The 230,686-nt window shown below is 35.4% G+C and carries 167 protein-coding genes, 4 tRNA genes and 13 pseudogenes (2 of these 184 running past the window's edge); 88 read left to right on the top strand and 96 right to left on the bottom strand.

Features of this window, described 5'->3' with window-relative positions:
• From LEP1GSC049_RS219080 to LEP1GSC049_RS219055, 6 genes are all read right to left on the bottom strand, one after another.
• Positions 1-3,431, bottom strand: partial view of a TIGR04388 family protein gene (locus tag LEP1GSC049_RS219080; RefSeq protein WP_016560535.1) — the beginning only. It extends 5,275 nt beyond the left edge of the window; 3,431 of the gene's 8,706 nt are visible here — the first part of the coding sequence; the start codon lies at positions 3,429-3,431; the stop codon falls past the left edge of the window.
• A 155-nt stretch (positions 3,432-3,586) separates the two neighbouring features.
• Complete coding sequence (locus LEP1GSC049_RS219075; protein WP_016560552.1) at positions 3,587-5,119, bottom strand: Ig domain-containing protein; 1,533 nt, start codon at positions 5,117-5,119, stop codon at positions 3,587-3,589.
• Between the two features lie 215 nt (positions 5,120-5,334).
• On the bottom strand, positions 5,335-5,760 hold the full coding sequence (locus LEP1GSC049_RS219070) for a hypothetical protein (RefSeq protein WP_004759512.1): 426 nt from the start codon (positions 5,758-5,760) through the stop codon (positions 5,335-5,337).
• A 533-nt stretch (positions 5,761-6,293) separates the two neighbouring features.
• Positions 6,294-6,833 carry an Lcl C-terminal domain-containing protein gene (locus LEP1GSC049_RS219065; protein WP_004753506.1) on the bottom strand — a complete coding sequence of 180 codons (540 nt, stop codon included), beginning with the start codon at positions 6,831-6,833 and terminating at the stop codon, positions 6,294-6,296.
• A gap of 538 nt (positions 6,834-7,371) precedes the next feature.
• Positions 7,372-10,272, bottom strand: a complete 2,901-nt coding sequence (locus LEP1GSC049_RS219060; RefSeq protein ID WP_016560577.1) for an Lcl domain-containing protein — start codon at positions 10,270-10,272, stop codon at positions 7,372-7,374.
• 243 nt (positions 10,273-10,515) lie between these two features.
• Positions 10,516-13,695, bottom strand: a complete 3,180-nt coding sequence (locus LEP1GSC049_RS219055; protein ID WP_016560563.1) for an Lcl domain-containing protein — start codon at positions 13,693-13,695, stop codon at positions 10,516-10,518.
• Positions 13,696-14,167: 472 nt separating this feature from the next.
• Here LEP1GSC049_RS219055 and LEP1GSC049_RS219050 point away from each other — a divergent pair, with 472 nt between their 5' ends.
• The 11 genes from LEP1GSC049_RS219050 (at position 14,168) to LEP1GSC049_RS219005 (ending at position 29,547) form a co-directional block, all read left to right on the top strand.
• Positions 14,168-15,697 carry a TolC family protein gene (locus LEP1GSC049_RS219050; protein WP_016748175.1) on the top strand — a complete coding sequence of 510 codons (1,530 nt, stop codon included), beginning with the start codon at positions 14,168-14,170 and terminating at the stop codon, positions 15,695-15,697.
• Between the two features lie 11 nt (positions 15,698-15,708).
• Positions 15,709-17,535, top strand: coding sequence for an Ig-like domain-containing domain (locus LEP1GSC049_RS219045; RefSeq protein WP_016560590.1), 1,827 nt, complete (start codon positions 15,709-15,711; stop codon positions 17,533-17,535).
• A gap of 23 nt (positions 17,536-17,558) precedes the next feature.
• Entirely contained in the window at positions 17,559-18,245 is a 687-nt protein-coding gene (locus LEP1GSC049_RS219040; protein WP_004759498.1) for a lipoprotein, read from the top strand.
• A 1-nt stretch (position 18,246) separates the two neighbouring features.
• Positions 18,247-18,888, top strand: a complete 642-nt coding sequence (locus tag LEP1GSC049_RS219035; RefSeq protein WP_004768664.1) for a tetratricopeptide repeat protein — start codon at positions 18,247-18,249, stop codon at positions 18,886-18,888.
• Between the two features lie 2 nt (positions 18,889-18,890).
• Positions 18,891-19,247: a hypothetical protein gene (locus tag LEP1GSC049_RS0205330; RefSeq protein WP_016749833.1), complete on the top strand. Its 357-nt coding sequence runs from the start codon at positions 18,891-18,893 to the stop codon at positions 19,245-19,247.
• Positions 19,244-20,737: an efflux RND transporter periplasmic adaptor subunit gene (locus tag LEP1GSC049_RS219030; protein WP_004754285.1), complete on the top strand. Its 1,494-nt coding sequence runs from the start codon at positions 19,244-19,246 to the stop codon at positions 20,735-20,737. Before LEP1GSC049_RS0205330 ends, LEP1GSC049_RS219030 begins: the two co-directional genes overlap by 4 nt.
• Entirely contained in the window at positions 20,734-23,814 is a 3,081-nt protein-coding gene (locus LEP1GSC049_RS219025; RefSeq protein WP_004755362.1) for an efflux RND transporter permease subunit, read from the top strand. Before LEP1GSC049_RS219030 ends, LEP1GSC049_RS219025 begins: the two co-directional genes overlap by 4 nt.
• Before the next feature lie 95 nt (positions 23,815-23,909).
• Positions 23,910-26,741, top strand: coding sequence for an efflux RND transporter permease subunit (locus LEP1GSC049_RS219020; RefSeq protein ID WP_004778135.1), 2,832 nt, complete (start codon positions 23,910-23,912; stop codon positions 26,739-26,741).
• On the top strand, positions 26,728-27,441 hold the full coding sequence (locus LEP1GSC049_RS219015; protein WP_016560638.1) for an MORN repeat-containing protein: 714 nt from the start codon (positions 26,728-26,730) through the stop codon (positions 27,439-27,441). The genes LEP1GSC049_RS219020 and LEP1GSC049_RS219015 overlap by 14 nt, the downstream gene beginning before the upstream one ends.
• Positions 27,438-28,133 carry a hypothetical protein gene (locus tag LEP1GSC049_RS219010; protein ID WP_004759497.1) on the top strand — a complete coding sequence of 232 codons (696 nt, stop codon included), beginning with the start codon at positions 27,438-27,440 and terminating at the stop codon, positions 28,131-28,133. Before LEP1GSC049_RS219015 ends, LEP1GSC049_RS219010 begins: the two co-directional genes overlap by 4 nt.
• Positions 28,134-28,551: 418 nt before the next feature.
• Positions 28,552-29,547 carry a WG repeat-containing protein gene (locus LEP1GSC049_RS219005; protein WP_016560646.1) on the top strand — a complete coding sequence of 332 codons (996 nt, stop codon included), beginning with the start codon at positions 28,552-28,554 and terminating at the stop codon, positions 29,545-29,547.
• Between the two features lie 1,235 nt (positions 29,548-30,782).
• Here the strand turns inward: LEP1GSC049_RS219005 and LEP1GSC049_RS219000 are convergent.
• From LEP1GSC049_RS219000 to LEP1GSC049_RS2000000228680, 6 genes are all read right to left on the bottom strand, one after another.
• On the bottom strand, positions 30,783-31,856 hold the full coding sequence (locus tag LEP1GSC049_RS219000; protein WP_004759496.1) for an LIC10486 family protein: 1,074 nt from the start codon (positions 31,854-31,856) through the stop codon (positions 30,783-30,785).
• 11 nt (positions 31,857-31,867) lie between these two features.
• Positions 31,868-32,593, bottom strand: coding sequence for a hypothetical protein (locus tag LEP1GSC049_RS218995; protein WP_004754459.1), 726 nt, complete (start codon positions 32,591-32,593; stop codon positions 31,868-31,870).
• Between the two features lie 499 nt (positions 32,594-33,092).
• Entirely contained in the window at positions 33,093-34,442 is a 1,350-nt protein-coding gene (thrC, locus tag LEP1GSC049_RS218990) for a threonine synthase (protein ID WP_004754438.1), read from the bottom strand.
• A 3-nt stretch (positions 34,443-34,445) separates the two neighbouring features.
• On the bottom strand, positions 34,446-35,438 hold the full coding sequence (locus LEP1GSC049_RS218985) for an SPFH domain-containing protein (protein WP_004753730.1): 993 nt from the start codon (positions 35,436-35,438) through the stop codon (positions 34,446-34,448).
• 91 nt (positions 35,439-35,529) lie between these two features.
• A complete protein-coding gene (locus tag LEP1GSC049_RS218980) occupies positions 35,530-36,111 on the bottom strand; it encodes an LIMLP_15305 family protein (RefSeq protein ID WP_004759503.1) in 582 nt (193 codons plus the stop codon).
• Positions 36,112-36,114: 3 nt separating this feature from the next.
• Complete coding sequence (locus tag LEP1GSC049_RS2000000228680) at positions 36,115-36,330, bottom strand: hypothetical protein (RefSeq protein ID WP_004759504.1); 216 nt, start codon at positions 36,328-36,330, stop codon at positions 36,115-36,117.
• A 38-nt stretch (positions 36,331-36,368) separates the two neighbouring features.
• Between LEP1GSC049_RS2000000228680 and LEP1GSC049_RS218970 the strand changes: the two genes are divergently transcribed.
• From LEP1GSC049_RS218970 to lepB, 4 genes are all read left to right on the top strand, one after another.
• Entirely contained in the window at positions 36,369-37,958 is a 1,590-nt protein-coding gene (locus tag LEP1GSC049_RS218970; RefSeq protein WP_016560658.1) for an LA_3751/LA_3752 family putative glycosyltransferase, read from the top strand.
• Positions 37,959-38,277: 319 nt separating this feature from the next.
• Positions 38,278-39,813, top strand: a complete 1,536-nt coding sequence (locus LEP1GSC049_RS218965) for an LA_3751/LA_3752 family putative glycosyltransferase (RefSeq protein ID WP_004755075.1) — start codon at positions 38,278-38,280, stop codon at positions 39,811-39,813.
• 1,085 nt (positions 39,814-40,898) lie between these two features.
• Entirely contained in the window at positions 40,899-42,491 is a 1,593-nt protein-coding gene (locus LEP1GSC049_RS218960; RefSeq protein ID WP_016560610.1) for an LA_3751/LA_3752 family putative glycosyltransferase, read from the top strand.
• Positions 42,492-42,534: 43 nt separating this feature from the next.
• Positions 42,535-43,131: a signal peptidase I gene (gene lepB / locus LEP1GSC049_RS218955; protein ID WP_004759525.1), complete on the top strand. Its 597-nt coding sequence runs from the start codon at positions 42,535-42,537 to the stop codon at positions 43,129-43,131.
• Positions 43,132-43,943: 812 nt separating this feature from the next.
• Here the strand turns inward: lepB and LEP1GSC049_RS218950 are convergent.
• Positions 43,944-44,621, bottom strand: a complete 678-nt coding sequence (locus LEP1GSC049_RS218950; protein WP_004759475.1) for a hypothetical protein — start codon at positions 44,619-44,621, stop codon at positions 43,944-43,946.
• A gap of 130 nt (positions 44,622-44,751) precedes the next feature.
• On the opposite strand from LEP1GSC049_RS218950, the gene LEP1GSC049_RS218945 reads away from it, so the two are divergent.
• Positions 44,752-45,423: an OmpA/MotB family protein gene (locus LEP1GSC049_RS218945; protein ID WP_016560559.1), complete on the top strand. Its 672-nt coding sequence runs from the start codon at positions 44,752-44,754 to the stop codon at positions 45,421-45,423.
• A gap of 175 nt (positions 45,424-45,598) precedes the next feature.
• Here LEP1GSC049_RS218945 and LEP1GSC049_RS218940 read toward each other — a convergent pair whose 3' ends face one another.
• Both LEP1GSC049_RS218940 and LEP1GSC049_RS0205350 read right to left on the bottom strand, forming a co-directional pair.
• Positions 45,599-45,955 (bottom strand): DoxX family protein, encoded by a 357-nt coding sequence (locus LEP1GSC049_RS218940; protein ID WP_004755073.1) that lies wholly within the window; start codon positions 45,953-45,955, stop codon positions 45,599-45,601.
• Positions 45,956-46,462: 507 nt separating this feature from the next.
• Positions 46,463-46,843: a YfeK family protein gene (locus LEP1GSC049_RS0205350; protein ID WP_016748183.1), complete on the bottom strand. Its 381-nt coding sequence runs from the start codon at positions 46,841-46,843 to the stop codon at positions 46,463-46,465.
• 1,467 nt (positions 46,844-48,310) lie between these two features.
• On the opposite strand from LEP1GSC049_RS0205350, the gene lsa25.6 reads away from it, so the two are divergent.
• Positions 48,311-49,006: an adhesin Lsa25.6 gene (gene lsa25.6 / locus LEP1GSC049_RS218935; protein ID WP_004755014.1), complete on the top strand. Its 696-nt coding sequence runs from the start codon at positions 48,311-48,313 to the stop codon at positions 49,004-49,006.
• A gap of 223 nt (positions 49,007-49,229) precedes the next feature.
• Here lsa25.6 and LEP1GSC049_RS2000000228920 read toward each other — a convergent pair whose 3' ends face one another.
• From LEP1GSC049_RS2000000228920 to LEP1GSC049_RS218920, 4 genes are all read right to left on the bottom strand, one after another.
• Positions 49,230-49,352 (bottom strand): hypothetical protein, encoded by a 123-nt coding sequence (locus tag LEP1GSC049_RS2000000228920; RefSeq protein WP_016560617.1) that lies wholly within the window; start codon positions 49,350-49,352, stop codon positions 49,230-49,232.
• 1,433 nt (positions 49,353-50,785) lie between these two features.
• Positions 50,786-51,883, bottom strand: coding sequence for a lipoprotein LipL36 (locus tag LEP1GSC049_RS218930; protein WP_078131782.1), 1,098 nt, complete (start codon positions 51,881-51,883; stop codon positions 50,786-50,788).
• A gap of 2,064 nt (positions 51,884-53,947) precedes the next feature.
• A complete protein-coding gene (locus LEP1GSC049_RS218925; RefSeq protein WP_016560664.1) occupies positions 53,948-54,529 on the bottom strand; it encodes a DNA-3-methyladenine glycosylase I in 582 nt (193 codons plus the stop codon).
• A 683-nt stretch (positions 54,530-55,212) separates the two neighbouring features.
• Entirely contained in the window at positions 55,213-56,226 is a 1,014-nt protein-coding gene (locus LEP1GSC049_RS218920) for a DUF2804 domain-containing protein (protein ID WP_004759519.1), read from the bottom strand.
• 417 nt (positions 56,227-56,643) lie between these two features.
• Between LEP1GSC049_RS218920 and LEP1GSC049_RS02000000224560 the strand changes: the two are divergent.
• A pseudogene (locus LEP1GSC049_RS02000000224560) lies at positions 56,644-58,070 on the top strand (SBBP repeat beta-propeller lipoprotein, LipL53 family).
• Between the two features lie 111 nt (positions 58,071-58,181).
• On the opposite strand, the gene LEP1GSC049_RS218915 reads toward LEP1GSC049_RS02000000224560, so the two are convergent.
• Complete coding sequence (locus tag LEP1GSC049_RS218915; RefSeq protein ID WP_016560627.1) at positions 58,182-59,522, bottom strand: PQQ-binding-like beta-propeller repeat protein; 1,341 nt, start codon at positions 59,520-59,522, stop codon at positions 58,182-58,184.
• Positions 59,523-60,044: 522 nt separating this feature from the next.
• Complete coding sequence (locus LEP1GSC049_RS218910) at positions 60,045-60,590, bottom strand: YbhB/YbcL family Raf kinase inhibitor-like protein (protein WP_004755087.1); 546 nt, start codon at positions 60,588-60,590, stop codon at positions 60,045-60,047.
• 2,078 nt (positions 60,591-62,668) lie between these two features.
• Between LEP1GSC049_RS218910 and LEP1GSC049_RS218900 the strand changes: the two genes are divergently transcribed.
• Positions 62,669-64,663: a 7TM diverse intracellular signaling domain-containing protein gene (locus tag LEP1GSC049_RS218900; RefSeq protein ID WP_004755398.1), complete on the top strand. Its 1,995-nt coding sequence runs from the start codon at positions 62,669-62,671 to the stop codon at positions 64,661-64,663.
• Positions 64,664-65,315: 652 nt separating this feature from the next.
• Here LEP1GSC049_RS218900 and LEP1GSC049_RS218895 read toward each other — a convergent pair.
• The 4 genes from LEP1GSC049_RS218895 to LEP1GSC049_RS218880 all read right to left on the bottom strand — a co-directional run bounded on the left by LEP1GSC049_RS218895 (position 65,316) and on the right by LEP1GSC049_RS218880 (position 71,660).
• Entirely contained in the window at positions 65,316-65,939 is a 624-nt protein-coding gene (locus LEP1GSC049_RS218895; RefSeq protein WP_004753502.1) for a TetR/AcrR family transcriptional regulator, read from the bottom strand.
• Between the two features lie 118 nt (positions 65,940-66,057).
• Positions 66,058-69,309: an efflux RND transporter permease subunit gene (locus LEP1GSC049_RS218890; RefSeq protein WP_004754866.1), complete on the bottom strand. Its 3,252-nt coding sequence runs from the start codon at positions 69,307-69,309 to the stop codon at positions 66,058-66,060.
• 893 nt (positions 69,310-70,202) lie between these two features.
• Entirely contained in the window at positions 70,203-70,916 is a 714-nt protein-coding gene (locus LEP1GSC049_RS218885; protein ID WP_004754243.1) for an Lcl C-terminal domain-containing protein, read from the bottom strand.
• A gap of 9 nt (positions 70,917-70,925) precedes the next feature.
• Complete coding sequence (locus LEP1GSC049_RS218880) at positions 70,926-71,660, bottom strand: LIC_13076 family protein (protein WP_004759484.1); 735 nt, start codon at positions 71,658-71,660, stop codon at positions 70,926-70,928.
• A 555-nt stretch (positions 71,661-72,215) separates the two neighbouring features.
• On the opposite strand from LEP1GSC049_RS218880, the gene LEP1GSC049_RS218875 reads away from it, so the two are divergent.
• The gene (locus LEP1GSC049_RS218875; protein ID WP_004754865.1) at positions 72,216-73,223 is read left to right on the top strand and encodes a YheT family hydrolase; all 1,008 of its coding nucleotides are present in this window, start codon (positions 72,216-72,218) and stop codon (positions 73,221-73,223) included.
• Positions 73,224-74,135: 912 nt separating this feature from the next.
• Positions 74,136-74,963 (top strand): hypothetical protein, encoded by an 828-nt coding sequence (locus LEP1GSC049_RS218870; RefSeq protein WP_004763381.1) that lies wholly within the window; start codon positions 74,136-74,138, stop codon positions 74,961-74,963.
• Positions 74,964-75,703: 740 nt separating this feature from the next.
• On the opposite strand, the gene LEP1GSC049_RS218865 is transcribed toward LEP1GSC049_RS218870, so the two are convergent.
• The gene (locus tag LEP1GSC049_RS218865) at positions 75,704-76,123 is read right to left on the bottom strand and encodes a DoxX family protein (protein WP_004755356.1); all 420 of its coding nucleotides are present in this window, start codon (positions 76,121-76,123) and stop codon (positions 75,704-75,706) included.
• A 60-nt stretch (positions 76,124-76,183) separates the two neighbouring features.
• Positions 76,184-77,071 (bottom strand): pirin family protein, encoded by an 888-nt coding sequence (locus LEP1GSC049_RS218860; protein WP_004754661.1) that lies wholly within the window; start codon positions 77,069-77,071, stop codon positions 76,184-76,186.
• 72 nt (positions 77,072-77,143) lie between these two features.
• Here LEP1GSC049_RS218860 and LEP1GSC049_RS218855 point away from each other — a divergent pair, with 72 nt between their 5' ends.
• Positions 77,144-77,617, top strand: coding sequence for an LIC13081 family protein (locus tag LEP1GSC049_RS218855; RefSeq protein ID WP_004754246.1), 474 nt, complete (start codon positions 77,144-77,146; stop codon positions 77,615-77,617).
• A 66-nt stretch (positions 77,618-77,683) separates the two neighbouring features.
• Entirely contained in the window at positions 77,684-79,360 is a 1,677-nt protein-coding gene (locus tag LEP1GSC049_RS218850) for a GAF domain-containing hybrid sensor histidine kinase/response regulator (RefSeq protein WP_016748193.1), read from the top strand.
• A 703-nt stretch (positions 79,361-80,063) separates the two neighbouring features.
• Here the strand turns inward: LEP1GSC049_RS218850 and LEP1GSC049_RS218845 are convergent.
• The 3 genes from LEP1GSC049_RS218845 to coaE are packed head-to-tail and all read right to left on the bottom strand — an operon-like array spanning position 80,064 to position 82,128.
• Positions 80,064-80,711 carry an FFLEELY motif protein gene (locus LEP1GSC049_RS218845; RefSeq protein WP_004758133.1) on the bottom strand — a complete coding sequence of 216 codons (648 nt, stop codon included), beginning with the start codon at positions 80,709-80,711 and terminating at the stop codon, positions 80,064-80,066.
• A 53-nt stretch (positions 80,712-80,764) separates the two neighbouring features.
• Positions 80,765-81,508, bottom strand: a complete 744-nt coding sequence (locus LEP1GSC049_RS218840; protein ID WP_004755038.1) for an SPOR domain-containing protein — start codon at positions 81,506-81,508, stop codon at positions 80,765-80,767.
• A complete protein-coding gene (gene coaE / locus LEP1GSC049_RS218835) occupies positions 81,505-82,128 on the bottom strand; it encodes a dephospho-CoA kinase (protein ID WP_004768949.1) in 624 nt (207 codons plus the stop codon). The genes LEP1GSC049_RS218840 and coaE overlap by 4 nt, the downstream gene beginning before the upstream one ends.
• Positions 82,129-82,131: 3 nt before the next feature.
• On the opposite strand from coaE, the pseudogene LEP1GSC049_RS2000000229240 reads away from it, so the two are divergent.
• The 5 genes and pseudogenes from LEP1GSC049_RS2000000229240 to LEP1GSC049_RS218815 all read left to right on the top strand — a co-directional run bounded on the left by LEP1GSC049_RS2000000229240 (position 82,132) and on the right by LEP1GSC049_RS218815 (position 89,477).
• Positions 82,132-82,365: pseudogene (locus LEP1GSC049_RS2000000229240) on the top strand (hypothetical protein).
• Positions 82,366-83,500: 1,135 nt separating this feature from the next.
• Entirely contained in the window at positions 83,501-84,790 is a 1,290-nt protein-coding gene (locus LEP1GSC049_RS218830) for an LruC domain-containing protein (RefSeq protein WP_004755397.1), read from the top strand.
• 82 nt (positions 84,791-84,872) lie between these two features.
• Entirely contained in the window at positions 84,873-85,934 is a 1,062-nt protein-coding gene (locus tag LEP1GSC049_RS218825) for a sensor histidine kinase (RefSeq protein WP_004755055.1), read from the top strand.
• Entirely contained in the window at positions 85,931-86,602 is a 672-nt protein-coding gene (locus LEP1GSC049_RS218820; protein WP_000805070.1) for a response regulator, read from the top strand. The genes LEP1GSC049_RS218825 and LEP1GSC049_RS218820 overlap by 4 nt, the downstream gene beginning before the upstream one ends.
• A gap of 1,222 nt (positions 86,603-87,824) precedes the next feature.
• A complete protein-coding gene (locus LEP1GSC049_RS218815) occupies positions 87,825-89,477 on the top strand; it encodes a hypothetical protein (RefSeq protein ID WP_025186032.1) in 1,653 nt (550 codons plus the stop codon).
• 1,017 nt (positions 89,478-90,494) lie between these two features.
• On the opposite strand, the gene LEP1GSC049_RS218810 is transcribed toward LEP1GSC049_RS218815, so the two are convergent.
• Positions 90,495-93,620, bottom strand: coding sequence for an efflux RND transporter permease subunit (locus LEP1GSC049_RS218810; RefSeq protein WP_004758107.1), 3,126 nt, complete (start codon positions 93,618-93,620; stop codon positions 90,495-90,497).
• A 642-nt stretch (positions 93,621-94,262) separates the two neighbouring features.
• Between LEP1GSC049_RS218810 and sppA the strand changes: the two genes are divergently transcribed.
• From sppA to LEP1GSC049_RS2000000229345, 8 genes and pseudogenes are all read left to right on the top strand, one after another.
• Positions 94,263-95,216, top strand: coding sequence for a signal peptide peptidase SppA (gene sppA, locus LEP1GSC049_RS218805; RefSeq protein ID WP_004754059.1), 954 nt, complete (start codon positions 94,263-94,265; stop codon positions 95,214-95,216).
• A gap of 7 nt (positions 95,217-95,223) precedes the next feature.
• On the top strand, positions 95,224-95,823 hold the full coding sequence (locus tag LEP1GSC049_RS218800) for a hypothetical protein (RefSeq protein WP_004758097.1): 600 nt from the start codon (positions 95,224-95,226) through the stop codon (positions 95,821-95,823).
• A complete protein-coding gene (gene surE, locus LEP1GSC049_RS218795) occupies positions 95,820-96,572 on the top strand; it encodes a 5'/3'-nucleotidase SurE (protein WP_004754323.1) in 753 nt (250 codons plus the stop codon). Before LEP1GSC049_RS218800 ends, surE begins: the two co-directional genes overlap by 4 nt.
• Positions 96,573-96,850: 278 nt before the next feature.
• Positions 96,851-97,558, top strand: coding sequence for a tetratricopeptide repeat protein (locus LEP1GSC049_RS218790; RefSeq protein ID WP_004763368.1), 708 nt, complete (start codon positions 96,851-96,853; stop codon positions 97,556-97,558).
• Positions 97,559-97,593: 35 nt separating this feature from the next.
• Positions 97,594-97,665: transfer RNA gene (locus tag LEP1GSC049_RS218785), tRNA-Pro, on the top strand.
• A 17-nt stretch (positions 97,666-97,682) separates the two neighbouring features.
• Positions 97,683-97,759: transfer RNA gene (locus tag LEP1GSC049_RS218780), tRNA-Arg, on the top strand.
• A 16-nt stretch (positions 97,760-97,775) separates the two neighbouring features.
• Positions 97,776-97,851 (top strand) — tRNA-His (locus LEP1GSC049_RS218775).
• A gap of 328 nt (positions 97,852-98,179) precedes the next feature.
• Positions 98,180-98,254 (top strand): annotated as a pseudogene (locus LEP1GSC049_RS2000000229345) (Imm7 family immunity protein); the annotation flags it as partial.
• Positions 98,255-98,618: 364 nt separating this feature from the next.
• On the opposite strand, the gene LEP1GSC049_RS218770 reads toward LEP1GSC049_RS2000000229345, so the two are convergent.
• Positions 98,619-99,239 (bottom strand): hypothetical protein, encoded by a 621-nt coding sequence (locus tag LEP1GSC049_RS218770; RefSeq protein WP_004754724.1) that lies wholly within the window; start codon positions 99,237-99,239, stop codon positions 98,619-98,621.
• Between the two features lie 70 nt (positions 99,240-99,309).
• Between LEP1GSC049_RS218770 and LEP1GSC049_RS218765 the strand changes: the two genes are divergently transcribed.
• The gene (locus LEP1GSC049_RS218765) at positions 99,310-100,230 is read left to right on the top strand and encodes a TIGR01777 family oxidoreductase (protein WP_016560565.1); all 921 of its coding nucleotides are present in this window, start codon (positions 99,310-99,312) and stop codon (positions 100,228-100,230) included.
• Positions 100,231-100,576: 346 nt separating this feature from the next.
• Here the strand turns inward: LEP1GSC049_RS218765 and LEP1GSC049_RS218760 are convergent, their stop codons facing one another.
• The 4 genes from LEP1GSC049_RS218760 to galK all read right to left on the bottom strand — a co-directional run bounded on the left by LEP1GSC049_RS218760 (position 100,577) and on the right by galK (position 107,482).
• Positions 100,577-104,374, bottom strand: coding sequence for an Ig-like domain-containing protein (locus LEP1GSC049_RS218760; protein ID WP_016560654.1), 3,798 nt, complete (start codon positions 104,372-104,374; stop codon positions 100,577-100,579).
• An 885-nt stretch (positions 104,375-105,259) separates the two neighbouring features.
• Entirely contained in the window at positions 105,260-105,808 is a 549-nt protein-coding gene (locus LEP1GSC049_RS218755) for a uracil-DNA glycosylase family protein (RefSeq protein WP_004763377.1), read from the bottom strand.
• An 82-nt stretch (positions 105,809-105,890) separates the two neighbouring features.
• Positions 105,891-106,313, bottom strand: coding sequence for an STAS domain-containing protein (locus LEP1GSC049_RS218750; RefSeq protein WP_016560537.1), 423 nt, complete (start codon positions 106,311-106,313; stop codon positions 105,891-105,893).
• A 17-nt stretch (positions 106,314-106,330) separates the two neighbouring features.
• Complete coding sequence (gene galK / locus LEP1GSC049_RS218745) at positions 106,331-107,482, bottom strand: galactokinase (RefSeq protein WP_004755074.1); 1,152 nt, start codon at positions 107,480-107,482, stop codon at positions 106,331-106,333.
• Between the two features lie 30 nt (positions 107,483-107,512).
• On the opposite strand from galK, the gene LEP1GSC049_RS218740 reads away from it, so the two are divergent.
• From LEP1GSC049_RS218740 to LEP1GSC049_RS218720, 5 genes are all read left to right on the top strand, one after another.
• On the top strand, positions 107,513-107,710 hold the full coding sequence (locus LEP1GSC049_RS218740) for a hypothetical protein (RefSeq protein WP_004754162.1): 198 nt from the start codon (positions 107,513-107,515) through the stop codon (positions 107,708-107,710).
• 1,122 nt (positions 107,711-108,832) lie between these two features.
• A complete protein-coding gene (locus LEP1GSC049_RS218730) occupies positions 108,833-110,179 on the top strand; it encodes a glucose-6-phosphate isomerase (RefSeq protein WP_004758019.1) in 1,347 nt (448 codons plus the stop codon).
• A 126-nt stretch (positions 110,180-110,305) separates the two neighbouring features.
• A complete protein-coding gene (locus tag LEP1GSC049_RS218725; RefSeq protein ID WP_004753808.1) occupies positions 110,306-110,626 on the top strand; it encodes a hypothetical protein in 321 nt (106 codons plus the stop codon).
• 403 nt (positions 110,627-111,029) lie between these two features.
• Positions 111,030-111,209: a hypothetical protein gene (locus tag LEP1GSC049_RS2000000225850; RefSeq protein ID WP_004754593.1), complete on the top strand. Its 180-nt coding sequence runs from the start codon at positions 111,030-111,032 to the stop codon at positions 111,207-111,209.
• 242 nt (positions 111,210-111,451) lie between these two features.
• Positions 111,452-112,330: a hypothetical protein gene (locus LEP1GSC049_RS218720; protein WP_016560642.1), complete on the top strand. Its 879-nt coding sequence runs from the start codon at positions 111,452-111,454 to the stop codon at positions 112,328-112,330.
• An 88-nt stretch (positions 112,331-112,418) separates the two neighbouring features.
• Here LEP1GSC049_RS218720 and LEP1GSC049_RS218715 read toward each other — a convergent pair whose 3' ends face one another.
• From LEP1GSC049_RS218715 to LEP1GSC049_RS2000000229245, 6 genes and pseudogenes are all read right to left on the bottom strand, one after another.
• Complete coding sequence (locus LEP1GSC049_RS218715) at positions 112,419-113,147, bottom strand: sugar phosphate nucleotidyltransferase (protein ID WP_004758023.1); 729 nt, start codon at positions 113,145-113,147, stop codon at positions 112,419-112,421.
• Positions 113,144-114,139, bottom strand: a complete 996-nt coding sequence (locus LEP1GSC049_RS218710; protein WP_004755000.1) for an aminoglycoside phosphotransferase family protein — start codon at positions 114,137-114,139, stop codon at positions 113,144-113,146. The genes LEP1GSC049_RS218715 and LEP1GSC049_RS218710 overlap by 4 nt, the downstream gene beginning before the upstream one ends.
• A 4-nt stretch (positions 114,140-114,143) precedes the next feature.
• Entirely contained in the window at positions 114,144-115,655 is a 1,512-nt protein-coding gene (locus LEP1GSC049_RS218705) for a hybrid sensor histidine kinase/response regulator (protein ID WP_004754000.1), read from the bottom strand.
• Positions 115,656-115,695: 40 nt separating this feature from the next.
• Positions 115,696-118,027: pseudogene (locus LEP1GSC049_RS02000000224565) on the bottom strand (two-component system sensor histidine kinase NtrB).
• Positions 118,028-118,061: 34 nt separating this feature from the next.
• A pseudogene (locus LEP1GSC049_RS2000000228685) lies at positions 118,062-118,266 on the bottom strand (hypothetical protein).
• Positions 118,267-118,622: 356 nt separating this feature from the next.
• The gene (locus tag LEP1GSC049_RS2000000229245) at positions 118,623-118,811 is read right to left on the bottom strand and encodes a hypothetical protein (protein WP_082285871.1); all 189 of its coding nucleotides are present in this window, start codon (positions 118,809-118,811) and stop codon (positions 118,623-118,625) included.
• 87 nt (positions 118,812-118,898) lie between these two features.
• Between LEP1GSC049_RS2000000229245 and LEP1GSC049_RS218700 the strand changes: the two genes are divergently transcribed.
• Positions 118,899-119,762: an alpha/beta fold hydrolase gene (locus tag LEP1GSC049_RS218700; protein WP_032827674.1), complete on the top strand. Its 864-nt coding sequence runs from the start codon at positions 118,899-118,901 to the stop codon at positions 119,760-119,762.
• A 319-nt stretch (positions 119,763-120,081) separates the two neighbouring features.
• On the opposite strand, the gene LEP1GSC049_RS218695 is transcribed toward LEP1GSC049_RS218700, so the two are convergent.
• Positions 120,082-121,290 (bottom strand): DegT/DnrJ/EryC1/StrS family aminotransferase, encoded by a 1,209-nt coding sequence (locus tag LEP1GSC049_RS218695; RefSeq protein WP_004754030.1) that lies wholly within the window; start codon positions 121,288-121,290, stop codon positions 120,082-120,084.
• Positions 121,291-121,586: 296 nt separating this feature from the next.
• On the opposite strand from LEP1GSC049_RS218695, the gene LEP1GSC049_RS218690 reads away from it, so the two are divergent.
• Positions 121,587-122,453: an MBL fold metallo-hydrolase gene (locus LEP1GSC049_RS218690; protein ID WP_016560586.1), complete on the top strand. Its 867-nt coding sequence runs from the start codon at positions 121,587-121,589 to the stop codon at positions 122,451-122,453.
• 200 nt (positions 122,454-122,653) lie between these two features.
• Here LEP1GSC049_RS218690 and LEP1GSC049_RS218685 read toward each other — a convergent pair whose 3' ends face one another.
• Positions 122,654-123,055 (bottom strand): hemerythrin domain-containing protein, encoded by a 402-nt coding sequence (locus LEP1GSC049_RS218685; protein ID WP_004755347.1) that lies wholly within the window; start codon positions 123,053-123,055, stop codon positions 122,654-122,656.
• A 499-nt stretch (positions 123,056-123,554) separates the two neighbouring features.
• Between LEP1GSC049_RS218685 and LEP1GSC049_RS218680 the strand changes: the two genes are divergently transcribed.
• Positions 123,555-125,213 (top strand): GGDEF domain-containing phosphodiesterase, encoded by a 1,659-nt coding sequence (locus LEP1GSC049_RS218680; RefSeq protein ID WP_004758018.1) that lies wholly within the window; start codon positions 123,555-123,557, stop codon positions 125,211-125,213.
• A 383-nt stretch (positions 125,214-125,596) separates the two neighbouring features.
• On the opposite strand, the pseudogene LEP1GSC049_RS2000000228690 reads toward LEP1GSC049_RS218680, so the two are convergent.
• Positions 125,597-125,677 (bottom strand): annotated as a pseudogene (locus LEP1GSC049_RS2000000228690) (transposase); the annotation flags it as partial.
• A gap of 83 nt (positions 125,678-125,760) precedes the next feature.
• Positions 125,761-126,633 (bottom strand): hypothetical protein, encoded by an 873-nt coding sequence (locus LEP1GSC049_RS218675; protein WP_016560655.1) that lies wholly within the window; start codon positions 126,631-126,633, stop codon positions 125,761-125,763.
• A 76-nt stretch (positions 126,634-126,709) separates the two neighbouring features.
• Between LEP1GSC049_RS218675 and LEP1GSC049_RS218670 the strand changes: the two genes are divergently transcribed.
• Both LEP1GSC049_RS218670 and LEP1GSC049_RS218665 read left to right on the top strand, forming a co-directional pair.
• The gene (locus LEP1GSC049_RS218670; protein WP_016560621.1) at positions 126,710-127,279 is read left to right on the top strand and encodes a polyhydroxyalkanoate synthesis regulator DNA-binding domain-containing protein; all 570 of its coding nucleotides are present in this window, start codon (positions 126,710-126,712) and stop codon (positions 127,277-127,279) included.
• Between the two features lie 50 nt (positions 127,280-127,329).
• Positions 127,330-128,205: a HEAT repeat domain-containing protein gene (locus LEP1GSC049_RS218665; RefSeq protein WP_004754140.1), complete on the top strand. Its 876-nt coding sequence runs from the start codon at positions 127,330-127,332 to the stop codon at positions 128,203-128,205.
• A 337-nt stretch (positions 128,206-128,542) separates the two neighbouring features.
• On the opposite strand, the gene LEP1GSC049_RS218660 is transcribed toward LEP1GSC049_RS218665, so the two are convergent.
• Positions 128,543-128,619, bottom strand: a tRNA-Val gene (locus LEP1GSC049_RS218660).
• Positions 128,620-128,920: 301 nt separating this feature from the next.
• On the bottom strand, positions 128,921-129,487 hold the full coding sequence (locus LEP1GSC049_RS218655) for a DUF1569 domain-containing protein (RefSeq protein WP_004763329.1): 567 nt from the start codon (positions 129,485-129,487) through the stop codon (positions 128,921-128,923).
• A gap of 1,359 nt (positions 129,488-130,846) precedes the next feature.
• On the opposite strand from LEP1GSC049_RS218655, the gene LEP1GSC049_RS218650 reads away from it, so the two are divergent.
• Entirely contained in the window at positions 130,847-132,001 is a 1,155-nt protein-coding gene (locus LEP1GSC049_RS218650) for a helix-turn-helix domain-containing protein (protein ID WP_016560653.1), read from the top strand.
• 867 nt (positions 132,002-132,868) lie between these two features.
• On the opposite strand, the gene LEP1GSC049_RS218645 is transcribed toward LEP1GSC049_RS218650, so the two are convergent.
• A complete protein-coding gene (locus tag LEP1GSC049_RS218645; protein WP_016748205.1) occupies positions 132,869-133,882 on the bottom strand; it encodes a hypothetical protein in 1,014 nt (337 codons plus the stop codon).
• 77 nt (positions 133,883-133,959) lie between these two features.
• Positions 133,960-134,463 carry a tellurite resistance TerB family protein gene (locus LEP1GSC049_RS218640; protein ID WP_420890165.1) on the bottom strand — a complete coding sequence of 168 codons (504 nt, stop codon included), beginning with the start codon at positions 134,461-134,463 and terminating at the stop codon, positions 133,960-133,962.
• 116 nt (positions 134,464-134,579) lie between these two features.
• Between LEP1GSC049_RS218640 and metG the strand changes: the two genes are divergently transcribed.
• Positions 134,580-136,721 (top strand): methionine--tRNA ligase, encoded by a 2,142-nt coding sequence (gene metG / locus LEP1GSC049_RS218635; protein ID WP_004754005.1) that lies wholly within the window; start codon positions 134,580-134,582, stop codon positions 136,719-136,721.
• A gap of 377 nt (positions 136,722-137,098) precedes the next feature.
• Complete coding sequence (locus LEP1GSC049_RS218630) at positions 137,099-139,732, top strand: bifunctional uridylyltransferase/uridylyl-removing protein GlnD (RefSeq protein ID WP_025175930.1); 2,634 nt, start codon at positions 137,099-137,101, stop codon at positions 139,730-139,732.
• A 46-nt stretch (positions 139,733-139,778) separates the two neighbouring features.
• Here the strand turns inward: LEP1GSC049_RS218630 and LEP1GSC049_RS218625 are convergent, their stop codons facing one another.
• The 5 genes from LEP1GSC049_RS218625 to LEP1GSC049_RS218610 form a co-directional block, all read right to left on the bottom strand.
• Complete coding sequence (locus LEP1GSC049_RS218625) at positions 139,779-140,324, bottom strand: YceI family protein (protein ID WP_004755389.1); 546 nt, start codon at positions 140,322-140,324, stop codon at positions 139,779-139,781.
• A 13-nt stretch (positions 140,325-140,337) separates the two neighbouring features.
• Entirely contained in the window at positions 140,338-141,072 is a 735-nt protein-coding gene (locus LEP1GSC049_RS218620) for a hypothetical protein (RefSeq protein ID WP_016560600.1), read from the bottom strand.
• Between the two features lie 439 nt (positions 141,073-141,511).
• Positions 141,512-142,477, bottom strand: a complete 966-nt coding sequence (locus tag LEP1GSC049_RS218615; RefSeq protein WP_016560650.1) for an NAD-dependent epimerase/dehydratase family protein — start codon at positions 142,475-142,477, stop codon at positions 141,512-141,514.
• A 170-nt stretch (positions 142,478-142,647) separates the two neighbouring features.
• The gene (locus LEP1GSC049_RS2000000228925; protein ID WP_004754082.1) at positions 142,648-142,779 is read right to left on the bottom strand and encodes a hypothetical protein; all 132 of its coding nucleotides are present in this window, start codon (positions 142,777-142,779) and stop codon (positions 142,648-142,650) included.
• Between the two features lie 414 nt (positions 142,780-143,193).
• Positions 143,194-143,451, bottom strand: coding sequence for an LIMLP_16025 family protein (locus LEP1GSC049_RS218610; protein ID WP_004755164.1), 258 nt, complete (start codon positions 143,449-143,451; stop codon positions 143,194-143,196).
• A 147-nt stretch (positions 143,452-143,598) separates the two neighbouring features.
• On the opposite strand from LEP1GSC049_RS218610, the gene LEP1GSC049_RS218605 reads away from it, so the two are divergent.
• Positions 143,599-144,660 carry an SMP-30/gluconolactonase/LRE family protein gene (locus tag LEP1GSC049_RS218605; protein ID WP_004754823.1) on the top strand — a complete coding sequence of 354 codons (1,062 nt, stop codon included), beginning with the start codon at positions 143,599-143,601 and terminating at the stop codon, positions 144,658-144,660.
• Positions 144,661-145,389: 729 nt separating this feature from the next.
• Here the strand turns inward: LEP1GSC049_RS218605 and LEP1GSC049_RS218600 are convergent.
• The 4 genes and pseudogenes from LEP1GSC049_RS218600 to LEP1GSC049_RS218590 all read right to left on the bottom strand — a co-directional run bounded on the left by LEP1GSC049_RS218600 (position 145,390) and on the right by LEP1GSC049_RS218590 (position 148,528).
• Complete coding sequence (locus LEP1GSC049_RS218600) at positions 145,390-146,040, bottom strand: SGNH/GDSL hydrolase family protein (RefSeq protein WP_004754681.1); 651 nt, start codon at positions 146,038-146,040, stop codon at positions 145,390-145,392.
• Positions 146,037-147,533 carry an ArnT family glycosyltransferase gene (locus LEP1GSC049_RS218595; RefSeq protein WP_004755370.1) on the bottom strand — a complete coding sequence of 499 codons (1,497 nt, stop codon included), beginning with the start codon at positions 147,531-147,533 and terminating at the stop codon, positions 146,037-146,039. Before LEP1GSC049_RS218595 ends, LEP1GSC049_RS218600 begins: the two co-directional genes overlap by 4 nt.
• Before the next feature lie 27 nt (positions 147,534-147,560).
• Positions 147,561-147,895: pseudogene (locus LEP1GSC049_RS0205420) on the bottom strand (STAS domain-containing protein).
• A 51-nt stretch (positions 147,896-147,946) separates the two neighbouring features.
• Positions 147,947-148,528 carry a tyrosine-type recombinase/integrase gene (locus LEP1GSC049_RS218590; RefSeq protein ID WP_016560652.1) on the bottom strand — a complete coding sequence of 194 codons (582 nt, stop codon included), beginning with the start codon at positions 148,526-148,528 and terminating at the stop codon, positions 147,947-147,949.
• A gap of 1,348 nt (positions 148,529-149,876) precedes the next feature.
• Here LEP1GSC049_RS218590 and LEP1GSC049_RS218585 point away from each other — a divergent pair.
• The 6 genes and pseudogenes from LEP1GSC049_RS218585 (at position 149,877) to LEP1GSC049_RS2000000229035 (ending at position 156,892) form a co-directional block, all read left to right on the top strand.
• On the top strand, positions 149,877-150,656 hold the full coding sequence (locus LEP1GSC049_RS218585) for an ATP--guanido phosphotransferase (protein ID WP_004773716.1): 780 nt from the start codon (positions 149,877-149,879) through the stop codon (positions 150,654-150,656).
• 142 nt (positions 150,657-150,798) lie between these two features.
• Positions 150,799-153,339 carry an ATP-dependent Clp protease ATP-binding subunit gene (locus tag LEP1GSC049_RS218580; RefSeq protein WP_016560613.1) on the top strand — a complete coding sequence of 847 codons (2,541 nt, stop codon included), beginning with the start codon at positions 150,799-150,801 and terminating at the stop codon, positions 153,337-153,339.
• 2 nt (positions 153,340-153,341) lie between these two features.
• Positions 153,342-153,767: a hypothetical protein gene (locus LEP1GSC049_RS218575; protein WP_004755259.1), complete on the top strand. Its 426-nt coding sequence runs from the start codon at positions 153,342-153,344 to the stop codon at positions 153,765-153,767.
• Positions 153,768-153,983: 216 nt separating this feature from the next.
• Complete coding sequence (locus LEP1GSC049_RS218570; protein WP_025186033.1) at positions 153,984-154,898, top strand: tetratricopeptide repeat protein; 915 nt, start codon at positions 153,984-153,986, stop codon at positions 154,896-154,898.
• Positions 154,879-156,192: a tRNA (N(6)-L-threonylcarbamoyladenosine(37)-C(2))-methylthiotransferase MtaB gene (gene mtaB / locus LEP1GSC049_RS218565; protein WP_004758001.1), complete on the top strand. Its 1,314-nt coding sequence runs from the start codon at positions 154,879-154,881 to the stop codon at positions 156,190-156,192. Before LEP1GSC049_RS218570 ends, mtaB begins: the two co-directional genes overlap by 20 nt.
• Before the next feature lie 147 nt (positions 156,193-156,339).
• Positions 156,340-156,892: pseudogene (locus LEP1GSC049_RS2000000229035) on the top strand (hypothetical protein).
• Between the two features lie 527 nt (positions 156,893-157,419).
• Here the strand turns inward: LEP1GSC049_RS2000000229035 and LEP1GSC049_RS218555 are convergent.
• Positions 157,420-159,597, bottom strand: coding sequence for a sensor histidine kinase (locus tag LEP1GSC049_RS218555; protein ID WP_016560574.1), 2,178 nt, complete (start codon positions 159,595-159,597; stop codon positions 157,420-157,422).
• On the bottom strand, positions 159,587-160,348 hold the full coding sequence (locus LEP1GSC049_RS218550) for a response regulator transcription factor (protein WP_004755312.1): 762 nt from the start codon (positions 160,346-160,348) through the stop codon (positions 159,587-159,589). The genes LEP1GSC049_RS218555 and LEP1GSC049_RS218550 overlap by 11 nt, the downstream gene beginning before the upstream one ends.
• A 78-nt stretch (positions 160,349-160,426) precedes the next feature.
• Here LEP1GSC049_RS218550 and LEP1GSC049_RS218545 point away from each other — a divergent pair, with 78 nt between their 5' ends.
• The 4 genes from LEP1GSC049_RS218545 to LEP1GSC049_RS218535 all read left to right on the top strand — a co-directional run bounded on the left by LEP1GSC049_RS218545 (position 160,427) and on the right by LEP1GSC049_RS218535 (position 163,873).
• The gene (locus LEP1GSC049_RS218545; protein ID WP_004757983.1) at positions 160,427-161,752 is read left to right on the top strand and encodes a sugar transferase; all 1,326 of its coding nucleotides are present in this window, start codon (positions 160,427-160,429) and stop codon (positions 161,750-161,752) included.
• Between the two features lie 115 nt (positions 161,753-161,867).
• On the top strand, positions 161,868-162,116 hold the full coding sequence (locus tag LEP1GSC049_RS2000000228225; protein WP_004755068.1) for an SPFH domain-containing protein: 249 nt from the start codon (positions 161,868-161,870) through the stop codon (positions 162,114-162,116).
• A 144-nt stretch (positions 162,117-162,260) separates the two neighbouring features.
• A complete protein-coding gene (locus LEP1GSC049_RS218540; protein WP_025186034.1) occupies positions 162,261-162,797 on the top strand; it encodes a hypothetical protein in 537 nt (178 codons plus the stop codon).
• Between the two features lie 182 nt (positions 162,798-162,979).
• Positions 162,980-163,873: a WG repeat-containing protein gene (locus LEP1GSC049_RS218535; protein WP_004776881.1), complete on the top strand. Its 894-nt coding sequence runs from the start codon at positions 162,980-162,982 to the stop codon at positions 163,871-163,873.
• 971 nt (positions 163,874-164,844) lie between these two features.
• On the opposite strand, the gene LEP1GSC049_RS218530 is transcribed toward LEP1GSC049_RS218535, so the two are convergent.
• Positions 164,845-165,507, bottom strand: coding sequence for a class I SAM-dependent methyltransferase (locus LEP1GSC049_RS218530; RefSeq protein WP_004753993.1), 663 nt, complete (start codon positions 165,505-165,507; stop codon positions 164,845-164,847).
• A 492-nt stretch (positions 165,508-165,999) separates the two neighbouring features.
• On the opposite strand from LEP1GSC049_RS218530, the gene LEP1GSC049_RS218525 reads away from it, so the two are divergent.
• Positions 166,000-167,568, top strand: a complete 1,569-nt coding sequence (locus tag LEP1GSC049_RS218525) for a hypothetical protein (protein ID WP_382423106.1) — start codon at positions 166,000-166,002, stop codon at positions 167,566-167,568.
• Positions 167,565-168,701 carry a tetratricopeptide repeat protein gene (locus LEP1GSC049_RS218520; protein ID WP_004753942.1) on the top strand — a complete coding sequence of 379 codons (1,137 nt, stop codon included), beginning with the start codon at positions 167,565-167,567 and terminating at the stop codon, positions 168,699-168,701. The genes LEP1GSC049_RS218525 and LEP1GSC049_RS218520 overlap by 4 nt, the downstream gene beginning before the upstream one ends.
• A gap of 260 nt (positions 168,702-168,961) precedes the next feature.
• On the opposite strand, the gene LEP1GSC049_RS218515 is transcribed toward LEP1GSC049_RS218520, so the two are convergent.
• Positions 168,962-169,351, bottom strand: a complete 390-nt coding sequence (locus LEP1GSC049_RS218515) for a pentapeptide repeat-containing protein (protein WP_016560585.1) — start codon at positions 169,349-169,351, stop codon at positions 168,962-168,964.
• Positions 169,352-169,778: 427 nt separating this feature from the next.
• Positions 169,779-170,750: a metalloenzyme domain protein gene (locus LEP1GSC049_RS218510; protein ID WP_004758045.1), complete on the bottom strand. Its 972-nt coding sequence runs from the start codon at positions 170,748-170,750 to the stop codon at positions 169,779-169,781.
• A 111-nt stretch (positions 170,751-170,861) separates the two neighbouring features.
• On the opposite strand from LEP1GSC049_RS218510, the gene LEP1GSC049_RS218505 reads away from it, so the two are divergent.
• The 5 genes from LEP1GSC049_RS218505 to LEP1GSC049_RS218485 are packed head-to-tail and all read left to right on the top strand — an operon-like array spanning position 170,862 to position 175,110.
• On the top strand, positions 170,862-171,794 hold the full coding sequence (locus LEP1GSC049_RS218505; protein WP_004763325.1) for a hypothetical protein: 933 nt from the start codon (positions 170,862-170,864) through the stop codon (positions 171,792-171,794).
• The gene (locus tag LEP1GSC049_RS218500; protein ID WP_004776880.1) at positions 171,791-173,881 is read left to right on the top strand and encodes a hypothetical protein; all 2,091 of its coding nucleotides are present in this window, start codon (positions 171,791-171,793) and stop codon (positions 173,879-173,881) included. The genes LEP1GSC049_RS218505 and LEP1GSC049_RS218500 overlap by 4 nt, the downstream gene beginning before the upstream one ends.
• Before the next feature lie 19 nt (positions 173,882-173,900).
• Positions 173,901-174,503 carry a hypothetical protein gene (locus LEP1GSC049_RS218495; RefSeq protein ID WP_004754880.1) on the top strand — a complete coding sequence of 201 codons (603 nt, stop codon included), beginning with the start codon at positions 173,901-173,903 and terminating at the stop codon, positions 174,501-174,503.
• Positions 174,503-174,697 (top strand): CopG family transcriptional regulator, encoded by a 195-nt coding sequence (locus LEP1GSC049_RS218490; protein ID WP_004755280.1) that lies wholly within the window; start codon positions 174,503-174,505, stop codon positions 174,695-174,697. Before LEP1GSC049_RS218495 ends, LEP1GSC049_RS218490 begins: the two co-directional genes overlap by 1 nt.
• Complete coding sequence (locus LEP1GSC049_RS218485) at positions 174,694-175,110, top strand: hypothetical protein (RefSeq protein WP_004753933.1); 417 nt, start codon at positions 174,694-174,696, stop codon at positions 175,108-175,110. Before LEP1GSC049_RS218490 ends, LEP1GSC049_RS218485 begins: the two co-directional genes overlap by 4 nt.
• Here LEP1GSC049_RS218485 and LEP1GSC049_RS218480 read toward each other — a convergent pair.
• The 5 genes from LEP1GSC049_RS218480 to serC all read right to left on the bottom strand — a co-directional run bounded on the left by LEP1GSC049_RS218480 (position 175,072) and on the right by serC (position 180,246).
• Entirely contained in the window at positions 175,072-176,994 is a 1,923-nt protein-coding gene (locus LEP1GSC049_RS218480) for a LamG-like jellyroll fold domain-containing protein (RefSeq protein WP_025186035.1), read from the bottom strand. The two genes, LEP1GSC049_RS218485 and LEP1GSC049_RS218480, sit on opposite strands and share 39 nt — an antisense overlap.
• Before the next feature lie 68 nt (positions 176,995-177,062).
• A complete protein-coding gene (rpiB, locus tag LEP1GSC049_RS218475) occupies positions 177,063-177,500 on the bottom strand; it encodes a ribose 5-phosphate isomerase B (RefSeq protein WP_004763369.1) in 438 nt (145 codons plus the stop codon).
• Between the two features lie 211 nt (positions 177,501-177,711).
• Positions 177,712-177,912, bottom strand: coding sequence for a hypothetical protein (locus LEP1GSC049_RS2000000225890; RefSeq protein ID WP_078131810.1), 201 nt, complete (start codon positions 177,910-177,912; stop codon positions 177,712-177,714).
• Positions 177,913-178,555: 643 nt separating this feature from the next.
• Positions 178,556-179,155 carry a hypothetical protein gene (locus LEP1GSC049_RS218470; protein ID WP_004758050.1) on the bottom strand — a complete coding sequence of 200 codons (600 nt, stop codon included), beginning with the start codon at positions 179,153-179,155 and terminating at the stop codon, positions 178,556-178,558.
• Positions 179,155-180,246: a 3-phosphoserine/phosphohydroxythreonine transaminase gene (serC, locus tag LEP1GSC049_RS218465; RefSeq protein WP_020766083.1), complete on the bottom strand. Its 1,092-nt coding sequence runs from the start codon at positions 180,244-180,246 to the stop codon at positions 179,155-179,157. Before serC ends, LEP1GSC049_RS218470 begins: the two co-directional genes overlap by 1 nt.
• 161 nt (positions 180,247-180,407) lie before the next feature.
• On the opposite strand from serC, the gene LEP1GSC049_RS218460 reads away from it, so the two are divergent.
• Positions 180,408-182,075: a P83/100 family protein gene (locus tag LEP1GSC049_RS218460; protein ID WP_004754916.1), complete on the top strand. Its 1,668-nt coding sequence runs from the start codon at positions 180,408-180,410 to the stop codon at positions 182,073-182,075.
• A gap of 1,568 nt (positions 182,076-183,643) precedes the next feature.
• Here LEP1GSC049_RS218460 and LEP1GSC049_RS218455 read toward each other — a convergent pair.
• Together LEP1GSC049_RS218455 and LEP1GSC049_RS2000000228700 are read right to left on the bottom strand one after the other, a co-directional pair.
• Positions 183,644-183,979 carry an LA_0364 family Cys-rich lipoprotein gene (locus LEP1GSC049_RS218455; protein WP_004755026.1) on the bottom strand — a complete coding sequence of 112 codons (336 nt, stop codon included), beginning with the start codon at positions 183,977-183,979 and terminating at the stop codon, positions 183,644-183,646.
• A 745-nt stretch (positions 183,980-184,724) separates the two neighbouring features.
• Positions 184,725-184,957 (bottom strand): annotated as a pseudogene (locus LEP1GSC049_RS2000000228700) (LA_0364 family Cys-rich lipoprotein).
• A 994-nt stretch (positions 184,958-185,951) separates the two neighbouring features.
• Between LEP1GSC049_RS2000000228700 and gcvT the strand changes: the two are divergent.
• The 5 genes from gcvT to LEP1GSC049_RS218430 are packed head-to-tail and all read left to right on the top strand — an operon-like array spanning position 185,952 to position 190,995.
• Positions 185,952-187,067: a glycine cleavage system aminomethyltransferase GcvT gene (gene gcvT, locus LEP1GSC049_RS218450; protein WP_004753800.1), complete on the top strand. Its 1,116-nt coding sequence runs from the start codon at positions 185,952-185,954 to the stop codon at positions 187,065-187,067.
• Between the two features lie 17 nt (positions 187,068-187,084).
• Entirely contained in the window at positions 187,085-187,477 is a 393-nt protein-coding gene (gene gcvH, locus LEP1GSC049_RS218445; RefSeq protein ID WP_004755002.1) for a glycine cleavage system protein GcvH, read from the top strand.
• A 39-nt stretch (positions 187,478-187,516) separates the two neighbouring features.
• Entirely contained in the window at positions 187,517-190,411 is a 2,895-nt protein-coding gene (gene gcvP, locus LEP1GSC049_RS218440; RefSeq protein ID WP_004754400.1) for an aminomethyl-transferring glycine dehydrogenase, read from the top strand.
• A 19-nt stretch (positions 190,412-190,430) separates the two neighbouring features.
• Entirely contained in the window at positions 190,431-190,826 is a 396-nt protein-coding gene (locus LEP1GSC049_RS218435) for a hypothetical protein (RefSeq protein WP_004754876.1), read from the top strand.
• The gene (locus LEP1GSC049_RS218430) at positions 190,813-190,995 is read left to right on the top strand and encodes a hypothetical protein (RefSeq protein ID WP_016560626.1); all 183 of its coding nucleotides are present in this window, start codon (positions 190,813-190,815) and stop codon (positions 190,993-190,995) included. The genes LEP1GSC049_RS218435 and LEP1GSC049_RS218430 overlap by 14 nt, the downstream gene beginning before the upstream one ends.
• 294 nt (positions 190,996-191,289) lie before the next feature.
• On the opposite strand, the pseudogene LEP1GSC049_RS2000000228705 reads toward LEP1GSC049_RS218430, so the two are convergent.
• Positions 191,290-191,980 (bottom strand): annotated as a pseudogene (locus LEP1GSC049_RS2000000228705) (hypothetical protein).
• Between the two features lie 279 nt (positions 191,981-192,259).
• Here LEP1GSC049_RS2000000228705 and LEP1GSC049_RS218425 point away from each other — a divergent pair.
• From LEP1GSC049_RS218425 to LEP1GSC049_RS218415, 3 genes are all read left to right on the top strand, one after another.
• A complete protein-coding gene (locus LEP1GSC049_RS218425; protein ID WP_004770112.1) occupies positions 192,260-193,243 on the top strand; it encodes a dienelactone hydrolase family protein in 984 nt (327 codons plus the stop codon).
• Positions 193,244-193,326: 83 nt separating this feature from the next.
• Positions 193,327-193,524 carry a hypothetical protein gene (locus LEP1GSC049_RS2000000228710; RefSeq protein ID WP_004763344.1) on the top strand — a complete coding sequence of 66 codons (198 nt, stop codon included), beginning with the start codon at positions 193,327-193,329 and terminating at the stop codon, positions 193,522-193,524.
• Between the two features lie 11 nt (positions 193,525-193,535).
• Positions 193,536-193,952 (top strand): YbaN family protein, encoded by a 417-nt coding sequence (locus tag LEP1GSC049_RS218415; protein WP_004758123.1) that lies wholly within the window; start codon positions 193,536-193,538, stop codon positions 193,950-193,952.
• Between the two features lie 403 nt (positions 193,953-194,355).
• On the opposite strand, the gene LEP1GSC049_RS218410 is transcribed toward LEP1GSC049_RS218415, so the two are convergent.
• The 4 genes from LEP1GSC049_RS218410 to LEP1GSC049_RS218395 all read right to left on the bottom strand — a co-directional run bounded on the left by LEP1GSC049_RS218410 (position 194,356) and on the right by LEP1GSC049_RS218395 (position 198,334).
• A complete protein-coding gene (locus LEP1GSC049_RS218410; RefSeq protein WP_004757966.1) occupies positions 194,356-195,600 on the bottom strand; it encodes a DUF3592 domain-containing protein in 1,245 nt (414 codons plus the stop codon).
• Between the two features lie 679 nt (positions 195,601-196,279).
• A complete protein-coding gene (locus LEP1GSC049_RS218405; protein ID WP_004754354.1) occupies positions 196,280-197,329 on the bottom strand; it encodes a tetratricopeptide repeat protein in 1,050 nt (349 codons plus the stop codon).
• A 32-nt stretch (positions 197,330-197,361) separates the two neighbouring features.
• Positions 197,362-197,703: an LIC10301 family lipoprotein gene (locus tag LEP1GSC049_RS218400; RefSeq protein WP_025175926.1), complete on the bottom strand. Its 342-nt coding sequence runs from the start codon at positions 197,701-197,703 to the stop codon at positions 197,362-197,364.
• A 340-nt stretch (positions 197,704-198,043) separates the two neighbouring features.
• A complete protein-coding gene (locus tag LEP1GSC049_RS218395) occupies positions 198,044-198,334 on the bottom strand; it encodes an STAS domain-containing protein (RefSeq protein ID WP_004754067.1) in 291 nt (96 codons plus the stop codon).
• A 122-nt stretch (positions 198,335-198,456) separates the two neighbouring features.
• Here LEP1GSC049_RS218395 and flgB point away from each other — a divergent pair, with 122 nt between their 5' ends.
• From flgB to LEP1GSC049_RS218375, 4 genes are all read left to right on the top strand, one after another.
• Positions 198,457-198,888 (top strand): flagellar basal body rod protein FlgB, encoded by a 432-nt coding sequence (flgB, locus tag LEP1GSC049_RS218390; RefSeq protein ID WP_000462091.1) that lies wholly within the window; start codon positions 198,457-198,459, stop codon positions 198,886-198,888.
• A 65-nt stretch (positions 198,889-198,953) separates the two neighbouring features.
• Positions 198,954-199,415, top strand: a complete 462-nt coding sequence (gene flgC, locus LEP1GSC049_RS218385; RefSeq protein WP_002153185.1) for a flagellar basal body rod protein FlgC — start codon at positions 198,954-198,956, stop codon at positions 199,413-199,415.
• Positions 199,416-199,417: 2 nt separating this feature from the next.
• Positions 199,418-199,801, top strand: coding sequence for a flagellar hook-basal body complex protein FliE (fliE, locus tag LEP1GSC049_RS218380; protein ID WP_004754913.1), 384 nt, complete (start codon positions 199,418-199,420; stop codon positions 199,799-199,801).
• A gap of 1,209 nt (positions 199,802-201,010) precedes the next feature.
• Positions 201,011-201,418 (top strand): GFA family protein, encoded by a 408-nt coding sequence (locus tag LEP1GSC049_RS218375; RefSeq protein WP_004758085.1) that lies wholly within the window; start codon positions 201,011-201,013, stop codon positions 201,416-201,418.
• A gap of 528 nt (positions 201,419-201,946) precedes the next feature.
• Here LEP1GSC049_RS218375 and LEP1GSC049_RS218370 read toward each other — a convergent pair.
• The 3 genes and pseudogenes from LEP1GSC049_RS218370 to LEP1GSC049_RS218360 form a co-directional block, all read right to left on the bottom strand.
• Positions 201,947-202,141: pseudogene (locus LEP1GSC049_RS218370) on the bottom strand (heme-binding protein); the annotation flags it as partial.
• 16 nt (positions 202,142-202,157) lie between these two features.
• A protein-coding gene (locus tag LEP1GSC049_RS2000000227395) for an IS5 family transposase (protein WP_162833666.1) occupies positions 202,158-202,954 on the bottom strand; the annotation gives its coding sequence in 2 pieces (ribosomal slippage) (positions 202,158-202,609 and positions 202,609-202,954; 798 coding nt in all).
• Between the two features lie 52 nt (positions 202,955-203,006).
• Positions 203,007-203,303 (bottom strand): annotated as a pseudogene (locus LEP1GSC049_RS218360) (GlcG/HbpS family heme-binding protein); the annotation flags it as partial.
• Positions 203,304-204,299: 996 nt separating this feature from the next.
• Here LEP1GSC049_RS218360 and LEP1GSC049_RS218355 point away from each other — a divergent pair.
• Positions 204,300-205,295, top strand: a complete 996-nt coding sequence (locus LEP1GSC049_RS218355; protein ID WP_016560618.1) for a glycerophosphodiester phosphodiesterase — start codon at positions 204,300-204,302, stop codon at positions 205,293-205,295.
• Positions 205,296-205,751: 456 nt separating this feature from the next.
• Here LEP1GSC049_RS218355 and LEP1GSC049_RS218350 read toward each other — a convergent pair whose 3' ends face one another.
• The 8 genes and pseudogenes from LEP1GSC049_RS218350 to LEP1GSC049_RS2000000228240 all read right to left on the bottom strand — a co-directional run bounded on the left by LEP1GSC049_RS218350 (position 205,752) and on the right by LEP1GSC049_RS2000000228240 (position 211,506).
• The gene (locus tag LEP1GSC049_RS218350; protein WP_244266176.1) at positions 205,752-206,336 is read right to left on the bottom strand and encodes an imm11 family protein; all 585 of its coding nucleotides are present in this window, start codon (positions 206,334-206,336) and stop codon (positions 205,752-205,754) included.
• A 585-nt stretch (positions 206,337-206,921) separates the two neighbouring features.
• Positions 206,922-207,425, bottom strand: a complete 504-nt coding sequence (locus LEP1GSC049_RS218345; protein WP_016560550.1) for a hypothetical protein — start codon at positions 207,423-207,425, stop codon at positions 206,922-206,924.
• A gap of 268 nt (positions 207,426-207,693) precedes the next feature.
• Positions 207,694-207,807, bottom strand: a pseudogene (locus LEP1GSC049_RS2000000227400) (WGR domain-containing protein); the annotation flags it as partial.
• A 130-nt stretch (positions 207,808-207,937) separates the two neighbouring features.
• A complete protein-coding gene (locus LEP1GSC049_RS218340) occupies positions 207,938-209,338 on the bottom strand; it encodes an NAD(P)(+) transhydrogenase (Re/Si-specific) subunit beta (protein ID WP_000127254.1) in 1,401 nt (466 codons plus the stop codon).
• 2 nt (positions 209,339-209,340) lie between these two features.
• Positions 209,341-209,625 (bottom strand): NAD(P) transhydrogenase subunit alpha part 2, encoded by a 285-nt coding sequence (locus LEP1GSC049_RS218335; protein WP_000434762.1) that lies wholly within the window; start codon positions 209,623-209,625, stop codon positions 209,341-209,343.
• An 82-nt stretch (positions 209,626-209,707) separates the two neighbouring features.
• On the bottom strand, positions 209,708-210,421 hold the full coding sequence (queC, locus tag LEP1GSC049_RS218330) for a 7-cyano-7-deazaguanine synthase QueC (protein ID WP_004754864.1): 714 nt from the start codon (positions 210,419-210,421) through the stop codon (positions 209,708-209,710).
• 415 nt (positions 210,422-210,836) lie between these two features.
• On the bottom strand, positions 210,837-211,217 hold the full coding sequence (queD, locus tag LEP1GSC049_RS218325) for a 6-carboxytetrahydropterin synthase QueD (RefSeq protein WP_004771633.1): 381 nt from the start codon (positions 211,215-211,217) through the stop codon (positions 210,837-210,839).
• A gap of 142 nt (positions 211,218-211,359) precedes the next feature.
• Positions 211,360-211,506 carry a hypothetical protein gene (locus tag LEP1GSC049_RS2000000228240; RefSeq protein WP_001072334.1) on the bottom strand — a complete coding sequence of 49 codons (147 nt, stop codon included), beginning with the start codon at positions 211,504-211,506 and terminating at the stop codon, positions 211,360-211,362.
• A 1,227-nt stretch (positions 211,507-212,733) separates the two neighbouring features.
• Between LEP1GSC049_RS2000000228240 and LEP1GSC049_RS218320 the strand changes: the two genes are divergently transcribed.
• On the top strand, positions 212,734-215,256 hold the full coding sequence (locus tag LEP1GSC049_RS218320) for a penicillin acylase family protein (RefSeq protein WP_025186037.1): 2,523 nt from the start codon (positions 212,734-212,736) through the stop codon (positions 215,254-215,256).
• A gap of 391 nt (positions 215,257-215,647) precedes the next feature.
• Here LEP1GSC049_RS218320 and LEP1GSC049_RS218315 read toward each other — a convergent pair whose 3' ends face one another.
• The 4 genes from LEP1GSC049_RS218315 to LEP1GSC049_RS218300 form a co-directional block, all read right to left on the bottom strand.
• On the bottom strand, positions 215,648-216,874 hold the full coding sequence (locus LEP1GSC049_RS218315; RefSeq protein ID WP_004758092.1) for an acyltransferase family protein: 1,227 nt from the start codon (positions 216,872-216,874) through the stop codon (positions 215,648-215,650).
• 201 nt (positions 216,875-217,075) lie between these two features.
• Complete coding sequence (locus LEP1GSC049_RS218310; protein ID WP_004753568.1) at positions 217,076-217,855, bottom strand: TlyA family RNA methyltransferase; 780 nt, start codon at positions 217,853-217,855, stop codon at positions 217,076-217,078.
• Positions 217,836-218,777, bottom strand: coding sequence for a polyprenyl synthetase family protein (locus LEP1GSC049_RS218305; protein ID WP_004755419.1), 942 nt, complete (start codon positions 218,775-218,777; stop codon positions 217,836-217,838). The genes LEP1GSC049_RS218310 and LEP1GSC049_RS218305 overlap by 20 nt, the downstream gene beginning before the upstream one ends.
• A gap of 303 nt (positions 218,778-219,080) precedes the next feature.
• The gene (locus tag LEP1GSC049_RS218300; protein WP_004754467.1) at positions 219,081-220,103 is read right to left on the bottom strand and encodes a synaptic vesicle VAT-1 family membrane protein; all 1,023 of its coding nucleotides are present in this window, start codon (positions 220,101-220,103) and stop codon (positions 219,081-219,083) included.
• Positions 220,104-220,869: 766 nt separating this feature from the next.
• On the opposite strand from LEP1GSC049_RS218300, the gene LEP1GSC049_RS218295 reads away from it, so the two are divergent.
• From LEP1GSC049_RS218295 to lfb1, 3 genes are all read left to right on the top strand, one after another.
• Complete coding sequence (locus tag LEP1GSC049_RS218295) at positions 220,870-221,658, top strand: ArsR/SmtB family transcription factor (protein ID WP_004766750.1); 789 nt, start codon at positions 220,870-220,872, stop codon at positions 221,656-221,658.
• Between the two features lie 28 nt (positions 221,659-221,686).
• Positions 221,687-222,103, top strand: a complete 417-nt coding sequence (locus LEP1GSC049_RS218290; protein WP_004754125.1) for a hypothetical protein — start codon at positions 221,687-221,689, stop codon at positions 222,101-222,103.
• 65 nt (positions 222,104-222,168) lie between these two features.
• The gene (gene lfb1 / locus LEP1GSC049_RS218285) at positions 222,169-222,531 is read left to right on the top strand and encodes an LIC10280 family protein (protein WP_004753966.1); all 363 of its coding nucleotides are present in this window, start codon (positions 222,169-222,171) and stop codon (positions 222,529-222,531) included.
• Positions 222,532-222,692: 161 nt separating this feature from the next.
• Here the strand turns inward: lfb1 and LEP1GSC049_RS218280 are convergent, their stop codons facing one another.
• The 3 genes from LEP1GSC049_RS218280 to LEP1GSC049_RS218270 all read right to left on the bottom strand — a co-directional run bounded on the left by LEP1GSC049_RS218280 (position 222,693) and on the right by LEP1GSC049_RS218270 (position 226,200).
• Positions 222,693-223,463 carry a hypothetical protein gene (locus LEP1GSC049_RS218280; protein WP_004760123.1) on the bottom strand — a complete coding sequence of 257 codons (771 nt, stop codon included), beginning with the start codon at positions 223,461-223,463 and terminating at the stop codon, positions 222,693-222,695.
• An 853-nt stretch (positions 223,464-224,316) separates the two neighbouring features.
• Positions 224,317-224,820: a TlpA family protein disulfide reductase gene (locus LEP1GSC049_RS218275; protein WP_016748233.1), complete on the bottom strand. Its 504-nt coding sequence runs from the start codon at positions 224,818-224,820 to the stop codon at positions 224,317-224,319.
• A 480-nt stretch (positions 224,821-225,300) separates the two neighbouring features.
• Positions 225,301-226,200, bottom strand: a complete 900-nt coding sequence (locus LEP1GSC049_RS218270) for a decaprenyl-phosphate phosphoribosyltransferase (RefSeq protein WP_004754958.1) — start codon at positions 226,198-226,200, stop codon at positions 225,301-225,303.
• Between the two features lie 557 nt (positions 226,201-226,757).
• Here LEP1GSC049_RS218270 and LEP1GSC049_RS218265 point away from each other — a divergent pair.
• Positions 226,758-226,973, top strand: a complete 216-nt coding sequence (locus LEP1GSC049_RS218265) for a hypothetical protein (protein ID WP_016560578.1) — start codon at positions 226,758-226,760, stop codon at positions 226,971-226,973.
• Between the two features lie 1,132 nt (positions 226,974-228,105).
• Here LEP1GSC049_RS218265 and LEP1GSC049_RS218260 read toward each other — a convergent pair.
• A complete protein-coding gene (locus tag LEP1GSC049_RS218260; protein WP_000418124.1) occupies positions 228,106-228,324 on the bottom strand; it encodes a helix-turn-helix domain-containing protein in 219 nt (72 codons plus the stop codon).
• Positions 228,325-228,380: 56 nt separating this feature from the next.
• Between LEP1GSC049_RS218260 and LEP1GSC049_RS218255 the strand changes: the two genes are divergently transcribed.
• The gene (locus LEP1GSC049_RS218255; protein WP_004753723.1) at positions 228,381-228,725 is read left to right on the top strand and encodes a helix-turn-helix domain-containing protein; all 345 of its coding nucleotides are present in this window, start codon (positions 228,381-228,383) and stop codon (positions 228,723-228,725) included.
• A gap of 647 nt (positions 228,726-229,372) precedes the next feature.
• Here the strand turns inward: LEP1GSC049_RS218255 and LEP1GSC049_RS218250 are convergent.
• On the bottom strand, positions 229,373-230,686 hold the 3' portion of the coding sequence (locus LEP1GSC049_RS218250) for a TrkH family potassium uptake protein (protein ID WP_004754825.1). It continues 306 nt past the right edge of the window; 1,314 of the gene's 1,620 nt are visible here — the last part of the coding sequence; its start codon lies beyond the right edge, outside the window — the gene reads right to left on this strand; it ends in the stop codon at positions 229,373-229,375.

The raw sequence follows: 230,686 nt of genomic DNA on the forward strand, positions 1-230,686 counted from the left end.
TTGCTCACGTCTTGTGACGCTATCGAAGCGTTCATATCGTTCAGGTTTTGCGCCGTGGTCACTTCGTGGAACAAGTCCGCAGTATGTTTGTTAGACGATAAATACGTATTTACATTTTGGAATGTTGTATTGACTAAATCTCCGATCCCGTTGTCTCTTCCGTCAAAAATGTCACCTAACCTGGACGCACCTCTTCCTAACAAAAGTGCTTTTGGATTTGGTGGTGCAATTGTAATTACCCTATCGTCTTCGTTATAACAGTACGAACTTGATTGTGCAAAATCCGCACCACACTGAGTTGTGGTGCCGTTATAAATTTTTCTGTGTGCGGTAATTTTTCCGTCGGTGCTAATTGCAACACTATCATATTTGTTTTCTATGTATTGATTACAGTTGCCGTTCATTAAATTTTTTCCGCAGCCTTCGTCGCTTTGGATCCAATCCCCAACGGTCATTTGTTTTTCTACTCCGTCCTCGTCTTTAAACATACGGATATTTCCGCTTTCGTCTAACACGTATGTGGTGCTTATCTCTTCCCCGGAATACTTGTCCCTGGTTTTAATGGTTTTAGTTTTGAGTCCGTGCGCTTCCATCAGATCTTGTTGACCGTTTTGGGTAAACTGCTTCTCATTCCGCATAGACTCGGCTACTCCCTGCATGTAGCCTAAAATGTTGTCCATCAAAGCGTTGTTAGTTGAGGACAACAAAGTCAAATTCGAAACTCCCGTAATCGCCCTGCTCATACTCGATCCGAACGAATTCAACAATGAAAAATTAGGAATTCCTCTATCTGCGTTTCTATCTAAGTTATTTAGAATATTAGAAAATCCATCGCCATACTGCATCGTGTCCGTCGAATTGGATATATTCGATTGTAACTGTCCTTTGTTCAAACCCGCCAAAATCTGCTGAGTCAACTGTCCGTAGTTACCTTGCCCTTGACCGTTTTTCAAAGCGTTGGAAGCGGCGTCAAAAGCGCTTTGAGCCTGTTGTTGTAATTGACCCATCTGCGCCAACCAACTCGATTCTTGATTTTGTATATCCTGAACTCCTGAATTGTATGCGTTTTGTGCATCCGTTATGGCGGTCTGCATTTGTGTTTGCCAGTTCGCATACTGAGCGTTATACGAAGCTACCTGAGCCGTCCAGTTCGTAACCGAAGGCATAACGTTTGTCATCCAGTCATGTTCAAAACTTTGTAATTGTAACACTAAGTCTTGATAAGTGGATACGTTCGCATACGCGTTGTTATTCGTTACCGTAAAAGATAATTCTATCCAAGCATAGTCTTGATAGTGTTCAATATCCACTAAAAACGGAACACCCGCCCAAACTCCCAATTCTCTGGCTATATAACGGTTAAAATCATAACCTCTTTCAGAAAACGTCGCATTCGCTCCGTAAATTCCCGGGTCCGGTGCAAAAATATTTCCAGAATAACATCCTATTGGATCCGGACAATATTGGTTCGGTCCTCCGTTTGGATGTGGACCCGCAGCGGTGGGATCTGTGGGATCCTCGTTTAAAAACGCTCTTAAGTCCGCATGAGAAATTCCACTGATCGTCATTCCTGGACCTAATCCACCTAGTCCGGAAAGCCCCGACCCTGCTCCAGTTAAATTACTTTCATACGCATTCATAATCCAGTTTGCAAACTCAACCTGAGAAATCTGACCAGTAATGTATTGTATGATCTTTTTACCCAGCCCTCCTTCTCCTTCTGTTGTGGATGGATCAAAAAGTTCTGAGATGGTCATTGCCGCCGTAGTCTGACTAACATTCGCGCTAAAATGATTAAAACTTGAAGGTCCCCACTGATAACTCAGAGCACTATTGTCGTAACTACCAACTCCTTGACCGTATGTATAAGAAGAACTTCCGCTACCATTCTGATAGTTGATCGCGCTTTGTAACGCACCTTGAGTTGCTAACAACTCATTGTGTAAAAAGTTACTCATCATGCTAGACGCATACATAAAACTCGCTTCCATATCTTGCACCTGGCAAGAATGTCCAGCCTGACAAGTCACACAACGTGTATCCCCCACAGTACAACTATTTGCAAAATAAGAACCGGTCATAGCCGCCGGGTTAGTATTATCAACCACTGCACTGTAACAAGTATGACCGGCAGCACAAGTTGTCCCCGCTACAAAACCACCACTCGTGGCGTCATACAAACCCTTTACACAACTCGTTCCTGTATTCATACAGTTAGAATTGTAGCTGATCATCGTGCCAGTAGTATAATCAAAAATAGCAGGCATAATAAAACCGTCCTGCATCGCATTCACAACGTTATTGATCACGCTCTGAAACGCTCTACCGTCAGAGTTTAAACCGGTTCTAACCGTTAAGCTTTCTCTTTGACTTCCGTCGCAGATATGTCCCGCAGGACAACTCGCTTGAACATAACTGCTAGTATTATTATCATATAATATGTTGGCGCAAACGTGACCTACCGGACAATTTCCAGCGGTATAAAACTGGCTCGTAACCGAATCGTATTGATAGGTAACACAAACGTGACCACCAGGACAACTTCCTTGAGCGTAACTACCTGTACTATTATCATAGACAACGCTCATCGTGTTCCAAAATAAACCGTTCGAGTTTAAATAAGACTGGTATCCTTCTAAACTAGACAAGATCTGATCTTTAATTCCAGCTTGAGATTGTTGTATCTGAGCCAAATGAGCCTGATACTGAAGCTCCGTCTGATTGATTTGATTGATTAAGTTCTGGTATTTTTCTGTCAGTCCAGCAAGAGCTTGTTGATAAGTTTGTAAACCGCTTTGTAAGTTATTTTGAAAGTCGTTCCACCACTGACCTTCTAAACCTTCTAAGGTTTGTTGACCGTTATTTAAAACCGCCTGGCTCAAAGAACCGTTCGTATTTAAGTTCAGTCCATTACCGCTTACAAAAGAATCCCATTGACTCTGAAACTGTGAAGTCGAGTTCTGAACCGCACTGGAGTTCGCTCCATATTTCTGAGACAAATACTGACTTCTTTCTTGTAAGATCTCCGCTTCAACCGCCGTCTGCCATACGATCAGTTGTTCCGACGCCTTACTTTGTAAAGAGTTATAAACGAAAATTTGATATTCTTGAACAGAAGCGTAGTGATCACTTGTAGTAACCGAGTTCACCATCATAGTGATCTGAGCTTGCACCTGTGCTTCCCACTGAGTTTGTAAAATACTCACACCCTGAAACACAAACGCGTCCCAATTTCCTACCGTCTGCATTCCATTGGCGACATTAAAAGTCTGGTCCATGGACGTAGCGTTAAAAACAGGAGTGTTTAAATTAGGAACCACCACCGGCGGGGCGTATAACGGACTAAAAACCGAAAAAAGAAGACTAAAAACCAAAGTCCTAAAACTGTAACTTTTTTCTATTATATATCTTTTTTCTAATTTAGTTTCCATTGTATTACCACCACCCTTCGCAAACTTAATTCCGTTTCTCTAATTCAAATTCACTTACAAAAAATATACATTCAAAATTAATAATATATATCAAAACACTACTGTTCTCCAAAGGAAAGCCCAGCGGCTTCGCCGCTTCCGTCTTCTGTCCTCTGCTATTCCACACATTCGGGACTATTGATACACGAGCTTAAAGAAGTGTAACACAAGTTAGATACTCCGCAACTATAGGGCGCCGCAAAAGTACATCCGTCAACGGTCCCCGCGTAATAACATTTACTTTCTCCGTTTCCGATACTGATAAAAATCGAAGTAGAACTACTACCGCCCGCGGTAGTAGTTGCAGTAACCGTATAATTCCCGCTGTTAGTGGAAACCGGGTATCCTGAAATATTTCCAGTCGAAGAATCCCAAAAAAGACCCGCAGGTAAAGTTGGCGTAATCGTAAACGAAGTGATCGGACTTCCTGACAGTGGACTTGGATTACTTGGAATGATCGAAGTCGAAAACCGATTCAGGCCGGGCATAGGCTGAGTGTATCCGGTCACAGGAGTAAAATACCCAAATACTACGTTTCTAGTCGCGAGCGTAAAAGTGGTTTGTCTTGAACCGGCAGAGTTGGTGGCCGTTACGGTATACGTCGTCGCCGGATCCGAAACCGATGTAGGTGTTCCGGATATAACTCCCGTGCTTGTGTTAAAACTAAGCCCCGCTGGAAGAGCCGGACTAATAGACCAAGAACTAATCTGATTTGGAATATTCGGAGTATAACTTGGGTTCATGGAAGCAATCGGTGAGTTAGTTGGAAATGTGCACTGACTACTACAAGACGGATAAGACAAAGCCGTGATTTGTCCAATGGCAACTTGCAAAGAAAACGAAACCGAATCGGAAGCGTTCACATTTGTGGCCGTTATAGTATAATTCGTAGAACCAGTTACCGTTGTCGGAGTTCCAAAAATAGTTCCGTTGTTAGTGTTAAAATTCAATCCCGCTGGAAGTGTCGCAGGAGAAATGGAATACGTGATCGTTCCACTTCCAAATCCGTTTACTGTAGGCAAATAGGTAATCCCGACACCCAAAGACAAAATGTTATTCCCAGGTTGAAGGAAACTGTAGGTCAAAGTAGGATCATAGTTTGTCGAAAAGGAAATTTTGGCGGTTGTGCTCTGATCTTGATAAAGTTTTCTATCCTTATTATTGCGAATACTGTAATTTAAAGAAATTGTATATTCTGAACTTGAAACCGCTACCGTAGGAGTTCCGGTAATCCATCCAGTAAAAGAATCAAAAAAAACACCCGCCGGAAGGTTAGGAGAAATCGAAAAGGACTTAAATTCCAAAGAGGTATTTGGGTCTTGGGTTATAGCTGGGGTTAAAAACATATTACTGACCAATACTGGATAAGATCGATTGAGGATGGAACCTCCCGTATCCGAATATTGAAACGTAACGGTCGGCGCATTTGTGTCCGTACTGTTTCCAAGAGATGCAGGCGGGCGGCTCGTGCCGATGAGCGCTATCAATAAGTCTTCTCCTCCCTTCTCTTGGTTATCACAATTAAAAACTACAAAACTAAATACAACCCAACATACGATCCGTAAAAACTTAAAATTCGATTGAACCGGTTTACGATTCCAAATTAACAACAAACATAAGTTAAAAAATACTTTTCCAATTCTTTTCATTTACTTTTACAATTCCCTAAAATTCAAATCACCTAAAGCGATCCCAGCTCCAACGCTCTACACACATAATCAAATAAAATTATATAATCTTTTTAAAATGTTATTGGCACAAACCACATTCCAAAACCTTATAATGCGCCCTAAAATAACATTCAAAATTCTTAATACAAATTAAATCCACCTTCGCCCTTCATATGCAACGAGTTCGTCTTCCGTCAGCCTCTTCCTCTTTTGCAAGCCTTGAGAGCTTTTTCATCAACCACCTTCGATTCCAAATCAAAGATCGTGAATTTCTTGTACATAAATGTTTCACCGGTTTTTAACGTCAGGACATACGTATCGTTTCCGCATTCCGTTAAATCTTCGATTTTTTCGAAGTTGTCTTTCTCTGTATCTAAGATCGGAGAGTGTTTTCTCACAAACGCGACTTCACCTTTTGGAAGTTGCGCTCCAAAGAAATACCTGAAACCACCAAATACGTTTTTAGGTTGTTTTATGATTTGAAGAATCAAGGATTTACTCGGATTCAGTTTTTCGTATTCAATACTTTCGCTCAGTTTTGTACTTTGAAAAAGAAAATAGCCCAATACACAAGCAATCGCCGTTACAATGATGTTTAAGATTAAAAGAAATATTTTCATGATTTGTTTGCGATCCTATTCTAAATGATTCCAATTTATTTGTGATCTTATTATACTTATAAATTCACAAATTCATAAATTCATAAATTCAAAAAGAAAACCAAAAACAACGTCTTCGTCTACTCAAATTTTTCAGGACTTATAAAAAAAGAAACGGAAGACCCGATCATTTTTGCAGAGATTCATTTTACACAGCAAGAACCTGTCTCAGCTTTTGGGACAGATTCTTATAAAACAAAAATTCTTTTTAAATAACGCGAGTTCGGTTTTAAGCAATTCCAACCCGCTTAGATTTTTAATAAAATACTCCGATCTATCTTTGGACGCTCTTATTTTATGAGTATGATAGAGATCCATAGAAACTCGGAGAACAATTTTGTTATATTAATATTAATTGCTTAATCGTTCTATAAACTGATCCCTCTTTTCCTTTTTCAGCTCCAAAATCTAAAATCGACAAACAGAAATCTATTATATTCTAATACTTTAAAATAAAAAACCGTGTTTGCCATATTTCGACTCGATCTATTCAATCAAGGTCCAGCAACACATCGCACATAATAACCCCAGTCCTTGGTAGAAGTCACGTATGCACTACCGTATAAAAAGTTTACGGTCCAAGCGTTCGCATAATTCGTATTAGTTGTAGTAGAAGACCAATAATAATCTCCTCCAGCAATCAATACACTTGTATCCATTGCAGGATTTAATTGCGATCTATCCACTATACTCTTTAATTCGTTGATATTCGGAAGTCTCCATGTTTTACCTGCTGGCAAAACCGGTGGTTTTTTCGTCAAGGACCCATTACAATATCTCAATGCATCTCCCCAATGGTGCTGATCCGCATTACCAGACAAATTTCCACTAGACATCCCACAAGTCGATCTACCAGAACCGTTATGCGAACCTAATCCAGCAGCACAAATCTGCCAAATCAGCCCCGTTCTTTTATCTAAAACGGTTCCGTCCGTTTTATCTTCAAATCGAGTAGGAGGAGCATCCGCTTGAATTTGTACGGTCAATATCCACATAAAACAAAACACGGAAACATATAACTTTCTAATTTTCATTTTCATTTCTCCTATTCAGAGGACAGAGAATAAACGATAAAGTACACATAACGGGCGAGCTCATCTGTGTTAGCCCCGCAAAAAAGACAGGAAATTCATCATCATATCTTACATTCTTAGAACACATTTTACAATCACCTCCACGCATCGGCCCAAATCACATTCTAAATTTATAATGCATTTACATCAAAAAAAGTCGTAAACTTATTATTACATATTTTTTATTGAATATATAATTTTTATTATATCCTATTTTTTTACCCTTGAAAAATAATTTCAAAATCTAACTCCTCATCCAGAAACCAAAAAAAATTCGTATATCGATATTTTATGATATACCATAAAATTCTCGTTTTTCAACATTAGAGAAGATTATATACAAAATTTTTGATGTATCTTAAACTCCTACCTTACGTAAATAAAACTCAGCGGCTTTATTGCTTACTGATCTTCAGTCTCGACTTCGTCGATAATCAACGGCAACACTCTGCCACCTCTTAACGATTTTGTTCTCCACGGGCCGCTCTACATTTCTGAATCACGGCGCGCTAGGGATACTTCCAGAAACACAACGAACCCGTTTTCCATTCCCTAACGGCGCAAAATATACGTTTTGTTTGCAAAAATCCACGTACCAGGCATTGCTCAAGTTTGAAGTAAAAAACGAAGAACTCCAATAATCCAACTCCACCCCTACGCCAGAACATTCCCACGAAAACGGAATCGAATGAGCTCCTTGGTATGCCAATACGGTTTCTAATTCTTCTGCGGAAGGAAGTCTCCAATCCGTTCTATTTGCATGACCTCTAGTTGTCCCTCCCGCAACAGGGATCGTATTCAAATTATAACAGTATTGTAACGCGTCATAAAAATTGTAATAACCACTCGGAACATTGTTGTGCCAAACCAGAGTTGTGTTATCATCTTTGGTAGCGGTCTCAGTCGGATAACTCGAGTTAGTCGCATTGGAAGTATTTCTATATAAACCAAGTTGAAAAAAGCCGTCCTGTCCTTGTCTCGGATCTCCCCAAATACTGCCCGTGCTACCCAAACAATTTACCCAATCTGTCGCACCGGCCAAAGAGAAACAATAATTCTGTCCCGTTTTAAACACCGAACTTTTATACGTTACAGGCACAGTAGAAAAGTAAGAACCTGTCATAAATACACCCGCCACTTGTCCCGACACGTCGTTACTCTGTGCTGAATTATCCGAAACGTCTTTCACTGAATTCTTATCGAGCTGCCAACGTAAATAAGCGTTTTCCGGAAAACGAACCCAAGGTAAGGTCACAGTCAATACGTTATGCGCTTCTCCCGGACCAGAATTCCAAGCATAATTCGGTTTATACGAAGCATTAAAAGGAAACGTAACCCAAGAACTACCGTTAAAGTATTGAAGAGTAAATACAGGTGTAGTGTTCTTCATTGGCTCGCTAAAAGTGATAACGATCTTACTCGGATCCGGTTTTATGTTATGGCTGTTAATCGAAGGTGTAACCTTTGCAACTTGCGGATCTTGAGAATCTTTCCAAACGTTCACTTCTCTACTTGCATATTGAGGTCCATAACTGGCTGCTGCATTGGCTACACAGATCAAAAGTTTACTTTGACCCAAAGAGAAGTTCAAATTATTGACTTGAGAAACAATAGCGATCGGATTCGCCGCCCCTAAATTTCCGCTCACATTCGAATTGGAACCGAATAGAGTAATTCCGTTATTACAACTGCAATCACCTTCTGTAGAATAAAGATTTCCAGCGGTATCCTTATATTTGCCAGTAGGACAATTGTCAACATTCGAACTATCACACAGAACGCAAGGACCCTTAGGACAGGAAGAAGCGCCGGGATTACAAGCAGGTTCACTGGAACGTTTCAAGAAGTAATTAACCTTATTACCGCTTACTTCCCAAGAAATCTGAGGAGAAATTACATCGTCTATCATCATATAACCGGAATAAGGCGCCGGTATTGTGCTCAATATGTTGATTGTAGGTAAAGTGGTATCTATGGAATAAGTGGAAGATTGAACCGCGCTTAGATTCCCCGCCTTATCTCTTGCCAAATACCTATACGTACGATTCAAGATTCCATTTGCTAAAAGGATCGGACTTGAATACGTAGATCCGGTAAGTACCGTTCCCGTGCTACCAGAAACCGTTGGATTGGTTCCATCGATTGTATAAGCGACAACACTACAAGCAGCGCCACTATTATCATTACACTGCAGAGCAAGGTTTTGTTCCTTACCATAGTTTCCAGCAGCTGGGTTGGCAGTCACTGTCGGAGGGGTATCATCTCTAACCACTGTTAAACTAGCTTGCCCGGTAAAACCTGCAGTCACGCATACATACAACGGGTTTGTACCTACACTCAAAGAACCTGCGTTGATTATAAACGTATTAGGAGCGTTAGCCGAAACATTACCAGAACTCAAAACAGCTCCGTCATTACAACCGGTTCCATTGGCACGGATCATAAAAGTACCATTCTGATTGCTTTTCCAGACAAAAGACTGGGAATTTACGGCACCACTTACATTACTTACATAAAAATTTCCAGTCACACTTTCCAATGTGACATTCGGAAGGTTATAGTTCACTTCGTAGGTAGTAGAATGTACATTCTCTAAATTTCCTGCTAAATCTCTACATCTATACTGAACTGTATAAATTCCTTGTCCAAAAGAACCGACTGTAAAACTAGCCATAGTAGGATTTTTAACGTAACCTATCAAAGGGGAAAAAGAAGGAATTCTACCATCTGTAGAATAAACTAAATTTCCCGGAGCCAAATTATCCGCACAAGTTACAGTGACATTTTGAGCTCCTCCATAAATACCCGAAGCAGGAAAAATAGAAGAAATCGGAGGATTCAAATCATTTGCAAGTAAGGCCAAAATCGGGTTATCTACTACGCCGTCTCCGTTCTCGTCATAACCTAACCCAGGATAAACGAAAACTTGATTTCCAGTACAATTCGGGCCGGTTTTTAATATCACTGCACCTCCTTCTAAAGCACAAAGATAATAATCCAGCACACCATCCCCGTTCACATCCACACCAATCGGTTGTCCTTGTGCGTTATTTACAAAAATGATTTGAGGAACCCCACTTCCATTTAAAGAAATTCCGGAAGTATTTCCGTTCCCACTAGGATCCACTACAATTCCAATAGCAGAAGAACCGTGGCCTCCATTTAAATCTACGGACTCTCCCGTGGAAAACGAAAGCGTCAATAGAGAGGCGGCCGCATTTGCTGCGTTAGACGAAGCATCACCCGCAGAAGGACCCAAAAGAGTTAAAAGAGCGTTGTAAAGCGCCCCACCCGTGGCGTTGGACTTAGGATTACAAGCAGTTATGAATAATAGCAAAAATAGTACAGTAAATATATTCCTTTGCATCACGTTTTTATAATACATATCAAAATTTCCCATATTCATACTCCTAAAAAAAAGCATTCAAAATTCATGATGTATCTAAATCACCTTACTTTCCACTCAAAGGTAAAAAAGCACACACCCAGACATCACATTTTTATAATACATCCTAATGCACTTAACATCTCACAATCCGTCAGCGGTTCCACAGCTTACTGTCCAACTTAGTTGATCCCCAACGTTTTCCTTTGGCTATTTCGTTTCTTATAGATCGCGTCATTAGATCGTTTATCTCCGGAATCATGGCCCATTTGCAACACAACGTATATACGCAGTATTCGATTTTCCTGTAAAAGGGCTCATCCCACCTGTAGGAAAATAAACAATCCAAGCATTGCTAGGGGACGGAGCATACGAAGACGAAGACCAATAGCCCGCATTTTTAGTATTTGGAAAAAGAACTGGATCAATCGTCACAATAGAACTCGCGGAAGACATATCTATGATACTATTCAATTCTTTAATATTCGGAAGTCTCCAAGACCTACCGGCCAAATTTAAGGAACTACAATAATTAATCGCCACGGACCAGGTAGGTTTAGTCGCGGTTCCCGTATTACAAGTGTTACCCGAAAGACCAGCACTACATTTCTGCCAAACCAAGTTAGACGTGTTGTCCAAAATTGTTTCGTTACCTAGATCGGTAAAGGTTTGAGATTGAGTTCCCGCACCAGAAACACAACGTATATTGTTCGTATTAGAGCGTACGTATACGTCGGAAGCACCGTAGTTAAAGTTCACTCCCCAAGCATAAAAAGGATTCGATTTTCTTAATGTAGAAGACCAAAAATAATTAGCAATAGGATCCGGAAAACCCTGACTTGGAAAAGCAGCGTTACCAGAACTATAACCAAAAACAGCAAGAGTATCCAATTCTCTTTGTGTAGGAAGTCTCCAATTAGTGATTCCCGCAAAACCTGCTCCTGCATTACACTCGTTCAAATAAGAACAACCGTTGACACTCGATGGATAAACCTGATTACTATTATCTTGAAAACTGTAAAAAGGCCAATATTCTAAACGGATCGGTTGATTAGATGAGTTCTTAGGAGAACAACTAGCAGATGGAGTGACAATATCTACGCACGAAGTGACTCCGCTATTCAAAGCGGAAATTTTACCTTCCGAACAAGTTTTCCATTTCAAACCGGAAGTGTTATCTTCTGTAACTGCGTCATTCGCAAATCCAGAATAATATCGAACCGTATAACTTCTAGCCATTCCATATTGGTTCTGGCCGTCTTGGTTACTTCCAGCACAAGGAATTAAATTACCCGAAGTATCCCAACAACTAGTCTGATCCGTTTTAAAAGGTTTAAAGAATTCTTGTCTCTGAGCCGTAAAAAACGTCCCTTGAACGTCATTCAAAGGAGTATTACCCGCAACATCTCGAAGAACATCTTTAGAAAGAGTCCACGTAACCTTTGCGTTTTCTGGAAAACGAATCCAAGACAAATCAATTTGAAGAGTAGTCGCGTTGACCCAGGTATACGTTGCCGTAAAATCAATACAATCCCAACTAACACCGTCAAAGATGGAAATGGTCAAAGGAGGATTTGTAGGAATGGGATAACAAACGTTTTTAATTTTAGAACCGGAAGAAATTCCACCAAACGAAGTATCCATGTTCTTACTAAAAACAATTTGGATTCTACCCGGACTTGGAGTGACAAATACTGGAGTCGCAATATTAAAGTCTGCTGGATTAGTAGAACTAACTGTGGGTCGAATATTGTCTTTTGTAATTGTAAAAGAAGTATTTCCATAAAGAGGATCTAATGCCGCATTAGCAACACAGATCAAAATAGAATTGGCTCCAGAAATAAAGTTAGAATTTAAAATCGTACTCGTAACCGGCACGCCTGCGGTAACGTTACCTGCCACATTTGTACCAGAAAGAATCGTTCCAAAATCACAGTTTGCACCAGAACGAATTGTAAAAACACCATTACGATCACTCACCCAAGTGACCGACTGGTCGCTGGTCGCATTCACAACACGACTAGCAGGAGTAAAACTATTCGTAGTTACAGTAGCAACTTGAGTAGTAATAAAATAAGCGGCGGACTGAACAGGCGACAAATTCCCTGCAAGATCCGCTCCTATAAATTTTAAAGTGACCGCAGAATTTACTGGAATGGAAATCGGATTTTGAAATTCTATTCCATTGAGAATGACCCCACTACTTGCATTGATATTAGGATCCGAGCCGTCCAGGGTATAAGCGATTTTTCCACAACCTAGAGGATTGTTATCCAAACAGGAAAAACTGACAGATTGAGCCTTACCGTAATTTCCACCACCAGGATTAGGAATGATAGAAGGTTGAGATTCGTCTCGAACGATCGCTAACGTTTGATAGCCGGTAAGCGCCGCTCTCGCACATACAAAAATAGTATTGGGTCCTACGTTAAAACTAGTAGCGGAGATACTAAACGAATTTATAATATTCGCAGTAACGTTGCCCGATTGAAGAATCGTTCCACTTTGACAATTATTAGCATTTAAACGAATAGAATAAATACCAGAATAGTTAGAAGACCAATTGAACGAAGCCGTACCAATTGCACCCACCAAAGAACTAACTCCGGAAGAATTTAAATTTGAAATCGTGACCGTAGGAACGTTATGATTGAATTCATACGAATCCGTATGAACACTTTCTACATTACCTGCCAAATCCCTACAACGATACTTAACCGTATAAATACCGTCACTACTACCTAACGTAAATTTTTTAAGTTTCGGATTGGAAATACTACCTTGAATGGGTTCAAAAGAAGGAGTGGAGGAATCAATCGTATAAACGATGTTACCCGGAGCAACCGAGTCGTTACAAGCAATCGTTAATTCAGTGGAAGAACCATAGATTCCAGGGCTCGGACTAATCACTGAATTCGGCGGATTAGAATCGCTGGCAATTTGAGAAAGGATTGGATTGTCCGCGACACCGTCTCCATTTGTATCATATCCTTGCCCAACAATTACGGTTACTGTATTTCCAGTACAACGAGAACCAGTAGTTAAATAATATTCTTTAACGCTTTTATAACAAATATAATAATCCGCAACTCCGTTTCCATCTGTGTCTATGGCAAAGGGAATTCCTTTTTCATCAAATAAAAAGATAATATCTGCAACTCCGTTATTTCTAGTAGAAATACCAAGTGTAGAATCATCACCAGTCGCAGAAACAACTGTTCCGGTATCCCCCCCGCTCAAGCCGTTTAAATGAGACATATCGCCAATTACAAACGGATTTGAAGAAGGATAAAAAATTCCGTTTATATAAGAACCTTGGGTGGCCAGACCTAAATAAGAAAGAAAAGAATAATCAGTACTCTGCGGTTTACAAAAGAACGAAAAGCAGAAAATAAGCAAAAGAAACTGAAACAAAACGAAATAACGTTTCAAAATCATCTTAGTCCCCTTTCCAAATGACAAAATAAGAAGTTCTAAAAACTCAATGCCGATCCCGGCTAACGATTGTTAAACGGCTAAAGAGCCTGAGTGCTGTATTTAAACGCACAAACCTGCTCCAAACCAAAACGAACTACGTAGCAGCAAGATGAACGGATCTAAGTTCGCCAAAAAAGACGTTCGGAACAGACTCTTTGTTAATTACAACCCAAAGTGTATCCGCCCGCTTAGGTGATAGGAAAGACTTCTGAGATAAATTGCAAATAAAAAAATCACATTATTCAAAAAAAATGCTGGAATATGTGTTGCCTCGATATAGATAAGTCAATTAAGAGATAAAAACAAGGAAAAATTATCACATTTCATTTGTAATATAAAAAAACAGAAAGTTTTGCAAAAATCTCGGATTTTGCAAAGAAACGGGACAACCTAAATAAAGGTTTAAAAGAAAAAGCGGAATCGACTTAAAAAGATGAAAAGAAAATATCACACCTTAATTCTAGGTTTAGCGCTCTTAATGTCTTTTTTTTCATCGAAGATCCGATCCGAATCTGTAAAACAACCTCCGATAAAAATAACTTTGGATCAAGCCGTACTCATAGGCTCCAGCAATAGTGTGGTCCTTAAAGTGTTAGAAGCCAAAAAAGAAGTAAGTAAAATGTTGATTACTGAAAAATGGAGAGAGTTTCTTCCTAAATTTGGAATTCAATACTACGGCCTTAGAAATCAAAACGTAAATTCAGCGGATAATATATACAACGATATTCGTTTAACGGTTCAGCAATTGATTTTTGACGGCGGAGAAGCGAATCTCAATTTGGAAATCGCAAAGTTATCCGAACTACTCAACGAACAAGATTTTAAAATCAATCTTTCCAGGCTTCGTCTAGACATCCAAAAAGCGTATTTCAGAGCGTTAGCATTAAAAGGAAAAGTTTTTATTCAAAAAAAAGCTCAGGAAAAAGCCCAAGAAGCACTTCGAAAAGGACAAGTAGAATTAAGACAAGGATTTATCACAAAAGTTCAATTAATGGATTTAGAAAGTAAATTAAAACAAACCGAGTTTAACGTGCAAAAATCTAAAAACGACAGCGATCAAGCCTTGTTAGACTTAAAACAAGTCATGAACTTAGATTATTACGCAGAAATCGAACTGAACGAAAGTATATTCTTTGACTTTATCATCAATGCACCACCTAACACACATAATTTGGATGAACTAATTTCTAAAGCAAAAAACGGTCGGGAAGATTTGAAAAAAATGCAAATCATCGTTAAAAAGTTAAAAAACGAAAAGGAAGTATTAGACAATCAATATATGCCCAAAGTTTACGTAGGCGCCTACGCTGGAAGAAACGGAAATAACAACCAATTTACACACGATAGTTACGGGGTTAATTTCAATCTAGTGATGCCATTGGGTAGCAGCGTGGTTCAGTCCAACGGAAACACTGGGGTTCAAAAAGACGGAAACGGGATTCAGACCTATCCCGGATTTGGAAATCAAACCGTGGGTCCCGGAACAAACAGTTATAACTCCACCTCCGTTCGATTATTTGACAATTTAAGTCAATCTAGAAAAGCGATGGAAGGTGAGATACAACTTGCCGAAGCATTATTAAATTATCGTAATATGGAAAACCAAGTTGGATTCGAAATTAAAAAAAGTGTAGATAAGCTCAATCAATCCTGGGAACTCATCAACATCGCCAATTCAAGAATCAATCTTCAGGTAGAATCCGGAAGAGCAATGGCCGCAAAGGTAGCATACGGTCATGCGAAAAAAGAAGATCAGATCAATTCCGAATTAGAAATGATCAAATCCCAAGAAGATCTCACGGACGCATTAACTTCCTACGCGATCAACTGTTATGAGTACGCTCAAGTCACAACGGACGAAGGTGGCTTAAGAAAATTGATCCAATACTCCAAAGGTTCGGGGAACTCGATATTATCCAATCTGATTAAAAACCAAGAAACGGGATCTAAGCCCAAAAAATAGGATTAGAAAAAATGACTTACACGTTTAAAAACCATAAGAGAATTTCCATCATCCAATTTTGTATTCGGATTTCGTTTTTTATCTTCGTTGTTCTAAATTTGGACTGTCAAGATACGGGAGAAAAACTTTTAGGACTGGGGGCTTTATGGGGAGATCCACCTCCAGAAGTTATCTTCAGTAGTCCTGTTTCAGGCACTGATAGCCTTCCATCCACACAGAAATTTGACGTTGGGTTTAGTAGAGAAATGAATATGCAAAGTTGTAGGATTGCATTCAGTATGTCTCCGCAAACCACTGGTTTTTTTACGGAACTAAATGGAACCGTTCTTACGTTTGCACCATCTATACCTTTAAATCCAGGAAGTTATACTTATACAGTAACTAAAAACTGTGAAGACAAAGCTGGTATAGATCTCAAAGATCCTTTCAGTGCCTCTATTACTATTGGAAACGCTAGTGCTGCAGGACTGTCGCCTTCCATAAGCGGAATGTTTGTTTATGCTGGAAATGCACCAGTTTGTAATGCTGGAACCGCTACAATGACCGATTTTTTTGCAGGCAACGTGACTACTACCTGTATGGGAAATCCATTAGTAAATCAGATTGTTGTAAACTTTTCTAGACCGATGAACACTACTGCAACGTTAAACGCTCTTTCGATTAGCCCCACGGTATCCGCAAACTACGTTTGGAATTCTCCCAATACTTTAACGATCCAACCAGATTTCGCTTTTAATTCCAACCAGAGATATATAGTCAATTTTGGTACGGGTGCCAAAGATCAAAATGGAATCGCTCTTAGTGGAAATACAGTAGGCACATTTTTTGTAGGGACTGCAAACGCAGGTCCGAACATAAACACGATCACAGTTCCAACCGGCAGTTTAGCAGGATGTCAAGCTGGAATCGGTATTCCTACGGACATTATAGCAACAACTGTAAACAATGGTTGTTTAGGAAATCCGAATACACAATCCATCGTATTTAATTTTAACACTCCTATGAATACAGCGGTGACACAAGCCGCGATCGGCATCTCACCTCCAATTAGCGGAACTTTTGTTTGGTCCGCCGGAAATCAAACCTTGGTATTTACTACGGATTCAAAATTGGAATACGGAACCAGATATACCATTTCGATTGGGACATCCGCCCAAGCCGCCAATCAAACAAACTTTACCACACCGGTATCGGCCAGCTTTATCGCGGGTGGAAATAATCCGAATCCAATTGTACAAGCAATTGGTCTCGTAAGTCAAGTAGGAGCACCTGGTTGTGCTCCATCCTTTCCTGCAATCGGAAGCGCTATTGGTGGAAACTGGACCGCTGCATCTTGTTGGTGGGACAACAGTTTACCGGTTTTACAACCTAGCAGTTATCGTTTCGAAGGTGGGGACGAAGGAAATAACAACGCCGCTTCGTGTAACAACAAAACAACGGACGACTTCCGACTTGTATTTAATAATTATATGAACTTAGGAAGTACAATAGGGTCAGTCTCCTTATCCAGAGAATCTGGAGCTTCTACAGTAATTCGTTTATCTAGTTGGAACTGGAGCGACTGCCAAGCCGTTTATCCTTTTGGATGTAGGGTTTTAGATCTTAGATTTTCGGAAATGGAATCCAGTTGTGGAGGTGTAAACGAATTCGGAAGTTCCGCAGATTTTAATCTCACAAACGCAAAGTTTGACTTTAGCGCCAATAATGGAGCCATTCCTTATCCGGCAATTCCTACATCGCCGAACTATCCAATTTATACAATCCAAGTAAGCGGAGCGGCAACGGACATATTAGGAAGACCTTTGGCACCGTTCAGCTTCTCGGCGGTTAGTCAGTGATAAAACAAAACGGAGAAATCTCAATGAATCGAATAATTTATAAAATTATAATATTAATTTTTACAAATATAATACTAAGCGGCTGCGTGATCTTTGGCAATAAAACTGCTAGAGCCGCAGAAAAAGCGGCAACGGTAAAAGCCAACTATCAAATCGGTTATATAGAAAACCGAGACTTTCGTTTTGATCCGTTCCGTATTAAAAATTTTATAAGTTTATTAAAATTTGAAATTATTAGAAACGGAAACGGTCTTGTAGAAGAAGAATCCGAAACCTCTAAAACAAATCCACCAACTTCTGTTGCTACAAATAATCCTATGTTACAAAATCCGGAAGCCACAACGACACCCCCGTCTACTCCGATTGCCCCTACTACAACTACACCGGAAACTCCCAAACCAACGGCTACTGCTTCAACCGAAGTTAAGGATTCCAAACGAATTTTTATGGAGAATGAAATCAAGAATTTGTCTTCTAAAGTAAATTTCGATTATTATCTACAAGGTTCTTTTGGAATGTCGGATAACGGAAGTATTTTAGATCGAAACTTTACGACTCTGATTTTTCTAGACGTTCACGATAAAACAGGAAAACTAGTAAAATCCGTTTCTTATACTCAAGATTCAAAAAATTTCTCCGACGCAGACGATTTAAAACAGGCAAGCATTAGCCTGGTAGATAAGATAATGAAAAAATCCGAAGAAAAATAAGGTGAATAAATTGGATTCTAAAAGTTTAATATTAAAAACTAGGCTTTCATTTTTTCTTTTACTAACTACATTCTGTTTATTCTTTTCAGATTGTGGACCTTCTGAAAAAGAAATGGAAGTAATGTATCAAAAAGGAATTTCTCTTTTTATAGCTAACAAACGAGACGAAGCCCTCAAGATTTTTAAAGACTTATATAAAGAAAATGAAAATTACAAAGACGTAAAGTTTATGTTAGGTAAACTTTTGTATTATAATCGCAGATTTCAGGAAGCGGAAAAAATTTTTCAGGAAATCTCGGATAAAGACGACACCGATTACAATGCATTAGGTTGGTTAATTAAAACTCAATTTGCCGAAACTCCTCTAAAAAAAGACTTAACCGATAATCTTGAAAAATACTTATCTAAAAATTCAGAAAATATAGAGATTCTATTTATAAGCGCCAAACTTTTAGAAGAAACCGGGAAATCGGATCAGGCAATTATAGCTTATCAAAAGATTATTTCTCAAACTCAACTGATCGCATTCTCTCATACCCAATTGAGAAACATATATTCAATTGCTAAATTAGATAAAAAAGCTGCTTACCATCATCAGAAATTTTTAGATCTTACAGGACAAACAGACGTTTCGGAAAAATAAAAGTGCAATCGAATATCCTACTCATCAAAATCTTTATAAAGAACCAGGCTTCAAACCCAACCAAACGAAGTCTGAATTTTCTAAAGTTGCGGGAACTACCACGTTTTTTAACAATGATAAAAACTGGACAACGGCTTATAGATCGCCCAAGAGACATATTTTGTAGGAACTACCGCATTTTCTTAAAAACTTACCGCACCGCTAAACGATATTTAAGGTTCTGGAACAAACTCAAAATAAATCCTATCTTTCAAAATGATCACCAAACAGCGATTTTATGCAAAAACTTTATCCGGCAAATTGTTATCTTTGAATTTTTAGAAGCCCCTCATTTGAATCCCTGGAGGATAAAAAATTGATCATTAAATTTTTAAAGTCTAAGTTCGGAAAATTTTTTCTGTTATCTATAGCAGCGTATTTTATCATTTCTCTTTTTTTAACTCGCCTCGCGAAAAACTCTCAAAGTAAAATGTTAAAAAATTCGGTTTCTATGTTAACGAAACCACTTTCCTTTTCACTTTCTTCTCCCAATCAATCCGAAGAAATGTTTTCATCAGAAGAAGAATCACAAAATCTAATGTCCGTTTTGGCAATGAACGTAATTAAAGAATCCATTACACCTACGGTAGAAGCCTCAGGAATGATAGACTTTATAGAAAAAGTGGACGTTTATTCTAAAGTATCCGGAAGAATCGAAAAAATTTATTTTAAAGAAGGGGAAGAAATTTCTCAAAATCAAAGACTATTTAAAATGGAAACCTTACCGCTGGAACTTGAATTGCTCAAACAGGAATCTACTCTAGAAAGTTCCAAGTCACAGGTAAAATTAGCCAAAGAAAAATATCTGAAAGCAAAAAACAACGTACTCGCTAAAATTCAGGAATACGAAAAGTCTCTTTCCGTTTTAGAAAAATCAAAACAAGAATACGAAAAAGCAAAAAATTCTTTTGCAGGTATAGAAGAAATCTACAACGCAGGAGGATTTAGCAAGGAAGAATTTGAAAACGCTAAACTAAATTTAAACTCCAGAGAAACCGCCTATCAAATCGCGGAAAAGGACGTGGAAATCAGAAGTATCGGTTTAACAGACAAAGATATATTAAGAAATAATTATAAACTTCCTCAGACAAAAGAGGAACGAACCGCAATACTCGAAGAGATCAATAGCCTAATAGAAAAAGCGGAATGGGAAGTAGCAGAAGGTGTCTATAAATCTCATGAAGCACAAGTAAACTCCACAAAAATGATGCTCAAAGAATCTTTAGTATTTTCACCTCTTACTGGAGTAATTTCAAAACAATTCAAAACCGAAGGAGAAATTCTAAGCGGCTCTGGACCGGGACAACACGTCGTATCCGTAATCAACGTCAAACAAGTATACGCGGTTCTAAACATTCCAGAATCAGAATCTATTAGCTTAAAAAAAGGAATGAAGGTTTCCTTTTTAGCGGACGTTTATAAAGGCCAACAATTTCAAGGTACGGTCCAATTATTAAGTCCTATAGTAGATCAAAAAAGCCACACTGTAGAAATCAAAGCCTTAGTGGACAATAAAAATAAACTTCTAAAACCGGGAATGTTTATCAGAGCAAATATCACCACCGGCCAGGAACAACCTACAATACGAATTCCAAGCAACGCAGTCGTGTTAAACGAAGACGGAACTACAGGAATTGTTTGTGTAGCTCGCAATGGAAAAAGTTATAGAAACGAAGTCAAACTGGGATCTCAGAGTGAAGGTAAAATCGTAATTTCGGAAGGTTTAACGGAAGGTGACGTTGTACTTCTTGAAAGAATATCACAACTCAGGGACGGTATGCCCGTAAACCCTTACTTCGACAAACGATGAAAAGTGTAGTTCGTTTTTGTGTTTCAAAACCAATTACGGTTTTGATGACTTGGTTTGCGATCATAATTTTCGGAATTATTGGATTAAAAAATGCTAAAATAACTTTGCTTCCTGAAATTGTATTTCCTAGAATTTCAGTGATCACAAGTTATCCAAACGCTTCTCCCGAAGAGATAGAAAACCTAATTACCAAACCTCTGACCGATTCCATCGGCACCGTAGGAGGTATAGAAAAAGTAACTTCCGAATCCTTAGAAGGAATTTCGATCATCACGGTTCAGTTTTCTTTTTATAAGTCGGTGGACTTTGCAATGATAGAATTGCGAGAAAAAATCGACCTAATCCGAGATCAGCTTCCTCAAGACGCCAGTAAACCAATCGCAACTAGATTTGATCCTGCACAATCAGCATTTCAAGAAATTATAATATTCCCAAAAAATGAATCGGATTCTAAATCCCTTAAATCCTTTATAGAAGAAAATGTAAAAGTATTTTTAGAAAGAATCGAAGGTATGGCATACGTACAAATTTCAGGAGGATTTGAAAAAGAAGTTAGAGTAGAAATTGATCCGGAAAGAATGACAACCTACGGAGTTTCTATACCAGAAGTCCAAAAGTCAATCGTCTCTGCAAACATCAACGTTCCTGCAGGAAGCCTTCCTGTAGGAAACAAAGACTTATTACTCAGAACCGTAGGAGAATATAAATCCTTAGAAGACATCAAAGAAACGATCATTTCCACTAACAACACTGGTATTCCGATACCGATCGGATCAGTCGCGTCCGTTTACAGATCTTATAGAGAAAGAACCGGTTTGGCCAGATACAATGGAAAAGATTGTATCGTTTTATATCTTTATAAAGAATCGGGTAGAAACTCAGTGGAGTTAGCCGATCGAGTAACCAAAGAATTAGAATCGATTAACACCACTTTTGCGGACAAATTGTCTGCGCAGTTGGTATACGACGAGTCTGTTTTTATACGAGATTCTGTTTGGGGATTGGTTTGGTCTTTGATCTTGGGCGCCCTTTTAGCGTTTCTCATTTTAATGCTACTAATACAAAGTTTTAGAGCCCCTCTAATTTTGTTGATTATCATTCCTGCTTCTTTATTGGCTACATTCCTTCTTTTTTATATATTTCATATTTCCTTAAATATGATGTCTTTAGGAGGATTAGCTTTAGGCATCGGAATGTTATTCGATACGAGCAACGTTGTATTCTCTTCTATAGAACGTAATCTTACAAAAAGAAAATCTGTTTTAGAATCTTCGATTGAAGGAACCTCCGAAGTAGCGGGATCAATTTTATCGGCCACGTTAACCACAATCATCGTATTTTTACCGATTATATTTATAAAAAGTTTTATTGGAATCTTATTTTCCGAAATGGCAATTGCAATTGTCCTTTCCATCTCAATCAGTTTGTTTGCGTCGGTAACGATCATACCAACACTCTATGTACTTTTTGAAAATACAAACTTTGATTCAAAGCTAATCGACCATCCCATTTTTGTAAAATCGGCAAACCTATATCAAACTGCATTAGTAACGTATGAGAAAAAACTAATAGAATATTTAGAACGTCCTAAAAAACTATTTTCTATTTTACTCATAGGGGTATTTTTTTCATCGATCTTTTTATTTATACTTCCACGAGAATTTATGCCAACCGTTGATAACGGAGAATTTACGATCAATATAGAAAACGCTCCTAACAGTACTTTAAACAGTACAACCGGAATTGCAGAAGCGATCGAAAAAATCCTACTTTCCAATAAAGACATCAAAAGCGTAATTTCTAAAATCGGATCCGATAACGACGATTTTATCGCCAAGGTAAACGGAAATTCCGGCACGAACATTGCCAAAATCAGAGTGATACTCGTTTCAAATCCAAAACATACAACGACAGAAATTATAGAAGAAGTCAGAAAAAGAATTTCTTTTACAGAGGATATAAGAATTAACTTTGACGCAAACGGAGATATTATAGGTAAAATTTTAGATCCGAACGGTAGTCGATTGAATTTGGAAATTCATGGAGAAGATCTAAAAACGCTTTCTACGATCGGAAAAAATCTAATCGACAAACTCAAAAAAGAACAAGTAGCGACCGATCTACGAAACTCTCTCGAAACCAAAAAAAACGAATATGTAATCGAATTCGATCCAATTAAAGCAAGCTCGTTAAAACTCACCAACGATTATATCTCTCAATACGTTAAGGTGGCCAGTTATGGTTCGAATATATCAAAAATTAAATATCAAGAAGACGATCTGAACATTCGACTTTTAATCAAAAGAGATAGTATAGATAACTTAAATAAACTTCAAAGTTTAAATATCAAAACACCAACGGGTGAGTTTATAAAACTATCTCAATTGGCAAACATTCAAGAAAACACTTCGAGCAGTTCTATTAAAAGATCCGGAAACTCTAGAATCAACGTAGTTCAAGGTAATTTGAATTCCGGTAAATCAATCGATTCAATCGTTCAAGATATGAAATTACCTCTTGGATATCGTATTAAAATAGGAGGTGAATCTGAAAATATAGAAAAGTCTTTTAAAGAACTATTATTTGCGTTCGCGTTAGCTTCCATTTTAATTTATATGTTACTGAGTAGCCAGTTTCAATCTCTCAAATTATCGGCGATAATGATCTGTACCATACCGCTCATGTTTATCGGTATTTTTCCTGCATTGTTTCTTTTTGGTAAAAGTTTTAATATCAGTGCATTTTTAGGACTTGTATTGCTCCTAGGTGTTGTAGTAGACAACGCTTCTCTTTATTACGAATATTTAATAATCTCATTAAACGAATCCAAAGAAATTTCCAGGGCAATTATAGAAAGCGGCAAAATCGTATTCAGACCCATTCTAATGAATAATTTGACTACAATTTTAGGTTTAATTCCAGTTGCTTTCGAATTCCAAAAAGGAGCGGAATTTCAATCCCCGATGGCGATCGTGGTCATCGTCGGCTTATTATCTTCCTTTGTATTCAGCTTGTTTTTATTACCCATATTATTCTTTTCTATATTAAAAAAACAGAAAATTCAAATTATCAAATAGAACTATTTGTCGTGAACCAGAGCAAACTTCCTTCAAAAATTACAATACAAATGATTGTCGGCGCAATATTATTGTTTGGTGTTATATCTGCGTTTATGCTCAACTATTCATTGTTCCCGGTCGTAAAAAATCCTGCCCTTTCCATCATAGTGGATTACCCAGGAACCGACGCCGAAACGGTAGAAAATACAATCACTATTCCTCTAGAAAATCAAGTCTCCACGATTGGGGGAATTTCGGAAATAAGGTCTACTTCTGAAAAAGGAAAATCACTCATTCGTCTAGATTTTGAAAACGATACAAACATAGACGTCAAAACGTTGGAGATCAAAGAGCGTATCGAAACCATTATCAACACCTTCCCCAAAGAAGTCAGAAAACCAAGGGTGCTAAATTTTGATCCAAATGAAATGCCCATTGCAGTCATCTCTTTAAACGCAACCGATCCGAGGTCATTAGGAGAATTAAGAGCCTTTGCAGATTCGATTGTAAAAAAAGACATCGAAGGAATCAACGGAGTCAGTAAAGTGACCGTTTCTGGCGGCAAAATTAAAGAAATTTTAATTTCTTTTGATATTAGAAAATTAAATTCTTATAATATTCGTCTTGCAGACATCAACGAGGCCATTTACTTTAACAACCGCACATCCACAATCGCGTCCATAGAAGAAAAAGGGGGATTATATCAAGTAAGACTCAGAGGAAAATTTTCTAAACTAGACGATTTGGTCGACCTTCCTATAGCCAGTCCAGAAATCGGAAAGAGTATAACCCTAGGCAACGTAGCCAATATACAAAATTCCTACAGAGACGAAGACAATACGTATCGAGTAAATGGAAATCAGAATATAGGAATATACGTATATAAAAAATACGACGCGAATATTTTAAGTATTTCTTCTGAAATAAAAAAAACGATCTCTCATCTAAGCCAAGACGGAAGTAAGTTCGACTTACTCTACAATCAAGCAGATAATATTAGAAATACTTACTTTAATCTTATTTGTATCATAGCGATTACCATTGCCATTTTGTTTTTTGCAGCAAAAAGAAAAGGTGAAATTGACATTCCCAAATTTACTGGAACGATTTTATCACAGTTGATATTATCTTTTCTACTAATTTCATTCATCCATTTCCTTTTAAAAAAAGATTTCGACTTACTCTGTGTATTATCCATTTATCTATCATTTGCTATTTGGATCGTTTTTTATTTTAACTTCATTCAAAATCACACAATCGATTTAAATGGAGAAAAAAAATTACTTCTGTTTACCTCGGCAAGTATACCCATATTGTTTCTTCCTGGAATTTTACTCAATAGTACGGTTGCTGTAAATCTGATTAGAATGGCGATCATGACATCAATCGGAGTCTTAAACAATTACATCGTTTACAAATACATTCATCAAAACCTTTCTGCAAACACATTAGATAGATTTCCTACGATCACTACTATTCCGGAAAAATCGAAAATCCAATCGGTATCATACGAACCTAAAAAAAATAAACGAGATCTAATTTTAAATTTTCTTTTGATCATAGCACCGATCGTAATGATATTCGCGCTGATACAATCTTCAAAGGAAGTTTATTTTAACGTAGAAGACGATCGAATTTACGGATACGTAGAATTACCCGCAGATTCAAACTTTGAATATACGGATGAAATCGTTCAAAAGATAGAATCTAAGTTAGTTGAAAATCCAAATGTAAAAGACGTAATCTCACAAGTGGAACCAGGCCACGCATTTTTAATCATCAACTATCATAAAAACTTTTTTTCGAGTGATTCTATCATTCCCTCACTCAATCAATCGGTTGGTAAACAAAACCCTGCATTTTGTTATTTTACAAAAGAATCTGACCTAGGTAGAATGAAAGAAATTTCTTTAGACATCGTGGGACAATCTCACTCAGATCTAAATAAATCAGTTCCCAAAATAGCAAACCTAATTACAAATTCACCTGGAATCCACGAAGTAATTCTAAATTTTAAACAACCTCGTAATGAACTACAACTGGACTTAAACAATCGTGATCCGTTACTTCAAAATTCGGACATTGGTTCCTTCTTAAGAACTGTGGTTCAAGGTTCCGTTATTAGTAAATACAACGAAAATAATAATGAATTAGACATCCGAGTCCGTGCTTCTAAAGAATTTAGAGATTCCGAAAAACAACTGAACAAATTTTTAATTAAAAATAATTCAGGAGAATTTTCCTCGATTGCTAGTTCTTTTACTCAAAGAGAAACGCTTTCTCCGATTAAATTTTTTAGAAAAAACAAACGACCTAATCTTTCTATTTCCGTAAGAACGGATTCATACAACCCAAACACATTACTTAAACTCGTACAGAATCATTCCCAGACGTTACTAAACAACAACGAAAGAATCGAATTGAATCATCGAATTGAAAAGTTATCTAAATCGAATACCAACTTTACAGTTTATATAATTTTAACATTAGCAACTTGTTTTTTCCTTTTTGTAATCTATACAGAATCTCTTAAAACGTCTTTTACGTATTTTTGCAGCTTACTATTTTCTTATTGTACTTTTGCATCAATTTATTTAATAATATTCAAAACTTATGATATATCTTTTCACATTGGAAGTGTAATAATACTTATATCTCTCATGCTGCATATATTAGCTAATTTCTCTGAAGTCAAAGGACAAAATACAATTCCTATAAATTGGGATTTCTATTTTGTGGCAATCGGACTGTTTTTACCCTTACTGATATTATCAAATCCGGAGCTTAACGTATTCAAAAAGGTTTTCGGATTATTTCTGATCTCTTTAGTATTATCTAGATTTTTATTGATTCATTTTAATTTTAGATTCGCAAATATATTCGAAAAAGTTTTATCAACAAATAACATATCCAAAATCAGCGGAGGAAAAAATGTACGCCGATAAAATATTCCGTCCAATTCCCAAACTCTTTTCTAACTTGAAAGTTTTACTTCAAGCTATCTGGAAAACAAAAAAAGGAAAAATTTTTATTTTAACTATCTCCGCTATAGCAGCCTTTTTTATAGTTACTTTTTATTTGAATATTACAAAATATAAATGTATTACTGGTGATTGTAAAAACGGTTTTGCAAAAATGCAATACCGCGGTGACTCCTATTACGAAGGTTATATTAAAAACTCTCATCCAGATGGTTATGGATTGTTTCAAAATAAAGAAGGATATCTTTATAAAGGAGAATGGAAACACGGTGTTAAACATGGAAAAGGGATTTACCGTTATCCAGATGGATCTTCTTATTCCGGTTTTTTCTTAAATAATAGTAAACACGGTCCTGGTATATTTACTTGGAGAGACGGAACAAACCTAAACGTTAGATGGAGCGAAGACGAGCCAAACGGATCTGGAATTTTAACTTTATCCGATGGAATGCGGCTAAGTGGAATTTACAAAAATGGACGTATTTTTGAAGGTAATGGCGCTTTTATTTATCCAAACGGAAACGTTTACATAGGTTCGTGGCGTTTAGGAAAAAGAGAAGGTTTCGGAATTTTTAAGGATGAACTTGGAACAATATTATACAAAGGGAATTGGAAGAACGATCAAGAGGCCCCAAGCGGCTTAAAAGAGGATAATAAAAAATGAATATAATAGAAAAAATCAAACAGTATATTGCAGATAATGTATTTAAAAGAGAAATTGTAAAAAACGTTCAAATACACTTAGCTCCGGATAGTATCTCCACTTTTTCTGACGCTACTTTTTTCAAACTTACATTAAAAACGCATATTATATTTTTAATACTATATGTTATAACTAATTTTTTACTCTCTTTATTTAATCTAAGTTATATCGTGGAATACACTGAAATCATGCGCGGTTATTTGGTAGAAGGAAAAATTTCGTTATTGATGTATTTGTTAAATGCATTTCCATATAATATTATATTTTTTGCATTTATCCTAATCGTATTTGAACTCTATTTCAGTGCCATTTCCTATTTAACTGTTAAAGTTTTTGGAGAGAAGGGAGTTAGCTTCCTAAAATGTATATCCTTAGCAATTTCTAGTAACATATATATTCTGCTCTCCCTATTCCCAGTTTTACTTCTATTTACTATTATGCCAAACTCAGCCAAAAGAGATATTTTTTATATGATTTTGTTTATAGGGTTTGTTAGTATTTTTGTAATTGCAGGGATCATTTTACAAATGATTAGTTTTATTAGAATGTCTAAAAAAATATTTAACCAAAATACTGGACGAGCTTTTTTAACTTGGTTTAGTCCTATTTTTGTAGTTTTTCTATTTCTTGTTTGGATTATGAGGGCACCTTAGGAAATCTTATCCGAAGATTTTAAAATATAAGAGCCTATTTGAAAACTATCACTGTTTTTAAATAACATAAAATTTTCTGAAATTTTAAAATGTAGGTACTCAAATATGAAATTTGTTTCCAAACCTTCATTAACTTAAAAGAGTTTCTATTTACTGGTTCGTTTAGCGCGAACTGGTTTTTTATTCAATATGTATCTTTTTCCCGAACTTCAAAAAGTTTATGCAAGTTTGGTTACGAAGTAAACGATTTCATTTAAATTTCCATAAACATCCATCGAGATTTTACACGTCCGAATTTTAAATCTACTTTTCCACACTTTTTCCGGGATAATTATACCTTCTGTATATTTAAAATTGCTAAATCTGCCGAAAAATGAATTATGATTTCTATCCTTTGAAATCGATATCAAGAGGTAAAATGAATTCGAAGAAATTATATGTTTTAAATTTTGTTAAAGATGGTCGACCTCGCAGAGGTGCCGTAAACTCTAAAGGTGAAATCATAATTCCGCCAAATTTTAATAGAATTGATTACATAGATGATCAAACAGGACTCATTCCGGCTGGAATTATAAAGCCTAACTTTGAACATGCTTTAGATTTACATTGGGGTTATATCGACCAAGTAGGAGAATGGAAGATCAAACCACAGTTTGATGAACTCACAAATTTTCATAATGAATGGGCCTTCGCCAAATCGGAAAAAGAAAAAAAATGGGGAAGAATCGACAAAGCCGGAGCCTGGATAGAAAATCCGACCTATGAAGGACGTGGTATATTTTCCGAAGGTTTGGTTTGGTTAAAAAAAGACATCAATCAGTATGTTTTTCTGGATGAAGCCGCAAAAATTAAATTCACGTTAGAGGGGATTGACGAATTCGGTTTTTCCTTTTCCGAAAAACTTCTGAAGTTCAAAAAACAAAACAAATGGGGATTTATCGATATAAATGGCGCGGTAGCATTAGAACCGAAATGGGATTATGTTGGGCGATTTAAAAAAGGTCTTGCACTTGTATTGGAAGACTCGACATGGAAATATATCGATACGACAGGTCAGATAAAACTGTCTGAACCTTTAGACGAGGCCATTGATTTTAACGACTCAGGTTATGCCGCTGCAAAAAAAGGACGATGGGGTATTCTAGATATGGCAGGGAATTGGACAATCAAACCCCAGTATCAAATCATGATAGTACCAACAAATGATACAATCATTACAAAACTCAAAGGGGAATGGTGTAAATTAAACATACAAGGCGAATTGATTGAAAAAATTCCAGTATCTAAAAAAGTCGAAGGAATAACTCCGTTTGACGAAAACGGTATTGCGGTGGCGTTTTGCGGAGATTACGACCAACTTTTAAATCAGAATTACGAAGTGATTTTCGATACTAAAAAATACAAAGCCAAATAAACATCAGTTCATAAATAATAATTATTTAATATTATAAAATTATTATTATCGATTTAGTTTTAGAGTTGTTGAGAAATTAATTCTCCACCTATTTCCATTGTATTAAAATGGATAATCCAAGCAGTTTTGTTAATCTCCACTATAGAATTTTTCAACAACTCTATTTAACGTGAGCAGGACGTAAAAAACCCATGATTCTGAAAAAAGCTGAAATCTGAATTTTATAGATCGATTTTTAAATGTGGGAACTACTACAAATCACGATTTTACGAACAATTCCTAAAATTGTAGGAACTCATATTTTTAGAAAATTTTTATTCAGCTAAACTCACATTAAAATGGGATTTAAATTCTGATGATGGTCGCAAAACAGCGGTTTTATGCAGAAATCGCATTGGACGATGAGATGAGTCTTTTGGTATTTAACGTGAGTTCGATGTAAGAAAATTGGGGAGAATAATAAACTCAGGTGCTGCTCTCTGTCATAACCTTACCCACAAGTTGAATAGGATTTTAGAATCAAAATTGAACTAAAGCAAAACGCTTTTTGCGAAAGCGTTTGAAACTAAAGCACAACTCTCTCTATGAATCGCGTTTGAAACTAAAGCACAACTCTCTCTATGAATCGCGTTGGAAACTCAACACAACGCTCTCTATGAATCGCGTTGGAAACTCAACACAACGCTCTCTATGAATCGCGTTGTGAGGTGGGAACTCAGTTTTACAGAGGATTTGTCGTAATTCCGACAGATCTATATTGAAATCTAAATACTTGTGGGGTTGGTTAGGCTCTCTACGAATCGCAGCATAATAATTACATTCGTTATGCCCTGCTCACGTTATTTAATAGTAGTTCCCACAATTTTTAAAGCTTAACTGTAAATCCACGATTGTGAGAGTTCCCACAGATTAAGTCGCATTACAAATTTTTAAACATTCATTTTTTTTTGTGATTCGAAGTCGGGTAGTTCCCACATTTATTTTTTATGGAAAAATCAGGTTTTTATAAAATGAATCTCTTAGACCAAACTCACGTTATTTAGGAACTCGATTGGATAGAAATGAGTAAAAGCCGTCTTAAAAATCGGCATATTAAGCAAAAATAAAGTATTTTTGAGCTAAATTCTAAAAAGATAATTTAGCTGCAGTAGCCGAAACCTTACACGTTGATTGAACCTTGTTATGGTCTGGTTTTTTCAAACACCACTAAAAGGATTTGCACCTAAATCCAAAAACTATTTCATAATCAAAAAAACAAGCAAACCCACCACCAAAACCACACCTGCAACGATAATAATTCCAAGGGAACCAACTCCGGAAGAAGTTTCGGCTTTGGTAGTCGAAGCAGAACTTGAAGTTTTAGTTTTTACTTTTGCAAGTCGAACGGGGCGTTCCTCAAACGCCTGCAAAAGAACCCCAGAAGGACCTTTAGCAAAAATATGATATTCTCCTTTTCCGGCGGCGATTCCGATAAACTCACCCACGACGTTTCTTACGTTTCCGTCTTCGTCAATACCGCCTAACGTCTTTGCCATCGCCTTTTCATCCATACTTCCGATAGGCAGCTGAAAATAGAGTCTGTCTCCTTCCGTCAATTCGTCAAAATCAACTCCTCCGACAGGAGCAAGAACCGTCTTAGAAAGAATCACCCTTCCGAAAGGTTTTCTAAACTGATCGATCTGTCTTTGAACAGGAGTTTTTTCCTGGCTTTCAGGAACCTGGCCAATAGAAGGTTCTTCAACAGGGCGATTGACCGCAGGAATAATTCCGGCAAAAACGTTTTTAGCTCTGAATTTTAAACTAGATATAAATTCTACATCCGCCTGAATCCGAACAATATTAACTTTTAATGATGTTTTAATCTGATTCTCTAAAATATTTACGAGACTGGAGGCGTCATTTTTATCCCAGTTCGCATAAGAAGATTCTAATACAGCCTTGGTGAGTTTGGAATACACGATCCTTCCGATGCTATCGGAAAGTCCCGGATCGTATGGTTCCGATTTTGCTGCTTCTACCATATCCAAAGCAAACGCAGCGGAATCTTGAAAACTCCGAATTTTACGGATCAAAGAAGAATTAGAAAATAAGGAAAAAATTTCTATGACTTCGTTTTTATACTTAGTCACTAAAGCAACCACGGCGCCACTTCTATTTTCAATATCGATTCTGATTTTTAAAAGATAGGCGTCTCTAATCTTACCCTGAATTAATTCTACCGCTTGTTCTTCCGTAAGCACAGATTCAAGCGCGAGATTCATAAGATTCGCTTGTTCCTGTAATTTATTGACTTGATTACTCGGTTCCATTCATCCTCGTTCTATGTTTCAGAAGTTAAATTTTGTTCTTTTGCGAACTTCAATCTTTTAGGAATATAATCCTCTTTTAGAGGAATTTCAACTCTCGCAACAGTTTGAGAAACCCCTTTCTTACTGTAAATCGTAAACAAGTGTCTGTCAAATCCACTCTGTGCAACCAGAATTTCCACCATCGTAATTCCAAGCCCGGCCCCTTCTGTTGAATCACCAAACTTCATATAAAACTCGAAAAGATTGTCAAAACCTCTGGAAATCCGGAACTTTTCTCTAACTCTTTTTTCTTCCTGTTCTGTAAGTTGGAAATTATTTAGAATTTTTAAAATGATTCTATCTTGATTAAAACAGAAAGTAACTTTTACTAAAAGATCGTGCTCCTTCATTTTTTCTCTATAAAATGGGAACTTTTTATTGCTCAAGCTGCTATGAAACGTCTCCATTCCTCGAGCGTAATCTTCTGGAGACTCTATATTCAATTTGGATTCTTTGAATAAGATTCGTTTAATCGATGCTTTTGTCGCATTGACAATCAGTTCTTTAGCGGAAGTAAAAAGAAGTTCGGAAAGATCAAGACGACCGTATCGTGCAAGAATCCCGTGAATGATATATCTCAGTTTTTTTTCACCTTTCGGGGTTAAAACGTAAGTAATCAATGAAATAGGAATTTCTTTTAAAATCGCAGAATCGACTTCTATTTGAAAGTGAGCCGGTAAGTCGTCAAAATCCTCCATGAATTAGAGATTCGACGAAATGCTTCCTATTTTCGACGAAAAAAAAAGAATTTTAAAAAAAGTCTTCAAAAAGTGGGAACTTCTAAAATCTCAACCAACGTTCACCAGTCAAATGAATGGTTTTTCCTAAAACCTTAGTATTATTTAACACCGATCAGAATTATAACAATGATTTAACGTGGGTAAAAATCTATCCAAAAGTAATATTCTCGACATCTGGCACTACATAACTTAAGTAAAATATTTCTAGTGAAGTCAAAAAAATAGCCTTAGTCTTTCATCATTGAGAAAAAACCAACTTGAATTTTTAAAACTTTCGCTGGGAAAACGGAATTGTGGGAACTCATACAACACAGACTTTCTTGAAACTTGTAGGAGGAAAGCTACAACATAACACGGAAAAATCAGAAAATTTAAAGTAGACCTTGCATCAAAAACTCCGCCTTGTATTTTCTATTTTGATTAGTGCGCAGCTTAAATTCCAATCTTCAAAAACAAATTATTTTGAAACTAATAAATCCCGAATTAAACCGACTACTTTATCTGCTTTAGGTTCTACCTTATGAATTGAATTTACGATTTTAGAATCCGTTCCCGGAATTTCACCCCCGTGGAATTTCAACTTAAACTCTGTGAATTTCAATCCGTGAGCGGTCGAAATGACTACTACATTCTCACCTTTGGAAATGGTTCCTTTTTGAATTAACTTTTCCAAAGCCGCCAAAGCCACACCCGTATGAGGATCGTTGTATAAACCGAATAAGTCCGCTTTAGAAGCCGCATCGGCTAACTCCGATTCGCTGGCCTGTTCCACAACCCCATTGAACTTTTTAAGAGTTTTAATCGCCTTTTGAATTGAAACCGGATTTCCAATTTGAATCGCGGAAGCAAGAGTCGTTTTTGCAGAAACTGGTTCAAAACTTTCAAAATTCTTTAAGTAAGAAAGATAAAGAGGATTTGCGTGTTCCGCTTGCGCTAAAACGATTCTAGGAAGTTTGTCTATCAGTCCCAAAGAAAACATCATCTCGAAACCAGCGCCTAACGCAGATACGTTTCCTAAATTTCCGCCCGGAATTACGATCCAATCCGGAACCTTCCACCCTAACTGTTGAGTGATTTCCACTGAAATCGTTTTTTGTCCTTCAATCCGTAAAGAATTCATCGAGTTTGCCAGATAAATTCCAGCTTCTCGAGTTACTTCTTTGACTATTTTCATACAACCGTCAAAGTCAGTATCGAGTGCGATCACCTTAGCGCCGTTAGACACCGGTTGAATCAACTGCGCTTGAGACACTTTGCCCGCGGGTAAAAATATAATCGCTGGAATTCCCGCCTTTGCGGCGTAAGACGCTAAAGCGGCGGAAGTATCTCCCGAACTAGCACAAGCCACCGCACGAATCGGAACCCCGGAAGAAATCATCTGTTTTACTTGAGATAATAAAACAGTCATTCCAAGATCTTTAAAAGATCCGGTGTGTGAGATCCCACACTGTTTCACATAAAAACTTCCGAGTCCAAGACTTTCGGTCAATCGATCCGAAGTAAAAAGATGAGTAAGACCTTCGCCTGAAGTTACAATATTTTTATCTTCGATATGAGGAAGAACCCATTCTCTTTTGTTCCAAATTCCGGAGGAATTGGGAAACTTGACAGAACGAAATCTACTATCAAACAGATCCTTCCATTCCTGTCCGGATACAGATTTTAACGCATCTAAATCGTGGGAAACTTGCAAAAGACTTCCGCACTTTTTACATTCATAAATGATTTCGTTTAGATCATATCTGGTTTTACAGGAATCGTTGATACATTCAAATTCAGCTTTGTATCGCGTAAGAGTGGAGATCATATTTTAGATAGAATTCAAAATGTCCTTTTTTTTGGTATCAAATTCTTCTTGAGTGATCAAACCTCCGTCCAAAAGAGACTTCAACTTGGCAAGTCTTGCAGTTGTATCTTCTCCGGCCGACTTCGCTCCGCCTTGATTTTGTCCCATCATATTCGCCATCATTCCCGCCATGTTCATTCCCATTCCGAGACCCATTCCCGCGCTCATTCCTTCTCCTGCAGAACCACCTGGATTGTTGGCCGCGGCTTCTCCAATGTCTAACATTCTCTTTTGCTGATACATGTTTCCCATCGTTTCGATTTCAAATTTATCCGTAAGAACTTTCTGAATCTTCTGAAAGTTAGGATCATTCTGATCGAAATTGATCGATTGGATAAAAAAGTCCACAACCTCAAGACCGTATTTTTGAAAATCAGGTTGAGTTTTAGTTTTTCCGGCGGAAGAAGCTTCTTCGAGATGTTGAGAGATTTGAGTGATCGGAACTCCATTTTTTAATACGACTTCGGAAATAAAATCGCTTAGCCTGGTTACTACCATCGGTTTGAGTAGTTTATCTACACCGTCGTGATCGAATTTATGTTGAGTACCAACTACAGTGTTAACAAAAGACTTAGAATCGATTACTTTTATATTATAATTTCCGAATGCCCTCACTCCCAACGTGATGTGATATTTCGGATCTTCAATCTGAATCGGAGCCGGAGTTCCCCAGGTCATATTGATCACGGACTTGTTTACATAAACCACTTCCGCGGTAAACGGAGTTTGTCCACCAAACGGCAAGTTTACGAGTTTTTCCAAAATGGGGATGTTTCCGGTTTTTAAAGTGTGAGTTCCCGGACCAAATACGTCCAACGCTTTTCCTTCTTTAAAAAAGACCGCTTCCTGACTTTCGTTTACTACGAGCTGACCGAAATAGCTAATATCGTTTCTTGGAAATTTCCAAACGATCTCTCCCGGTTGGCCTTCGTATTTTATTACATCAATCAACGCCATAATTCATTCCTTTATTATATTCAAAATTCCTTATTTGCAAACGAAACTATTCTTTCGATTTCTTTTTAAAAATAAGACCTTTTCCTAAAACTCAAAGTTTCAAGAATAATTCCTTTCTAGACCGAAACGCATTTTCCAATCCGTCCAAAGAAGAACGGATTTCTCCGATTTTATCTCGAATTTCCTGAACGGAAGAATTAGAGTTTATTCCAAGGGTTTGAATTTTAGACCCGACTTCTTCAACTTCCTTAAACAAGGAAAAATCGAATTCCGCTAATTTTTCTAATTCTTCTCGGGTCGCTTTCAAACCGGTTCCCAGTCCGTTCAATCCATATCCAGCGGATTGAATCGTATGGACCAATTTATCGATCAATACGACCGCAATTTCCCCACTTCCAATCAACTCCATTCTTCTTTCTGATACAAAAGTTTCTTCTAATCTTCGGATCGATTCCTTTAAATAAGAAATCTTAGAAGCTAATTCTTTTCTCAACATAGAATCCGCGTTCTGAAATTCGTGATCTTTGAGAGCGTTTGAATAAAGAGGTAGTTTTTCCATAAAACTACGGATCTTTCCTCTTTCCGATCGGTAACGAGAAATTAGATTTTGCACAGGTGATTGTGCTAAAAATTGATCAATTGCATTTTGTCCAGTGGAAGTTTCCTGTTGCATAACTTATAGTTTTACACGATTTAAAATTAGATCAATGAAAAAACGAACCCTTGATATTTCTAAACATACTATATTTGATTGTAAGTTTTTTAAATCGTTTATAAAACGTATTTCACTTTCAGCCGAAAGCAGATTGACCTTGAAAACAATTACAATAAGTTGACTTTCATCAGGAAGCGATTTGTTTATTTTATCTATATCGTTTCCTTTTATAATCAAGGTATCTATAACATAAGATTTTCTATTTTTACAAATCAATGATCTTAAAACTGAAAGTTCTTCTAACTCAAATTTTTAAAAGTAAATCTTTTACCGTCGCAGCTTCTTTCATTTTTCCGTATTTTTTATATTTGACGATCCCACCTAAATACCTTCTTTCAGCAGACCACTACGAAAAATTCATTTTAGGAAAATCCATCTATCTAAGCGCCTTTCAATCGTTAGACGTATTTTATCCGGGATTTGGATTTGATCCAGAACTCAAATTCAGCCTTCTAAAGATGTCTATTGTAAACGGTCATAAGATCATAGCGTTTCCTGTTTCATTAGGAATTCTTTATGCTTTTACCTATCCATTTGGAGGAGTCTACGGAATTTATTTTTTGTCCGCTTTATTGATCGGCGCGGCCTTATACGGAATTGGAAAAGAATATAAGATCCCGGCTTGGCAGATTTTTTTATTCTCCATCTTATCTCCAATCGTTATGAACGGTTACTTGTTTATGGACGTAGGAGTGGGATTATTCCTTTTTGTATTCGGAATTTTTTTCTATCAAAGATCCAAAGAAAAACAATCCATTCCTTTGGGATTATTGGCCGGGTTGTTGTCATCTCTGAGTTATTGGTTTCGTTTAGAATATCTGATTTTTATTGGACTTTATTGGTTTTACGAGGGAATCATTTCTTTTTCGGAAAAATCCAAAAACAAAAGAAGATTTTTTCTGACCTCGGCCATTCTTATACTTTTATTCTTAGTTTATTGTGGATTTAATCAGTGGTTTTTTAATTCTCCCCTAGGACCTAGATACAATGCAAATTACGGATCTGTCGGAAATTCAAACTTATTTAAGAATTTTATAAATTTATTATTTTATGGAAATCTTAAGTTAGGATTATTCGGATATTCTCCTTTTTTATTTTTAGGCGTTTTATTTTTTGTTTTTGTATTGATAAAAAACTGGAAAGATATTTTAGAAAAAGAAAAACCGATTTTAGTTTCTTCAATTGTGGGGATTTTCGTAGCCGCAATCGTAGCGCCTAACGACGGTGGAGCGGAATCCGGATCACGTTATTTAGCTCCGGGTCTTCCGGGGTTATTTGTTCTTACTTCTAAATTTTTTTCGTTTATAAAAATCAAAAAAAAGATTTGGAGAATTCCATTTTATTTACTACTTTTCATTTCTATTCTTCCTACTTGGATCTATTATAAAACTACAAAAGGATTTGCAAAAAATACCAAAGTTGTCCAAGAATTTATTCTCAAAGAACCGAAAGAAAATCTGCTTATTTTCCAAAACGGTTTGATCGGAGGAATGGCGGGAGAAGATCTCTATTTTCAAGGAAGAATATATCAATCCGTCGGAGTAAAAGAACTTTTAGAATTTTTAAAAAAGTTCTCTGTTTCTAAAAATCAAAAGCCTGTTTCTTTCGAATACTTTGCGTATTCTCAGGAATATACAGAAGGAATGAAGGATTTAAAATACGATTCGGATACAAAAGAAGGGATGATCGGCCATCTGAAACAATTCCATTCCAAAGAGATTTCCGACATTACATCCGTTCGGATCGTAAATAAAAAAAAACTCGGGAACATAGAAATTTTTTACGGAATTTATCAGGAGAAATAATATATTTTATACTTTTATAATTTAGAAAAAAAGAATCTATTTTTTAAACCTATAAAAATTCATTATAAACAAATCTGAAAACTTTTAGAAACAGACAGATCTAAATTATACAAAAGTTCGGAAAAGGAAATTCGTTTTATAAAAATCAGATTATCAAACTTCACCTACGGTACATCCCAAAACCTAATTGTAGTTTGTCAGAAATATAAAACTGAAAGAATTTGTTCCTACAAGCGAGTTTAAAAACGTGGCTCTGTTAATTGAGCTTTTTTGGGATAGGTTTTTATATAAGTTATATTAAGGATTATTCAACAAGACGATGATACAAAAAATCAAAGAACAATGGGCAGTATTCATTTTAATCATAACCGTACCAATTCTACATATTGGCATCGGAACGGAAAATACTTATATCGCCGACTCCGCCTTAAAAGCGATGCAGACAGATTCTTTGATTCAAAACAATTTTCAATCCGAAGAGATCAGATATCCCGCAGAAAAATTAGATCCTCTCCACGAAGCATTTTTTCTTCCGGGAACAGGTTTTGCAAAAGAAATCCAAGGAAGATTTATCGGTCAATATCCAGTAGCATTCACCTTTCTTTCATCTTTTTTAAGGCTTATAGGTATCACTTGGAAATGGGTTCCTATGCTCTTATCTTTTTTTATGATCTTTTCTCTTTACCTGCTTTCAAAGAGAAAATTGATCGGTCAAAGAACGATTTTACTGGGCTACTTTGCAACGATACTTTTTGCCTTGTGTCTAGATTTTAGCGAATATTCCATATACTTTCTTTTTAATTCCATAGGATTTTCTTTTTGGCTTAGTTATCGAGATTTGAAAAAATCCAGTGACCTTTATTTGGCTCTTATCTCCTGTTCGATTCCGATTTGGTTTCGATTAGAAACGTTACTCTTTTTAGGAAGTTTAGTACTTTCTGAAATTATAATACACCGAAAAAACATAAAAGATTTAATAAAAGGAATCAATCCTTTAGGAATTCTATTTGGAATTCTTCCAATAATTTTATTTTTTCTTTGGAATTTTTGGGATTACGGACATGTATTAGGTGTAAGATTTATTTTTAACTACGGAATCGAACAAACATCCGTTTTAGACAGGGTTCATCGCTTTTTTTCAATTATATTCGTAAACTATGTAAATGGAGCTCCTAAATTCGGACTGTTTTTTTGTTCTTCATTTTTATTACTTCCGGTTTTATATTATGTTTTTTTTAAAAATGAAAAAGATAAAAAAATCAACTTTCTGCTTTTGGTAATCGTCATAAACACAGTGTTAGTAGGAGTCCTCGCACCTAACGACGGTATTACGATTACAGGAAGATACCTTATACTTACAATTATACCTTTATTGATTCTTTGGGAAATATGGAATCCTCAAATCTCAAAAAGCTGGAAGACTCTTTCTGTAGTTTTAATTATTTTTTCCTTTTTTGTCTCCGGTCTAATTTTAGCAATAATGCAACACGCGATTAAACAGGAAAAAATATATAGAAATTTTTACGCGCAAAACCAAAGTTCCGTTTGGATTTTTACGGATCCACTTCTATGCGGACAAGCCGGATCGGATCATCTTTCTAAAAACATTCTATGTATCAATCCAAAAACAAACCTAGATCGGATTGTAAACAATCTTATAAAGGAACCTTCGATTTCTTCTTTGACTTTATTTGAAATGAGTGAAAAAGAATTTAAAAAATTTGAATATAAAATGCCTATGATTTTACCTTCCAAATCAAAAACCCTTTTAACGGAAAAGTTGAATTTAAATTTTAGGAAAGAAAAATCTTTAGAGTACAAAGGAATCGTTTCCACTCGTTACTATAAACCTTAACTCTTTTCTTTTCATGATTAAAAATCGAAAACGAACTATTTCTCAAAAATTTTAGCAGGTATTTAAAACTCGTTTTTCAATTAACGTAAGTTCGGTCATGATTCATTTTTCTGAAAAAAATTGGGATAAATCCCGGCTTCAGCTTCAGTCAACAAATTACATGAAAAAAACTGAATACAATATAGAACGCGATCCATGGAGAATGAGATGGCTTTAGTTTGAGAAAAGCGTTGCGCTTTAGTTCATTCATCGATCCCTTTCGCGTTATATCGAACTCACATTAAACTATCACTAAAAGCTTTAGATCGATTTTACCAAAAATACAAGTTTGCAAAAGTTGCATCTAACTTCAATTTATTGGCTTTTTGAAAAAGACCTCACATTTTGAGTTTTGAGACAAGTTCATCATAAGTATTATTTTTATGCGCCTGAGAAGCAAACAACAGAAAAACAAAATATTATATAAAAACAATATACTATTAAATCAAAAAGATATGAATAGAATTATTAAAAAATAAATTTTTCATCTGTTTCTATTTTCTGGAAGCAGTTTTATTAACCGATACTATGGAATCTTTCAATAACTTTAATATTTTCTACTAATCTCTATAAAATTGAGCACCGTTAATTTTATCACAAAACACTGATCCCATGTAAAATATTAGGTACTTTATTATATAATTATGAGTAATAAAAATTCCACGGAAAATAATTACTTTAGAGACATGTTAAATTCAGAATTTATTTGATAAAGGCTTTTAAAAAAAAGCTAAGTTCTTTAAAAAATCCTGTTTTTTGAATATACTTTTTAAAAATAAGGATAAAAATCAGAATCTGCGTCTATCGTTCATTTTTTTCAGAGAAGATTTATAGTGAGTAGAACTGAATTCACAAAATAGGATATTCCATACTCTTTTAAAAGAATTTATGAATATTTTGTAACAAAACTGTATTCTTTAGAACTTAAGGCCGATCAAAATTGTATTAAACATCAGTAACCACTTAACGTTTATACGTTTTCTTGGCACTGAATTTGATTCAGTCAAGTAAGTAGAATGTTGGAAAAAAATCCAATTTTATAAACGATGAAACTTAAAAACTCGTTCTTAAAACATTCAATCCGATCTTTACCTTTAATTTTTCTGATGGGATCCATTTTTTACGCAACGTATTATACAATACCTAAATCTTCTTTCGCCTCCGATAGTCTTGTTAAAGTTCTTCAGACAAAAGGTTGGATCGAATCGAACTTTCAGTCTCAAGAAATCTATTATTTAGGAAAAAGATTAGACCCTAATTTTAATTTTTTATTGGTTCAAACGATTGTTTCTGCAAAAGGAGAAAAGATTGGACCTTTTCCATTTGCAAACACTTTGATCGCTACACCTTTTGTTTGGATCGGACATCCGGAATGGATTTTATATTTATCAGCGTTTCTTTTCGGTTTATACTTAATCATTTTATATATGATTTCAAAAAAATGGATCATACCAATTGTCGCAATGATTTCGACTCCTTTGTTTCATCACTTTATTTCATTTTCAGACGTTTCTATTGCTGCCACACTGGTTTTGTTGGGAATTTTAATTCTACAAAATAAGAAATCGCTCTTTTTGAAAAATCATTCCGCGCAGGTTTTTCTTTCTGGAATTTTATTAGGTATAGCTTGTTGGTATAGGCAAGAAGTGTTTGTATTAACTTCGTGTTTGATTTTCTTCACGTTCACAATTAAAATTTTTTCAAAAAAAGAAAAACTCATTCAAAAGTCGAGACGGATTCTACCGTTTTTAAATGGGTTTCTACTGATTTTTAGTATATTCATATTTTATAATTTTTTAAATTATGGATTTTTATTAGGCCCTCGCATCATTTTGAATAAAACAATTGCAAATTTCGATTTAACAAACAAGATGTCAGACATTCAAAGTCTACTTTTTGCGGGAAATGGACGTTTGGGGTTTTTGGGATATTCTCCTTGGTATTTTTTTATCGTTTTGTTTTTTATATGGAAATGGAAAAAAACGAGCCAATACGTTAAAATTTGGATACTCACTTTTGTTTCGAACTTAGTTTTAGTCAGTATATTTACTCCCAACAATTCCAACATAGATTGGGGATCTCGGTATTTAACCTGTAGCGTTTTTATTCCACTTTTACTTTTAAGTAAAATCAAAATTTCGATGAACACTTTCTGGTTCTTTAGAAAAAATTCGAAGTTAAAAAATATTCACAAAAACAACTCAAAACCACCCAGAAGCATAAGAATAAAAGAAAATTATAAAAAATTAATATTTTTTGGATTTCTAATTTTGATTCTATATTCTATCAGCGTTAATTTTAAAATGATTCAATTAATGAGAAAAATTTCAATTCAACTTTCCGAAATTCAGTCGGAAATTCCTTGGGACAATTCTAAAATTTTCATCACGTCAAAAAGCAACATTGCCAACACGTTCGGACTCAATTATCTTTCTCAAACAATTCTTATGATCAAAAAGCAGAGGGATTTGATACAAATTTTACAATCACACCCTAATGAAAGTTTCATTTTGATCGAGGATAAATTGGATAAACCTTGGTCAGAATCGATTAGAAATCAATTTACAAACAAACTGAAAATCACTATAATTAAAAATCCTAAAGTATATTTTCGTTTCACGGAAATACAATCCCGCTAAAACATCTTTTTCGATTTGCCACGTTCAAGAAGATTTCTAAACATTGTCTTACGTTCTTATGAAAAGTATCGTAATACAAGAAAATACGAGAAAATATCTACGCGTTATTCTCCCTATATTTCTATCTTTATTTACAATTCTTCTAATACGAATTTTTTTATTTCAAATCTACTTCATCTCAGGTTATTCTATGGCTCCTTCCTACAAAGAAGGAGATTTAATTTTAGTTACCAAATTCGGATTCCCGACCCGCATCGGAAAATGGGAAATATCTTTTATTGAAAGTAAAGTGAATCGTTTTGACGTTCTCGTTTTGGATGGACTTGAAGAAGAATTAAGTTTAAAAAGAGTCGTAGGATTACCAGGCGATTATTTTCGTTTTGAGAACGATCGGATTCTAATCAACGATTCTCCTTTGCAAGAGACATTTTTAAAACCTGGGTTTAAAACCATAGCACCCTCTCTTTCCATGATTCCTATGACTGCAGCCAAAGGAAACGTTCCGATCGGAGATACTGGTAGAATACCTCCGGGCTACTTTTTAATGTTAGGCGATAACCGCGAGAACTCGACGGATTCCAGGAACTACGGTTTGGTTCCATTCCAAAAATTACGAGGTAGAGTTTGGATTTTTTTATAAATCTCAGCCCGAATGATTGTTTTTTTCAATATTGGAATTATTGAAAAATTCATTCTCTATCTGTTTCCGTTGTATTAAAATGGACAATTACTCGGACACATGAAAAGAAAATTATACTGCACCTGTTTCAAAACTTAGAATGCGAGATCTTTTCAAAAAAGCCAACAATTTTAGATTGGGTGTAATTTCGCGAAGACTTCTGTATCTTTAACGTGAGTTTGACGTAAGAAAAAATTTTCTAAAAGTATGAATTCCTACAATTTTAGAATTTGTTCGTAAAATCGTGATTTGTAGTAGTTCCCACATCCATTTTACAGACAAACCTAAGTTTTGTGGTAGTTCCCACATTTAAAGAATCAATCTGTAAAGTTCAGATTCCAACTTTTTTCAGAATTATAAAGTTCCTTACGCCCTGCTCACATTATTTAACGTGAGTTCGGCGTTAGAAAATGAGAAAGAATTTTCTAAAAGTGGTAGTTCCCACATCCATTTTTTCGCCGTAAAACAAAATTTTAGGGAACAACCGAACTCACTTGAACAAACGCGAAAGGGATCGATGCGAGGAAAACTAAAGCAGAACGCTCACTATAAATCGCGTTCTAAATTGAAACTCAAGGTAAAATATTATATTACGTTTCCTGTATGCAATTTATTGACCAGAGCGATGAGCCCGGTCCGGCTTGCCTGTGGCAAGCTGGATTCGCCCAAATCTTCAACAATCGAATTCACGTTATTCAAATAAATTTCATAATTTTGAATATTCAAAAATCAGATATTATTTTTATATGAACTTTCTGTTTTAATTTTGAGCTTCAAAATTCCTTTTTAAAAACCTCAAAATAATTTCTAGTCTCATTCGGAATAATAGAAGGATAAGGTCCAAACCCTGGATTATTCTGATTCGGGTTATACTGACCTTTATCTTCCTTTTTATTTTTGTCTGGTTGAGGACTTATCAAGGTGCTAAATAGAAGTTCAAAATTTGCGACGTTTAAAGTAGAATCTTCTAAAGTGATTTCCACTAAAAAATGATTACCGGAACTAGTATAATCGAATTCATAAAAGAAAACCGGATCGGCATAAGCCGAAAAAATCGGTGCGATCTTTTTATCTTTTTTATCACTTCTATAAATCTGAACTAAGAAAGAATGAGCAGAATCATCATGCGCTAAACCAATTCCTAATTTGTATTTTTGAATTCCTTCTTCTTGGATAAAAGGAAGATGAATTTTATAAATAACTGAATTTCCTTTAAAAACGGCTCCGTTGAATTGATGTTTTTTATCTATATTATAACCGGAATCTCTCAGATTTCTTCTGACTTCTTCCAAGTAAGACTTGAGTTCCTTTTTTACTTCAAAGTTTTTTCCGGAAACGGAAGTACCAGCGGGTGTTTTATCCTGAGAAGACAGTGAGACCGGAAAATAAAAAATCGTGAAAAGAAGCACTGAGGTGGAAAGTTCGATTAATTTGTAAATGGACCCGTTCATTTGATTCTCTTTCTAAGTAGTGTAATCGAGCTAACGCTTGATGAAAAGATTTTTTTATTCATCCGACAATTCCTTTTGTTTTTTTACGATTCGCCGACAAATAAAACAGATATTACTTCGGTGGAATTTCATGAAATTTAAGATTTTTGTTTTTGTTATTTTATTTTTAATCAACTGCGTTTCGAACTCTAAGTATGAAACTCTTCTTAAATCTTATGAAGAATCAAAATTAGAAAACCAGAGAATTCTAGGTGAAAAAGGGGATCTTTCCCGCTCTTTGGAAGAATTAAAACGAATCCAAGAAGAATCGGATCAGAGAATCCAGGAATACAAGGCACTCATGTCCACGTTCCGTTTCTTAATCGACGCGGGTAAACTTAAGATTAAAATCATAGACGGAAGAATGGTAGTAGTCTTATCTTCGGATATTTTATTTCCGATCGGTTCCGCATACCTATCCCCTTCTGGAACTGCCGCCATTAAAGAAGTGACCACGTTACTCGCTTCTTTAGAAGGAAAACGTTTTCAAATAGAAGGACATACGGACGATACTCCTACGGGTATTAAAGGTTATACGAATTGGGAATTAGCTTCATCAAGAGCGCTTAATGTTCTTCATACTATGATCAAAGCTGGAATGCCTGAAGTGAGGATCAGCGCGGCAAGCATGGGAGCGTCTAGACCTGCCCTTCCAAATACTTCTCCGGAAAATAGATCTGCCAATAGAAGAATTGAAATCGTAATCGTTCCAGATCTAAGCAATCTTCCTGGAATGGAGGAGTTGCAAAAGTATTCAAACTAAAGTTTAAAATCGATCCTACTAACGTGAATAAACGCGAAAGGGATCGATGAATGAACTAAAGCACAACGCTGCCTGTGGCAAGCCGGATTCGCCCTAATTTTATTACGCCGAACTCACGTTAATTCTAAGATAAAGACTTTTCAATAAATATTTAAAATATTATTATATTTTAAAATTATGTAAATGTATAAGCCCAACAAATTAATAAAAGCTGCAACGGAAGTCTTAAAAATAAAACCCATTTAGGAGGATCGGTTTTTCTTCTGGATTGATAGTGATAAAAATTCGCAGGGAACACGACAATCAAAAGAAGAATCACTCCCCAAGCTCCGAACGATCTAGTATCAGAAAGAGTTAACATAGCTCCGAGTCCGATTTCAATCAAACCGCTTAGATAAACTACGAACTTAGGATAAGGAATATAAGGAGGTATGATTCTTAAATAAAATCTAGGTAATATAAAATGAAGAACTCCCGCGGCAATATAAAAGGCCGTCATGAAATATAAACTGATAACCTTTAAATCGGACATAAAAAATTTCCTTTTTTTAATTTAGAACTTTTTTCAAAACCTCAAAAGAAATCATGAATGTGAAACTTAAATCTTTCTCACAAATTACGCTTCTTGAGTAATTTATAAACTTTTGAATAATAGAGTTGTCGAAAAAATCAATATCCACTCTAACAAAAAGTCGTTTCACTGATTCCTACATAATAGAATATCCAAAAACCTGTCTCTAAACGGAAATCTATTTCAAATTTTATGATATTCTTTATATAGTTCTGAGTTATGGAAGAAAATCCATTTTTCAATAACTCTAATGTTCAAAATTGTAAAAGTTCCCACATTGGACGATTTTTGTACAAACTCTAATTCCAAAACTTTCATATTCTTTCCAAAGGAATTGAAACTTACTTTTACACTTTTTAAAGTTTTAAGACAAGTTAAAAATAGAACAATCAGTCATCTTAAAAATATTTTTGAACATTACGAATCTTTTGAAAACCAGTAGAATGAATCTTTAAACTCATCAAAAACTTAATTTCTACGATTCTGGATCGACTTATTTTTCTTATTCACAATTTCTTCCCATTTCTCTTTTAACCAAACTCTAGATTCAACCGTTTTGCCATCCGCAAATTTTACGAAATAAGGTTTTCCGGATACGCTGGATTTGGAACCTATATGGTCTATAAATTCCTGAATTGTATGAATTTTTCCATCGACGGCCTTTAGCTTTCTTTCCATGTGTTCTCTGGCTTCCTTGGGATCGTGTTCAGAACCGTTTCGAATGAATTTACATTCACAAGATTCAAGAACGTTCATCAGAGAATTTAAATCGTTTCTAAAACTAGAATCATTTTCAGAAGCAATGGATATACAAAACAGAAAAATAGATAAAAATATTAATTTGATCATATTCCTTCAATTTTTAAATCTATTATTACTTTTACAAATTTAAATATTATAAAAAACTAAAATTTTACCGAATTAAACAAGGTAGATGCAAAGTTCTAAGCTCATAAGCATATCCGTTATTTTTAAAAAGAAGTCAACAAACAAAAATCAAAACTTAAAAAACCAAATCAAGAATTTCGTTGTCATCAAATCTTTGTTTTGAGATAAGCTGTAAATCTTTTGAAACACAGTAATAAGCTCACTACTTAAAACTATAAAATTCAAGTGCACAGTATGTTGCGCTGAAACAGAACTTTTATGATAAAAATTCTCAGCACCGATCAGCAAACTTAAATTTTTGCACAAATTTTCATTTGAATGAACATTGTCAAATTATCACGAAAACGTATGAGAATGGTATCTAACGTAAGCAGCGCGTAAGAAAACCGGGGCGAATCCGGCTTGCCGCAGACAAGCCGGACCGGGCTCTTCGCTCTGGTCAAGTTATTGTAAAATTTCAGAACCAGATTCAATTTTTATAAAATACCAATAACTTGACCTAAAACGCGATCCATAGAGAGCGTTTTACTGAGTTTCCAACGCGATCCATAGAGAGCGTTTTACTGAGTTTCCAACGCGATCCATAGAGAGCGTTTTACTGAGTTTCCAACGCGATCCATAGAGAGCGTTTTACTGAGTTTCCAACGCGATCCATAGAGAGCGTTTTACTGAGTTTCCAACGCGATCCATAGAGAGCGTTTTACTGAGTTTCCAACGCGATCCATAGAGAGCGTTTTACTGAGTTTCCAACGCGATTCATAGAGAGCGTTGTGTTGAGTTTCCAACGCGATTCATAGAGAGCGTTGTGTTGAGTTTCCAACGCGCCTCATAGGAAGCGTTGTATGAGTTCATTCATTGATCCCTTTCGCATTCATTCACGTTATTTAAAAGTAACGGTGGATTTTTGTGAAAATTTAGTATTTTTACAGATTCTGTTTAATCCTAAATTTACATTTTTTTGTAGAGATCCTGCATTCTAACTTTTTGAACAAACTCATAGTATCATTTTCATATGCAATCGTAATAAAAATTCATTAGAATTGTTAAAAATTCCATAGTGGAAGATTGACAAAACGCTTCAATCGATCGTTTCCATACAACGAAAACCGATGAGGAATTCATTTTTCAACAACTCTATTTTATAAGTTCCTTATTTTCACCTTTAAAAACGGACAAAAAGTATTCTAAATTATTTTTGGAATCATTTCAAAAGTATAACTAAAAATATGGTTTAGAGATTGTTATCAGAACTATAAAATAAAATACTATTAGGGCCTAAACAGAAATTCAATTTAAAATACATATCGTTTTTATATAGAGAAATAAATGAGAAAGTAATTGGATAGCAGGCAAAATAAACATAAATAGAAAATTATTTTTTTATTTTATACAGACGCAAAGTAATTAATCTGGTGGAAGGAGGTTAAAATGAAATCCAGTATAATCAAAAATTTGAATTTAGTATTTGCCCTACTCGTTTTATTTTCGTGTAAGGATGATAGAATTAAAATAAGCAATCTAGGTGTAATCGACAAAGATAAGAAGAATCAAACAGCCTTTGTTCTTCAACCGGAAAAACTACTCGTGATGGTGCGAACCGATTCGGACCTGGATGGGAAAACGGATCTTTGGACCTGGGTACGTGGAGACGATAAGGATCCAAAAACCAGCTTAGTTCTATTTGAAGAACTCATTCGCAAGGGAAATCATAGCCGCACTTGGTACGGCCCCGGAAATCGAAAATTAATCGAACAAAACGATTTAGACGAAAATGGAACTTGGGAATCCATGGTATACTATAATGCATCTGCAACTCCCAAAGAAACAATGAGAATTGTAGCACATGTAGAAGTAGATCTTTATGGAAAAGGCAAACCAAGTTTATGGATTTTCCCGGAAGCTCGGATGGAGTTAGATTCAAACGAAGACGGAAAACCGGATCAAATATTGACCAATCAAGATCGTATGTTAGAAAATTTCGCTCAGCTTCAAAAAGGAAAACAAATTCAGCAGAAAGATTTCAGTCCGATGCCTGCAAGTGGTTCTTGGATCCTAAATTCGAATCAAATCACGAACCCTCGCTATCAAGCATTGATTCGTCAAAGCCTCTTCCCGGTAAATTAAAGTTGAATAACGTGAGTTCATGTAAGAAAGTATTTAAATAAAAAACAGGACCACGTTTTCAGTTCTTATCAATCAATAGAAATCGAGTATATTCTAATTCTCTAAAATGTATTTTGAAGGATTAAAAGGGGGAAAAATCCCCCTGAGCGGAGCCAAGGTCTCCGCTCACCCCTTACCGGGCTATTTTTTCGCCTTCAAAAAGCCCGGACCCAAAACGCGACCCTTAGGAAAGCGTTTTGCTGAGTTCTTGAACGCAACCCTGTCGAGCGACCGTAGAAGCGAGACGCTGAGTTTCAGGAGAGCGTTGTGCTTTAGTTTTCAACGCGATCCATAGAGAGCGTTGCATGAGTTTTTCCTAATTTTGGGTGGCAACTCAATGAATTGCTTCCCAAGGTCGCAATTCAGGAGGAAAGACTTGGGGGATTTTTCTCTATCAGAAAAACATACTTTTTGCAAGTAAAAAACCTCATTCTTGTTGGAACACTTGAAAATGTGCGTTTTTGATCCTAAAACGCGACCCTGTCGAGCGACCGTAGAAGCGAGACGCTGAGTTTCAGGAAAGCGTTTTACTGAGTTCTTGAACGCGACCTGCAGAGCAATACATTGAGTTTGAGGAGAGCGTTGTGTTGAGTTTAATTCTGATTCTAAAATCCTATTCAACTAGTGGGGATTGATTACAACTCGGATGCACGAAAATAGTATCAAGTTATTAACGGCCGAATTTGCGAAAAAAATAGCGGTACTTAAAAAATGCCGCGAATTCGAGATTCACGGCATTTTAGAGCAAGACCAAAACATTCAAATTTTTGAAACAATCTAACCCAAGTATTCTATTTATGCGTTCGGATAGTAAAATGAATTCGGTGTAATAGATTCGTTTTATAAAATCTAGATTTTTTCCATAAAAAAATAAATGTTTTAAAATTTGTAATACGACTTAATCTGTGGGAACTCTCACAATCGTGGATTTACAGTTAAACTTTGAAAATTGTGGGAACTACTATAAAATACAAAAAGAATCATCGCTCTCCAATTTGATTTTTGCACAAAACCACTATTTTACGACCATCAGCAAAATTTAAATCCCATTTTAATGGGTTCGGTGTAAGAAATAATTTTCTAAAAGTAATAGTTCCTCTAATTTTAGAATTTGTTCGTAAAAATCGTGGTTTGCAGTAGCTCCCACATCATTTTACGGACAAACCTAAGTTTTGTGTGAGTTCCTAGACTTGAATACGACAGATTCAATTGTTATAAACTTCTATTTTTTAAATTATGGTAGTTCCCACAGTTTAGGAATCGATCTGTAAAGTTCAGATTTCAACTTTTTACAGAATCATGGGTTTCTTATGCCAAACTCATGTAAGTTTAAGGAAGTGTTTTATTGAGTTTTGAACGCGACCTGCAAAGCAACCATAAAGAACGATACATTAAGTTTTCTCTATATTTATATTCAACGATGCTGAAAGCAGCAAAATCGCCGGAGTAATCTACATACATTAGAGAATTAAAATATGATGATTCATATTTCTTAAAAAATAACGTTTTATCATTTTGTTCACTATCTAAAAATGAGCGAACAAAACTCACCCACTGAAATCACTTAAAAAACGACTTTATATAAAACATGATAAAAATTGAAAATGATTCAAGAATTTAAATTCAAAAAAAGCTTTTTCAGAATTAGAGAGTTCTCAAGAATATCTTTTCTCAAAAAAAATACCGCACTAAAAAGTAGTGCGGTATTTTCCGTTAACTTAAATTAAATTCTAAAAAGAATTAGTATCTAGGATAAGTTGCAGGGCAAGTTCCACTAATTTTTACGTTTGCCTCAGTTCCAACTGTTTGTTTATTTCCAACAGCTTCTTCGTCAAAGTCACCATATTGACAAGTAAGGCTAGTAAAAAGAACCTCAGTTGCAGACTGTGCCTGAGCAGTAGTAATCATAGTGTCCAAAAGGCCACCTGTCATTGCACCATTAAAACCAGCAAGTGGATCATAAAGTGCAAAAGCAATTTTTTGAACGTCTTCAGTTTCTTTAGATAACAGATCTTTTCCGCAAGCTAAAGTAGCAGCAGCAGAAGCAGGTTGTAAAGCAACCGCAGTACCAATAGCTCCAAATGCCACTATAGCAGCTCCGGATTTACCAACAGTTGTAAGTTCAGTAACATTGATTAAGCGACCTTTAGCAGCTGCATCTGCAGTCCATTTAAAGTTGGACGCAGAAACCGCTGTTAACTTTTGCTTATATGAAAGGTTCGTTGCCATATCCGTTGCAACTGAACCAGCAATCGTAGAAAAACCAGCTGCACTCAATGCAATTAGTAAATTCTCTTTTGCTTTTTCAGAAGAACAAGTATAAACCGTTTTTCCGAGATAAGCAGGATCTACACTAAAGTTACCACCAAAAGTTAAAGGATTGAGATTCCAACCTGTTAAACCACCACCTGATGTTGAACATGTACCAATTGCAAGAGACTGTTGCACTTTAAGTACCGTTGCATTATTAATTGCATTTTGAAGAACAGTACTAACTACAGAGCAATTGGTACCAGCGGCATCTGCTTTATCTTTAGCTGCCTGATAAGATGCTTTAACCGAAGTTACGACCGCTTCCGGATTGTTAACAATAGTAGTTACATTAAATGTATTGTTACAAGCCCCTTTTGGTCTAGTATTACCAGTTGCTTGATAAGTAGGTATTCCATCCCCATTACCGTCACTTTTAGCAAGTGTCACGCAATTTCCGCTTGTTTGATCTGCTAAATACAAAAGTGCCAACATAACAACATCGTCATCATCGTCGTCACTTTTACATGCCGTTAAAGCAACCGTAAGAGCTGCTACAGCGGCAATTTTCATTATGTTTCTTCTCATAAAGAAAGAACCTCTTGTGATTTTTAAGTGATTATGAAATCACTTTCTGGTCTATAATATTCCTTAAGTGTAGAAATTAGGTCAAATACTATACAGAAAAGTGAATCTTTTTAGGCCATAGTTTTTATAAAAAATATCTATATCTTATGTCTCATTCCTCTATATTTTTTATTCAAAATATAATTTGAGAATACTTTATAAGATTATTAATTTCTATGGCAAATTTTAAGACTCGCTCCCTTTCGTAAGTGCCTCAATAGGTATCAAGAAATTACGACTGAGTCGGATATTTTATAGAATATTCCTTTCAATTTATTGACTTAAATTGAGAAGCTCGGTTTACAATCTGGCCTTCCAATATAGGGACAAGAAGTCCAAATTTTTATCGAGGTAGGCATATTTAAGGTGAATTCGATATAACAAAAGTAATTATTCTATGTGCTCATTGAGCGGCAATAGAAGCAAGACGTTGAGCTTAGGAAACAAAATTGAATTTAAATTCCGAAGGAATTGAAACATTATACTTCAATCCAATAGAACAGCATTGAGTTTGAGAAACTCTATAAAACGCTCTTATGAAGGTGTTTCTGATCGCACGATGATCGCCAAGATTTTCTTACGCGAATTTGCTCTATTTAACGTGAGTTTGGTGAAAAAAAGTTTCATCGTAACAGGATTTGTGAGAGTTCCCACAAATTTTGTCACCTTGCAAATTTTTAAATACATGTTTTGTAATTTAGTTCGCCCGTATTAGTTTCTTACATTTTTCAAAATTGAACCATAAAACTCGAATTTTGTGGAGTTCCCACATTTTATTTTTTGCGAATAATTACTAAAGAATTATATATTAACGTGAGTTTGACTCATGATTCATTTTTTGAAAAAGCTGAGATTTAAACTTTATAAGATCGATTCGTTTTAATGAAAAAACGGAAGAAGATTAATTTTTCAACAACTTTATTGAACTCGCGTTAATTCACTGATTTTGAACAAATCTTTTGGTATGAACGTGAATTCAGTATAACGCGAAAGGGATCGATACATTCAAAACTCAGCAGAATGCCTTCCTTAACTCAATGTATCGCTATGGATCGTTCGACAGGTCGCGTTTGAACTCAAGCAAAACGCTCTCTACCATAACCAACCCACACAAGTATTTGGATCTCAATATAAATCTGTCGGAATTACTACAAATCCTCTGTAAAACTTACACCTGCAACGCGATCCATAGAGAGCGTTGCATGAGTTTTTCAACGCGATCCATAGAGAGCGTTGCATGAGTTTTTCAACGCGATCCATAGAGAGTGTTGCATGAGTTTTTCAACGCGATCCATAGAGAGTGTTGCATGAGTTTTTCAACGCGATCCATAGAGAGTGTTGCATGAGTTTTTCAACGCGATCCATAGAGAGTGTTGCATGAGTTTTTCAACGCGATCCATAGAGAGTGTTGCATGGGTTCTCCCTAATTTAACGTGAGTGCATGTAAGAAAGTATTTAAATAAAAAGCAGGACCACGTTTTCAGTTCCTATCAATCAATAGAAATCGAGTATATTCTAATTATCTAAAATATATTTTAAAGGGGAAAAATCCTCCCGAATACCAATCCTTAGAGAGGCATTCGTTGAGTTTTTCGAATGGCCCGATTAAGTGGGAAGAGGAAATGCTTGGGGGATTTTCTCTATCAGAAAAACATACTTTTTGCAAGTAACAAACCTCATCCTTGTCGGAACACTTAGCGTCCTGAATCCTTCTGATTCTAAAATCCTATTCAACTTGTGGGTTGGTTATGGCTCTCTACGGATCACGTTTTCTAAATTGAAACTAAAGATAATTGTTATATAATGTTTCCTGTATGCGACTTATTGACCAGAGCTAAAAAATCCGGTTCGGCTGCCTATGGCAAACCGGATTCGTCCCGGTTTTCTTAAGTCCTACTCACGTTAATTAGGAACGGGAACTTTTATAAAAATAGATTTTTAATTTTCTAGGCAAATGCAAGCGGTGATCTTATGTAAAAATTTCATTGAACGACAACGGCTATTTTGAATTTTATAAAAATTTCTTTAAACTTTTCGTTTAACAAAACGAAAACAATCCGTTGTATGATCCATTATCATTCCTGTCGCTTGCATAAACGCATAACAGATTGTGGGACCTACAAATTTAAATCCTCTTTTTTTAAGAGCCTTGCTCATTGCGTCGGATTCGAGGCTTTTGTTCGGTATATCCTTGGTCGTTTTCCAGGAATTATAAATCGTTTTATGATTTACAAAATCCCATATAAATCGATCAAAGGTTCCATACTCTTTTTGAATATTCAAAAATTCTTGTGCATTTTTTATAACGGATCTGATTTTTAACTCATTACGTACAATCCCTTGATCTTTTAAAAGAGACTGAATTTTCTTTTCTTTATAAGCTGCCACTTGAACAACATCAAAATCGTCAAAAGCCCTTCTGAAATTTTCCCTTTTTTTTAAAATCGTAATCCAAGAAAGTCCAGCCTGCGCTCCCTCCAATACCAAAAATTCAAATAAGAGTCGATCATCATGTACAGGGACTCCCCATTCTTGATCGTGATATTTCACGTAATCCGGATCTTCAGTAACCCAAGCGCAACGTTTCAATTTTTTTTCTCTTTTCATCTTGATTCAAAATTTCTCAGAACTATAATATAATAAAGTATCTAGAATCTATCTCAAAAAATACTTTATCTTTGTTTAAAATACCGGTTATTTTTACTACTCGGACACATGAAAATCGTACCAAGTTATTAACGGCCGAATTTGTGAAAAATAGCGGCACTTAAAAAATACCGCAAATTCGGGATTTACGACATTTTAGATCAGGACCAAAACATTCAAATTTTTGAAACAATCTAACCCAAGTATTTCTATTTATGCGTCCGAGTAGTAAAATGTGGGATCTCACACAAAAAAACAAAGGTTTCAAGTTAGATATAATTTTTGCGTCTTTCTAAAATTGCCCATTCATTTTCTGATAGTATTCTCATACGCTCGAGTAATAAAACGGCTTCTATTGTTTTGCGCTGAACAGGAGTTTTATAATAAAAATTTATAATATTCGATTTTATAAAGATCTGTAAGAAGCTAAATTTTTAAAATCTAATCTATGAATAGAAAATAAAATCAGAGTTGTTAAAAAATCAATTGTTTCCGTTACATTGAAATGGAAACAATTTTGCTAATCTCCACTATGGAATTTTTCAACAACTCTATTGTAATATCTCTTGAAAAAATCCCCAAAAACCTTTTCGGTGCGTTTACTTTCAAAGTTCCATTTACACAAATATAATTCTGCTCGGTCATCACCATCGCGCTACGTGATCTTCGGCCCAACCTTGACCGTTTGCAATTTTATATTCGTTTTTTCCGAGTCTAATTACACCTTCAAATTTTCCGATCATCTGATGCACAGAAGATGCAAAAATTCCAACATTTGTTGAAGCTTTTCTATGAAATTCCGGCAGAAACCTTAAATCTATCGCTTGAGAATCTTTTGTATAAAGACGCCAAGGTTTCATCCAGTTTTCACGATCCATTTCAAAAATCGCATCAGAAGGAATTTTATAAATTCTACCGTTGATTAAAATGGCATTTTCAGTTGTACCAGTTCCGTCCGTCCATCCAGCTCCTAAATTGATCCCGATCGTATATCCTGCGTTATGCGATACCATAGAAGCCCAATTCCATTTTGTGGAATAAGGCCATACTCCCCTTCCGTAATCCATACAAGCAAAAGAAGATTTAGGCTCGAACTTATATTCCATTGCTCCGTAACGAACAAATCCACGAGCTCCGACTCCGAATAACTTTTCGGTAAACTGAAATTTTCTTTTAGACCAAGGTACAACTACGTTTAAGGTTTCCCAAGTTTCGGAAACAGGAACCTCTATCTCAGCTTGAATCGGAATTTTATTTTTAAGAGAAAAATTGACCGAAAGACGATAACCTTCCTCTTCTCTGAAAAATTGAAGACGAGCATTTTTTCCTATATAAGTCGCGTTACTTACTACAAGTTGACCTAAGTTGACTCCAGAGCCGAAAGGAGTTAGAACGGTTCCTTCCTCAAAGTTCCCCGTTTTTCGATCGAGCCAATATACAAAAATAACTCCCGCATAATCCACGTTAGATATTGTAAAGGATACTAGAAAATTCTCATCATAGATACACCAGTAATTCCATTTTTTCTTTCTCAAGTATTTCCCACTTAAGTTACATCGATGGATTGGTTTTTTAGACCAACCTACGGCGTTCAAATTGAGATTTCCGGATTTATCGCAAAGGTTCGTTTCTTGTCTTATTTCAGTCTCTAAGTTCATCTTAAGAACACTTTTTGTAAGTTATCTGCACGGACCCAAAAAGTCGACTTCTTTCTTCCACATTTGTTATCTAACTTCGGATAGGTCAAAACACCCTATCCTTTCGAGAACTTCTTTTCGTAAGAATCTCCGATCTTTTTAGTCGAAGAAAGTATCTAACGTGAGTTCGTTGAGTCTCCGCGGTAAAATTCAGTACCGCGTGAGCGCGACAGGGATCGATGAATGAACTAAAGCACAACGCTTTCCTGAACTCAGCGTCTCGCTTCTACGGTCGCTCGACAGGTCGCGTTGTGAATCAAGTTATTGGTATTTTAGAAAAATATAATATAGATTTGTTGTATTCAGACTTACTTTTGCAATACGTTAGCGGGAGTCGCCCAAAGCAGAACTTAATTTATTTAGAATAGGAGTTATATTTTGGTTCGCGTCTATCTTTTTCTTTTTATATTCATTCAAGCTTGTTCGCCTATCGGAGAATTACTGAATTTAAACGAGTCGAATTCGAAATCATTCGATCCATTGTGGATCGCAGGTCTACTTCAAAGTAACAACCTCTCGACTTCTCCTAATGACTCGGATACTTCGAAAGAAGACATCGTAAATAAAAATTTCGTTCCGGAAGATGCGGACATTCCGGAATGGACTTTATTAGTTGGAGCGCCTAACGCAAGTATTACAGATTCAGCGCTTGCAATTGATAGAAATGGATTTATCTACATTGCTGGAAGTACCAATGCCAGTATTTACAGAGAAAATCTGATTGGAACCAAAGATATAATTCTTGCAAAATTTAATTCTCGAAAACAAACAATCTGGACAAAACAAATCGGAGTTCCAGGTGTACAATTAGATGTCGCCGATGTTGAAGTAGACCGAAGAGGAAACATTTACGTAGTAGGCCAAACATCTGGTAATTTTGCAGGACGACTTACAGGCCAGAGAGACCTATTCGTGATTAATTCAATACGAACGGAAATGAAATCTGGAGAAAACAAAGAGGATTCAGAAATCAGCTTTTTACTCCTGAAAAAGCCTTCATAGATCGATTCGGAACTTCCCACATTGTCGGTAGCTTCTCATCAGAACGGATTGCAGGACCAGCAACTGGGTTTCTATTTAAAATAGACAGTCAAGGAAATTGGCGTAGAGACTTAAATATTTCAATTCCAAATGCATCTGTCTATGCACAAAGTGTCACCGTTGCAGAAAACACGGAAGATATATTTATAACCGGCACTACAAATGCAAACTTACAAACCAATACAGTTCCTAGTATAGGTAATTACGATCTTTTTATTCTTAAATACGATAGAAGTGGAAGAAGACAACTCTTTACACGACTCGGCCTGGCCTTGAGTGACTCTGAAGGCAACTCTATCGCTGTGGATTCCTTTGGAAACGTTTTTGTAGGTGGAATGAGTAACGCAAATTTTGAACCAGTAGGCGATGTTGTTGAAAGTCGTCGTGGAATTTTAGTAAAATATAATTCTCTTGGTGTTAGACAATGGATTCGATACTTAGGCCCGGCCGAAGATCATAGAACCACTTCCGTCACCGCAATCACTATAGACCCGGAAGGAAATATTTTTACAACCGGCAAAAGCAATCATATGGTAGATGGGAGACAGAACGGGATCGGGATGGATTTACTTCTAACCAAACATGATTCGTTAGGAAATGAGGTATGGATCCGACAAATTGGAATCGATGGAGCAACGATCATAGGAAATGAAATTGAACAAGATCAACAAGGAAATCTTTATTGTACAGGATCTACCGAAATCTCAATCAACGAGGTTGCTACTCAAGGAGATATTGATTTATTCCTTCTAAAACTTAGATAGCGCAACCAAAACAATAACTTACAATTGAACTTGTGATGAATTTAACTACTCTGTGGGCCACTCGATTACATGAGTAGCCCTTCGATTAAAGTTTCTTGGTTCTGTTGTTCCTTATGGAAAATTCTTTCGCAAGGCTTCCTTTGAAATATTTCCATCCCAATCCGTTTGAATGAGAAGAGCATCTATATATTGAGCCGGTTTTTTCTTCGTATAAGAAAGAATTACATAACCCTTGTCGTTTTTTAAAATCTTATTCGCCATATAAAGCCTTTGAGAATGTTTTTTTTCCCAGACTTTTTTTCCGTTGGAATCGAACTTAACTAAAACCATAGGCCCTTCTCCATCAGAAAGAACTCCGAAAAAACCCTGATCCGGGGATTCTATAATAGGTCCCATAAAATTATGACCACCTAATCTTTGTTTGGTTTCCCAGATCGTTTCACCTTTTGGAGAAAATTTCAAAAGCCAAACCGCTTGTTGATTTGATCCAGATACTCCTCCAGATAAAAGTAAATTTCCATCGGAAAGTTTGAGAATAGAAACTGCAAAATCCTCTATATTAGGACTTCCGAATCTTTTTTTCCAAAGCTGTTTTCCATCCGAATCATATCGATGTAAAACCAAATCTCTTTGAGATTCTCTACCAGATACGTTATCCGTGCTTACCGCAAAAATGATTCCTTCTTCATAAGAAATGTTTGCGCTAGAAGCATATTCTAAATCCGGAATGTGTTTTGAGTTCTTAACGGAACCATCCTTACCCAAAAGAGTATAAAAAAATCCTGTCTTTATTCCGTTTACTACGGTAGTAGTATTTCCTCGTTGTTCCGTCGATTCCGTTCTGTAAGAAACTGAAACAAGCGCCCTGAATTTTTCATTGGAAAGTTCTTGGAGATGAAATATATGTGGATCTTCAAATCCACAAACGTCATCACAAATTTCTTTCGCCTCTATAATTTTATCAGAAATCAAACTTCCTTGTCCGTCGTATTTAGAAAATACAATCTTTCGATTGTAAGTTCCACTTCCGATAGAACCTGCGGTAACAAAACCTCCGTCTTGAATCGCTATAAGATTTTCTCCTCGCACGCTATCGTGACTATGAACACTGACTGTATAACCTCCCATGTCTACGGGTATACTCGTAAAAAGATATTTCCACCAAACTGGATTCCCAAATGTATCAATCTTTGCGGACCAAGCAGCACTATATTTTTTTTGTTCTATCTTAAGATTTGTATCTTGCCTGGAACAATCGTTAGAAGAGCCTACAACAATGTAAGTTCCATCTTTTAAAGAAACCAATCCAGATGGAAGTTCCTCCGGACATTCGTTGGGTTTTAATCCATTGTATTGTTCACCACCGAAAATGGTCTGCCAAATAGAATTGTTTTGTGCAAAGGCAGAAGTTGCACAAATCAGAAAAATAAAAAAAACAAATATTCGTTTCATCGTATGGTCCTTGTGAAATGGAATGTATCAAAGAGATTTTAAAATTGTAAAGAATTTATTTTTTAAACTTGAAACAGAACTTCGCATTCGGTTGATTACAAAATAACTCACTTACAAATCATACAAAACAATAATCTATATAAAAACGAATCCGGATTCATTCAGGGAAAAAATTCAAATATTCCTCTTACAAAAAATGCGTCTAAAAAATTTAAAACAATCAACTCATTACAATTTTGATTCGAACTTTATTTCTTTGAGACTTAAGAATAATTATTAAATTCGTATTTTAGAATATTCAAAAAAACTTACTCTTATTTCAAAAAATTCTTAACTGATAAATTAAGAATTCGCTGCAAAATTATAGTTTTTTTAAGTTCCGATCTTTTTAGGATTTTATAGAAGTTTAAGGGAAAGTTTTAACACAATTGATAAAAAATATACGTTTCAACTTAAACCGAGGATTTTTTTATATTCAATCAAAAAGGATCTGCTTAAAAACAGATCCTTTTGTGTTCTATTTTATCTGCCGTATTTTGCTAAAATCTGTGCTTCGCCAATTTTAAGTTGATTGATATAAAATCCGATCAAAGCTCCAGAAGAATTTTGATCCGCCGGAATTTTATCCTTGAGAGCATACACCGTAAAATAATAACGATGCGGCTTATGACCTTTCGGAGGACAAGGACCACCGTAACCAGATGTTCCAAAATCGGTTCTACTTTGAATCGCGTCTTTAGGAAGCAGATTTTTTTCTAAATTTCCGGCGTTAGCTGGAATCGAAGTAGTAGTAGACGGAAGATTAAAAACCACCCAGTGCCACCATCCACTTCCAGTCGGAGCGTCAGGATCATACACGGTTAACGCAATACTTTTAGTATCTTTCGGAAGGCCCGTCCAAGATAGAGAAGGAGAAACGTTGTTTCCGGAACACCCAAAGCCGTTAAACACTTGTTCGTTGGCGATTAATTTAACCGATGTCAACTCAGGACTTTTCAACTGAAACGGTTCCGCTTGAAGCCAGCTAACGCCGAACAAAAAAACAAATATAAACCATTTGATTTTCATAAAATCAAAATCCTCCTAGATAAACTTTAAATTAGGAATCAAGTAAAACTATGCAAGACGGATTTGGAAATTTTTGAAAAATCAAATGAAAATTTTTAGCTATTTAAGAAATTGAGAAATCTTGAATATACAAAAAAATATTCTTTCTTTTTAAGTTTTTGGCAGACTTCTAAACTAAAACATCCGAAAAAATTTTCCCCCAAGGGTTCGCATTTTCAATCGATTTTAATTGACATAAATTACTTTTTCGTTTTGTTAAATCATTTTATGAATCCACCATCGATCTTATAAAAATAATTAAGAAATTCATAAAACACTAATTTTTTATATTTTTATTATTCAAAATTATATAATAACAGATTAGTTAATATTTCGCTCCAACAGAGTTTTTAGATAAAACTAAAAATATTCAATTCTATAACATTACTCACACTACAGAATAAAATACCTAATCCAATAGTTTACGTTTTAATCATAGAGTTGTTGAAAAATAAATTCTCCATCTGTTTCTATTTCATGGAAACGAGCAATTGAAGTGGTTTTGTTAGTTGAACTATGGAATTTTTCAAAAACTCTAATATAGATCTGTCGGAATTACGACAAATCCTCTGTAAAAAGATCGGCCCCGCCCGCGTTTTGGGTGGTGGTGGGAAAATTTGAAAGATTTTTCTCTATCAGAAAAACATACTTTTTGCAAGTAAAAAGCCTCATTCTTGTCGGAACACTTGCATAATGTGCGTTTTTGATCCCACAACGCGACCCTTAGGAAAGCGTTGTGCTGAGTTTCAAACGCGACCTGTCGAACGACCCATGGGGAACGAGAGACGGCTTTAGTTTGAGAGAGCATTTTTCTGAATTCCTCTACGCTTCAATCGCTTTCGTATTGGATTCTATCGAACAACGGCACTTGTGATGAACATTAAGTATTCAATTTTATAGGATCAGTATTTTTATAGAATAACTGTCCCAAAACTTTGAGGGTATAAACGATAGTTTTTAAGAAATTTCTAATACAATTCTGAAGTTCCTGCAAAAAACCGTCTCATCCGGACAATTTTCTAATAATCTCCATCATCAATCTTTCAGTTTTGAGATAGGCTCAAAATAAATTTTTAATTTCTCCGGCAATCTTAGAACAAAAGTTTCATGCAGAAATTTGATTTTACTACGAAAATTTAACAAAAACGAACGATGAATTTTTTGCGAAAATAAAGCTTTATAAAGCGCTGTTATTTTGAAATTTATAACTTCTTTGAAGAAAACTTTTCTCAGAGTTATAAAATAGAAATACCTAAAAGACTGTCTTAAAACTGGGATTTATCTCAAAATTTATGGTACTTATTTTATGTAGGTCGTAGAATAAACTCATAGTATCATTTTCGTGCGTTCTTTGTAGTAAGATCATTTTTTTGGATTTTATAAAAGTTTTTAAAAAGAAAAACTAAATTAGAATCCATCTTAAATTGAAAAATAATAATTCTAATAATTCAATTTCTGCTTTAAACCGTTATTTTAACGAAATTCATTCAATTAAAAAAATTTTGTCTTATTCAATCCAACAAAACTTTTCAGAAAATTAAACCTAATTTGATCATTTACGATTCTGATTCTCATTTTATAAAAAACATAGTTTTGAATAGAGTTATGAATAATTGTAAACAGATATTCATCAAACTTGTTTCAAATTAGACAATTAAAAGACAACATATCGTTTTATTCTAATAAAAGAACGATTTATCGTTATTCTATCTTAAGAGAAAATTAAAAACCATCTTTCTTTTTTTAATTTGTTTTGAGGTATTAAAGCGAATTCTTAAATATTCATTCGAAAAATTTTTCATTCAGATTACTTGTCGAAATAATTCTAAATAAAATTTTGTCCAAACTAAAACAAGGTTTCAAGAGAAGTTTATCTGATTCAAATTTCCTTATTTTTGAATATGTAAATTAGAAACTATTTCAAAAGTACTTTATATTTATTTAAAATAGTATTTAGAAATTTTTGAAATAAATTTTAGTTTGCCCCTTGCACAATGGCACAAACGTTTGTGCGTAACCTGAACGATCGGAGAAATGATATGAAAATAATAAAATTTTTAAGAATTGCATTTCCGATCCTTATTACGTTACCCGCATTTTCTGAAACTATTCCTTGGAACGAAAATCAAATTCGTCTTGGAATTTACTCTCAAATTTTAGAAGATCCAGATTCCAGTCTGACGATTGAATCCGTTCAAAACAAAGAATTTCAACAATCCAAACAAATAAATCCTTCTTTCGGGTTTACGAAATCCGCTTATTGGTTGAAGTTTTCGTTTCATAATCCGGAAGAAACTTTTAAAGAAAAACTTTTAGAAGTTACGTTTCCATTGATCGACGAAGTAATTCTATATTCTCCCGAAAATGGAACATATGAACAAACTATCGTAGGAATAGAAAAACCTTTTAAGGACAGGCCTATCGAAAGTCATACCTTTGTGTTTCCAATTCATGCTCCTCCAGGTGTATCCACTTTTTATCTTCGATTTAAAAACGAAGACAGTATGCAAATGCCTCTGATTCTTTGGGAGCCTGACGCGTTCTATAAGAATATTAGAGATATTCAATATATTAATGGACTCTATTTCGGAATTCTGATCGCTATGGCTGTGTATAACTTGTTCCTCTTATTTACGGTAAGGGACAAAAGTTATTTCTTTTACGTTTTTTATATTCTCTGTTTCGCTATTTTTTTAATGTCTCAATACGGATTTGCCTACGAATATCTTTGGCCAGAATTTTCCTGGGGAGCCAGACGAATGAATCCATTCTTGGCCGGTCTTTTGGAATTTAGTATTCTGCTTTTTACAAAAGACTTTTTGGATACAAAGAACACGTTTCCCACCCTGCACAAATACAATCGTGTTTTAATCGTTCTTTGTGCAATGGCTTCGTTCTCTTCTTTTTTTGTGAACTTAACTCAAGGAGCGTTGCAGGTCGCGATCTTAGGTCTTTTAACCGCGATTTCCATATTGGTTTCGGGAATAAAAACGTTGATGTCAGGTTTTCGTCCTGCTCGTTATTTTATGATCGCATTCTCGGTCTTACTTTTAGGAGGAGCGTTCTACGCATTAAAAACCATAGGAGCCATTCCGGTTTCTTTTGTTACGGAATACAGTATGCAAATCGGTTCCGGTTTGGAAGTAACCTTACTTTCTTTAGGACTTGGAGACAGAATCTCTCTTTTGATTAAAGAAAAACAAGCCAGACTGAACGAATCCTTTGCAAGATTTGTTCCTTCTAAACTCATCCATCTTTTGGGAAAAAACGAAGTGATCCAAGTTGCGCTCGGTGATCAGATCCAAAAAGAAATGACCGTTTTATTTTCCGATATTCGTTCTTTTACCGAACTTTCTGAAAGTATGAATCCACAAGAAAATTTTAATTTTCTAAACTCTTATTTAGAAAGAATGACACCGGCAGTCGAAAAACATTCCGGAACCATCGATAAATTTATCGGCGACGCGATTATGGCGCTTTTTGAAACAAACGCGGAAGACGGTTTGATGGCTGCTATCGAAATGCATCGTCAATTGAAACTATACAACGCGGATCGAGATCGCCACGGTTATAAGCCGATCGAAACAGGTATCGCCCTTCATAAGGGACCTGTTATGTTGGGTACGATCGGTTCTAAAAACCGAATGGAGGTAACTGTAATTTCGGATACGGTGAACACGGCCTCCCGCATAGAAGGTCTTACTAAAAATTACGGAGCAAAAATACTCTTGAGTGAAACTGCGTTTTCTTCCTTAAAAGATCCTTCCCAATTTCTATATCGTTATCTAGGTAGAACATTTGTAAGAGGGAGAAAAGAAGATCTTTCTATATTAGAATTTTGTGATACAGAAAGCGACGAGGCGGAACAATTCTTTAAAACAAAAAGTAAATTTGAAAGAGGAGTTTTCCATTTTTTTGAAGAAGAATATACTTTTGCATTCAATCATTTTAGGGACGTCTTATCGGAATATCCTACTGATTCTGCATCTGCTTGGTATTTGCAAGCTTGTAGAACTTCTCTCAAAAGCGAATAAATTATATCTACTCATAACTATATAATAAAATACTCAATATTCTACATTACTTAGAACTGTACAACAAAACATCCAATCGTTTACGTTTCAACCCTATAAATTCTGCGTATTAAAGTTTGGACGAATCCGGCTTTGCCGGACCGGGCTCTTTAGCTCCGGTCAAGTTATTGTATATAGGAAATATTATATAACAATCTTCTTTAGTTTCAATATAGAACGCGATCCATAGAGAGCGTTTTACTGAGTTCAGGGAGTGATACGGCTTGAGTTTGAGAGAGCCATAACCAACCCCACAAGTATTTGAATCTCAATATAAATCTGTCGGAATTACGGCAAAATCCTCTGTAAAAAAGATCGGCCCCGCCCGCGTTTTGGGTGGTGGAGGAGAGGTGGTGGGAAAATTTGAAAGATTTTTCTCTATCAGAAAAACATACTTTTTGCAAGTAAAAAACCTCATTCTTGTCGGAGCACTTGAAAAATGTGCGTTTTTTATCCCACAACGCGATCCGTAGAGAGCGTTGTGTTGAGTTCAAACGCGATCTATCGAACGACGGCACTCATGATGAACAATTTAGGTACTGATTTGATAGAGATAAGTAGTTTCACAAAAATTGTGGGAACTACTACATTTTTTAACTACAGAGATACATTCTTAATTACTTGAAACTTTTTCTACGGATTGAGTTTCCGAAGAATTCATAATTCCATAAAATAAAATTCCGTGAATTTCTCCCTGTAATTGCATCATCGAATAAGGAGAATTTAAAAGAAGCTCTGGAGTTGCAGTCATTTCGATCGCTGAATTCAAAAGCGCCGCAAAAATCGTAGGATCCAAATCCTTACGAATTTCCCCTTTTTCAATCCCTTGTTTAACAAGAGCTTGAACCGATTTAGCAACGGATTCCATTCTCACTTCTTTAATATAAGCGTAGTGGTCCGGAGCCTGATCCCTAATTTCTAAAATGAACTCATTCGCTCCAGTGGGAAACTGACTGATTTTAAATTCATTGATGGCCTGGATTTTTTCATGCACCGATAAAGAATCATCTTCACTGATCTTCTCTAAAGTAGAGCTCATTAAATTATGTTTATGGGAAAGAATCTCAAACAGAAGATGATTTTTGTTTTCGAAATGTTTATATAAAGTTTTACGTGAAATTTTCAGAACTCTTGCAATTTCCTCCATTTTAGTTTTTGCATATCCGTATTTTAGAAAAAGCTCAAGTGCTTTATCCATAATACGATGTTTTACTTCATCCTGATCCATCACTTTCATTTTCACTCACTCGCGCCATTTATGAAACTCTTTTTTTAAATTCGACAAAAATTCAAAATCAATTAAATCATAAACGGCGAGAGTAAATTCTAATTCTTATTCATTACTTATGAACTACTTACGCATCAGGATTCGGTGAATTTCGTCTTACCATCTGATTGAGTTTTTCTATATAAGAAAATGCTGCAGGAACCACTACTAAAGTGAGAACCGTAGAAGAAATCAATCCGCCAATGATCGCAACACCCATACTCGTTCGTTGACGAGAAGCTTCGTTCAAGCCGATTGCAATCGGCAACATTCCCGCGATAAGAGCAAAAGAAGTCATCAAAATCGGTCTCAATCTTTCTCTTCCCGCTTCGATAATCGCTTCTTTCATTTCTTTACCTTGTGACAACAATTGATTGGTAAAGTCCACAAGAAGAATCGAGTTCTTGGTAGCGACACCGATCAACATGATCAACCCAATCATGGAAAAAATATCCAAGGATTTTTGAGTAATAAAAAGAGCGATAAAAGCTCCACAAAGCGCAAGAGGTAACACGAGCATAATCGCAATCGGCGTAATAAAACTTTCATAAAGAGAAGCAAGAACCATGTAGATAAATAAGATCCCAAGTCCCATTGCAATCGCCATAGAAACTCCCATCTCTTTAAAACTTTCCGCTTGTCCGGAATATCCGATCTTCACACCCGAAGGAAGAGGAATTTCAGTCTGACTGATCTTTGCAACTTCTTCCATAGCCCCACCCATTCCAGGACCTTTAGGATTTACGTCCGCATAAATTTCCACGGCCTTATTTCGATTGAGACGATTGATCGTTGCAAGACCGGTGGATTCTTCCGCTTTTGCTACGTTTTGAATCGGAATCAGTCTGTTGTTAAAATTAGGCACAAAGGAACTATAAAAATTTTCCTTTAAATCTCTTTGAGAATCTTTCAGTCGAACACGAATATCATACTCAACTCCATTTTCTCTATAAACCGCAGGTGTGGTTCCTTCTACAAGAGTTCTCAACTCAGACCCTATGATCGTTCCAGGAACTCCTAAAAGTACTTCCTTTTCCCGATCCGGAACCACTCTAAACTCAGGGGCTCCCGTTCTATAACTTGTATCTACGTCTAAAAGTGCCGGAGATTTTTGAAGACGTTCGAACAACTTCTTAGCATAGTCTTCAACAACTTCTCTCTTTTGACCGCTGACCGTTAGAGTAAAAGGTCTTTGTCCTCCTCCCACATTGTCTACGTCCTTTACGATCGGATTGGCGAAAGAAAATTCTGTCAGTTCCTTACGAAGAAACGCTTTGAACTGAGTTGTGTTCATCTTCCTATCTTTAGAAGGAACCATTTCTACGAACATATTAGTGCTACGGTTCGTGTTAAACATAGAAACAATTTTGATTTCCTTATAAGAACGAATCTTTTGATCTACTTGTAGAGCAATCTGAGACATTTTTTCCAAGGACGTTCCTGGCGGCATATCCAAGGTCACAGTAAATTTACCCTCGTCCTGAGCCGGAAGGAACGTCTTAGGAATAAACTTAGTCAAAACCAAACTGACTACGAAAATTAAAACCGCTCCGGAAAGTATAAAAAAAGGCCTTTTTAAAGTGAACTTCAGAACGGAAGCGTATTTTTCTTCCAACCAAGATTGAAAAACATTAAAAATACTTAATATAGAATCTAGGCCTACCTCTAACTTTCCTAAAACAAACACGATAGGAGAAAATACGGTGGATAAAATTCCTTTGGAGGTCTTATTCTGAGAACGGATTTTAGAATAAGCGATCTCTTCCAACGTCGTAGCACCTTTTGTTTTTCCTTTTACTGCTTTGGTTGTAATTTCGGGAATCGATTCAGAAGAAGAATTGTGCGCGTGATTTCCTACCTTTCCACCGAAATACGCCGACAACATAGGAGCAATCGTAAGCGCGTCATAAAGAGAAATAAGAAGAGCAAAACATACTGTCAGTCCAAACTCTCTTAGAAACTGTCCTACAATTCCACTGATAAATGCGATCGGCATAAAAACTGCAATCACTGTCATTGTAGTAGCGATCACCGCAAGTGTTACTTCTTTGGTGCCTTCGATAGAAGCTTCTCTCGCAGTTTTTCCCATTTCTCTGTGTCTGAAAATATTTTCTCGAACTACAATCGCATCGTCGATCAGAAGTCCAACCGCAAGACTGAGAGCTAAAAGAGTCATCACGTTTACGGTAAAACCAGCAATCGCCATAAGTATAAACGCACCCAACAAAGAGTTTGGAAGTGCAAGTCCAGTAATCAAAGTCGAACGAACACTTCCTAAGAATAACAACACTACAATGATCGTAAGTATGATTCCGATGATAATCGTTTCTTTTACGTCATAGATATTGTTGTCGATCGTTATGGAAGAATCATTGGTAGACGTCAACTCTGGCGAACCGTTACGTTTCAAAAGATCTTGATTGATTTCTAGAACTTTCTTTTTTACAGATTGTGCAACCGCAACCGTATTAGATCCGGACTGTTTATATACCATTAGAAAAACGGCTTTTCTACCGTTTAGATAAGCACGGGAGGTTTCGTCTTCAACTGTATCCTTGACTTCTCCTAATTGTCCGATTTTAATAGGAACTTCATTTCCAAAAAGAGAGATGGGAGTGTCTCTGATTTCTTCGGGAGATTGGAATTCGTTGATCGTTCTATATACAAGCTCCTTATCGGTCTTACTAACTTTTCCGGCGGGAATGTTCATACCTCCCGAAGCAAGTCGATTGGACACGACCGAAGCTGGAATCATATGTTCTTTGAGTTTGTTCCGATCTAGTTCTACGTGAATTTCTCTTTTACGTCCTCCGTAGATGGTTACGTTTCCTACGTCTTTGGTGGAAAGAAGAATCTGCTTCACTTCTTCATTGGCAATATCATAGAGTTCCGCATCCGGTAATTCGGCTCTCAGTGCAACGATTACGATTGGTTGATCCGCTGGATCGATTCTTCGGATGACTGGTTCTTTTGCGTCATTTGGTAATTTCGGTTTAACACTAGATACTTTATCCCGAACTTGTTGTTCTGCATATTTTACATCAGTTTCCAGAGTAAATTCTACAATAACGGTCCCCACTCCTTCGTTACAGACCGCTCTAACTCTTTTCACTCCTGAAATCGTAGATAGTTCGTCTTCAACCGGTTTTGCAATTAGTGTTTCGATTTCGTTAGGAGCTGCACCTGGATAAGGCACAGTTACGGTCACGACCGGAATCGTTACATTGGGAAATAAATCTACCCCCAACTTGCTCAAAGAAAGGTATCCCGCGACCAGGATGAGTAAGACCGTACAAGTGACGAAAATCGGTCTTTGAATCGAAAGCGAAGCCAAGCTCATTTTGTGAACCTCCTAATTTTACCGGCTGACCAAAACGTAAAAACTATAAGACTTTTCCAACTGGAAACAATTTTTGAATTATTTGTTTTTCATCAACTAAGAATTTCTTATACCAAAGTAGTTATCTGGAAGTTCCTACAGAATGTGTCAAGGTGTTCTAAACTCGAAAAGTTAAAGATTATAAATGGATTTAATTTGATATGCGGAATATTCAAATCTGCTGAATTTGTGGGAACTACTTTATCATTAAAGGAGTTCGACGTAAGGAACCCATGATTCTGAAAAAAAGTTGGAATCTGAACTTACAGATTGATTCTTTAAATGTGGGAACCACTGCAAAACTTAGGTTTGTCTGTAAAATAACGTGAGTTCGACATAAGAAAACCGGGGCGAATCCGGCTTGCCACAGGCAGCCTCTCAGCTCTGGTCAATAAATTGCATACAGGAAACATAATACAACAATCGTCTTTAGATTCAATTTATTGACCCTAAAACGCTTTAATAAAAAGCGTTTTGCTGAGTTCAAACGCGACCCTGCAGAGCGACCCTTAGGGAGTGATGCATTGAGTTTCAGGAGAGCGTTTTGCTTTAGTTCATTCATCGATCCCTTTCGCGTTACGCCCTGCTCATGTTAAAATAAATGATGTGGGAACTACTGCAAATCACGATTTTACGAACAAATTCTAAAATTGTAGGAACTCATACTTTTAGAAAATTTTTACTCAGCCAAACTCACGTATTCTATAGCCGTAAGCAAAATGTTTCGTTTATAGGTTTATTTTTTCGTAAAAGAAATTGGATATAACATCAAAGTTGTGGTAGTTCCCACAGATTACGTCTCATTCCAGCAACTTAAAGGTTTTGAAAACTCCAATCAATTCACTACAAGACTATCAACGAGAATTACTTACACAACGAAGATACCCAGAAACATTTTTTGGAGAAGTGATGTTTGTAGAACCGTTCGTAAAATTCACCTTCCAAGCAACTGCAGAATTCTGAGGATCACTCGTACTACTCCAAAATTCAATTAGACTTCCAACAGGATTTCCAGGAAACCAATCCTTTCGAATTGTAGGAGCTTCATAACTGGTTCCAGAAGAAGCACAGGTTTTAGAATTATCTTGTGACAGAGTCAAATCAGTTCCGTTAGAACAAAATACAATTCCCTTTAATTCGGAATGAGTGGGAACTCTCCAAGTTGCAGACTTACCGGAAACCTGAAAAGTGGAACAAGAATCAAAAGCAGATCCAGAAATTAAAGTGCCTCCCGAAGTTCCATTACATTGGTTGTCTAAACTAGAACAATATTGAGGAGAAACTAAAAAACCGGTACAAGAATCGGAAGCGGCATTGTATGTCTGGCCTCTAGAACACCTCATCCAAGTAAGACCGGTGGACGGGAAAAAGATCGTTTCTCCTTGGATCACCGGAGGAGAAGCCGCAGTCGAAGACAAGATCAATAACAAAGGAACTAAAGATTCTTCTTTTTTTTCATCGGAAGAAACCAGATCCTTAAAAACAGGATTTAAATAACAAGCAGAGCTTAAAAATAAAAAAGAAGAAATAAAAATTCTTAAAAAAAACATTCGAACGTTATTCGCCATTGAACCCACTCAATCTTGAAACCGAACTCTTTGTACGTCCGAACGACGAAAGGTTCTTTCTTTACCTTTGTAAAATAAACGTACACCCTCCCCGTCCATACGAGTCACTGTACCTTTTGCAATTTCACCCGACTTTAAATACAAAAGAGAAAGGTTTTTAGATTGTTTTACTTCCTTATTCCAAGTGTTGTCCAATTCCTCTTTGAAAGAAGCATGAATCCTTTCTTGCAATTCTTCTTTCCATTGTCTTTCGTTTTGTCTAATATAATCTTCTTTAATCTTTGTAGTATCAATTTTAGAGACTTCTTTTTCCGGTTTTTCAGCTGGAGGATTAGAAATAGGAACTACTTTGGAAGAAACGATTTCTTTAGTATCACAATTTTCTGCGTCGATGGTTTTACGAGTAACGGAGGCGGCAATTCCCAAGAAAGTACTGAGTATTCCATCCAACCAAGTAGTTTTCAAACTCACTCGATACGTTCGATTTTGATCCGGTATAATTTCCGAATAATTGATCTTATTGATAGGAATCGAACCGAATAAAATATACCACTGATGTTTTTTACCGATCGATTTGCAACCGTCCGAATTAGAATTCTTTTGAGGACCGGTAATAAGCTGTCCTCCTTTTACCGAACCCAATTCTAAACTTGTACAAGAATATAAGAAAAACAGAATCAATGTAAAGAATCCAAACCGAAATAAAACCAAAAAAGAATATAAAAGACTCAATAGATTCTTCACTTACAACGAACTCCCAACTTCACAAAATGACGTGCTGTTGGTATGTTTTTAGAAACTATTCTAAAAGCGACTTTTTTTCTATAAAGGCCGTATCAAAAGCTTCTATTTTATTTTCAAACAGATTTTGAAATATGCCTCAGTCCATTTTTGAGATGAATTCTGGCAACTTGGAAATAATTAACGCAAGTTCATCATTGTAAGAAATCCGTTTTATCTCGAAAAAATAAAAACGAATGTGGAAATTCGTATCCATCTATATTTTCAAAATAAATCTTGAAAATGGAAGAACTTATACTATTTAGAACTATATAAACAAAGTACCCAATATTTTGGATTCCCAAAAGTGTTTTATAATAAAAACTTATAGTATTTAATTTTATAGAACTCAAATTACTAATCCTATAAAACCGAAGTACCACAATCGAAATTTTATCGTAAAAGCCAGTTTCAAATAAAGTATTAGACACTCTAAATCTTCCCGAGTAAATGAACACGGTCGTATAAAAAGAAGTTTGATACAACCAATGATTTTAAAAAAAAATTCCAAACAAGCAGATGATCTCAAACAATTTGAATCTTAAAAAACTAGAAACTCCAAAATTCAATCCAAGAGGAATTTTAAAATTTCCTTTTATACAAACGGCTCTCGCTTCCTTAAAGTGGAACCTACCGAAAGAAATGACCTTCTTAAAAAATACAGAAAGAATGATCTTAGACGTCGGTAAAGGAATAAGGTTGGAAGGCTACTTAAATAAACAAAAAAATCAAAAGCCAAAAGGGTTTTTAATTCTATTACACGGTTGGGAAGGCAGCGTTGATTCAACTTACATTTTGAGGACTTCCAACTATTTTTATGAAAAAAGATATGATATTTTTCGTTTAAACTATAGAGATCACGGAGAAACACATCATCTCAATCCAGAACCGTTTAACGGAAGTTTGCTGGAAGAAACATACGAAGCCATTCTTAAAGTTGCGACGTTTGCAGAAAAGGGAATTCCAATTTTTATCATCGGTTTTTCCTTGGGAGGAAATTTTACTCTTAGAATTGCTAGACTTCATTCTCAATCAAAAAATAAAATCAAACAACTTAAAGAATGTATCGCTATATCACCTGCAATTCATCCGAAAGATGCAACAATTCTAATGGACCAAAAACGAATCATAGGTAGATACTTTCTTAAAAAATGGAAACAATCAATATTAAAAAAACAGAAACATTTTCCCACTTTAATTCCTTATGATAAAATCCTAAAGGAAAAATCCGTAATGAAAATGACCGAGAAGATGATCAATTCTACCGAAGAATTTAAGGATCTAGATCATTACTTCGGGACTTATACTTTAGGAGAAAAAGAACTTTCTCAAATCTTAATTCCAACCACCATTTTGACTGCAAAAGATGATCCAATCATTCGTGGAGAATCCTTTCTTTCTCTTCATCCCAATCGAAACGTAAGAATATCCATTCAGGATTTTGGAGGGCATAACGGTTTTCTAGAAAACTGGAAAGGAGCTTGCTGGTATTTTCGCGTTTTAGACGAAATTTTTAGTGCGCATTAAAACTATATAATACAAAACCCAATCCAATCGTTCACACTTCAAACCTGTGAATTCAAAGTAAGAAAACCGGGGCGAATCCGGCGTTGCCGGACCGCGCTTTCAGCTCCAGTCAATAAATTGCATGAAAGAAACTTAATACGATAGAGTTGTTGAAAAATGAATTCTCCATCTATTTCTACTTCATGAAAACGGTCGATTGAAGCAACTTTATTAATCCGGCTTTTTCAACAACTCTAATATATCATATTGAATTACAATTTATTGACTACGCTTCAATCGCTTTCGCATTGGATTATAGAACTTACATGAAACGGCACGTTGTGATAACATTTACAATTACTCATAAATATATAATAAAATCATAATATTTCACATGAAATCAGCGTTTTGTGATAGAATCAACGGTAATTATTTTTATAGGGATCAGTAGAACACATAAAAATAATCCTAAACTTGTTTCAAAACCTAAAATGTAAGAACTTCTTCAAAAAGCTAACAAATCCGGGTTAAATGTTATTTTTTGAAACCTTCCATATCTTTGGTAAAATTAATTGTTAACTTTGGTGTTATTTTTATGCGTCCTACTCGTAATTACTCAACTTTATAGAGATGCGTAAAGCATACTTTATAAATTTCTAATTAACCATTCGGAATTCCATAAAAAGCGTCATACCTGGACGTTTACAAACTATAGTGATTTTACATCAAAATCTTTAGATCTTGGGACAAATGTTAATAGAGTTGTTGAAAAATTCCATAGTGAAGATTCGTAAAATTGCTTCAATTGTCCATTCAATCCAATACAAACAGATCAAGAATTAATTTTTCAACAACTCTATTATGATTCCTACATTTTATTTGCTCGAAAGAATGAGCGGTTTTTTTCTGCTATACTTACAAAAGGATTTTAAGATGAAAAAAATAATCTCATTCTTCTTTGTCATTTTCATTTGTACTGAAATGGCGGCAGAAACAAAAAGAGGGCCTCTTTTTTTTGAACTTACTTACGGAGAAGGATTCGATTATTTGAAGACCAACACGAATAAAATCGATCCAAACTCTATGAACCGGGATTTTACATATGGCAACTCTGAAATTTTTGGATACTACGCAGGCGGAATCGGTTCAACCGAAGATAAGTTGTTAAGCGCATATTTATTTGATCAGGCGCCTAAACCAAAAATTACCGGACAAAATTCTTCGTTCTTATTCGAATATTTAATAAAATCAAGATTTGGAATTGGATTGAGTCTCAATCAATCCCAATTTCAAGCGTCTAATCTTTCCTTTTCAAAATTCGATTTTTTATTAGTCACTGGATTTGCTCGTCTTACCGATCCTTCTTTTCAAAACGTCTCGTTCGACCAACTAACAAAATTGGAAACAACCTTTCCTTATTTTACCTATCACAATAACGAGTTGATGAAGGCAATGACGTTTAACGTTCATTTTTCCTATCACTTTTTAGAAAATTCTACATTGGATCCGTATGTTAGGGTTTTGTTCGGATATGGAAGAGACTCCGTTTCCAATTCTAAACTTTTTCAAACAAGTTTAGTAATTGGCTCTCGTTACTTTATTACAGATCGAGTTTATCTTTTAACGGAATTAGTTGGTACAAATTACGACGCTTATTCAAAAACCTATGGAAATTTGAAGGATCTATTCAATGAAAAGGAAAAACATATCTGGTCCTTACAAGAATATTCTGCAAAATTTGGAATCGGTTTGAACTGGTGAAATTCTTCTGAACTCAAGATGTCTCGCTCAAGAACTATAATAACAAGTCACCGAATTTTGTATTGAAATAAGGTTTTACGATTCAAATTTATGGTACTCGATTTTATAGGTAATCAGTAAAACTCTAATTTATAAATTTTGTAAGAATTCCCATACATTTCAAAAACGTAATATCAAATGGTTATTCTTATTTTGTATTTACTTGAATACTTACTGCTCGGACGCATATTCTGAACCTATTTCAAAACTTAAAATGTGGGATCTCACACAAAAACCAACGATTTCAAGTTAAATATAATGTTTTGAGAATTTCTGCGTTTTTGTAAAATGGCCCATTCATTTTCTGGTACTATTTTCAAACGTCCAAATAGTAAAGGTTAAAAATATAGCAGTTCCCACATTTTATTTTTACTAAAAAACTCAGTTGAATTTGTTTCAAAATCTTTGATGCCAAATCTCTAATAACAAAATGTAGGAATTCCTATATAAAATTTTTCCGTAAAATCGCTGTTTTACGATCGTTATCCAATTAAAAATCCATTTTATAGAAGATTTCTTTAAGAGCTTGTCCCAAAACCTCAAAAAATTTTACGCGATAATTTCTTAGAAATTTTTAATAAAATGCAGTAGTTCCTAAATTAGGTCTCATTTGGCAATTTGCGAACTTTCAAGCAGTTCTAAATCTCATTAAATTTTCGTAGTAGTTCCCACATTGGACGGTTTTGGGACAAACTCTAAGTCTAAATACTCTTATGAGTTTCAATATAATAATCCGCTGAAATTCTTCCAGATCCATATAAAGAAAAATGGAAAAGTAATAAAAGAATCATCGCGGCATACGGAAGATTGGATCCCGGAGCCATAAACCCTTCTTTAGCGTGAATGAATAAAACTGCTCCGATCAGCACCGGAACTTGAAGAATCGCCGCAAAACGAGTCAATAAGCCGGATAAAAGCAGAACCCCTCCGCAGATATGTGCGATTACGATATAATGAGCGAGTAACGTAGATGCCATTGGCGCGTTATTCATCTCCATCAAACGAATCAATGCGTCCGTATCGTATAAAAATTCCAGACCTTTATAAATCAAAACTCCTCCCAGATAAATTCGAAGGAAATCAACCAACCAATCCCGATGATCTTTCAGCCAACGATCCATAACTTACCTCCAGGTTTTTAGGTTATGATACCCCTTTTCGAAACTTTTGCAAGGTGAGTTTTACTTCGAATCAATATTTCCCATCTTACCGGATTGAAAATCGTGAAATGCCTGATAAATTTCTTCCTGAGTGTTCATCACAAAAGGACCATATCTTGCCACCGGCTCCTCCACGGGTTGTCCTCCTATCAAAAGGAATTCCCAACCGTTCGAAGAATCCTCCGGCAGAAAAAATCGAACGTCTCCTTCGCCTCTTTCAAACCAAACCATCTCCCCTTCTTTTAAAGGAACCTTTCCTTCTTGAGCATACAAAATGCCGTCTCCTGAAAATGGAAAAGCAAACACGTTATATGACACAGGAATAGGAACGGAAACGTCCGCTCCGGGAATAAGATGAAAATGATAGTATAAAATTGGGATCTTAGTTTCGATCACCGCTTTTGTTCCAAACACTTCTCCGGCGATCACTCTAATTTTTGTTTTTCCATCGGACGTTTCAACTTCTGGAATTCTTTCAGAAGGAGTGTCTTGATATCTAGGACGACTCATTTTTTGGGAAGAAGGAAGATTGACCCACAATTGAAAACCGTGCATCCATCCGCCGTTTTTCTGAAACTCATATGAAGGCAATTCGGAATGAACTAAACCGGAACCGGCGGTCATCCATTGAACGTCTCCCGGTTTCAGTTTACCATAATTCCCCCAAGAATCTCGGTGTTCCATTTCTCCGGATAATAAATAAGTGACCGTCTCAAAACCTCGATGTGGATGTTCCGGCGCTCCAATTGCTTTACCGGGTTTGTATTCTACAGGTCCCATTTCGTCTAATAACAGAAAAGGATCTAAATGAATTAAATCTTGAACAGGAAAAGGTCTGCGAACTGGAAAACCTCCTCCTTCCATTGTTCTCAATGACGGTCTGATTGTTTTCACTTTTCTTAAATTCATAATTTGAACACTCCTATTACACTCTGGTCGCAATACAAATATTTCTTAGACAGATTTTAAGGTTACAAAAAAATGATAACGACTACTGTAACTTTTTTAGTTTCATATTCTTTAGACGATACGTTTCGGTTCGTGGCGGATTTTAGAAACTTAATTTACTGGGGAGATAAAATTTCCAACGTATCTCCTATTCCTTCCAAAAACGGAAACGGTTTTCCAATTTACGAACTACTTTATTCTTTCGGACCCTTCAAACTTAGGGCGAATTATTTTGCAAAAGAATGGATTCCTAATTCTAGAATGATTATGGAAATCCAAAGTTCGCTCATCGATCAAAGAGACATTTATACTTTTCAAATCACGAATCGGGGAACAAAAATAACTTTCACAAATCATTCTAAACTTAAGTTCCCTTATCACTTTATAGAAAAAATATTTGCTTCTGGAATTAGAGGAAGAATTTACAAAGAAATGAGGCAATTACAAAATTGTTTATATCGGAACGAAAGTGGTTTTCCGAAACATTTTCAAATTATTCGAATTTAGTTTTCCGATTAAAATTCCTCTTGCCTAATATTAGTTTTTAGTGAAAATGTTTTCGGCTTAGTTCCCGTGAATACTTCAAACAACCATTTAGCTCCTATACCGCTTAACGAGACGGAAAGACTCCGCGCTCTACATTCTTGCCAGATCCTAGACACGGCCTCGGAAGAAAAATTCGATTCATTAACTCAAATAGCAGCGTATATTTGCAATTCTTCGATGGCCTTGATTTCATTAGTCGACACAAACCGACTTTGGTTTAAATCGAAACTGGGAATGCAAGAATCCGAAGTTCCTAGAAAAACTTCCTTTTGTCAATACACAATCATGGAGGATGACCTCTTAGAAATAGAGGACGCTCTGAAAAACGAAATATTTAAGAATAAACCCTCCGTTTTAGGCCCCCCCTACATCCGTTTTTACGTGGGAGCTCCCTTAAAAACTCCGGATGGTTTTAATATAGGGACACTTTGTGTGTTCGACTCACAACCGAAAAATTTAAATCCTAAACAAAAAGTCATTCTAAAAGCGCTATCAAACCAAATCATTTATAACTTTGAACTGAATAAAAAAAATCTAGAACTATTACTAATTCAAAAGAAAGAAGAAGAATTACAAAAATCTAAAAGCCTGTTTTTTGCAAACATGAGTCACGAAATTCGAACGCCAGTTCACGGAATTTTAGGAGTTTCCGGTCTTTTATCGGAAACGGAATTACAACAAGAGCAAAAAGAATACGTAGATACGATCCAAAGAAGTGGCAAGTTATTGCTCAATCTCCTAAATGATATATTAGATTTTTCTAAATTAGAATCATTCAATATGAAAATCGAAATCATCGCTTTTGATCTGATGGATTTATTAAAAGACGTATTTCATCTTTTTGAAGCAGATGCAAAACGTAAAAAGATAGAATTTAAATTGGTAGGAAAACAACCCTCTCATTTGATCGTATCTACAGATCCGCATAGATTCAAACAGATTTTAGTCAATCTGATCTCGAACGCTATCAAGTTCACCGAAAAAGGAAGTGTTTTGATCGAATTCGATTTTAAGTCCGACTTAAAACACTGCGATATAAAAATTCAGATAAAGGACACCGGAGTTGGAATACCGGAGCAAAAACTTGAAGAATTATTTCAAGCCTACAGACAAGTGGACACTTCCGTTTCTAGAAAATACGGAGGGACCGGATTAGGCCTTTCAATCAGCAAAAATCTCTCAGAGATGATGAATTTAAAATTAACTGCTCAGAGTATTAGCAATCAAGGAAGTGTTTTTGAAATTTCGGGACAAATTCCACTCGCTGAAAAATCGGAAGTAAATTTTGAATCTAAAAAAGCGACTTCAAACACAGAGATTCAAAATCTAAACATTTTAGTCGCAGAAGATAACGAAACCAATCAAATGTTGATCAAAAAGATTCTGGAAAAACTAGGTTACAAACCTGTAATCGTTTCCAATGGAGTAGAAGCGATTCATCACGTAAAAACGTATCCAATCGACGTTTTATTTTTAGATATTCAAATGCCAGAACTGAACGGAATCGAAGCCGCTAAAATTCTAACTCAACAAAACGATTTATTCATTCGTCCTTATATTATTGCAATGACAGCTAACGCTAGTCAAACGGATAAGGAAGACTGTATGGCTTCGGGAATCGACCAATACCTCAGCAAACCTTTTCACAAAGAGGAAATCGCAGAACTACTAAATCAATTTATTTTGGACAAAACATCAAAGTAATTCTCTTAGAACAGTTGAAATGTGCCTTCAATGTGGGAACTCTTACAAGTTTTAGATTAGAGTTTTTGAAAAATGAATTCTCCATTTGTTTTCTATTTCATGGAAACGGTCGAAGGAAGCAATTTTGTTAATTGAACTATGGAATTTTTTTAAACTTCAAAATTACAACTTTTAACGTTTTAAAAACGTAAAATTCTAGTTTTCAAATACCAAATTAACTTGAAGGAATATTATTTTTTTATAATAAACTTTGAACCTAAAAATGTGGGAACTAACACAGAACTATATTTTACAGCAAAATTCTCAAGATTTCCGAATGCATAAGACAAAATTTTTTTACGCCAAACACGGATTAATTAACGCGAAAGGGATTGGTGCAAGAGGAACTAAAGCAGAACGCTCTCTACCATAACCAACCCCACAAGTATTTAGATTTCAATATTAAATCTGTGGGAATTACGACAAATCCTCTGTAAAACTGAGTTTCCAACGCGATCCGTAGAGAGCGTTGTGCTTTAGTTCAATTTTGATTCTAAAATCCTATTCAACTTGTGGGGTTGGTTATGGCTCTCTACGGATCGCGTTCTAAATTGAAACTAAAGACAATCATTGTATTATGTTTCTTTTATGCAATTTTTGACCAGAACTGGAGGTTTGCCCGTGGGCGAGCCGATTCACCCAGATTATTTACTTAGAACTCACGTTAATTAGCAAGTTCTCCCACAGGATGTCCAGTCTCTAATTTTGCAATCAGACGAATCTCTCTATCTAGAAACGCATCTATAAAAGGATTCAGATCCTTGATCTTGCTGGACAATTCATATCCTGCCTCCATCGTTTCCACCAAAGAGTTGGCGCCTACCATAGAAGCGGCAACTTTGATCGGAGCCATTACGAGTTTAATCATAGGAAGTTTGGAAAGGGAAAAAAAGAATTTAAGAGTATTACCGACCATTTGGATTTGGGTTTTTCTTTCGTCGAAACGATTCGCTTCGCCCATTGCTGCGTATAAATTATTTCTAGAAATTTTACCATCTTCAATAAGATTGTTTTCGATCACAATCTTTGCAGTGTCATAATCCAAAGAGTCGGTCAAACGATTTAATAGAATGATCTGATGAATGTTTTCGGTCATGGATTTACCAGCGACCGTTTTCAATTTTTCATAAAGACTTTCTAAAGCGTTATCTCTTTCTTCCTTGTTTGAAGGAGAATATAAATTGAACTCGAAAAAATCCGGAATCCCATCGTATCCTTTGATAACAAGAAGATCCGAATAAGTTGTACGAAGCCTCTCGATAGTCGCGCGAACAACCGCTTTACGCGTTAGCTCTAACACCTGTTGATCCATTCTTAATTCAGAAACAGATTTCGTAGGCTACGTAACTTAGGTCAATATAAAAATCAATCCTTGACTACGATGGCTCCGGATCTCAATTTAGCTGGCAAAAATTTTGCAAGGTTTTCCGCTCCTTTTTTAGAGGAATCAGATCCGAACCGAACCGTATAATATCCGTTTCTGGATCTTTTGACGTTTGCTTTTATTTTTTTCACCGTACCAGAAATCGATTTTGCTAATTCATCCGCTTTTTCTTTTTCTTTAAATGCGGCTACTTGAAGCGTAAATTTATCCGATTCTTCGTCAGATGAGGATTTGACAGAAACTCGTTTAGATTGTTTTTCTTCGTTTCGTTTGATTTTTTTAGTGGTTTTAGAATCTTCCGGCTCTTTAACCGAAAGAGTTTCGATCGAAGAGTGATTTTCCTTTTCCACGTTAGTTGATCTTATTTTAGTTTTTTTCAAATCAACAACTTCTGCAGCCGGAGGAATGTTTTTAAAAGTCACTGAATCTTGAGAATTTGTATTAGAAGGTAAATCGGTGTTTGCCTGCGGAATTTCAGCGGAGGCAACTTTATAATTACTTTCATTTGGAATTTGACCCGGTTCAGAAAAAGGAATCGAACTCTGAATCTCCTGGTTTTTATTTTCGTTTAACGTTAAAGAATCTACCCCAGAATCAGCCGCGCGTTTTTTACCGACCGATACTCCCAATAAAAAGAACGAGAAAAGCAATCCAATTAAGAACGTGGATAAAATTAGAATTCTCTTATTATCCAGATTGATCACATAAAAAATTTTTTCTTTCATAACATTTTTCCCAATAAAATGGAGTATAAACTTTTACATTCTTCCCTGAGAGAATCTATATCCCCTTTATTTCTAAGAATATAATCGGCTCTTTTTAGTTTTTCCGTAAGAGGAAGTTGGTTTTTGATTCTATCTAAAACGTCTTCTTTTTTTACTCCATCTCTCGAAATCGTTCTTAAAATCGATTCTTCCGGATCGGAATCCACGGTTACAGTCGCGTTGCAGAGAGTATAAGCGTCAGTTTCAAACAAAAGTGGAACTTCCCAAATTATCATTTTTCCTTTTGCAGTCGTTTCTATAATTTTTTGAAAATCTTTTCTAACCAAAGGATGAATCAATTGATTCAGTCCCGACAATTTTTCCGGATTTTTAAAAACAATTTCGGAAATTTTTTTCCTATCCGGCTTTCCTTGATCATCTAAAATCCCACTTCCTAAAAGTTCCACAAGTTCGGTTAAGATAGGAGAATCCGATTCCGTATAACGTTTTGCTAAACGATCTGCATTGATTCTAAAACATCCCAATTCTTCCAAAATTTTAGCTGCGGTACTTTTACCTCCTCCGATCATTCCGGTAATCCCAATCAAAAAGGTTTTTTTACCAGAATCGGAATTCTGCATACGTTGAAGATAGAATACCTGGACAAAAGTACAAGCAAAAAAGATCCAACGGCGGTTCTTGTGGGAACTACTATATAATCCAGATTTTACTGTAAAATTTCAAAATGTAGGAAAGGAACTATTATAATTTTTATCATGAAAGACCGAACAATTTCAAAATTTTCTCTAACGCTTTCTCTCAGTTTAACAAAAAAGTTGAACGAACGTGTAATAGTTCCTACACATTCTAAATCGTAACTTCTATTTCAGAATTAATTCTTTCAGTCTGATTTCCTATTAACATTTCTAAAAATTCTTTATAAAATCTAAAAATAATGGTCTTACTACAAAGATGTTATCAAGAAAGTACGATTGATCCCATTCGTTCCTATAAAATTGAACCCCTAAACATTATCACAAAGAGTCGTTTCAAGTAAGTTCGATCAAATCCAATACGAAAGCGATTGAAGCACACAGCAGAACTCTCTTTCAAATTCAGAGTCTCACTTCTTGAACTTAAAACATCTCTTCCTAAATGCGGATACTTAGAGAGGTATTCTCTTTAGTTTTCTGGATCGCTCAACAAATCGAGTTCTATAATAAATTGAAACTAAAGAGAAATTATCGCATTAAGTTTCTTTCATACAATTTATTGACTAAATCTGAGAGAGCAGTCCGGATTCGCCAAACTTTATTACGCTAAACTCACATTAGGGTTATTGAAAGTGACGATTAACAAAACTGTTTCCTTCAACCGTTTCCATGAAGTGAAAACAGATAGAGAATCCATTTTCAAAAACTTTGTTATTAACGTATAAAACTATTGGGTTAGACATTTTATTATATAGTTTTGAATAAATTTATATTATTCTTTTATATATCTCCATAGAAAAAATTAAACTCCTACATAAGACCTCTGCTTCAACGCCATGCCATCATCAAATTAAAAATTCATTAGAGTTGTTGAAAAATTAATTCTTGATCTGTTTGTATTGGATTGAATGGACAATTGGAGCAATTTTACGAATCTTCACTATGGAATTTTTCAACAACTCTATTTTTATACGAATTCCCTCTATATAAAAGTATAATTAATTATTTTTACGATAAGACTAAAGTTTTATAAAATATTTTTTGAATATACGGTAAACCTTATTCCAAAATTTCAAAAAACTTATTTGATTTTAAAACGTTTAGTTTTGGACTTTTTAAAAATAAAAACAAATTTAGATACAATCCAAGCGAGTGGTTGAAAGTGAGTTTATAACTAAAAGCCACCGTAAAAAATTTAATTCCATTTTAGCCCTGTTCGCTTAATAAAATACGTACTTGAGACTATTGTTCACTATTTCCGTTTGTGAGAGAATAAAAGACGCTAAGGAATGAAACAAAAATGAGAATTTTTCAAAAACTAACAAATACGATTTTTATAGGGGTTCTTCTGATCGGAATTAATGCCTGTACGAATTCTCAAGATCCCAATCTGCTCTGGCTTTTAAGCCTAACGCAACCCAACCAGTCGTCTCCACCTCCAACCGGAGAACAACCGTTCAGTATTGTAATCAACGATGAAACCGCCCCGGTGGATTTCGTTTTCGATACTACAAAAACGGTAAACGTAAACGTTCAGGTTCTCAGTCCGGAATCCCCTATTTCAGGAAGTTTAGTACAAATTTTTAATATAGATAATACTTCTCAAAAATCTATCTTCAGAGCGGTAACTTCGGAAAACGGGGAAGTCAAGGGAAGTTTTACAATCGACGAAACAACTCATAAAGTTTTACTCAAAGTGCAGGCATTCGGCCAACTTTATGAAGCGGAAATCCAAATCATCAACGCTTATAGTATTTCTAGACGAATTACAGTAGTAATCAAAGGAAATAACGTAATTCTTCCAGACACGGACGGAGACGGAATTATAGATCGAGACGATACGTATCCAAACGATCCTACCCGTGCGTCTACGTTTCGTTATCCGGCCGAAGGATATTATACAATTTCATTTGAAGACTTATATCCGAACCAGGGAGACGCAGACTTTAATGACTATAATATAAGAGCCGTATTTGAAGAAGACTGGAACGCAAAAGGAGAAGTGGCGAGAATACGGGCCAACTTTACTCACGTAGCCAAAGGAGCCGGTTATAACCACACTTTACATCTTACGATTCCACAAATCGCAGCTTCATCGTATTCTCTTACTCGATATGGATACGACGGTTCGACCGTAGAATACAACTCTACCGGCGGTAACTCTATAATTTCTTCTTTAGAAATTCTTCCGAGATCCAATACTACGATTCTATCTTCAAATTCTTCTAAAACCAGCACCACTTTCAAAAAAGGAAAGTCCGCAAGTTTAGAAGTAATTCTACAAAATGCAATCAACCGAGTAACCTTAGGATCTGCTCCATATGACACGTTTATCAAAGTGATCAATACCAATCAGGAAATACATTTTCCAAAAAGATATTTTGATACCAACGGAAAGGATCGTTATTTAGATTCTACTGGATTTCCTTGGGCCTTATTAGTTCCCGGAAATTTCCTCTGGCCTTATGAAAGTACGGATATTCGTAAGTCATATCCTTCTTTTAAATCTTGGTACGAATCCATGGGAAATACAAATCACAATTGGTATCTAACTCCGGTTTCCTCGGAAGTATTTCCAGCATCGAACTAAATTCATTTTCCCAGGAATTTTTTCCTGGGAATTCTTTTTTTCTTTTCTTTCTTCGAGGTCAAACAAAAGTGTTTAACCTCTTATGCAGGATTTGAAACGTAAGAATCAAAAACGTCTTACCACAACAACGATATTGAAACCGGGTCTTTCGCCTAAATTTTTTCTCAATCTTCTTAAAGAGATTTCTCCCATCGTAGCAATTGACGATACTCAAACGATTCTGTTTGCAAACGAATCCTTTCAAAAAGAATTCGCAGGAAGCTCCCGTAGTTTGATCGGTAAAAATCTGTTTCGGATTTTAAACTTAAATCCGGTGGATCATGAAGAGATGAAATCAAACATCAATTTATCTAAATGGGGAAAAATACAAAACCAAGAATTTAGAAAACAAAAAATCTATTACGGTTATTCTGTATTTCGTTTTGGAGATCATATAGGAATCATCCTCAAAAACATTACAGAAAACAAAAGATTGGAAAGAAAAATCGCAAGTCTTCATACCCAACTTCTACAATCCCAAGAAGAAGAAAGAATTAGACTTTCCGGAGAATTGCACGACGGAGTCGGTCAAACCATTCTTGCAGCAAAACTCAATTTCCAAGCATACAATCGAAATCCTAAAGTTTACGGTGCGCAGTTCGATACGGGACTTCTTTTGATCGATAAGGCAAGCCAAGAACTGAGAGATATTTATACAAACTTACATCCTTCCACACTTAGAGAAATCGGCTTAGAAGCCGCAATTCGATCCTTAAGTTCGGATCTATTTCCACCTATGGACGTAGAAGCGGATTTAGACTTAAATCTTAAATTGAATCTAGAACCTATGGTGGCCAATCAGGTTTTTAGAATCGTTCAAGAAATCTTTCAAAACGTAATCAAACATTCTCAAGCAAGTAAAATTTCCCTCAAGGTTCAAGTCAAAGGAAGACAGTTGTTTATAGACGCTAAAGATAACGGTATAGGTTTTCAGGAAAGAAAGGTCAGAGCCAGGTCATCCGGTTTTGGACTTGAAAATATCCGTAGAAGAGTAGAAGATTTAAATGGTAAAATTAAGATTGATTCTTCTGCTGGTAAAGGAACTAAGTTTATCATCCGAATTCCTTTGGAAAAAAACAAAAACACATACGCCAAAAAAACATGAAGCCTACCGATACAAAAATTTTTTTAGTCGATGATCACGCAATTCTTAGAGAAGGATTAAAGATGATTCTCTCCGGACAACCCGGTTTCGAAATCTGTGGCGAATCCGGAGACGCCGAAAAAGCATTAGATCAAATCGGCAAATTGAATCCAGATTTAGTCATCACAGACATTTCAATGCCAGGGTTAAGCGGAATCGATCTCGTAAAAAATCTGAGAAAATATTATCCGAATATTCGAACTATCATTCTTTCCCGTCATGATAATAAGGAATACGTTCAAAAATTATTAGAATTAGGTATCAACGGATATGTATTAAAGGACGACGCGGGAAACGATCTTCTTCGCGCTATCGAAGCGGTTCACAAAGGAGAAACGTATTTAAGTCCGGGGATAACGACGCATTTTTTATCCGGCTTTGTAGGTTCCGGAAAACCGGGAGAAGATAATCAAGACGCCAAAAAAGCGTTTTCAGTACTTTCGGATAGAGAAAGGGAAATTTTAAAATTAGTCGCCGAAGGAAATTCCAACGAATCCATCGGAAAAATATTGAGGATTTCGCCGGCCACGGTTAAAGTTCACCGCGCCAATATCATGAAAAAACTGGATCTACATAAGGTTGCAGATTTAGTAATGTACGCGATTCGCGCGGGTTTGATCGAATCCTAACTATTTATTTTGCGAAGTTCTGTTTTTTCAAGAACTTTGAGAGATTAAAAACCTTCCGATATGTAAAAACGACTTAACCTTCAAAATAGTTTTTACATTCTTGATCTTCTATTTCTCATAAATGAAAACTAACGTTAATTCAGTGTAATAGATTCGTTTTATAAAATCTTGATTTTTTCCACAAAAAATAAATATTTAAAAATTTGTAATGCGATTTAATCTGTGGGAACTCTCACAAATCATGGATTTATCAGTTAAACCTTAAAAATTGTGGGAACTACTATAAAATACAAAAAAAATCATCACCCATCCGATTTTTGCATAAAATCACTGTTTTACGACCATCATCAAAATTTAAATCCCATTTTAACGTTAGTTCGGCGTGAGTAAAAATTTTCTAAAAGTATGAGTTCCTACAATTTTAGCATTTATTCGTAAAATCGTAGTTTGCAGTAGTTCCCACATCATTTTACAGACAAACTTAAATTTTGCGGTAGTTCCCACACTTGAATACGACAGATTCAATTGTTATAAACTTCTATTTTATAAATCGTGATAGTTCCCACATTTAAAAAAGCTAAAATAATGTGAGTTCAATATAACGCGAAAGGGATCGCTGAATGAACTAAAGCAAAACGCTTTTTACGAAAGCGTTTTAGGATCAAGTTATTGGTATTTTATGAAAATTGAATCTGATTCTGTAGTTTTACAATAACTTGACCAGAGCGAAGAGCCTGGTCCGGCTGCCTGTGGCAAGCCGGATTCGCCCTAATTTTATTACGTCAAACTCACTTTAAAATAGGATGGTTTCTATTCTATTCATACGATCATTATTATCTATAACCCACAACCGTTCTTTGAATCAGTCCTTCTTTTCTTTTAAAACAGAGTTGTCAAAAAACCAATTCTCCATCTGTTTCCGTTGTATTGAAATAGACCTGGTTTTGCTGATCCTCACTATGGAATTTCTCAACCAACTCTAATATTGAAAAAATTTTGATAGACCCTTAGAAAACGTTTCGAACTTTTTAAAGAAAAAATTCTACATTCGTATTTCTAAATTTTATAACGTCTTACAAATACATTACTTTAAAGCTCAAAACTTGTAATCAAATTGAAATATTCTCTTCATCTAGTTGTAATCGAAATGAAATATAAATTTCAGAGAAGTTACAAATGGTTCAAACAGAGAAGAAGGAACGGTCTTATACCGGCATTTGAAATGGAAAAGAAAAGAGAACGTAATAAAAGAAGTAGAAAGTTACAAATCGGTTTTCAAATTTTTAGTTTAGTTTTACTCACAGAAGTTGGATTATTCGCGCAGGAAAAACCAGCCGGAGTAGATTCCAAACCGAAAAAGGAATTTTACGAAGACAATGACACGGGATTAATTTATACAAAGCCGGGTCCAAATCGTACGAAGATTGATTCCTTCGAAAAGGAAAATTTTCCGGAACGTAAGGATATGCAACTTCCAAATCATTACAAACATAGACCTGAAAATTTAAACGAGGAAAAGTTGGTAATCGCTGCAAGAACTCAGTTTCGCGGAGTCAGCGGGGATCGTAATTCCGCATTTTCCGGCAACGAAGATTTTCACACTGCAGACGCAAACTTCAGAAGACTTCGTCTTGGTTTCTTTTATCAAGGTGCGAAGTGGTGGGGATTTGCAACTCAGCTTCGCTTAGAAAATGCAATCAATAGTCAGTTTTTAAGAGTAACAAAAAATAAAACCACTGGTGACGTTCAAGACGTAACTCTCAACGATTCAAGAGGTTTAATTCACGAAGCAGTCATTTGGATGAACATTCCAATTCTTAGTTCTCGTATCACTTTGGGACAAATCAACGTTCCATTTAACAGAGAGTATATTCAAAGTTCTGCAAATTTCATTTCTTTGGAAAGATCGATCGTCACGAACATGCTTCCTCAGTTTGATACAGGCGCAATGATCGCGATTCATCCTTTAGAAGCAATTGATAAAAAATATACGAGATATTTATCTCTCCACGGCTTTATCGGAAACGGCCACGGAGGTGGTGGCGACTACGGTTACGGTAGAAGACAAGATAATACGGCCGCACGTCAAAATCTTCCTCAATTACTCGCACCAATTTATTACGGAAGAATTCAATACAACGTATTCGGCGGATTGATAAAAAAGGATAAAGACATAGGCTGGGTCGAAGGCGACGAAATTTTTCAAGACGACGCCAAACTATCGTTAGGTGCTGCAGTGGCCCAGACGACTCAACTTAAAACTTCACAACCGGTTCCGGTGGAATTCCTTCTTAAGGATCAAACTCCTACTCGACTTGCAATTCAGCAGACTACACCTACAGGCGGAATTGATCCAACCGGATTAAAATCCGATTATCTTGCAGATAAAACGATTACAACACCAGGAAGACCGAATTTTGGTATCGTAGGTCATACATATGATATGACTTTTACCTGGAAGGGATTTTATTTAAACGGAGCTTGGAGTAAATTTTCCGGTTCGGGGGCCAATCAAGTGATGGGTTATCACGGTACGATCGGTTATAATTTTCATATTAGCGGATCGAAATATATCATGCCGGTTCTCAAAGGAGAATTTTTGAAAGGGGACTGGAACCAAAATCAGACTTTCGAACCAGGGGAAGCCTATTACATTTATTGGGCCGGAATCAACCTGTTAGGCGATTATCATCTTTATAAGATTCAGCTTTTTTATCAGGTCATTCATACTAATACTGCTAAAAATTATTTTATCAACACGGCGGATAATCGGGACGCAAGAACGGTTTATCTTCAATTCCAAGCAAACTTTTGGACTGGAACTTCCTCTCCTGAAAATATTTCAGGCGGAGCAATTTATAGGCAAGATTATTAATCCGACTTGTCAAAGAAACAAAGGAACTTCTATATAATAGTTTTTTCATTTTTGTAATAGTCGCAAAATGGCGATTTTACGCAAAAATTTGATTAGACAATGATTCTTTTGGGATTTTATAGAAGTTTCCTTTAAATTTCATAAAAGTTTACTACTACTCAGATGTATAAAAATAATTACTTATGCTGAACGTGGGACTCCTTCAAAAAGTCAACAAATCTAAGTTAAACGCTATTTTTTCAATAGCTTCCCGCATCTTTGGTAAAATTGATTGTTAACTTTTGGTACTGTTTTTATACGTCCAAATAGTAACAAAAATTATCTTTCTTTTTATATTAGATTCTTTGAAAGTTTTGTTTCGATTTAACCCTAATCGATTACTTTAAATTGTTCTAAACTAAAAGTACAGATCTTTAAACATTCTTTTTTTGTGATTGAAGTTTGTATGAGTTCCCACAACCATTTTGTCGGTAAACTTTTGTAAAACGTGGTAGTTCCCACATTTATTTTTTACAAAAAGATAGAACGGATTTCTTACGTCGAACTCGCTTTAAATTTAAAGCAGTTTCTACAAAATTACGTCTCTTGGTCAGGCAAGAACTTTAACAAATTTTTTAACATAAGTTCGACGCAAAGCATTAAACTTTTCGAAACAGTATTTTGTAATAAAAATTCAAAATATTTAATTTTATAGAACTCAGTTAAAACTTCTGCTCGGGAAACTCATGCAAAAATTGAATTAAAAAATAGAGTTGTTGAAAAATTCCATAGTGAAGATTCGTAAAATTGCTTCAATTGTCCATTGAATCCAATACAAACAAGATCAAGAATTAATTTTTCAACAACTCTAATATTTAAAAACCTTACATTCCAAAAAAACTTAATCTGCGGAAACTACCACAAAACTTAGAAATTTTAGCAGTTTTAGCAGTTTTAGCAGTTTATCACAAATGCAAAAAACTACTACTTTTTCCGATTTTCTTTATATCAAATTCACATTAAGAAAATATAAAGTTATTAATTAAACCTCTTATTTCTTTTTTGATTTTTTTCTTTGAATCGAGTAGTAAGATCATTAAACACTGATAAGGTGACCGGAACATATAAAAGACTTCCTAATGTTCCAAAACCTAAACCCCAACCTAAAGCAAGTGTCATAGGAATAAGAACCGGATCGGAACCACCAAGACTATAAGCGGTAGGCAACAAACCCGCTACCGTAGTCAGAGTTGTTAAAAGAATCGGCCTGAATCTTCTTTGACTTGCTTCTATTAAAATATCGTCCATACTTGCCTTGGAATCTTTTCGGATAGAATCGATACAATCTACTAAAACGATCGAAGCGTTTACCAAAACCCCAGCGAGACCGATAATACCGATCATTGCTAAAAAGCTAATAGACTTTCCAGAAAGAGGAAAACCGATCACAATTCCTATAATTCCTAAAGGAATCGTGCTGAGTATCAAGACAGGCTTCCAAAAACTTTTGATTGTAAGAGCCAAAATTCCAAAAATACCGAATATAGCAATGATCCCCGCTTTTGCAAGAGAAGCCATAGATCTTTGTGTATCCTTTTCTTCTCCTCCAAACGTAATCGTAATTCCGGGATATTGTTTTTCAATCAATGGTTTAAATTCCGTGGCTACTCTTTGATTTGCGTCGTGTGCTGTAATTTCGTCTAACTTTACATCTCCGTTAACGGTAATGGCACGATCAAAGTCTTTATGCGCGAGAAGTTCCGGAGATTCGATCAAATCCATTTTAGAAATCTTTGCAAGATTTGTAATATTTCCCGCCTTATTGCGTAATGGAATCGTTTTAATTTCATTCGGATTTTTTCGAAAGTCTCTATCATAAAGAACTCTCAAATATATCTTTGTTCTTCCTTTTCGAACAGTTCCCGCCCTTTCTCCATCATACGCGGCACGCAGCCCGTTCGCAGCGGACAAAGTAGAAACCCCAGTAAAACTTTCCAATCCCTCGTCGAGTTGAATATACATCTGTTTACGGCCATATCGATAGTCGTCTCGAACCGAAAAAACTCCGGGAATCGATTTTAAAAATGATTGTAATTCACTTGAAACCTTCTTTAGAGTTTCATAATCTTTTCCTTGAATAGAAATAGTAATCGGAGCACCAATCGGAGGAGCATTTCCAAATTCCTCTAAAAAGATTTCGTTTAAACCGGGGGTTTTTCTAAGATCCGGTTCAATCGAACGAAGAATTTCAGTCGCTTTTCTTTCTCGTTTTACTTCCGGAGTCAGATAAATTAAGATTACTCCCAAATTTTCACCAAAACGAGATAAAGGATCATCTGGATCGGTTTGTTGTACTCCTATTTTTGTGGAATAACTGACCAATTCTTTTGTAGGAATTTTTTGTACGATACTTTCCATGTATTTCATCTTTTCTCTAGTTTGAAAAATTCTGGAAGTAGGAGGAAATTCGGCTTTGATCATTATGATTTCTATATCTTCTTTTGGAAAAAGTATAAAGTCCATCTGAGACAAGGCTCCACAGGAACCAAATACCAACAATAAAATGACCGCGAACGAAGATTTCTTATGTCGAATATTAAAAGAAACTAATTTAGAAAAATTTGTTTCGATAGAATGAAAAATTGAATCCATCTTAAGACGAAATTTACTTTTGATCTTCATCTGATCGGGAGTTTTTGCAAACGCAGCAATCCTTGCCGGCAAAAATAGGAACGATTCTATCAGACTCGCCGTAAGCGCCACAATCACCACTAAAGGAATTTCCCAAATGAATTTCCCCATAATTCCAGTCATAAACAACATTGGCAGGAACGCCGTTACAGTCGTGAGATAAGATCCGAAAATCGGAACGATCATTTCCACGGTTCCGCGTAACGATGCAGTGACCGAATCATTTTTTTCAGCAAGATAAGTGTATATATTTTCCGAAATTACGATGGAGTTATCCACCAACATCCCGAGAGAAATGATCAAACCCATCATAGAAATCATGTTAAATGATACGTCAAAAAATGGAAGGACCGAAAAAGTCATTAACATGGAGAACGGTAATGAAAGAGAAGTCAGTGTAGCCGTTCTAAAATCTAAAAATAGAAATAAAATTCCAAATACAATCGTAAATCCGATCAAAGCGTTAGAAGAAACTACGTTAAGTCTGTTTTTAGTCCTTTTGGCCTCGTCGTTTAACACAAAAGTTTTCATTCCAGAAGGATAGGTTTTGGAAAGTTCGTCTAATCTTTTGTGAACGTTATCTGCAACATCAATCGCGTCCGATCTTTCTTTTTTAATCACAGAAAGAATCAGACCTTGTTTTCCATTTGCAATCGCAAGAAATCTAGGATATTCAAAAGTATCTTCTACCCTTGCAATATCTCCTAGTTTAACCGCAGAGAAAATTTCGTTTGTTCTTGTAGGGATTTTTCCAATTTCGGAAGGATTTTTAAATTCTCCGTCAATTCTCAAATCGAATGCAGCCTCCGAATCCACGGAACCGGCGGGAAGATTGATGTTTCTATTCCGAATCGTATTTACAATATCATTTAAGTCCAGAGAATACTGCTTTAGTTTATTAGCATTTACTAAAATATGCCATTCTCTATCTCTTTTACCGAAAACGTCCACCCTAGCCACACCTTGGATTTTTTCAAGTTCCCGTTCTACAAATTCGGCTGTGGTATGTAGTTCGATTTCGTCTTTTCCTCCAAAAATGGAAAATTCAATAATCGGAAAAGACCCTGATTTGCGCTCCGTCATTTTCGGCTTTTCGGTAACTTGAGCCGGTAGCTCGGCCATCGCGTTGTCTACGGCTCTTCGAATTTCATTTAAAACTTTTTCCGGATCTTTTTCCTCCAGACTGACTCGGACGTCTATATCCGAAACGGAATTTCTAGAAAAAGAACGGATCTCGTCGATTCCATCTATTTCTTTGAGTTTTTCTTCTATAGGATAAGTGACTCTGAGTTCTACATCTGCAGGGGACGCTCCTGGAAATTTTGTAGAGATCACCATCTGTTTTAAGTCCACATTGGGGAATGCATCTCTTCGTAATCCGATCAGCGAAACAACTCCGGATAAAAAGATGAAAATCATCCCTAAATACATAAAAAGTCGATTTTGAATAAAGGATTCTATAAGTGATTTCATATTTATTTTTGACTGACAGATCAGTTTCTGGAATGCCCTGATCTACTGTCAAACTGGAAAATGTGAATTCAGAGGACAGAAATAAGGAAAGCAAATTCGTCTGAACGTGGTGTTGGTCCGAGCCTTTTAAAAACTTAAGAATTGCCCGAAAAGGATTCAAAAATGCAAAATTTCTAATTTAGAAAAAATGCAACCTAGGGATGCAGCGAGGGGAGATTCTTCCCCCGTTTAGAAAATAGAAAAAGCAATCAATGAAAGATACATTAGGAAAACAAAATATAATTACCATCTTTAATATCCTGAAAAAAGACTCCTACCTCTTCCGTTCTCTATTTAGAACGAGCGAATCGAAATTTACCCGTATTCTGAAGCCGAGCCAATTTCAAAATGGATCCATCTGACTACTCATCCTTACAAAAATAAATATCGTAAATTTTAATTACAAGATTCTGTTTGAGTGAAAAATATCTGATTCTCTGCTATAGAATTTCTGAGTAATAACAAAAAGATAAAATTTTCGGCTTCTCATCCCACAAACTTCAATACAAATTCTATTTTCTTTAGCCTCAGGAATTCTTAAAATGTGAGAACTCAGACAAAATCTCATTTGACACCATTGCGGGGAAGAATCTGATTTCAAGTGTGGAAAGAAACCGTCTAGCATTAGCAATCACATTCGTATTGACCACTTTGTCCATATTGATCGGACTTGTGAATATCTCTCTGGCGACTACAACTTCGAAATACTCTCGAACCACGGGAGGAACATTTTTTAGTACGGCTCCTATTGGCGCCGCTCTGATTAAGATAGAAGGCGAGATTCATTCGGGACATTCTACCTTTGAATCGACCGGCTCAGAAAGCATATTACAAAAACTGAGAGATATAGAACAAAATCCGAATATTAAAGGAATCTTAATCGAAATCAATTCTCCCGGTGGAACGGTTGGCGCCTCTCAGGAAGTTTATAACGAATTAATGCGACTTAGAAAAACAAGAAAGATCGTAGTATCCATGAAAGACATGGCGGCATCGGGCGGTTACTACATCGCCTCTGCCGCGGATAAGATATTTGCTTTATCTGGAACGATCACAGGATCGATCGGAGTCATTGCGATGGCACCAAATATCAAAGGACTTTTAGATCGTTATGGAGTCAAAATGAGAACTTATAAAGAAGGAAAGTATAAGGATTCCTTATCCTTATTTCGAGATTCCACTCCTGAAGAAGATGAGATGATTCAAAAAATGTTATCCGATACTTATAACGAATTCATTCAAGACGTAGCAAAAGGAAGAAATCAAACCGTAAAGTCAGTTCAAAATCTTGCGGAAGGAAAAATCTATTCGGGACAAGACGCATTTAGAAATAAACTCGTGGATGAAATCGGCGGAAGAAAAGAGGCCCTGGAAGAATTATCCAGACTCTGCCAATATGATGGAGAAATACCTTTATATGAGGAAGATGAATCTCCATTCGATAGATTGTTTATGATGTTAGGATCTAAGATGAATTCTTTTTCTGGCGAAAGGATCTTCTTTAAAGAATTCAAAAATTCCCCTGTGCTCATAATTCTTCCTCAGGCGATCAGGTAGGATTCTTTTGAAAGAATTATTCAATACAATACTCGGATTATTGGAAGCTTCTATCTACGAACCGATTCGGTTAGAAACAGCACTTGCAAATATTTCCGAAAGAAATCTAAATTTGTATTCTTGGATCGTTTTGATTCCAAGCGCTTTAAGTATTTCCGTTGGTGCAACTTATATTTCCCCTCCTTACACTGGGAATTCCTTAGGGATGATCGGATTATCGTTTCTTGCAAATTTATCTATGATTTCCATTCTTCCCATGATCTTAGGAGCGGTGATTGATTTTCACGCGCAAAAAAAGCAAAGAACGGGTAACGTGCATTTTTCGTACAATCTATGTCGTTTCGGGATGGCGATCTTTGCTTTTTTTACACCGATTGCCATTCTGTTACGTGAAACGGGTATGACTGGAGGAATCGGTTATTTCTTAATTCTATTCTTTCTAATCGGATACTATGTAACAATCCTTTCAAAAGGAATCCAATTTATTTACGATTTAAAAACTACGGATGCGTTTCGTTTTTCCTTAACAGCGGTGTTTTTTTCCGGCGCATTTCCTTTTATATTTTATTTTTATATTTCAGGTTCCATACTACATTTGATTTTATGAATATTTTAATTACAAACGACGACGGTATTGCTTCTTCTGGTATTAAAGCGTTAGAAACGATCCTTCAGAAAGAGCACAATACTTATTTAATCGCCCCTTTGCGGGAAAGATCCGCCACTTCCATGGCCTTGTCGATTTACGATTCTATGAGAGTAGAAAGAATCAACGACAATCATTATATCGTAGACGGTTATCCAGCGGACTGCGTGAATATAGGTTTGCACGGAGAAATTTTTCCGAAAATTGATCTAGTTTTATCCGGAATCAATCGAGGAGTAAACATGGGTCACGACGTTCATTATTCTGGAACCGTCGGAGCGGCCAGGCATGGTGCTATACATAAGAGACTTTCTTTGGCGGTCAGTTCTGGAAATATCACTAAAGATTATGATTATATTAGAGAAGCTGAATTCGTTCGAAAGTTTATCAACGAATACTCTTCCCAGTTAAAAATAGGAATCGTCTATAACATGAATCTTCCATCTGATTTTACATCTTCAGCAGAGAATTTAAGAGTTACAAAGTTAGGCAAACGCACTTACGAAGATACTTACTCCCAAAAAAATATTATCGGAGGAATCTCTGATTTCTACTTAGGTGGTTCAGAACTAGGACATTCCACCGAAGAAGGAACGGATTTTACTGCATTCTTCTCGGGGAAAATTTCCTTAACTCCCTTATCCCTAGATCAAACTGATTTTTCTAACTTAACGGAACTTGCAGATTCCTTAAGTAGGAATATCTCTTAACGTAAATCCGTTGTAAAAAAATCTAGACGAATAAAAAAACTCAATGCTACTTTTTATGGATCGCGTTCAAACTCGGCAAAGCGGTTTAATTGTTTATTGTTCAAAGATAGAAATCGATAACTTTTATAAAACCAATTTTTTATTGAATGACAATTGCAAAACGGTGATTTTATAAAATCCTTAGAGTAAAACTTTTAAAGAAGATAAAAATATAGATCAATCCATTCGGCAACGTTTTGAGATCCATTTAAAATAATTATTGTTAGGTAAAATATAAAATGTCCGACAAGGATAAAAATAAAAAAAAATCTTCCGCTAAAAAAAGAATTCTTCAGGAAATCAATAAGGAAAATTTTCTTTTTGCACTAACTTTAATCGATCGAGAAATTTCTTCTGGAAATGAAGATCCAGAATTATATTACAATTTTGCAATATGTTGCGTAAGAACCGATAATTATAGAAAATGCGTTTCTATTTTAGAAGAACTTCTTGAAAAATTTCCTAGATTCGGCGAGCGAGAAAATTCTATTTTGATGATCGTTTATGCGTTAATTCAAAATAAAGAATATTCAAAGGCGTTAGATAGATGTGAAGAACGTCTCAAGTTTCAAGTGGACGATCTAAAAATTCTTTCTATGAAGGCATTCGCTCTAGAAAAATCTGGTAAGATAGAGGACGCGATAGAAATTCATAAGAGAATTCTTAGATTACGTCCCGATTATAAAAACAGTTTAAATTCTCTGGGTTATTTATTGTTAAATCAAAGGAACCCTAACCCGGAAGAATGGAAGTTGGCCACTGATTGTTTAAAATCCGTTTTAAAAAATGAACCTGATAATCCAGCTTATTTGGATTCTTTCGGTGTTCTTCTTTTCAAAAGTGGTAAAAAAGAAGAAGCCGTTTTAGCTTTTAAAAAAGCTCTCTTAAAATCTCCTACACATCCTGAGATATTATGGCACATTGAAAAAGCGGAAGACTCTACTTGACAGTGCGATTATTTTTTAAAACATGGAGTCGGAAACGGGATGTAGCGCAGGGGTAGCGCATCTGCCTTGGGAGCAGAGGGTCGTAGGTTCAAATCCTATCATCCCGATTGTCCGATCCTCCCAAGACTCGGTAGCTCAGTTGGATAGAGCAACTGCCTTCTAAGCAGTGGGTCGGGGGTTCGAATCCCTCTCGGGTCACCAGGATCAGCAAGAAACGGAGAACGTAGCTCAGTTGGTAGAGCTCCAGTTTGTGGTACTGGCCGTCGCGGGTTCGATTCCCGTCGTTCTCCCCAGTTTTGTAGAAACTCCTACTAAAAAATCTGTCCTAAAAAAATCAGCCAATCGCAAGTTTTTTATAACGTGGTAGTTCCCACATAAAAAAACATCACATCTAAACATTTATAAACTTCTCGGTAGTTATTCATTATCAAATCTTTAAGGTTTTAAATTTAACGTGAGTTTGATGTAAGATTTTTATTTTATGAAATTTAATTTTTCTGTAAAAAAAATGTAGGATCTCTCGCAAACTACAATCTCAAAAAATGGGTGTTTAAAAATTCGTATTAACGTGAGCAGGGCGTAACGCGAAAGGGATGGATGAATGAACTAAAGCACAACGCTTCCTATCATAACCTTACCCACAAGTATTTAGATTTCAATATTAAATCTGTGGGAATTACGACAAATCCTCTGTAAAACTGAGTTCCCACCCTTATTTTTGGGTGGGGGCGGAGGTGGAGAAATTCGGAAGACTTTTCTCTATCAGAAAAACATGCTTTTTGCAAGTAAAAAGACTCATTCTTGTCGGAACACTTGAAAAATGTGCGTTTTTGAGCCTTCTGATTCTAAAATCCTATTCAACTTGTGGGTAAGGTTATGGCTTCCTATGAGGCGCGTTGTAGGTTAAGTTATTGGTATTTTATAAAAATTTAATCTGGTTTGGAATTTCACAATAACTTAACCGGAGCTGAGTTCCCTCACATTGATCCCTTTCGCATTGGATTATGCCGAACTCGCGTTAATCTAATTTTAAAGAAATAACAAACCGGTAATTCTTGCTTTAGTCTTCGCTCAACCAAACGTCCTCTAAACAAAATTCTTTTGAAAAATCAGAATCTTTTGCAATCCAAGTTCCATGAATCGTCCAGATAAACATATCTTGTGGGAACTTCTCACTCATTTCAGGTTTGTAATACAAATCTAAAGGAATTTTAAAATGTTTAGACTCGGAAAAATTCAAAAATTTTTCTCCTATAACCCTGTCCTTAGGCAACCTAAGTTCAGTATCCATATCAATCGATTCACGTAAAATGATACCGAGCTTCAATATTTTTACGGTTTCTTTGCAGCCTACAACATGAAGGGTTTTCCAATTTGAAATTTCAGGTTTTTGATTTTTAAGATGATGTGTTTGTCGCAACTCAACTAAAAAGTCTTCTTTCTGAACCGAATTACGAAGCTTAAACCACATTGTAGAAGGATTTCGATCTAGAAGATTGCGAATTCTGGAACTTCTATTAGAAAGATAAGAATTCGTAAAATCAAAAGCTAAAAATGGAGGTTGAATCGTAAATGCTTCGATTTTATTCTTTGTATTATAAAACAGATAAAGATTCCCCAAAATGATCGTAACCGGAAAAATAAAAACTAAAACTTTTGGTAATAGACTTTTAGGAATCATAAAATCAAAAGTGTGGGAACTACCACAATGGGCAATCAGGATTTTGAACTACGACAAAAGGTAATTAAGTATGAAAATAGGTATTGTAGGTGGAACCGGACTGATCGGCAGAAATCTTACATTTCGTTTATTAGAAATAGGATACTCCGTAAGAATTCTAAGTAGATTCTCTAATATTCCTGAACTTCTTCAAGGTAAAAAAAATTTAGAAGTTATAGGAGAAAGTTTTCCAAGACCAGAAAGTTTAAAACATTTAGATGCAATCATAAATTTAGCCGGATCGCCTATCGCCGGAGTTAGATGGACAAAAAAAGTGAAAGAAGAAATTCGTTCGTCTAGAGTGGATTATACGGAAAGTTTAGTTTCCTCTATCTCTAAAATTGCAGACACTCTACCTAAGGTTTTGATTCAAGGATCTGCGATCGGCTATTATGGTTCTTATGATGATAACACAGAAAATTTTTCAGAACATTCTTCTTATGGTAAAGACTTCCTGGCGTCCTTATGTGTGGATTGGGAAACAGCCGCCGAACCTATTTCAAAACTTGGAATCAGACTCGTTCAAGTTAGAACAGGAGTCGTCTTAAGTCCTCAAGGAGGAGCTTTGAAAAGTATGCTCCCTTCTTTTCGTTTGGGTTTGGGCGGCCCTTTGGGTTCTGGAAATCAAATTCTTAGTTGGATTCACATCGAAGACGCAGTTAACGCGATCATTCATTTATTAGAAAATCCTAATTTTTCCGGACCGTTCAATTTAGTAGCACCGAATTCGGTAAATAATAAAGTTTTTTCGAAAACACTCGCTGGGATTTTAAAACGTCCTGCGGTTTTTAAAGTTCCAGCAACAGTTTTAAAAATTCTTTTTGAAGAAGGTGCAAACGTAATTTTAAAAGGCCAGAAAGTTGCGCCGGAAAAACTACAAAAGTCCGGATTTTCTTTTTTATATCCAGAATTAGAAACTGCGCTTCAGAATCTGCTACGATCAGAGTCTTGATTTTTTAAGACCAATTTTTTGAAATTGTCTCTAAAGACATAAACGATAATCCTTTAGAAGTTTTTAATAAAATGCGGAAGTTACCACAGAAACCTTCGCATCTGGACATTGCGAACTTTCTTGGGGTTCTGTAAGTTTAGTAAACAAAGTTATTTCATAAAAATTTAAAGGGTTCACATCGAAAGAAAATCTCCCAGTGTGAACCCTTTTTGATTTCAATACATAACAGCTCCGAATTCGTTTGAATTCAAAGCAGTCCCCAAATTCCACCCATAAGACTCGATGGAGTTGTAGGATCTTCGTTATCGGTGTAGCTCCATCTACAAAGTGAAAGATACGAACTGCCTCAATAGAGGCCGGCTCCAAACTCATTGGAATTCGCGCCAACCCCACCAATTCCGCCTACCAAACCGGAATCCAAAATGATGCTCGACGCTGCCGCAGGATTGTTGGTAACAGGAGTGGCACCGCCTACAGAATGAAAAACACGAACCGCATTGTTCGTTCCACCAATGATCAGATCTATCAAACCGTCTCCATTAATATCACCGTTGGAAAGAGAACTACTAGGACTTGGAACGCCAGGAGCCCCGGCAAAACTTCCGGAAAATCCTAAACCGGGAACTCCTGCTATAGTCACGCTTGCAGTGTTAGTATCAGCGCTAACAGGTCCAATACCACCTACAGTTGGAGTCATAAATACCTGAACGGCATTTGGATTTACGGAGGTAAGTATTATATCGGCTCTACCGTCAGAATCCAAGTCTTTGACAGTAAGGGACATACCAATCGTTTGTCCGTCGACAATTCCGTTAATAACACGATCCGCTGCACCTACAGTTGTACTCGCTATCCCACCAGTCCCAGCACCTGCAAGAAAAATAGCAACTCTACCCTGTAACGGGCTGAGTGGGAGAGCGATCGCCTGTGAGAAGAGCGGCGCCCCTATGACTACATCACAAAAACCATCTCCATTAATATCGGCAACCGAGACAGAGGCTCCAAATAGAGCTGGTCCGCCCGGAAATCCTACTGTAAGTACAGTATTATTCGTAATTGTATTAGGTGCAGCTGCAGTCAATCCACCGGGAGTAGAACCATAATAGATATAAACCCTACCCCAATCATCTCCAGATCCATTATTGAAACCAGGTGCACCAACTGCAATGTCATCGGAAAATCCTCCACCCGTATTTCCATTCATATTTCCGGTAGAGATGAAATAACCGAATCTATCACCAGTAGCACTTCCAGTTTTAAAGGAACTAGCTCCAGCCCCGGCCCCATTTACGGTTACAGTTGTAATACCGGCTCCTCCGGTAGAATGAAAAACATAAATCCTTCCCGTGGACGTATTATAACCAGGAGCACCGACGATCACATCTGTATATCCGTCTCCGTTGATATCTCCCGTTGCAAGTGCATCACCAAATCGATCTGCATTAAGGTTACCAGTGAGAGTATTGTTTGCAAAACCCGAAAACGAAGCTATCACGCCATTTGTTCCGGAGGAATGGAAAATATAAACTCGACCGACCGGAGCACCGCCCACAACATCAGTCGGAGCGCCTACAATTACGTCTGCAAATCCATCTCCATTAACGTCTCCAGTAGCGACGGTTTTTCCAAATCGGATTGCGGCATTTCCTACAATTGTGCGACTTGCAAAAGGAGCACTTGTAGTTGTAATACCCGCAGTTCCAGATGAATGGAAAATATAGACTAGTCCTTGTCCATATTCCGCAGTTACTAAGTCCGAATAACCGTCCCCGTTAATATCTTTGTTAGTTCCTTTTCTCACAGTAATCATAGCTGATGTAGTAACATTGTTAGAAGTATCAGTAGCCTTTACTTGAATTGTATGTTGAGAGTTTGACCTCCAAGTTGCAGCTCCCGTAGGTAAAGGGTATTTCCAGGAAGTAGTTCCGATTATACCTGCACCTGTAAAACCTCCACCATCGATTGAAATTTCAATACTTGCAATTCCACGTGCGTCAGCCGCAGTTCCGATCACAAACCCAGATTCTATCGTACTATTGGTTCTTAAATTTTGAATTGCAACTGTAGGCGGTGTAACATCCGGAGCTAATCCAGTTGTAAAATTCCAAGTCAAACTAGGGTCAGGAAGAATCGTATTTCCTTGTAGATCTTTTACAGTTGCCAAAGTAACAGCATAATTAGTACCAGCGTTAAAAGGAGTTGGTACAGTAGGAGTAAAAGTTGCAGATGCTCCGGAACAATTCTTTGTTAAAGAAATTCCATTATTGACCGTAAGATTCAACGTAGAACAATTAATCGTTTCATTAAAGGAAACCGTAATATTAGAATTTGTAGATATTCCGGTTGCTCCAGGTAAAGGACTTACTAAAGAAATTTGAGGAGGAGTTACATCCGGTGCCGCTCCTGTTGTAAAACTCCAACTATAAGTCCCGATCAGGTTACCCGATGCGTCCGTTGCAGTAGGAGCAACCGTTACCGTATATGTCGTGTTAAATGCCAAGGGTCCTGTCGGAGCAAAAGTAGCAGTATTTCCGTTACAGTTAATGTTTAAAGGTACTGTAGAAAGTGGAGTAGTAATATCATCATCCATACTGATACTTCCCAAAACTGTTCCACAATTCATCGTTTCATCAAAAGCAATACTTCCACCAGAATTGATAGGTAATCCTGTAGATCCATTTGTAGGAGTTACAAAAGCTACACTCGGTGCGGTCAAGTCCGGTCCAGGTCCAGTTGTAAAATTCCAAGAGAATGGAATAGCTGGGAGATTGGCGCTATCGCGAGCTCCCGCATTAATTTCCACCGTGTATGTTGTATTAAATGCGAAAGGATTAACTGGGTCTGGCGTCCAGGTTGCAGAGGTTCCAAAGCAAGCAACATTTCCAACTAAATACACTCCTGTTGCCTGCTGTTTCAATCTAAAAGAAGCAGCATTTACAGTACCACACGCCATCGGTTCGCTAAAAACTACAGTAGGATTGATATTCACACCTACTCCGGTAGCATTCACAGCAGGAAACGTAAATGTAACAGTAGGTTGTGTTAAGTCTGGCGCAGCTCCCGTAGTAAAAGTCCAAGTACGTGGTGTAATTGGATTGGATGATAAATCTGTAATTCCTGCAGTGAGAATAGCTTTATACGATTTATTGAAGTCCAAACCTGCAGCTGCAACTGGAGTTATAGAAGCAGTTGCACCCGAACAGGTTAGAGTTACACCTACATTATTTCCCGGAACAAGCGTTTCTTCTAGAACAAAATTTCCAGGAACCGAACCACAATGAATCGGTTCATCAAAAGCGACTCCAATAGCAGAATTCACTGATATACCCGTTTCACCAGGACTTGGAGATGCGAATGAAAGTGCAGGAGGAGTGTTATCTGGACCAGCCCCTGTAGTAAAAGTCCAGTTCTGTGGACCTGGAAGCGGATTATTGGCAAGATCCTTCATGGAAGCGGAAACTTCAACGCGATAAGTAGTATTTGGCGTTAAAGGGTTATTCGGACTTAAGGTGGCACTGGAACCCAAACAATTTACACCGGAAAGTTCTACTAGATTTGTAGCATTGTTTTTAAGTATAAGGGAAACATTATCAATAGTAGTACAATCCATTGTTTCCGTAAAAGCCACTTGTACAGATGTTGTATTGGAAATAAGAGCAGCACCAGCGGCAGGTATTCTTAAAGATAAAGCAGGAGCCACTGCATCTATTATAGTAGCCGTAGTAAAATTCCAGGTAAGATCTTCTTTTAAAGAAATTCCTTCCTCAGATTTAATTTCTTTGGAAATTGTTACGCTGTAAGTTGTTGAAGCAGATAAGGCAGAGTTAGGAGTGAGAACAGCAGTATTTTTATCTAAACGTAAAGTCGCTAAGATCGGATCTCCACCTTTTTTAAGAAAAAAAGTAGAAGAAGTGACGCTCGAAGAATCAAAAGCACTATTAAAAGTCGCTTGGATTGAAGTATTTAGAGGAATATCAGATACACCTGAACCTGGAGTGATTTGTGCAATCGCAAAAGAATTTCCTCCTTTTGTACTCAAATCCAAGTAAGCAAAGAAAGGCAGGGAATTTTTACTTCCGTTAATACAATTGATTCCCCAAATGAAAAATAGAACCAATAAAATGGTTTTTATAATTCTCTGCATATCGAACCTCCAACATACTCCGAGCTTTCTATTTATTGCGACGAACGTATATCGGTATAATAGCATATATAATCAGTCTTTATCTCTTTGAGTTATAACATGAACGATAAACTTTGGGATCCAAAGTATCTACTCATTTAGGACTAATGATTCTGTCAAAATCACTAATGTGAACACTTTATTATAAAAAAATGATAATAAGTACATAGGTTTAATTTCATTTAAAAATTCTTTTCCATTTTTCAAAAAGAAAAAAGAAAAGAATTTAGATTATTTTATAACTTGAAAATACAAAACTATATCATCTAAATAAATAGCTTAAATATAAGGCAAATTGAGTAATCGTACAAAGAATTGCTTATGTTAGGCGGATTTATAAGTAAAACAGATTATTTGAATCTATTTTTTCTGTATTTGAATGTTTTATCGGAATTTTTTAATTTCAGAAAAAGTATTTCAATTTTTATATTCAACCTAAATGATGTTAGAGGTAGATTCTAAAATTTATTTTTTATCTATTCTTAAAAGATCTTACATTTTGGGAAATTTCATAAAATGAATTTTTAATTTGATCATAATCTCAAAACGGTAATTTCGAATAGAAGTTAAATCGTTATCTTTTAGTTTTCAAAATTTATTTTTCTACAAAAAATAAAAGTGTATAGAGTAAATTCTCTGTTTTTAAAAATACTTTAAATCAGTATCCCAGGCCTTGTGTCTAAATAAAGGATCTACATCAAATTTATGATATTCTGTCATATACAAGACTTACCCATTTCTATAAAATTAAATACCTAAATGTTTATCCCAAAATGCCGCTTCACATAAGTTCGGTATAATCCAATACGAAAGCGATTCTTTTGTAAGAACTCTCACAAATTCGGATCAATGGAAAAATTCTTGTTGAATCACAGGATGATCTTTTAACAATTCCAATGCTTTTTGGATCAATTGTTTACCGGTTTCAGTTTGATTCCATACGTTAAGTCCAGAAGGATGTGGCAATGGAATCCAGTCTAATTGAACTCCATAAAATTCACGGGAAAAACTCTTACCGACCACGTCTTCAAGTTTGTATTTTCCAAATTCAAACAATTGATCGATCGCAAGTTTACCAATCGGAATCAAAAGTTCCGGTTTATGAAAACGAACTTCAAATTCTAAAAATTGGGAACAGTTCTTTACTTCCACCGAATCCGGTTTACGATCTCCACTTTTTGCTTTGCCGGGAAAACATCTACAAACGGCAGACATATTTACCTTACTTCGAAAATGCTCCTCTTCAATGCCGATTTTTTTAAACCAACCAAAAAGGGTTTTTCCAGCAGTATAGGCAAATGGCCTACCAAATCTTTCTTCGTGAATTCCGGGAGCCTGACCCAAACTAATAATTTTTGAAACGGGAATACATCCATGTACGGGATTCCCTTGCATATTAGGACATTTTCTACAACTCAAGAGACGTTCTATATGATTTGAATATTCTAATTTCCTACTTTTCATTCTAAAGAAAAATCTAATTTAAAAGAATCTTAACCGATTCCGCCAATGAATCCACAACCCGAATAGTGGATTTTAATTTCGTAAGTTCTAAAATTTTTTTTACGTGGGAAGAAGGAGAAAATATTGCCATTCCACCTTTTCCTTTTTCTACAAATTTTGTATGTGTATTTACAAATACGGCCAACCCGGAAGAATCAATATATCTAGTTTTTTCCATATTCACAAAAATGAATATAAATCCTCGATCAATTAAATCGAAAAATTTTTCCTTAAGTGCGTATGCGGAGTAAAGATTGATTTCTCCGCTTATTTTTAAAATTACAGCGTTTTTTGGAAAATTTTCGGGGAGATCTTCTTTTTGTAGGGTTACGTCCAATTCATTGATCGAAAAATCCACTTCTTCGTCTTTGAGGTTAAATGAATCTTCTGATCCCATACCATTTCCCCCAGTTTTCAAATTTCCCTGACCCCGTCAGAGATTTTAAATGAATATAATTTTAGTTCTTTTTGAAATTTATCAAAGTAACGGGTTTTTATTGTTTCAAACAAAATATTTTTCCTACCCACTTTGTCCAGTACCAAAACACAACCTCCAAAACCTCCTCCGATCATTCTTGCTCCCAGGGCTTCTTCCATTCTAAGTTCATGAACTATAAAATCAGTTTCTTTACACGAAACTTCGTAATCTTTAGAAAGTGAAGAATGACATTCAAAAAGTATTTCACCTAATTCTTGTACGTTGCCGTTTTTTAAGTTTTCAATTGTTTTAGAAGTTCTTAATCTTTCTCCGATCACGTGTTTTGCTCGTTTTTTTTCGATTTCACTCAAACCAAAAGAAACATTCTCTAAATCCTCCAGTTCCACCTGATAAAGCGTTTTTACAGATGATTTGTATTTCTTGATTTTTTGAAACGCAGATTCTACTTCCTTTCTGCGTTCGTTGTAAGCACTATCTTTTAGAGAATGTTTTATTTTTGAATCGATCAGATAAAATTCGCAACCTTCTAAGTCCATCTTATGAAAATCGTATTCTAAACTTTCCGTATCAAGAGCGATACAGTATTCTTTCCTCGCGGTAGAAATAATAAACTGATCCATAATTCCACAGTTGACTCCGACAAAGTGGTTCTCTGCTCTTTGGCTTAACAATGCAATCTCTTCTTTGGATAGATTCCAATTATGAATTTCAGAAAGTGCGAATGCTACTACAACTTCAAAAGCGGCAGAAGAAGATAGTCCTGCACCCTGAGGAATATTTCCCCAAACTACTAAATCGAAAAAATCGGAAACGAAATCCAGTTTTCTAAATTCCTCAATGATTCCATAAACGTAATTTACCCAGGTATGCTTGGAATCATAAACGATGAATTCTGCTTCGATTTTTTCTTTGGAAGAAACGGAATAAATTCTGAATTTTCGAGTTTGATTTTTACGGATCGCAATTCGAATTGAAAAATCGATCGCGGCCGGTAGAACAATTCCTCCCGCATAATCCACGTGTTCGCCTATGATATTAATTCTTCCAGGAGCGGTAAAAAATCGAATTTTCTCTTCGTTTGTTGGAAATTCTCTTTTTAGATTTTCTGCCAAGTCTTCCGGATTCATCATTTACTCTTTGATTTAAGATTTGAAACATTGTCAGAAGCTTTGATTCTAGTCAATCTTTCTCTGCGTCTTTCATTATTCAATTTTTATGGTTTGATATACGGAATATTCCGATTTACTAAATTGTGGGAACTGCTACTTTTGATTGAAATTTTAAAAATGGCTTTTAGAGATTATTCTAAAATTTTAATAGAAATTCACTTACAAATTTATCATAAAATGCAGTAGTTCCCACAGATTACGTTTCTTGAACTGACTAATTTTTAAATTAGTTTTCTTTTTTGTTATTCAATTTCTATAGTTTGATATGCGAAATATTCCGATTTACTAAATTGTGGGAACTCCCATTTTTTTTCGCAAAAAGTTTTGTCATTGGGAAAAGAAATCTCTGCGCGCTATCTAACGTTAGAAAACGAGAAAGATTTTTTTAAAAGTATGAGTTCCTACAAATTTTAGAATTTATTCGTAAAATCCTGATTTGTGAGAGTTCCCACATTCAAAAAATCGATCTGCAAAATTCAGATCTTAGCTTTTTCTAGAAAAACAAATCCTAGACCTTACTTCGAATTTATGTTTCTAACGAAGTCCTCCGACAACTTAACAAAATCGAAATCGTTAGGCGAAGGTTTCAATCTTTTTGTAGAGTTAAATATCAAATTACTACTCGGAAGTATAAAGTAGTATCAGAAAATGAATGGACGATTTTACAAAGACGTGGAAATTCTCAAAAATTCTATTACTGATCTCTATAAAATTGAGTACCGTTAATTCTATCACAAAACACTGATTCTATGTAAAATATTAGGTACTTTATTATATAGTTATGAGTAACTTGAAATCGTTGACTTTTTTGTGTGAGATCCCACATTTTAAGTTTTGAAACAGGCTTAAGAATAGTATCATTTTCATAGTGTAAACTAATGTTTATCACAAAGTGCCGTTTCAGGTAAATTCGGCAAAAGCGATTGAAGCGTAGTAAAACTCATACAGAAACCATAATACTAAAGAGTCGTAAATCATACACGGTTTTTGTGGGAACTCACACTTTTGAAGATTCAAAAATGATTGATTGTAAGATTTTAGAACAAACTCTCAGTAAATGAATATGATCTTTTTGGATTTTTCGTCAAAATTTGATCTGAAATTTCTATAACTTATTCTCAAAATCGATTCTCTTCCAAAAATTTATACAATCTGTTTTTACACAGAAAATATCTATTGAGTAATTCTAAACAAGAAAGACTCTGAACTTTCTTTCAGAACGTATTCTTAGTTTTCAATAAGTCCGCAAACTGGATTTTTCTTGCCGATCGATTTCATTTTTTAAAACTGTTCAAGCGTTCTTTTTTTATGATTCGACTAGAAACCAGATTCACTTCCTCTTTTATACAATCTTCTAAATTTGAACCTTTTTTGGAAAAAGCAGAATCGGCCCGACTTACACTTCATTCTTTTCAAGGAAAAGGAAACGAATATCTAGGATGGCTTTATCTTCCTAAAGAATTGAAAAATTCAGAAATCGAAAGAATGACTCAAGTCGCCGAACGTTTAAGAAATTCTTCCGAAGTAATCGTAGTGATAGGAATCGGAGGTTCTTATTTAGGATCACGGGCCGTATTGGAAGCCACACTTCCATTTTTCAAAAAACCTTCCGTCGGAAATCCAGAAATTATTTTTGCAGGACATCATCTAGAATCCAGATATTTTTCCGAACTAATAAAATACCTCGAAGATAAAGATTTTTCGATCAACGTCATCTCTAAGTCAGGAACAACCACGGAACCTGCCATCGCGTTTCGTCTTCTTTGGGAGCTTCTCCGTAAAAAATACGGAACTTCCGCATCTTCCAGAGTGGTCGCTACCACGGATTCATCCAAAGGAGTTCTAAAAAAATTCGCGGATTCGGAAAAACTCGACACATTTACAATTCCGGATAACGTAGGTGGAAGATATTCCGTCTTAACTCCAGTAGGTTTATTTCCCCTTGTAGTCGCCGGAATTCCGATCAGTAAATTTATATTAGGATTTCAAAATATTCTAAATGATCTTCATCTGGTCGCCGATCCAAAGCGCAATCCCGCTACTTATTATTCCGCGTTAAGGAATTATTTTTTATCAGAAGGAAGATATGTAGAAGTATTAGCAAATTTTAATCCTTCTCTCCGATACGTTTCGGAATGGTGGAAACAATTGTTTGGCGAAAGCGAAGGAAAAGAAAACAAAGGAATTTTTCCGGCTTCTATGGACTTTACCACCGATCTACATTCTCTAGGGCAATACATCCAAGAAGGAAAACGAATTTTATTTGAAACGGTCTTAAGCCCTTCCGAAGTTTGTTCAAATCTGACCTTAAAAACAACTCAAGATAATTTAGATTCTTTGAATTTTCTTTCTGGAAATTCTCTCGGATACGTAAACGAACAAGCAAGACTAGGAACTCTACTTGCTCATGCAGATGGCGGAGTTCCTTGCTTAGAGCTTGTATTTCCGGATATATCTCCCCAATCCTTGGGAGAATTGATGTATTTTTTTGAATATTCCTGCGCAATTTCAGGTTACTCTTTGGGAGTGAACCCATTTGATCAACCGGGAGTAGAAGCGTATAAAAAGAATATGTTCGCTCTTTTGAATAAACCAGGTTTTGAAAAAGAAGGAGAAATACTTCGCAAAAGAATTTCAAGGAGCGAAAAACCCTAATCCTTCACATCTCCAATTTGATAGAATTTTTTGAAAGAGTAACACTCAACGACAAGAATATAAGATTATAGTAAAATTTCATTTTACTGCTTGACATCTTTTTAAAATCAATAACTGGATAATTCTATGAAGAGGTACGGAAACAAAATTGGCGCCTGCGTTTTAGCGTTTTTGTTTGTATCCATTTCGTTTCCCTCTTCTAGCAATCTTCCTGGGAAGTTGCATCCCCACAAACAAACCATAGACGGGGTCGAATCCGAATACAAAGAGCCGGTTCAATTAGAAGAGGAATTCGAATTCCTACTCAGTTTCCACTCTTTGACTCATAAAGATACTTTATTCGTATTTAAAAGCAAAGTTACTTCCCTCCAGGATAGGTTCCAATTCCATTTCTGTAACATCCAAACTCTCAATCTACTGAATTTACCTCCTCCTTCCCTAGTATAACGAAAATTTAATCTTTTAGTTTTGCACTTTACGGGGTGAATATGTCTTATTGTCCTCTTTTAGTCGTGTTTGTTATACCTAACGTAGTTTTTTTAAGTATGAATCCTTCTTTTTATTTGGATTGAATTCTTGTTTTACTGTTTGCAACTTACGGATCTCCAAGTTTTGCCAATCCCTATTCTTCGGGCATTCCACTCTTAGGATTGGGATTGGCATATTTTTTACCAACTTGGAATTGCTGGCCTTTTTATGGAAGTTTCTAGATTTATTTTTTTATGGAAAAATCAGGTCTTATAAAACGAATCACTTACTTCCGAACTCACGTTAAAATATAGATTTTGTGAGAGTTCCCGCAGATTAAGTCACATTACAAATTTTTAAACATTCATTTTTCTGAAAAAAGTTGGAATCTGAACTTTACAGATCGATTCCTAAAATGTGGGAACTACCACGTTTTTACGAACAAATTCTAAAATTACGGGAACTCATACTTTTAGAAAATTCTTTCTCATTTTCTCCACAAATTCACGCTAAATATCAGCGATTGTTAAAATTCTCATATTCCCTCTGTTTCCAAAATTAAGAGCTTGTTCTAAAACCTCAAAGAATTTTACGCTATAATTCTTTAGAAATTTTTAATATTATGTAGTAGTTCCTGCAGATTGTCACATTTGGCAATTTGCGAACAAGTTATAATGTCGTTAAATTTTCGCAGTAGTTCCCACGTTGGACGGTTTTGGAACAAGCTCTTAATTGAATTAAAAATGGGTTTTCTTTCCAGAAAACTCAGATAGTTTTTCCCGGAAATTTTCCACTGAAGTAAAAATGGACCAAGAATTTAAAAGATGGACCCGTCTTCTTAGAGCAATCGAAACGGGAACAAAAATCGAACTCGGCGGATATATACTCAACGATTCCTTTAGATCGAATTTAGAAAAGTTTGTAAAACTCTGTCTAGAAAATTATAACAAAAACGATCTGACTCCAGTGGTTTATTCCGTAATTCAAGAAATGCTTTTACAAGCGACCATTTCTAACCTGAGAGAATATTTTTGCCAGGAAAACAAAATCGATTTTTTTGATCAAAATTCTTTCGATTCTAGTGAAGAACAATTTAGAAAATTCTTAAATACTTTAGACCCTAAAGCGGTAAGAAATTCTTTAAAGTCAAAGAATTTATTTTTAAAAGTAATCATTCGTCACAACCATACCGGGCTGGCCGCAGAAGTATTCAATAATTCTAAATCAATTCCATTTATAGAAGAACGTCTGAGAAAATACCTTGCTTCGGCAATGGAATATAAAAACTTAATGGATTATTATGATTCTTATCCGGAGGATAAGGAAGGCAGAAATCTTGGACTTGCGTTTTCAATTTTGATACTTCGTGAAACCGGCTTAAAACCGGAATTGCTTCGAATCAGCTCCGGAAAAGACGTTCATATTTCCAGATTAGAAGTTCCGTTCGGAGAAGAATATAAAAGTATTCGTAAACAAATTCTAAAATCTTCTCTTTTTACAAACGAAAGTCAAGAACCGGAACTTCCTTGGAAAACGAGCCGCTGCAGTTATTGTGGTAGAACCGTAGACGATCGTATTTTTTTCTCAAAAATTCCAGAAGATATTCCGGTTAAAGAAATTCCGGAACCAGTTCGATCCGGAAACGGAATTTGTGCCTGGTGTCTTTCCTCTTATTTAACGTGAGTTAGGCATTCTAAAATTGTAAGAACTTGTACTTTTAGAAAATTTTTTCTCAGCCGGATTCGCCCAGATTTCCTTACTCGAATCCACGTTATTTATAATCTGAAAGCCTACAAAGTTCCAAAAATTCTTTCCAACGAGAACCTAAACGTTCGGAAAAATCATTGTCCTTTAGAGAAATATAATATTCTTTTTCTCCCAAATCAAACACATTTCCTGGAAAAATTTTTCCACCTAATCTTTGTTTAACGGAAAGTTCTTGAAAGATTTGAGAAAGATCAAAGAAAGTTTCCGTTTGGATTTCATTCAGAATACTACTATTCAACACGGAAATTCCTACGTAGTACAAATTTCCTTTTCCGAAAATGACTTTTTCATTTTTCAATTCAAGTCCGGTATAACTCGCTGTCTTTGGCTGAGGCAATAAATACAAAAGACAATCTTCTTTCGAAAGAGTATTCGGCATTTGAAAAAGATTTTCCGGTAAGTAAAGAAAATCTGGATTGATAATCCCGATCGTTTCTCCCATCCATCCCGCCCTTTCCAATCCGGTTCTAATTCCTCCGGCTGTTCCCAAAATTTCTTTTTTTTCCTCCGAGAAAACCAATGGAAAAAGTGAAAATGTTTCCAGTTCTTTACGAATCTTCTCTCCTAGATAATGAATGTTGATTATTACAACTTCTGCATTTTGTTTCCAAGCTTGAAATAAAGAATAATAGATAATAGGAATTCCGTTTACGGTAAGTAGCGGCTTAGGAACGTTTTTGGTAAGTTCCTTCATCCTCGTTCCAAAACCAGCTGCAGGAATAAAAAATTTCACTCGATCCCTTTCATAAAGTTAGAATTGGATAAGAGTTCTTCTTTTAATAGATGAAAAAATACGTAAAGTTGATCCGGAAACAAACCCACTTGAACAATTTCCAATAGATTATCAAGCGCATTCAAAACACTTTTCTTATACTTATCCATCTTTTTGTCCGCGATCAAATAGAAATAAGAACCGAGGGCCTTGTAAGAACGTTGAAGACATTGGATGTAATAACATTCTTTGGACTTCGGAAAATTTTGTTCACTAAGATTTAGAAAAATCTGATATAACCCCTGTCTCATCCCAAATGGTATCGGTCTATATGCGTCGTAAAGAATACTGGCAAGATCGTAAAATGGAGTCCCCATTCGCGCGTCCTGAAAATCTATCATACAAATTTGATTTTGGGAATTGATCAATAGGTTCCTTCCATGAAAGTCCCTGTGACAAAAAACTTTTACCGGGTATTCTGCAAGAAAAGCTGAACATTCTTCGATAAAAATTTTAGTTTCACTTCTTAATTGAGTTTTGAGCTGAAATTCTTTTTTGAACTTTAGATAATTGGAATATGTAAAATTACTTTCGAAATCAAGTTTTTCTAAATCAAAATCTCTTGAACTAACCGGAGGAATCGGATTTGTCTTCTGTAATTTGACAAGTATTTCTATCGATTTTATGAGCCAATCCCTATATTCCAAATCGTCCTCGATCGAAGTCAGATCTTTTTCTCCTCCGTCAGTCATAAGAATTAAAAAATGGATCAGATCTTTCTTTAGAATTTCCGGAACTAAAAATTGTTCATGACTTAAAAAATCCGCAATCTCTACAAAGTCGTGTTGAAAACGAATGTCTTTGCAAAGGATTAAGGTTCGATCCGGATAAACGATACGAAAGTATTTTCGATCAGAGGCTTCAAAAACGATCGGAGTAATTTTTTGAGGAAGTTTTCCAGAGAATTCCAAAAACTTCAACTCTGGATCAGTAAGAGGAATTGAAACGTTCATTATATTATACCTTGTTCGGAAAAATTAAACGGAATTCGGTTCCGAAGTTCGGCTCCGATTCGATTTCGATCTTAATTTTGTGTTGGTCCGCAATTTCCTTAGCTACAAACATCCCGAGTCCAGTTCCTTTTCCAATTCCTTTTGTAGTAAAATACGGTTGGTAAATTTTTTGAATCACTTCTTCGTCCATTCCAACTCCGTCGTCCAAAACGGATACCACGGGATGATGGTTTTTAATATATACAGAAATTTGAATATTCCCTTGATTACCGGTCGCGTCCGCGGAATTTAATACGATATTGGAAAGTAAAAGAGAAAGTTGATCCTGGTTCGATTCCACAATCAAGGGTATCGGTTCGGGTTTAAAATGGATCTTACAATTTTTAAGTCTGGAAGTTTTCTGAAAAACGTCGATTACACTTTCCACACATTCATTTAGATCGATCGGTTCCGAAGCCCTTTTGAAATTCTCTCCTGGTTTACCTAACTGTAAAAGATTGTTTGTAAGAGTCTTCAGTTTAACCAACTGACTCCAAGTGATCTGAATCGCCTTTTGACGAATCGGATCTGTTGCATCCGGAAGTTTTGCGATCTCTATATGACCTTGAATCGCGGTCAAAGAATTATTAATCTCGTGTCCTATACTAGAAGCAAGAATCGAAAGAAACGCCCTACGTTCTGCATCTATAAGTTTTTCAGAAATTAAAAGTTTACTCGTTATATCTCTTGCAATTCCGGTATAATAAGTCTGACCTTCTATATCGTAGTAGCATATCGAAATTTCATAAGCTTTTACTTCCCCATTTTTACTTTTTAGATCGGCTCGACTGATTCTTGAAATTTGTCTTTTATTTTTTCTTTTTAAGAGCCGATTCAACCGCTCCATATAAAGTTTTTCTTTCCCCACAGGTATCAGAACTTCGAAATGTTTTCCTACAATTTCTTCCTCGGCGTATCCGAAAGCGTATAATGCGGCTTGGTTTAAACCCGAAAATTTCAGTTCCCGATCCAAAGTAATTACACAATCACTAGTGGCATTAAGAATATTATAATTTTGTAAATATAAGTCCTTGGCCCTTTGTGCGAGTTTGGTATTTTCCGTTTCCGATTTAATCAGATTTTCTGCACGTTTGTCTCTGGTTTCTTTTTCTATTTTAGCTCTTTCTAATATCTCTAAAATGTTTCTGCGACGGATCGGTTTAGATATGTAATCGAATGCCCGATTGCGGACGGCTTCTTCAGCAGTGTTGAGATCGGGGTTTCCGGTCATTAAAATGACTGGAATGTTTTCGTTAATTTTACGGATTTCTTTTACAACTTCGATTCCATTTTTACCGTTCATTACGATATCCGAAATCACCACGTCCACTTTTTGGTTCCGGATGATTTCGAGAGCGGAATCGGAATCCTTTGCGGATAGTACTTGATAACCTTCTTTGGAAATAACTCTTTCCAAAACGGTACGAATTTCAAACTCATCGTCGACTACAAGTACCGATGTAAACTTTGATTGCATAAACTCTTACACTAAACTCTATTTTACCAAAAAAAAGTCCTTATATAGGAAGGCGAATCAAAACCCTAGTTCCGTTTCCGATGGAAGACTCCAAAGAGATGGTTCCATTGTGTTCGGAAATGATTCTTTGGGAAATGGAAAGTCCCAAACCGGTTCCTTGTTTTCCTCTTCGAGTAGTATAAAGAGGAAGAAACGCTTTTTCTAAAACTTCTTTTGTCATTCCTGGACCGTTATCCGAAATTGTAAAAAGAATCGAGTCTCGATTCAAATGAAATTCTTTCTGAACCGTGATCGAAATATTAGGTAAAGAAGGTTTTATTTCCATTTCGGCAATCGCGTTGATCGCATTTACCAAACAATTGATTAGAACCTGCTCGATTTCTTGCCAAGCAGCTCGAATTTTAGGAAGATCCGGATCTGCAATTCGTTTTAATTCGATCCCGTTTTTTTTACAGGAAACTTCAATCAACTCGCAAGCTCTAAGAAGAATGTAATAAGGAGACACAAGTTCTTTTTCTCTTGCTACGGTTCTTCCTAAATCCAGTAAAGACTTGATAAGATCTCGGATTCGAACACTTGCGGCTTCAATTCTTTTATAAATCTTTAATCTTTCCGCAGGATCAGATTCTTCGGTTTCTATTAATTCTTCTAGATAAAGTAAACTCGCCTGAAGAGGATTATTTACCTCGTGTGCAATCCCGGCAGCAAGTTCTCCTATGGAAGCGAATCTTGCCGTCTCGTAAAGTTGTTTGTCCAGAAGTTTGGTCTGAGTGACATCCGAAAAGATCAACATCGCTGCCTCACCTCCGTTTTCCCTATATTTTTTTAGAGGAAGAATTTTGATCGAAAAGAAATTTTCCTGCTCTCTGATGAACGGAATCAAAAGGTCTAAAAATACGGCTCTCTTAGAATCGAGACAGTTTTTGACTCCGCTTTTAAGTTCTTCCGCTACCTTTTGGGAAAAGAGCGAAAAGAAATTTTCACCGGGAACTACATTCAACATTTGGAATAAAAGAAATTTGAGAATCGGAGCTACTTCTAAAACGATTCCTTCCGAAGTAAGAATTACGATTCCGTTGTTCATAGCGGAGAATAAATTTCTCAGTTTGATTTCGGAAGAACGGATCAGTTCCTCGTTTTTCTTTTGTTCCGTAATATCTAGAAGTAACAGAATCGTTCCGATAGGATTTCCATACTCGTCCCTAATTCTAGAAGAGGCAAGGAGCATCGGCACTTCCATATCCGGAAAAATTTTCATTTTGATTTCGGTTCTGAATTCTTCTTTGGAAAGTCTATCCAAAACGGCTGGAGGTAAATTTAAAAATTCGCCGATCGGAAGGTCGATGAAATCTTCTTTATAAATTCCTAATATTCTTTCTAAACTTCTATTTCCGTATGTAATATAACCTTCGTCGTCGGTGGAAATAAGGGGAACTTCTATAGAATTAAGAAGCGCCCCTTGGAATTGTAATTTTTTGGAATTTTCGATCCTGGTGCGTTCCGTCTTAGCGTTTTGTAACGAACTATGTATGTCCGAAAGAATTTCCTCATATAGAAAATTTTCGCCGGAATCAAATGCCATTTCCTCTAAAGATAGAATTTCGATCCCTCCTAAAAGATTTTCCTTTTCTCGGATTCCAAGAGAAAGACTTCTTCGGAATTTACGATCCGTAAAAATAGATTCCCATTCCGGATACTTTCCGTTACCGAATTCGTGTATGACAAAATTATCTTTTGTATCTATCAAATTCCTCATTGGGAATGGAATATTAGAAGAAATGAATGAATAAATTTTATGTTTTACTTCTGGATCCATACCCTTTTGTCCTAGAATCTGTAACTCTCCTTCTCCTTCCTTAAAAAAAAAAGGCCCAGACTAAAAAGTAATGTGGATTTTCCTTAAGAGTATCGCAGAGTTTTTGAAAGATGGAACTCTCAGAAGTTAAATATCTTAAGTTTTGTCTTAAAAGCCTCAAAGTTCTTAAGATACTTTGCATATAATAAAGTCTCAATTCTGTCTGTTGAATTTCGGACTGATCGGTGAAATAAAATAACAACAATCCTCTTCCTTCAAAGCGAGTGCTATTTACCGTAAAATTGACGAGTTTGTCTTCTCCACTTTTATGTTTGAGTTGCCAATAAACTCTTAAGGGTTCATTGTGTTTGATCGTTAGAGTTTCTTTAGGATGTGTCGAACTAGATAAGATAAAATCGAGTGATTTTCCTTGGAGTTCTTCCGAGGAATAACCCAAGATGTTTTCAAGAGCTGGATTTAAATAAAGAATGGTTTCCGTCTCTGTATCTAAGGCGAGAATTCCTTCCTGAGTAGGATGGAAAAAAGAATAAAACACGGAAAGTAATGAATCTGGCATCCTGATTCCAGTATAACCTGAAGTGAGTCTCGACTTACTTTCGATTCTTTGCAAGAACTAATTCCGGAAAACATACTAAATCAAAAGTCTGTCGATGAATGAACTTTCTGTGATAGATTCAGATTCCTTATAAGGATTTTTTAGGTCGATTTGTTAAAATTCCAAAACCCCACCACATTGTGCTAAAAATTGTACAATTTGGATTTAGAATCTGCCCAAAACTTACAGCGTTCTTTCACAGAGGGATTGATTTTGACATTCCTTATTGAGTGACAATAAAAAGTATAAAAATAATTTTTTAGCAGATCAGTTGCAGTATTTTTTCAAGGTTACCAATCTTAATTGATTTATAGAATTTATTTTTAAAATCCAACTGATTCAGAACTATGTAATAGAAATGTCAGGAATTTTGTCTCTTAATTCAATTCATACCCTAAAGTTTTATAGCCATTTACACATTTTGAGTGGCTATAACTCGGGGACAAATTATCAAAGGTGAGAATATGATATCTAAGTTTACTTTCTCAAATTTGAAAACACGTCAGTTATTAGCCATAAAATCCAAAAAGAATAATTATCCAATCAAATTTCTACATCAAATCTTTGTTTTGCGATTATCACATAGAAAACATCTTAGAATTCTGGATTTTGAGCAAAGATAAAATAGAGTTGTTGAAAAATGAATTCTCCATCTGTTTCCGTTACATTGAGATGGACAATGGAAGCAATTTTGCGAATCTCCACTATAGAATTTTTTAACAACTCTATTATTTTTGAGATAGATTCCAATTAAAAATTCATTTGATAGAGGTTTTTTAAAATTAACTTTATAAAAGATGAATATTCCAAACAAAATAAAAAATCTACATTTATGAAATTGATATATGAACTATTTCTGAACTACTACCACTGGAAAAAGAAAAAATACATGAAAGAAATCCTTGGATTTCGGGATTTAAAAGTGGAAATCGGAGGGCATTCAATTTATTTTTTGGAAAAAAATCCAGAAAAAAAGAATTCGATTCTTTTGATTCATGGCCTTTTGGATTCCGCAACCGGTCTTAGAAAAGTGGCTCCTAAAATCAGGCAGGACTATCGTGTTTTGATTCCTGATATTCCCGGTTTTGGAAAAAGTAAACTTCCCAATCTCAAATATTTGTATCAAATAGACGTTTTTGCGGATTTGATTTACGAATCGATTCGAAAATTAAATCTCACTAATACAGTGTTAGGTGGCCATTCGATGGGAGCTTTGATCTCTATGCATATCTCCCTTAGAGACCGTGAAAAAAGAATTTCCAAACTTGTTTTGATGGCTCCCGGTGGAATTCCGCATCCGAAACGGGACGAAATGAAAGAGCTTCTATTTCCTAAAAACGAAGAAGATCTTTTAAAACTCATCGAAGCGTTGTATTACGAAACTCCGACTCTGCCTGGAAAAATTGCCAGAAAAGCTCTCATTCAATCTTGGAATGAACTTCCAAATCAATTTTTAACTGTAAATACTATAGAACGAGAAGAAGAAATTTTCCTTGGGAAAAAGTTAGGTGCAATTCAAATTCCCGCTTTAATCCTTTCCGGTAAAGAAGATCCTATTACAGACACTACAATGATTAAAAAACTTCATTCTTATTTAAAGAGAAGTAAACTCGTTTTCATTCCAGGTGCAAAACACGCGATTCACATGGAAAAATCAGATGAACTTTGTTTGGAAATTAATCGTTATTTAGATTAGAATTGGATGTAGTTTCTATCTGTGATTGATTTATTAGAGTTCGTTAATTTATATAAAAATTAAATGTTTAAAATTTTGTAATGCGACTTAATTTGCGGGAACTCTCGCAAATCGTGGATTTGCAGTAGTTCTCACATCATTTTACAGACAACTCTAAGTTTTGTGGTAGTTCCCACAAATTTAGGTTCTACCATAAAATTTAGAATTCAACTTTTTAACAGAAATAAAAATTTACCGAACAATTGAAATGTAGGAACTACCTCACACATCTCATCTTTTACTTAGAACTATATAACGGAATGTGGAAATGCTGTAAATTTTAAAGCGTGCTAAAAATTTCTTTAACCGCTCTGATCACGTCTTGAACGTCTTCATCCTTCATCCCTGGAAAAAGAGGAATAGAAAGAGACCTTGTATACATCGCGTTCGCATTAGGGAAATGTTCTCTTTTAAATCTGAAACGAGAACCGTAAAACGGATGTTCATAAAGTGGTATAAAATGAAGACTTGAACCTATATTCCGTTTTTTTAATTCAGATGCAAAAATGTCCCTATCCATTTTGCAAGAAGCACAATCCACTTCTACACGGAACAAATGCCAAGAATGTTCACCGTTTGGAGCAGAAAGAGGAAGATGCAAAAATGGTAAATCGGCAAATTCACTTTTATAAATTTCGGCGATTGAAATTCTCCGTTTCCAAAGTTCGTCTGCTTCTGAAAGTTGGACAATTCCAAGAGCCGCAGCCACGTCAGTCATATTGTATTTAAAACCGGGTGATACAACTTCGTAATACCAACCGGGTCTATCGTAAGCGTCTCGATTGATTCCATGCAAACGCATCAATTTGATTCTTTCGGCAAAGTGAGAATGTTTAGTCGTAACCATTCCACCTTCTCCGGTAGTAATTCCCTTAGTGGCATAAAAACTGAAAACGGTAAAATCCCCAAAAGTTCCGATCTTTTTTCCATTGTGAACCGCAGGAAAAGCATGGGCCGCATCCTCTATCACGTAGAGATTATATTCTTTAGCAATTTCTAATATACCTTCCATATCGCAGACGACTCCGGCGAGATGAACCGGTAAGATCGCCCTTACGGTCTTTCCTGTTGTTTTGTGAAAGAGAGTTCCGTTCAGATAAATACATTCCTTTTCGATCGTAGCACGGAGGGTTTCGGGAGTCATAAGATTGAAGATCGGGTCCACGTCCGTGAGAATTGGTTCCGCGTCGAAATAGCAGATCACTTCTGCGGTAGCCGTAAATGTAACCGCAGGACAAATGGCCGCGTCTTCACGGCTCATTCCGATCGCCTCAAGGGCCAAGTGAAGTCCGGCCGTAGCCGAGTTGAGAGCGAGTGCGTAATCGGCTCCGGTATAACGAGCAAATTCCTCTTCAAATTCTTTTACCTTGGGCCCCGAAGTGATCCATCCGGAACGTAGTACGGAAGATACTTCTTCGATGGCTCTTTCGGAAATACAAGGTAGAGCGAACGGGAGAAAGGTTTTGCGTGCTGTGATCATATCGGACATAACCCTCTGTACTTTTATATTTCGGCAGATTTACATTTTTCCTGAGTTAGAAATTCATCCGTAAAACTAAAAATGTGGGAACTATTACAATTTTTAGTTTTCAAATTTATTTTTACCGAATCAAAACAAATCCACTTCTACCACAATTTGAAAATTAAACATCTCTGGATTTAAGAGCATTTCACAGATGCAGATTCTTAAATGTAAAACCAATTCTGAGAGTGATAATTCTTGATTTAAGTAGAGTTCAGAATGAGTTATTATTTTATATGTCCGAGTAGTAAGTCTAAGAATCGATGGCAAACCAACTTAAAAAACGGCCAGAAAATCAAGAAGGGAATTTCTATGTAGATTCCACTTGTATCGATTGTGAAACGTGTAGAATCATTGCCCCGAAAACATTCGCCGAAAAAAACGGAGGTTCTTATGTTTGGAAACAACCGGAAATAGAATCCGATAAAATGGCCGCACTCCGCGCCCTAATAGCCTGCCCTACCACCTCCATCGGAACGATAAACAGAACAGATTTAAAAGAAGCAAAAGAAACTTTTCCTTCCAAGATAGAAGAAAACGTATATTACTGCGGTTATCATTCTAAAGATTCCTTCGGAGCATTTTCATATCTCATTCTAAGAGAGAATGGAAATATACTCGTAGACTCTCCCCGATTTGTTTCTTCTTTAGCCGACAAAATTGAGTCTCTAGGAGGAATCCGTTATCATTTTTTAACCCATCAAGATGACGTGGCCGATCATCAAAAATTTAAGGAAAAATTCGGATGCGATCGAATCATTCATGAAAACGATTTAAGATCGGTACCTTCTGCCGAAATCGTCTTAAAAGGGGAAAACGTTTTTGAATTAGATAACGAAGTAAAAATGATTCCAGTGCCAGGACATACCCAAGGACACTCAGTTCTTCTTTATAAAGACCAATTTCTATTTACTGGAGATCACCTCGCTTACGATCCTCTAAAAGATCGTCTGATCGCGTTCAAAAACGTATGTTGGTATTCTTGGCAAGAACAAATAAACTCTATGAAAAAATTGAAAAATTATTCTTTCGAATGGGTTTTACCAGGACACGGTTATCCAGTAAACAAGGAACAGAAAATCATGCTGGATCTTTTAAAAAACTGCATCTCTTGGATGGAAACACGTTAGATACTTTATTATACAGTTTCCCTTACTTAAAGACTCGCTTTAAAAAATTGAAAGTTCCAGATTCTAATTTTTTAAAAAAGGTTTATAATGATTGAGTGTAAAATGAATTTTTACGATGGTCACCAAACAGTGGTTTTATGTAAAAATGAAATTGGAATATTATAATTTTGATTTTATCAAAATTCCTTTAAAATAAATTTTTAAAATAGAATGTAAACCTCGTTTTCTTCCTTACGAATTCTATCTCTCAAACTAAAAATTAATTTTTCCGTTTCTTCTCGGAACTGGCTTTCATTTCTGAGAATAGAAGAAGGAAGCAGCCAATTAAAATAGTAATTTTTAAATGAATTTTTCAAATCAACCGTACGACTTTTAAAACCTTCAGCAAGAGAAAGATTATTTTCCAGTTGTAAATTTTTGATCTCAGGATAGATCCAATTCTCCTCTAAATTCAGATGAAGCTTTAATCTCGCAGAAAAACTTGCAAGTTCATGGAGAAGTTCGTCCATGTCTTCGGAAATTTCCCCAAGCAATCTTTTTTCAATATCGTTCAGCAGTTTCTGAATTTCTGCATATTGAACCTTATAGAACTCTATATTCAAAATCTTCGTTCCTAATCTATAAAATCTTTTTCTACAACTCGTAAGAAATAAACTGGAAGATAAATCCAGAAAGAAGAATATTCTTTCTCAGGCCAAGTGATTAATTTGTTTTATGTTCGGAATTTATATATGGCTTCAAAAATAAATTCGAAATCGATTCTTTTTTAAAAAGACGATTGGATCCTATCTACGATTTCACTGAAAAAATCTTTAAATCGTAGCTCTTTTTTCTCTTAGACTTAAAAATTAACTGTAAAGTAAATTCAAGCTTCCGATAAACGAACGTAATCTATTTTAACATTTCGAAAGAAAAGGTTTTTCCATTCGGAAAAAAAATCTTATGGATTCAATTTATCTATCAAATCCATAAAAAATTAAAATTATTTTCTGAACCAAACCATTTATAAAAAATTCATTTCTATACAAGATTATAATAACATACTTTCTGAATTATAGAACGAACTTCATGGTTACGGTTTGACATGTTAAGATACAATATATGGGAATACAAAACCTATCTCCGTCTTTACAAAAATCGTTATTGTATTTTTCAGATCAATCTACAGAAGGAATTGTTGTTTTAGATCGAGAATGGAAGACCGTATATGCTAATCATAAGTTTCAAAACTTTTGGTCCTTTCCTAACTTCCAAGTTCTTTACGAAAAAATTATTCCACTTCTTAAATCCAAGCGTTTAGAAAACGATACAAGCATATCTAATCTTCTTCAAGAGATTGAAGACTCAAAAGATTCATTTTTAGACGAAACAAATTTTCAACTCCAACTCAGCGTTCATGATTTCGAAGATTCTTATATGATTCGATTTAAACCTCAACCGAATGCTCAACCTAAAATAGAATACGAAACCGGCCATTGGGATCGAAATACCAGTCTTCCCAATCAAAAATATTTTTTAAATCATTTCGGAAATCAAATCTCTGAAGAAGCAAATTTTCTAGAAGAACATTTTTCTTTTTTGATTTCGATATCCAATCCAGACGCAATTATATCCCAAGAAAAAAACTCCTATTTTGAATCTATTTACGTAAAAGTAGCCGATCGACTGAAGAAACACCTCAATCGAAACGACCATTTATTTAGAATTGAAAGTGACAAATTTTTAATTTCATCCTTACAAGTAGATTCGGAAACCAAGGCGGAATGGTTCGCGGAATGTATTCGAATGCTTTTCGATTTTCCTTTTACTTACGAAGAAAGAGAATTTCATCTTAACGTTAATATAGGTTATACGAAATTCAATTCGAAATCAGGCTCGGACATGAATGCACTTGGAATTTTAAAAGAAGCACTTCATCGTTCATGTTTGAGCGGTCCTAATTCTCTATTTTATTATGATCAAAATGCAATCACAACCACTTACGAAAAAGCTAAAATAGAAATCGATCTTAGAAAAGTGTTAAACCGAAATGAACTGGAAATACACTTTCAACCAATTATCGACCTTAAAGAAAACCGCTTTTTTTCCATGGAAACCTTGGTACGCTGGAATCACCCCGAAAAAGGCAAACTTTTACCCGGTAGTTTTATTTCGATTGCGGAGAGTTCTAGTTTTATCAAAACCATCGGAGAATGGATGATCTGGGAAACGTTTCAATATTACGAAAATTCAATATTAAGATCCGAGAATATTTCTCTTTCTCTAAACATATCTCCAAAACAATTAGGGGATAAAAATATATTTCCTCTTCTCAAAGAAGCGAGTGATTATTACAAAATTCAACCCAGTAATATCATCTTAGAAATCGTGGAAGATTCCTTCGACTTTAGAAAATCCCAAATCAGCAAAGTAATCACCTCTCTCAAAGATTATGGATTTAAATTTGCAATCGACGATTTCGGAAAGGGATATTCTTCCTTGGGAAGACTAATCCATCTTCCAATTGATTACATCAAACTGGATAAGATGTTTTTATTTAATTACTTTCAAACTTCCACACGAGCAGTAATTACTTCTATGGTAAACTTAGTGCAAGCGATGGGTAAATCAATCATCGTAGAAGGAGTGGAAAACGAAACACAACACAATCTTTTGAAAGAACTCAATTGTGATTTCGGACAAGGATATTATTATTCTCATCCGATGGAAATCGAACTCGCAGAAAAGCTAATTCAAAATAAGGCGATTCCCGCTACTTAAAAATGTAAATGTCCGTAAATCCCCACTATTCCTTTTTAACGTTAAAAGTCTCCATCTGGACAACATTCTTATTAAAAATTCTCTCCGACCCTAAAAAACGTGAGTTCGACATAAGAGAAAATAGAAAATTTTTCTAAAAGAGCTTCCATATTTTGAAAATTTTACCGCAAAATCCAAATTTGCTGCAGTAGTTCCCACAGATTAAGTCTCATTGGCCGTATTGAAGTTTAAAGCAGGTTTTCCATACTAACGTTCACGTGGTAGTTCCCACAGGTTAAATCCCATTCCAGTATTTTAGGAATTCTGAAAGTTCATAAAATTGAATATGAGTTTGTTACAAATAAATTAACGTGAATTAAAATTACAGTTGTTGAAAAATTCCATAGTTCAATTAACAAAACTACTTCAATCGACCGTTTCCATGAAATAGAAAACAGATGGAGAATTAATTTTTCAACAACTCTATTGTTGTTTTTTGAAGGATTCTAAATTTTGAAATAAGCTCAACATAATATTCGTTCGAGTAATAAAAACGTAGTCTTCAAATTTAAAGGAATTCATTCATCCAATCGAGAGTTTTTTTCAATTTAATCTTTTCCAAATCCGATCCTAAAAACCGAACCTGTGCGTTTTTTTCGATTCGCATTCCGGTAGGCCGAACCCCGGTCCTAAATTCGAATATTATTCTTTTATAATTTTCTGAAATATAACCCTCCCCTTCCAAATCAATGATAGAATGATTCAATATACCTAATATTTGTTTTTCAGAATATAATTCCTGACAAAAATCCCTGATTCCAGCGGAAAGATCCTGAAAAAGATTTTCCCTTTTTACGTCTCTGATACCGATCACAGGAGGAAAAGTTGCCCTTTGAGGTAAATTTCTCAATCGCTCCACCGTATCTTTTACGTTTAATCTTTCCCAATCTACAAATAATAAACCGGGTTCATATTCTTTAAATTTTTCCGTAAGTGTGGTTAACTCTCTGCAGGGAAGTGTTTCCCATCCTAATATCTTAAGATGAGCGCGTATCCTTTGAAACAAAAGCGGATCGGGTCCAATTACGATCGAATTTAATCCTTTTTTTTGAGTCAAATTTTCCAACGGTATATCGACGACTTGAGAAGTTTGAAGATCTAAAAAGTAGTTTAGACCTTGCTGAAATAGTTTTCTTAAAAAAGAAGTTTCTATTCTTCCGATTAGTATAGGACGTTTAGACCAATCAATCGCAGTTTGTAAAGAATCGGTCTCTATATTTTTGCGAACTACAATTTGCCCAGGAACAGACTCTGGAAATCTTTCTCCACTTGTCCACTCTTGCACTGACAATTCTTTCCAATCTAAAAGTGAAAATAAAAGTTTCTCTTCCTTTTTTGAAAGTCCATTTAAGAAGATACAATCGAACAGTAGGCTTACCATGGGTATTTTGCTTGACCGAAGACTTTTTTAGCGAATTCTAGAATTGTGCGATGCGCAAAAGACGCAACCAATTAAAATGAAACTTCTAAAACGATACGCGAATCGAAGACTCTACGATCCTGAGACGAGTAAAACAATCACTCTCGAAGACGTAGCGGAGATGATTATCAAAGGAGAAGAAATTCGCGTGATCGACAATATGTCCGGCTCCGATATTACTCCTAAAATTTTAGGGCAAACTTTTTTAAAAGTTTCTCTCGGCCAAAGAAACGAAGAATTTTCAAATTTTATGCTTTCTTCTTTAATCCGCGAGACCGGAAAAGACATAAGTTCTTTGTTCGGCAGATTGGTGTTAGGTGGAATTGGAGCCAATTATCTGACTCGAGATCGTCTGGAAAAAATTCTACAATCCATGATCGCATTAGGCGAACTCAAACTCGAGACCGCCACCGAATACAGAGACGATCTATTAACTCGTTTAGCAAACAGAGCATCCGAAAACAAACTTAGGATTCAAGAAGACCTTAAAAAAATCGGTAAAGAACTGGAAGAGTCAACAGAAACCGATCTACCCTTGGAAGATTTATCCGAAAAAATCCGCAAAATCGCAAAAAGCGTAAAAAGCGTAAAAGAAAAGGATGGCTGAAACTTTAAGCCGAAGATTCCGAATACCGATATAATAAGAGAGGGAATTCCATGTTTAAGAATATTTCGATCTCTATCATTTTGTTTTCTATTAGTATTTTGCCTTTATTCTCCTCCGATAAGGCGATAGAATATGCAGATAGAGCCTATTTCGAGCAAATCCGTAAACTTGAATCCGGTTCTTACGAAGAAAAAGTAGACGCAGCCGATTATCTCAAATTCGTAAATAACAAACTCGCGGTCCGGCCTTTGATCAACGCACTTCGCGGAAATCCTAAAATTCCTAAGTCTCTCGAAAATCATCCTTATCTCAAATTTACCGTCGCACAGGCACTCGCAGTAATCGATCACGTGGATGCGATCAAACCAACTATAGAAGAATATAAAAAATTGGAACCCACCATCCAAGAAAAGGATGAACCTTACTTCACTTCAAGAGAAGATTATACGATGGTAATTGCCGCTGGTGAAATTTTAAGAACAATCGGAAGTTATCCTTATATGAAAGAATCCGAAGAAGTTTTGGTGAACGCATTAGGTCATACAAACTATTATATCCGTGCCTCCGCCGCGGACGGATTGAAGTACATGAATCGAAAGGAAACAGTAAACTTCTTAGTTTCCACTTTAGAAAAAGAAAAGAACGAATTTACCAAAGCTGCACTTTTAAACGCGATTGTTAATATTATGAAAGTCGCTGATAAAAGTTTTTATAGTCTCTGCGATATGTTGAAAAGCGAGAATCCTTCGGTTCGTTATCGTACTTCGATGGCTTTAGGAGAAGTGGATTTAAAAGCTGCAGAATTTTATCTTCGTCAAGCCCTTTTGGTAGAGGATAAACAAAACGTCAGAGATCAGATCCGTAAAGATTTGGCGTCCGTTTTAGGTTTTAAACTACCTACAATTTCCGTAATCTTTGCGGAATAGTAAAAAATTTAATTTTGAAACGATTCTTATAAAAGCAGATTTTATTTAAACTTTTTGCTTCCATAAAACTGGATTTTATAGAATAAATCCAAAAATAAAAAACCAAACCAATGTCCTCACTTGAGGACTTTTATTTTTGGGAAATTCCACAAAATGAATTTTTTATGAAATGATTAAAGATCGCAGAACAACGATTTTACGAACAAATTTTACAATTGTAGTAGTTCCTATTTTTGGAAAATTCTTCCGACGAACTCACATTATATAAGATTTTACTTATTGATTTCGGAATAAAAAAGAAATTCAATTTCTTTTAGAAAAAGACAAACTTTGTAAGTGGTGGGAGATACTGGGATCGAACCAGTGACCTCTACCATGTCAAGGTAGCGCTCTAACCAGCTGAGCTAATCCCCCTTTACAGGTTTGTTTTCCAGAATTTGTTTTCCTTTGAATTCGTAAAGAAGATTCATTTTTATATCCTAATTTTAACGTGAGTTCTTAATTTGATAATAATCACTAAATCAACGTTTTATATTGAAATCTGATAGTTATTTTACACCTAACTCAGAACTGTATAAACAAAAGTATCCACGATTTTCAACGCATAAAAATGATAACGAAGATAAACGATAGATTTTTGCGAAAATGTAGGAACTCTTATAGATTACATCGATTTCTGAATTTATAGTTTTTTAAAATTCAGAGACTGATTGTTTTAAGATTGAAAAGTCAAAAAACTAAAATGATTAGCAATATGAATCGAGTGAGCCAAATCATATTCCTCTTTGGTCAACGTTCCATATGCAAAATGAGGTTTTAATCCTCCTTCGTAAGACTGAAACTTAAGAATCGTTTCCTGTAAAATTGAAATACTTTCTTTCCAAGAAGTATCGATTCGAATTTCCGTAGCTCCTGGAATTGGAGCTTCTAAATCATGGGACATTTTTTGAGAAAACGCGAACTTTAAGAAAACGAGCCTTCCAATCGTATTCTGAAAAAGTTTGCTTTTATTTTCCGGATAACCTTGGATTGAATATTCGATCGATTGTGCACAGTGAAGAAATACTTTTCCAGCGTCCCAGGTTCCATATCCCTGAATCGAATTCAACTTTTTGAATATTTCAAGTTGATTTAACACTTGAGAGAGAGAAACAAAGGACAGGTTTTTGTTAACAACTCCCTTAGGTTCGGAATTGCACCCAGTAACACTCGTTCCCGCACCAATGAAAACGAAAAACTTTAAGGAAGAACTTAAAAATTCTTTTCTATTTAACTTTTGCATATTGAAGTCCTATTATAATTTTTAGGGAAAAGTTTTTGCAAATCTAAATCGACAAATTTCCTAAATAGTCTTAAGAACTTGTCCCAAAACCTCAAAGAATTTTACGCGATAATTTCTTAGAAATTTTTAATAAAATGTAGTAGTTTCTACAAATTAGGTCTCATCTGGCAATTTGCGAACTTTCAAGCAGTTCTAATCTCATTAAATTTTCGTAGTAGTTCCCACATTATGAGGTTTTGGGACAAACTTCTTTATTAGACACTCTATTACATAGTTCTAAGTACTTGGGTTCAGCATAAAGAATCCAGGGTTCATTTTTCTGAAAAAAGTTGGAATCTGAACTTTACAGATCAATTCTTAAAATGTGGGAACTACACAAATCACGATTTCACGAACAAATCCTAAAATTGTAGGAACTCATACTTTTAGAAAATTCTTTTTTATTTTCTTACGTCGAACTCATGTTAATTTATAAAAAACAATTGAGACTTCAAATAAATTTTTTAAAAAATAGATCTTACTGATCTCTATAAAATTGAGTACCGTTAATTCTATTACAAAACCCTGATTCTATGTAAAGTATTAGGTACTTTATTATATAGTTATGAGTAACGTTTTATGCCGATCCTCAAAGACAATAGAGTTGTTGAAAAATCAATTCTCCATCTTTTTCTATTTCATGGAAGCAGTTTTGTTAATTGAACTATGGAACTTTTCAAGAACTCTAATTTAAATTTTTGAAACGTTTATAATTTTATCAGAACTTCCCCGATCAAAATTCAAGAAATATTTCCGTATTTTGATTGTTTGGTTATAAAACCGAATAAAGATTTTTTCAAAGAAGGTTCTCCTTAGAATTAGTAATAAGTCTTTACCTAATTTCTAAAATACGTTAAAAAATACTCAAAAATATGTTTCTTTAGTTTCAAAAATTAGGCCTTAGAAACTTTTGGAATTTGCACGTTAGGTGGTGTTCGGATTTGTTTATAAAGATTTAAAAGTTATTTTTAAAAGGACTTTAGAATTTTTGCATTTCCCACGAACATAGATTTTTCTATAATTCAGGAGAAAGTTAAAATTTCTATACACAACTTAATTTTAGCAAAAGACCAAATTTACGAACTTCCAAAATCGTAAATTTTTTCAGGAATTACAAATTATAATTTTCAAAAAATAAAAAACGGGCAAAAGCCCGGAAATGTTTTGTTATAACGGATATAGGAGAAAACAACACTCTGAAACAAACATAAAGGGGTGTGTTCAAAGGAAGTATTTGCAGACCTCTCTACAAATACTTCTTCATTATAAATAAAAAGTTTTTGGGGAAAATAGGAGTAAAAACAACAAAAGGAATTGGATGTGCAAGAAGTTGAATATTATTCTTTAGCGGCAACATTGTATTTTATGATTGCTGCATTTGGGATTTTGAAAAGAAACAAACAAAAAAATATCGGTACCTCGGTGTTGTTTTTTTTAATGGCCTGCGTTTTTTGGTCTTTTACGGCCACGGTTTTTATCTCGGAAAACATTTTCGCAAAGAAGTTAGCTCAATATTTTTACGCCTTTTTTTCGATGGCGATTGCTTTCTTTTTCATGAATTTCGTGATCAATACGAAAAAAAATAATTTACCGTATGTTTATTCCGATTTTACCACACTTCGAAAACTTCTTCTTCGCAGTTTTGCCTCCACCGCTGCGATCGTAGTCATTTGGGACTTACTTGATGAATTCAAAATTCCTAATATTTCTGAAATAGTTTCTCTGGGAATTCTCCTATTTTTCGTCTATCTTTTATTCCAAACCTTAATTCTTTTATATTCTTCTAAAAACAAGGATACCTTGTTAAAAATTCTTCCATCTATCAGCCTATTGCTCGTCATTAAACTTACGGAAGTATTTCGTTACTTCGAAGGTTCTAAAATCATGGAGCCGATTCATACATTCCATTATTATTTCTTAATCCTTTCTCCGATCATACTGAGTGAATGTATTTCGATGATCTCTTCAGATATTCAAAAAACCCAAAGCAAATTTCTGTTAGACGATTCCATAAAAAACGAAATGGATTCCCAAAGAGATTCCATTCAGGAAAAAAGATCTCTTTTAGAAGACCTTAATATTGAAAAAGTAGAAACTAAACTCGCAGAACTGATGCAGAATGAAAAGGTTCATCTAGATGAAGAACTTAGACTTCCTTCCCTAGCATCGGAAATGGGCCTCTCCGTACATCATCTTTCCGCTTTTTTAAATGAACATATGGGAATGAATTTTAATACCTTTATTAACCATCACCGGGTAAAGGAAGCAAAGGTTATGTTGTTAGAGGAACCGGATCGTTCTATTCTTTCCATAGGAATGGCCGTAGGTTTTAGTTCTTCTTCTGCATTCCACAGAGCATTTTTGAAAGAAACCAAAAAATCTCCGAAAGCCTTCAGAGAAGAGAACCTTCCCAATTATAAAAGTAAGGAAGATGAAATGGAAAATTTGGATCCTAGATATTCTCATTCGATCTAAACATTTGTGTCCGAATCGATCTGTAGTTTGAACTAAAACTAAGTAGTTCCCACAAATTTAAACTTTTTAAGACGATTTATAAATTTCCAGAATATTTAAAATTGTAAGAGTTCCCACATTTTTGTGAAACTAAATCGTCTCGTTTCTATGACCGCTCGAAGAAACTTTAGCAAAACGCTTTCCTCAAACTAAAGCGTCTCGCTTCTACGGTCGCTCGACAGATCGCGTTCTAAATTGTAATCTAACGTGAGTTCGGCGTAAGAAAATTGGGGCAAATAATAAACTCAGGTGCTGCTCTCTACCATAACCTTACCACAAGTTGAAAGAAGATTTTAGAATCAGAATTGAACTAAAGCAAAACGCTTTCTACCATAACCTTACCCACAAGTTGAATAGGATTTTAGAATCAGAAGGCTCAAAAACGCACATTTTTCAAGTGTTCCGACAAGAATGAGTCTTTTTACTTGCAAAAAGCATGTTTTTCTGATAGAGAAAAGTCTTCCGAATTTCTCCACCTGAATTGCGACCCATGGGAAGCAATTCATTGAGTTGCCCCACCCAAAAATAAGGGCGGGAACTCAGTTTTACAGAGGATTTGTCGTAATTCCCACAGATTTAATATACTTGTGGGTAAGGTTATGGCTCTCTACGGATCGCGTTGTAGGATGGGAACTCAGTTTTACAAAGGATTTGTCGTAATTCCGACAGATCTATATTGAAATCTAAATACTTGTGGGATTGGTTATGGCTTTCTATGGATCGCAGCATAATAATCGCTTTCGCATTTGTTACGCCCTGCTCACGTTAATTTAAAACGAAATATCATATTACGTTGCTAAATCTTTATATACAACTTCAATGTAAATCTTATGAATGAGGGCGATTTCTTCCTATAATCGTATATAAACCTTTCGCCACCGTTTGGAGCATTCTAGTCATCACTCCTTTCAGTTTAATTTTAAGAAATAATTCCAAAACGAGCTCTCTAAGCGCAAGATCAAAAGGTAGATTATAATTATTCCATAAAATTGTAAAATGAAACGGATAATTCTGTTCCGGCTTATTCTGAGAATTGGGGGCGAAATGAATCAGGGTTCCTTCTACAATCGTTTCATCCTGATTGATATGTTTAAACTCCACGTAAATCCGAACCCTATTTTTAAGAAACGGAAGAGGAATTACCTGCAGTCCAGCAAGTTCAGACCAAGTGATGTCGTTTAACGATAAAAAACCCCTCGTTTCCCCGCCTAAAACTCCAATCTTGAGCGTCCCTCTTTTTCCAAGTCTACAAAATCCACTTTTAGTCCTGAAAAGAATTTCGAGAGGAGAGCCGGAATCCATATATCCGCCTTCGATCGATATATCGTGCAATTGAATTGAATAGGTAGGGGTTAAGGTTTTATCCACTATGGAAATCGATCCATTTTCTATTTTCATATTTTGGAATACGATTTTCCCACGTTTAGGCATTAGTCCTATTTTTTTCTGTGGACTTATTATGTTCGTGTAATCCATATGAAAATTTTTGAATATAGAGAAAGGGATCCTCAATTTACCTTTGAAAAGCGAGAAAAAGTCGATCTTTAGATTTAAAAAAGAAATCCTTGCATAAACTTGATCCGTTTTTAATATTCCCGGAAATTCGATGGTACAATTTTTAGAAATTACGTAAAAGATAGGCAACAGTATTCCAGAAGAGATCCATTTGAATTTAAAATGTCGGAAGGAAAAAAAATTAATCAGAAGTTGTAATACAGGACCAGATACCAAAAACTGAAGACTGGCATATATAATTAAAAGATAAAATATCACCTCCCCCATCCAATTCATAAAAACTTTACCCATGGGAAGGCCGCACCAAACGGAAGGAGCGTTACGCACTCTTTATGAATGGGAAAATTGTCGGTTTTAAAGGAAACCACCGAAAAGAAAAAAGGATCGTTTTTCAATCGAGACGTTTACTTCTTTTTCTCAAGAATTCTATTTTCGATATTCTTCTTATCCATAGAAGAAATCTCGAGTTCCTTTGCAAGGTCGTCTAAAAATTCTCTTTCCTTCTTAGTAAGAGCCCCATCCATAGAAACGATTACACACGCGTCTTCATAAAAACCGGCCGCCATAATCGGATTTCCTTCCGAAAAATTACGGACCGTTTTTACTGGAAGAGGATTTTCAAACACTTCCGACAACTCTCCGATGATAGAAGTTTTTTCGCTTTGATGATCAAAGAAGATACAACCTTCCTCGAAAAGTGCTTTTACCATCTGTCCGACAAGACTTCCTTCTTTTTGATGAAAGATTCCGTCGGCCATACAGGAATAAGACCAGATGCTGACTAGAACCTTTGTATAGTTCATCTTTAAATGGAATATCTCCTGCTCAGGGTTCATTTCTTCTCTGAACTTCTCATAGAATTCATGCCCCGGCAGAACTTTACTTGCAAGAGATGAAAGATTCTCCATTGGCATCGGTGGTTCCTCCAGGTTTTCAGAAAATTCTATCCGAACCATTGATTTTGCAATGAAAATCCGAAAAGAAAGACGTTGATTTTGACCTAAATTTTAAGAACCTGACTTTTGTGAACTCTTCTTCGTCTCATAGAAAGATACTAGTTACTTCAGCTCTTCCTTATGCGAACGGTCCGATTCATTTAGGCCATGTATTAGAAGGAATTCAAACAGACATTTGGGTTCGATTTCAAAAGGCAATTGGAAACGAATGTTATTTTTTTTGTGCAGACGACACGCACGGAACCCCTGTAATGTTAGCGGCGCGTAAAGAAGGAATCACTCCCGAACAACTTATCGAAAGAGTAGGACAAGAACATTATAGAGATTTAACTTCTTTCGGAATTGAATATGATCATTATGATTCCACACATTCTAAAGCGAATCAAGAAATTTCCAAAGATATTTATCTGAAACTAAAATCGAAAGGTCATATTTCAAGAAGAAGTATAGAACAGTCCTACTGCGAAACAGATAAAATGTTTCTTCCAGATCGTTTTATCAAAGGCACTTGCCCCAATTGTAAATCCAAAGATCAATACGGAGATAATTGCGAAGTTTGTGGCGCCACTTATAACCCTAAAGATCTGATCGATTCTCACTGTTCTTTATGCGGAACTTCTCCGGTGGCTAAGAACTCAGATCATATATTTTTTAAATTGGGAGATTTCCATAAAAAAGCCGAAAAATCGACTTCATCAGAAACCATCACCCATTTAAAAACTGATTTCGATTTACAATCCTGGATTGAAACGAGTGGAGTCGTTTCCGAATCAGAAGGTGTTAAAAAGAAACTGAAAGAATGGTTTGATGCAGGACTACAAGACTGGGATATTTCCAGAGACGGTCCTTATTTTGGTTTTGAAATTCCAGGAGAAACGAATAAATATTTTTATGTTTGGTTAGACGCCCCCGTGGGTTATATGGCTTCTTCCAAAAACTTTTTTGAAAAGAATTTTCCAAACGAACCGGACAAGTTTGACTCTTTTTGGAAAGATAAAAACTCAGAGATCGTTCACTTTATCGGTAAGGATATATTATACTTTCATACTTTATTTTGGCCAGCTATGTTAGAAGGCAGCGACTATAGAGCCCCTTCTAAAGTTCACGTCCACGGTTTTATAGGTGTCAACGGAGAAAAAATGTCCAAATCCAGAGGGACGTTTATAAAAGCGGAAACGTTTATAAAACATCTAGACCCTGAACATCTTCGTTTTTATTTAGCCGCTAAATTAGGTCCGGGAATGGACGACATCGATCTTTCTTTTGAAGACTTTGTGAATAAAATAAATTCGGATCTTGTAGGAAACTTGATCAATTCAGTTTCCAGGGTTTCTACTACGATTTTAGACGTATTAGATAGAAAGTTAGGAGTTGTTTCCAAAGAGGGCATTGCCCTAATCGAGGAAATTCTATATCAAACCGTAAAATCCGGTCCCGGTGAGGAGTCGATTCAGAATATTATAAAATACGCATACGAACAGAGAAATTATGCTAAAGTTTTGAGAGAAATAACACGTCTTGGAGATAGGGTAAATCGTTATGTCAACGATAATGCTCCGTGGAAACTCATCAAAGAAAATCCGGAAAAAGCAAGAGAGGTCGTGACTGTAACCTTAAACGCGAGTCGTTTTCTTGCGATTTATCTTTATCCCGTAGTTCCTAAAATTTCAGAACAGATTTATAAATTACTGAATCTACAAGGTTCTCCTTCGTTTAAAGATTTAGACAAAAACAGAATATTAGAAAATATCAAAGTATTACCGTACGAAATGATTTCCAAACGAGTGGATGAAAAGGCGATCAAAGTTATGTTAGAAGAAAATAAACAATCGGAACATTCTAAAAAAGTAGAAACTTCCGGAAATCCAGTTCAAGAAGAACGACTTGAAATTTCTATAGACGATCTTTCTAAAGTAGAATTGAGAGTGGGTCAAATTGTGGAAGCCGGTCCGGTCGATGGCGCCGATAAACTCGTAAACGTAAAAGTGGATTTAGGTGAATTAGGAATCAAAAACGTTTTTGCGGGAATTAAAGTCGCTTATCAACCAGAAAATTTAAAAGGTCTAAAGGTTGTGGTCGTCGCCAATCTCAAACCTAGAAAGATGAAGTTCGGAATTTCCGAAGCGATGTTACTCGCTTCCGGCGAAGGCGAATCTTTGAGTTTATTTATACCTCACAAGGACGCTAAACCGGGAGACCGATTGAAATAAACGGCTTATCTGAAATTTTATTCCGACTTACACAATCTACCCTTTTGTACTGAGACAAATTTATATGCGTAATTTAGAATGTAACTCCCGGATTTACAATTTATATTGAATAGAGTGAAAAACATTCTCTGCACAATCTCTTTTCAAAAAGTCCTAGTAGTATAGTATTTCTGTCGCAAGACTTTAATTTTAATGTAAGTTCAATATAAGAGATTCTTGCAACTTAACTTTCAATCGGGTAAACTTTAGTTCTGAAACAAATTCAAAATAAGACCGCTAAAAAATGAAAATTCGGATTGTATGTTTTAATTGAAATCAGAATATTCCATTCCGGAAAACAAAACAATAAGACAATCCCTCTGGAACTCATTCATCATATGCCTTTACAATTAGATATAACCTACAGTTTTCAAAGACTCTTAGAAAAAAGTAAGAACGTAGACGGGCGACTCGTTTCGAGACAACTTACACATATCGTGGATTCTTTTATACTTTCCAAATTTGAAAGTTCAAAAATCGGATTAAAGTCCGGAGACGAACTCTCTATCATTGCAATGGGCGGATATGGAAGAATGGAAATGGCACCTCATTCCGACATTGACCTTTTGTATCTACATAACGGAATCAAAGAGGAAAGATTAGAAACGATCATTTCCAAGATCAACACTTATCTATACGATTCCGGAAAAGAAGTCGGACATTCTTGTAGAACGATCAAAGAATGTTTTCGCTACCTAGATGATATGTCCACTTATCACGCTTTTTTAGATGCTCGTTTTCTTGCCGGATCAAAATCTCTATTCGAAAAGTTTAAAACGAATTTTCTGGAAAAACTTCCGATAAAATTAACAAAACGTTATAATGAAATCAAGGAAGAGATTTTAACATCTCGGTTTCTCAACGAAGAACGTCCGATTTTGTTAAGCGAACCAAATCTAAAAACGGATCTTTGCGGACTTCGAGACATACAATATATGTTCTGGATGGAAAAACCGTTCCGCAATCTTCCGTCCTTAAGCGGATTATCCATACTTCCCGCCTTTCAAAGAGGAGAAATTCAACTGCTACAGGAAGCTTACGATTTTATTCTACGCGTAAGAATCGCAATGCACACGATCACTTCCAGGAAAACGGATCGATTGGATCTAAACCTTCAACAGGAAGTTGCGGAGTATTTAGGTTACGGCAAAAAAGAAGAACTCTCTTCCGTTGAAAAATTTATGCACGTATTATATCGTCATCAAAAAAATATCTACTTTATTATCCGTACTTACTTAGATTCCATTCTCGAAAAAAGAAGAAGTTCAAAAGGAGAAAGTTTTTCCTACGAAGATCTTAATTTTTTTAAAATAGGAGATACCGTTTTTCCTCCTACAATCGGAACGTTATTTACAAATCCACATACGGTTTACAGAGACGTTATGCGTTCTTTTAGAATGATTCAGGAAAAGAATCTACAAGTTTCCGGAACTTTATTAAACGAATTTAGGTTCGCGTCAAATTTTTTGGACGACGATTTTAAGTATTCATCCGAAGTGAATGAGGAATTTTTAAAAATTCTGAGAACTCCTTCTCAAAGAGGAAGAATTTTGAAGTTAATGCACGAATCCGGAGTTTTAGGAGCGATTTTACCCGAATTCGGCGCTTGCACCAACTTTCCACTGTTCAGTTATCACCACGAATACACGGTAGACGAACATACATTATTGATTTTGCATGAACTTGATCTTTTAGATCGAGGAGAATTTCAAGACGAGGAAGTTCAAAAAGCCTACAACGAGTGTTCCAAAATCGAACTTCTGGCGCTTGCAATTTTATTACACGACGCTGGCAAAGTAAAAGAAGGGGACCATTCCGAATACGGAGCGGAACTAGTTGTATCTTTAGGAGACAGATTAGGACTTGATGAAGAAGATACGGACTTGTGTCGTTTTTTAGTTGAAAAACATACCGTCATGTCGGAGTTGAGTTCTAAAAGGGATATAGGCGATCCGAAATTGATCCTTGACTTTGCAAGAATTGTAGGAAGCAGAGAAAGATTAAGAAAACTTTATATTCTGACCGTAATAGATACTAAGTCCGTCGGGACTGGAGTACTTACCAATTGGAAAAGTGCAATATTAAACACACTCTATCAAAATACAATTCCCTATCTTGCAGGAGACTCCAAAGATAACTTCGAACAAACGGGACCTACTCGAGAGATTCAATTAGAAAATCTAAAAAATTATCTAATCGACAAAGAAAATTTAAACAAAGAAATTTCTAAATCCATCGTAGAGTTCGCCGACCAAGTTATTCCACCCTCTTATCTAAACACGGTATCTAATCGCAAAATATTAAGAAATTTTAAATCGATCGGAATACTCGCACAAAACCCCGTTCTTAGAACAATCTTTGAAACGGAACAAGATCCGGCGTTTGTTACCATTGACGTAGTTACGTCAAATCAACCGGAAATTCTTTTGGATCTATCCTGCACCATTTCTTCCGAAGGACTCAGTCTTTTAGGAATGAAAAGTTATACTCTTGGAGAATATTGGATCACGACGGTTCAATTGACCGATTCAACCGGAGGAGGAAATATCCCACAAAGTAAACTGGATCGAGTCGAAAACAAACTCAAATCCATATCGTCCGGAAATTTAAAACGTGAAAGTATCGCGTTCCAGAGAACGGATTGGAATCCTAGAAAACCTGCACCAGAAAGTATCGTCAATCGTTCCGTTCAATTTTATAACGAGGACCTTCCAGACGTAACAATTATGGAAGTTAGAATGCCGGATGTTGTGGGTCTGGTTTATAGAATCCTTCAAATCATTCTTTATTTAGATCTTAAGGTTTGTTACTTGAGAGTTTCTACGAGTGCCGATTACGCGTATGATTCTTTTTATCTTCAAACGTCTAACGGTTGTAAGCTGGAAGATCAGAACTTACTTTTGAAATTAAAAGAAAAAATTCTTACTATCCAGCTAGGAGAACAAATTTTAGAAGAGGTTTCCGTTATTTAAACGGAAACTTATTTCTTGATTCAAGAATTTAGAATACGAAATGTTTTTATATCTTAATCAAAAAGTCATATCCGATTTCAATTTCTTCCTTTGCCTTTATAAATAAAAGAGACGGTTTTTCTAGACTAAAATCGGAAAATTGAATATTTACTTTTCCAAATATACGGATCTGCCCCACTCCCTTTGGCTCAACTTTTCCAGAAGATTGAAAGTCGCGAGTAATTCCGTGAATCGTAAGTTTACCACGAATCAAATACGTTTCACCTACGGAGTCGGCGGATTCCACTACGACTATAATTTCCGGAATATCAGGATAACCTAAAATTTCCATGATATGAGAATCTCTGTTTTCATCCCCCGAATGAATTTTCAAAATCGGAATTTTAATTCCAAAAGGAGAATTCAATTTATAAACGGTTCCGTTTGTTTGAATTTGAGGAGAATCGATTTGTATCTCCTTACAAACCCCGTGAACTTCTTTCATAGGATGGATCGCCAGAAAAGTGATTTCTTTTTTAAGGATCTCAGACGCATAACTTTGAGATGTAAAAAAAATCAAAAACGACAAAAAGAATTGGTTAAAATGTTTCATATATTAAAATTCCTTAAAATGTAATTACGAACAAAGACAAAGTAAAGGCTCCAAAACCAGCCCATCCTACTTGTTGCATATCTCTCGCCGCTTCGGGTCCGTGTTTCTCGATCCTTTGTCCCAAAGAAGGTAAAATCAACATCGCCGCTAAATGTAAAGGAATCAAAGCCTTGTGAGCGAAAATGGGGCTATAAACATTTACGTCCGAATCTTCCGAATCTACAACTCTCTTAGGAGCAAAAAAAGCTAAACCCGCAGTCAAAAGATACATTCCAAAAGTAGAATATGCTAATTGTTTATGGAAACTTCCAGAATGTTTCGCTTCCCATTCTTCGTTAGATTTTAATACAAAATACAAAGGAAAATTATTAGCGGGATCTTTGAAAAGAAAATACGTGGCGGCAATACTATTCTGGTCTAAACCTTGAAACAAAGAAATCGAATAAAGCGGATCATTGTTTGAATATTCCGGATGTGTAAGAAGCAAAATCTTAGAATATTCATCCGATTTTCTATATAAACTATCTTTTGCCTTTTCACCTTCCAAATTCGTAACCAACCAAAGTCCTAATGTGATAAAACCTGCAAGTTGATGAAAATCCAACATTTTTCTTCGGATTGAAATCTCTTCCTTAGTCGTTTTAGAATTCGACTTTGACGAGATCGTAGTAGTTGTGGCTTGAGCGTCTAACGTATTCCAGACGAAAAAACCAGATAACAACAGAATTAAAAACCTTTTTCGAATCATAATAAAATCCTTATTCTTTTTCGGTTCTTGGAGAGTATAAAGGAAAAGTTTTCCTTATACAACAAAATTCCGCAGATTTTTTCGAAATGAATGATTTAAGAATTTCTTTTTCGTCTATAAAGAAAAACGAATTCTTTGGATAAATTCCAAAAAATGATATTGAGTAGTTTTATTTTTTTAAGATACCTTTATAAAATTCAAAGATAATAAAGTTTTTAAAAGTTCAATTAACAAAACTAATTCAATCGATCGTTTCCATGAAATAGAAACAGATATAGAATTAATTTTTCAATAACTCTAATAAAGTTTTTAGAAAACCCATATCTACTTTCAAAAATAAGTTATGTATTTTACAAAGACGTAGAAATATTATAAATCAAGATTATTCTGAAATTTATAAATTTTTACGAAGTAAATTCTATATTCTAACTTTTGAATGTCATGACCTTAGAATCGGCATCTCTTCGAGCCCTTGACTAACCGTCAATAAGGGAGAATAACCTAAGTCTTTTTTAGCGTTATCTATTTTAATCGTACAATCTCTGGACATGATACTAGCGCTAAAACGGGTCAAAGGAGGTTCATTTTTAATCCCGAATAATTTCCAAACCGCTTCGACAATTCTCGCTAAAAAACGTGCGAGCCATCCCGGAATTGAACGATTTGGCGCCGTTACTTTTTGAGTTGTCAGTAGAGATTCTAGAAAATTACGAAAGTTGAATATTTCATCGTCCGTTACGAAATACGCCCTTCCTCCTTGGCCTTTGGTAAGAGCCAGTTCGATGGCATGTACTAAATTATAAATATGAGTTGTACTGGTGAGAGCCTTTCCGTCGTCGATCCAAGAAAATTTTCCTTCCGCAATCATTTTTAAAAGAATTGGTAGAACCGTTTTATCTCCCGGCCCCCAAATCAAACGAGGACGAATTGAAAGCGTCTGCATCTCAGAAGAATTGGACTTTAGTACTAATTTTTCTGCTTCGGCTTTGGTTTTAGAATAAGGAAAAGGGGAATTTTTCGGATAAGGATAAGATTCGTCTATATCGATCATCGGTTGTCCGTAAAAAAGCGCCGCTTCGGTTCCGATAAAAATAAATCGTTTAACACCTGCTTGTCGGGATGCCTCTAAAAGTTGAGCAGTTCCTTCCACGTTTACTTTCCAAAAATCTTGGAAAGGCCCCCATTGTTCCACATAAGCCGCACTGTGAATAACTACGTCGATTCCTTGTAAGAAACTGGGATCCACCGAATTGAGTTCGCATCGAACCGGTTTTCCCCCCGCTTTGGATACTACTAAATCCGTTTTTTCGGATCGAGACATCGCTAATATGGTATGTTTTTTTGATAAAATCCGGGTTGCTGCCTCTCCTACAAAACCGGACGCCCCTGTTATAAAAATTTTCATCTCCTCATCCTCCTTGAATATAAGCGATTTATTATTTTCTTAAGTTTATTTTTTATATAAAAATAGATTGATTTTATAATATTTTTTCATATACAAATCTATTCGTAAACATTCCGTCATTACTCTTAAAAATAACTTCTTTTAAAATCTAAAATAAATGGATTGTACAATCAGTTTTTTGTATAAAATTCACGTTTGCGACCTTCATCATATACAATATCCGCTTTTACAGGTTTCAAAAATTGTCCGACACAAACTCTGATAGAAATTCTTTTTGCAAGTCTTAATAAAACGTAGTACATCTCACGGATTACGTCCCCTTAGAATCTATATCCTTTTGGATAATTGTGGTAGTTCCCACATTTAAAGAATCAATCTGTAGAGGCCAGCTTTCAACTTTTTTCAGAATCATGAGCTCCTTACATCGAGTTCACGTTAAAATAAAAAGACTTGTTGGATTGCAAATGATTTAGTCCAGATGCGACGTAACTTGTGGGAACTACTGCATTTTATTAGAAATTTCTAAAGGGTTTATTGTTGATACCTTCTGAGGTTTTGGAACAATCTCAATATTAGAATATGTGAAACTTTATTTAAGAAATTCCTTCCTCCCGAAAATTCGGGAAGAAGGCTCTCAAGAACGGCGAATTTATTCGGAACGTATTTCCTTAAAATTCAGAGAGCAAAAAACAAAATTCTTTGGTTTAGCAAAAATCCTATTTTTTGATAAAATGGTTGAGGATATTATCTCGAATCTCTTCGAAACGAACCAGCCCCCAAGCTAAATTGACTTTTAACTTCAGGGCGTTATCACTCATATCTTTTTCCCCCTGTGTTTTTAATTGATCAAATCTTGCTTCGATCTTCTCTTTGCCTTCATTCAATTCATCTACGAGTTTATCAAAAATCTCGCGAGAAGTCTGAACGGCTCCGATCCCTACGTTGATTATGTCATTTAATTTTTTATTTTCCATATACAACTACCTCTCAGTTTGCTTTCGAGGATCTCGTTCTCCATTTTTGTGCAGTGCATAAAAATGGCAATACTTTTTTCCTTTTTTTCTTACCTATCTCTATTTTTTAGTAGTTCAAAGAATTTAAAAAAGATAGGATAATGCACATTGTTAAAACAGACAGAAAAAAGTGAGAATTACTTACTTTCTTTTTTGGGAATGACTTTATTTGTCATCTGGGGGCTTTTCAATTGCGGAGTAGAAATCAAACCAATTGGCCCTTCTCAAATGGACTGTAAAAGAATCGAAGGACTTCCGGGTCCCGAAGATTTAGCGATCGATCGAGAAGAAAGAATTTTATATATTTCAAGTCACGAAAGAAGAACTAAAAACCAAACTGGAAAAATTTTTAGGATCGATTTGAAAAATCCATCTGCGACTCCTGAAGAAATCCCAGTAAAATATCCTTCTGAATTTCGACCCCACGGAATGAGTCTTCTTAAAACCAAAAATACTTACAGACTCTACGTAATTTCTCACCCACAACCTTTCAAGATTCATACAATCGAAATCTTTGAACGAAAGGGAAAAGAATGGTCCCATGTAGGAACTCTTACAGACCCATTACTAACAAGTCCGAATGATCTTTCAGTAGTATCCGAAAATGAAATTTATCTTTCCAATGATCATGGAAAGGGAAACGTCCCAAGGTATCTCTGGGATGATCTGTTTCAAATCAAACGCTCAGAAATTTCCTACTACGACGGTAAAACCTGGTCAAATCTCGGAAATCCTCTTTCTTTCGGAAATGGAATTTTATATACAAAAGATTCCCAAGGAAACGAATTTCTATATCGGTCCGGTTATATGGATCAAAGTGTATTTCAATTTCAAATCCGCAAAGAACAGGGAAAACCGATACTTGGAGAACCGAAAAAGATCCTAATTCATTTTGGACCTGACAACCTAGAAATAGATTCAAAAGGTAGAATTTTTGCGGTCACTCACGGCTCTGGGTATCAATTTTTAAGACATATAGGCAATCCAGACTATTTATCACCGACTATAATATTTCGAATTTCTTCGGACGGAACCTTTCAAGAAGTGTTTGCTAATCCAGGAGACTTAATTTCAGCCGGAAGTACCGCAATACCTTTCGAAGGAAGATTGTATATAGGTCAAGTATTCAATCCATATATTCTAAATTGTGAATATAATAATTCCGATTGAAATAGTAAATTTTAGTTTTGAGTTTATCTCAGAACTTCAATCATCTTTGAATCCACAAAAACAGTCATTGTATAATTTATGAACTTTTTATTGATCTCTATCCAATTGAGTATCGCGAATTTTAATCGTAATTACAAAATATTAGGACTCTATTATAACGTGAATTCAACGTAAAAACCCGGGCGAATCCCGCCAATGGTCTATAAAGAGAAAGATTAAACGAGAACAGGCGGGACCGGGCTCTTAGCTCCAGTCAAGTTATTGTGTGCAATAGTTATACATTCAATTTCTTTAATTTCAATAACTTGACTCCACAACGCGACCCTTAGGAAAGCGTTGTGTTGAGTTTCCAACGCGACCTGTCGAACGACCTAGAACGCTTTAGTAAAAAGCGTTTTGCTGAGTTCAGGGAGCGAGACGCTGAGTTTCAGGAAAGCGTTGTGCTTTAGTTTCCAACGCGATTCATAGAGAGTGTTGTGCTTTAGTTCATTCATCGATCCCTTTCGCGTTATACTGAACTCACGTTAGATTAGAGTTGTTGAAAAATGCCATAGCGAAGATTCGCAAAACTGCTTCAATTATCCATTTCAATACAATGAAAGTAAATGGAGAATTAATTTTTTAAAAAATTTAATATATTCAAAAACTTTAAAATTTAAGAAGAACGTGTCTCGAATGCAAAACGAAAGTTTAGTACTTATAGAAAATCTTTATATGTCGAACTTACGTTTATTTAAAATAAAATTTAAGAATCGTATCTGTATAAGCGGTCCCCATTAAATCATATCCGACCGGATTTGGATGAACTGGGTCCGTTTGTGAATACAAAGAAACGGATTTTTCCTTTTCTAAAAAAGCCGATTCCATATCCGTGATCGGATATCTGGAACCTAAACTTTTTAGATAAGAATTGATCCGAAAAATATTCTCTCGATAACCTGGATTGATCGTAGGCGGTAGAATCGTTACTAAGATTATAGAATTACTACGAGCTTGAATAGAACTAAGAAGATTTTCGTAATTTTCAGGAAACTGATCGATGGAACCAGGAATCGCATCGTTTGTCCCCAATTCTAAGATCAATAAATCTTGGCGTTCCGTTAAAACGGATCCAATCATATGAGTGCAACCAGGAACGTCCATTCCCGAAACGGAATAATCCGTGACGGTAAATCTAGATCCCAATTTTTCTCTCAGACCGAATCCATCCGATCTCTGAGACAAAGAATCTCCTATAATTCCTACCTTCAAAAGAGGGCCGACCAAAGGCAATAAAGAAGAAAGTCCATGTTGTTCGCCTTCTTTTCCCACACAAGAAATCAATAAGAAAAATAGAATATTATGAAATTTAAAAATTTTACTACAAAGATAAGATTTCATTTTTTCTTCCGAAGATAAATTTCCGCCTGAGCACGTACTAGTTTTCTGGTAGTAGAAGGTGAAACCGATACGTTCCTCTTATAAAAAGAAGATGCGTTTTCTTTCAGATAATTTTCGACACTTTCGTTCCGTTTAGTTCCTTCGCTAAAAACAAAAGTATCAATAGTATCCAAAGTGTTCACGAACATTTCTGAAGGAACTGGTAGTTCCCCCGGAATAAACTCTAAAATTTTTTGATTGGGGTATTTTTCTTTTAAATAGAAATACGGATCAGGGATCGCTTGAAGATAAACTTTTTTAGAATACTTCAACTCCGCGACGATTTCTTCTGAAAACTTTTTTCCTAGATCGAATTCAGGATTGATAAAACCAACTTTCCGATACGCTAAAAACAACACAATGAGGTTACAAAATAATAATCCGGAACCTATATAGATTACCCTCTTTCGATCGGGTTCCTCCAAAAGTATTCCGCCTAACGCAGAAAGTGGAAGAGTAAGATACATTACATAATAGAATTCCGTTGATAAAAATAAGAACACAACCGTTCCTAAAATCCAAATCAATAGAAATAAAAATTGCTCCTTCTTTTCTTTGAGTAATCTTTGATTAATTCCGATTCCCGCTAAAAGAAAAATATAAAATAATATTCTGATTCCTGGATTTTCGTATCCTCCGATTAAAATTTTGATCTTAGTCAAAATTGAAAAGACAGAAAAAAGTTCCTTTTTTCTGCCAAATTGCAATCCAAACTGAAATAGAAACGAATCCCAATGAGGTAATAACCAAACAATCCAAACCGAGATCGGAATCATTCCTCCGATCCAAAACAAAGTAGAAAATAATGATTTCCTTCTCCAAAGAAGATACAAAGACGGAATTCCAAACACGGAACCGAATGGATGAGATAAAAAGGAAAGTCCTAAAAAAATTCCGGAGAACAAAGATTCTATTTTCCCAACAGGTTTTGGAATTTTATCCAAGGCGGTTCGGACTATACAAAATAAACTTGTTAACGCAAAGAACAAACAAAGAGTTTCCATCCTTGCCATCGTGCCTACTCTCAAAAATAAAAGATCTGTAACAAGTAACAAACAGGAAAACAAAACGGATAAAGAAGAGAATCCGATTCTAAATAAGATCCCACAAAATATAAAAATACAAACCGCCGCGAGTACAAGCGTATATAGCCTAAGCCCTACAATTCCTGGAAACACATACTTCATCCAAAGACCGCCTGAAAAAAAATACAGGGGAGGCATCCACAAAGTTGTTTCTTCCATTCCAGGAATCAATCCTTCTAAAACCTGAGTTCGAATAGTTCCAAACTCTGCAAAATCTTGAGAAGGAGAAAAAAACAATACCTCGTCCGGCCAAACGGGAGGAAACTCAAGTCGATCGTTGTACGAAATCCATAGGAAAAAAAAGATTAAAACAGCCAAAACAAACCAAATGATTGTCTTGGTGGAAAGAAAACGGGACATAAAACCCAAGGAGAGAATCCGGGGCAAACCCGGATTTTAGGCAAGCGAATCGAGAGCGGAACTTTCTGTTTCGTAAACTTCGAACAGATCCAGCAATTCGACCACATCAAATACTTTTTTACAGGGGGAGTGATACAACAAAGTTTCAATTTCCTTCCCTGTTTTTCCAATTCTCTTACCATACCTACAAAGATACGAATCCCAGAAGATGAAATGTAAGAAATATTTTCCAGGTTGATTAAAATATCACCCTGCCCGGATTGAACATCATCTAGTAACTTCGCTTCTACTTCGTCTGAATGTCCAATATCCAGCCTGCCGTTGAGCGCTACCAGAGTATGTTTACCGATCTTTTTCGTTTTGATTTCCAAAGATGGCTTCCTTTTGGAGTATTAGGACTAACTTAAGTTTTCGAAACGCGTTTACAACTCATTTTTAAGTTCAATATCCAGAATTTCATCTAAAGAAAATTTTTCTACCGCTTTCAACTCCGATTTTTTCCCAATCAATTGGTAAACGGCTCGTCTTGTTTTTAATCCAAGAAAGCCCGCAATAAATTGAATCGAAAAACCTTTAGAACTCAATTGAACTGCAATCGTCTCTCGAATTTTAGAGCAACTCACTTGAATCCCAGTTTTACGTTCTAATTTTTCGAAAAATTTTTGAATCGTTTTAGGATGTAACTTCCCATTTCTTCCAGGAAATAGATATTCTTCTGGATTTTTATATCGAACCGTTCCGTAAAAATCTCTAAGTAAAAAAGAAGAAATCTTTAGATATCTATTTTTTCGCCCTCGAACCATCAATAATTGATTTTCTAAATCAACGTCTCCACAACGTATAGAAATCAGTTCTTCCGGTTTTAGTCCAAACATAATCAAAAATCGAATCCTAACAAAATGATCAGGTTTATCTCTGTTTGTATTCATCAAACTTCTTATTTCTAAATCTGTAAGTATATTTTTATATTCTTCATTTTCCGGATTCGTTTTTCTCAGATTCATAAATAAGAACCTCTCCTGTTTCAATTTAAGGAATCTCTATAAAACCCAACAATCTTCTTATCAAATTACTGAATGAAATCACCGCTTTGTGATTATCATAAAATAAAAGATCTATTTATAAAAGTTCCCTTTAGGTTTTTCATATATTCCCCAAAAACAAAGATAATAAAATCTTTTTTAACTAAATCAAGAAAAATATTCCCAACCATATAACAAATTTTATGAATATTCAAAAAACATTAAATATTCTATTTCGGAATATTAAAAATCAAAAAATAACTTTCAATTTTCTTTTTATAATAAACTTATAATTTTCTTTAAAAATCTAATTAATTTTTTTGAAAAACCATCTACAAATTCAAAGCAAACTGTCGCCTCGTCAGGTCTCCGGATGAAATCACCGTTTAGTTGCAACTTTATAAAAGTATCCCTACAGTTTTAGTCACAATGTGGATTAGTTTTCACAAATTACGTCTCTTTATGAATTTTTACTACTCGGACTCATGAAAATAATACTAAAAATTAACGGGTAATTTTACCAAAGATGCAAAGGTTCTCAAAAAACTACGCCTAACCAGATTTTGGCTTTTTTGTGATAGATCCCACATTCTAACTTTTAAAACAAGTTCACGATAGTATTGTTTTGATATGTCCGAGTAGTAGCTCAGCATTAGAAATTCGTGATTCGTTTTTAAGTCTTCTGATTGTAGGAACTATTGCATTTCGAGAGTTAGAAGACTTAAAAAGTCTATAAGATAAGAACCTTTTCGATTTGAAAAAGTAGGAACTACTACAAAAGTTAGAGTCCTTATACAAGTTGAGAGATAACTAAACGGCCTAAAGAACGTTTTCATCTACGCGATGTAAATATAATTTAACGTGAATTTGGCGCAAAAAAAATCAGAAAGAATTTTCTAAAAGTAGTAGTTCCTACAATTTTAGAATTTGTTCTTAAAACCGTAATTCATGGTAGTTCCCACATTTTAGGAATCGATCTGCAAAATTCAGATTCCAACTTTTACAGAAAAACGAATCATAAATCCTTATAACAAATTCACTTTCAATAATAGAGTTGTTGAAAAATTCCATAGTGAAGATTCGTAAAATTGCTTCAATTGTCCATTCAATCCAATATAAACAGATCAAGAATTAATTTTTCAACAACTCTAATACTTTCGTTGGAATTTATAGTATAAATTCCTACATTCTAAATTTTTAAACAATTTCAACATAGTATTAGCCGAATCATATCTCAAAGTTGATAGTGTTAATAAGTAAAACAAAATAATCGATTGAACAAGAAAGATTGGATATAAAAAGGCAGTAGAATTTTTTTGAAAAAACATTCATGTCTTCCGAAACCTGCATCTATTGCGGAACCAACCGAACCATCTGGAATCAAAAAGGAAAGATCGGTTGTATCCATTGTCTCAAATTATTTCGAAAAGAATACCAAACTCACATGAGACAAAAAGACTTTATGATTTCTCCTCGATTTTTACAAGGCCAAGAACTCGAGAATTTTCTTCGATTTGAATCTCTTTCCGAATCAGAAAAAATTCTTGAAATAGATAAAATCTCTCCTCCGTTTACTTACAGATTAAGAATCGGTCGAAATTTTTCCGGCAGAATTTACCCGATTGTCGCCGAAGTTCCGACCCAAATTCTCAAAGAATTTTTAACTCAACACGTAGATCCCAGTTTTCTGAAAACCAAAGAATTGACTCAGAGAATTCCTTGGGGAGAGGGAAGTTTTTTTTTCGGAGATGAAGAACATATTCGTTGGGAAATCCTAACTTCTACCGTTTCCGAACTATTCCGACAAATTGAAAATTCTCCTTTAGAAAAGTTAGAAAATCAAAATGATTTTGACTATGATCCTGAATTAGGTTATGTCACGTCCTGTCCTACGAACGCAGGCACTGGAATTAAAATCAGTTTTAAACTCTCTACAAAGTCTTGGGAAAATCGAAAAAATGCTTCTTTTAAAATACCCGGTTTTTTAGAATTTTATCTCGAAAATTCATCCGAATTTGTCGTTTTTTATCTGAAAAATTTTACTCTTTCTCAAAAAAATTCCTTTTTAAATTTAGTTTATTATTTAGCCTTACAGGTGGAACCGGCTTAAGCCCGGAATTTAAACTAACTTCCGCTTCTTTTTTGAAAACGTTCCGATACTTAAATTAAAATCAATGATCCGGTTCCCTTAGGTGGGAATTTCAAAGCGAATTCAGTCTAATCATTAAAAATCAAAATACAAAGGCGCTGATATGCTGGAATTTACAAAAAGAGCTAAAAGAGTCATCAACGAGATTGCTCAGGATGAGGCGAAGCGTCTTGGTAGCGACTATATCGGACCAGAGCACATTCTGCTTGGTCTTCTGAAAGAAGAAGATTCGGTCGCTATCAAAATCCTGAACAACCTCAACATTAACCTCAATGAATTGCGTAAAGAGGTAGAAAGAAGAACACGGGAAGCTTCCGGAGCCCTACTCATGGACGTAGCCGGTGGTCAAGATCGTTACCAAAAAATCATCGAACTCTCCAAAGAAGAGGCTAAACGTCTCAAACACAACTACGTAGGAACGGAACACATCCTTCTTGCGTTACTTAGAGATAATAACAACATTGCAGGTGGAGCTCTTTATTCTTTTAGCGTAAATTATAATGTTATAAAAAGCGAAATCTTGCGTTTGCTCGGAGCCCCTCCTACGAGTTCCGTAGGCGTAAGTTCCACCACACAACCAGGACCTCAGCCTCGTCAGGAAAAAACCAAAACTCCTATCCTAGACGAATTTGCTCGAGATTTAACTCAACTTGCCAGAGACAAAAAGTTAGACCCAGTTGTAGGAAGAGCTACTGAAATCCAAAGAGTGATTCAGATTCTTTCCAGAAAAACTAAAAACAACCCTGTTCTTGTAGGAGAATCCGGAGTTGGTAAAACCGCAATCGTAGAAGGTTTGGCTCTTGCAATTGTAGAAAAAAGTGTTCCCGATCTTTTATTCGAAAAAAGAGTTCTTTCTTTAGATCTTGCGTCTTTGATTGCTGGGACTAAATACAGAGGAGAATTTGAAGAACGTCTGAAAAAGATCATGAAAGAAATCACTTCTTCCACGAACATTATCATCTTTATAGACGAGCTTCATACTTTGATCGGAGCCGGTGCGGCGGAAGGAGCTGTAGATGCTGCTAATATTCTCAAACCTGCTTTAGCAAGAGGAGAATTACAATGTATCGGAGCCACTACAAGCTCTGAATATAGAAAATACATCGAAAAAGATTCCGCATTAGAAAGAAGATTCCAAGTCGTGAAAGTGGCGGAACCTTCCGTAGACGACGCGATCCAAATTTTACAAGGACTCAAAAAAGCGTACGAAACTCATCATAAGGTGAGATATTCTGATAAGGCTCTGGAACAATCTGTAAAACTTTCTCATAGATATATCAACGATCGTTACCTACCTGACAAAGCGATCGATATTATCGATGAAGCAGGAGCTAAAGCGCGTTTGGCGAATTGTGCTCGTCCACAAACGATCAAAGATCTGGAAGAAGAAATCAAATCTCTTGCTTATAAAAAAGAAGAACTAGTTCGCGCTCAAGAATATGAGAAAGCCGCCGGAGTTCGAGACGAAGTGAATCGTAAAAAACAAGCTATGGAAGAAAAACTTCGTTCTTGGCAAGAGAAGATGGAAGACTTTGCGGTCAACATCGAGGAAGACGACATTCTCTCCGTAATTTCTTTATGGACCGGTATTCCTTTGGAAAAAATGGAAGAATCCGAGTCAGATAAACTTCTTCGTTTAGAAGAAGAGTTGAAAAAACGAGTCGTAGGTCAAACAGAAGCGATTGAAAAAATTGCGAAAGCGGTACGTCGTGCTAGAACCGGTTTCAAAAGTGAAAGACGCCCTACCGGATCTTTTATTTTCCTAGGACCTACTGGAGTTGGTAAGACGGAACTAGCAAAAGCTCTCGCAAACTTTTTATTCGGCAACGACGACGCAATGCTTCGTGTAGATATGTCCGAATACATGGAACCTCACGCGGTAAGTCGTTTAATCGGAGCTCCTCCCGGTTATGTAGGTTATGACGACGGAGGTCAATTGACCGAGTTTGTTAGAAAAAGACCTTACTCCATCATCCTTTTGGATGAAATTGAAAAAGCTCATCACGATATTTTCAATATTCTACTTCAAATTATGGAAGAAGGAAACTTAACCGACACAAAAGGACGAAAAGTCAATTTCAGAGATACGATCATCATCATGACTTCCAATATCGGTGCAAAAGAAATTCAAGCCGGTGGAAGGCTTGGATTTGAGGATCGTAAAGACGAAGCGTTGAAATACAAGTCCGATCAAACCAGAGATCAACTAAAAAAGTATTTCAATCCAGAGTTCTTAAACCGTGTAGACGAAGTCATTTACTTCGGATCTCTCACCAAAGAAAATATAATGTCCATCATAGACATTATGGTGACCGATACGAACAAAAGGTTTCTTGAAAAAACGATTCAAGTTTCCATTACTCAAGCAGCAAAAGATCATATCATGGATATTGGCTACGACGAGAAATTTGGAGCGAGACCTCTTAGAAGAGTTTTCCAAAGAGAACTCGAAGACCACATGGCAGTCCAAACGCTCAAAGGGTCTTATAAGGAACCTACTAAAATCGAAATCGATTTTAAAGAAGGTAAACTTGAATTTATAGAAACTCCGTGGACTGACTATAAACCGGTTGATCCTAAGACCGGAGGGAACGACAATTCTTCCGGCAATCCTGAAAGGTCGGAAGAAATTGCCTTAGTCTAAGGATGCCTATACTCATCCCTGTATTGATTCTGATTTCCTATCTTCTGATTCGGAAGATTTGGTTTCATCTTAGGAAGATCAGAACCATTGCAGGGATCGAGAAAATTTCTCTCTGCGTTTTTTATCCTGATTTATTTCTTCCCGAAGTACGAGTCTTTTATAAGTATTACTTTCAAGGCGGAGTTTATTACGGCTCCGGATATATGCTTTTGACTGATTTTATCGGTCAGGAAGAATATTCTATCTATCGAAATGCAGATGGTCTTCCTGTTCTTGAAATGGAAGATCAGATCGTTCTTTCCGAAGAACAGATTGAGCATTTTCTGATGCAAAAGTATCCGAGTATCATTGTTTATATTGATCCTGTGGAACCGTTTCATTCTCTTATTGATTGTATTAATGCGAAGTCCATGAGTATGACCGCCTAAAATTTTTAGAAGAGTAATAGAATGTCAATTTGTAAGTTTCGATTTTTACAACATATCCGAACCTTAAATCCGCACCAAAATCGAAAAGGAAATTTGCAGAAGTTCCCACGGATTCAGTCTCCTAATCTCCGTTTTACGGTTTTAAGCGCTTTCTTCGCCCCGAAGTTTTTGTGTGAGTTCCCACATTTCTCTGAATTTTGGACAAACTTTTTATCAATGATATTAGACCGTGAAAACCGGTTCCATAACCGCGCGTTTCGATTTTCATCTTCACTATTAAAATCTACAAAACGATTCATCGGAAACAAAATGGCAGATATAAAAGGCGATATTTTTCGTTCCTTTAGGAATCAATGCTTATTTCTTTTATTGAGCATATTGATTTTAACCCATTCTCCCCTTCTATTGGCTCAAACAAACGAAGATTATTCTATAGCTCTCAAGGAATTCGAAGCCAAAAACTACGAGAAATCTCTGGAGATCATTCGAGTTCTGCATGAACAAGGAAAACGTTCTTACGAAACGCACTACCTCGCAGGACATTGTCATTTTGCTTTGGGAAGGACTAAGTCTGCGGGTTCACATTGGTCCGAAGCACTTTCAATAAAACCTGGAGATCCGGCGGTCAGTCTGGACTATTCCAGATTTCTTCTAAACAACGGAAGAGAAGACGACGGTTTATTAGTAATCGCTCGCGCGTACGAACTCAATCCGAGAAATAAAGACATACGTCTTCTTTTTGGAACGGCTCTTCTTTATAATGGTAAAGCAAGAGACGCTTTGAACATTACCGAAAAATTAAAGGCTGAGGATTCCAACGACTATCGTCCTTTGGTTTTGGAAGGTCAGATTTATTATTACCTCGGAAATATAGAAAAAGCAGAAGTCAGTTTGAAATGGGCTAACTCTCTTGTTCCAAATAACGCAAACGTGTTGAACAATCTAGCTCTGGTTTATGAGAAGGCATCTAATCAAGAAAATAAAAAAGGCAAATATGGAAACGCAAAGAATTTTTTGAATTCCGCAAAAGAACAGATTGAATCTGCCTTAAAATTAGAACCTGAGAATTCTCATTTTAAAGATAACTTAAGAAGAATCGAAGCCAAACTCAATGCACTCTCCAATAGCTGAACAAACAATTCTATTTAATACTTTAGGCTGTAGACTCAATTTTTTTGAGTCTGACGGTTTGTTCGCCTCTCTTTCTAAACACGGCTATCGCTCCGCAAAATTGGAAGAACATCCTGAAGTGGTAATCATCAATACGTGTACGGTAACCAATAAAGCAGATTCTAAAAATAGAAATACAATTCGAAACGCTATTAAAAAATTTCCAGGCTCTCAAATCTGGGTCACCGGTTGTTACGCGGAAACCGATCGAGAATCCATCGAAGCAATTCCAGGTGTAGCCGGAGTTGTAGGAAATACGGAAAAGTCCAAACTCCCAGCGATGATTTTAGAAAAAAAAGGTCTGGTCACTTCGGAAGAATTGATTCACATTTCTTATGATCGTTTTTCCTACTCGGACGTTTTACCTAACGGTCATACACGTGCTTATCTAAAAATCCAAGACGGTTGTAATCGTAAATGTTCTTATTGTAAAATTCCTCAGGCACGTGGACTCGGAGTCAGCCGGAGTTATCAAGACGTTTTAGATCAGGTTCGATTTCTACAGGATAACGGAGTCGGTGAAATTATTTTGACTGGCGTCAATCTAGGTTGGTATCGGGATTCCGAAAACAAAAAGGCATTCAATAAAATTCTTGGAGAAATATTAAGTATTTTAGAATATTCAAGAATTCGAATTTCTTCTATTGAACCTCCCGACGTCAGCAGTGAACTCGCAGAGTTGATGACTCACCCTCGTTTTACTCCGTTTCTTCATATTCCGCTACAAAGTGGAAACGCCGAAATTCTAAAGAAGATGAAACGCACTTATACTCCGGAAACTTTTCGAAAACGTGTGGAAATTACCAAAGAAAAAATTCCAAATTTATTTTTAGGAACAGACGTAATTGTAGGTTTTCCTGGCGAAACCGAAGAAATGTTTTTAGATTCGGTAAAAATGGTTCAAGATCTAGGTTTTGCTAAAATCCATACATTTCCTTTCTCAGTGAGAAGAAATACGTTAGCCGAAACATTTAAGGATTCGATTAGTAAAGAAATCAAAAAGAAAAGGGTTCGTTCTCTGAATGTTTTATCCAGAGAACTTCATAAAAATTATTCTTTGTCTGCAATCGGACAAGTACGGGAAGCAATTTTAGAACAAGGCGGAATGGCTGTAACTGACAACTATCTAAAAGTAAAACTGAACGAAGCCGAACTGAAACTACTCAAAGTAGGTCAATTCTTGAACGTGGAACTTATTCAGTACGAACCCGAAGCGGACAAAGAGGGAACGTTTTTCGGACGTGTGTTTCGTTAGATTGGAATATTTACTATAAGAACCTGTCCTCATCATTTTTAACACTGCAAGCCCTCACTAAGTGATGAGGAACCTTACAGCTTGATTTTTTTGAAAAGTAAAATAAGGTTCTGGAACGCGCCGTAAATTAGTATAACTCTTATTTTATTGCGTGCAATTTCCAAAAGACTTTTTATCTACGAGAACATGGCTAAATCTCATCCTATTACAATAGCTCTCTCTTAGTCTTTTTTTGATTTTTGCCTCTGTGTTTTTATGGATAGCGCGATATTGGAAAGAAAACGATTGGAATGATCCATTTTCAATCTATTTTCAGAACTTGGGTATTCTTGTGTTGTTCTGGTTGAGCGTCGTAGTTTCGATTTTCATACCGATTTTAATTGCCATAAAAAATCGTATGAATTTTCCAAAGTTTACGTTGCAAGCCTTTATCATTGTAGCCGCGATTTTGCCCTGGACTGAGATGTATTGGGGATCGACGTTTTATTACGGAGAAATACGAGATAAATCCGGGCTTCCATTGAACACGATTTTTTTTGGTCCTATTGGTAGTGGATTTGCTTTGTTCGCTTTATTTACGGAAGGTTTTTGGAAGGAGAAAGCGTTGCGTTTGAAGTTTATATTTTTTATTTTCGTCGTCATTTTCGAATTTTTGCTTTGGTTTATACTACGTCATCCTTGGAATATGATTCAGTCTTAAAATAACGTGAGTTCCACGTAATAAAATCTTGGCGAAGTGAAACTCAATACAATAACTTCTTTATAGTTTTACTTTTTGAATATTCAAAAATACAATTATTTCTAGAATATGTTTAATCCTAGAATAAGATTTGTTGAGGTTAAATGAAACTTTCTGACTTTAAACCAATTCTAGAAAATGAAGCTAAGTTTAAAGATTTAGTCCAAATATCTAAAATTAAGGGATTTGTTATTTGATTTAACAGGTTCTTCAAATTTGAAAAAACTAAAACCTTTCCTAATTGGATTGAAGACTACATTTCTTTTTTTAGTATAGTGACTGAAACCTTTGAAGAAAAAGAAATACTTTGGTATAAGTTTCTTGGGAACACATTTTTGTATTTTATCCTGGAAGAAGACAATCAGAACTATCTGAAACAACTTAAGAAATTAACTTCTTCGAAATCATCGGTCTAATCGTAAAGTAATGGATAAATATTGGATTCAATACAAGAATTATAAAAATAAAAATTCTAAAGGAGCCCAATTTCAATCGATCTTATCTTCGGGCAGAAATATCTCTACAAGCGCCTCATCTGTATTCAAAAATTCTAAAGTAAGATAACCTCCAAAAATTTTTAGCAAAGCGCTGTGAATTCTAAGCCCTTGTCCCGCCGATTCCAAAACCTGCGTTCCGCTTGTTTCGATCTTATTTTTGATACGGATTACAATTCCTTTTTTGTCTTCTTCATTTTTTAGGAATACGACTGAAATTTTTTTATACGTTGATTCATCCGAATATTTTACAGCGTTTCTAATGGATTCTCTACAAGCATAAAATAATATTTCCAAAACATCCGGTTTAGTAATTGGAAATCTATGTTTCAAGTCAGGATCAAAGTCCCAATAGAACCAAGACGTTTCAAATTCCGAACCAGTTAAACGAATTAAAGATTCTATCAAACCGAGCCTTTGAATCTCCATACCCGTATCCGGAAGTTCTCTCAAAAAATTAGAAACCCGTTTGTGTAAATTTGTAAGAAGTCGAATTTGTTCCGAAAATATTCCATCTTTCTTTAATTGAGAAAGTATCAAAATAGAAGAATGGATTTCCGGAAGAATTTCATCATGAAGAATTTGTCTTGTTTTATAGTCGGAAATTCTTTGCTCTTCTATATATTTCTTTTGTAAGGAACTTAAAGTAAGAGAATTACTTTCAACAAAAAGTGAAGCAAGTATCCAAGAAATCGCTGCTTTTGCAATTTCGATTTCTTCTTCCGCATATAAACCTCCATTTTCTTTTCGGCCTAAAAATAAAAACCCTTCTCCAGAGTGATCGTTTAATACTTTGAGACACAGAACAAAATCAGAAACGTTATTTTCCTCTAAATAAGTTATGTTTTCTTTTTCAAAAAATATATTTTGTTTTTTGAATATATTATAATCTATATTTTTAGTTTTTTCCAGAGCTATCGGATAAGTTAAAATCATATCCGCAACAAAAGGAATTCTACTCTCGCTGATAAACAAAGCAGAAGAAGTTTCTAAAATATCCGAACAAAGCATTTCAAAAGGTTTTTGAAACTTTTCCTTCGGACTTGAAATTACATTTTCAGTCGTAATAATAGAGTTTAGAATAGAACTTTTCGCAAGTCTAAGTTCTTTATTTTTTTTCAGTAGAAAAGTTCTGGAAACGTTGTAAACATAAGATCCGATTAAAAAAATTTCTATTTTAGAAAAACCTAAACTTGAAATTATAAAATATAAAAGAGTAATCAATAAAAATCCTAAATTGGTTCTTCTCCATTCTTGTCTTAAACCGATTTTAGGTAAAATTCTTCCCGTAAATATTTCATAGGAAATCAAAGCCTGTCCCAAAGTTAAAACAGAAACCGAAACTAAAAATTGTATCCCGATTAAAAAAACATAAAAAGGAATTGGATCTAGAAATAATTTAAGAATCGGATCTTCTATAATTCCAATTCCTCCGCCTAAAAATAGAAAAAACACAAGTACAACAACTCCCAAAAGAAGCAAGGAAATCGTTTTAAGATAAGGAACTGCTTTGTTTTTAGCAATTTCAGGTAGAATTTTTTTTGAAGTCTGAAAAGAAAAAAGACCTATAACCGGAACGGAAATACAAATTAGTATATAAAAAAGATAAGAAAGACGAAAAGAAAAAGGCACTGCATTCCAAAAATTGAATATAGATATATCAATCGAAAACTTCCGACTCCAGTTTAAAAAGAAAATGATCGCAAATATCTGAGAAGACAATAGAAGTAAAATGAAAAGTTTATAATAACCTATCCTAGCAAAATAAGCTTTTATACTTCGATCGTTCAAATCCGTAAAAAATAAATCCAATACATTCGTTTTCCAAAAACCGATCGGAAAATTTTGAGATATGTCGTGATTTTCTTCTGCTTTTAAAAAACCCAAGAACCAAACGACTATAAAAAACCAGCCGAAAGGAATCAGAATCAATCCGAAAATTCCTGGAAAAAAATATATTGCAGGATAATTCAAAATCTTTAAAATTCCAGATTCTCCGATCCAAGAAAAAAATCCGAATAACACAGATACTACGATCAAGATCGTAATCGTAAAAGTCGCTGGCCAATTTCTTTTTTCCAAATTGACTATGGTAGTAGACGCAAGCCAAAAAAGAATTGAAGATAAATAGAAAAATACGGAGCAAATTAAAATTTCCAAATTAAAGTTCAATATTTGATTCCCACCGAATCCACTCCCCGGACCCATTTCTGTAATATACATTCCCGTCTTCCTCCCACTGAAGAAAACGGTTTTCTCTTACGATCAACGCGGCTCTTGTTCTCGCCACTTTTTCATCGGAACTAGATTCGTTTAAATCCCAAGCCGCGTAGATTTGTCCGTTGATTCTACTAATCGTTCTTTTATCTTTAAAACCCAAACGAGCGGCGATTTGTTCGTTGTTTAATCCTTCGCCTAACATTTTTGCTACGATCTTTTCATTTGGTTCTAAAATTGCCATTGGAGAATTTTCATCCTGATCTTTCACTTCCACGATCCTGGTTTCTATTTCAGGATCGATAAAACTTTTACCTTCGTAGGCAAGTTTGATCAATGGAACTATCATCTGAGGTAAAAGATAATTCGACTTTCGGACGTATGCATAATGACTTAAAATTCCGGCTTTGCGAAAGGCACGAAAATATTCATCGCTGTCTTGTATTGAATAGATGACTACAGGTTTTCTAGGATATTCTTTTCGAATCGCAACTATGGTTTCAATTCCGCTTAACGTTCCGGCTAACCTTACATCTGCAAGCAATACGTCGAACTCGTTTTTTAATGCAAATTCTATCGCGTCTTCCCCTTTTGCACAATCGTAGGAAATTTTCAGTTGTGTAAATTCTTTCAGACCTTTTATGAGAGACTTTCGTAACCTTTCGTTGTCTTCTACGATCAATAGATTTAATACTTTTTCTTTCATAGATGAAAGACCAGATTTTATGTTTTTTTACTAAACTGTGTCAAGCACTTGAGTGCTTTAGAATTTGCACACGAGAGGATGTATTCTTTCAAAAATTTTTATATATTCTCAAATATGAAAAGAATCATTGAAATCGTTTTATCCACCCTTGCTTTAATTTTATTCTCTCCAATTTTGATCGGAGTAAGTTTTTTAATTCTTTTAATCAATGGCCTTCCGGTTTTCTTTTTTCAGGAACGACTCGGCCTTTTGAAACGACCATTTCGAATTTTAAAATTTAGAACTATGAAAGATGGAAGAGTTACGAACCTAGGTTATTGGTTGAGAAAAACCGGCATTGATGAACTCCCTCAAATTTGGAACATCTTAATCGGAGATATGGGAATCCTTGGCCCAAGACCACTTACACAATTTGACGTAGATCGTTTAAATTGGAACGGAAAATTTCACGAAATGCGTTGGTCCATTCCTCCAGGTATCACAGGACTTTCGCAGTTGTATTCCGGCATGGGAGCGCGTGTTTCTTTTTGTTTCGATCGCTCTTACATAAAATTAAAAAATTCTAATCTTAATATTTATATAATTCTATTGACTTTCTTGATGAATCTATTTGGTAAAAATAGAATTCGGGAAAAACTCAAATCAAAACTTAAAACTAGAAAAAACAAAATTCAATGGAAACATTGGAGAAATCATTTTAAAAAAAACGAAAATCGCACCTTGCCTAAAATCGATTTTGAAACTTTAGAACTTAATTCGAATGAAATGCGATCAATCGCCTACTCGCTCGCCATATTTCAGTTAGGTGAATCTGGAGAAGGTAGAATTGCAAAAGAAATAGACAAAACAATTCTTTTCGGAATTGACGATTTTTACAGAGAAGCGTTAAAACTTTTTGTAAAAGAAGAAGGTAGGCACGCCAGAATTTTAGGCGAATGTATTCGAGCTCTCAAAGGAGAATTGCTCCAATCCAATTGGACGGAAAAGTTATTCCATTTTGGTAGAAGATTGCTCGGAATCCGTTTGAAGTTAATGGTTCTGCTTGCCGCGGAAGTTGTAGGAATCTGCTTTTATAAAAAACTTTCTGAAAAAATTCCAAACGGATTTATAAAATCCGCCTTACTTGAAATTGTAAAAGACGAAGAAAAACATCTTAGATTTCACGGCGATTTTTTTAGAATTCGAGTCAGAAACGTTTTGACAAAGTTGGTTTTTAGACTGTTATGGAGACTTGTCTCGTTTGCGGCTTGTATCACCGTGATTTTGGATCACAGAAAAACATTTGTTATATTAGGAATTTCTAATTGGAAAACTTTTCTGAAATTTCAAGAGATCGCAAAATCAACTGAAGAATTTATCATTGAGGGTCTGAATTGGAAACTGAATCAGACTTTTCGTTCATAAAAATAATTATAAAAAGAACGCCTCTATATAACAGAGTTGTTGAAAAATTCCATAGTGGCGTTTAACAAAACTAATTCAATTGCTCGTTTCCATGAAAATTCACGATTTGTTAAATATGAAACTCAGTAAATTTTATATTCTCGTGGACGAAGTGCCTATGAAGGATTTTGAATTTTCCAAAACGTTCTCCGAATCGATCGAGCTAAAACAAAAAGCGGAACAAGACGCGCTTAGAGCTAAAAACGAATTGGAAAGGGTTAAGATCGAGGCGGAACAACAGATCGTAAACGCACGAGCGGAAGCAGAAACGTTAAGACTAAAATCACAACAGATCACTCCGATGATGGTAGAAATGGAACGGTAAATATCCCGATACGTATTTGGGAAATGGGCTCAATACTCTCTTTCAATTAAAATAATCCGGTCAAGACGCCGGCAATTCCCCGGCGTTGTTAAGCGACTTTGTATTATTAAGACCAAATGAATTCTTCCTTCCTTTGAGGTATGTATGAAAGATCATAAAATGAAGATAATCATCATTTTGACCTTATTCTTTCTTTTTCTAATGATAATGTTGCGTTTTTTACATTTCATCCCATCTTGGAAGAATTTTTTCACATGGATTAACCATTTTCTATTCGTAATAAATATTATTTTATTCTCATATATTGTATTTCAAGTTGGAAAGGTTTTTGGGAAATTATCCAAGTTGGTAATAATTTGTTTGACTATGTTGGGCCTTTTTTATTTTTCCTTCATTTTCATTTTAAACGAATTAGGAGAAGCCGAAGATCCCAGATGTAACATAGATAAAATCACCGAGTACCCGATAGGGAAATACCCTAAAACGTTATTCGTCATCCGCCGTAGTTGTACTGCGAACGTGGATCTTAAAATTCGAGAAGGTTGGTTTCCGATTTGGGAAAGCGTAAATTTTGTAGAAAGCGATAGTGAACATTCTCAAATCATTGAAATATCAGATCCATACGGAAACTACTTCGGTTATGACCCTATTCAAAATAATTTTTGGCACATTTTAAAATAAGCTCAATTGAAAATGAATCCTTCTAAAAATTCCAACTTGATCCTTCCATTCTATTGTAAAAAGAATAGAGTTGTTGAAAAATTAATTCTTGATCTGTTTGTATTGGATTGAAATGGACAATTGAAGCAATTTTACGAATCTTCACTATGGAATTTTTCAACAACTCTAATATGATAAAATTTATGTTTAAAATTTTTTTCGTTTTGTTCTTTATTTTCGGATTTTTCAAATCCTTATTTGCAGACGTTCATCCCTGCGCCGCGAACTTTAAATTCAATCAAATTTCAAAAAACGGATTCTCCTTTGTTGATCTTAAATCTACCAATCCGAAACTTTCCACAATCGCAGTCCAATTTGAAGAAGCTGATTCTTTTGTAGACGGACTTGCCCTTATAAAACTAGAAGGAAAATACGGTTATATCGATAAATCAGGAAAACTTGTCATCAAACCGCAGTTTGGCGAAGCGTATTCTTTTTCGGAAGGCCTGGCTCTTGTTAAAATTCAAGGTTCAAACGGATATATTAATCGAAATGGTAATCTTGTGATCCAAACTCAGTTTGAACATTCCGGTTTTTTTTCGGAAGGTTTGGCTTTTGTTAAATCCGGAGCAAAATTCGGATATATCGACAAAACCGGATCAATGGTGATTCAGCCTCAGTTTGAATCTGCATCCGATTTTTCGGAAGGTTTAGCTTCAGTAAGAATTATAGATCGATGGGGTTTTATAAACAGATCAGGACAAATCGTAATTAAACCTCAGTTTCAATTTCCCGCCTCCTTTTCGGATGGTATTGCGGCAGTAACCAAAAATAGAATCGATTTTTATATTGATAAGAATGGTAACCAAACGACAACTCCTCAATTTAAAGATTTTTTTTCTTTTTCTAAAGATCTGATTCCGATTTTAATAGAAAAAAAATGGGGTTATATGGATCGAAAATATTCCATCGTTATCAAACCCCAATTTGAAGAAGCGGGTTCTATTTCTTCTAATCAAATGGTAAGGGTTAAAATTCGAGGCAAGTGGGGATTCATTAACTTTTCCGAATGTTTAAAAAAAGTTCCCAAAGAATAAAATAAATCTTAACATTTATTTTTTATAATATTATATATTCTTTAAATTTTATATACTTGAATTATTCCGAACGCCAATAAAGGCAAAACTCTTTAGTTCTCTTCCCAAAATCCAAATGCCGACTCATAGAGAAGTGTTTGCTGAGTGGACTTCGAACGACTCTGAGATTGAATTTCATAAAAATGTAGGAACTACCACAATCTAAAAAAATAGAAGTTTATAACAATTACTACTCGGACACATAAATAGAATACTTGGGTTAGATTGTTTCAAAAATTTGAATGTTTTAGTCCTGCTCTAAAATGCCGTAAATCCCGAATTTGTGGTATTTTTTAAGTACCACTATTTTTTCGCAAATTCGGCCGTTAATAAACTTGGCATTATTTTCATGCATCCGAATAGTAAATCTGCCGTGTTCAAAGTGTGGGAACTAACACAAAACCTAGGTTTGTTTGTAAAATAATATAGGAACTCTCGCAAACCACGATTTTACGAACAAATTCTAGAATTGTAGGAACTCATTCTTTTAAAAAATTTTTTCTCACTTTTTTACGTCGAACTCACAATATATTCGTTTTTTTGAATCTTCTTTTCTACAGACGGTAGTAATTTTTATTCTAGAAAATCCCCGCGCAAAGGATCGAAGCGGGGTCAAGTTATTGGTTTTTTTGTTTTTTCATATTTTGATTAGATTATTTTGCAATAACTTGACCGGAGCTGAGAGCCTGGTGCTTTGGCCGTTTCCAATCGACTTTTTTGTTTTTCGTAAAAGTTAGCCCAAAGCATGCGCCCGCTTTTTATTTTTAATAAGGAAGTTCTTTAAAATGGATTGTGGAAAAGTTATTTTATAGATTCATTTTTTGTTTAGCATTTGATCGCCAAACAAGAGTTTTACGATCAAATCTAAATCTTAAGACGTTATATTTGGATTTGATGGAGGTTTTCTAAATTTTAAAGTCTCAAATTTGTTTTTAAGACCGAATGAATTCTTCCGTTGTATCTTCTTCTTCTCTGAGATCGTAAAAACTATATTCGAAATTTTTTCCCGCTACAACTTCAAGACCATATACGTATTCCGAAATTCTTACGTTTTTTACTATGTCTAAATGATAAAGTTCGGCTAAGAATTTCATTTTGTCTAAGGAAATCTTATCGTTGATTTTCGGTCCGATCGAATATTCATTTTTCATCCAATCTAATACGATCAGCTTGCCTCCTTTTTTTATGGAACGTATAAGTCCGTCCATTGCAAGCCCCGGATCCGGAAACGTGGATAATACCAATGATGCAAATACTGCATCGGGCGCAGGTATCCACTCTGGTAACAAAGGATGGTCCGACTTTTCAATGAAGAACGGCGTAAAGTTTGAAATCTCTTCTCTATTTTTCCAATGAAGCACTTCATCCAGTAAATCCTGCTGATACTCCGCTCCCCAAAGCCAAGCGTCTTTTGGTAGTTGTTTTTTGAGTTCCAAGGTGAAATAACCTAGTCCCATTCCAAAATCTACTAGGTTTATGACTTCTTTCAAATTGAAGTGCTTAAATACGATCTCAGGTGGTGTGAGTTCTCTACGTTTACTAGAAATCAGAAAATTCTGATATTCTAGGTTTTCATAATAATCCAGACCGCTCATTTTCTTATTGGATTATGTCTATCTATTCTTTCAGAAATGTCAAATCGGAAATTTTTATTGTGGTAGTTCCCACAATTTACAACAAAAGTCTAGACTTCTTCTGCAAAATTTAAGATATGCGAGTTCCCTCAGTTTAACAAAAAATCCGCCTTCTTCGATAAAACCTAAAACTAGTTTCATTCACTTCACAAGAAACTTTAATTTCTAAAATAGAATTCTAAGCCCTTATTGATGATAGTTGTCTTACTACTCGAACGTATGAAAATAATACTAGAAATTACGGTCAATTTTACCAAAGATACGAAAATTCTCAAAAATTGAGTTTAATCCAGAACTGTTAGCTTTTTTGAAGGAGACCCTAAATTTTAAGACAAGCTTACCTTTTCATACATCCGAGTAGTAATTCGTTTTCAGTCATGATTACCTACTTCGATTTGATGTTAAATAACAAGGATTGGATTGCCGATAGTAAGTACCAAAGACGTTGATCTTATGAAAATTGGCACCCGGATATTGTTATTATTTTCTTTGATGATACTCGTTTCCTTTCCGGGAGCCCAGGACCACACATTCAATCAAAACCAGATAGAAAACTATAGTATAGCAAATTCCGTTCATGCAGAAATTTTAAAAAAGGATGAAAATTCAGTCCGGATCTTTTGGGAGGCTCCAAAAGAAACCGGTGAAATTATAGTCGCTCGTTCCTCTTCTATGATCGACACTCCCGAAAAATGTATGATTGCGGATTCTTTGGGAAAATATCCGAGTGGTATCGCCGGTGGAGTAACTCAGATATTCGACTACAACCTCAAACCGGGAACTTATTATTACGCGGTCATTTTGGCTCATCGAGTTAAAAATGGTACAGTCAAACTGATCCCAGGAAGAAACTTCACTACAATTCCAGTCGTCATCGAACACGCGTTAACTCCAACAGAAAACAAAATCCCGGAAATCCCAGACGACGCAAGGGTGATCGATCTGACGGTCAAAAGAGAAGGTAAATATCTTAGATTGAATTGGACCCCTTACGAAAAGGCGATCCCAAACGCAACCGTCTATACAGTTTATCGTTCTACAGAACCTATGTCTTCCTTATCCTTGATGAGAAAGGCAGAAAAACTCACTGAACTCAGTCATCCCGAATCCACTTTCTTGGATCAAGATTTGAATAAATCTCAGACGATTTACTACGGGGTCAGCGTTCGTTCCGGCGCCAAAGAAGTTTTACCTCTGATCAACGGACAATCTTTTACCCGATATTTTTACATAGGAAACCCCAATAAAAGCGGCTCTGAAAATATTACAAATCCAGAATATTCAGAAGACGAAATGCGCGTAAAAGATCTCACCGCCGAAGTAGAAGATCTAAACGTAAAACTTTCTTGGAAGGCTCCTGAAAAAGCGGACACAAATACGGTTTATACGATCTATCAAGCGTTAAAACCTCTAAGCGGCGGAACCGCTACGTTTTTAGGTGGAAACGTACGGAAATTGGGAGAAGTCAATCACCCAGATACCGAAGCGCAGATCCGAATGAAATCCTTGGATGCGAAAGTTTATTTTGGAGTCACTGTAAAACATAAGGATAAAGAAGGATTCAACCTTGTAGAAAATGAATCTTTTATAGCAATTTCTCCAAACAAGAAGTCCGAAAATTCAGAAGAAAGTACGGAAGAAAAAACTCAGGAAGAGACAGAAACACCTTCTTCGGATCAAGAACAGGAACAAGAAAAAAGCGAAGAGACCCCTAAAGATACAAAACAAGAAGAAGAATTTTCCGGAAATAACGATGAACTGGATAAAATTCTGAAAGAAACCTATTGGAAAAAAGAATATTCCCGCACGATCCGAGATCTGAAACCATATGCAAAAAATGGAAATTCAGTGTACATGAGAGGAAAAGCAAAATTTTTCACTGGACTCTCCTACTATAAAAAAGGGAATTACAAAGAAGCACTTAAGTATTTTATCAATAAAGATAGTAAATTTTACAATACGGAACGCTCTGAGTTTTGGTCGAAGCGTTGTCTGTCTCGGATCTCCGGAGGAAATCCATGAACCGCTCTATCATCTTAATTACAGGATTTTTATTTATCTGCGCCGGGCTTTTAACCGCGGTATATCAAACTACGATTCAGGACGAAGATTCCAAACGAAAAAACATTCTGGAAAAAATCAAAGAAGGCGAGGAATACTTAAAACAGACCAATTCAAAAGCTGCAGAAAAAGCCGTGGATATATTTTCCGAACTTTCCGCGAGAGAAATCCCAGAAGAACATTCTTTCCGTGTTAAGTACGATATGGGAAGAGCACTTGAAAGAAACCAAGACAGCCTTTTGGCTCTCGGGATCTATAGAGAATTAAATCAAAAAGAAGGTCTTTCCAGAGACGAACGCTCAAGAGTTGCGTATTCTATGGGAAATCTTCTTTTACAACTCAATCGAGACGAAGAAGGAAAAGGTCATTTAGAAGAAGTTCTTAGAATTTCAGCAGATTCTAAACTTCGTTCGAACGCGTTATCTGCCATAGCTGACTATTACATGAAAAAGGGAAATTACGACCTTTCCCGTAAAAATTACGTCCTCGCCCTTCAAGAAGATCCTGAAAACGTAAAGGCCAGGGTTCGTTGGGGAAAATCTTTACGCAGAATGGGTAAGGATTGGTCCGCCTACGACGTTTATGACGATTACGCTCAAGCCGGATTCTATTTTGACCCCGAAAAAGAAAAAGTAAGTTCCGAGTTTAGAAGTGGTATCTTAGAGAAAGCAAGACAACTCTACGTTCGCAAACAATACTACGGTGCTATTGATACTTTTAAAAAAGCTCTTGATATGGGCGTCAGTTCGAAAGCGGAAGAACAAGCTTTGTTTTATATCGCAGAAAGTTACGAAGCGATCGGTAAATCCGATTCCGCTCTTCAATACCTAAATCGAGTTTTAGGAAATCAAGACGGTTCTTTAGACCAAACGGCTCTTTTTCGTAAAGGTACGATCTACTTCAAAAGTGGTAAGTATGAAAAGGCCGCAGCCTTATTTCAAGAGGCCACAGATAAATATCCGGATTCTCCCGTTGGCAGAAAGGCAAGCGCTTGGAAAAAAGAATCCTTAGATCAAGTGGAAGATAATCTTCATTACAAACAAGAAGATAAGGAAAAAAGCAAAGAGGATCTGGAAACAGAAAGATTAGATTGAGATCCGTTTGCCAATAATTTTCCGAAGTTTTTAGAATTCGCCCCAAAACCAAATCGTATCGTATCGTCTAAATAGATCCAAGAATTTATTTAGACAATATAAAGTAACGTGAGTTAATTCTGCGTAAGATGAGTCCCTACAGATTTTGTCTCATTACAAATTTTTAAACATTCATTTTTTGTAATTTGAGCTGCCGAGTTTCCTACATTTTTTATAAAACAAATTTCTTATATAGAATTCACATTAAAGTAAATTCAAATTTATGTATTTTTAATGATCCCGTTTTGTACATAAAGCAAACACTTTTCAGGTTTCAACATTATACCGTATGCATAGTTTGTTCCAAACACAATTTGATTGATATTTTTTCCGGTAATTGTAACTGATTCGATCTGGCAATCGGAAATATAACAATTCTCTATATAACAATCTTGGATAGATATGGTCTTAAGATTACAAAAAAGGAATTTAGTATTTTTAAGATTACATTTTTCTAAACTAATATTTATAAAACAATTTTTAAATTCCACACTTTCTAAATCATAGTTCCTAAGTGTAAAATTAAAATCCTCAACAGATACGTTCGTAAATTTCTTTTTCCCTTTTTTAATAAGCTGAATAAATTCTTGAACGGAAAGATCATGAATCACTTTTTACAGACCTAATAATATAAACTTAGTTTACTGATTTCTATAAAATCAAGAACCGTTAATTTTTACCATAAGATAACGTGAGTTCGATGTAAGAAAACCATAATCTGAAAAAGTTGGAATCTAAGTAATACCAATATAAAATTCAAAGATTCTCAAATTAAACTTTTACATAAAGCCGCCATTCAAAACCGAATCTCCTAATATAAATTCAGTTTTGAATCTAAAGACGATATATCGTATAATGTTTTCTATATACAATAGAGTTGTTGAAAATTCCATAGTGAAGATTCGTAAAATTGCTTCAATTGTCCATTTCAATCCAATACAAACAGATCAAGAATTAATTTTTCAACAACTCTAATTTATTGACCAGAGCTAAAGAGCCCAGTCCGGCGACACCCTGGTTTTATTAAACTAACTTACGTTAGGTCACTTCGCTTTTGATAAATTCCTCATCTTTGAGTTCAATGTCGATTCCTAAAACGTCATAGATCGCGGAAGGAATATCCACGATCGAACGAATCTTTTGTTCCATCTTAGAAGTATATTTTCCATAAAGAACCGTAGGAACCTGATTGAGAGTGTGAACGTCCACGCTCAAATTTTCCAAATTTCCGTGATCGGAAGTAACGATCAGTTGATCTTCTTCAGGATTCAATTCTTCTAATATTCCCGTCAAAAAAGATTCCAACTCGCCTATATATTTTTCAGCCGCTTCCCAATTCATCTTATGACCAATTTTGTCCGTTAGAAAAAACTCATAGATACAAAGAGTGTAATCATCCTCTTTACAATTCCGAATAATGGACTTTCCGGTTTGATACGGATCTCGAATTTGAAACAATTCGTCAGATTCATCCAAATAACCTCTGGAAAATTCTTTCAGATATTCGTGGGTAATGTCCATATAAAGTCCCCTTCCCCGACGAAGATCGTCCATTCCTTTGAGAGGTTTATCACTCGCCATCTGAATCAAAGTAGAAGCAGAAACGTGACGAGGATTTTTTTTAACGTATTCCGTAAACGCAGGAGTATAACAATTTAAAAGATCTGCTTTAAAACCGCGTTCTTCTAAAACCCGAACGATCGAATATTTACTGATAATCTTTTTGAGAGTGAACGTAGGAAACCCGCTCAAATGTCTTTGAAGCACCTTACAAGCGTTAATCCCTGTCCAAAGAGAAGTTTGACCAGTGGCGCTTTGAGGAAGACCTTTAATTCCCATACTCGCATCCGTTTTTAAAAAGACCGTGTTTTTCAAAGATAAAGGTGCATTTTGCGGAATTGATTTTCCGGCGAGTGGTAAAAAAAACGACTTTGCGTATCTGGAAAAAGGATTTGTCTCCGGATCATCCGGACCAAACCCAATTCCATCGATAAACATATAGAAGATCATAATTGAAACTTCCTAACTTTTTGTAAAAAGACGATCTGAGTTTCAAGACAAGCAGTAATTCCGTTCGGTTTTTACTTTTCGGCTGAACCCAAAAAACCGATACTAAAAACAGTGACGTTCGATCTTTACAGAAAAATCGCCTTTGCCTTAACACTGATTCTATTAGGGTTGATTCCTATTTCCATTCCTTTTTTCAATAAAGAATGGAAAGAATCTTCTATGAGGTTTTCTTTAAACCCCGCCGGAAACGAAGGAATTTTAAAACGAGAAAGTTTTTTAAAAGTTTGGTCAGATATTAAGAAGGCCCCTCTTTTTGAAGCAGGACCCAAAATAGAATATTCGATTAGGAATTTTTCCTTACCTAAACAAGCCAAAGAACTTGGAGAAAGTTTACTTAAAAATTTAGAACTCAGATCGATCAAGATATACGATTCTTCTTATCGTCTCGTTTTTTCTAGCGAAAATACAAAAGAAGTTTTTAATAAAGACCTTCGTTTAGGAGATTTGAAAATTCCGCCTTCCGGAATCAATTTCGATTCAACGGGTGTTCCAATCTATCGAAGCAAAAACGGAGAATGGTTTCTCTGGATGAATGGTTTTACTTTGGGAACACACGTATCCCTTCCTTTTAACATCAGAGAAAAACAAATCTATTGGATTTTCGAATCCGAAAAAATAGGACAGAATTCTTTAATCGGCTCCAACGATTTAAGATCCTTAAATTATCCGGATAACCTGGAAGAAATATTAGCAGAATTTAATAAACCAACTGTCGGATGGAAGGAACGTCCATTTTGGGAAAAAAATAAAATCGGAAATCATACCATTTTTCTTTCTTATGATAGAGGTTCCAGAACCAAACAATTGATTCTCATATTTGGGTTTTTATCATTCTTATTCGGAACCTGCGGTTTGGGAATCTTATCTTCCACTTTAGTACATTCCATCATAGTAGAAAAAGAATTCGATCATAAGGAAAAAGTCCTCAAAATGAGGGACGTCTTTCTTAGGATCATACAACTTTTAAAAAGGGATTTATCATGACCGGACTCAAGTTAAGAATCGCCATTTTAATTTTATCGGTCCTTTCTTTTTTTTATTATAGATTTGTGCCATATTTTCCGGACGGAATATATTATAAAAACAGAATGAACTCTGCTTTTACCAACCTAAACGAAGAACTCCGCCGTCTTGAAACCGGACTAAGACAAATCAATTCAATTTCGGAATTAGAAAATTTACAGTTAGAATTTCCAATCGTTTCCGGTTTAAAATTCGTAACCGAATCCGATCTATCTTCGCGCAAAGATCCGGAAGGAAAACTACTTAAAGAAACCCTAAAAGACGGAACCAGTCGTCTATTTTTCTTAAAACCATCCTTGGTGTTTTGTCTTCCCGATCCTGAAAAAAAGAAATTGATTCTCGCAGAACTCAGAGAGGATTTATTTAGAATCTCTTTTTCAGGTGTAGAATCCATGTTAATTCCGGATTTAAAATTCGGAGGATACGCAGAGCCGGGAGGTTTTAACAAAGGAAGAATCTCTTTCCTATTGATAGAAGAGTTGAGTCGATCTGAAATCGCCGTCAATCGAATCGAAATCGGCTCCTCTCCGTTTATCGGATATTATTATGCGACACCCGAAAACTCATACGGATTTTTAAAAGGAATTCTCATTTTAAAACCAGGAAACGACGGGCTTTTCTTTTTATTTCTCTCCGGGTTTTTGATCCTATTGTTCTTGATCGATTTTATGATTCGAATTTTAAGAATCAAACGGAATTTTTTCACTCATAAGGAAGGAAAAGAAATCCAAGAAATCATTGGTCAGATTTCTAAAAGAATCGACGCGCTTCAAACCGCTAAACAAAAAGCGATAGAATCAACTCAAAAAAACGAAGTAGAAGAAATACAAACTCTAACTTCCGAAGAAGTAGATTTTGACTTACAAAACGTTCCGATCCCAATGAAAGAAGTGAAACAGGAAGACGGCCCTTCCATTTTCGTTTTACCCTTCGAATTAAAAAGAGAAGGTTATGTTTCTCCCGCCTTTTTAAGAGATCCTGAAAAATTCAAAGAGCCCGAACCGATAGCACCAGAAATAGAAAAAAAACGTTCCGAAATTTTTACTCCCGAATTGCAAGACTTGATCTCCAAGGTAAACGAACCTATTCGCGAAAAACCGAATATACCAATCGCCAAGCAGGAGATCGAACCGGAACCAATTTCCGCGGATCGCACGGAGTTAGGTCCCGGTTATATGAAATGGTTAAACACTCTTCCGGTCAGAGAACGAAGAAAAATATTGGAAGTACTGGATGAACTTCGTTACGGACTAGAATCAGAATATTCGTTTATTCTAAAATACTATATATCCGTATTTTTAGATCTGAAACTTTCCGGATTTGCAATTCATTACTACGATAGAAGAAACGGAAGTTATAACCCATTTGTCACCCAAGGACTTAGGGAACGTACTTGCGGAAACATGATTTTTTTATACGATGATCAATACATAGGAAAAGAATCCGGAACGTATTCCATTATAGAAATCACGGACGAAAGAAAAATGGATCGTTTTTTTAGAAAAAAGTTTGATCCGATCGATCTTGAAATTTGTACTTCTATCCTTACAATTCCATTATCCAATTTCGGAATTCCGTTTCGATTTTTCCTATTCTTCAAAGACCCATTGACAAAAGAAAACGCTCAGGAAATAGAAAATTTAATCTTTCATTCTTTGGAACCGGTAATTCCAGCGTTCGAAGAATACGATCGAAAAATTTTAGGAGAACTCTTCAGAGACAAGCGAGACGTAGTTTCTTCCCGAGTTCATTTAATGAGAATCGCCACGGACGGAGAAAGAGGACTTACCAGATCCTTTAAAATCGAATTTCATGGAAAAGATTTTAAAACCCTAGAATCACTTCGCAAAAAAACGATGTCTCAAATTTCCGAAATTATCGGCCCAGAAGATATATGTTTCGGAATCGGAATCGGCGCTTTTGGTTTACATACTAGAAAAAACTTAGAAAAACAAATTCGTTCTTTAATGGATCAAACCGGAAATTCCTACGATTTTGTAGAAGACATTTATCCTGAAAACGGAAAAAACCTATTTATATATCTTTAAGGTTCATTCCAATTTTATCATGTATTTTGTTCGATTATCAATTTGGTTTTTATATTTTATATTTTATATTTCTTCACTTTTAGCTACCGAGGAAAACCGAAAGGAATGGAACAAAGCCGTCAAAGAAAAAATTCTCAAGATGAGCGAAGCCCAGGAAGAAACCGAATCGATTCCTTATCTAGAAAAATTCGTGGAAAAAAATCCGGCGGATTTGACCGTTAAACTTTGGTATGCAAGAGCCTTATTCTATCGAAACGACTTAGAAATACCTGAACATTCGGAGGACGTTTTTTCCAGAACGGAAAAACTAAAGAAAATCAAAACAAATTATTTACTAGCAGCCAAAACGTTTGAAGAAGTTTTAAAATATATTTCTCAAGCGACTCCTAGAGATCCGGATTTAGGTAAATGGCATTTTCTTTGGGCCATGTCAGAATGGTATGCGGGAAGAGAAGACCGAGCGATTCAGATCTTTAAGAAATCTTTTAAATACGATTTCCGACTTAACGAAGCGAATTACAATATCGCGTGTATCTATCAAACTCTAGGTCAATTGAAAGACGCAGAGATTTATTTTAGAGCATATCTGAAAAACGATAAAGAAATGAGAGAAGAAAACTGATGGCGAGAGTAGATAAACGATTTCAACTTTTAATGACAGAAGAAGAATTAGAACTTCTTAAAAAAGAAGCGGAAAAAAGAAATTTATCCGCGGGAGAAATGTTGCGTTTATCTTTCCGAAACGAAGTATATAGATCAGATTCTTACGAAAGATTAGAAGCTCTTAAAATTCTCTCGAACTTAAAATTAAAATGAAATACTATCTCTCTAAATCCTTATTAGAAATCATCGTTCAAGATTCTTCCGATCTAAAAACGATCGTAGTGGAATCGATCGAAAGATTGATCAAAGAACAACATCTATTTTATACCGGCACGATCTCCATCCTTCCCTTGCTGGAAAAAGAAAAAGATCCGATCCAAAAGGAAATCATCTGGAGCCAGATAAAACGTCTTTGTTTGGAAATTTTGGATTTTAAAGCCGAAAATTTATCTTTGGCTCAAAAATTTTCCCAAGAGTTTGGAAACATAGAATGGATTTGGAACGAAATATCAATCGCAATCCAAAAAGATTTGGACGGTTTTATCACAGTGGATGAAAATCTTCCGGATCAAAAAATGATCAAGATACTACTCGCTCAAAAAATAAACTTCAACGGGATCACTTAAAGCAGAAACCTGGTCTTTTCCATTTTGGAAATGATAGAATTTATTATAAGCGCTAATCCTAAAAAAGTAAGTGGTTCCCTTTTTTAAAAATAGCTGATTTTTTTCCAAAAGGATTTCCGAATTCAAAGAAATAATCTTATTATCGATACAAGTAGAAAGTTTATTATAATATTCTTGAATATGAATATGATTTTTTCCGGCAGGAAGTCCAGAAATCGGATCTAAATAATCCGAAGCCGGATGTTTAGGACGATTTTTTTTATTAGGTGTTTCTCCCGATTCACCTAAAGTTCCTCGAACAATTCCAACCATTCGATCCGGATGAATTCCGTAATGAACGAAATATCCGCCTCCGTTAATGACATCTTTTTCCGGATTGGATTTCCAATTTAGACACACACTTGGACCGCTATCGTCGACACCATTTTCAGCGACTTTTAGACCAAGTGGACGTACAGGAGGATTTGTTTCTCTAAAGGTCAGAGATATATTTTTTAGTTCCGGAGTTTTATTTCCGCTGGGATCAGATTTAAATTTAACTCTCCATTGATAATATCGAAACGGAAGAAGGTCGGTTTTATCTTCCGTAATTCCCAAAAATTTTTTTAGGGAATATTTTAAAGGGATTTTATAGGTATCTGGTTCAAAAGAATCTATTTTAGAATTTTCTAATTTTCTTAAGTCAATACCGATCCAGGCGGGAGATTCGGAATTTGGAGTAAACGGAACCGGAGACACTCTCAGATAAAGCTCCATAGCGGAAGAGGTCGGAATTACTGCCTTCAATTGAACTTCTTCTAAAAAAGAACTAGAATATTTACTTTTATAAACAGGGGAAATTCCAATTCCAAACTTGGATTCGGAAGTATGGGTTTCCGGATCAAAATTCTGCCCTGGAAAGGAAGTGTCTTCGGAGCTAGGATTTGGTTTTCCCGGAAAGACAGAAAAATTTTCCATCCAGCCGTAATAAGAACTCGCGATTCGAAACGAAGTAGTGTCGTCGGAATGAAAACCGATTCGAGTCAAATTTTGACTAGCAGGAATAGCAGCTCTTGCCGATTCTTTTCCATTGAGATAAAGTACAATTTCCCGATCGTTAGGGTTGAAATAAAGAAGAACCCTATTCCATTGATTTTTTTTCAGGGTCGTATTAGAAGTCAGATGCAGAGAAAGAAACCGTTTTTCTTCTGTTTCAAAAAAAGAATAAAAACCGGCTTTGAGTCGATCATCCGTAATCTTTAAATCCCAACCGTAACTATTTCCGGACGTTTCATAGAGTTTAGAAATTAGAGTCGCGTCTTTTTCAACAGTCCCAGGAAGAAAACTGAAAGAAATGTAAAATTCTTTTGTTAGATCTTTAGAAGTCAAAAGGCCTGAATTGGAATGTGCGATTTTGATTCCGGTTCTTTTACCCGAAAAACGTGCACTTCTTTTAGAATGAAAAACGTTTTCCGAATCCGGCAAATAAGAAGACATGAGAATTTTATAATTTCCTGATATATCTTTCAAATCGGACGGACTTCCGGATTCAAAATCCAGATAAAGTTCGGAACCTAGACTTCGATTTCTAGTTTGTAGTTTTAAGACCTTGTTCTCCGAATTATTTCCGGAAAGTTCCAATCCGTTTTTTTGTAGATCGTCTAACGGAAAAACTTTGGTCTCCGTAAAAAGTGGAAAAGAGTAAAAAAAGAAAAATAAAATCGTCGGCAAAAAGGTAATTTTGATTTTGTTCCAAAGCTTTAGGATGTAGGAAATATTACTAAAACCAAAATTCTGATGTAAAGCAAAACAGCTAACAACGAATATATGGTTTACAAATATCAAAATGTAGTCTGCTACACAGCTGTGAGAACCACTACGTTTTTTTAAGTATTTTGAAATCATAATCGTGATTTCTTTTGAAGTTTTAGAATCAGCTTTTTAGAAATTAAGATTGATCTCATCCAGTTTTGTTAAGAATTTAGAGTCTCGAGTTGATTGATCCTTCTTTCGTGACGTCCACCTTCAAAAGAAGTATTGATCCAAGTGCGTACGATGTTGAGAGCCAACTCCTTGCCGATAATCCTCCCACCCAAAACGAGAACATTCGCGTTATTATGACGTTTGGACATTTCAGCGGTAAATTGATCGTGGCAAAGTGCGGCACGAATTCCACTCATACGATTAGCGGCAATGGAAGCCCCAATCCCGGTTCCACAAAGAGCGATCAAACCTTCCACTTCTTTGGAAAGAACTTTTTTACAAGCGTCTGAAATAACGATCGGATAATCCACAGAACTTTCGTCCTTGGTTCCGTAGTCTACGATTTCCAATTCTCCTGCAAGTGACTTACGGAGAAATTCCTTTAGTTCAAAACCTCCGTGATCAGAGGCGATTCCGATTTTTTTCATGATCTAAATTGGTTATGTCCCGACCGGATTTAGGTTTCAAGCAAATAATTTTGAATGCACTTGGTTTATGAACTTGAATGAAAAGTTTTCAAAGGAACATCTCATAGAATTTTATTTTGTAATTAAACGTCTTATTTTACACTATCTCAAAAATATCTTAGAATTCGGCATTTTAAGTAAAAATAAAGTATTTTTGAAACCTTTATAAAATCTAAATCTTATTAATCTTAGATAAAAACTCTGTAAATTTTAAAATAACGTGAATTCGATGTAAGAAAACTATAATTCTGAAAAAAGTTGGGATCTGAACTTTGTAGATCGATTCTTTAAATGTAGGAACTACTGCAAAATTTCGTTCGGAAAAGTATGATTTAAAATCATGTGAGTTCGATATAACGCGAAAGGGACCGATGAATGAACTAAAGCACAACGCTTTCCTCAAACTCAATGCATCGCTCCCTGAATGCCGATCCTTAGAGAGGCATTCGCTGAGCTTCTCGGGTTGCGTTAACTCAGCAAAACGCTTTCCTGAAACTCAATGCATCACTCCCTAAGGGTCGCTCTGCAGGGTCGCGTTTTAGGTCGTTCGAAGTAACTCAGCGTCTCACTCCCCATCATAACCTTACCCACAAGTTGAATAGGATTTTAGAATCAGAAGGCTCAAAAACGCACATTTTTCAAGTGTTCCGACAAGAATGAGTCTTTTTACTTGCAAAAAGCATGTTTTTCTGATAGAGAAAAGTCTTCCGAATTTCTCCACCTCCGCCCCCACCCAAAAATAAGGGTGGGAACTCAGTTTTACAGAGGATTTGTCGTAATTCCCACAGATTTAATATTGAAATCTAAATACTTGTGGGTAAGGTTATGACTCCCCATGGGTCGTTCGACAGGTCGCGTTGGAAACTCAAGTTATTGGTATTTTATGAAAATTGAATCTGATTCTGTAGTTTCACAATAACTTGACCGAAGCTAAAGAGCCTGGTCCGGCTGCCTGTGGCAAGCCGGATTCGCCCTAATTTTATTACGTCGAACTCACGTTATCTAACAAAATCAATTCAAAGAATAGAATCCCGAAACGTTTTAGGCATCGCATCCCAAAATTCAACCTGAAGCAGAAATAACGAAAGATAGATCATTGAAAAATTTTCTTCTGAAATTTTTTCTCCGTTCAGAGCAAAACCGGTAGCGTCATTCAATCTGGTTAAAAGTTCTTTCTTTTGTTTGAGATGGGTTGTAAGAAGTTCCCATTCGATCGAGTTGAGAGATCTAGTTTTTTCATCCGAAAGAATATAATTTTCATAATAGGAATTCAATTCCGCATACATAAAAATATGACGGTTCCAATCCATAAAAAGTTTAGAATGATCCTCTTCCGAAAGATTTTTATTCTGAATACAAATGATCGACTGATATCTGGATTTTCCTTCTTTATATGCGATTATTTCTGCAATTCTTTTTTTTTCTTCTAATGGAAGAATGGATTTATATAAATTTGAAAGTTCAGAAGAAGTTATCTCGTTCGTAAAACATTCCTTAATCGGAAGTTGTGTGTTAAAATTTAATCCCGAAGCCACAAGACTTCCGGATACAATTCCGACTAATGTAAGAGTTCGAATCAAAATTAGAAAAAACTTTTTAAAGGACAAAAGTTTCATCAAACCTTAGATTCAAAATCCTTCATAAAGGAAACCAATTTTTGAACTCCCGAGAGAGGCATAGAATTGTAGATAGAAGCCCTAAAACCTCCTACCAACCTATGACCGCCTAAACCGTGTAAGCCGCTTTTCTCCGCCTCGTCTAAAAACTTAGAATCTAAATTTTTATCCTTAAGTAAAAATACCACGTTCATTTTAGAACGGGCTCTTTTTTGAACCGGACAAACATATAAAGAAGAAGAATCGATAAAATCGTAGATCAACTTCGCTTTTTGTTCATTTACCTTTTCGATCGCTTCGATTCCGCCTAACTTTAAAAGCCACTCAAATACGAGTTTGGCAATATAAATAGAATATGTAGAAGGAGTGTTGTAAAGAGATCGATTTTTTACCATGACGGAATAATCCAAAAGGACCGGTATTTTTCTTCCTGAAATTCCGAGTAAATCGTTTCGAATGATTACAAGACTAAGTCCAGAAGGTCCTATGTTTTTTTGAGCGCCTGCAAATATAACTCCAAAATCTTTAACGTCGATTTTACGAGAAAGAAGTTCGCTCGTCATATCGGCTACCAGTGGAATCTGTTTGATTTTTGGAATCTCCGGATATTGAGTCCCGTAGATCGTATTATTGGAAGTTATATGAAGGTATTTTCCTTTTCCGGAAAGCTCTGAATCTGTTAGAACAGGAACATCCGTAAAATGATTGTTAGTCGAGTCATAAATGACATTGACTTCGTTAAATTTAAGACCTTCCTCCCAAGCTTTTTTAGTCCAAATCCCAGTATGAGCAACGTCGAAACTTTCTCCCTCTTTCAAAAGATTGAGTGGAAGAGCGGAGAAATGTAACGTGGCCCCTCCCGAAAAAAAAGCGACTGAATAATCTCCTCCAAGATTGAGAAGTTTACGTAAAAGTATTTCCGCTTCCGTAATTACGTCTTCAAAAAGAGGTTCTCTATGACTGACCTCCATAACGGACATTCCGGAACCCTTGTAGTTCAAAAATTCTGCTGCTGCAATCTCCATCACCTCATTGGGCAACATCGCGGGTCCAGCACCAAAATTGTAGATTCTTTCTTGGAACAAATACATAAGGGATAAGGTTGCAAAAGGGAGGTAGGGAATCAACTTTCTTCCGACAAACAAGACTACAGATGGGGAAAAATCCTTGTCTCAATACAGCGCTTGAGGATAATCTATTTCCGGGTCAAACGACTCTCTTTATTCAGATGGATAAAAAGGAGAATTTTTGAATGTTCAGGATCTGGATCGTATTTTTATGTTTTGGTTTTTCCTTATCGTTATTTTCTCAGGAAAGTTCTAAACTCGGAGAAAAAGAAATTCGATCTTCTCAAAGAGTTCGATTTATCAATCGATCTTCCGCGCGAGCAGGAGAAGAAGTTAGAGGAACCAATGAAAAGGTAGGTTCCGGACTTGCCGAATCTCTCAAAAAAGAACCGGATAAAACTCACACACAAGGTGGAATCAGTGTGACCAGAATTGCTCCTGAAGAAAAAAAATTCGGAGCGGATGTGATCGCGGTTTTAGAAGATTCCGATTTTGGTCATATCAATTCTATCCAGAGAATTTTGGCCGGTTTTGTAAAACTCAACTTTGGCTATGACGATAAAAATTCGGATATTCTCGCCACTTATATTTTATATTACAACGCCATTCATAGAAAAGATAAATCTTATATCTCTAAGAAATATTCCAATTCTGTAATTAAGTTTGTAACTCCTCAATCCATAGGAATTTCCAAACGTTATTCGGAATGGCCCGGAAAAACTCAAATTTTGATTCCTCTCGTAGAAGACGTTTTGGGCAAAGACGTTCATACGGACGAATTGGAAGACGAGGTAAATAAGGAATTAGATAAGAAAAAAGACGGACAATCGGAAAAAGATAAATTCGGAGATCTTCAGAATGAAAAGAATAAAAAAGAATTAGAAGAACTGAAACGTAGAAAAGAAGAAAATCAAAATAAGCAGAAAGAAATTTCCGATAAAGAAACTAAAACCGATAAAGAACTTCAAGAGTTAAATAAAGATCCCGTAAAAAATAAAACTCAAATTGTAGAAAAGAAAAAAGAAAAAGAACAAATTCAGAAAGAAAAAGAAGCCGCTAAAAAAGAAGAACAGAAGTTAAAAGAAAAAGAAAAGGAAGTCGTAAAAAAAGACGAAGAAAGAAAGAACAATAATAACTCTTCGAGCTCATCCAGTTCTTCTAAATCCGATTCTAAAAGTGATTCGAGTAGCAGTAAATCCGGAAGCGATAACAAATCTTCTTCCGATGACAAAAAATCAGAAGCAGAACTGAAAAAAGAACTCGCAGATACTAAAAAAGAATTGGAAACAAAAAAAGAAGAAGAAAAGAAAAAAGAAGAATTCGATAAGAACGTCGTCGGAGGAAAAATTCTTTTCTTAAAAACTCTAAAATATTTAGACAAAGGACATTATAACAACGAACTACAAGTGTTAGATCCCACAAAAGACGACATGATTATCAGAGGAGATTTTAACAAAATCTGCGGTAGAACGTTTGAAATCGTGGATGGAAAAGCTCTTGTGATCGGTTTTGAAGACGGCCATTCTTCTAATCATAAACTGATTTTAATCGATCAAGAAACTTTAAAACCGGTCTTATTTGCGGAAGACAATATTTTTTGGAGATCCCCTATGATCATCAAAGGTGACGATATCTACGCTTTTGAAGAAGTAGAAGAAAAATATTATCTTTCTCGTTTTGGAAAAGATCTTAAAAAACAAGCAAAGTCTTCTGAAGAAATTAGCCCAAATTCGAACGTAACTTTCTACGGAGAAAAGATTTATGTTACTGGTAAAGAAGAAAGTTCGGGTAATATTCAGATCACCGTTTTTAATAAAGCCGATTTGAAACTGATCAAAAAAATCAAACCTTAATAGAAACTTGTCCTCAAATCCCAAAAGAAAAACACAACAGCTCTTTTGGGTTTGAGTGAAAGTTAATTTAGGATTATATAATGTGATATTTTTTTAAGTACCATTATTTTTTTCGCAAATTCGGACGTTAATACTTGGTACTATTTTCATGCGTCCGAATAGTAACTGGTAATTTTACCAAAGATATAGAATTTTTCAAAAAATCACGCCTAACTCGGAATCGTTGGCTTTTTTATGTGAGATCCCACATTTTAAGTTTTGAAGCAGACTCAGAATAGTATTTTTTCATGCGTCCGAGTATAATAAAAATTTATAATACTTATTTTAACGTGAGTTCGACGTAAGAAAATTGTGACGAATAATAAACTCAGGTGCAACGAGGGTCGTCGTCGCAGTTCACAAATTTTATAGTGGACTGGCTCACGACCTAAAACGCGATCCATAGAGAGCGTTTTACTGAGTTCTTTTCGCTCCAATTCCTTCGGAATTTTTCAAACTCAATACTGCTCTCTCTACGGATCGCAGCATAATAATCGCTTTCGCATTTGTTATGCCGAACTCACGTTAATTTATAGAATTCAGTAAAACTTTTTGATTCGAAACCCATACAAAAATTGAATTAAAAAATATTTAAAAACCATACATTCCAATGTGACTTAATTTGTAGGAACTACCACTCAATGTAACGTGAGTTCGGCGTAAAAACTCATGATTCTGAAAAAAGCTGAAATCTAAACTCTGCAGATTGATTCTTTAAATGTGGGAACTCACACAATTTATAAAATAGAAGTTTATAACTGTCGTATTCAAGTGTGGGAACTACTGCAAATCACGATTTTAAGAATAAATTTTAAAATTGTAGGAACTACTTTTTAGAAAAAATTTCTCTTACCTCGAACTGATTCAATAGAAACCAGTAATCGTTCATATATTTAGGCCTGTGGTAGTTCCTACACTAGTTTGATATGCAAAATATTTCAATTTTCTAAAATGTGGGAACTTTCACAAAACTTAGAAACGATTGTTTCTATCAGTCTGATCAATCGTCGCGAATATCTCTCTTTAACGAGTTAAATTATTTGATGATAAAAATGCGAAAAAAAATTTAAAGAAATAACACGAAAGGGATCGATGCAAGAGGAACTAAAGCAGAACACTCTTTATGAATCGCGTTCTATAATAAATTGTAAAACTAAAGATAATTGTTATATAATATTTCCTGTATACAATTTCTTGACTATAACTAAAGAAAGAGCCCGGTCGGCTGCCTATGGCAAGCCGGATTCGCCCCGGTGTTCTTACATTCTGCTCACGCTATTTACGGTTCTAATTTGGGGCGCTATATCGGAACTACTCATATCTATATTAGAGTATCATAACTTTTGAAAGGAAATTACTTTTCAGAGACAGAATTTGAAACACCCTATTATATAGTCCTGATAGTAATACAAGCTGTTTCAAAATTCTTCCACTATAAGCCACCTAACTATGAATAGATTGTTTCTATTCATAGTTATTCAATTTCTGTTCGTATCTTGTTTATGATTAACCAAAAAAAGTTTCTTTGTTTAATACGGGTGTTTTTTATCACAATCCGCTTCGCAAGATGCTTTAGAACCGATACAAAATAGAGGATTATAAAGAATACTCAATAAAGAACTCGAAGAATTAGAATTCGTAGTGGTATTACCATTTGTTGTACCACCGTTCGTTGTACCAGTATTTGTTCTGGAGTTATTATTTTCAAACAAGGATGTAATCAGCAAAGAAGCGGCAATACAATCCGCATCTGCGGATTTACAATAATTATCCTCGTAACATTTTTGACGAGGTGAAAGTTCAGAACATTGAAGTACAAATGACGTTGCAATTAAAACCAACACAAAAATATGAAATTTTTTCATAAAAACACAATAATTCGATAAGAGATTTTAATACAATAAAATTATCACAAATTTGAAGTCCGAAGTATAAAATTTAAATTTTTAAGATATTGTATGAAATACTTTTTGGATTTGTTTTACAGATTTTGTTGGGTTCCATGTCTTAAATTTAAGTCCGTTAGAATATACCTCTGGTGCCCGTAAAATCTAGAACCATCCATTTAGAGAAATGTCTTACTGATCTCTGTTAAATTGAGTATCTAAATAGTGCGGTTTTAAGCCAGTTCTATAGAATCCAATGCAAGCGACTGAGACAGTGTATCGCCTCTTGAACTCAATGCATCACGTCCTAAATTAAAATTAAAGATGAGATATTGTATCACATTTCTCGCATGCAATTGATTAACTGGACTGCCCGGCAAAACCGGATTCGCCCTATTTTCTTAGGTAGAATTCATATAATTGAATATAAACTATTGGATTGGATACTTTATTATGTAGTTCTGAGTAATAACAAAGTTTTCGATATTTTGTGTTTGAAACACAGGGGTTTTGCGATTCAAGTCTACGATATTTAATTTTATAGAGATCGGTAATCAAACATTAGGATTATTGAAAACTTCATATCTAATATTGACAAAACAACATTATTTATTCACTTGAATGAATAAGAAACAAAAGAAAATTAATTTCAATAACTTATTTGAGCACGTTTTTAAAACCTATAAAAAGAATTCCATTTGTCTAAACTACAAGTATAAAAAGATCAATAGGGATGTTTTTTGTAACAATCCAATTCACAATTGCTTTGAAGAGTATTACAAAAAAACGCCCTACTCGTAATCTCTTCATTGGATACGTCTGCGCATTTACAAGTGTAAATCCAGCGAAACAAGCTTGAGCACGATTTCTGCAAGCGTTGTCTTCCATACATTTTTCTTGAGGAGAAAGGTAATTACAAACATTAGCCGTAAGACCAAAAATCAATAAGATGATTATATGATTTTTCTCATAATAGTTATTCAATATGTTTGTAGCTTTATTCAAACCTGATTCCAATGGCTTTTCAAAAAACCCAACTCACTTTACAATTTGAATATACAAAAAGCGTTACCTATTACAAATAATTTAATAATTTATTTATAATATGCTGCTTACGCTTATAAATCGTTTGATAAGTTTTGTTTGTGATTTAGATAACAATAAGTCATTTATTTTTGTAATTAACGTTACTTCAACGAAAGTAGTTATTAAAAAATTTAAATAGAAAATTTCTAAAAAATGAATTCTTTAATTTAATAAATATTCAATTTTTATAATATATTTTTTGAAAAATTCCATAGTGAAAATTCGTAAAATTGCCTCAATTGTCCATTCAATCCAATACAAACAGATCAAGAATTAATTTTTCAACAACTCTAATGATTTCTTTCTACCAACAACAATAACACAATCGTCGAAAACTTTTCTCCTCTAAATAGAAACTCGTCTCAAAATTCACGCTACTTATTATGAGAAATCAATAGATTCAAATCTACTTTAAGGAATCTTTATAAAATGAATTTTTAATTAGATGATAATTACAAAACAAGATTTTCTTGTAAAAATTTGATTTTACTACAAAGGCATATCAAAATGATACTCTAAGTTAATTTAGAACACTAGATCTCTTCTAAAAAGACTCACTCAATTTGTAAAAATTTCTACGCATTTGTTTGTATAGAAGATAAATCAAATTGAAGATGTATGAACTCCTACAAAAATTTAGAGCTAAAAAAGTTTTTTAAAAACAGTATGAGACTAAATCTGTGGGAACTCACCTGAATTATATTTTTTACTAAAAAACTTACCCCAAAAAGCCGTCCAAAGATACGCAGCTAAACCCATCCAATAGCTTTTTGAGATTTGACAACATACTCCGAGTCGGAAATTTTCTTTAAAAATCAATTTGTCCCCGTATGGAACTGGTAAAAATTGGTACATGGAAAACTTTATGTCCCAAGATAAAAAAACTCCTCTCTACGAAACTCACCGCAATTTGGGCGCTAAAATGATTCCGTTTGGTGGTTGGGATATGCCAGTCCAATATTCAGGGATCATTGCAGAACATAACGCAACCAGAGAAGCTGCCGGACTTTTTGACGTTTCTCACATGGGCGAAATTTTTATTACTGGAGATCCTAAATCGATCCTTTCTTTTTTAGAATCGATCACCTGCAATTCAGTCGCCTCTCTTTCTGATTCTCAAGTTCAGTATAACGCAATCTTAAATCAAAACGGCGGACTTGTTGACGACGTAACGATCTATAAATTCTCTTCTGAAAAATACATGATTTGTTCTAACGCTTCTAACTATGAAGCAGTTACAGAACACCTACTCAAACATCTTCCAACATCGGGAGTAAAAGTAGATAATCAAAGTTTACAATGGCATCAAATTGCTTTGCAAGGTCCGAAAGCGAACGAAATCTTTTCTCAATTTTTGAGAAGGGATTTGGATTCGATTCAATATTATCGTTTTATGTTATTTCCTTATCAAGGAGAAGAAATCATCATTTCTAGAACCGGTTATACGGGAGAAGACGGTTTTGAAATTTATTCTTCCGTTCCTGTCGGTTTAAAACTTTGGAATGAACTTTTGGAATTCGGAAAACCTTTTGGATTACTTCCTTGTGGACTTGGCGCCAGAGATACCCTACGAATCGAAGCGAAATATCCTCTTTACGGTCACGAACTAAACGATCAATGGACTCCGATTGAATCCGGAATCGGTTGGATCGTTAAAGAAAAAGAAAAACCCTATTTCTCTTCCGAGAAAATTCTTTCTCAAAAGAAAAACGGAGTTCCCTCTAAAATCGTTTCATTCGCATTAACGGAAGCAGGTGTTCCAAGAGAAAATTTTCGAGTTCTAGATTCTAAAGGAAACGAAATCGGTAAAACTACTTCGGGAACTTTTTCCCCTTCCTTAAAAAAAGGAATTGGTTTGGCCTTGATCCAGTCTGAAAAAATCAAAGACGGAGAACCGATTCAGATCGAAATTCGTGAACAACCAAAACAAGCTATTATAACAATGAAACCTTTTATTCCAGGTAGTATTAGAAAAAATTAAATTAGGAAAAACAAATTATGGCAGAAACACAAGCTCCCGCAGGTTATTTTTTCTCCGAAAAACACGAATGGGTGAAAGTAGAAGGAGACACGGCCCTTATTGGCATTTCTGATTTTGCCCAATCCGCGTTAGGTGATATTGTGTTTGTGGATCTTCCAAAAGCTGGAAAGAACATAAAACAATTTGAAACTTTTGGCACGATCGAATCGGTAAAAGCAGCAGAAGATTTATACGCCCCTATCGGCGGAGAAGTGATCGAATTCAATTCAGCTCTTTCTAAAAATCCGGGAGACGTCAACTCTAAACCGTTCGATTCCTGGATGATTAAGGTTAAAGGTTTTTCCACTTCCGAACTGGAAAAACTTTTAACTCCGGAAAAATACAAAACCTTCGTAGCCGGATTAGAATAACAAAAAAGTCTAATATAAAGAATTTAGAAGTAGGCAAACATGAACTCGACTCTACAAAACCAGACCAAAACCATTCTTGAAAAGGTGGGAACAGATCCTTTGGATTCTTTCCCAAGAAGACATATCGGACCAGACTTACAACAGACCACCGAAATGCTAAAGGAATTAGGACTTTCTTCCGTAGAAGAGTTGATCGATAAAGCCGTTCCCACCGGTATTCGACTGAAAAAATCTTTGGATCTGCCAAAAGCGTCCACTGAACATAAAATTCTTCAGGACTTAAAAAAGATCGCTTCTCAAAACCAGGTTTTTCGTTCTTATATAGGTGCGGGTTATCATTCCTGCATCATTCCAGGTGTAATTCAAAGGAACATTTTGGAAAATCCCGGTTGGTATACGGCTTACACTCCTTATCAAGCCGAAATTTCCCAAGGTCGTTTAGAAGCTTTATTGAATTTTCAAACGATGATCATTGATCTGACTGGCCTTGAAATTTCAAACGCTTCTCTTTTGGACGAAGGAACCGCAGCAGCGGAAGCGATGTTTCTTGCCTACTCCGTTCGTAAAAATGAAACCGCTAAAAAATTCTTCGTGTCGGAACTTTGTCATCCGCAAACCATAGACGTTGTTGTTACAAGAGCCAATCCTCTGGGAATTGAAGTTCAAATTGGAAACCATGAATCTATTGAACTCAACGAAGATTTTTTCGGAGTTCTGATTCAATACCCCGCTACAAACGGAAAAGTAATCGATTATACTTCTTTTATTCAAAAAGCGCATAACGTAGGTGCATTGTCTACGATCGCTGCGGATCTTTTAGCACTTACACTTCTTAAATCTCCGGGGGAAATGGGAGCCGACATTGCTGTAGGTTCTTCTCAAAGGTTCGGGCTTCCTCTTGGATTTGGAGGTCCACACGCTGGCTACTTTGCCACTAAAGACGAATTCAAACGTAGTATGCCGGGAAGACTGATCGGAGTTTCTAAAGATTCTCAAGGAAATCCGGGACTTAGACTTTCTCTTCAAACTAGAGAACAACATATTCGAAGAGATAAAGCGACTAGTAATATTTGTACGGCTCAGGTTTTACTTGCCGTCATTTCTTCTATGTATGCAATCTATCACGGACCGGAAGGACTTAAAAACATCGCCACTCGGATTTATAAATTCACTTCCATTTTTGCGAATGTGTTGAAGAACGCCGGTTTTTCGATTACGAACGATTCTTTTTTTGACACGATTACAATTCAAACTGGAACCAAAACTCAGGAAATTTTAAACAGAGCCCGTTCTAAAAAAATCAATTTTAGAGAATACAAAGATGGAAAAATCGGAATTACATTAGACGAAACAGTAAACTCCGAAGATCTAAAAGATTTATTAGAAATTTTTGAAGTTAAGAATATCGACATAGAAAAACTTTTCGCGGACGCTCAAAACATTCCAGAATCTTTAAATAGAAAAACCTCTTATCTTACACATCCAGTATTTCAATCCTATCACACCGAAACGAAAATGCTTCGTTATATTCGTAAATTAGAATCTAGGGATCTTTCACTTACCACTTCGATGATTCCTCTCGGTTCTTGTACAATGAAACTCAACGCGACCACGGAAATGTATCCTGTCACTTGGCCGGAATTCGGTGCGATTCATCCATTTGCTCCCGCAGATCAAACGAAAGGTTATAAAATCATTTTTGATGAATTGGAAAAATGGCTCTGCGAAATCACCGGATTTGCAGGAGTTTCCTTACAACCAAACGCCGGTTCTCAAGGAGAATACGCCGGGCTTTTAGCAATTCGTAGATTCCATGAAAGTAGAAACGAATCTTATAGAAATGTTTGTCTGATTCCCATCTCCGCCCACGGAACCAATCCCGCAAGCGCCGCAATGGCTGGCTTTCAAGTTGTGGTAGTTTCTTGCGATTCAAATGGGAACATAGATTTAGAAGATTTAAAATCAAAAGCTGAAGAACACAAAAAGGATCTGGCGGCTTTGATGATTACGTATCCTTCCACTCACGGAGTATTTGAAGAATCTGTTAAAGAGATTTGTCAGATTGTTCATTCCTGCGGCGGCCAGGTTTATATGGACGGAGCCAATATGAACGCTCAAGTCGGTTTAACAAGTCCGGGTGAAATCGGTGCAGACGTCTGTCATCTCAATCTACATAAGACTTTTTGCATACCTCACGGAGGTGGTGGACCAGGAGTTGGTCCGATCGGAGTCGCCAAACATTTAGTTCCATTTTTACCTGGACACGTATTAGTAGATAATAAAACAGGAAATGAACACGGCGCCGTGTCTGCAGCTCCTTGGGGAAGTGCGAGTATCGTTTTGATTTCTTGGATTTACATTGCACTCATGGGATCGGAAGGTCTTACAAACGCTACACGTAATTCTATTTTAAACGCGAATTATATCGCTAAACGTTTAGAAAAAGTGTATCCTGTTCTTTATAAAGGAAAGAACGGTTTTGTTGCTCACGAATGTATTTTGGATCTAAGACCTTTTAAAAAGTCCGCAGGAATTGAAGTGGAAGACGTCGCCAAAAGATTAATCGACTACGGTTTTCATGCGCCTACGATGTCTTTTCCTGTTCCAGGAACTTTGATGATTGAGCCGACCGAATCCGAATCTTTAGAAGAATTAGATCGTTTTTGTGAAGCAATGCTTTTGATTTTTCAAGAAATTTTGGACGTTCAAAACGGAACATTAGATAAAACTGATAATCCTTTAAAAAATTCTCCTCATACCGCTGCTATGGTGACTTCGGATCGTTGGGATCATTTATATCCGAGAGAACGCGCTTCCTATCCCGCTTCTTGGCTAAAAGATCATAAGTTTTGGCCTTATGTAGGAAGAGTGGATAACGTATACGGAGATCGGAATTTAGTTTGTTCTTGTCTTCCAATCGAAAGTTATCAGTGATTCTTGATCCGGATCCAACATGGCTTTTAAAGACCAAATAATTTACTTTGCCGGATCAGCTTATGATTCAAAAAATCGCCAATCTTTTCCTGACGTTCCAACGGATTTGATTGTATATTTAAAAACTTGCAAAAATAATAATATTATTTGGAGCCTAGGCGATACCCATAACGCTCCGGATATTGTTTTGTTAAGAAAAATTGAACAATTAAAGTGGATCAACCTTCTTGTTTCCCCTTTCAGTGACGAAATGGACATTGCAGAAATCGTTCATAAAATAGATCCAAACGAAGAAAAAGAAGGATATTATGAATTGCTTGCATTAGATATCCTTTTAGCATCAACAAGCTATGAGCCCATTGGTTTGGTTACCCGACTTGAATACTTATGGTTCTTGGGACATGAGCCATTATGAATTGACGGTTTTTCCAGGACATACCTGGAACGATATAACTGCCTCTCCTAAACAATTTTTAGAATCACAATGGTTAAGCGAGCGCGAACGTCCCCAAGAAATCAATACGGGAAACGTATTTCTTTATTTCGATCTTTGGGAAAAATGTATGTTTAAGAATTCGGATTAAAATGATTTATTACATTGAAAATCTGCTAAGTGATGAAATTCGAATCATAAGAAACAAGATTTACCGACCATACTCAAGTTGTTTCCTCGTTGCGTCTTTTCTCCTATAACGCTAATTTTATGACAGTTTCAAGTATTTTTTGTTTCTGTAATTTCCCTAATCTTATTGTTACTCTTCCTGATTTCATGGGTTATACTTTTCGTAAAAACAGAGCTGGAAATAAAAGAAGGTAAGCAGCTCGTAATCAAAGGAACGATTCAAAAGTAATTTATTCTAAAGTTTTTGGCGCGGTTCTTAGTCATTAAAACGGCTTTTTGAAATCGAAAATAAAAAATTCTCTATCTTATTTAGATAATCCGTTTTCACATCTCCAAATATAAAATCACAAAGTTTATGCCAATTGAGAAACAATTGATGACGTATACCACGCACATGAATTTCAGGATCTACACCTGCGAAGTTCCATTGTCCGGCTTTTGTTGTAATTCCGTCGCTCATCAGTAAAAATAAAATCAAAAGAGGTATAACGCTGAAAACGACTCGATAACGGATTTTAAAGTACAAAAGTGTAGAAATATAAAATATTAAGAATGTGTAAAAAACGAAAAAGAAAAGAAATAAGTTTCTATGATCGTTAGAAGTGATACTTGTATCATTAAAAATCATAATCGGCCCCAACAACAAAAAGATATACCATTTCATTTTTTTTTACAACGGATTGAAGAGTGGTTATAAAGTTTACTTCCGAAGTTTCAGAAATAGAAACAGTTGCATAGATAGGAGCTGCAAAAGAAAAAAACAGATAGTTCGCCATCCATCCGGCAAACAGACAAGATCCTCCCCAATCCGTTCCTCCTTGCAAAATGATTGGAATTGAAGCTGTGGCAATTTCCCAAGGTTCATATCTACCACCCGTACTACGAGCAATTAAGATTCCCCAAGATAAAATTAAAATTGGATGAAAGATTATAGAAAAAAATTTCATATTTTGATAAATGCAATTGTAAAGGTAAAATTTTTGTATCTATCTTACTATCCTTATAAAATTGAATGTCTTAATTTTCTATAACAAAAACCTGTTTCAGCATAAAACAATGGGATTTTATAATATAGCTCCGAATGAACTATCTATCAATGTCCATGTAAATCAAGTATTAGAAATAATAACTTTTTTATTTTGGAATAAATATTCCAATATCTGTTTCACCCAAAATAATTTTTCTTTTCTGTAGAAAGATTTTACTTCTACGTTGTTATACTTCTTATGAAATCTCTGATTAAAATTCATCTAACGCTCATCTTTTTTTTACTGATCTTACAATGCAAAAATTCAGACAAAGAAAACTCCTTACTTTTAGCCGGAGTTGGCTTGATCATTGCACAAGAACTTGAGGCTCAAAGTTTAATGTCCGGTCCTGTATTGATCGATCAAGAAACAGAACTTACAAACTATAAATTTAAACTTTATAATTCGAATCAAAAACTAACCTTAGAAGCTTACTTTTCAAAACCTGCCGGAATGGGTCCGTTCCCTTTAATCGTGATGATGCACGGATGTGCGGGAGCCCATTCCAATAGTGACTCATCAAAACCACCCTCTTCTCTTTATACGGAATGGGCTGGTCGAGGTAAAAATTTAGGGTACGCTACACTTTTGATCGATAGTTTTACACCTAGAAACGCTCCTCAAAATCAATGCAGCAACGGAGCCGGTGTTGGAACCTCCGAAGTTACCGATAGGCCAACAGACGCTTATGCCGCGCTTGCTTACGTCAAAAGATCCAAGATTGTTAACAACGATCGAATCGTTTTACTAGGATGGTCTCACGGAGGAAGTAGTGTATTAGCAACAGTGGATACAAATTCCACCTTACAATTTCGTTCTGAAAATCAAAGACCTTTTAAAGCGGTAATTTCTTTTTACCCTGGTTGTGGCCTGAATAATGCCTTTGGAGGAATCTCGAATAGTCAGTATCTACCCTACACTCATATTAAAATTTTAGCGGCTGGGGCAGATCCACTTTATACGGGAGGTTATTGTAATACAAGAGTTTCAAGGGCACAAACGTTAGGCGCAAGCTCTACGACTAACAATTCGATTGCGATGACAGTGTATCCAAACACTCATCATAGTTTTGACGAAGCAAAAGCGGTTTCGTCTAAATTCGATACAAACGACGTAGCCGCAAAACCAAATGCGGATCAAGAGACGGTGAATTTTTTCCAACTGTATAATCCGATACAATAAGAACACTTGTCACACACGAGGAAACGGGAACCTACGCGATGCTTTGACTTCTTGAAAAAAGTCTAAAACATCTGGATCTTTATATGCGATATTTGGATCTGGATCACACAGTTTCCCAGTTGGACGTTTTATTCAGAATCGTGAAGTTGTATTCTTCTACGGAGTTGGAACCGCTCCAAAAATTTTCAGAGGAGAATTACGTGCAGCAATTTACAACTGGTTTGAAAACGACAGGGCTAGGAAGAGTGAATAAAGAATTGAATTCTTATATACAATTTTGATTCTATTGATTATGGAAATAAAAGATTATAGTGACGAGGTTCGTTTGCATCGTTCCAGACTCGTTCGCTTTCTACTTTTTATAGCTGGTTCGATTTCCTTGGCTTTGGGGATCATCGGAATTTTTACTCCGATTTTACCTACAACTCCATTTCTACTTTTATCTGCGGCTTGTTATGCAAGAGCGTCTCATCGATTTTACAATTGGCTAATGAATAATCGATACTTCGGTTCTTATATCCGAGATTGGAGAATCCATAAAATGATTCCTCTAAGAGCAAAGATACTCGCAATTTCCATGATATTCTTAACGATCGGAACTACGGTGTTCTTTTTTATTCCTATTTTAGCTGTGAAAATTCTAGTTTCTTTAATCGGAATCTTTGTAGTCATCTATCTAATTCGGATTCCAACAAAACGGGAGAATTGAATTCATAGATGTAATTTTCCGATAGAGTATATAACATATTTATAAAAATCTAAACTTCCTCAAAATTTCAGTTTAGATCAATAGAATGTTTATTTTACTCAGAACTATAAAATAGAGTGTAATTATATTTTGTGATACTATTTATTCAACGTAAGAAAATATGCGCGAATTCGCACTGCCACAGACGGACCGGGCTCTGGTCAATAAATTACATATAAGAAACATTATATAAAAATTATCTTTAGTTTTAATATAAAACGCTTTCGTAAAAAACATTTTGCTGAGTTTCCAGAACGACCCAGGAAGCTCAGCGAATGCCTCTGGCATTCAGGGAGCAATGCATTGAGTTTGAGGAAAGCGTTTTACTTGAGTCTCCTCGCATCGATCCCTTTCGTTTTATTTATCAGTTCCTTAAATCTTCCATAAATTTTTTAAAGAAAACCACCTGATCGTAGGAATCAAATCTTTCTATAAATATATCATTATTTTCTAAATCTTTTGCCCAAAGCTCATTTCCAAAGAACGTTGGATTTTCTATTATAAAATAGTTTTTAAAATTCGCCAGTTCCAATTTTTTAATTCGTCTCCAGCGGATGGGGGAATTAAAAATTATACACGAAATTCGATTAAGTCTAATTATAGTTTTATTAAACAAAATCAGAACGACGGCTATAATTCCAAATATAAAAAATAGAATCGAAATCATTTCAATAATCGTAGGATTCCTATTTTGAAATAAAAATAAATTTTCATATTCTCTATAAAAAAATATATAACCAATCGATACAAATATAGGCATAGATAATACAATTAACATTAGATACGACATCCAGCGAACAGTGAATATATGAAACTGTTCATCATAAGTACGTTCAGTTTTACTCGGAAGAGTTCCAATTTGATCTTTAAAATTTGTCTCAATTTTCTGCTGAATTAGCTTGGATTCTTTTTCTAATAGACCTTTATCAATTATTCCTAAATATAAGAATCGAAGAGAAACATAAATCAGTAATATTACAATTACTAAATCAATAATTTCGAAATACAAGTACCAATCCATTCCTCCATCAAAACCTGGGAATAAACAAAACAATTTAGGATTTTTTGGATTATAAAAAACCGTTATCTCGGATCCGATCGGATATTGTTTGACAAAGTTTTCACTTGCATCTAAAGAAGATAGATTCGTTCGATAGAGATACGTATACGATCCGATTTGTTCAACTCCATCGGGAGAAGTATATGAGTATTTCAGATGTAGATAAAATTCAGTTGGTCTTTTAGATGTAATATCTCCGGTCCAGCGGATTTCGTTTTCTAAAATTTTACCTTTTGTATTAAGATAGTTTTCAGTTTCTTGAATAGAAATGGTTATTTCATAAACTCCGATTGAATAATAAATTGAAAAGATAAATAAAATAATCGATATAGCAAAATCCTGCGCTCTTCTTTTTTTCATAAAAAAAGAGAACAGATCGGAAAGAATAGAAATAAATCCGATCAAAGCAATAAGATAAACAAACCAAAAAGGTATATTAAAAAATCCGAATCTTTCATGTGCAGGAAGATACCATACTAAGGCAAAAAAGCATATTACAACGAAAATCGCCGGGATTGAAATTTTTGGTTTATGATCTAATTTTTGCAAGACGTCTTTGGAAAATATTCTGGAATTTTACTCTTTTATAAACTTTCTTTAAAATAGGATTTTTACGAATGAGCTCGTTATTCGTTTTGAAACAAACTGACTATTTAAATGAGGATTTTGCAAACTTTTCATTTACTGAACTTTATAAAATTAAGTAATATAAGTTTTATTACAAAGCGCTGCTAGAATGCAAAATTTTCGTTATTCGATTATATAGTTTCTGAGCAGTAAGATCGTATTTTTAAATTTGTATATAATTAATTGAGTAGCACTATAAATTCCACCTCATTCCGATTCAAGATTTGTTCTTAGAGAACAAAATTCAACGAACAACCTTACTACAAGCGAAAAAAGTTTTCGGACCTATAAACGATACTAAGTTTCACAAAAATGTAAGAACTCATACAATACAACGGCCTTTGCGAAGCCCATACATTTTATTAAAGATTCTTCTTCTAAAGTTTTGGAATAAACTCTCAATTCACTTTTGTACTTAAAAACTACAACAGAATAAGCAATCTTCACGATAAAGATTCAGAACGCTCAATTTTATATGGATTCGATAAAACCATTTTGTTAATCGTAGATATGGATTTTTTCAACAACTCTAATTCGTCATAGGTTCGACTTTATTGGACGCCTAACCTACGTTTTGTGATTTTTGATCGTTTTGTAATTCTCAGTATGGAGATCGAGAAGGAAACATGTGAAAAACTTTAGAATCGTTCTCTTTGAGAAGTTCCGCAATATCCAAAGCTTCTTGGATCTTTTTACGTTTGTCCGGTTCTTCTTGAAGCCAAAAGGCCACAAAAGACTCCAATCTTTTATAATCTTTGATAAACGAAAGAGAACGGATGTATTGAATTTTGTCCTCTTCTTCGACTATTTTTAATTGTATTACAGATTGATAAGCGGCGGCGGCGGCACGGTAATTTCCAGTATTATAATAAGCTTGAGCTAAGAATCTTTTTTCGTGAAGAGGAAGTTCGCCATACTGAGAATAAATTTTTATCGCCTTTCTATAATTTTGGTGAATTTCCATTACAAGTCTTGCATGAATCAACATGTATTCTTTAGAAATAAATCCTTCTTTAACAAAATCGACACACTGGGAATAAGCATCCGCTTTGTTTCCTAAAAGAAAATTGGACTTTAAAAGAAGAAGTTTCGCGGCTCTAAAATTCGGCTTCAGTTCTATCGCTCTTTCCGCTTCTGCCTTGGCTCTTAAAAAATTTCCGGTCTCAAAATAAGCCAATGCCAAGTTGATTCTATAAAACGGATTGTAATTGGAAAGTTCCACCGCCTTTTGAAAATATTCCAAAGACTTTGCCCATTTATTTCTTTGAACAAAAATCATTCCCAATAAATAATAAGAAGGATCGTGGCTCGAATGAATTTGAATTGCTTTTAAAAGAAAATTTTTCGACTGAGGATATCTTCCCTGGGCGTAAAGATAAGAACCCTTCAAATAATGATACTCAACCGAGTTTTCATCCAATTTTTTAATCTTATCAATATTGATGAAAGCTTTAGAAAGATTGTTGGCTCGAATGAGATTAACGGTTTCCGTATTTAAAGCGGTGATTTGAATTTTACGTCTGGCCGCATCGGTCGGATTTAAAGGAACCTGATCTTGATTAGATTCCGGAAAACTTTCGTCTTCCTCGTTGGCAAAAAGAATCCCCGAAAGAAAAAACAAAAATAAAAACAAGTAAAAGATACGTTTCATACGTTTCTTTAATCCGAATCGAAAACTACGATTCAGTTTTTCTCGAAATATTCCTCTGCATTGGTTTTCTTATTCAAAAGTTTGAGTTCTTTTTCATCCACTTTTAAGATTCTATACTCCAGATCAAACGCAAGATCGGCAAGATTAAAATGGATGTCGTCCCCTTGCATCTTATAGGTAAGATGAAATGCATCGTATTTGGCCAGTCCTTGGGGAAAAATTTGAAGATGGTTTCTTTTTTCTTGATTGGTGCATTCCCCTTTTTCGGAACATTCTTTGATTTTTATCCAGTCTCCTAAAATCAGCTCTTCCTTTTTTTTACAAGCGGTGAATAAAAACAAAACCAAAGCGGAAACAAGAACGATTCTTTTCATAGATTCAAACATAGAGACGCTTCTCTATCTGTCCAATGAAAATCTCCGCTTCTTGACTAAGAGTTCTCAAACGATCTAAAACGGGCTTACCGAGTTTGAACTCTTTCTATCGAAAAATTCGTAAAACTCAGCGAATTCCCTTTCTAAGGATCGGCATTCAGGAAGTGAACACTGAACTTTACAAAAATGTAGGAACTCATGCAGAAACTATAATAACAAAAAAATCCTAAAAACTGTAAATCATACAATACAACAGCGGTTTTGTGGGAACTCACACATTTAATTGAAGATTTAAAAAATGATTGATTCTAAAATTTTTGAATGATCAACAATTTCCAATTTACTGAACTTCCAAGTAATCTTTTAAATTTAGTATTTCGAAAGTATTGAGAAGATCCGGGTGAATCGAGCTAATTGTACAGCCAATTCCTTCGGAACGTGCATTTTTTAAAAACCAAATCAGGGAACTGATAGAAATAGAATTCATAATTGGAATATTCCCCAAATTCAAAACGATATTTTTCGGCTTTTTGGCGATGGCTTCCATGAGCATCGTTCGAAAAGTATAATAATCGTGAAAGAGGATGCTCAGATCCGGAGTGATTTCAATTGTTTCAGGGATTTCTGACATGGGAATTCATTCTAAGTTCTTCCGTATACTATATCAAATTTTGGATAAAAAAACCTTCTCTTCAAAAAAAATCTATTCTGGAAATTTCAAATTTAACCGATTTTTGAGAAGGGAGAGAAATCATGTTTGAGAAAACCCATTTCATGAAAACCCAGGATTTGCTGGAAAGAGGAATGAACAATTCCATTTTTAAGAGAAAGGTGATTTCGGACAATATCGCAAATGCGGACGTTCCTCACTTCAAAAGATCCGAGGTAATTTTCGAATCGATGATCAAAAGAGCCATCGAATCCGAAAAAATCGAAGCCATCAAAGAAGTTCCGACTCAAATTTCGGACGAACGACACATTCAATTCTTCAAACCATTGGATTATCGTGAGGTTCAACCAAAAGCAAATACGGACTACTTAACTACTATGAGAGCCGATGGAAATAACGTGGATGTGGAAAAGGAAGTCGTAGAAGCCTCCAATTCTCAAATGCAATATATGATGATGGCAGAGAGAATCAATCAGAACTACAGAGAACTGAAACAAGTCATGAGAATGGCTTAAAAATTTCGTTTTATTTACTTGAATTGATCATAATGAGACATAATTTTATACATTAGGAAGTGGCCATGGGACTTTTTTCATCGATCAACATTTCTGCAACCGGCTTATCCGCTCAAAGATTGAGAATGGATGTTATTTCCAATAATATTGCAAACTCTACTACGACTCGAAACACAAATGGGGACGGTCCTTTTAGAAGAGATCGGGTTGTAATGACTCCGATCAATTTAAGAACCAAATGGAGAAGTCCCGTTTATCCGTTTGGAGTTTCTCCAGGAGAAGGAAAAGGTGTAAAAGTAATGAAAATCGAAAAGGATATGACCCCTCTTCGATTGGTTTATGATCCGACTCATCCAGATGCAATTCAAATCGGCCCCAAAAAAGGTTATGTTGAAATGCCAAATGTAAACATCGTTACAGAGATGACGGATATGATCTCCGCTTCCAGATCTTATGAAGCAAACGTTCAGATGATCAACGGATCAAAAGCGATGTTTAACAAAGCTTTAGAAATAGGTAGGGCTTAATTATGGAAATCAATTCTAATTCTTCTCTTTGGCATTCGTATAACTCCGGTTATAGCGGAAACAAAGCTCATCCCTTAAGTCCGAAAGGAGATCAAGTCAAAGTATCCATTACAGAAGATAGACATTATAAAGACGTAAAACAGCCAGTCTCTCCGGATTACGTAGCAGAAAGTTTTTCAGAAGCGATGAAAAACGCTCTGACTTCGGTCAATGATCTTCAAGTAGAAGCCGATGAATTGACTCAGAAAATGGTTTTTGATCCGAATTCCGTAGACGCCCATCAAGTTATGATCGCTTCCGAAAAAGCAAGAGTGGCTCTTACATTCACAAAAACGATCGCTGATGGTGTAATTCGCGCTTACAGAGAACTTACTTCTTTAAGATAAATTACTGATCTCTATAAAATTGAGTACCGTTAATTCTATCACAAACCGCTGATTCTATTTAAAATATTAGGTACTTTATTATAGTTATGAGTAGTTTTAAACGATTTAAAAGAATATTTCTTAAATTGAATATTTGAACCGATCCTTGAAAATTTACAAAAACATTTAAACCTGTAATTTCAATTGTAGAACGATTCAGTTTTACTGTTAAATTTAGATTTGTGAGAGTTCCCACAGATTCAGTCTCATTGTACGACCTAATATGTATTTGGCGAATAAATTTTAGAATAAATCTTCTCAACGTAGTAGCTCCTACATTTTTAAAACTTATCTATAAAATCGAGATTTGTGGGAACTCTTACATTTTGAGTAGCCAACTGAATATTATGCTTCATCATTATTTGAAAAACTTCTGAAGATAGATTCAAAAAAATTAAACTCATTTTAGAACTGCAGTAGTTCCCACAGATTCAGTCTCATTACAGATTTTTAAATATTCGTATTTCGTAATTCAATATGTTGCAATTTCCGCATTTTTAGAATTGAACTCTAAAACTCGGATATGTGGTAGTTCCCACATTTCGTTTTTTACAGAAAAATTAGGTTTTATAAAACGAGATCCTACATAGAACTCAGAGATTTTTGATTTAAGATCGTTTTGGGATCTATCTATTTAACGTGAGTTCGATATAACGCGAAAGGGATCGATGAATGAACTAAAGCACAACGCTTTCTATGAATCGCGTTGTAGGATCAAGTTATTGGTATTTTATGAAAATTGAATCTGATTCTGTAGTTTCAAAATAACTTGACCGAAGCTAAGAGCCTGGTCCGGCTGCCTGCGGCAAGCCGGATCGCCCTAATTTTATTACGTCGAACTCACGTTAAACTATGTTGATCAATCACTTTAATAAATTATTATATTATAGTTGTTGAAAAATCAATTCTCCATTTTGTCTCTGTTTCATAAAATCGTCGATTGAAACAGTTCTGTTAATCGCCGCTATGAAATTTTTCAACAACTCTATTCTATAGAATAGAAATTGCCCGAGTTCTACAAACTTAAAATATATGATAGTTTTTGGCAGCCTGATTTAAAATCTAGAATTTGATTGTAAAAAATCTTTCTAGTTAAAAATCCTTTTGGACTTGAATTTTATAGATTGATTCTATTTTGTTAAAAAATCCGAATCATTCAGGAAATGAAATATGAGTTTGAAAAAATATAACGGAAGTTGTCATTGTGGTAAGATTCGTTACGAACTGGATCTTGATCTTTCCAAAGGAACAAGCAAATGCAACTGTTCTTATTGTTCTAAAGTAAGAAATTGGAGCTCGATGGTCAAACCGGACGCATTCCGTTTGATCACCGGCGAAAACGAACTTGGAAGTTATCAATTTGGCACCAAAAGTGCTACTCATCAATTCTGTAAAAATTGCGGAGTGAGAATACTCACCAAAGGTCATCTTGAGGAGTTAGGTGGTGCATTTATCAGTGTAAGTTTAGCTACACTGGATAATGTGGATCTCGAAGAGTTGATCACCTCACCTCTTTGGTACGCAGATGGGCTTCACAACAACTGGAGAGCACAACCTTCAGAAATTCGTCACCTCTAACCGAATTACAATTTAAGCCGAATAAGTTTTAAAATTAATTTTGAAATGAACAGGACGTTTTGGAAATCTCATTCAATCCGTCTTTTCTATTGATAATCTTTGCAGTAATTTCTACAAATAAAATCGCCTTACATATGTTTGGCGTAAAAAATGAGAAAGAATTTTTTAAAAGTAGTTCCTACAATTTTTAGAATAGATCTGTAAAATCAGAATTTGTAAAAATTTTAAAATAGAACGGTTTCAAAAAGTATAAACAATAATTTTTTAGAAATTTCTAATCAAATGCTGTAGTTTCCACAGAAACGGTCTGGATGTTTGTAAACTTTATAGTAATACTCCCATTATCAAGTCTTCATAATTTTTAGATTTTGGGGTAAATGATCGGTTCGTTACTTTCAAAAATTTGAATTTTAAAATCTGTCCGAAAATTTACGCCATAAATCTCAAAATTAAACTCATCTAATCTATTTTTGTTGTTTATGAGAAAAAGTTTCAAATTTCACCAAACATCAATTGAGTGATTTTTGATCATTCCTTGAGAACCTCCAAACCGCTTTTAGCAACTTGTCCATCCTGAACGGAAGTTCCACCAGAAACTCCAATTGCACCCGCGATTTTTCCGTCGATCAAAATCAATTCTCCTCCTTCAAGAGGATAAACACCCGGCAAAGCTAAAATTCTAAGTCCAATCCCACCTGCTGCAACGGTTTCTTCCATCGTCTTAGAGCCGGTCTCAAAACTACCTATCAAAAAAGTTAAAAGCAATGATAGAGCTTGCGAGATAAAGAGATGCAAGATAATTTTCAGATTTTCTTTCCCAACGAATTAGGATAGCCCTGAATCGATTGTGCCAACTGTTAGTTCTTTCAACGACCCATCGTCTAGGTTTTCCTTTATATTTACCAATGAGAGGCTTCTCACCTTTTTTCCGAATATGAGATTGAATGTTTCTTCTTTTGATTAAAACTTCTATATCTTTGAAATCATATCCTTTATCTAAACAAAGATGTTTTGGTTTCTTTTTTCTTCTACCGGAAAAAATCAGGATTGAATTCAACGTATCTTTTACAGCGTGTTTATCATGAACATTGGCTCCACTCAATGTTATGGCCAAAGGAATTCCATTTCCATCTGTAAGAATATGCCGTTTAACCCCCAATTTGGCACGGTCTGTAGGGTTTTTCCCAGTTAAGCTCCCCCTTTGGGAGCTTTAACCATTGCCGAATCCATCGAAGCCCAGTCCCATGCTATCTGATTCTTTACATCATAATATTTTAAAATAGATTTATAAATCTTTTTGAATACTCCTGCTCGTTCCCATTCTTGAAATCTTCTGTGACAAGTTTGGCCAGATCCAAACTCATTCGGAATGGCACGCCACTGACAGCCTGTTTTCATTCGATAGATGATACCGGCCATTACTAATCGTGTTGGTACTCGATTGCGACCTCCTTTCGGATTTACCTTTTCTTTCGGGATCAATGGGGCTATTTGTTTCCAAAGTCCATCCGGTATCTCTGAATAATATTTGTCCATTTCACAAGTAAATAATTACGATTCAAAAGTACAACCAGTTTTGAGACCGGCTCTTAGTCGATCTACGAAAGTTATTCGCACACTTAGCCTTTCCTTGGGAAATATCAATGGAAGCAAATTGTGCCCCATCCATTTTTTCCAATAATACTAAATTTCCTCCAGAATCTACGACAGAAATTACCATCTTCCATCCGTTTTTCTTTGCTTCTGACTGAGCTTTAAAAACAATCTTCTTTGCGACTTCTAAACGAATCGGATTTCCATAATCAGGAAAATTGGGTTGGTTTTGACCCATGTTAGGAAGTGTCATAAAAAAACAAATGGCAATGATCCATAATTTTTGATACATAAATTCTCCTTGAGGTTGTAAAACAACGATGGAACAAAATCTATTCAGAAAAATATTAAAGTATAGGTTTTACTTTCAAGAATTTTTATAAAATGAATTTTTAATTTAGTAATCGTAATTTTATTCAAAAAATTAATTCTTAAATTGATTACTTTCTGATTTGATAACGATTCTTTTTAGATCCTAAAAAATAAGTCCTCAATTAGAGAAATGATCACCAAACAAAAATTTCATGCAGAAATTTGATTAAAGATGATTCGCTTTAAATTTTATAGAAATTTCTAAAAGTTTTTTTTACCAATTTCTATTCAGAGCCACATAATAAAGTATCTAAAATTTACCTTTCAAAACTTAAAATGTGGGATCTCATACAAAAAAACCAACAATTTCAAGTTAGATATAATTTTTTGAGAATTTCTGCTTCTTTGTAAAATCGCCCATACTTTCTGGCGCTATTTTCATGCATTCGAATAGTATATAGAAATCGGTAGTTATTACTGAGTTTTATAAAACTAAGCACACGCAAATTCGGCGTAAAAAAATCCGGGCGAATCCAGCCTTTACAAGCAAAGGCTGGACCGGGCTCTCAGCTCTGGTCAAGTTATTGTGAAACTACAGAATCAGATTCAATTTTCATAAAGTACCAATAACTTGACCCACAACGCGATTCATAGAGAGCGTTGTGTTGAGTTTCCAACGCGACCCTTAGGAGAGCGTTGTGCTTTAGTTCATTCATCGATCCCTTTCGCATTATAACGAATTCACGTTAAGTACCGTTAATTTTATTGTAAAACAATGTTTCAACACAAAAGATTGGGCATTCTTATTATATAGTTCTGAGTAAGAACCAACCTTTTAGATACAAAATTAAATACTTCGTTATATAGCCGTCACTAAGTAACAGATGTTTTATCTGGGATAGTCAACAAAATTCATTTATTGATTCAATAAAGTAAACAAATATAAAAATTTTTAAAAAATGCTTTTCTAGAATCGATGATCAAAAGAATTTCTCAATCGATGAATTTAAAAATTAAAATTGGTTTTCTCTTAAAACCTTTAGTCGTTTTCATTTTTTATTTTGGAACAAACTTTTGTTCAAGCTCTTCTATTCTCAATAAACCTCTAAACGGAAGTTTAGATTTACAAGGGCATCGAGGTGCCAGAGGTTTAAAACCTGAAAATACATGGCCCGCTTTTGAAGAAGCAATTCGATACGGAATGACTACTTTAGAATTGGACACGGTTCTAACCAAAGATAATAAAATCATAATTCATCACGATTCATTTACCAATCCTACAATTTGTCAGAAAAAGGATGGAACTCAAATCGTATCAACTTCGTTATACGAACTAACTCTTTCCGAATTGAAACAATTTGATTGTGGAGCTAAAAAAAATCCTAAATACTCCGAACAAATTCAAGTTCCTGGAACTGAGCTGATTACGATCGAAGAATTTTTTACGCTTGTTGCAAACGCCGAAAAGAAAAATCCAAATCGAACCAAGCTAAAATTTAACATCGAAACAAAATTTCCGAACGACAGTAATTCCCAAATTCCAATAGGAAAAGTTAAAGAACACGTAAATTTATTAGTTCAAGCGATAGAAAATGCAAAGGTTGCAGATCGAACTACAATTCAATCTTTCTATTTACCAGCTCTTCCAATTGTAAAAGAGATAAATCCAAAATTGAAAACAAGCGCACTTTTTTCCCTCACCTATTTTCAAGGAGCCATGATGAAATTAGGACTTGGAAACGGAACTCGCCTAGAAGCCCTTCAAAAAACATTAGAAGTAAAAGCAGACATCATTTCCCCTTACTTTTTATACGTAACCGAAGAATTCGTGCAAGAAGCCCATTCCCATAAAATATCTGTGATTCCTTGGACGGTCAACGATGTGGAAGATATGAAAAAATTGATCGATGCGGGAGTAGATGGGATCATCAGCGATTATCCGGATCGGTTAGCACAGTCTATTAAAAATTAAATATATTATAGAAACTAAATATAATAAAACACATTCATCCTAGGTAAATCAACCAGTTTTTGAGATACAGAAAGCCGAGGTTATGTGGAAAACTCTCCTTTATGCTGCCACTTTCATGAGAAATAAAATAGAGTAGCGGTTGATTTTTTTCATTTTTCTCTTCCGGATGATAGACTGATCGTCAATCAATAGAGTTGTTGAAAAATTCCATAGTTCAGTTTAACAAAACTATTTCAATTGCTCGTTTCCATGGAATAGAAACAGATGGAGAATTCATTTTTCAACAACTCTAATGGACTTTCTGCATTTTTAAGTTTTTTGTCGTCTATAAATTCATCTAAAAAAGCACCGTGATTTCCTAAAATAAAATTCTTATCAATACTTTATTTCAAGATTAGTTTTCATTAGTAGCTTTCCTATTTAAGGTATATTCATAATTTAGAAAATTATCATTTTCTAAATTTCTGTTTGATCATAATTCTCAGTTGGAATTAATAACAATCCCTTAAAATTTTGATTAAGCAAACTTTTTGCAATTCTCTCGTGAATTACCAGCTCTCTCGGGCCCTTATGGAGACGAAAACATAGTAAATCGGGAATTCTTTCAGAATTGATTACAACAGACAGATAAACGGGATTTGTTGTTTCGTTAATATTTCGTTTTGTCTTCGTTTTCTTACGATCAAGAGCATCTATTCTTCCCAATACATTGACTGCACTATAATTATTCCAAATCCGATTTGACTCCTTATCGACGATGATTACCGGATAACAAGTGATATTATCTACCCCCAACTCTCGCAGAGCATTCAAGAGACGATCCGACATTAAAGGTACCGTTGAATCAAACAAGTCGGGCATTTCATCTCCATCTGGAAACCCATAACCGATTTGTCGCGTTGAAACTTCGAATTTCTCTATGGGAAACGGCTCTTGAAACTTGTACCCAGTTGTCCACATTCGCTTTCCGGAATTTGCACTGTGTCCGTGAAAGTTTTTCATAGACATATCACTCAAATCTTCAGTTAGAAACCAATACATAACAATTACCATTCTTATATTGATTCTATCTTACCGCAAATCAGATTCTGAAGAGATGTTGTTTATATTACTTGGCAATGATCTTGTAATGTTTTTCCAGAGTTTTTAAGAATGTACCTTAAACTGCTGGATCATTCCAATCAGGTGCCTGTAGAATTATTTTAGCGTTTTTTTTCTTATCGTTCTTCTCTAATTACCTATCGCAATTCAACTTTGTCCCATGAATAGCAAAACTAATTCTTTCCACATACACTGTCTTCAATTTCTCACTGAATAATTTCTTTGATTCTTTGAGATACTTTCTTCACATCGAAGAATTCATTTGTGTTTGTTCCCGTTCTACCGTAAACAAATTTCCGAGAACTTTGATATTCCAAAACTTGTCGATTATCACGGTAGATTAAAATTTTTTATTAAATTACTAAATATAAGAAAATAATGAAATACAAATATAATCCATTTACCAATAATTCCCTAGTAAAATTTAAAACAAACTTGAAACATAAAGGAAACCTCTATAAAACAGATATTTAACGACATTTGCCATTTTAAAATTCATTTTATAAAGGTTCCTTATTTTCAATTCTACTCCACAGTTGTAATTTCTTTCAAAGCCTTTTTGAAATTATCCTTGGTTGCAATTGTATATTCAAAAACTGTTTTATTTTTTTGGTAGATATTCAATCGGTCCGCCGAACTAGCAAGAAGTTCTTTAACAGTTGATTCTTCCATATAAAAATAAAGTACTAGCGCATTTGAAGATACGTCCGATTTATAAAAATTTCCATTGAAACTTTTTTTTCCCGCTTTGAAGGAAATTTGAGAAAACGTATCCATTTCGGAATATACATAGTTATTGACCCAAAATTCTACGTTGTATGCAACGTATGACTTATCTGGCGTCATGATTTTCGTAAACACTAAAAAATGATTGTAACCGTCTTTGTCTTTAACCGTAACGTCTATGTTTTTAGTAGAATAAGTTTTTTTCTCGGATTCATCCGCATACGAATCGGAAGCCACTAAAAGAAACATTAATAAAACTACAAAAATTGAACGTCCTAGTTTTTTAAGTGAATGTTGTTTCATGATCCATCCTTTATCTGCATTTTAAGTACAGATAGGGGCACAACATTCTTCTCGATACAAAATTGTGTAAAGTTCAATTCACATGGCAATTCATCTAGAATAGAAAAATTTTATCAACGTAATATACTGTTTTTAGTTCGAAAATTATAACTGTGCAAACCTTTATCAAAATTCATCCATATACATAAAAATAACATTATTTTTTTTGAATGTATTATGAAATCCCTTAAAAAACCAGAGAATAAATATAAATCTAGAAATTTATGTGCGGTTTTGTGTTTGTTCCGGCTTTACCGTAAGTTACGGTAAAAGATTTTGCGGATACTTCAATGTTCCAGAATTTATCCGACTTGTCGTCTTTGTAAGTGAGATGATATTTCATAATTAAATATTTTTTCAAGCGGACAACTTAATGAAAAAATACGAAATCCATTTCGAACCGTTCTTCGCAAACAAAAAAGCCGGATTTTTAAAGTCCGGCTTAAAACATTCTGTTATAGAAAGAAAACTTTTTAGGTTTCTTTGAGCGCCGTAACGATTTCTTGAGTCGCTTTTTTTCCGTCTTGGAAATACATCAAAGCGTTATCTTGGATAAACAGAGGATTAGGAACCCCCGCAAATCCAGGACTCAAACTTCGTTTAATTACGATTACAGTCTTAGCTTTATCCACATCTAAAATTGGCATTCCGGCGATCGGACTACCCGGATCTGTTTTTGCAAGAGGATTTACAACGTCATTAGCACCGTTGATGATCACCACATCCACTTGTTCAAAAGAAGGATTGATCTCATCCATTTCCTTCATCTTATCATAAGGAATATCCGCCTCTGCAAGTAAAACGTTCATGTGACCAGGCATTCTTCCCGCAACCGGATGAATTGCAAATTCTACGTCAATTCCTCTGTCTGTTAGAATATTATAAAGATCTCTTACAGCGTGCTGAGCTTGTGCAACCGCCATTCCGTAACCTGGGACAATGACAACTCTCTGGGCCATATCCAATAACATAGCAACTTCTTCTGCGGAAGTGCTTTTCGTTTTTCCGGCGTAGATGTCTTCTCCACCTTTAGAGTTGTCTACAGCAGCCCCCAACCCTCCAAAAAGAACGTTAGGCAAAGAACGATTCATCGCCTTACACATAATCTGTGTTAGTATAATTCCAGAAGCACCTACAAGAGACCCGGCGATAATAAGAACGTTATTACCTAAAACAAACCCAGTTGCAGAGGCAGCAATTCCAGAATAAGAATTCAGAAGAGCGATTACCACAGGCATATCGGCTCCACCGATCGGCATAACCAGTAAAATTCCAAGTATAGAACCTACCACAACTACATACCAATACCATTCTATCTTTTGAGGTTCAATAACAACGAAATAACTTAGAACTAAAGAACCTAATAGGAAAAGCACCTTTACGATTTGATCTCCAGGATAACGAACCGCTTTTTCGGAAAGAATTCCTTGTAGTTTTCCATAAGCCACAAAACTACCAGTAAGAGTAACTGCACCGATGATTCCAGAGGCAGCGGTAGAAATTGTAAATTGATAGGATTTAAGAACTTCTAAATTAGTCCCTTGATGAAGCACTTCCATAATTGCCGCACCAGCGACTAAAAAAGATGCAAGACCTCCAAAACCATTCAACGCAGCAACCAACTGAGGCATAGAAGTCATTTCCACTTTTACGGAAAGATAAACTCCAATTGCAGTTCCTACGATAAACCCGGCCAAAATATATTCGTATGCAAGACCTTTTTCTACAAGAGCCGCAGCAACGGCAAAAAACATCCCAACCGCTCCGACAAAGTTTCCACGCACCGCAGTTTTTGGATGAGAAAGAAGTTTTAATCCTATGATAAAAAGGATCGAGGAAAGGAGGTAAATTAAATTGATAATTGATGCTGTCATATTTATTTTTCTTTCTTCTTGAACATTCCTAACATTCTATGAGTTACTAAGAACCCACCTACTACGTTGATCGTAGCGGCGACCATCGCGATAAATCCAATGATATTGATCAAAGGTCCATTCACAGAATGAAGAGATAAAATCGCCCCAATGATCGTGATCCCGGAAATAGCGTTGGAACCTGACATAAGAGGAGTATGCAAAAGAGGAGGAATTCTAGTAATAACCTCGAAGCCTACAAATACGGCTAATAAAAAGATCGTCAGGTAACCTACGAACTGTTCCATTCTAACTTTTCCTAAACAGAGATTCCTTCCTTTTGGAGAGCTGAGGAAGGTTAAGTGTTGGCAAAATTGTCAACAGATGAAATCACTTTTCAGAAACTCCAGTCTCCTGAAAACCTTTTTTTCTCAAGAGACAGGCGTCGCATTTTCCACATGCTTTCCCATTCTTAGGATCATAACAAGAGAATGTAAGATGAAAAGGAACCTTCAATTGTTTCCCAAGAAGAACGATTTCTTTTTTAGAAAGATTTTGAAGAGGAGTTAAAATTTTGATCGAAGGACCTTGACTTCCTTTTTTAGTTCCAAGTTGAATCGCCATTTCAAACATTTTGATGAACTCAGGTCTACAATCCGGATAACCGGAATAATCCATCGAATTGACTCCGATATAAATAGAATCCGAACCAGTTCCTTCCGCAAGAGAAACCGCAAAGGAAAGAAAAAGTATATTTCGTCCCGGAACATATGTATTGGGTATTTCTTCTTTTCTCAAAGAATTTTTAGGAACCTGGAGCGACTTTTGTGTAAGAGACGAACCTAAAAATAATTCCGGTTTTAATTTTTGAATCGTGTGAGGAATTCCTAATTTATGTGTTACCTTTTTTGCGTAAGACAATTCGATTTTATGTCTTTGACCGTAATCGAAGGAAAGGGCTTGGATTTCTTTTCCGTCCGCAATCGCTTGATAAAGACAAGTAGTAGAATCCAATCCCCCAGATAAAAGTACAACCGCCTTGTTGTTTGACAAATTCTCTTTGAAGTTCTTCCGACTCAAACTTCTGTTCTTTTGAGAATTCAATGTAGTCCTTCTTCTGTTGATCGGCCAATGTAAAACGTTTTTCCGGAATATACCAAGATTTCTCCGAAAAACGATCCAAACAAAGTTATAGATTGTGTTAGGTGAAGAACGTAGTATTTTATGTTTTGATCATTCATTATTTTTCTTTTTTAAATAAAGAATTAAAATATAAACCGTCGCTTCTATTACGAGTAAGATGGCTGCCAGAGGCAATAATGATTACTTACGCCCAACATCAATGCAGATAATCCCAATAACATTAAAATAATAGAGTTGTTAAAAAATTAATCCTTCATCAGTTTCTACTTGATCGAAACAGTTCTATTGATCTGAGCTACAAAATTTTTCAACAATTCTAATATTTAATTTTTTAAGCATTTACTTCCCTAATTTAACAAATTACGAAGTCTTTCACCTAACGGATCGTTTTCGGGCCTTCGTAAACACAGGCGCTTGTACAGGTTTCGTGTAACGTAATTTTATAGAGCAAAGGTAGAAGAGGTTTGAGATGATTCCAAAGCCAAATAGAAATATTCTCAGAGGTAGGATTCTCAAGCCCCGGAACATCGTTTAGATAATAATGATCCAGATGATTTTCGGTCAAGGGTTTTACGATTTTACTGACTTCCGCATAATCGATCAACCAACCTGTCTTGGGATCAATCGTACCTTTTAAATGAAGTTTAAAACGAAAACTATGACCATGAAGTCGTTTGCATTTATGACCGTCTGGTACATTGGGTAGGAGGTGAGCAGCGTCGAAGCGAAATTCTTTTGTGAGTTCGATTTCTTCCATAGTTCCTTCCGGTATAATCATTGAAACCAGAACTTATACGTCACTTGTAACTTTGAATTTTTTGTTATTTGGAAATTCAATTTCGAAAACAAGCTGAGTCTCAAAGTCGACCGGAACTATGGAAAGAGACTAAAAAAAGAGGTTATTTCACCAGCTCTTTTAAAATTTCCTGTCTTTTTTGATCTTTTTGGTGCTCGTTTAAAACCAACCATTCTCTTTTGATTTGTTTAGAGCTTATACCTTTAAGTTCTGCATATTTGTTTAGCAGTTTTGCGGTTTTCTGATTCATACCAACCAGGAAATTAAAAAGAGAAGTATTGTCAAGCACTCAGTTTAGGATGGTTTCTTCCTAAAAATTTTATAGTTTTACTGAATTCCTACAAAAATAAGTGCCATAAATTTTGCTCTTATCTCAACTCGAAAGGTATAACGATCGTCCTTTAGAAATTTTTCTAAAGAATGATCACACAAATTCTTTGAGGTTTTGAAACAGGCTCTTAAATAAATAATGGTTCCTGTTTTTGTCCTATAAAAGAATATTCTAACTTTTTAATCTGTGGGAACTACTCACTTCATCAGAAAAAGTATGATTTTAAATTACAGAGATTTTACTGAAAAGTTGTTGGAACTACCACAGTCTTTCACAATCCAAAAACTTTCAAAAAGTATAATAGAGTTGTTGAAAAATTCCATAGTGAAAATTCGTAAAATTGCTTCAATTGTCCATTCAATCCAATACAAACAGATCAAGAATTAATTTTTCAACAACTCTAATGAATTGAAATGAGACTTAATCTGTGGGAACTACTATTTTTAAAAAAATATTCTATGGTATTTATTTTTACGTTGAACGATTTTACGTTCCAATGTAAGAGTTCCCACATTTTTAAATCAGAAATAGGATAATAAAACAATCGAATTCGATCTCAGGATTATAGAAGCCATCTCAAAAATATCTTAGAATTCGACATTTTAAACAAAGATAAAAAATTTTTCCTAAAACTTCAAAATGTGGGAACTCATACGAAAATTTAAAGATATTAGAATTGTTTGATAGTTAGCAAATTACTAAATATGACGGCTTTGTAAGAACTACTACATTTATTAGAAATTCCTAAAGACTCGTTTAGAAAAAAATCGACTTTATGTCCCTTTAAAAGAACTCATTTGAAACGTCCCCAACTCAAAAATCTTGATTCGATCCGATTTTACAGATCTTTATAAAATTTGATCATCGCAAAGCTTGATCGCAAAATTATGTTTAACCACAAAATATTAGGTAATCTGTTATACAACCATCAGCAATCTAATTTTGAAACATAAACACGGAAAAAACTTTTCTTGCTATTGAAATTAGATCGAGTAAAGTTCCCTTCCCGAAAGAAGTTAAAAGTTGATTTTAAAATCTTAAAATGTGGGAACTACCACGTTTTTCGAAAAACTGATCTCGAATGATTTCTTAAAGGTTCGAATTCAAAACTTTAACCGTTTAAAAAATGGGGAGCCAATTAAAACAATGAAAAGAATTCTTCTGATTGTATCGAATTTTTGGAATCAAACGCCAATTTGGGTTCGTAGATCTCTGATTACGATTCTTGTATTGACCGTTTTTATAAAAGTCCTATTTGTGTTTTTGATTTTTTGGAAAGCTCCTCGTTTATCAGGAGAATTAAAAATTCCGGGACTTACCCAACCGGTTTCAGTAATTCGAGATTCCTACGGAGTTCCTCATATTCGATCCGAAGATTCATCTTCCGCCTATTTCGCGTTAGGTTATATATGCGCAAGCGATCGTTTGTTCCAAATGGAAATTTTAAGAAGAGCGGCCAAAGGAGAGCTATCGGAGGTTTTAGGAGCCGAACTAGTTCCAACGGATATTTTTTTAAGACAGGTATTATTAAGAAAAACCGCTGAAAAGATGTTACAGGAATCCGAAAAAGTAAATCCACAGATCTTGAAAGAATTGGATTCGTTTTTAGAAGGAATCAATTACTTTTTAAAAACCGAATCCCTTCCCATCGAGTTTACAATTCTAGGATATAAACCAAAACCGTTCGACCGACTCGATGTAATGAGTGCACTTTCTTTATTATCTTTTTCATTTGCAGAAGCTTTGCGAAACGATACACTTTATACCATTTTAGAAAGAAAACTTCCAAATCGGAACGTAAGTGAATTATTTCCAAGACACGATACAGAAGAACCGTTTTCAATTCAGCAAAATCAACCTTCTTATTCTCCTAAAAAATTAACAGAAAATAGTAAAGTTGTTCTTCCTTTGACAAAAGAATCCAAATTGTCAAAATCAAAATCGAACGAACTTTCAGATTTAGATCTAATAATCCAAAAAACGAATCGGATCTTAAAAGAACTTCCTTCTTTATCCGGAAGCAACTCTTGGGTCATCGGTCCTTCTCGATCAACCACAGGAGGAGCCATTCTGGCAAACGATCCGCATATCGGTTACGGTAACCCCGGAACCTGGTATGAGGTTCACTTGAAAACGGGAGATCACGAAACCTACGGGTATCATTTGCCGATTTTCCCTTTTCCTTTAATAGCGCATAACGTTAAAAAAGCTTGGGCTTTGACAATGTTAGAAAACGACGATATGGATTTTTACGAAGAAATTCTACATCCAACAAAACCGAATCTCGTAAAGGAAAAAGGGAATTGGGTTCCGGTTCAAGTTTTGAAAGAATCAATCCAAGTCAAAGGAGAAGAGCCGAGAGAAATTACAATCCAAGTAACTTCTCACGGTCCGATACTTTCCAAACCGATCCAAGGATATACCGGACCAGTCGTTTCTTTATATTGGATCTTTCATCATCTATCGGTTCCTCTTTTGGAAACGATCTATTCTTTAGGACGTTGTTCGTCTTTGACCGAATGTAACAAGATCGTTTCCGATTTGACCGCACCCGGTTTAAACGTTTCTTATGCAGACAAAAACGGAAACATCGCTTGGTGGAGTGTGGGAAGATTTCCGATTCGAAAAAAGAAAACCAATACTCGCAAAATATTAAACGGAGCCTCGGGAGAAGACGACGTTATCGGTTATATCCCGTTTCATCAAAATCCGAAACTAGTCAATCCTCCAGAAGGAATTATACTCACCGCAAATCATCTTCCTACTTACGAACTCAAAGGTTACGGAAAACCGGAAGGGTATTGGCAAGAATCGGATCGGGGAAGAAGAATCTACGAACTTCTATCTCAGAAAAAAAATTGGACCGTGGACGATACAAAAAAAATACAAACCGACGTTCATTCCTTTTCAGCTAGGTCAATTGTACCTTTGATCTCTTTGGAGATCGAAGAAGATAAAAATTGGTCGGGCGTATTTAAAGAGGCTTTGGATATTTATAGAAAGTTCGATGGAGAAAACACGTTAGACTCATCGGGAGCCACGATATTCCATACACTCAACCAATTTGTAATGTTGAATTTGTGGACAGACGAATTCGGAGAATCCAATCTTCAAATTTTTGGACAAACCGCAGAACGTTGGAACGCATATAAATCTATTCTTGCAAATCCGAAATCCGATTTCTGGGACGATCTTACGACTCCGGATTTAAAAGAAACGAGAAGGGAAATACTCATCCGTTCTTTTGCACAAACGGTTCGTTATTTATCCAAAGAACACGGAGGTTCTCCTTCAACTTGGAAATGGAAAGACGCGCATAAAATTACGTTTGAACATCCGATGGGAAAAATACCGGTTTTAGATTCGATTTTTAATCAAGGTCCTTTTTCAGTCGCTTCGGGAGAATCCGTGATCAATCTGATGAATCAAAAAGAAATCAATCCGAAGATAAGACCTCGTGTAGGTCCTTCAAAACGAAGAATCATCGATCTCATAAATCCGGAAAACTCTTGGTCGGTATTACCAACAGGAAACTCTGGAAATTTAGGATCACCATTTTATGGAGATCAGATCGAACTGTTTTTAAACGGAGAACATCGTAAAATTCGATTCACTCAGTCTCAAATCGAAAAAGATACAAAATACATATTGAATATGATTCCGAAATAAAAAATAGATTCAAAAACAGAAATGAATAAAAGTTGAAAGTAACGGGCGCATGGTCGGGAATTTTTCGATAAGAAAAACTTATTTGAAACAACCCGACCACCAGGCTCTCAGCTTCGGTCAATAAATTTCAGATTTCTCCGAAGATCAAAAGAGAACGAATTACAAATTTATTGACCACGCATCGATCCTTTGCGCGGGAATTCAAAACACATAACCAGAGTTTGGCGACATTCAGTTTTGTTTGAAATCCATTTTACAAAATAGAGTTATTGAAAAATTCCATAACGACGATCAACAAAACTGGTTCAATCGACCATTTCATAAAACAGAAACAAGATAGAGAATTAACTTTTCAACAACTCTATTATCTTAAAGCAAATTGCACCTAACTTTATTTAGACGAAGTAGAAAACAACCTTTTAAAAAGACGACTCAAAGGATCTTCGATAAATCGATGGATAAGCCAAGAAACGCCTAAGGTAAAAAGAAAACTAATCAAAAGACTCAAAACAAAAAACGCCAGGCCGGTTTCAAACAAACTGGGAAAAAAGAATTTTATAACTCCGAACGAGATTAAGGAAAGTAGCAAATGCCATATATAAATCGTATAACTCAAGTTAGATACTGGAACCAGAAATTTTAAACTCAATCCTTTCGCTAAAAAAGTATTAGGGAACAAAATTACAGATAAAAGAATTAAAACATAAGCTAAATCGATTAAATTGAATCTTACCGTTCCTGAAAAAAAGGAATAGATAGATTTGCTTTGAAAGTTGATAAAAACTAAAATTAGAATGGGAAATAAGAGTAATAAAAAACTTACGATACGACCCGATAAATATTTTTTTAGATCTTCTTTGCGATTTACGATCCAATCCATAAGAATGATACCAATCACAATCGAATCCGCACGAGTATGTGTAGGACGAAAAACCAAGGTCTCGTAATCCGTTCCGAAAAAATCCGGATTGAGATAGATGATGATTCTTAATATTCCAGGAATCAAATACAAAAACCAAAGGATACATTGTCTTGTAAAAAAGTTTCGTTTGAACAAAACGAATCCGCAAAAAAAAGGAAAAATAAAATAAAATTGTTCCGTGATCGATAAAAACCAAGTATGAATATTCGGGCCTTTCCAATAATTACCGATAAAAACGAAATCAGCCCAAGCGTTTCTCAAACCGTTATCCGTACTCTCCATCACATTCAAAGCCATTAAAGTGTCAGGTACGGACAATTGTTTTGTAGCGATCCATTTTTGACTCATGGAATAGGAAACCCGGTTTATAAAGTAACTGATCGTGATAAAAAGATAATAAACGGGAAGTAATCTATAATTCCGCTTTAGGAAAAAATCCAAATAACGGATCTTTCCGTTGTCGGACCATTCTTTCCACAAAGCCATAGAAATTAAAAAACCGCTCAGAATAAAAAATAAATTCACTTCAAAATGGTGAAGCATATCTATAAACGTTTGCAGAAAAGAATTGTTATTTGCTGCGGTATATCCCGAATAAAAATAATAATGATATATGAATACTATGATGATTGCAAAGGCGCGCAATCCGTTTAACGAAGGAATTTCTTCCCTTTTATTTTCTACTTTTTGTCCCATAAATACCGTTTATACATTCTAATTTATGAATATACTTTTGTTTTCAAATAAAAAAATTTCTCGAGAAATTCAAAGTTTCACTTTAAAGAATCGCTCCAAAAGTTTCCATCAATTATACTCTGTATTTTTATGAATCAAAATGTAAAGTGAACTTTCTAAAAAAGAAAAGACTTATTTACAAAGTAAAAATCCGACCTAACGCTACAAGTTCCAAAACAAAAGCATTTCCTTATTCCCGTCTCTACCTTCTATCGGAGACCATTCTAAACCTAAAATGACACCTCCGATTTCCTTTTTAAGATACCTACAAAGAGAAAGTACGATTTGAAATCGAATTTTAGAATTTTTTAAAATACCTTTGACAAGGTCATTCCGATTGGCTTCAAATTGTGGTTTTATCAAGGAAACACATTCTAATTTTGGAATATTCTTTTCTTCTTTCAGTTTTCGAATCACTGGAAAAACGGATCGGAGAGAGATAAAACTCAAGTCCATTACGATTACGATCGATTCCGGATGAGGTGTTTGAAACCGATTGTTTTCCCATTCGATTTCTAAAGCGGATAAATTTTTCAGATGAAAACGATCTTTTACGATTACAGAAGGATGACTTCTCAATTTTTCTGCAAGCTGACCATAACCCACATCACAAGCAAAAACTTTCCAAGCCCCTTTTTCTAAAAGCACCTGCGTAAATCCTCCAGTCGAAGCACCCAGATCAATACAAAGTTTTCCATCGACTTGTAAAGGAAAAACCTCAAAGGCCTTTAACAGTTTATAAACGCCTCTGCTTACATATTCTGGGATGACGTTTAAGATCCTAATTTCAGAATCTTTTGAAAATTTGAACCCTACTTTAGTGATCTTTTGTTCGTTTACCAATACAGAGCCTGAAAGAATTAAACTTTTCGCTTTTTCCAGAGAATCTGCAAATCCCCTTTCGAAAAGAAGAATATCGAGCCTAATTTTTTCTCTGGCCAATGTAAATCGGAAGCTCCTGAAAGAATGTTCGTTCTTCTTCCGTGGAAACAAAATCAGAAGAAATAAAAATTAGGTTTTTCTGAAGTTCTTCCACCATCTTTTTGCAACGATCCATTCCAAATAACATAGGATAGGTGATCTTGCCGGATTTTTGATCCTTACCTGGGGTTTTTCCTAAAGATTCTTGAGTTCCTTCCACGTCTAAAATATCATCTGTAATTTGAAACAGTAAACCTAGATCTTCTCCGTATTGAGACAAAGATGTTTCTCTTTTTTTCCAGTCTTTACGAAGACGGTTCCCCAAAAGTAAGGCTGACTTGATCAACGCTCCCGTTTTTAAACGGTGAGTCAATTGAAGCATTTCTATTTTATCGGATTGGTTTGTTGAATGATTTTCTTTTGAATTTTCTTTTTCCATCTGCAGATCATAAACTTGTCCGGAAACCATTCCAGGCGCACCGCAACCTGTATGCAAAATTTCTAATAGATCTCTATGTAAAAAATGATCTCCATTTTCAACCCGGATCCAAGAAATAAAATAAAACGCGAAAGAATTCAAAGCATCTCCGGCCAAAATCGCTGTAGCTTCTGAAAATTTTTTATGAAGGGTCGGTAATCCCCTTCTAAAATCGTCGTTATCCATACTTGGAAGATCGTCGTGAATCAAAGAATAAGTATGAATACATTCCAAAGAAGCCCCAAGTAAAAGAACATTTTGAGTTTCATTTTGAAGTTCACCAAAAGCAGCCAAGGCCAAGACGGGTCTGAGTCGTTTTCCTCCGGCCATGAGACTGTATTTCATAGCTTCAAAAAGTTCGGGAGCAGATTGTTTGGAAAGTACCGAAAGAGTTTGAGAATTTAAAAAATTCTCAAACATACTTTTATAAGAATGGAATATTTCGGAAAAGGAAGATGGATTCACTCTGGCTCCAAGGCTGAAAGAAAACTTTCAATTGTAAAGCAAAGTCTGACAAACCGATCATAAAACGGTTTTGCTGAAACAACGAATTATTTTCATTAGATGATAAACCACAACCTTATTGGTTTTGGGTTTTACTATTTTGAAATCGTAAATGACTTTTTCTATGTAGATACCAAAAAGAATATCGTATCAACTCTTTAGAACCTATCTCAAAAAGTTCTTCTGATCAAAAGAAAAATTCATTTATAAAGATCTTCTACAATTGAACTTTTTTAAAAGATTCCAACGTTTATCAAATTCAGTTCAAGATTTAACTTTTAAAACTACTTTACCCATGGACGTGCCAGATTGAAAGTATTTCAAAGCCTCGTTTAAACTATCGAACGCAAAAGTTTTACCTATAAGGGGAGGAGAAATATTTAATTTCACAAGAGCATTCAAATGTTTTGTCAATATTTCCACCTTTTCATAGAGCCAGATCAGATTGAATCCCATCACGGCTTTATTGTCAGAAACCATTTTCATCGGATCTAATTTCGGTCTGGAAAAATATTTATAAGCAACTCTTGGCCAACTTACGGAACTACTTCCGCCCATCATTTCCGCTGCGCCGTAGACGATCATTCTTCCCATCGGAGACATCACTTCGTAACTTTCTTGAAAGATTTTTCCTCCGATACATTCTAAAACTAAATTTAAGTCCGTTCCGGAAAGAGATTCCTGTAGATCGTTTTTAAATCGATCGGAACGAACAATCTGTTTGTCATAACCTTCTTTTTTAAGAAGGTCGATTTTAGAAGAAGTTCCTACCGTTCCGATTGTAAACGCACCTATTTTTTTTGCGATTCTGTTTGCAAGAATTCCAACTCCACCTGCCGCACTATGGATCAAAACAGTTTGTCCTTTTTTAAGATCTCCTAAAGCAACTAACGCATAGTAGGCGGTTAAACCTTGTACTAGAAATCCTGCTCCCTGATCAAAGTTCCATTTGGAAGGAAGTTTAAAAACGTATCTGGAATCGATATTCAAATGAGAAGAATAACCGCCAAAACGAGTAACTCCCATAATCTTATCTTTCTTTTTTACGTTTTTGACTTTTTTTCCGGTAGAAATTACCACTCCTGAATATTCAAGTCCTGGAATAAAGGCCCCTTGCGGAGTAGCGCTATACAATCCCTGAATCGCAAATAAATCCGCAAAGTTTAATCCGATCGAATGAACTTCGATTTGTACTTCGTTTTCATCCGGTTCGGGAAGAGTTTCCGTTTCTAAATTTACGTTTTCAAGTGATCCTTTTTTTCGGACAAGCGCGATCGTTCTTTGCATGAAAGGAGGTTATAAGAATTCAAGCCAAAAGAGCAAGTAGAATTTTTAGAATCTTTGATTTGAACCAAATTCAGATGAAACTTTCATACAGTTTGAAAATTAATTTTTTGAATCAAATCCTAGAAAAGTTTTACCGAATATAAATTAGAGTTGTTGAAAAATTCCATAGTGAAGATTCACAAACTGTTTCAATTATTTATTTCAATACAACAAAAACAGATGAAGAATTCATTTTTCAACAACTATTGTCTTTTGGGTTAAGATTTCCCGGTTTTTCAACTTATAATATTCAGTATATTATAAGTTACTAATTTATTTTTATTTGTATTGAACTTGATTTCACTTTTCTAAAAGTTCAACGTAACGATTGAAGACAAATAAAGCATTCTCACCATCACAAGTTGTTCGAGAAACTAAAGCGTCTCACTTTCTATGAGCGCTCGACAAGAAAGTGATTGTTCCGAATTCGATTGATTAGCTGGACTGGAACTAAAAGCCAGAGGTCGAGTAGTTTTTCTTATTGGAAAATTCTCCGAATACGTCCCCATACATTCGTTTCCTTTAAAAAGTTGAATTTTTGAAACTGTGGGAACTCACACGATTTTTTACATAAAAACCGGTCCTAACTTTGAGACGCGTTATAAGAAAAATGCTTAAGAGTACCTTAACTGATCGAACGAGACATAATTTAAAGCCTCTCAATTGTAATTTTTGAGAAACTCTTGACAATTCCTACAATTTCAAATTTATGTGACCAAAAGGTCACATGTCAGATCAAGAATTAGGTCGGGTCTTTAAAGCTTTAGCAGACGAAAATCGCAGACGAATTCTGGATATTATTAAGAGCCGACCCGGTATTTCTGTAGGAGATTTAACAGATTTTTTCGAATTTAGCCGCTTTGCGGTGATGAAACATCTAAAGGTTCTTTCAGAAGCAAATCTTTTGAAGATAGAGAAGAATGGAAAATTTAGAAATATTCATCTCAATGCGATTCCGATTCAAATGATCTATGATCGTTGGATTTCGAAATACAGTAAGCATTGGGCAAATTCTCTGACACGACTGAAGTACGATTTGGAAGGAGAAAACAAAATGGAAGAGATAAAACAAATTTATACTCTGTATATTAAAACGAATGTTGATAAACTTTGGGATGCATTAATTCAATCTAAGATTACTCCCGAATGGTTTGCTGGAATGGCTGTGACTTTCGAACCGAAAGTAGGAGCGTCATTGACTTACGACATCACTGGTCCAGAAGGAAATAAACTGTCTTTGGTTCAAGGAAAGATATTGGAATTTGATCCTAAAAAAAAATTGGTTTACACGTTCAAACTAACGGCAGAACCAAAAGCGGCTACAGATCGGGAATCGAGAGTCAGTTACGAGCTTGAACCCATAGGAGATTCGATCAAATTAACCGTGATTCATGACGACTTTGACGACAAAACCCCTACTTATTTCGGAACTTCTCAAGGTTGGCCTATGCATCTTAGCAACCTAAAAACATTTATTGAAACCGGTAAGGCAATGGACCTTCCAAAAATGCATTGATACAAAAAATGAACTGGGAGAAATAAATATGATCAATTACGGAAAAATCAACGTGGTCGCCGGATTTACTGCGATGTTATTAGCTGCAATGGGCGGATTTGCGTTAGGCGCAACCTTCGAAGCAAATGCGGTTAAAGACGGACAATACGTTCTTAACATTGTACGTTTTTATCTGAGAGAAGGACATTCCCATGGTATGCCGATTGCAATGTATAACATGGTTGTTGGTCTTTGGATCGATAAAATTGCGCTTTCGGATCGTACAAAGTCAATTGCTTCTTGGGCTGCAGTTTGCGGACTTTTGCTACCAATCGGACTTGCACTCAAAGGCGCTGCCGGTGCCCCTGCAAACTTTCCTCCAGTAGGAATCCCTGGAATTTTAGGAATGTTCACTTCGATTATACTTCTTTTGATCGGAGCAATTCGTATCAAGAGAAATGTCTAAGAATGAATTGACTTTTCCACAAACAAATTCAAAATTTCTTTCACTCTTTTAAGGAGAAGACATTCATGTTTCGAATCATTTCAAAATTCTTCCTCGCCCTTCTAGTATTCGGTTTTATTTCGACCGCTTACGCACAGATCGGTCAAATCAATCCTTCTTCCATCAGCGGTAAATACAAGGTTTCTGGAACCAACCCGAACGGTTCCTCTTACGGCGGTAGCGTTACGATTTCTGAATCTAACGGAGAATACCTTTTTACCTGGACGGTCGCCGGTCAAACTTTCACAGGAACCGGAACCCTTGAAGGTACTACTTTGACAGTAGATTGGGGAGAGGTTGAACCGGTGATCTATGAAGTAAAAAACGGCGGTAAACTTTTAGAAGGAACTTGGGCAGGAGGAAGCGCAACCGAAACCTTAAGAAAATAATAATAGAAACTCGCCTTCGCTTTTATATGTAGTAAGACAAAAATGTAAGCGTAGGCTGGGTTTGTTTTATAGAAAAATTGTTTTATTTTTTAAACGAATTTTATTTTTGCCGATCAGATCCAAGATACTTTAAAACATAAGTATATTACAGAATAATAAACTTATTCTTTGTTTGTACCCTTAAAAAGTAAACTGTCTTCAAATTCAGAACCTCTATGTGGAAATGCCTGTTCATAAAACAGAGCGGCGAACAATTCAAAATCCTCGTCAATTGGCAGAGAATTTTCCTCCCAGTATTCGTTTCTCCTTTTAATCAACAGTGAAATAGTTTCATCTTCGAGTGAAAATTCCTCTTCCATTTCGTTTAACTTGCGAATCAGCCAATTAAGATTATAAATTGTATAAGGACCTAAAAATTCTAAAGTAGCGACCGTTGGCTCCCATTTCATCAGCGCTTCCGTATGAAACAAAGGAACTCTTAAATCGTATACGTCTTTTGTTTTTAAAAATTGTTTGTAATTCGCAGAAATCGATTCCAAAAAAGAAAAAGTATTTACATAACTGTTTCGAATCAAATTTTCTTTTTCAGGATGACGGAACATCACGTCGAGTACGTCTATAAATTCTTCCTTAGAAATCGCCTCTTGTAAGATTACGTCTTTAGGGCCCGGCTTAGGATCGATCAACTTTACGAATAAATATTTTACTTCGTAAGCAAATCTAGATTCTCTAGGTATATAATATTCAATCCAAATTGGTTCTTTATAATAATGAACGAGTTCTTTCTTGGGAAGGTCCGGAGTTACATTCAGCGATTTTAATTTTTTAACATCGTCAGTAATTACTTTTTTTCCTTCTACCCTCGTTCTAGATTTTTTGATCTGCCGTAGTTCCGACTTATTCAATAGTGGTTTTGGCTTAAACGGCTCCATATTATTTATATCGGTTCTGAGGAAATTGAATCTAAATTGAGTTTGAAGATAAACTCAAAGTTTTGGCGTTATCTATTAGAATAAAAAGTTAAAACCGAGTCAAAACTACCTTAACATTTTATTTTAAAGATCTAAATTCTACTCAGAGTTATATAATAAAATACCTAATATTTTACACTGAAATAGTATTTTTCAATAAAAATTAAAGATACTCATCTTATAGAAATCAATAACGTCTATTCTGGATTTTACTTTGATGTGGGACTCCAATTATAAGAAATCACTTTAAACCTATCCTAAAATTTAAAGATTAACTACTGGAAAATTCGCAAATATCTAGATGTGGCGGTTTCTGTGGGAATTACTATACGATTGAAATGCAGAAAGGTTTTCAAATAGGAAGTAAAATTGAAATGAGACTTAATCTATGGGAACTACTGCATTTTATCAAAATTTATCTCGAAGATACTTTATCTTTGTTTAAATGCCAAATTGTTTTAAAATATTTTTGAGATCACTTCTAAAAGTTATTGTTACCTTTCGAGATTTTGAATAAGTTTTTTGTAAAATTTTAACCTACGTCATAAATTGTAAAAGTTCCAACAAACCCTTTCTTTGATAATTTAACGTGAAGTTCGTCCAAACTTTATTACGCAAAATTTTCCAGGGTTGACGTGTAAACGTTTAGATTGGTTATTATATAGTTATAACAAATTACGATCCGAGACGTAATAGATACAAAGAACTTTATAAAATCCACACAATAGATCATAAATTTTTAAGACAGATCCATTTAAAGATAAAATTTTGAACACTTGATTTTAAGTAAATAAAACATCGTTTTCTAAAAAAATCAGAAAAAATACACGATCCAAATTCTCAGAAAAAAACTAAAAGGATTCATCATTCCAGAATCCGCAAAATGAATCCTACCGGATCGATCCAGAATTACAAAGGAAGGATAAGAATTGATTTTCCATTCCTTCAAAAAAGAAACGTTAGCCGGAATTACTCTAAATTTAAGATCGTTTTCAATTATATATTGATTGAGTTCTTTTAAATTCTCTCCTTCCTCTACACTGATAAAAGAAAATCTTGAACTACTTTCCAAAAGATGAGAATACCATTTTACCAAAGGTAGATTGGCCGAACAGATCCCACACCAAGTCGCCCAAAAATAAACTATAGTTATTTGATTTTTAGAATCGTAATTTGTTCCTTCGAATGTTTTCATTTCGTTTAAAGAAATCGAAGGTTTTAAATCGGAAGCCTTAAAAAACGAAAGAGAAATCGTAATCCCCAGAAACAATGAAATCCAAAATAATACGTTGCAGCTCTTTTTAAAAATACCTTTCATCTCTTTTAAATTCGACTCATTCCTAAAGCGTTACATCTAATTATTTTTTCAGACGAGTATTGAACATTTCAAATGATTTTTATAAAATATTTGAATAAAAAATTATCCTACTCTTGGAACACATAAAAATATTACCAAAAATTAACAGTTAATTTTGTGAAAAACAGAAATCCTAAGCTCAAACAAAAGAATCCGCTTTCTGAAAATTTTTGTTTTACTACAAAAAATAAAAATGAATTCGGAAATTCCTATTTTCATTTTTAGAAGTTATACATTAATTTTTATGAATAGAGTTGTTGAAAAATTAACTTTCTTTTGTCTCTTATCCATTAAAAGTAAACGGATAATGTCGTTTTATTAATGTTAGATACGAAATTTTCAACAACTCTAATTTAGGAACTATTACTTTAGAAAAATAAGCTGTTTTTTTAATTTAAAACTCAATGAAAAGACTTTGAAAAATATTCTTTTGAAAATCCTTTAAAGTTCAAATCGAATCCCGTTTCCGAAATCGGAATACATAATTGTTATAACCAAAACAACCCAGATCAATCCAGCAAATAAAACTCCCCAATCAGAAAGAATCGCCTTTGTAGGGTTATGCCCCATATTCTTAATATAGATAATATACAAAGATCTAAAGATTGCATAAACTACGAGCGGAATGGTATAAATCAGCCGATCGGTTCCAAGATTCGCAATCGTCGCAGTGCTAGTCACATAAAGAACATAACTCATCAAAGTCATCGTAGCTACAATCCCGAGCATCATGTCTAAAAAACCTGTGGAATACTCATTCAAAATTTTGCGGTGACCTTTTGCGTTACCTTCTAAGATGATAAGTTCACCTCTCCTTTTGGAAAATCCCCAAAAAAGAGCCAACATAAAAGTACACAGTAAGAGCCAAGAGGAAAATGTAACATGAATGACCACCGCTCCCGCGATCGCACGAATCACAAATCCGATGCTGATACTCATCACATCCAAGATCACCATGTGTTTTAAAAACTTACTGTAAAGTACATTGAACACTAAATAAAAAGCGACTAACGCAGAAAAGGCGGGGTACAATAGATATGCCAAAATCAAAGACAAAGGAAGAATGATTCCCGTAATAAAAAGGGCAAAGGAAGGATCTAATTTTCCGGAAGCAAGAGGCCTATGTTTTTTTTCCGGATGTAACGCGTCTTCCTTACGATCTAAATAATCGTTTACTACGTACTGACAACTTGCCACAAGAGAAAAAAGCAAAAACGCGGCAATCACTCGTTGCACAGACTCAGGATCGGTCAATTTCTTAGCGAAAATAATACCCGCAAAAATGATTACATTTTTGATCCATTGATGAATTCGGAGCAATTTCAAATATTGAAAGAGCATACTCGGTTACATTCTTTAGAAACCCTCAAATCATCAAGGAAAATCCAAACTTTAAATTTCTTAAACTCGCCCGAACTACACCCGATATTTTTCACCCAACCAGGGCTCTGCGATCAAAATTTATGGTACTTAATTTTATAGAGATCAGTAAAATTTTAAAGAAAATAGGAAATGAATCTGCCACTTTCAAAAGATCCTAGAATTTCAAACTTGCTCATAACGTTCCAGAATAATTTCAGAAAGCGACATTCAGAAATTTCCAAGAATCATTTTAATTTTTATAAAATTATCGAAATCCGACCGCCTTTTTAAATAAAATGAAAGTTATTTATATATTCTTTTCCTTTTAATCTTGAAAGTATTTCTTTAATTGAAATTGAGAAGATCTAAATAAATCTTCTATCTTATCGTATAATATCGTTTAAAGTATTCTAAATCATCATTTTGTAAAAAACTAATAATTGAATTGCTGCAATTCGAAATCGTATTTTCATAAAATATTCTGAAAAGTCGTATCCAATAGGATTAGCAAAAATCTTTTTAATATACCAAACACAATGGGATTAGAAAGCGACGAAGGTTTAGATATGATTTATTTTTTAGAAGATAAATATTCCGATACAAATGGATTCAATTTTTCTAAAATTCTCAAAAGTATAAAGGGAGAATTATTAGGAAGTGATATTGATAAAATCGATTTATTATACGACAATACTGTAATAGCACTTTCCGAATTGTATTTTGAATTTAAAGATCACGGAACATTAAATTAACGTGAGTTCGACATAAGAAAACCGGGGCGAATCCGGCTTGCCACAGGCAGCCGGCCGGGCTCTCAGCTCTGGTCAATAAATTGCATACAGGAAACATAATACAACAATCGTCTTTAGATTCAATTTATTGACCCTAAAACGCTTTAATAAAAAGCGTTTTGCTGAGTTCAAACGCGACCTGTCGAACGACCCATGGGGAGTGAGACACTGAGTTTTAGGAGAGCGTTTTGCTTTAGTTCATTCATCGATCCCTTTCGCGTTACGCCCTGCTCACGTTAAATTATAAAGGATTAAAACACGTTCAAAATTTACGGTTGATAAGAAATCTTTGCAGTGGACCCATAAACACCTTCTGAGTATAAAAAATAACAACCAGACAAAAATGGAATCAGGGAAACCTTAGAAATATGGAAAGAATCTGATCCTTGGGAAAATCATATTAACGAATTACTGATCTCTATAAAAATAAATACCGTTAATTCTATCACAAAACTCTAATTCTATGTAAAATATTAGTTACTTTATTATATAGTTATGAGTAGTAGGAAAAGTCACAACCGAACTTAAAACAATTACTGCATAATATTTTTTTAGAATCCGTCCCAATACATAAAGATTTTATGATTAAAAACTATCGGAAAGTTCGCAAACGTCCAGACTTAACATGATTTGTGGAAGTTTCAACATTTCATTAGAAACTTCTAAAATAATGTAAGTTCAGCTCAAAGAATTCATTTTTTTGAAAAAAATTAGGATCTAAACTTTGAGAATCAATTCTTAAAATGCGAAATCTACCCTGAATCTTGATTTTACGAACAAATTCTAAAATTGTAAAAACCATTACTTTAGAAAATTCTTTCTCATTTTCTTACGACAAACTCACATTTAAATAGTATCCATTGATACCTTTCGAGGTTTAAGGCAAATCCTAAATTTGATTCTGCCTAAAAAGTAAACGATAAACTCATTCTAAAACCGAAAAGATACTGTAACTACTACAAAAAATTCCTGACAAAAACAATGAAAGTCTAATTGAGTTTATAAAATATTAATACTTTATAATATAAAAACAGACTCATTCCGAATAAACAATTCGCCAGTAGTGAATAAATAAAAAAAACTACTTTGGAATTTAAACATCTAACAGATCCTTTAGTTTTACTTTCAATCGTTTGGAAATTTTAAAAATAGAACTCGCCGTAAAATTAGTCCTTCCAGCCTCGATGTCTTGTAACGTTCGCACTGGAATAGCATAATCTCCTTCATCCATATTTTCTTGGGTAAATCCCTTTTCCTTCCGTAATTTTTGGATATTTCTCCCGGTTTTCTTTAAAAATTCTTCTAATTCCACACACGGTATCTTGCGGCATAGTTGACAAAAAGTAAACGTGATATATCGTGGGTTCGATGTTCTTTAAAGACTCTAATTTTACTAAAAGAAATTTTTTAAAAAATTTTTTCTTAGTTAGAGAGTTCAAAATCAAATTTCTAAAATCTTCCGAACAAACAGAAGTAAATATATCGAGAAAAATTTCTGAAGAAGAATGGAAATCTTTTTTTAGTAGACTTATAACAGCACGAATTGAAGCAAATCTTACTCAAGTTCAAGTAGCTAAGTCATTAGGAAAATATCAAAGTTATATTTCAAAAATTGAATCTGGTGAAAAAAGATTGTTTATGGAAGATTTTGTCAGACTATACAAACTTTATAATAAATCTCCCGAATATTTTTTTTCTGTATTCTCCAAATAAAAACAGAAAGAAAATCATGCATAACATTCCTATAAAATTTGACCTAATATTATTTTTTTAAATAAGGAATCTCTATAAAATCTAAAAAGAAATAATCGTCCAATCCAACTTCTACGCAAAATCATTGTTTTACGACATACTCTGATTTAACCCGAGTTTGTGGAGAAATTCGTTTTATACTAGGTCAATTTTTTCGTAAAAAGTAGATGTGGAAGCTCTCACAATCGTGAATTTACAGTTAAACTTTGAAAATTGTGGGAACTACTATGAAATACAAAATAATTATCCATCCGATTTTTGCACAAAATCGCTGTTTTACGGCCATCTTTAAAATTTAAATTCTATTTTGGCGCGAGTAAAAATTTTCTAAAAGTATGAGTTCCTACAATGTTAAAATTTGTTCGTAAAATCGTAATTTGCAGTAGTTCCCACACTTGAATACGAAAGATTCAATTGTTATAAATTTCTATTTAACGTGAGTTCGATAAACGCGAATTGAATATTCCAACTTTTGAAACAAGCTCATTGGTAGTAGTATTATTTTCACGCGTCCGAGTAATATCTCAAACAGAATAACAATCATAGAATATTTTCTGATCTAGTTACTAATTTACACGTCCGATTCTGGAAAATATTTTCAAGATAAATCAACCTACTTGAATTTTCAAACCGTCGTCCTTACCTCCAAGATCTCCCAAACCAGAATGACCAGTAAATGCAATCAAAAGCGTAAAGGTTCCAACTCTTCCCATAAACATCAAAGTAATATAAAGAAATTTCTCCAAATCGTTTGTGTACGCCGTCATTCCTAAACTTAAACCTACGGTCCCGAATGCGGACATCACTTCAAAAAAGATCGTTTCGATCCCGTGTCTATTTCCGTTTGCGAGAGTAATTAAGAACATAAAAACAACCAGAGAAATTGTCGCAAGAAAGTAGATTCGAGTAGAGATCGCAACTGAATTTTTAGATACGTCTTCGCCCCAAGCTTGAACCCGTGCCTGCGGACGAATTACGTTTTTTAAATATAAGATTAGTATAAAGAATGTAGTGATCTTGATACCACCCGCCGCCCCTTGCGGCCCGCCGCCGATAAACATCAAGGCACAAAGAAGAACGTAAGTCGCGCTTTCTATTTCAGTGATGTCAAACGTGTTAAAACCAGCGGTTCTCGAAGAAACGGAAAGAAAAAAAGAATTGAACAACTTTTCCGAAAAAACCATCTTTCCAATCGTCTCAGCATTGTTATATTCTATAAGAAGAATCGCAATTCCCCCAATGTGAATCAGGATCAAAGAACCTAAAACGATGATCGCCATTTGCATTCTGTTCGCATCCCCAAATAATTCCTTTCGATACACTTCCAACCGCTCTTCTAGTCGAACCGAAGTTGCAATTACAAAAATATACCAGGCAGGAGGATCTTCTCCTAATAGAACCGTTCTTCTCATCATAAAAGTTTCGGTCACAGCTTCTATCTTTCCCATAAACTTTTGCATGATCTCTAAAATTGACTTTTCTATAAATATAATTACCGGAAAACCAATTCCACCCATTACGATCAAAAACTGAACGATCAATAAGCATAAAGGATCTTTAGACAAAAAACTCAGATCATCTACGATAGAAAATCCTGCATTATTAAAAGCGGAAATAGAAGTAAATATGCTTAGAAAAAAACGATTCGGAGTTCCTGGAAGACGATCCATTTCTGGCATACAAAAAAAAAGTAGAGTTGCACCCACCGCTTCGATCGAAAGAGTAATGTTAAAAAGCGAGATCAACATTCTTCTTACGTAAGAAGCTTCCGCTTCGGTTTTTTTCTTTCCGGAAGAAATTACCGCAGATTGTTGTTCTAATTTTTTGTCCCTCATTCTTTTGGCAAGATGAGCGTCGGTCGCTTCATAAACAAAAGAAGCAAGACGAGTACTTCTAGACAAACCCCGAACGACTAAAACTCC

Source organism: Leptospira kirschneri serovar Cynopteri str. 3522 CT (assembly GCF_000243695.2).
GTDB classification, from domain to species: Bacteria; Spirochaetota; Leptospiria; order Leptospirales; family Leptospiraceae; genus Leptospira; species Leptospira kirschneri.

What these genes read in the sequence shown, in the direction of transcription:
- LEP1GSC049_RS218980 (WP_004759503.1), bottom strand. Translation starts at nt 36,111, where the DNA reads ATGCAACAGGAAACTTCCACTGGACAAAATGCAATTGATCAATTTTTA.
- mtaB (WP_004758001.1), top strand. Translation starts at nt 154,879, where the DNA reads ATGCACTCTCCAATAGCTGAACAAACAATTCTATTTAATACTTTAGGC.
- LEP1GSC049_RS218455 (WP_004755026.1), bottom strand. Translation starts at nt 183,979, where the DNA reads ATGAAAAAATTTCATATTTTTGTGTTGGTTTTAATTGCAACGTCATTT.
- LEP1GSC049_RS218755 (WP_004763377.1), bottom strand. Translation starts at nt 105,808, where the DNA reads ATGCAAGGGAATCCCGTACATGGATGTATTCCCGTTTCAAAAATTATT.
- LEP1GSC049_RS218510 (WP_004758045.1), bottom strand. Translation starts at nt 170,750, where the DNA reads ATGATCTTCTATATGTTTATCGATGGAATTGGGTTTGGTCCGGATGAT.
- LEP1GSC049_RS218345 (WP_016560550.1), bottom strand. Translation starts at nt 207,425, where the DNA reads ATGAAACAACATTCACTTAAAAAACTAGGACGTTCAATTTTTGTAGTT.
- LEP1GSC049_RS218865 (WP_004755356.1), bottom strand. Translation starts at nt 76,123, where the DNA reads ATGGATCGTTGGCTGAAAGATCATCGGGATTGGTTGGTTGATTTCCTT.
- LEP1GSC049_RS218425 (WP_004770112.1), top strand. Translation starts at nt 192,260, where the DNA reads ATGAAATCTCTGATTAAAATTCATCTAACGCTCATCTTTTTTTTACTG.
- LEP1GSC049_RS218720 (WP_016560642.1), top strand. Translation starts at nt 111,452, where the DNA reads ATGGACCAAGAATTTAAAAGATGGACCCGTCTTCTTAGAGCAATCGAA.
- LEP1GSC049_RS218845 (WP_004758133.1), bottom strand. Translation starts at nt 80,711, where the DNA reads ATGGATCAACAGGTGTTAGAGCTAACGCGTAAAGCGGTTGTTCGCGCG.
- LEP1GSC049_RS218765 (WP_016560565.1), top strand. Translation starts at nt 99,310, where the DNA reads ATGAAAATAGGTATTGTAGGTGGAACCGGACTGATCGGCAGAAATCTT.
- LEP1GSC049_RS218705 (WP_004754000.1), bottom strand. Translation starts at nt 115,655, where the DNA reads ATGCAATCAAAGTTTACATCGGTACTTGTAGTCGACGATGAGTTTGAA.
- LEP1GSC049_RS218290 (WP_004754125.1), top strand. Translation starts at nt 221,687, where the DNA reads ATGATCAATTACGGAAAAATCAACGTGGTCGCCGGATTTACTGCGATG.
- LEP1GSC049_RS218665 (WP_004754140.1), top strand. Translation starts at nt 127,330, where the DNA reads ATGTTTAAGAATATTTCGATCTCTATCATTTTGTTTTCTATTAGTATT.
- LEP1GSC049_RS218540 (WP_025186034.1), top strand. Translation starts at nt 162,261, where the DNA reads ATGAAAGATCATAAAATGAAGATAATCATCATTTTGACCTTATTCTTT.
- LEP1GSC049_RS218255 (WP_004753723.1), top strand. Translation starts at nt 228,381, where the DNA reads ATGTTCTTTAAAGACTCTAATTTTACTAAAAGAAATTTTTTAAAAAAT.
- LEP1GSC049_RS218480 (WP_025186035.1), bottom strand. Translation starts at nt 176,994, where the DNA reads ATGATTTCAAAATACTTAAAAAAACGTAGTGGTTCTCACAGCTGTGTA.
- LEP1GSC049_RS218590 (WP_016560652.1), bottom strand. Translation starts at nt 148,528, where the DNA reads ATGAATCTGAGAAAAACGAATCCGGAAAATGAAGAATATAAAAATATA.
- serC (WP_020766083.1), bottom strand. Translation starts at nt 180,246, where the DNA reads ATGTATTTGTTCCAAGAAAGAATCTACAATTTTGGTGCTGGACCCGCG.
- LEP1GSC049_RS219070 (WP_004759512.1), bottom strand. Translation starts at nt 5,760, where the DNA reads ATGAAAATATTTCTTTTAATCTTAAACATCATTGTAACGGCGATTGCT.
- LEP1GSC049_RS218275 (WP_016748233.1), bottom strand. Translation starts at nt 224,820, where the DNA reads ATGAAAGGTATTTTTAAAAAGAGCTGCAACGTATTATTTTGGATTTCA.
- LEP1GSC049_RS218965 (WP_004755075.1), top strand. Translation starts at nt 38,278, where the DNA reads ATGATACAAAAAATCAAAGAACAATGGGCAGTATTCATTTTAATCATA.
- LEP1GSC049_RS218320 (WP_025186037.1), top strand. Translation starts at nt 212,734, where the DNA reads ATGAAAAGAATTCTTCTGATTGTATCGAATTTTTGGAATCAAACGCCA.
- lsa25.6 (WP_004755014.1), top strand. Translation starts at nt 48,311, where the DNA reads ATGAAATCCAGTATAATCAAAAATTTGAATTTAGTATTTGCCCTACTC.
- LEP1GSC049_RS218490 (WP_004755280.1), top strand. Translation starts at nt 174,503, where the DNA reads ATGGCGAGAGTAGATAAACGATTTCAACTTTTAATGACAGAAGAAGAA.
- LEP1GSC049_RS218910 (WP_004755087.1), bottom strand. Translation starts at nt 60,590, where the DNA reads ATGAAAATCAAATGGTTTATATTTGTTTTTTTGTTCGGCGTTAGCTGG.
- LEP1GSC049_RS218860 (WP_004754661.1), bottom strand. Translation starts at nt 77,071, where the DNA reads ATGAATTTAAGAAAAGTGAAAACAATCAGACCGTCATTGAGAACAATG.
- LEP1GSC049_RS218640 (WP_420890165.1), bottom strand. Translation starts at nt 134,463, where the DNA reads ATGGAGAATCTTTCATCTCTTGCAAGTAAAGTTCTGCCGGGGCATGAA.
- LEP1GSC049_RS218970 (WP_016560658.1), top strand. Translation starts at nt 36,369, where the DNA reads ATGATCTTAAAACTGAAAGTTCTTCTAACTCAAATTTTTAAAAGTAAA.
- LEP1GSC049_RS218985 (WP_004753730.1), bottom strand. Translation starts at nt 35,438, where the DNA reads ATGGCGTTGATTGATGTAATAAAATACGAAGGCCAACCGGGAGAGATC.
- LEP1GSC049_RS218700 (WP_032827674.1), top strand. Translation starts at nt 118,899, where the DNA reads ATGAAATTGATATATGAACTATTTCTGAACTACTACCACTGGAAAAAG.
- LEP1GSC049_RS218750 (WP_016560537.1), bottom strand. Translation starts at nt 106,313, where the DNA reads ATGGGATCAGAAGATTCATTTAACCTCAAAGACGAAGAAGTGGATTTT.
- LEP1GSC049_RS2000000228710 (WP_004763344.1), top strand. Translation starts at nt 193,327, where the DNA reads ATGCGATATTTGGATCTGGATCACACAGTTTCCCAGTTGGACGTTTTA.
- LEP1GSC049_RS218545 (WP_004757983.1), top strand. Translation starts at nt 160,427, where the DNA reads ATGTATTCTTTCAAAAATTTTTATATATTCTCAAATATGAAAAGAATC.
- LEP1GSC049_RS218620 (WP_016560600.1), bottom strand. Translation starts at nt 141,072, where the DNA reads ATGATTCGAAAAAGGTTTTTAATTCTGTTGTTATCTGGTTTTTTCGTC.
- LEP1GSC049_RS218570 (WP_025186033.1), top strand. Translation starts at nt 153,984, where the DNA reads ATGATATTAGACCGTGAAAACCGGTTCCATAACCGCGCGTTTCGATTT.
- LEP1GSC049_RS218810 (WP_004758107.1), bottom strand. Translation starts at nt 93,620, where the DNA reads ATGAAATCACTTATAGAATCCTTTATTCAAAATCGACTTTTTATGTAT.
- LEP1GSC049_RS2000000228925 (WP_004754082.1), bottom strand. Translation starts at nt 142,779, where the DNA reads ATGTACTACGTTTTATTAAGACTTGCAAAAAGAATTTCTATCAGAGTT.
- rpiB (WP_004763369.1), bottom strand. Translation starts at nt 177,500, where the DNA reads ATGAAAAAAATCGGAATCGCCTCTGATCACGGAGGTTTTGAACTAAAG.
- LEP1GSC049_RS218940 (WP_004755073.1), bottom strand. Translation starts at nt 45,955, where the DNA reads ATGTCCGATTTAAAGGTTATCAGTTTATATTTCATGACGGCCTTTTAT.
- gcvH (WP_004755002.1), top strand. Translation starts at nt 187,085, where the DNA reads ATGGCAGAAACACAAGCTCCCGCAGGTTATTTTTTCTCCGAAAAACAC.
- LEP1GSC049_RS219000 (WP_004759496.1), bottom strand. Translation starts at nt 31,856, where the DNA reads ATGGAACCGAGTAATCAAGTCAATAAATTACAGGAACAAGCGAATCTT.
- LEP1GSC049_RS218790 (WP_004763368.1), top strand. Translation starts at nt 96,851, where the DNA reads ATGTCCGACAAGGATAAAAATAAAAAAAAATCTTCCGCTAAAAAAAGA.
- LEP1GSC049_RS219050 (WP_016748175.1), top strand. Translation starts at nt 14,168, where the DNA reads ATGAAAAGAAAATATCACACCTTAATTCTAGGTTTAGCGCTCTTAATG.
- LEP1GSC049_RS2000000228225 (WP_004755068.1), top strand. Translation starts at nt 161,868, where the DNA reads ATGAAACTCAGTAAATTTTATATTCTCGTGGACGAAGTGCCTATGAAG.
- flgB (WP_000462091.1), top strand. Translation starts at nt 198,457, where the DNA reads ATGTTTGAGAAAACCCATTTCATGAAAACCCAGGATTTGCTGGAAAGA.
- LEP1GSC049_RS218335 (WP_000434762.1), bottom strand. Translation starts at nt 209,625, where the DNA reads ATGGAACAGTTCGTAGGTTACCTGACGATCTTTTTATTAGCCGTATTT.
- LEP1GSC049_RS218670 (WP_016560621.1), top strand. Translation starts at nt 126,710, where the DNA reads ATGAAACTTCTAAAACGATACGCGAATCGAAGACTCTACGATCCTGAG.
- LEP1GSC049_RS218630 (WP_025175930.1), top strand. Translation starts at nt 137,099, where the DNA reads ATGCCTTTACAATTAGATATAACCTACAGTTTTCAAAGACTCTTAGAA.
- LEP1GSC049_RS219045 (WP_016560590.1), top strand. Translation starts at nt 15,709, where the DNA reads ATGACTTACACGTTTAAAAACCATAAGAGAATTTCCATCATCCAATTT.
- LEP1GSC049_RS218615 (WP_016560650.1), bottom strand. Translation starts at nt 142,477, where the DNA reads ATGAAAATTTTTATAACAGGGGCGTCCGGTTTTGTAGGAGAGGCAGCA.
- LEP1GSC049_RS218415 (WP_004758123.1), top strand. Translation starts at nt 193,536, where the DNA reads ATGGAAATAAAAGATTATAGTGACGAGGTTCGTTTGCATCGTTCCAGA.
- LEP1GSC049_RS218890 (WP_004754866.1), bottom strand. Translation starts at nt 69,309, where the DNA reads ATGAGCTTGGCTTCGCTTTCGATTCAAAGACCGATTTTCGTCACTTGT.
- LEP1GSC049_RS218885 (WP_004754243.1), bottom strand. Translation starts at nt 70,916, where the DNA reads ATGGCGAATAACGTTCGAATGTTTTTTTTAAGAATTTTTATTTCTTCT.
- LEP1GSC049_RS218875 (WP_004754865.1), top strand. Translation starts at nt 72,216, where the DNA reads ATGATCTCAAACAATTTGAATCTTAAAAAACTAGAAACTCCAAAATTC.
- LEP1GSC049_RS218340 (WP_000127254.1), bottom strand. Translation starts at nt 209,338, where the DNA reads ATGACAGCATCAATTATCAATTTAATTTACCTCCTTTCCTCGATCCTT.
- LEP1GSC049_RS218585 (WP_004773716.1), top strand. Translation starts at nt 149,877, where the DNA reads ATGTCTTCCGAAACCTGCATCTATTGCGGAACCAACCGAACCATCTGG.
- LEP1GSC049_RS218825 (WP_004755055.1), top strand. Translation starts at nt 84,873, where the DNA reads ATGCAGGATTTGAAACGTAAGAATCAAAAACGTCTTACCACAACAACG.
- LEP1GSC049_RS218695 (WP_004754030.1), bottom strand. Translation starts at nt 121,290, where the DNA reads ATGTCCGATATGATCACAGCACGCAAAACCTTTCTCCCGTTCGCTCTA.
- LEP1GSC049_RS218550 (WP_004755312.1), bottom strand. Translation starts at nt 160,348, where the DNA reads ATGAAAGAAAAAGTATTAAATCTATTGATCGTAGAAGACAACGAAAGG.
- LEP1GSC049_RS218820 (WP_000805070.1), top strand. Translation starts at nt 85,931, where the DNA reads ATGAAGCCTACCGATACAAAAATTTTTTTAGTCGATGATCACGCAATT.
- LEP1GSC049_RS218405 (WP_004754354.1), bottom strand. Translation starts at nt 197,329, where the DNA reads ATGAAACGTATCTTTTACTTGTTTTTATTTTTGTTTTTTCTTTCGGGG.
- LEP1GSC049_RS218840 (WP_004755038.1), bottom strand. Translation starts at nt 81,508, where the DNA reads ATGAAAGAAAAAATTTTTTATGTGATCAATCTGGATAATAAGAGAATT.
- LEP1GSC049_RS218655 (WP_004763329.1), bottom strand. Translation starts at nt 129,487, where the DNA reads ATGCAAAAGTTAAATAGAAAAGAATTTTTAAGTTCTTCCTTAAAGTTT.
- LEP1GSC049_RS218400 (WP_025175926.1), bottom strand. Translation starts at nt 197,703, where the DNA reads ATGAAAAGAATCGTTCTTGTTTCCGCTTTGGTTTTGTTTTTATTCACC.
- LEP1GSC049_RS218915 (WP_016560627.1), bottom strand. Translation starts at nt 59,522, where the DNA reads ATGAAACGAATATTTGTTTTTTTTATTTTTCTGATTTGTGCAACTTCT.
- LEP1GSC049_RS218470 (WP_004758050.1), bottom strand. Translation starts at nt 179,155, where the DNA reads ATGAAACTTTTGTCCTTTAAAAAGTTTTTTCTAATTTTGATTCGAACT.
- LEP1GSC049_RS218680 (WP_004758018.1), top strand. Translation starts at nt 123,555, where the DNA reads ATGGGAATACAAAACCTATCTCCGTCTTTACAAAAATCGTTATTGTAT.
- LEP1GSC049_RS218625 (WP_004755389.1), bottom strand. Translation starts at nt 140,324, where the DNA reads ATGAAACATTTTAACCAATTCTTTTTGTCGTTTTTGATTTTTTTTACA.
- galK (WP_004755074.1), bottom strand. Translation starts at nt 107,482, where the DNA reads ATGAATCCGGAAGACTTGGCAGAAAATCTAAAAAGAGAATTTCCAACA.
- LEP1GSC049_RS219020 (WP_004778135.1), top strand. Translation starts at nt 23,910, where the DNA reads ATGCTCAACTATTCATTGTTCCCGGTCGTAAAAAATCCTGCCCTTTCC.
- LEP1GSC049_RS219060 (WP_016560577.1), bottom strand. Translation starts at nt 10,272, where the DNA reads ATGGGAAATTTTGATATGTATTATAAAAACGTGATGCAAAGGAATATA.
- gcvT (WP_004753800.1), top strand. Translation starts at nt 185,952, where the DNA reads ATGTCCCAAGATAAAAAAACTCCTCTCTACGAAACTCACCGCAATTTG.
- LEP1GSC049_RS218960 (WP_016560610.1), top strand. Translation starts at nt 40,899, where the DNA reads ATGAAACTTAAAAACTCGTTCTTAAAACATTCAATCCGATCTTTACCT.
- LEP1GSC049_RS218580 (WP_016560613.1), top strand. Translation starts at nt 150,799, where the DNA reads ATGCTGGAATTTACAAAAAGAGCTAAAAGAGTCATCAACGAGATTGCT.
- thrC (WP_004754438.1), bottom strand. Translation starts at nt 34,442, where the DNA reads ATGATCTCCACTCTTACGCGATACAAAGCTGAATTTGAATGTATCAAC.
- LEP1GSC049_RS218430 (WP_016560626.1), top strand. Translation starts at nt 190,813, where the DNA reads ATGAGCCATTATGAATTGACGGTTTTTCCAGGACATACCTGGAACGAT.
- flgC (WP_002153185.1), top strand. Translation starts at nt 198,954, where the DNA reads ATGGGACTTTTTTCATCGATCAACATTTCTGCAACCGGCTTATCCGCT.
- fliE (WP_004754913.1), top strand. Translation starts at nt 199,418, where the DNA reads ATGGAAATCAATTCTAATTCTTCTCTTTGGCATTCGTATAACTCCGGT.
- LEP1GSC049_RS218930 (WP_078131782.1), bottom strand. Translation starts at nt 51,883, where the DNA reads ATGAGAAGAAACATAATGAAAATTGCCGCTGTAGCAGCTCTTACGGTT.
- LEP1GSC049_RS2000000228240 (WP_001072334.1), bottom strand. Translation starts at nt 211,506, where the DNA reads ATGAATCAGAAAACCGCAAAACTGCTAAACAAATATGCAGAACTTAAA.
- LEP1GSC049_RS218375 (WP_004758085.1), top strand. Translation starts at nt 201,011, where the DNA reads ATGAGTTTGAAAAAATATAACGGAAGTTGTCATTGTGGTAAGATTCGT.
- LEP1GSC049_RS218870 (WP_004763381.1), top strand. Translation starts at nt 74,136, where the DNA reads ATGAAAAAAATAATCTCATTCTTCTTTGTCATTTTCATTTGTACTGAA.
- queD (WP_004771633.1), bottom strand. Translation starts at nt 211,217, where the DNA reads ATGGAAGAAATCGAACTCACAAAAGAATTTCGCTTCGACGCTGCTCAC.
- LEP1GSC049_RS218950 (WP_004759475.1), bottom strand. Translation starts at nt 44,621, where the DNA reads ATGAACGGGTCCATTTACAAATTAATCGAACTTTCCACCTCAGTGCTT.
- LEP1GSC049_RS218710 (WP_004755000.1), bottom strand. Translation starts at nt 114,139, where the DNA reads ATGAACGTTTCAATTCCTCTTACTGATCCAGAGTTGAAGTTTTTGGAA.
- gcvP (WP_004754400.1), top strand. Translation starts at nt 187,517, where the DNA reads ATGAACTCGACTCTACAAAACCAGACCAAAACCATTCTTGAAAAGGTG.
- LEP1GSC049_RS218280 (WP_004760123.1), bottom strand. Translation starts at nt 223,463, where the DNA reads ATGGAGCCGTTTAAGCCAAAACCACTATTGAATAAGTCGGAACTACGG.
- LEP1GSC049_RS218690 (WP_016560586.1), top strand. Translation starts at nt 121,587, where the DNA reads ATGGCAAACCAACTTAAAAAACGGCCAGAAAATCAAGAAGGGAATTTC.
- LEP1GSC049_RS218355 (WP_016560618.1), top strand. Translation starts at nt 204,300, where the DNA reads ATGATCAAAAGAATTTCTCAATCGATGAATTTAAAAATTAAAATTGGT.
- LEP1GSC049_RS219015 (WP_016560638.1), top strand. Translation starts at nt 26,728, where the DNA reads ATGTACGCCGATAAAATATTCCGTCCAATTCCCAAACTCTTTTCTAAC.
- LEP1GSC049_RS218725 (WP_004753808.1), top strand. Translation starts at nt 110,306, where the DNA reads ATGAAGAGGTACGGAAACAAAATTGGCGCCTGCGTTTTAGCGTTTTTG.
- LEP1GSC049_RS218920 (WP_004759519.1), bottom strand. Translation starts at nt 56,226, where the DNA reads ATGAACTTAGAGACTGAAATAAGACAAGAAACGAACCTTTGCGATAAA.
- LEP1GSC049_RS218525 (WP_382423106.1), top strand. Translation starts at nt 166,000, where the DNA reads ATGAAAATTGGCACCCGGATATTGTTATTATTTTCTTTGATGATACTC.
- LEP1GSC049_RS219075 (WP_016560552.1), bottom strand. Translation starts at nt 5,119, where the DNA reads ATGAAAAGAATTGGAAAAGTATTTTTTAACTTATGTTTGTTGTTAATT.
- LEP1GSC049_RS218600 (WP_004754681.1), bottom strand. Translation starts at nt 146,040, where the DNA reads ATGAAATCTTATCTTTGTAGTAAAATTTTTAAATTTCATAATATTCTA.
- LEP1GSC049_RS219055 (WP_016560563.1), bottom strand. Translation starts at nt 13,695, where the DNA reads ATGATTTTGAAACGTTATTTCGTTTTGTTTCAGTTTCTTTTGCTTATT.
- LEP1GSC049_RS218460 (WP_004754916.1), top strand. Translation starts at nt 180,408, where the DNA reads ATGTTCAGGATCTGGATCGTATTTTTATGTTTTGGTTTTTCCTTATCG.
- LEP1GSC049_RS218760 (WP_016560654.1), bottom strand. Translation starts at nt 104,374, where the DNA reads ATGCAGAGAATTATAAAAACCATTTTATTGGTTCTATTTTTCATTTGG.
- LEP1GSC049_RS218495 (WP_004754880.1), top strand. Translation starts at nt 173,901, where the DNA reads ATGTATTTTGTTCGATTATCAATTTGGTTTTTATATTTTATATTTTAT.
- LEP1GSC049_RS218300 (WP_004754467.1), bottom strand. Translation starts at nt 220,103, where the DNA reads ATGCAAAGAACGATCGCGCTTGTCCGAAAAAAAGGATCACTTGAAAAC.
- LEP1GSC049_RS218435 (WP_004754876.1), top strand. Translation starts at nt 190,431, where the DNA reads ATGGCTTTTAAAGACCAAATAATTTACTTTGCCGGATCAGCTTATGAT.
- LEP1GSC049_RS219005 (WP_016560646.1), top strand. Translation starts at nt 28,552, where the DNA reads ATGAATTCGAAGAAATTATATGTTTTAAATTTTGTTAAAGATGGTCGA.
- LEP1GSC049_RS218610 (WP_004755164.1), bottom strand. Translation starts at nt 143,451, where the DNA reads ATGGAAAATAAAAAATTAAATGACATAATCAACGTAGGGATCGGAGCC.
- LEP1GSC049_RS219040 (WP_004759498.1), top strand. Translation starts at nt 17,559, where the DNA reads ATGAATCGAATAATTTATAAAATTATAATATTAATTTTTACAAATATA.
- LEP1GSC049_RS0205350 (WP_016748183.1), bottom strand. Translation starts at nt 46,843, where the DNA reads ATGATCAAATTAATATTTTTATCTATTTTTCTGTTTTGTATATCCATT.
- LEP1GSC049_RS218535 (WP_004776881.1), top strand. Translation starts at nt 162,980, where the DNA reads ATGTTTAAAATTTTTTTCGTTTTGTTCTTTATTTTCGGATTTTTCAAA.
- LEP1GSC049_RS218350 (WP_244266176.1), bottom strand. Translation starts at nt 206,336, where the DNA reads ATGTATTGGTTTCTAACTGAAGATTTGAGTGATATGTCTATGAAAAAC.
- LEP1GSC049_RS218830 (WP_004755397.1), top strand. Translation starts at nt 83,501, where the DNA reads ATGAGAATTTTTCAAAAACTAACAAATACGATTTTTATAGGGGTTCTT.
- LEP1GSC049_RS2000000228920 (WP_016560617.1), bottom strand. Translation starts at nt 49,352, where the DNA reads ATGCAACGCTCTCTATGGATCGCGTTGAAAACTAAAGCACAACGCTCT.
- LEP1GSC049_RS218995 (WP_004754459.1), bottom strand. Translation starts at nt 32,593, where the DNA reads ATGGAGGATTTTGACGACTTACCGGCTCACTTTCAAATAGAAGTCGAT.
- LEP1GSC049_RS218730 (WP_004758019.1), top strand. Translation starts at nt 108,833, where the DNA reads ATGATTCGACTAGAAACCAGATTCACTTCCTCTTTTATACAATCTTCT.
- lfb1 (WP_004753966.1), top strand. Translation starts at nt 222,169, where the DNA reads ATGTTTCGAATCATTTCAAAATTCTTCCTCGCCCTTCTAGTATTCGGT.
- LEP1GSC049_RS218815 (WP_025186032.1), top strand. Translation starts at nt 87,825, where the DNA reads ATGGAAAAGAAAAGAGAACGTAATAAAAGAAGTAGAAAGTTACAAATC.
- LEP1GSC049_RS218675 (WP_016560655.1), bottom strand. Translation starts at nt 126,633, where the DNA reads ATGGTAAGCCTACTGTTCGATTGTATCTTCTTAAATGGACTTTCAAAA.
- LEP1GSC049_RS218500 (WP_004776880.1), top strand. Translation starts at nt 171,791, where the DNA reads ATGACCGGACTCAAGTTAAGAATCGCCATTTTAATTTTATCGGTCCTT.
- LEP1GSC049_RS218485 (WP_004753933.1), top strand. Translation starts at nt 174,694, where the DNA reads ATGAAATACTATCTCTCTAAATCCTTATTAGAAATCATCGTTCAAGAT.
- LEP1GSC049_RS218315 (WP_004758092.1), bottom strand. Translation starts at nt 216,874, where the DNA reads ATGGGACAAAAAGTAGAAAATAAAAGGGAAGAAATTCCTTCGTTAAAC.
- LEP1GSC049_RS219025 (WP_004755362.1), top strand. Translation starts at nt 20,734, where the DNA reads ATGAAAAGTGTAGTTCGTTTTTGTGTTTCAAAACCAATTACGGTTTTG.
- surE (WP_004754323.1), top strand. Translation starts at nt 95,820, where the DNA reads ATGAATATTTTAATTACAAACGACGACGGTATTGCTTCTTCTGGTATT.
- LEP1GSC049_RS219065 (WP_004753506.1), bottom strand. Translation starts at nt 6,833, where the DNA reads ATGAAAATTAGAAAGTTATATGTTTCCGTGTTTTGTTTTATGTGGATA.
- LEP1GSC049_RS219010 (WP_004759497.1), top strand. Translation starts at nt 27,438, where the DNA reads ATGAATATAATAGAAAAAATCAAACAGTATATTGCAGATAATGTATTT.
- LEP1GSC049_RS218945 (WP_016560559.1), top strand. Translation starts at nt 44,752, where the DNA reads ATGAAATTTAAGATTTTTGTTTTTGTTATTTTATTTTTAATCAACTGC.
- LEP1GSC049_RS218770 (WP_004754724.1), bottom strand. Translation starts at nt 99,239, where the DNA reads ATGATTCCTAAAAGTCTATTACCAAAAGTTTTAGTTTTTATTTTTCCG.
- LEP1GSC049_RS218895 (WP_004753502.1), bottom strand. Translation starts at nt 65,939, where the DNA reads ATGAAAGTGATGGATCAGGATGAAGTAAAACATCGTATTATGGATAAA.
- LEP1GSC049_RS218900 (WP_004755398.1), top strand. Translation starts at nt 62,669, where the DNA reads ATGAAAATAATAAAATTTTTAAGAATTGCATTTCCGATCCTTATTACG.
- LEP1GSC049_RS218520 (WP_004753942.1), top strand. Translation starts at nt 167,565, where the DNA reads ATGAACCGCTCTATCATCTTAATTACAGGATTTTTATTTATCTGCGCC.
- LEP1GSC049_RS218265 (WP_016560578.1), top strand. Translation starts at nt 226,758, where the DNA reads ATGGGATTAGAAAGCGACGAAGGTTTAGATATGATTTATTTTTTAGAA.
- LEP1GSC049_RS218530 (WP_004753993.1), bottom strand. Translation starts at nt 165,507, where the DNA reads ATGAGCGGTCTGGATTATTATGAAAACCTAGAATATCAGAATTTTCTG.
- coaE (WP_004768949.1), bottom strand. Translation starts at nt 82,128, where the DNA reads ATGCAGAATTCCGATTCTGGTAAAAAAACCTTTTTGATTGGGATTACC.
- LEP1GSC049_RS218295 (WP_004766750.1), top strand. Translation starts at nt 220,870, where the DNA reads ATGTCAGATCAAGAATTAGGTCGGGTCTTTAAAGCTTTAGCAGACGAA.
- LEP1GSC049_RS218855 (WP_004754246.1), top strand. Translation starts at nt 77,144, where the DNA reads ATGATAACGACTACTGTAACTTTTTTAGTTTCATATTCTTTAGACGAT.
- LEP1GSC049_RS218925 (WP_016560664.1), bottom strand. Translation starts at nt 54,529, where the DNA reads ATGAAAAGAGAAAAAAAATTGAAACGTTGCGCTTGGGTTACTGAAGAT.
- LEP1GSC049_RS218270 (WP_004754958.1), bottom strand. Translation starts at nt 226,200, where the DNA reads ATGCTCTTTCAATATTTGAAATTGCTCCGAATTCATCAATGGATCAAA.
- LEP1GSC049_RS218395 (WP_004754067.1), bottom strand. Translation starts at nt 198,334, where the DNA reads ATGTCAGAAATCCCTGAAACAATTGAAATCACTCCGGATCTGAGCATC.
- LEP1GSC049_RS218575 (WP_004755259.1), top strand. Translation starts at nt 153,342, where the DNA reads ATGCCTATACTCATCCCTGTATTGATTCTGATTTCCTATCTTCTGATT.